The organism is Nitrincola tapanii, assembly GCF_008368715.1.
GTDB lineage: Bacteria > Pseudomonadota > Gammaproteobacteria > Pseudomonadales > Balneatricaceae > Nitrincola > Nitrincola tapanii.
On sequence record NZ_SMRS01000008.1, the window covers coordinates 1 to 192,121 of the forward strand.

Sequence of the window (192,121 nt, forward strand, 5' to 3'; positions counted from 1 at the left end):
TCCGAACTCAGTCGTGAAACGCGTCATCGCCGATGGTAGTGTGGGGTCTCCCCATGTGAGAGTAGGTCATCGCCAGGCACCTAATACGAGAAACCCTCATCACTTCGTGGTGGGGGTTTTTTTATGCCAGTGAATTAGAGTTAAATCAGAGAGCAGTGCTTTTGTGTTTTTTGTTTTCATACTATGATCATTTGTTTAGCTTTTTGAGTACAAGGCGTTTAACCTGTAATTTTTATACCTTCAGGCATTAGCAGGAAAGGAAAGATGTATTCAGAAGAAGATATTAGACGTTTAGCTTGGCAGAGCCGTCGTGGCATGCTGGAGTTAGATGTATTGCTTGGCCCCTTTGTGAATGAGGCTTTTCGGGATCTTGCAATAGAAGACCAAGATCGCTTTGTTAAACTGCTGGATTCTGAGGATCAGGATCTCTTTATGTGGTTTATGCAGCGCTCTGTTCCCGAAGATCCAGATCTACAGCGCATTGTGGAGTTGATTCTTGCTCGGGTTCAACCAGCTTGAAATAAAAGTTCATCCATCGCCGTGGCTGCGCATCTTTTTTGTCGCAGCCCATATTTTGTTTATTCTTTGCTTACATCTTGCCTACTTTCCATTCCTAGCTAACTTGGTACTTTCTCTTGTACTGATTTTGAGCTTGAGTGTCACCTTAAATGACTATGTAAAGATTGCTGAATTTGAACTTTACTGGGACTGTATAGAGCATGATCTTTGGATAAAGCCTGTGCATCAAGATTGGCTAAGAGTGATTAAACTACACAGCTTTACTCTATTACCTTGGCTCATCACCATGCAAGTGTACACAGAAACCGAAGCTCAGAAGCGTTGGCTTATTATTGCTAAAGACAGCGTCAATTCAGATGATTTTAGGCGTTTGACGGTTCGTTTGAACCTGCAGCCGCGCGTAAAGAGTCCGGCCAGGGATAGTTAACTGGCGCTAAAATTGTATCTTGAACTTCTGTACTTGTGCTTGGGAAGTCTTTGGTGAAGTGCAGTCCGCGACTTTCCCGACGTTGCATAGCGCTTAAAATGATTAACTCGGCAACTGTCGCGAGATTACGCAATTCCACTAAATCACGGCTGATTTTATAGTTGGAGTAGTATTCCAAAATCTCTTGTTGGAGCATGTGAATACGATGCTGCGCACGCTGTAGGCGTTTGCTGGTACGAACGATCCCAACATAATCCCACATAAAGCGGCGCATTTCGTCCCAGTTGTGCGAGATAATCACATCTTCATCAGAGTCGGTGACTTGTGATTCATCCCAAGCGGGGATATCAACATCGGTCACGCGATCCACTTTAGGTAATTCTTGTGCAATGATTTGTGCGGCAGAGCGTGCATACACAATACATTCAAGTAACGAGTTAGATGCCAATCTATTGGCGCCATGCAGCCCCGTGAAGGCTGTTTCACCTATTGCAAAGAGTCCTGGAATATCCGTGCGGCCTTGCTGATCTGTCATCACTCCACCACAGGTATAGTGGGCTGCGGGGACAACAGGAATGGGTTCGCGTGTAATATCTATGCCGAAGTTTAAGCATTGCTCATAAATGGTAGGGAAGTGTTCGGTAATAAATTTGGCAGGTTTGTGCGAGATATCTAGATAAACACAATCACAACCTAAGCGTTTCATCTCATGGTCAATCGCACGCGCCACAATGTCACGAGGTGCGAGTTCACCCCGTGCATCAAATTTATGCATAAAAGGGCTGCCATCGGGTAGAAGCAATCTACCGCCTTCACCACGTACAGCTTCTGTAATTAAGAAGGATTTTGCTTTGGGGTGATAAAGGCAAGTGGGATGGAATTGATTAAATTCCATATTGGCAACACGACAACCCGCACGCCATGCCATCGCGATGCCATCACCGGTTGTGCCATCATGGTTGCTGGTATAAAGGTAAGCTTTGGAGGCGCCCCCTGTTGCCAAGATCACAAAACGTGCTTTGAACGCACTGATCTGGCCACTTCGGTGATTTAACACATAAGCACCCACACAACGATTCTGCGCCAGCCCTAATTTTTTGCGGGTAATTAAATCGATGGCAATATGATGCTCAAACACTTCAATGGATGTGCATTGTCGTACGTTATTGATCAGGGTTTCATGTACAGCGCGTCCTGTCGCATCGGAAGCATGGATAATACGTCTTTGCGAATGCCCTCCTTCTTTTGTGAGATGGTAGTCGTTTTCTTCTCGCGTGAAGGGAACTCCTTGGTCTATCAGCCAGTGAATTGCTTCGGGACCGTTCTCAATCGTATGGCGTACCGCAAGCGGTAAGCTTAACTGAGCACCGGCAACCATCGTATCTTGAATATGCTGTTCATAGCTGTCTTTAGGATCTAAGACCGCCGCAATGCCCCCCTGAGCTAACCAAGTTGAACCCGTTTGAATGCTTCCCTTGCTGAGTACTGCGATTTGCCCTCGTTCGGCCAAATGCAAAGCAAGAGTCAGACCGGCAGCTCCACTTCCGATCACCAATACATCAAACTCTTTATTCTGGGTCATTGCGTCTTCTCATCCGACTTTTGTCTGATAGGCTAGAAAGCTATTATGCAATGCTTGAGCCTCTAAGGTTAGCTTTGTGATTAAAAAACTTTTCTTGGAACTTATTTCCAGCAACTTACTCACAGAGATAACTGTGAATTTATAGGTCTGGACTTGCAATGCTGGAGTTGATCACTACATACTGATTTTCCATTTTTCGTATCACAGACTTTCGGTATTGTTAAGGATCTCCTGTGTCAGACGATAACCCGGTAAGTGCAGACCAGCAGTTGGTTGAGCGGGTACAGGCGGGCGATAAAACCGCTTTTGATCTCTTGGTGAGAAAGTATCAGCATAAAATTGTCGGTCTGATCTCCCGCTATATTTACGATCACCATGAAGCGATGGATGTGGCTCAGGAGGCTTTTATTAAAGCTTACCGTGCTTTGCCACGTTTTCGTGGGGACAGTGCCTTTTATACTTGGCTTTATCGAATTGCGATCAACACAGCGAAGAATCATCTGGTAGCGCGAGGTCGACGGCCGCCCGATACTGATGTCGATGTAGGGGACGCGGAGTACTTTGAAGTCGACTCAGATCTGAGAGAGATTGAAAATCCTGAAAACCAACTTTATCGAGATGAGTTGCAAGCCGCGATCAATCGTGTCCTCAACCGGTTACCGGAAGAGTTACGTGTGGCTTTAACGTTGCGTGAATTTGATGGCTTGAGTTATGAAGATATCGCTCAGGTGATGAATTGCCCCGTAGGGACGGTTCGTTCCAGGATATTTCGAGCGCGTGAGGCGATTGACCTCGAAATTGCGCCGATGCTGAAAGATGATTAACCCTATTGACCTAGTGTGTTGCAGAACTAGGGTTTTGAGGTAAGTAAGATGACTACGCAAAATGATGCCTTATCGGCTTTGATGGATGGGGAGCTCAGTGAGCTAGAGCTGCGCCGTTTATTAAAAGCATCAGCGACCGATGCAGAGGTGGCTGCAAAATGGCAACGTTATCACTTGGTCAGAGATGTCATGCACCAGCAAGTACCTTGCAAGAGTATGGATCTTGCACAGCGTGTCTCGGTAGCTTTAGACGATACACCCTCTATTCCCCAAGACCCGGACGAGCCAGACCATTTACGCCTCCCACGCCACGTCAGTTTGGTTTCATCCTTGGCCAGTATGGCTGTTGCGGCATCGGTCACGGCGGTCGTGATTCTCGGTGCAGGTTGGTATCAGCAGGATACGTCTGTGGGTTCTGCCGCTTTGGCTCAAGCACCGGCCAACTTATCTCTACCGAACACTGCGAATTCACGTCATCAATATGCGCAATTGACCAGTTTGGGGCAGTTGCCTTCCGGTTATAGTTCTTTTGCAGCGGACGCAGATGTGATCCGCATGTCGGATGATTTGAGTCATTATATCCAGCAACATCGTCATTTGTTGGCCGAGCAGGCTCAGCCTGGCTGGGAGATCGCTTGGGTCCCGCAGGGTTATGCCAAGGTGCGTCACGACTTCACTCAGGCGGGTGAGGTCGTTGTCTTTTCCAACGGACGCAGTCATTTTTCAGTCAGTGTTGAAGCTCTAGGCCCTAAGCATGCGGCTGAAGGTATCTCGTATCAAGGAGACCTGATTGCCTTGGGACGTGTGCAGGATGAAAGCTTTGTTGCCGTTGTGGGTGAGATGCCTTTGATGGTCGCTGAGCGTATCGCGGCTTCTGTGGTTTCAGTGAGATAAGTCTGTGATCGAAGAGCAGGCTAAGGTGGTCGCCTTAGAGGCAGATAGAATCACTATACGTGCTACACGAATGAGTGCTTGTGGAGTATGCCAGGCTGCTGAGGCTTGTGGTGCTCGTAAGCTGGGGCAACTATTTAAAAGTCCCGATGTGGAGATGTCGATTGCGAACCCTCAGGCTCTGTCAGTCGAAATAGGGCAGCAGGTGTTAGTCGGTTTACATGAACAGGCATTTCTCAGAGCTGCATTGATTCTTTATCTTACCCCTCTAGTCGCTATGCTGTTCAGCGTGTTGTTGATGGCAATGTTCACTTCAATCGAGGGTTGGTTAATTCTGGCCTCGTTGATTGGGTTGGGTCTGGGTTTTGTATTGGGCAGGATCTTTTCGCGTTATTTTTTGTCCGATATGACCTATCAACCCGTTTTACTTAAAGTGCTTTCCTGATTATTTGATCGCTAATAACAAGGTTAAACAAGCATGAAAATCTCGACTTCCTATTCGTGGCGTTCTTTTTGGATTGGTGTCTGGTGCTGCTTGGCTCTTGGCATCTCAACATCTGCCTTCGCGCAGGCTCTTCCTGATTTTAAATCCTTGGTTAAGGAAGCGGCACCTGCGGTGGTGAATATCAGCACCGTTCAGCGTGCGAATACCCAAGAAGCTTTTGATCCGTTCAGTCAGTTTCGTGGCCCGGGGGGTGACGAAATTCCCGAAATTTTCCGGCATTTCTTCCGTGGTTTTCCTGAGCAAGCTCCGCGTCGAGGTGCACCGGCACCGCGTTCTTTAGGCTCGGGTTTTATCATCTCTGAAGATGGTTATCTGCTCACCAACCATCACGTGATTCAAGATGCTGAGAAGGTCATCGTGCGTCTGAGTGATCGACGTGAAATGGAGGCTAAGGTCATAGGTTCGGATGCGCGTTCTGATGTCGCTTTGCTGAAGATTGAAGCGCAAGATCTGCCTTATGTGAAAATAGGTCAATCCCAATCTCTTGAAGTGGGGGAGTGGGTGTTGGCGATAGGCTCACCCTTTGGTTTTGATCATAGTGTGACGGCAGGTATCGTCAGTGCGACAGAGCGTTCTTTGGCAAATGATACTTATGTCCCTTTCATTCAGACCGATGTGGCGATCAATCCAGGTAACTCAGGTGGCCCGTTGTTTAATCTTGCTGGTGAGGTAGTCGGAATCAATTCACAGATCTACACTCGCTCAGGAGGATTTATGGGGTTATCCTTCGCCATTCCCATTGATGTGGCGATGGAAGTGTCGAATCAACTCAAAGGTCAGGGGTATGTAACACGTGGCTGGTTAGGCGTAGTCATACAAGAGGTGAATCGAGATCTGGCTGAGTCTTTTGGGTTGGATAAGCCTATGGGGGCTTTAGTCGTGAAGGTCATGGAGGAGAGTCCCGCTCTGGCGGCGGGCTTGCGTGAGGGGGATGTTATCCTGCGTTTCAATCGCCAAATTATCAATCAATCGTCCGATCTGCCTCATCAAGTTGGGCGCATTAAACCTGGGGAGCGGGTTGCACTTGAGGTGATGCGTGAAGGGCGTCGTCAAACTCTGCGTGTTACGATCGGAACACTGCCGAGTGAAGAAGAGTTAGCTCGCACCTCATCGACGGAACCCGAAATCTCTTCCCAGCCTGCCTTGGGTTTAAGGGTTGAGCCTTTAACATCTGAACAACGTGAGCGCTGGTCAGTGTCGGCTGGTGTTGTCGTAGCACAGGTCGAAGAGGGTGTGGGGGCTGCAGCAGGCCTGATGGTAGGCGATGTGATCACCATGTTGAATGGTCAGCGTGTAGAGACGCCTCAGGACTTTTATGAGATCGCGGCCAACTTGCCAAAAAATCGTGCGGTACCCATGCGTATCGTGCGTCGTGGTAGTCCTCTTTTTATTCCTCTAAGGCCCGCACCATAAGTTCAGGGCTCTGAGTTCTACTTTCTCCACTCTGAAGAGCGGTATCGGTTGGCTCGATATCGCTCTCTGGCCACCGCTCGGATGGCTGAAAGCGCTTGAATACGTTAGACTAGCGCGCTTGCTGCCGGTAGTGTGCCGGCGATCAAACTTCAATTGAGACATGCATCGTGAGTAACCTCGACCATATCCGCAACTTTTCCATTATCGCCCATATCGACCACGGTAAATCGACACTGGCTGATCGGTTTATTCAAATCTGTGGTGGATTGTCTGACCGAGAAATGGCGGAGCAGGTGCTGGATTCGATGGATATCGAACGAGAGCGCGGTATTACGATCAAAGCGCAAAGCGTAACACTCAACTACACCGCTAAGGATGGTCAGACCTATCAATTGAACTTTATCGATACTCCCGGCCATGTTGACTTCTCTTACGAAGTGTCGCGCTCGCTGGCAGCCTGCGAAGGTGCTTTGTTAGTAGTGGATGCGGCTCAGGGCGTTGAGGCTCAGTCGGTTGCGAACTGTTATACCGCGATTGAGCAGGGCCTGGAAGTGGTGCCCGTTCTGAACAAGATGGATCTGCCGCAAGCTGAACCTGAGCGTGTTAAAATTGAAATCGAAGAGGTGATTGGGATCGATGCGACCCATGCGACGCCTTGCTCAGCAAAAAGTGGTATGGGGGTTGAGGAGGTGTTGGAGGAACTGATTCGCTTAGTCCCTCCGCCTGAAGGCGACATCGATGCACCTCTGCAGGCGTTGATTATTGATTCCTGGTTTGATAACTATCTTGGCGTTGTGTCTTTAGTGCGTGTCAAACACGGCTGCCTGCGTAAAAAAGATAAGATTCTGGTGAAGTCAACCGGTCAAACTTACTTGGCTGATGCCGTGGGTGTCTTTACCCCTAAACGTTTGATTACCGGTGAGCTGAAAGCGGGTGAAGTAGGATTTGTTGTCGCCGGTATTAAAGATATTCATGGTGCTCCAGTCGGTGACACTCTGACACTGGCTAAGACACCGGATGTTGAAAGTTTACCGGGTTTCCAAAAGGTTCAGCCGCAGGTTTATGCCGGCCTTTTCCCAACCAGCGCAGATGATTACGAAGACTTCCGTGAGGCGCTGGATAAATTAACCCTGAACGATGCTTCCTTATTCTTCGAGCCAGAAACATCCGATGCCTTAGGCTTTGGTTTCCGCTGTGGATTCTTGGGTATGCTACACATGGAGATCATTCAGGAACGCCTGGAGCGTGAGTATGATCTGGATCTGATTACCACAGCCCCGACTGTTATCTATGAGATTGAACTGAACAACGGTGAGGTAGTGCACATAGATAGCCCCTCAAAATTACCGGATCCTGGCAGTATTCGGGAGATGCGCGAACCGATTGTGGCAGCGAATATTCTGGTACCTCAGGATTATCTCGGACAGGTCATTGGCCTCTGTGTAGATAAACGCGGCGTACAGAAGAATATGCATTTCGTTGGTAAACAAGTGCAGCTCTCATACGAGTTACCTATGGCAGAAGTGGTTTTGGATTTCTTTGATCGTCTGAAGTCTGTAAGTCGCGGTTACGCATCACTTGAATATAATTTTATCCGCTTTGAGCCGGCACGCTTGGTGCGTCTGGACATTCTGATTAATGGTGAACGTGTTGATGCGTTGGCTGTGATTCTACACAAGGACAATGCGCTTTATCGTGGCCGTTTGCTCTGCGAAAAGATGAAAGATCTAATTCCTCGTCAGATGTTTGATGTGGCGATTCAGGCAGCTATTGGCGGTAAAGTCATCGCTCGCACCACCGTGAAGGCGTTGCGTAAAAACGTATTGGCTAAGTGTTATGGCGGTGACGTCAGTCGTAAGAAAAAACTCTTAGCGAAGCAGAAAGAGGGTAAAAAGCGCATGAAGCAGGTGGGCCGTGTCGAAATCCCACAGGATGCTTTCTTGGCCGTATTAAAAGTGGATAGCTGAGGTAAGGATGGACTTTGATTTTTCGCTTATCCTCGTCCTGGCAACGCTGGTGACCGGCGTGCTTTGGGGAGTGGATCATCTGTTCTTTCGCCCAGGGCGGCTTAACAAGCTTGAGCAGGCGCAAGCACAAACGCAAGAACCTTTAACCGAGCCGGTAAAGGAGGCTCTATTGCGCCAACCCGGTTGGGCAGATGTTTCACGTTCCATGTTCCCGGTGCTCGCCGTAGTGTTGGTGCTACGTTCCTTTGTTTTTGAGCCTTTTCAGATCCCTTCAGGCTCCATGTTGCCGACTCTGCAAATTGGCGATTTTATTCTGGTGAATAAGTACCATTATGGACTGCGTTTACCGGTGACCCATACCAAGATCCTCAGCCTGAATGAACCTGAGCGCGGTGAGGTCGCTGTTTTTCGCTATCCACAACAGCCCTCAATCAACTATATTAAACGCGTGATTGGCTTGCCGGGTGATGTCATCAGTTACCACAACAAAACCTTGTTTGTGAACGGTGAGGCTGTACCTGCCGCGCTAATTTCGGGCCTGCCGCCACACAGTCCCGAAGTGCTTTTGCTCAGTGAAACGCTGGGTGAGCATCGCTATCAGGTGTATCAAGACTTAGGGCGACCTGCAATGAGTGCGCAGTGGGTGGTGCCTGAGGGGCATTATTTCTTTGTCGGGGATAACCGCGACAATAGTAATGACAGCCGTTATTGGGGATATGTCTCGGAGCAGTTGTTAGTGGGTAAGGCGGTGGCGGTTTGGATGCATTGGGATAATTTCTTCAGCTTACCGGATTTCAGCATTATCCGTTGGATTAAATAGGACTCAACATGGATAAACAGATGATCTACGCCAGACAAACAGGGGCTTCCTTCTTTGCCACTCTGTTTGTGGTTCTGTCCGTTGGATTTTTTATGACGGTTGCGTTTAAGCTTTTTACCCCCTACTGGGATCATAAAACCATCAGTTCTGTTGTTAAAGCGACCAGTGAAGATCGTGAAGAACTGGCACGTCCGCTTGCTCAGATCCGCACCAATATCAATCGTAAGTTTCAGATCAATCAAGTTGCTTTGCCTGATCGTGATGCGCTGAAAATTACCGACCAAGCCGGTATTCTCACCTTTCATTTACAGTATGAAGTGCGTGTACCGATGTTTTTTAATGTGGATGCGGTCGTGAAGTTTGAAGAAACCTACGAGGGCAGACGCCCTTGATTAAACCAGTTCATGAGTTAGCCCGGCGTTTAGGACATCAGTTCCAGGACGAATCTTTGTTTGAGTTAGCCTTAACTCACCGGAGTTGTGGCAAGCGTAACAACGAGCGCCTAGAGTTTCTGGGCGACTCCATCCTCAATTTTGTGGTCGCGGATGATCTGTTCCAGCGTTTTCCGCAAGCCAAAGAAGGACAGATGAGTCGTCTAAGAGCCCTGATGGTCAAGGGTGAAACCCTGGCAGAAGTAGCGCGTGAGTTGGGTTTGGGCGATTACTTACGCTTAGGGTCTGGGGAATTAAAAAGTGGCGGTTTTCGTCGTGACTCCATCCTCGCCGATGCAGTGGAAGCCATTATCGGTGCGCTGTATTTAGATGCCGGTCTTGAAGTCGCACGCGAATATATTTTGCGCTGGTTTGGACGGCGCTTAAATGAACTCGATCTAGATGGTTCGATTAAAGACTCAAAAACACGGTTACAAGAGTTTCTGCAAGGGCGGCGTTTAGATTTGCCAGAGTATGAGCTGGTGAGTGTTGAGGGTGAGGCCCATGCGCAGATCTTCCATATACGTTGTCACAGTAGCCTGCTTGATGCGCCCTGTGAGGGGGTTGGCAGTAGCCGTCGCCAAGCCGAACAAGAAGCCGCTAAACAAGCGCTTGAGCGCTTGAAACAGGATAAAAAGAATGACTGAAGAATCGACCCGCTGTGGTTTTGTGGCCATTGTTGGGCGTCCGAATGTGGGTAAATCCACCTTAATGAACCACATTCTCGGCCAGAAAATCAGTATCACATCGCGTAAACCGCAAACTACGCGTCATCAGATTCTGGGAATCAAGACCCAAGGTCAGGATCAAATGATCTATGTGGATACACCTGGTTTACACGATGATGCGAGCGGTAAAGCACTGAATCGCTTTATGAACAAGGCCGCTGCAGAAGCTCTGCGCTTTGTCGATCTGATCATTTTTATGGTGGATCGTACGCGCTGGATGCCAGAAGATGAGTTGGTGCTCAATAAACTAATGCATGTTAAGGCACCTGTGGTACTCGTCGTTAACAAAGTGGATCAGCTTAAAGATAAAAGTGAGCTGTTACCGCATATCGATATGATTAAAGCAAAACGCGAGTTTGTCGCGATTTTGCCGCTCTCAGCAAAGCAAGGCCACAATGTTGAGGCGCTCGAAGAACTCGTTCGGCAGTATCTCCCGCAAGGGCCGCACCACTTCCCTGAAGATCAGATTACAGATCGTAGTTCACGTTTTGTCGTGGCTGAGATTGTGCGCGAGAAACTGATGCGTAATCTTGGTGATGAAGTACCTTATGGTGTCACGGTTGAGATCGAAGAGTTTGCACATGACGGGACTCTTTTAACGATCAGCGCTCTGATCTTGGTTGAGCGCGAAGGGCAAAAACGCATTGTGATTGGCGATAAGGGCGCGGTGTTAAAAGCGATTGGTCGTGATGCCCGACTGGATATTGAGCGTATGTTTGAATGCAAAGTCATGCTCAACCTTTGGGTCAAAGTCCGGCGCGGCTGGTCGGATGATGAGCGCGCGTTGCGCAGCCTCGGTTATGGTCAGGAATAATGCCCGCCGCACAGGAGCTCAGTGCGGCTTATGTGCTGCATACTCGAGCCTATCGAGAAACTAGCCTGTTAGTGGATCTTTTTACCTTAGAGCAAGGGCGCGTTTCAGCGGTGGCACGGGGCGCCCGTCGGCGCGGAGCCTCTGGCCGCTACCAACTTCAGGCGTTCCAGCCTATCCAGGCGAGTTGGACTGGGCGTCAAGCCTTAAAACAATTGACCCATGCCGAACCTGCGGGTGTGCAACCACAACTACAAGGGCGCAGTTTGTTATGTGGCTTGTATGCCAACGAATTGTTGCAGCGTTTATTGCCTGAATTTGAATCCTGCCCTCAGCTTTATCTTTATTACACTTATTTGCTCAATGAGTTACATCTGGCCAATGACTTGGAAGGTGCTCTGCGTACTTTTGAACGTAAGCTGCTGGACACCTTGGGTTATGCCTTTCCTTGGCCGCCGTTACAGGATCAGCAGATCCATTACCAATATACGCCCGAGACAGGTTTTACACCCTGTATGGCCTCTCAGTACAGTTATCCCGGCATACACTTACAAGCGATCGCGGAAGATTGTTACGAATTGCCGGAAACGAAACGTCTAGCCAAGCGTTTAATGCGTACGGCATTAGCTGAAGTGTTAGGCCCCAAACCTTTAAAAAGTCGTGAGTTGTTTTTATCCACCAGGAGACTCTAAATGAATCCAGGTCAGCGCTTGTTGTTAGGCGTGAACATAGATCATATTGCCACTTTGCGTCAGGCACGTGGAACGCGTTATCCCGATCCAGTCCATGCCGCTTTGTTGGCAGAGGAAGCCGGTGCAGATGGAATTACTGTGCATTTACGTGAGGATCGCCGCCATATTCAAGAGCGTGATATTCGAATTCTGGCTCAGGTTTTGCAGACACGCATGAACCTGGAGATGGCGCTGACTCAGGAGATGCTTGATTTTGCACGCGAGATTGCCCCCGCACATATTTGCTTAGTTCCGGAAAAGCGCGAAGAGCTAACGACTGAAGGGGGCTTAGACGTTATTCAATATGAAGATTCCGTCAAGCGCTTCTGCCATGAACTGGGCGAGCAGGGAGCAGAGGTCTCTCTGTTTATTGATCCAGATGAGGCTCAGATTGACGCGGCTGTGCGTGTCGGTGCCCCCGCGATCGAACTCCACACGGGGGCGTATGCCGAGGCGTCAGGAAGCGCACAAATGGCTGAACTGGAACGTATTCGTGCGGCGGCAGTCTATGCTCATCAATGTGGTTTGATTGTGAATGCTGGCCATGGTTTGCATTACCACAACACCCAAGAGATCGCACAAATCCTGGAGCTGAATGAGCTGAATATTGGCCATGCTTTGATTGCACACGCGATGTTTGTCGGTTTGAAGGCCGCCGTGGTGGAGATGCAGCATCTGATGCAACACGCACGTAGTCAGGCCTGGCAGTTAGCGCAGTTGTCGGTATGATTGTTGGGGTCGGGGTAGATATGGTGGTAATTGAACGCATGGCGCAAGCTTTGCAGAGAACGCCTCGTATTGCCCGGCGCTTATTAGCCGATGCCGAATGGCTTGAGTTTGAGCAGGTGAAAGATCCGGCACGTTTTTTAGCCAAGCGTTTTGCAGTAAAAGAAGCTGTTCTCAAGGCGCTGGGGACCGGCTTAGCACAAGGGATCTCCTGGCAGGAAATCTGTGTACAAAAAACCGCTGCAGGGCAGCCCTATGTCACTTTACAAGGGCAAGCGGCTCGACAGGCGGAAAGCTTAGGTATACAACACTGGCATGTATCCTACTCAGATGAAAAAGCTCAGGTCGTTGCGCTGGCGATTGCAGAAAAATAATAAGCCTAATCTAGGCGTGTGCAGACAACTTAAAATTAAAGGTCGAGGCTCGGCCTCTCCTATATAAGGTTTTATGGGATGACAACTAGACACTACCCCACCATTGCCGACTGTGTTGGCCAGACTCCCCTAGTACGTTTACAACGTATTTCTGTTCCCAATAACAACCTAGTGTTATGTAAATTAGAGGGCAACAACCCGGCAGGGTCGGTCAAGGACCGGCCGGCACTGAGTATGATCAGCCTGGCCGAGGCGCGTGGCACTATTCGTCCGGGAGATACCTTAATTGAGGCCACTTCGGGCAATACAGGGATTGCTTTAGCCATGGCAGCCGCGATCAAAGGCTATCGTATGAAGTTGATCATGCCCGCGAATATGAGCCAAGAGCGTAAATCGGCGATGAGTGCCTATGGTGCTGAGCTGATTGAGGTGAGTCGTGAAGAAGGGATGGAAGGAGCGCGTGATCTCGCATTGACTCTGCAGGCACAAGGTGAAGGTGTCGTTTTGGATCAGTTCTCCAATCCTGATAATCCAGAAGCGCATTATCGCACCACGGGGCCTGAGCTTTGGCAGCAAACCGGGGGAGAAATCACCCATTTTGTTAGCTCTATGGGGACGACGGGCACCATTATGGGCACCTCACGCTACTTAAAAGAGCAGAATCCAGATATCCAAATTATAGGGTTACAGCCTGCAGATGGTGCCGCGATTCCGGGAATTCGACGTTGGCCCGAAGCCTATCTTCCCAGCATATTTGAGCGCCCACGTGTCGATTGGGTGTTGGATATTCAGCAGCAGGATGCGGAAAACATGATGCGACGTTTAGCGCGGGAAGAGGGCATTTTTGCGGGTGTCTCCTCAGGCGGCTCTGTCGTGGGAGCTTTGCAGGTTGCGGAGCAGACAGAAAACGCGACGATCGTGTGCATCATCTGTGATCGTGGTGATCGTTATTTATCCACAGGTGTATTTGATCCGCGTTAAGGGATTCGGAGCCCGTTCAATGGTTAAAGTACGCGAAGAGCACCCGATACGAGAAGATGGAACTGTAGATATCGATTTATGGTTGCTGAGGTTGCAGCAGCAAATCGATCTCCCGGATCCCCAAGAGCTATGCCGTGCTTGTGAAAAGGTACGAGCTTTACAGGCTGCGGTTGTGCGTGAGGAAGATGATCTTTGGGCGCGTAACAGCAAAGATTGTTTCCGCACCGGATTAGAAATGGTGCAGATTCTGGCTGAGTTGCAGCAGGATCAAGAAACTCTGGTGGCTGCCGTCTTGTATCGTGCGGTGCGCCAACAGCTCTTGCCTTTGGCTGAGGTACGTAAAGAGTTCGGTCAGACAATCGCCCAGTTGATAGAGGGTGTCTTGCAAATGGCGGCGATCGGGAGTCGCAAAAACCCTCGACTCGATGCCAATGTCCTCGGTGATAGTGAAGCCCAGGTGGATAACCTGCGCAAAATGTTAGTGGCGATGATTGACGATGTCCGTGTCGCTTTAATCAAGATTGCCGAACGTACCTGCGCTATTCGTGGTGTGAAAGATGGGACACGTAAAAAGCGCTATTTAGTGGCGCGTGAGGTGTTTGATATCTATGCACCCTTGGCTCATCGTTTAGGCATCGGCCATATTAAATGGGAGCTGGAAGATCTCTCATTTCGTTATCTGAAGCCCAATGATTATAAACATATCGCGCACCTGCTCGATGAGAAACGCTTAGATCGTCAACTCTTCATCAATGAGGTCGTTGAGATGCTGCGCAGCCGTTTAAAAGAGGCGGCGATTGACGGTGAGGTGCAGGGCCGTGCTAAGCACATCTATAGCATTTGGCGCAAAATGCAGCGTAAGAACATTGAGTTTAATCAAGTATATGATGTGCGCGCGGTACGGGTTTTAGTGCCGGAGATTCGAGATTGCTATACCGTTTTAGGCATCGTCCACGGACTTTGGCGCAACATACCGAATGAGTTTGATGATTATATTGCCTCGCCTAAGGCCAATGGTTATCGCTCTTTGCACACCGCTGTGTTTGGTCCGGAAGGGAAGGTTTTAGAGGTACAAATACGTACCTTTGACATGCATGAAGAGGCTGAGTTAGGGGTCTGTGCCCATCACCTCTACAAGGGCACAGACACGCGTGCCCGTAAAGACGGCTATGAAGAGAAGATCTCCTGGTTACGCCAGGTCTTAGAGTGGCATGAAGATCTGGGGGATAGCGAAGGGTTACGCGATATTCTGCGTGGCGATGTGACTCAGGATCGAGTCTATGTTTTTACCCCTGATGGTCATGTCATTGATATGCCATCCGGCTCGACCCCTGTGGATTTCGCCTATCGAGTGCATACGGAAATTGGTCATCGTTGTCGGGGGGCTAAGGTGAATGGCCGTATCGTGCCACTCAACCATATCCTCAAAACCGGTGATCAGGTGGAAATACTCACTGCAGCAGAAGAGCGTCCTCGACGTGATTGGTTGAATGGAAACCTCGGCTTTGTTACGACTTCGCGTGCCCGAGCCAAAGTGGCTCATTGGTTTAAGCTACAAGCAAAAGAGCAAAATGCTGAAGCCGGGCGTGAGATGGTGGAGCGCGAGATGCGTCGTTTGGCGCTCGATATCCACCAGCATGATCTCAAACAAATTGCCTTGGCGGTGAACTTCAAAAATACTGAGGATATGTTTGCGGCCGTAGGTGCGGGTGATCTGCGTCTCTCACAAATTATTCATGAAGCACAAAAAGCGCTGGAACCTGCGCCGAGCCAAGAAGATCTTCTGGAGAAAGTTGTTTCGACGCGAGGCCCACATAGCAGTGATGCGCGTCATCTCGGTGAGGGTGTGCGGATTCAAGGGGTTGGAAATCTCCTGACCGTGATTGCCAGCTGTTGTAAACCCGTGCCCGGTGATCCGATCGTTGGCTTCATTACTCAAGGGCGTGGTGTATCGATTCACCATGAAAACTGCAGTAATTTGCTGACCCTGCGTGAAATGGAACCTCGGCGTATCGTCACAGTGGAGTGGGATGAAGCCGGGGAGTCGACCTATCCGGTGGATATCCGCATCGAAGCCTATGATCGTTCCGGTTTGTTGCGGGATGTGATGATGATTTTGGCCAATGAAAAACTAAACATTTTGGCGGCCAATACGCTCACGGATAAGCACAGTAATATTGCACGCTTGTCGATGACCGTCGAGATTTCGCGCCTGGAAATGTTGGGGCGCTTGATGGATAAACTGAATCAGTTACCCAACGTGATCGATGTCCATCGTGAGCGTGATGGAAAAGTAAGATGAGTTATCAGCTCCAAGATCTGCTTTACTTGATGCAACGTCTGCGCAGTCCGGAAGGGGGCTGTCCTTGGGATCGGGCGCAAAACTTTGCCAGCATCGTACCTCATACACTTGAGGAAGTGTATGAGGTGGTAGATGCGATTGAGCGCGAGGATTGGGGCCATCTCAAGGGTGAGTTGGGTGATCTGTTCTTTCAAGTCATCTTTTATGCGCAATTGGCTCAGGAAGAGGGGCGTTTTGACTTTCACGACATCCTGGATGCCTTAGTGGTCAAATTACTGCGTCGTCATCCGCATGTGTTTCCCAATGCAGAGTTATATCAGTCGCTGGAGGCCGCACCTCCGGTGTCGATGGAGGAGGTGGGTCAGCTTTGGGAAGCGATCAAACATACCGAACGTGCAGAAGAGGCACCACATCAGCCCACACGACACCTTGCTGATATTCCCACCAGTCTGCCGGGTTTAACCCGCGCACGTAAGCTCCAGAAACGCGCCGCCCAAGTGGGTTTTGATTGGCCCGATCCGAGTGGTGTGTTGGATAAAATTGAAGAGGAGATTCAAGAGCTCAGAGCCGCGATTGCCTCGGGTCGGCAGGCTGAGATACAGGATGAAATGGGTGATCTGCTGTTCGCTCAGGTGAATCTCTGTCGTCACCTCAAGGTGGATCCAGAGCAGGCGCTGCGCAGCACTAATCGTAAATTTGAACGACGTTTTGATTTTATTGAGCAACAGGTGCAAAGTGCTGGGGGTGACTGGACACGTTTCAGTCTACAGGCGTTAGATGCCTGGTGGCGAGCGGCAAAAGAGCAGGAGAAAAAACATGAGTGATCTGCATGAAGCCTTGCGTGATGATGTACGTATGCTGGGTGAAAGTTTAGGGAAAACCATTTCGGCTCATCTCGGTGAGCCGTTTCTCGCTAAGGTGGAACAGATACGCCAGTTAGCCAAAGAGGGCCGCAACGCCGATAAGCCGGAGCAGGGTGATTTACTGCAGGCGATAGGTGAACTGGAAAAGGATGAAGTGTTGCCCGTCGCGCGTGCCTTCACTCAATTTCTTAATCTTGCCAATATTGCTGAAGAACATCATCGAGTCAGGCGACGTTTAGATAGCCTGGAAAAAGAGGTTCCCGATGGGATGGGAGTCTTGATTGCAGATTTGCTGGCGCAGGGGATTCAGCCTGAGCAGATCAAGGACACCTTTGGGCAGATGCAGATTGATTTGGTGCTGACGGCGCATCCAACAGAAGTGAACCGTCGCACATTGATTCAAAAGTACGATGGCATTATTGAGTGCCTGCGAGAGTTGGATCGTGAAGAGCCTGCTCAGGGGCGTCTTGAACAACTGATCGCTCAGATCTGGCATACGGATGAAATCCGCAAACAGCGCCCAACCCCTGTGGATGAAGCTAAATGGGGATTTGCCGTGATTGAGAACTCGCTCTGGCAGGCAGTTCCTCATTTCTATCGACAGCTGGATCAGCAACTGCGGGAGCAGCTCAATGAAGGTTTGCCATTGACACTGTCTCCAATACGTTTCTGTTCTTGGATGGGCGGCGATCGTGATGGTAATCCAAATGTCACGGCTAAGGTAACGCATGAAGTTTTAGGATTGGCGCGCTGGATGGCCGCTGATCTGTTTGCCCGAGATGTGGATCTGCTGCGTGCTGAACTCTCCATGTATCAGGCCAGTCCTGAGTTAAAGGCGCGTGTTGGAGAGGTTTCTGAACCCTATCGTGCACTCTTAGGCGAGTTGCGTGCTCAGCTGGTGCAAACACGAGAAGCCTTATCTAAACAGTTAAAAGGTTTGCCGACCGAAGCGCCGAGCTTAATTCAGGATCAAGATCTGCTTGAACCCTTGTTGCTGTGTCATGCTTCCCTGTGTGCTTGCGGTATGGCCAACATTGCTTCAGGTCTACTGGAAGATATCATCCGCCGTGCGGCCTGTTTTGGTTTGTCGTTGGTGAAGTTAGATATCCGTCAGAATGCTGAGCGCCATGCTGCCGTTTTTCAAGAGCTTGTCGAATTTTATCAACTCGGTGATTATCTGAGCTGGCCAGAAACACAGAAACAGCAGTTTCTATTAAGTGAGCTAGAATCACGTCGACCCTTAATTCCACGCGATTGGCATCCCTCCGCAGAAGTACAGGAGGTCTTAGACACTTGTCGAGAGGTCGCCTTAGCCCAACCGGCGTCTCTGGGGTCCTATGTGATCTCTATGGCGAGCTATCCTTCAGATGTGTTGGCGGTGATTCTCTTGTTGCAAGAGCAAGGTATGCACTTCCCGATTCGGGTGGTGCCACTGTTTGAAACTCTGTCGGATCTGGACGGAGCGCCAGAATGTATCGATCAGCTACTTTCTTTGCCTTGGTATCATGCCTATACCCAAGGGCATCAAGAGGTGATGATCGGTTATTCCGATTCTTCAAAAGATGCCGGTCAGCTGGCAGCCGCTTGGGGCCAGTATCGAGCACAGCAAGCGTTGACCCAAGTGTGTCAGGCACATCAAGTGCATCTCACCCTCTTTCATGGTCGCGGGGGAACGGTCGGACGTGGAGGTGGCCCAAGCCATACTGCTATCTTGTCGCAGGCACCAGGTTCGGTCGATGCGACACTGCGGGTGACTGAGCAGGGCGAGATGATTCGTTTTAAGTTCGGTATTCCCGAACTGGCGGTCCGCAATCTGGAGCTTTATGCTGGCGCGGTATTAAAGGCAACCCTGGCACCGGGTAAGCCGGCCCAGGCTCAGTGGTGCCAGTATATGGATCATTTGGCTCAACAGGGGTTGCAAAGTTATCGTGCTGTGGTGCGTGAAGATCCTCAGTTTGTGCCTTATTTCCGCTCCACAACACCAGAGCAAGAACTGGCCAAGTTACCCCTTGGCTCACGCCCAGCGAAGCGCCGTATGGATGGGGGCGTGGAAAGTCTGAGAGCGATCCCTTGGATCTTTGCCTGGACGCAAATTCGTCTACTCTTGCCCGCTTGGTTGGGATCTGATACGGCTTTTGGCCAAGCGATTGCCCAGGGTGAGTTGGATAGGTTACAGGAAATGTATGCCAACTGGCCCTTCTTCCGCTCCAATATTGACATGCTGGAGATGGTTTTAGCGAAGTGTGATACCGGAATTGCGGCCTATTATGAGCGACGTTTAACTTCGGACGAGCTGGGCGTATTAGGTGCCAGTCTTCGCGATCGTCTAGAGCAGATGGTGAAGGCCATTAAAGCGATTAAAGGTTTGTCGGAGGAAGCACCTCTTCTCGCAGGGAACCCAGTCATTCGACAGTCGATTGAGGTCCGTAATCCTTATCTGGATCCTTTGCATGTTTTGCAGGCCGAATTACTCTATCGTGATCGCAATCAGCCTGATCAACGCCTAGAACAAGCGCTGATGGTGACGATGGCGGGGATCTCAGCCGGTATGCGTAATACCGGTTAAAAAGTCCTAGGCCTAATGTCGAATTGTCGAGTGCTCGGGTTAGAGGCTAACCTCGGGCACTATTTTTATAAAAACTCTGCGTGCTTGTAAGTGCAGACACAGATTATCAGAACCACTCAGGAGAGAACCCTCAATGCGTATTATTCTGCTCGGCGCACCTGGCGCAGGTAAAGGTACCCAAGCTCAGTACATCACAGAAAAATTTGGTATTCCTCAGATCTCTACCGGCGACATGTTGCGTGCGGCAGTGAAAGCGGGCACACCTTTGGGTATTCAAGCAAAACAGGTGATGGATGCCGGCGGTTTGGTTTCTGATGAAATCATTATTGGGTTGGTGAAGGAGCGTATTCAGGAAGCAGATTGTGCCAAGGGTTTCCTGTTTGATGGTTTCCCACGCACACTGCCCCAGGCCGATGCGTTAAAAGATGCGGGTGTAAAAATCGATGCTGTGGTTGAGATCGATGTAGATGATGAAGAGATCATCAAGCGTATGAGCGGACGTCGTGTACATCCAGGTTCTGGCCGTACTTACCATGTCGTCTTTAACCCACCTAAGGTGGAAGGCCAGGATGATGTGACCGGTGAAGAGCTAGTACAGCGTGCGGATGACCAAGAAGATACGGTGCGTCAGCGTTTGAATGTCTATCATGATCAGACCAAGCCGCTGATCTCTTACTACCGTGGTTGGGCGGAGCAGGATGCGGAAAACGCACCGACTTATGTTTATGTGCCAGGTGTCGGCAGTGTTGAAGATATTCGTGATAAGGTTTTTGCTGCATTAGAAGGCTAAGCCTTGACGCGGTACCACCTTATACCAGACCCCGGCTTGCCGGGGTTTTGATTTTTAACCTTATTTTAAATTCTAGCTTTCTTAAATTATTGAGAGTGAATCGATGGCAGATGAAACGGGCATGCCTGAACCTCAGCCGCCCAATGACGATGAGTGTTGTGGAGGCGGCGCTTGCTGTCCCTGCGTGTGGGATAGTTATTATGAGCGTCGGCGTATCTGGCTAGCACATCAGGCAGAGCGTAAAAAGCAACAAGCGGCAGATGCCTGTGGTGAGACTGAATCTGATCCGCCTTTTTGCTAAACTGGTGTCTTTACCTTGAAAGAGATCTGCTCGTCATGTCGTCAGAAGTTGTGTTTGGTTTGCATGCGGTACGTACCCTACTTGAGCGTGAACCTGCGCGTATAAAAACCCTATTTGTGTTACAAGGGCGCAGTGATGAGTCGCTGCAGGCGGTCATGGCCTTGGCCAAGGCGCAAGGCATTAGTCTGCAGGCTTGTCAGCGCAAGCGTTTAGATGACATGGCGCAGGGAGTGCATCAAGGTGTTGTGGCGGAGTGTAAGCCCCTGCCGATTAAAGATGAGCGTGATCTAGCGAAGCTGCTCTCCGAATTGCCAGATAATCCGCTCTTCTTAATTTTAGACGGCGTGACGGATCCCCATAATCTAGGCGCTTGCCTGCGTACGGCTGAGGCGGCAGGAGTTGTAGCCGTGATTGCACCGAAAGACCGTTCTGCCCCGCTCAATGCGACGGCCGTTAAGGTGGCTTGCGGGGCGGCTGACTGTGTACCCTATATCCAGGTGACAAACCTAGTGCGCAGCCTGCAGACCTTACAAGAAGCGGGTGTTTGGATCACGGGTACCGCAGGTGAAGCGGAAGCGTCTTTATATCAAGCTCGATTAACTGGGCCGATGGCCTTGGTGATGGGTGCTGAAGGCAAGGGGATGCGGCGTTTGACGCGTGATCATTGTGATCATCTGGTGAAGATTCCCATGGCCGGCCAAATTAGCAGTTTGAATGTTTCGGTGGCCACGGGAGTCTGTTTGTTTGAGATCGTGCGCCAGCGCAGCGCACAACTCTAGACAGTTATTGGTTGCGTCAGTGCATGCTGCAGAGTGTGTTGTGCGATCATCTTCTCTTCATCGGTCGGAATCACTCGCAACTGTAATGCGGATGCCGCAGTGCTGATGAGTGCTTCACCCTGAGCATTGGCCTGGCTATCCAAATCGGCGCCTAACCAGAGGCAGCCTTTGAGGATTCGGGCGCGAACATCGGCATCGTTTTCACCGACACCTCCAGTGAAAACGATCTGCTCCACACCCCCCATGGCGGCGGCCAAACGTCCGGCTTCCTCCACCACACGCAAGCAAAAGAGGTCAATCGCTTCTTCTGCATCAGGATGTTGTGCTTGGTGCAGCTCCAGCATATCTGAGCTGATCCCGCCGGATACCCCTAACCAGCCACTTTGTTTGTACAGCAGAGCTTCTATGGCATCCGCATCCATCTGATACTCACGCATTAAATAGAGTAATACACCTGGATCAAGATTACCGGTACGACTGCCCATAGGTAAGCCTTCAACGGCGGTGAAGCCCATGCTTGAGGCTACAGATTTTTCCTCAGCCAAAGCGCACATACTGGCACCGGCACCGAGATGGCAAACCAGGGTTTTTAGCTGGCTTGTACCCAACTCTTTGAGCTGTTGCAGAATGTATTCGTAAGATAAACCGTGAAAGCCATACTTAATCACACCCGCGTCGCTTAAGTGCTTGGGTAAGGCATACAAACGCTCCAAGCGGCTTTGAGTGGTATGAAACATGGTATCAAAGCAGCCTACCGCCGGTAGATCGGGCTTCAAAGTCTGTATCGCCCGTACCAGCATGAGGTTGTAAGGCTGATGGAGCGGCGCCAGAGGGACAAACGCATCTAAGGCTGCAAGCGTCGCTTCATTTAATAGCACGGGGCCGCTGAAGGTCTGACCACCATGGACGATGCGATGACCGGTGGCGAGAAGCTGAAGATCAGGAAAAGTGGACTGGATCCAGCGCAGAACCTTGTCCAAGGCAGCCTGATGGCGCAACTCCTTCCCTATCGTGGAGAAGTCTAGCGTCTCTTGTTGGCTGTCACCGGCTGTCAGTAGCGCTGAGAAACGAACGGCCTCACCAAGAAGGTTGCCAAATTTCAGCGTGCTGAGTTGTTTGAGATGACCGGCATCGATCTGATACAACCCGCACTTCAAGCTAGAAGAGCCGCCATTAATGGTGAGCAGTGCGTGCATTAGGACACCTCTTCTGGGTGATAAACCATATGTGACGCCAAGGCACAGGATGCCAAACGACTGAGCGTACCATCTGCACGGCTGGTTAAGATGATCGGCACACGTGCACCGACGGCCAGGCCTGCAGATTTAGCGCCCGCTAGATAGATCAACTGTTTTGCGATCATGTTGGCGGATTCTAAATCCGGGGCTAACAAAATATCCGCTTCACCGGAGACGGGAGAGTCAATATGTTTATCGATGGCCGCTTGCAAAGAGATAGCATTGTCAAACGCCAGAGGGCCGTCCAGTATCGCTCCTGTGATTTGACGACGATCTGCCATTTTACACAGGGCGGCGGCATCCAGTGTGCTTTGCATGCCGGGTTTCACTTTTTCCACCGCTGCGAGGATAGCGACTTTGGGCTGAATGATGCCCAGTGAGTGACAAAACTCTATGGCATTCTGCACGATATCACGCTTGGTGCTTAAATCGGGGGCGACGTTGATTGCCGCATCGGTAATGACCAGAGGCTTGTGGTAATTCGGTACATCAAAGACCCAAACATGGCTCAAGCGTCGCTCAGTGCGTATTCCCTTGGTTTTGTGAATGATGGCCGAAAGCAACTCGGAAGTGCCCAGACTGCCTTTCATCAAAGCCATGGCCTCGGTGCAGCGTACCAGTTCACACGCACGCTCAGCGGCTTCATGGCTGTGCTCAGTGCTAACGATCTCGTAAGGAGACAAGTCGATCCCTTCGATTTCAGCGGCGGCACGAATTTTATGCTCAGGCCCGACCAGTAAGGGTTCAATTAAGCCTTGTTCTGCGGCTTCTACTGCGCCTAATAAACTATTGTGATCAACAGGATGAACCACAGCAGTACGAATCGGGGCCGATTTTCGTGCCTGTTCGATAAAGAATTCCAGCTGATCATGGACCGGAGGGCGCTCTTTTTTGAGGCTGGTTAAGCTGTTGCTGTCTGGCATGATAAAACTCCCTGTGATGCGGATCATCTAGCGGATGCAGGTGACTTTATGGTGACTCTATGCAGAGTGTAAGACACTGCGCTGGACAGAATTATGACGCAGCGCAGCAAAAGAGTCGATTACTCCACCGCCACCTTGAGTGTGTCTTGATAGGGTGGCCAACCCAGTGGTTTACCGCCTAAAAGGTGCAGATGGATATGGTAAACCGTCTGACCACCGTGTGGATTACAGTTAAAGACAGTGCGATAACCCTCCTGTGCAAAACCATACTCAGACGCTAGGGTTGCGGCGGTACGTAGCATATGCCCGACCAGCTCGGCATCCTCAGCTTGCACATCATTCAGGGTAGAGATGTGTTTGCGAGGAATGATCAAGGCATGAAAGGGGGCTTGTGGATTGATGTCGCGGAAAGCGATGACACGATCATCTTCGTAAAGGCGTTGCGCTGGAATTTCACCGGCTAGGATTTTACAAAACAGACAATCCATCACAGATCTCCAAATTCACTGAAAGACCTGAGTATAACGAGGGGGTGTTGTCTAGCTCAAGGTTGCTATCCAAAGAGAGAGAGAGAGGAAGGGCGGAATGGGCGCTATTTTACTGCCCACTCCGCTAGAGCAGAGGCTTAAGCTTGTTGCTCACGTGCAATGGCACGATAGCCTATATCACGGCGGCAGAAGGCACCTGACCATTGAATCTGATCCACCAGGTCATAAGCATGTGCTTGTGCGTCACTGACACTGGCACCTAGAGCGGTGACACAGAGTACACGCCCACCTGAAGTCTGTAACTCACCGTCCTGTAAGCGAGTGCCTGCATGGAAGACATAACTGTCCACGGGGAAGCGAGCCGGCAAGGTGATCACATCGCCTTTGGGATAATCGCCAGGGTAACCCGCTGCGGCCATCACGACACCGATCGCACAACGTGGATCCCACTCGGCGGTGACCTCGTTGAGGCGACGGTCCAGAGCCGCTTCACACAGATCGACCAGACTGGTCTGTAAACGCATCATAATCGGCTGGGTTTCTGGATCCCCAAAGCGGCAGTTATACTCGATGACCTTAGGCGCCCCCTCTGCGGAGATCATCAAACCGGCATATAAAAAACCAGTATAAGGATGACCTTCGGCTTTCATGCCACGTACGGTCGGCATGATCACCTCATCCATGACACGTTGATGCACCTCAGGGGTGACCACCGGTGCGGGTGAATAAGCGCCCATACCTCCGGTGTTCGGACCGGTATCAGCATCCCCGACACGTTTATGATCCTGACTGGTAGCCATCGGCAATACATGATCACCATCGACCATCACAATGAAAGAAGCTTCCTCACCTTCCAAAAACTCTTCGATGACGACGCGCGCACCGGCTTCACCAAAGGCATTTCCTGCGAGCATATCGCGCACGGCGGCTTCGGCTTCGGCTTCGGTCATGGCCACGATCACGCCTTTGCCTGCGGCCAGGCCATCCGCTTTGACCACAATCGGAGCGCCCTGCTCACGGATATAGGCCAGCGCCGGTTCGATCTCAGTGAAATTCTGATACGCGGCGGTGGGAATCTGGTGACGCGCTAGGAAGTCTTTGGTGAAGGCTTTAGAGCCCTCAAGTTGAGCTGCTGCGGCACTGGGGCCAAAGATACGCAGGCCGGCGGCCTGAAAACGATCCACGACTCCAGCCACTAAAGGGGCTTCAGGGCCGACTAATGTGAGGTCAATTTTTTCCTGCTGAGCAAAAGTCAGTAAGCCCTCGATATCCAACACATCGATCGCAATATTTTGTACCTTGGTTTCTGTGGCGGTGCCCGCATTGCCCGGTGCAACAAACACCTGGCTGACTTGGCTGTCTTGGGCAATAGACCAAGCCAGGGCATGCTCGCGTCCACCTGAACCGATTACTAAAATTTTCATCTGTTTTCCTCAGGGTTTAGTGGCGGAAGTGGCGCATGCCGGTAAAGACCATTGCCAAACCTTGTTCGTTAGCGGCATCGATCACTTCTTGATCACGCATGGAGCCGCCAGGCTGAATCACGGCGGTGATGCCGGCTGCTGCGGCAGAGTCGATACCATCCCGGAAGGGGAAGAAGGCATCCGAAGCCATAACCGAACCTTTGACTTCCAAACCTTCATCTGCCGCTTTGATACCGGCGATTTTTGCGGAGTAGACGCGGCTCATTTGGCCGGCTCCGATGCCGATAGTCTGGCCATTACGGGCATAAACGATGGCATTGGATTTTACAAACTTGGCCACTTCCCAGCAGAAGAGTAGATCACGAATCTCCTGTTCAGACGGCTTGCGCTCGGTGACGATGCGCAGTTGTGAGGCATCGATCATGCCGAGATCTCTTTCTTGAATCAGCAAGCCACCGTTGACGCGCTTATAGTCCAGAGAGTGGGCGCGTTGTTGTGACCATTGGCCGGCGGCAAGCAGACGGACATTCGGTTTGCGGGCAACAATATCAGAGGCCTCTTGCGTCACGCTGGGAGCAATAATCACTTCGACAAACTGGCGATCCACAATGGCCTGTGCGGTTTTGGCATCCAGTTCACGGTTGAAGGCGATGATGCCACCAAAAGCAGACGTGGGATCGGTTTGGAAGGCGCGGTTATAAGCATCAAGGAGGTCTTGGCCAATCGCAACGCCACAAGGGTTGGCATGCTTGACGATAACACAGGCGGGCTCACGGAAAGGCTTAACACACTCCAGAGCCGCATCGGTATCCGCGACATTGTTATAAGAGAGTGCTTTACCCTGCAGCTGGCGCGCAGTTGAAACGGAAGGCTCACCCGGATTAGCTTCAACGTAAAAAGCGGCTTTCTGATGCGGGTTCTCACCGTAACGCATCTCTTGCGCTTTGATAAATTGGGTGTTGAAAGTACGCGGGAAGTCGGAGGGCAGCTCTTCATCACCTTCCACAATCGCACCTAAGTAGTTAGCGATCATGCCATCATAGGCTGCGGTATGTTCAAAAGCTTTGACGGCCAGATCAAAGCGTGTGGCTTGGCTCAGACCCTGATGGGTGGTTAGCTCTTGCAGCACACCGTCATAGTCACTGGCGTTCACTAGGATTGCTACATCTTTATGATTTTTGGCAGCTGAGCGCACCATGGTCGGGCCACCGATATCGATGTTTTCAATCGCCATCGCCAGGTCACAATCTGGACGCGCAATGGTTTGAGCAAATGGGTAGAGGTTAACGATCACCATATCGATCGCCTCAATTCCATGCGCCTGCATGATTTCATCATCCTGACCACGACGCCCTAAGATACCACCGTGGACTTTGGGGTGCAGGGTTTTGACGCGACCGTCCATCATTTCTGGGAAACCGGTGTAATCTGAAACTTCGGTTGCAGGGATTTGTTGATCACACAGGAGTTTGTAGGTGCCACCTGTAGACAGCAGTTCAACGCCTAAATCGGTCAGGGCGCGGGCAAATTCAATAATTCCAGTTTTATCGGACACGCTGATCAGTGCACGACGAACAGGGGTGTAAGCTTGCTCAGACATAAGGGAGTTCCGGCCAGAAGGTTCAGGTGATTAGAGCAGTCCGTACTGCTTGAGTTTTTTGCGCAGAGTGCCACGGTTGAGACCGAGCAACTCTGATGCTTTGGTTTGGTTGTCTTTGGTATAGGCCATGACGGTTTCAAACAGCGGGGCTTCAATTTCAGCCAGCACCATTTGATACACATCCGTGACCGGTTGGCCATCCAGCTGCTTAAAGTAGCTGGTCATCGAATGATGGACGCTGTCACGAAGAGTCTGTGGCGGCGTAGTGGGCTGTGCGGTGTGGGTGTGCTTCACAAGTTTATTGTCCATGGCGTTCATAGCAAATCCTGGGGTCAGGCAGCTGCGCTCCTTTGTGTGTCAAAGAACACGGTCAGGGCGTCAACCTGCTGTTCGGCTGTCTCTAATTGATGAAAGTGTTGCTTAAAATCCGTGCCCTGTGGAATCTGTTGCAGGTACCAGCCTAGATGTTTGCGTGCAATGCGCACACCTTGATCACCATAAAACTCATGGAGTTCTTGTAGGTGAGCAAAGATGATCTGGCGTTTCTCCCGCAGCGAAGGTGCTGCGAGATGCTTTCCATGTCGGAGAAAATGGTCGATTTCACGGAAAATCCAGGGTCGTCCTTGAGCGCCGCGACCAATCATGACCGCATCGGCACCGGTATGGCGTAAAACCTGCTGGGCTTTCTCGGGGGTATTGATATCACCATTGGCAAACAAAGGAATCTCAATCACCTCACGAATGCGCGCCAGGGTGTCATATTCGGCCTGGCCACGATAAGCATCGGCGCGGGTACGTCCATGTACTGCGAGGGCTTGAATCCCTGCAGCCTGTGCCATGCGTGCGATCTCGATACCATTACGCATGTCCGGAGACCAACCCGTACGCATCTTTAAGGTCACCGGAATATCCACCGCGTTGACCACAGCGTCCAAAATCTGACCGACGAGTGCCGGTTCGCGCATCAAGGCGGAACCTGCTGCGCGGTTGCAGACTTTTTTAGCTGGGCAGCCTATGTTGATATCGATGATTTGTGCGCCGCGCTCAGCATTCATGCGCGCGGCTTCTGCCATCATCAGCGGATCGGAACCGGCAATCTGCACAGAGCGTGGTGAGGTTTCTCCCTGGTGGTCTAAGCGATAAGCCGATTTAGCTGTTTTCCAGAAGCGGGTGTCTGAAATCACCATCTCGGAGACAGCCAAACCTGCGCCCATGCGGCGACAAAGCTGACGAAAAGGTCTGTCAGTGATGCCGGCCATGGGCGCCAGAATCACCTGGCTATCTATGCTGTAGGGTCCGACCCGAAACATGCTGGCACCTTAAAAAGAGTCAAAAACACATCGCCAGAGCCAAGGCTCCGGAACAGGGTAATTCACGGGAGGGGGCTAATGATACCGCTTAAGCTTCAGCCCTCCAAGTCGTATCTGATGATTTTTTAACCGCTGCCTATGAAGTGGGTTTAAAGGGCGGGGAGAAGATCGAGCTGATAACCCAGCTCACCACGGATAGGGCGTGCCAGGTGGAGGGTAATTTCGAGTCGCTGTCCAGTCGGCATACGCAGGGCGTCGAAGTGGCCAGGTGCTAGATAATCAGAGGCTACGCGGTCTTGCACACTGATCCGCCGACCTTGTTGATCGCTGAGGGTGAGGCGAATACGTGGGAAAGGTTGCACAAAAGCGGCCTGGTTTTCGAGGATGACTTGGACACGCAGATGGCGTGCCGAATCGGGATCATCGCTGACCTGAAGGTGGTGCAGTTGTATTTCACGATAAGCCGAACGACTGGGTAGAGCGCAATCAAGATAGCGGCAGAGGTGCGCATAATAAGTACTCAATTGCGGCAGATGTCCCATTTTTTGTCGTTCAAACCAGAGGTATTGGCTTGCCAGTAAGCTCACCGCCAACAAGCTGGCCCCTAGAAACAGGCAGGCGGGTGCCCAGCTTTTTTTCTCTTTTTGAGCGACATAGAGGCGAACAGGTTCTACAGGAAGGTTGAGAAAAGGGACTCGATCATCAGACTCATGGAGCTGTGGAAGTTCTGAGCGGCTTGAGTCCGTTTTTGGGCCTGGGCGCAGAGGAGACTCCATCACCTTCTGGCGCTTTTCACCCGGCAGACTGAGGTGGAGTTCACTGGAAGGATCTTGGGCTGTAGCCTGAAGGGCTTCCAGTGTGGGGTTGTGGGCTCGAGCTTCCGCGGGTTGTGCCTGAAAAACGCTCAAACATTGGCCGCAACGAACTTGACCGTTCGCGATTCGGAGCTGTCCTGGTGTTACACGATAACGTGTTTGGCAGGTTGGGCACTGAACCGTCAGGTTGTCCATGCATTAGCTCCGGCGGCGTCCTGTTAGACGTACCCAGCCCTCTTTTTCAGTGGCGGGTTCCATGTCAAAGGTCTGTGCATAGACCGCACCGATCTCCTCGGCCTGAGTACTCAATAAGCCTGAAAGCAAGATTTTCCCACCTGGACGCACCAACGCATCGAGTGTTGGATAGAGTTGAGCTAAGGGCCCTGCCAGGATGTTTGCCACTAGAACATCAGCCTGAACACTGGGTGTTGCAGGTGGCAGATAGGTGCTCAAACGCTCTTGTGTCAGTTGGTTGCGGGTAAGATTATCCTGAGTTGCAATCAAGGCTTGTGGATCAATATCCACAGCGATCACCTCTTTGGCGCCTAATAACAGAGCCGCGATCCCGAGAATTCCGGAACCACAGCCATAATCCACAACTAAACGATTCTCAAGCTCTTGTGCATCAAGCCACTCTAGACAGAGCGCCGTCGTGGGGTGAGTGCCCGTCCCAAACGCAAGGCCTGGATCCAGCATTAGATTGACCGCCTCAGGATCGGGGACTTCGCGCCAACTTGGGCAGACCCAGAGACGTTGGCCAAATTGCATGGGATGGTAAGTGTCCATCCAGGCTCTTTCCCAATCTTTATCCTCTAGAATTTCGGCATGAAAAGAGGGTAGAGAACTCTGCTCGCCCAGTGCAGTCTGTTGTGCGTCTTGCAGTGCAGCTAAGGTAGCTTGCAGATCATGCTCGGCATCAAATAAACCGGTGATGTGGGTTTGGCTCCAGAGCGGGGTCGTCCCCAGATCTGGTTCAAAGATGGGTTCATCTTGGGCATCTTGATAGGTGACGGCAGCACAACCTGCTTCAAGCAGAAGATCTTCATAAAATTCGGCTTGATCGGGCGCAACAGCAAGGCGGATTTGTAACCAAGGCATGATGAGTCTCGTACTGAAAAATCTGGGTTAAGTATCGCGAAAAAGTGCGGGGGCGTACACCAAGTGCCGAAAAAAAGGCCCGCTAAGCGGGCCTAGAGGCAGATACAGAAGGCTTAAAGCCCAAGTTTCTTTTCCAGATAGTGGATATTGACACCACCGCGCGCAAAGTTAGCATCACGTACGATTTCTTGATGCAAAGGTATGTTGGTGCGAATACCATCAATCATGGTCTCATCCAAAGCATTCTGCATACGCATCAGAGCGGTTGCCCGATCTTCACCATAGGTGATCAATTTGGCAATCAGAGAGTCGTAATGAGGAGGAACGGTATAACCATCATACAGATGTGAGTCGACACGTACCCCATTTCCGCCCGGAGCGTGGAAATGTGTTACCTTGCCTGGACAGGGCAAGAAAGACTTAGGGTCTTCTGCATTCAGGCGGCATTCAAACGCATGACCACGCAGCACTATGTCTTCTTGGGTATAAGACAAGGGTAGGCCGGAAGCGATGCGCAGCTGCTCTTTAACAATATCCACACCGGTGACCATTTCGGTGACAGGATGTTCCACCTGCACACGGGTGTTCATCTCGATAAAATAGAAACGGCCATCTTCGTAAAGAAACTCGAAGGTGCCGGCACCGCGATAACCGATGTGTAGGCAAGCATCTACGCATGATTTTAAAACTTCAGCGCGAGCTTCAGGATCGATCATGGGCGCCGGAGCTTCTTCGACGACCTTTTGGTGGCGGCGCTGCATAGAGCAGTCACGATCATAGAGATGAATGGCGTGGCCCTGACCATCCGCCAGTACCTGTACCTCAACATGGCGTGGGTTTTCGAGGAACTTCTCCATATAGAGCGTATCATCCCCAAAAGCAGCGGCTGCTTCTGAACGCGTGACATGGATGGCGTTCAGCAAATGTGCTTCGGCATGTACAACACGCATGCCACGTCCACCGCCCCCTGCCGCTGCTTTGACGATCACCGGATAGCCGATACGACGTCCAATGGCAAAGAGTTCATCATTGTTGTCTGGCAATGGGCCGTCAGATCCAGGAACGGTTGGAACCCCGGCTTTTTTCATCGCAGCGATGGCTGAAACCTTATCACCCATTAAGCGAATGACATCAGCGGTCGGGCCGATAAAGGTAAAGCCTGAACGTTCAACCTGCTCAGCGAACCCGGCATTTTCTGCAAGGAAACCATAGCCCGGATGAATGCCGACCGAGTCAGTGACTTCGGCCGCACTGATTAAAGCCGGAATGTTCAGGTAACTTTTCGATGAGGGGGCTGGGCCTATGCAGACGGCTTCATCGGCTAGGCGAACGTGCATCAAATCACGATCCGGCTGCGAATGAACGGCGACAGTGCGTATGCCCAGTTCCTTGCAGGCGCGTAAAATACGCAGAGCGATTTCACCGCGGTTGGCAATTAGAACTTTTTCCAGCATCGGTGCAAAATCCTTAGTAGGTTGGCGAGCAATTAGACGATAGTGACCAAAGGCTGGTCGTATTCAACAGGCTGGCCGTCTTCAACCAGAATAGCCTCAATGACACCGGCCTTGTCGGCTTCGATCTGGTTCATCATTTTCATCGCTTCGACGATACAGATAACATCACCTACTTTCACGCTTTTGCCTACAGCAATAAATGGTGCTGAACTGGGTGACGGAGCGCTGTAGAAAGTGCCGACCATGGGTGAGCGTACTTGATGGCCACGCATCACTTCTGCTGGCGCTTCTGTGCTGGTTGCCGCAACGGGAGCTGGAGCGCTAGGCGCCGGTGCACTCATCACGGTGGGCTGAGCATAAACGGGGGCGGCTACACTGGAGCCACGGCTGATGCGAACGGACTCTTCACCTTCTTTAATCTCAATCTCGTTAATGTTGGATTCTTCCAGCAGTTCGATCAGTTTTTTAACTTTACGAATATCCATTCTAGTGTCGTCTCAATTTAAAAATTAACAGGGCTCTAAAGATCAAGCTTGATTGACCAGTTGGCGCGCGGCTGCCTGGAGAGCTAACTCATAACCCTGGGTACCCAGACCGCAAATGACACCGCGCGCAATATCCGACAGATAGGAGTGATGACGGAAAGGCTCGCGAGCATGAACATTAGAGAGATGTATTTCAATAAAGGGGATGGCTACACCTGCCAGAGCATCGCGTAAAGCAACGCTGGTATGGGTGAACGCCGCCGGATTTATGAGAATGAAGGCGGTTTGATCCAAGCGTGCCTGATGAATACGTTCGATTAACAGGTGCTCGGCATTACTTTGCAGACACTCAAGCATGATCCCTAGGGAGGCTGCTTGGGCCGTCAACAGCTGTTCAATGTCCGCCAGGGTCGTGTGGCCATAGATTTCCGGCTCACGTGTTCCCAGTAAGTTAAGATTTGGGCCATTTAGCAGCAGAACTTTTACCATTTTCAGACATATCTTATTGACGATTCCGGATGTGTGAAGTTTGCCTGAAATCCGATCGGGTGTCTATTTGCAGATAAAAATTTTGTCTGTTAGCCGCAATTTTGCCGAAGTTAAGCTCATTTCTTCCAGCTATTTGCCTTAAGTCTAGGGAGCGTTCAGCGGGGTGTGATTGACCCTTATCTGGATTTTCGCCATAGTGCATGCTTTGTCGCGTGCGCGATTTTCAAGCGGTTGGCTGAGGGTAAGGAAATGATTCGAGTGGTGTTTAATCAAAAAGGAGGCGTGGGTAAATCGAGTATCGCTGTGAATCTGGCGGCGCTGAGTGCTCATCGTGGTAGCAAGACCTTGATTATAGATCTCGATCCTCAGTGTAACTCGACCCACTATCTACTTGGGGATGCCGCCAACACCCCGACGACAGATGTGCGTGATTTTTTTGAACAAACCCTGACATTGCAGTTAAAACCGCAACCCCCCACGGTTTTTGTGCATGCAACGCCTTTTGCGGACTTGCATCTTGTGCCTTCTCACCCCGACTTAGGCGATCTGCAGTCGAAGTTAGAAAGTAAGCATAAGATCTATAAGCTGCGTGATGCCTTGCATATCCTACGTGAGGAGTATGATGCGATTTATATCGATACTCCGCCGGCCTACAACTTTTTTACCCTTTCTGCTTTAGTCGCGGCAGAGCGTTGTTTGATTCCGTTTGATTGTGACGATTTTGCGCGCCAGGCCCTGTATAGCTTGTTGAACAACGTACAGGAAGCGCGTGAAGATCATAACCCGCATCTGGAAGTGGAGGGGATTGTGGTGAATCAGTTTCAGCCGCGTGCGTCCTTGCCACAAAAAATGGTTGCTGAATTGGAAGCAGAAGGTTTGCCGGTTTTAGCTTCGCGTATCTCTTCATCGGTCAAAATGAAAGAGTCGCATTCCCTGGCAACCCCACTGATCCATATGGCACCTTCACATAAACTGACACAGGAATTTGTGCAGTTATTTGAAGAGTTGCACCCGGCTTAAACTCTTTAGATAGACTCTAAAAGTGAGTTGCGGCAGACACGCAGCTCACCTGTGTTGCGAGTTACATCCCTTTCACCGCGTAAATGCCAGGAGCATTGCGCCAATAACCTTTGTAATCCATGCCATAGCCAAAGATGTAGCGGTCCTCAATTTCAAGGCCGACAAACTCGGCTTGCAGATCTGGGCGCGCTTTGCGTTCATGCAATTTGTTGATCAGCACGGCGCTATAGACACGACTTGCCCCCTGAGCCCGGCAGAAATCTAGGATTTCAGCTAGGGTGTGCCCCTCATCGAGAATGTCATCGATAATCAGAACGGGACGGCCGGTAAAATCGATCATCGGCGGAACCTTCCATTCCAGTTCATGCCCAGACGTTGTATTACGATAGCGGGTGGCATGTAAATAGCTCACTTGCAGAGGGAAGTTCAGTCGGGTCAGAAGCTGGCCGGTAATGACCAGGCCACCGTTCATCACACAGAAAAGAACAGGGTCTTGTTCGCCTAAGGCTTCAGTAATCTCTGCAGCCATGCGATTGATCGCTTGCTCAACCTCTAGCTGGCTGTATAAAAGATCGGATTCGATATAAACCTGGCGAATCTCTTCCGCCAGTAGGGCATCAGTTTGCATAGTTTGATTCTCTTACAACGGTCACAGCCGAACCTGGCTGCTAAAAGACGCCACCTTACTGAGCTTTAGTGCAGACAGCAAGATTGAAAACTTGACCCTTAGGTAAAATTATTGAAATGCGGATCGCTTTACCTAAAAATGAAAAGCTCTGACTTAATCCATTCCGGCCAAATCGTAAAAAGGGGACCGTATGAGTGTCTATGAGATACGCCATCCGTTAGTGCAACACAAGCTGGGGCTGATGCGCTCCGTGGATAAGAGCACTCGGAGTTTTCGGCAGTTGGCCGCAGAGGTTGGGTGTTTGCTTACCTATGAAGCGACTCAGGATTTTGAATTGGAGCCTTGTGAAATTGAAGGCTGGAATGGTCCGGTGACAGTCGAGCGGATTAAAGGCAAGAAAATAACCGTTGTGCCAATTTTGCGGGCGGGTTTAGGAATGTTGGATGGGGTCTTGGATCTTGTGCCGAGTGCCAAAATTTCGGTAGTGGGCGTGTATCGAGATGAGGAGACTCTGGAGCCGGTGGCTTACTTTGAAAAATTGGCCAGTGATATTGAGGCGCGCATGGCCTTGATTGTAGATCCGATGTTGGCAACCGGAGGATCGATGATAGCGACGATCGATATGCTGAAAAAAGCCGGTTGTAGCAGTATTCGGGCCTTAGTCTTGGTGGCTGCGCCGGAGGGGATTGAGCGTGTGCAAGCTGCGCATCCCGATGTGGATATCTTTACGGCTGCGATCGATTCGCATTTGAATGAGAAAGGCTACATCATTCCTGGCTTAGGGGATGCAGGTGATAAAATTTTTGGCACTAAATGAGGAAATAAAGATGAAATGGATAGCTCCCCTTGAGCAGCCCTGGCACTGGCGAACGGTACTTTCGGGTTCACAAATGTTGTTTGTCGCTTTTGGTGCCTTGGTCTTAATGCCTTTGTTGACCGGCCTTGATCCGAGCGTGGCGTTGTTTACAGCCGGGCTGGGAACCTTGATGTTCCATTTGATTACCGGCGTCAGTGTGCCGATTTTTTTGGCCTCCTCCTTTGTATTCATCGCGCCGATTTTGTTTTCGGTGCAAACCTGGGGTGTGCCTGCCACCATGGGGGCGTTATTTGTCGCCGGTCTGGTGTATATGGGCTTGGCGTTATTGGTGAAGTGGCGGGGTGTGGGATTTTTGCATCGGATTCTACCGCCGGTTGTGACCGGTCCTGTGATTATGGTGATCGGATTAGGCTTGGCCCCAATTGCGGTGAACATGGCAATGGGTAAGGCTGGAGATGGCTCCTTTGAGTTGTTTGCCTATCAGGATGCTTTACTCGTTTCCATGGTGTCTTTGATTACCACCCTGGTTGTGGCGGTTTTTGCGAAAGGTATCTTTCGACTCTTGCCCATCCTTTCGGGAGTGTTGCTGGGTTACTTGGTGGCTTGGTGGATGGGAATGGTGAGCTTTGAGCCAGTTGAGCAAAGCCCTTGGTTAGCGGTTCCTGCGTTTGTGATGCCTGAGTTTCACTGGCAAGCGATTTTATTCATGATCCCTGTCGCCATTGCTCCGGCCATTGAACATGTAGGGGATATGTTGGCGATCAGTAATGTGACGGGTAAGGATTATGTGAAAAAGCCCGGTTTGCACCGTACGCTGTTTGGGGATGGAGTTGCCACTTCTGCGGCGGCGATGTTTGGCGGACCGCCCAATACGACCTATTCTGAAGTTACCGGTGCAGTCATGTTAACACGCTCTTTTAATCCGATGGTGATGATCTGGGCAGCTGTCTTTGCCATTTTACTGGCGTTTATTTCCAAGTTTGGTGTGCTGCTGCAAACCATCCCGACTCCGGTGATGGGAGGGATTTTGATCTTGTTGTTTGGCTCCATTGCGGCGGTGGGGATGAATACGCTGATTAAGGCGCGTGTGGATATGGCGCAGCAGCGTAATCTGGTCATCGTAGCCACAGTGCTGGTTTTTGGGATAGGGGGTATGGCGCTCGGTGATGGTGACTTGAGTCTTCAGGGTGTGAGCCTGTGTGGGGTCGTCGCGATTCTGTTGAACCTGATATTACCTCACGCTGAGCCGGATGCAGAGGATTTGCATATCGAACAAGAAGTGGTTGAGGATCTGATAGAACACGCGCAAAAGTGATGTCACAGTGTATGCAAAGTAAAACGCCCGCGATTGCGGGCGTTTTCATAATCAACAGAGTGTTGATCTAAGGTGTACGCTTACTTGCTTGCGGCTTCGTAAGCAGCAACGCCGTCCATGATGGCTTGGCGAGCGGCGGCAGCATCGGCCCAACCTTCTACCTTAACCCACTTGCCGACTTCCAGCTTTTTGTAGTTCTCGAAGAAGTGTGCGATACGGTCTTTGGTGAGCTGTGGCAGATCATCAATATCGTTGATGTCATTGTAAGCCTGGCTCAGTTTCTGGTGAGGCACGGCAACCAGTTTAGCATCCTGACCTGCTTCGTCTGTCATGTTCAGAACGCCCACTGGACGGCAACGAATCACAGAACCTACGGCAACTGGATAAGGAGTGATGACTAAAACGTCGACCGCATCACCGTCATCAGCAAGGGTATTGTTGATGTAACCGTAGTTGGCAGGATAAAACATAGGCGCTGCCATAAAGCGGTCAACAAACACAGCATCTGAGTCTTTATCGATTTCGTATTTAACCGGCGAGCTTTCAGCCGGGATTTCGATTACGACGTAGATATCATTCGGCAGGTCTTTCCCAGAAGGTACGTTTGCAAAGCTCATGAAGTGAGTTCCTGTATGATGAATAAAAACGGTTGACAATACGCTTTCCGCTTAAAGTATAAAGATTTACCCTAAGCGGGTGTATACGACTAATGATCAGTTCGCGTTTTCTGTACGATGCTTTTGATGATATGCCAATAAAACCTTGACCTCTTCACGAGAGCCTAGGGCAACCGAAACACGTTGATGAATCTGTTCCGGCTGGACTTCCATAATGCGCTCGTAACAGGTAGTTGATAAACCGCCGGCCTGCTCAATCAGCATGCTCATGGGGTTACCCTCATACATCAAACGCAGCTTGCCGGGTTTGTTGGGTTCGCGTGAATCCCATGGGTAGGTAAACAGTCCGCCGCGCGTCAGGATACGATGTACTTCGGCGACCATAGATGCCACCCAGCGCATGTTATAGTTTTTGCTGCGTGGCCCTTCGCTACCGGCGAGCAGATCGCTCACGTAGGTCTGCATGCCAACTTCCCAGAAGCGCTGATTCGACATGTTGATGGCAAATTCACGTGTTTCCGCAGGAACAGTGACATCTTCATGCGTGAGGAGGAAATCACCGGTATGTGCCAGCGTAAACATATTCACGCCATCACCCGTAGTCAGAGCCAAGACGGCCGAAGGGCCATAGAGAACATATCCAGCCGCCAGTTGCTGGGTGCCAGGTTGCAGGAAAAGCTCAACGCTGTCACTTGGCTCGGCACCCGGTGGAACTTCCAGAATGGAGAAGATGGTGCCAACGGAGACATTGATATCAATATTAGAAGAACCATCCAGAGGGTCGTAGGTGACCAAAAAGCGACCTTCGGGATTGCCAAAAACGGGATCATCTTCCTCTTCGGAGGCAACACCGCGCACCAACGGATTGTCTAGTAGGACTTTTTTCATGACCTCATTGGCAATTACATCGAGCTTTTTCTGTGTTTCACCTTGAACATTGGTATTTTCAGTCACACCTAAAACACCCGCCAGTTCACCTTCACGCAACTGCAAGGCGATCTCTTTGCAAGCCAGCATCAGCGTATCGATTAACTCAACCAGCTCGGGATCGGTTTTCTTGTGTTTGAGGAAGTTACTCAGCAGTTGCATTGTTTACCCTTTCTCCTAGTTAGGATGGCTCATTTGGATTGCAGTATTTTACGCCAAACGCGGCGGAAAATCATGGAATTCGAATAGATGAAGCCTTGCGTTTAGGAAACTGGCAGGCGCTTCGAAAGCTGATATGATTTCCAGCCTGATGATTAAGGAATTCAACACGGTGCACATACATATACTCGGAATTTGTGGAACCTTCATGGGCTCGTTAGCGATTTTGGCGCAGGAGGCGGGTTATCGTGTGACGGGCTCAGATCAAAATGTTTATCCCCCCATGAGCACGCAACTGGAAGAGAAGGGTATTGTCTTAACGCAGGGGTATGATCCGGTGCAGTTGCAACCCGCACCGGATCTGGTAGTGATAGGGAATGCGATGTCACGTGGTAACCCCTGTGTTGAGTATGTGCTGGATAAGGGCTTGCCCTATACCTCAGGGCCTGCTTGGTTACATGACTTTATTTTACCCGGACGCTGGGTACTGGCCGTGGCCGGTACGCATGGTAAAACCACCACAACGGCGATCTTGGCCTGGATACTCGAACAGGCCGGTATGTCGCCTGGATTTCTGATCGGAGGTGTGCCGGGTGGCTTTTCCGCTTCGGCACGTTTGGGTGAGACACCTTTTTTTGTGATCGAAGCGGATGAGTACGACACGGCGTTTTTTGATAAGCGCTCAAAATTTGTACATTACGCGCCGCGCACGCTGATTCTGAATAATTTGGAATATGATCATGCGGATATCTTCCCTGACTTGGCGGCGATTCAACGACAATTCCAACATTTATTGCGTTTGGTGCCGAGTTCGGGGCTGGTGATTCGTTCCGCCCAAGACAAGGCTTTGCAAGAGGTGGTGGCAGCAGGTTGTTGGAGTCCGCAAGCTTTATCTGAAGCCGATGACGATTGGCAAACGCAAGCGCTGTGTGCAGATGGAAGCCATTTCCAGGTTTGGCATCAAGGTGTGCTTCAGGGGGAGGTGCGTTGGCATTTGACCGGCCGGCATAATATGCAAAATGCCGTGCATGCGCTGATTGCAGCACGCCATGTCGGAGTCACTCCGGCGATAGCTCTCGATGCTTTGTCTAGCTTTCCGGGGGTGAAGCGTCGTATGGAGTTGCGCGGTGAGGTGGCGGGAGTCAGGGTGTACGATGATTTTGCGCATCATCCTACGGCGATAGCAACTACTCTTGCCGGCGTTCGCGCACGTGTGGGGCAGGGGCGAGTTGTCGCCGTGATTGAGCCACGCTCTAATACCATGCGTATGGGGACACATCAGGCGGCGTTAATGCAATCCGTGGTGGCAGCAGATGAGGTGTTTTGGTATCAACCGGAGGGGATGGGTTGGTCATTGGCGGCCTTGTTGGATCAGAGCCCCGTTCCTGCCCGAGTGCTTGCCGATTTATCTGAGTTGGTGGCAGAGGTGATTGCATCCGCTGAACCCGGTACAGAAATAGTGGTCATGTCTAATGGCAGTTTTGGGGGGATACATGAGCAGCTGCTTAAGGCGTTGAAGGGAGCGGAAAATGTCTGATGTTTTTCAAGGGCGGATTACTCTGGCGATCACGGGCGCATCGGGTGTGCAGTATGCTTTACGCCTTCTGGAATGTTTGGTGCGCGCGGATTATCAGGTGATGTTGATGATTTCGCGAGCGGCTCAGGTGGTGATCGCGACCGAAACAACTCTTTCTTTGCCAGGATCCAGTGAAGCACAGGAGCGCTTCCTGAGCGAAAAATATGCTGCCCGCCTTGGGCAGATACGTGTGTTTGCGCGTGAGCAATGGATGGCTCCTGTGGCCTCAGGCTCAAGCGCCCCTGCGGCGATGGTGGTGTGTCCTTGCAGTACCGGTTGCCTGTCGGCAATTGCCACCGGGGCGAGCAATAATTTGATTGAGCGTGCGGCGGATGTAGCGTTAAAAGAGCGTCGTCAGTTGATTTTAGTGCCTAGGGAGGCGCCCTATTCCGAAATTCATCTGGAGCATATGCTGCGTTTGACGCGTATGGGCGCAGTTATTCTGCCCGCCAGTCCTGGATTTTATCATCAGCCGCAAAGTATCGAGGATATGGTGGATTTTATTGTGGCGCGGTTGTTGAGCCATCTTGGCATAGAGCAAACTCTTCTACCCGCCTGGGGTGAAAAGTTGCTGTGAGCCGTCTGGTTAGGTGCCTGTCGCATCCGGCACCTGCTATCTCTGTGCGTGCCTGCAAGGTAAACTTTGTGTTTTGCCGCCTGTTATAGGATCAGTAGAGTCATTATGAGTCGAATTCTTGCTTTGGATACTTCGACAGATGCATGTTCTGTTGCGCTTTGGTCGCACGGAGAGGTGATCGAAGATTTTCGGATTGAACCGCGTCGTCATACCCATCTTTTATTGCCGATGGTAGAGCAGCTGCTCGCTCAAGCTGGGGTCGCGATGCGTGAGTTGGACGCGATTGCATTTGGTCGTGGTCCTGGCTCTTTTGCAGGGATACGGATCGCGACAGGGGCTGCGCAAGGCCTGGCTTTGGCCCTGGATTGTCCATTGTTACCGGTTTCAACCTTGGAAGCCATGGCGTTAGATGCCGCGCAGCGTTACCCCGATCGGGTCGTGCTCACGGCGTTGGATGCGCGTATGGATGAGGTCTATTGGGCCGCTTATCGTGTGCAGGCGGGTGAAGTTTTGGCCTTGGTACCCGAACGTGTTGCGCATCCAGGAGATGTCTCTCTACCGGAAACTCAGGAAACTTGGCAGGCGGTAGGCAGTGGAGGTGTTTATTTCACGCAACTGCCTGAAACTGTACAGGCGCGTTTAGGTGTATGGGATCAAGGGATCTGGCCGCGTGCCAGCCAGATGTTGCCTTTGGCGTTGCAAGCCTTAGAGCGTGGCCAAGCCATTGCAGCGGATGCGGCACAACCTGTCTATCTTCGTGATGAAGTGGCTTGGAAGAAAAAGGATCAGCAATGAACTTCAGCGAATGGATGCAAACGCTTCTATTGGCTTTAATTCAAGGCTTGTCTGAATTTCTACCCATCTCCAGTTCAGCCCATCTCATCTTACCGGCCCAAATTTTTGCTTGGCCGGATCAAGGCTTGGCTTTTGATGTCGGGGTACACCTGGGTACCTTAGTGGCTGTGTTGATTTACTTTCGGCGTGATCTTGTCAGCATGTTTTATGCCTGGTGGGGCAGCTTAAAAGGGCAGCAAAGTCCGGAGGGCTGGTTGAGTTGGTGTGTGATCCTGGGGACCTTGCCCGCCGTGCTTGCTGGCGCACTTTTTGTCAGTGCGATAGAGCATTGGGGGCGCTCTATTCTGGTGATCGCAGCAACGACCCTATTCTTTGGTGCTCTGATGGGCTGGGCCGATTGGTTTCGTAAAGAGCGGCGCACTTTAGCCCAGATGGGGTTAAAGGAGGCCTTATACATAGGGTTCGCTCAGGCGGTGTCTTTAATCCCGGGCACATCACGCTCCGGTGTGACGATTACGGCGGCATTGATGCTGGGGTTTGACCGCACCTCTGCTGCACGCTTTTCATTTTTGTTATCGATCCCGGTGACCTTGGGTGCCTGTGTGATGATGGCTGGCCGTGTGCAAACGGGCGCACAAGTCTTACCGCTGGAGATGCTGGTGCTGGGTGCCTTGGTCGCAGGTGTCAGTGCTTGGACCTGTATCCATTTATTTTTAAAATGGATTGCACAGATAGGGATGATGCCTTTTGTGATTTATCGTTTGTTGTTGGGCGTGCTTCTGCTCGGACTTTATTTCTTTTTCCCAGGAGTCTCGGCATGAGTAGGCCCTTGGATCTAGTCTGTGCAGCGGCTTCCTCCGAGGAAACTGATCTGGCCAGGGCGGCGGCTGCCGCCCTAGGGCTGCCTTGGGTGGATGAACTTGATCTGAATGATGCCACTCAGTATAGCCACGCTTTACTTTACCGTGATCAAGCCTGGCAGTTACAAGAGCTGGGAAGTAAAACACCTGGCCCGGTTTGGGTCGATTTTGCATCCGGTGCGGTGGCTCATCGTCGACAATTCGGCGGCGGTGTGGGGCAGATGGTCGCGAAAGCCTGCGGTTTACAAAAGGGTAAACGTCCAAGAGTTGCGGATGTGACGGCCGGTTTGGGTCGTGATGCATTTGTGTTGGCGACCCTCGGTTGTCCAGTGCAGATGGTGGAGCGTTCAGCTTTGGTCGCTTGGCTGTTACGCGATGGTTTAGAGCGAGGGCGTGATCTGGAAGACTTGGCACCTATTTTGTCACGTATGGAGTTGCATCAGGCTGAAGGCGTGGAATGGTTGCGTAGACCGGGTTGGACAGAGCCACCTGAGGTTGTATACCTCGATCCGATGTTCCCGCATAGTGACAAATCTGCGCAAGTTAAAAAGGAAATGTTGGCGTTTCGTAGCCTAGTCGGTGCCGATGAGGATGCGGATGCGTTGCTGCAAGCGGCGCTTGAGGTGGCGGTGTATCGTGTGGTGGTGAAGCGCCCGCGTAAAGCACCTGATCTGCAAGGGCCAAAGCCGAGTGTGCGTTTAGAGGGTAAATCCTGTCGTTATGATATCTATGCGCTCAAGCGTATGGATTAATCGGAGTTAATAATGCGGTGGAGGCGGTTCGTCTGCCATGCCATCGCCCTCAGCAAGCGATAAACCTTTGAGCTGTAGCGCAAGATGTTTCACCATACGATTGAGTTTTTCGAGTTCCAGCTCCTGCCGTGCGATGACATCGCTGAGAGTATCTAACGCGGATTCTTGGAAGGCTACACGAGTTTCCAGTTCGGTTAAACGTTCGGACTCAGACATCTAGATCTCCTATTTGATTTGCAGCGGAACTCTATAACGCGTTGAAAAAAATCGCAATCTGATATATACCTGCAAGACTGTCGAGCGGCTAGCAAAGCATCGGTATTCTAGCGAAGCGTATATTTTAGCTGGGCTCGGTATTTATTAGAAAATCCTTGTAGCGTTTTAGCGTAAAAGAGACAAATACAAATGAGCGGTAATCAATTGATAAAAACGATCGTGTTAAGTGCAGTGGTGGCGGTATTGGTCGCGTTTTTGGGTCAGTCGCTGGAAAATCTATGGGCCACGATGGCGGTGAACTTTTTGCTGATTTTGGTCGCAGGCTTTCTCATGCAGATGCAGCCGGCTTCCGCGGCAGCGTCTCGAGCTTCTTCTCAGATGGAAGAGGATGAAGACGATGATTTTGATCCAGCGAATGATGATCGTGAAACCGGTTCGGTCAAGTGGTTCAATGTATCTAAGGGTTTTGGTTTTATCACACGTGAAAACGGTGATGATGTGTTTGTACATTTCCGCAACATTCGCGGGCGTGGCCATCGTTCACTTAATGAAGGCCAGAAAGTGCGTTTTTACGTACGCGAAAGCGATAAAGGCTTGCAAGCAGAAGATGTCTCTATCCTAAGGGTGTGATGCATTGAACTCGACGAAAAACGGGAGCTAAGGCTCCCGTTTTTTGTTGTGTCGATTCCGATGATTCACTTCATCTGGAGGGATCAAGATCCAGGTCGACGGCAGCTTGGCTTACGACCTGCCTGTTGTGCTTGCTCATAGAGGTTGAGGGCGTCTGGCATGGCACGTTGTAAGGTTTGAATACGGGTGTTGTAACCTGGATGTGTGGATAAGAACTCAATATTACCGGAACCTTGGCGGCTCATATTCTGCCAAAGTGTGATGCTTTCGCGGGGATCAAAACCTGCTCTGGCCATGAGCTCTAACCCCATCAAGTCAGCTTCGATTTCATGCTGGCGCGAAAATGGCAGTAAAATACCGACCTGAGCGCCCAGGCCTAAAGCGGCTAAGAGTTGATCATTCGAGCGCTCGCCGCTGGCGAAGACTGCTGTTGCCAGGGCTAAGCCCATTTGCGTGGCATATTGAGTCGAGACACGTTCATTGCCGTGGCGAGCCAGGACATGGCCAATTTCATGCCCCACCACAGCGGCTAGCTGTGCAGGAGTTTGTGCCAAATTTAGCATGCCCTGGTAGAGGCCGATTTTTTTACCCGGCAACGCAAAGGCATTCGGTGTATCGGCAGCAAACACTTCCACCTCCCAGCCATGAGGATCGGGTGAGACGGCCAGGAGTGCATCTGTGACACACTGAGCATAACGCCGCACTTCAGCATTGGTAACGGTTTTCTTTTCTTGGCGCATCTGCTCGAAGTTTGCCGCACCCATCGCATTGATCTGCTGGTCACTGAACATGGTAAATTGGCTGCGTCCGGTGGGTGAGGTCGCACAGGCACTCAGAGTGACTGTGAAGAGGATGAGCAGAAGGAGTTGGCTATAACGAATTCGAACAAATGTCTCGCGTGAGATCATGATGACTAGGTCCTCCAGAAAAGGTGGTGATTAGCTTACGCTAGAAAGCTGAGCCGGAGATGAATGAAATCAAAAGTATCTCAAGACTTGGCACGACTTTTTATCTTGCAGGCTTTACACTAATGGCCGAAAAATTGGGTCTTGATACAGTGCTTTAATGTAGGTGGTGATAACCCTAGCATGGTTTTGGTCATTGATAATTATGACAGTTTTACCTGGAATCTTGTGCACTATCTGCAAATCTTAGGTGCAGAGGTCAAAGTGTACCGTAATGATGCTATCTCCTTAAGTGAGGTAGCGGATCAGGCACCTGAGCATATTTTGATTTCGCCAGGGCCTTGTACGCCCGATGAAGCCGGTATCTCTTTAAGGCTGATTGAGCGTTTTGCAGGCAAGATTCCCATCCTAGGCGTGTGCTTAGGACATCAAGCGATAGGTCAAGCTCTGGGAGCTAGAGTGGTGCGTGCAGAGAAACCGATGCATGGTAAAACCTCTCTGATCTATCATCAAGATCAGGGGGTTTTTGCAGGGTTGCAGCATCCTCTTCAGGTGACGCGTTATCATTCCCTAGTACTGGAACCTGGCAGCCTACCCGCCGGTTTGGAGATCACTGCTTGGACTGGATCGGAATCTCAGTGTGCAGAAGTGATGGGGATTCGGGATGCAGGGACCGGCGTACAAGGGGTGCAATTTCACCCTGAATCGATCTTAAGTGAACAGGGCTTGGAGTTACTGGCAAACTTTTTGGGTGTGCCTTGGACACAAGGCCAAGCAATCCGTCAAGGAGAAGAATAAGATGAATATACAGCAGGCACTGGCGCGCGTAATTGAGCATCTAGACTTATCGCGTACGGAAATGGTCGATGTGATGCGGCAAATCATGACTGGGCAGTGTTCGGAAGCTCAGGTGGCGGGTTTCCTGGTGGCTTTGCGCATGAAAAGTGAGTCGATTGATGAAATCACCGGCGCGGCACAAGTGATGCGTGAGCTGGCCACGCCCGTCAAAATTAAATCGCCCTGCGCCGTGGATATTGTCGGCACCGGTGGTGATGGGGCGAATCTGTTTAATGTGTCCTCCGCATCTGCATTTGTGGCGGCTGCCGCCGGTGTTGCGATTGCCAAACATGGCAATCGTGCGGTGTCATCCAGCAGTGGCAGTGCTGATTTGCTTGAGGCCTCAGGTGTTAATCTTGCTTTAACTGCTGAGCAGGTGGCGCGCTGTATTGATGAGGTTGGGGTAGGGTTTATGTTTGCGCCTTCGCATCATACCGCGATGAAACACGCGATAGGGGCTCGTAAGGCTTTAGGGGTGCGCACGTTATTTAATATTTTAGGCCCTATGACCAATCCAGCGGGGGTCAAGCGTCAGGTGATCGGTGTATTCAGTCAGCAACTGTGTCGTCCAATGGCTGAGGTCATGCAGCAGTTAGGGGCTGAAGAAATCCTAGTGGTTCACGCTGAAGATGGTCTGGATGAAATCAGTTTAGCAACGGCCACGCATGTCGCTCAGTTACAGGATGGCTTTATTCGTGAATATAGCCTAACACCGGAAACACTTGGTATTGAAAGCCAGAGTCTGATCGGCTTAGAAGTAGAGTCTTCCGCGGATTCTTTGCGCTTGATTCAGTTGGCATTCTCGGATAGTCAGGAAAAGCTGGCTGTGAAAGCGCGTCATATGATTGCACTCAATGCCGGCGCGGCAATCTGGCTGGGCGCGGCAGCTGAAAATCATAAAGCGGGGGTCGCCAAGGCGCTGGCTGTCATGCAAGAAGGTCGAGCCGCTGCGAAAATGCAGGAGCTGGCTCAATTTAGTCAAAAGTTTATTCAGGAGTCGGCATGACCGATACACCGACCATTCTTAAACGTATTATTGAACGTAAACATCAAGAAGTGGCCGAGCGTTCCGCTCAAATCTCTTTAGCGCAATTAAAAGAGCGTGTGGCAGAGGCCGACCCTGTGCGCGGTTTTGCGCAGGCGCTTTGGGCTAAAGCTCTAGCTGGAAAGCCGGCGATTATTGCTGAGGCCAAAAAAGCCAGTCCTTCCAAGGGCGTGATCCGTGAGGATTTTGATCCTGCTGCGATTGCACGGAGTTATGAGCAAGCCGGTGCTGCGTGTTTGTCAGTCTTAACCGATGTGGATTTTTTTCAAGGTGCAGACGCCTACCTTCAGCAAGCGCGTGCGGCCTGCGCTTTACCGGTCATTCGCAAAGATTTTATTGTAGATGCCTACCAAATTTACGAAGCGCGTTGTTTGGGAGCGGATGCAATCCTGTTGATCGTTGCAGCCTTGAGTGATGAGCAGTTGAGGGCGTTTACTCAGCTGACGCATGACTTGGGTATGGATGTTTTGATCGAAGTGCATGGTGCCGAAGAGCTGGCGCGAGCCTTGCCGTTGCAAACCCCGCTTCTGGGGATTAACAATCGTGATCTGCATAGTTTTGAGGTCAGTCTCAAGAATACGTTTGATCTGTTGTCGTCTATTCCATCAGAACGTCTGGTGATTACAGAAAGCGGTATTGTAACGCCGGAAGATGTGGTGCAGATGCGTGATGCGGGTGTAAAGGGGTTCTTGGTTGGGGAAGCCTTTATGCGTGCATCGGAACCGGGTGAAAAACTCGTCGAACTTTTTAATCAATTCTGATCTTGAAGAAATTTAGGTGAAGCCGTTATGCAAGCAGAAGTGAAATGGCAAGGTGATGTGCGTTTTCAGGGTCAGACAGGTACGGGTTTTGCTGTCATGATGGATGGTGAGCAGAAAATAGGCGCTCGTCCTATGGAGCTGATTCTGCTCGGTTTAGGTGGCTGTACCAGCTATGACGTGGTGAATATTCTGAAAAAAGCCCGTCAAGAGGTGGTGGATTGTGTGGCTAAAATCGACGCCGAAAGAGCCGAAACGGTTCCTGCCGTCTTTACCAAAATCCATGTGCATTTTGTTGTCAGTGGGCGTGGATTAAAGGAATCACAAGTTAAGCGCGCCGTTCAGCTTTCTGCGGAGCAGTATTGTTCAGCGTCCTTGATGTTGGAACGCGGAGGCGTTGAAATTAGCCACAGTTATGAGATTCAAGAGGTGTCAGAGGCTTGACACGGATAAAAATTCAGTTGTAAACAAATGGAATGGGCCGTAGAATATGGCTCCGTTTTGTATGTTCAACTCCTTGCTTTCGGCCAAATCCCTGGCTCGAAGGCTGCAAAACCGTAAGGAGCAATAATGCGTCACTATGAAATCGTATTTCTGGTTCATCCGAATCAGAGCGAGCAGGTTCCAGCTATGCTGGACCGTTACAAAAACTTGATCGAAGGCGCTGAAGGCACCATCCACCGTCTAGAAGACTGGGGTCGTCGTCAGTTGGCTTACCCGATCAACAATGCTCACAAAGCACACTATGTTCTGATGAACATCGAGTGTAACCAGGAAACTCTGGATGAGCTGGAAAGTCTTTTCCGTTACAACGATGCTGTTCTGCGTAGCATGATCATTCGTTGTAAAGAAGCGATCACTGAAGTTTCTCCGATTAAAGCCGCTGAAGCCCGTGAAGAGCGCAAGCCACGTCGTGAAGACCGTGCTGAGCGCCAGCCGAGAGAGTCTGAAGTAGAAGACTCTGACGCTGACGAGCAAGAATCAGTTGAAGAGTAATTTAAATCTAATCGGAGAGTAAAAATGGCTCGTTTCTTTCGTCGTCGCAAGTTCTGCCGTTTCACAGCAGAAGGTGTTTCTCAGATCGATTACAAAGATCTCGAAACGCTAAAAGCTTATATCACTGAAACCGGCAAGATTGTACCTAGCCGCATCACTGGCACCAAAGCTCGTTACCAGCGTCAGCTGGCTACAGCGATCAAGCGTGCCCGTTACATTGCGTTGCTGCCGTACACTGACGGACACAAGTAAGTTTAGGTAACCGCCATGCGAGCCCTCGCTGATAGCATCATGAAGGGACGCAGTCAGGCGGTCATGATAGTTGTCATTGCAGCTATGTTGCCTCTGTTGTACTGGGTCAGTGCGGCAGGGGTGAGTCTGATTACACTGCGGCGTGGTGTGTCAGATGGCATCAAAATTCTGTTCTGGGCAATGTTGCCCGCCTTGTTGTGGAGCCTATCAGGTGATCCTTCAGCGCTGGCGGTGATTCTGGCAAGTTTTATACTCGCCGTTTTGCTCAGAGAAAGCCGCTCATGGCCAAGAGTTTTGATTGCCCTCGTACCGATCGGTGTACTCATTAGCTATCTGCTAGAGATGCTGCTAGGGACGAGAGTGGACCTTTGGGCAGAAATTGCTCAGCAACTGATGCAACAGCCATCAGCAACGAACTCGCAGGCAATGTTTACGAATATGTCGATGCGTTCAGTTGTGTTGGGCGCGCTGACAGGCTTTCATGCTTTAGCGGTGCTCTTGGTGCTGATGTTAGCGCGCAGTTGGCAAGCGGCTCTGTTTAATCCGGGTGGTTTTCGTGAAGAGTTTCATGAATTACGCCTCCCTGCCTGGTTTGCAATTCTGTTGCTCGCAGGTGTGGTGCTAGGCGGCACGCTGGGATTAGACATGGTGCGCTGGTATGCCCTGTTGCTGATGCCTTTGTTTATCGCAGGGGTGGCTTGGGTTCACTGGCTGGTTGCAAGACGCGGATTTGGAAAAACTTGGCTGATCACTCTTTATGTCATGCTGCTGTTTTTCGGTCCCTATCTAATGACATTGTTGGTATTTCTGGCCTTGATTGATGCGTGCTTTGATCTGCGCAAAGGAATACCCGCTGGGAATTAAGTGACTACATCTTCAGATGTAGAATTAAGAGGTTTACGAGATGGAAGTTATTCTGCTCGAAAATATTGGTAAGCTCGGTAAGCTGGGCGACAAGGTTTCTGTAAAAAGCGGCTTCGGTCGTAACTACCTGGTTCCACAGGGTAAAGCTGTTTCTGCAACGGCTGAAAACCTAGCGCGCTTTGAAGAGCGTCGTGCTGAACTGGAAGCTCAGTCAGCCGCTAAACTGGCTGCTGCGCAGGAGCGTGCTGAGCAGTTGGAAGGTCTTGAGCTGACCATCATCACCAAAGCGGGTGATGAAGGTAAACTCTTTGGTTCTATCGGTACTCGTGACATCGCGGACGCGGTTTCTCAGTCAGGTACTGAAGTTTGCAAGAGCGAAGTGCGTCTGCCTGCAGGCGTAATCCGCCACGTAGGTGAGTTCGAGATCGGCATCCAGCTGCATCCTGAAGTGAGCACCTCTATCACTTTGATCATTGCGGCTGAATAATTCTTTAGCGCTGGTCAAAGACAAAAAAGACACCTCGGCTAAGCCCTGGTGTCTTTTTTTTGCCTGTCACTCTAGAATGGCGAATTTCGGTTAAGCAAGCCAAGAGGAAAGAGTTTGATGGAGTTTGCAGAGCAGCACTCTGACGCCTTTGTGGAGGCCAAGGTCCCTCCCTATTCTCAAGAAGCGGAACAATCCGTTTTGGGTGGCTTGATGCTGGATAACCAGGCATGGGATACCGCATCTGAGATTCTGCTAGACCGACATTTCTACCGCCCAGAACATCGCATGATTTTCCGTACCATGCAAAAGTTGGTCGATGATAGTCGCCCGTTGGATGTGGTGACACTATCTGAAGAACTGGATCGTCAAGGTGATTTAGAACGAGCGGGTGGGCTGGATTATCTAGTTGCTTTGGCCCGAAATACACCCAGTGCCTCCAATATTCGTGCCTATGCAGAAATTGTGCGCGATCGTGCGCTCTTGCGGCAGATGATCAGCGTGGCCAATGAGATAGCGGAAAATGCGTTTCAGCCGCAAGGTCGTGCATCCGATGAGATTCTGAATGAAGCGGAACAGAAAATTTTCCAGATCGCCGAGAATCGCCCTAATCAAGGGGGACCTGAAGCGATCAACCCACTGCTGAAAAAAGCAGTTGAACGTATAGATCACCTGTTTCACAACGCGGATTCGTTAACGGGGGTGACCACGGGTTTTGATGATCTGGATGAGCGCACCGGCGGATTGCAGAAATCGGACTTAATCATTGTCGCGGCGCGTCCCTCTATGGGGAAAACGACCTTTGCGATGAACTTGGTCGAGAATGCCTTGATGGCTACACAACGACCTGTGCTCGTGTTCAGTTTAGAGATGCCTGCTGATCAACTCGTGACACGTATGTTGTCGTCATTAGGACGTATAGACCAAACCCGTGTGCGCAACGGGCAGCTATTGGATGAAGATTGGCCGAAGCTCACGACCGCGGTGAATATGCTCAAAGGTAAGCCTCTGTTCATTGATGATACACCGGGTATCAGTCCGAATGAGATGCGCAGTCGGGCGCGCCGCATCGTACGCGAGCAGGGTGATCTGGCCATGATCATGGTCGACTATTTACAGTTGATGCAGTTGAAAACGGGTAAAAGTGAGGGGCGAACTGCTGAGATTTCAGAGATTTCTCGCTCACTCAAAGCTCTGGCGAAGGAGATGCAGTGCCCTGTAGTAGCGCTGTCTCAGCTCAACCGTAGTTTGGAAAACCGTCCGAACAAGCGTCCGGTGAACTCCGATTTGAGGGAGTCGGGGGCGATTGAGCAGGATGCCGATGTGATCATGTTTATCTACCGTGATGAAGTTTATAACGAAGATAGCCCTGAAAAGGGTGTGGCCGAAATCATCATAGGTAAGCAGCGTAACGGCCCTATCGGTACGTCACGCTTAACCTTTATCGGTAAGTACACACGCTTTGAAAATCTCTCACATGTGCATTATGACTATCTGGATGAGTGATGGCGTAGTGAGAAAGGGTTGTTAAGCCCAATCATGGACGACTTGGCAAATTGTTTGACACAGCTGGCTGAGATCCTCATCGGAGATGATGTAAGGCGGCATCACATAAACCAATTTGCCGAAGGGGCGCACCCAGACACCTGCCTCAACAAACTTAGGCTGCAGTTGGGGTAAATTGACGGCTTGTTTGAGCTCAATCACACCGATCGCCCCTAAGCAGCGAACGTCGGCAACACCGGTATAGGCACGAGCAGGTGCTAAACCCCGTTCTAATCCCTGTTGTAATTGCGCAATTCGTGCTTGCCAGTCGCTCTGCAAAAGCAGGTCCAGGCTGGCACAGGCGACAGCGCAGGCCAGTGGATTACCCATAAAGGTCGGGCCGTGCATAAAGCAACCCGCCTCACCGGATGAGAGCGTCTGGGCGATAGATTGAGTGGTCAGCGTTGCGGCCAGCGTCATGTAGCCACCGGTTAAAGCTTTACCCAGACAGAGAATATCGGGTGTGATATCGGCATGCTCACACGCAAAGAGTTTTCCAGTACGCCCAAAGCCGGTGGCGATCTCATCGGCAATCAGCAAAATATCATATTGGTCACAGAGTTGGCGTGCATAGCCTAGATAACTAGCGCTGTAAAAACGCATGCCTCCAGCACCTTGTACGATGGGTTCAAGAATCAGTGCAGCGGCCTCCTGATGGTGCGCGGCGAGTAGATTCTCCAGTGCCTCACGATCTTCCGGCCAAAGCGCTTCACCAAAGGGGGTTTTTGGCTCGGGTAGGAAGATTTGTGCATGTAAATTGCGTTGAAACAATTGATGCATGCCGGTCACGGGATCACAGACAGACATGGCGGCAAAGGTATCACCGTGATATCCCCGTCTTAAGCTAATCAGACGATGTTTTTCACTTTTCCCGCGAGCATGCCAGTATTGCAAAGCCATCTTGATGGCGACCTCGACACTCACAGAACCGGAGTCAGAAAAAAATACAGTCTGCAAAGCGGTCGGGGTCAGTGCGACCAGCTTTTGTGCCAATGCGATTGCGGGCGGGTGGGTCAGTCCTCCGAACATTACATGCGCCATTTTATCGATTTGCGCTTTGGCGGCTTGATTGAGGACAGGGTGGTTATAACCATGAATAGCAGACCACCAGGATGCCATGCCGTCGATCAACTCGCGACCATCATTTAAGCGTAAGCGCACGCCCTCAGCGGAAACTACAGGAAACACAGGTGAGGGTGCCTGCATAGAAGAGTAGGGGTGCCAGATATGCTCATAGTCAAATTTCAGATCTTCAGGTTGCAAAAAGGTCACAAGAACTCTCCGAATGGGGCAGGGTATACAAGCAAAAAAGCGTCTAAGCGCTTGTTATTCCGATGTCTCAAGCGTCAGGCTTAATAGGGTAATCTGCTCAGCATCAATACGAAAGCGGAGATTTAAATCATACAAGCGTAAGCCATATTCTCGTTGAGTGTCTTGGTGTTGATAAGCAGGGCGCGGATCGCAGCTAAGAATTTCACTGATCTGTTGATGCAGTGGTTGCTGTAAACGCTGACTGTGCTCGGTACAGGCGGCAGCGGCTTGCGCTGAGAAGTAAAGGGGTTTGGATTGCTGCGGTGCGCTCGGAGCGATGGCGGCGAAGGCTTCAGGCAGCGCGTCGGCATAAGGAAGATAGGGCTTAATATCAAGGACTGGAGTTTGGTCAAGGAAATCTGCGCCGGATAGATGTAAAAACGTGCCGGCAGGGCTGGTTTCCACTTCTTCTAAAGTAACAACAGATAAACCGATTGGATTGGGTCGAAAAGTAGAACGTGTCGCAAAGACGCCGAGCTTTTGGTTCCCCCCTAAACGAGGTGGACGCACTAGAGGTTTCCAACCCTGGTGAGCGGTGGCACTAAAGACAAACACTATCCAGAGATGTGAATAGCCTTCTATGCCGCGTAATGTCTCAGGTTGCGCGGCAGGGCCTAGCAATTCCAGGCGCATCTTTAGTGAAGGGGTGAGCCCCGGTTGTCTTGGGATGCCAAACTTTTCTTTGAAAGGGCTATGAATACGCCCAATTGCTTGAAATTCGAAGGTTTGTATCGCAGTAAGATTCACGGATAGGATTCGTCCTTAAGTGGTTAAAACAGGTTCGACCAAGGGCGTGCGTCGCGAAGCTGGAACGCTGTAGCTCCAGTGGCGAGCGCCTTTTTCGATCTGTTCAGCTAAACGCTGAACATGACTCAGCGCATCCAGCAGCGCGACACTTTCTTGGCTGCTCAGGCGTCCGGCGATGCTTTGTTGTAACAGTTGGCTTTTGAGATCTTGATAGGTTTTATCCAGTTCTAAAATCGTTTTATGAGCCTCAATACCTTGAATGTGGCTTTCTTCGCTGAGTTCACAGATGTCGATCAAGGCGATGACCTGGCGCTGATATTGAAACACAGCTTGCCGGATGCCTGTATCTTCGATTTGTTCAAACACTGGGTAATATTCTGGCAGCTTCGCGGCGAGACGTGCCACTTCACTGTAATAACGTGCGACCCGAAGTGAGAGGGGCAACGCTTCACTGATCTCTAAGCTCAGATTCTGGCGACCGAGCTCCTGATTAAAGCTGACGATCTGTCCGATCAATTGATTGACCCCATTTTGTTGCTGTTCCAGTCGTGCCGAGGCATGGCGTTCGGCGCTGATTGATTCACGCGACATGCGGCTACAGAGCTGACTGACGCGGGTTAGCTCACGGCTGATGGCTTCAATAGCCAGGGTGGGTGTTTCCAGAACGGTTTGGTCGATATAACGAGGTCGAGCTTCATCTTCTTCCTGACTGCGAAAGCGTTTGTTCAGGAAACGTTCTAGGTGAGTGGTGAGTGGCCACATCAAGAGCACACCCATCACATTAAACAGCGTATGAAAAAGCGCTAGGAGCATCACCAAGTCTAGAGCGCTCGGGTCCAGTGCATCTAAATAAGTCGCGCTGAACATGAGTAGCAGTAAACCTACTAGGCCCGTTAGGATATTAAATGCGACATGTGCGGCGGCGATACGTTTGGCGTTAGATGTGGCGCCAATTGCGGCCATGAGAGCTGTCGTGGTCGTGCCGAGATTGGCGCCAATAACAACGGCCGCCGCCGCCGACATGGTGATTGAGTTGGTGTAGACCAGTGACAGGGCGATGGCCATGACCGCGGCGGATGCCTGCATTAAAAAAGTCATCACAAAACCTGCCAGGACAAAGAGCGCTAAAGCCCAGATGCCCTGGCCGAGACTGGCAAGCTGAAAGTCATCACTGAAACCTTCAAATCCGGTGCGCATAAAATCCAGGCCAATAAAGAAGATACCAAAACCGATGAGCGCGGTTCCGATATGCCCAAGACGGCGTTTGTTCGCAGTAATCTGCAACACCATCCCCAGGCCAATAATTGGGAGTGCGAAGGCACTGATCTGAATTTTGAAGCCGATCGTGGCCACCAACCAGCCCACCATGGTCGTGCCGATATTGCAGCCATAAATCACGGCAATCGATTGTGCCAGAGTGAGCAAGCCCGCGTTAACAAAGCCTAACGTGGCGACCGTGACAGCGCTAGAGGATTGCACCAGTGCTGTGATCAAGGTGCCTGAAATCAGGCCACGTAAACGAGAGCGGGTGGCAAATTCAAGCGCTTGTTTGAGGGAGCGCCCGGCAGCCAGTTTCATACCTTGAGTCAGAAGTTGCATGCCGAGAAGAAACATGCCGATACCCCCGATCAGCTGTCCAAGCATGGTGAGCGTCATTTCTTATGTATCTCTTTTTTGTTGAATGCACTTGATCATCATAGAAGGAAACCGGCGGGACGCACAGTCTTCTGAGTAGAGGGTGGATGTTTCGGGGCCTTATTCGTCTAAGTGTCTGGGTTGTGGCGTACGTGCCAATACCCAAACTTCCACGACTTCACAGCCGGCCATTTTTAAAGCTTGGGCGATGGCTTCGGCTGTGCTCCCCGTGGTGCAGATATCATCAATCAGCGCAACATGACGCGGCAACTCGCCTTGAGCGTAAAAGGCGTTTAAGAGGTTGCGCTGCCGTGCTTCAGCATCGAGCGTCATTTGGCGAGGTGTGGAGCGTATTTTCTTAAGCGCGCCTTCCAGTACAGGAATGTCCAGCTTTTGGCTTAAAGCCCGACAGAGCAATTCGGATTGATTAAAACCGCGAAGCAAGGCGCGCCAGGGCCGCATCGGCACATAAGCTAAGGCTTGGGGAGGTGTCTCCAGATCGCTGATTAACCAGCGGGCAAAAACTTCACTCAGCCAGCCTAAGGCGACTGGATTCTGGTGATATTTGATCTGGGGTAGGAGGCTATTCATAGGGAATTGGTATTGAAAGGCAGCGCGGATGCGATCATAGGCGCTGTCACCTCGGCGACAGGTCGGGCAAAGTCCTTGGCTGGGGTTGCAGCTGAGATTGAGGGGAAGGGCGCAGTGTTGGCAGGGATTGAGCAGCCAGGGTAGATCGGCGTGGCAGGCTTCACAGAGGCCGCTCGTGTCACAGTGGTGCAGTTGGCATAAAGCACAGTTTTGATTAATAAATGATCTAAGGTTAACTTTATTGAAAAGCATAGGTTGACATCATCCTGCGTCATTTTATCATGCCTGAAATCAGCGGCAGTGCCGCATTCATTCCTTTATAGCTTGGATTTGTCTGTATGAATACTGCGTCCCACCTGCGTCATGATTGGACTGAAGCTGAAGTCCAAGCGCTCTTTGATCTCTCCTTTAATGATCTTTTGTTTCAGGCACAAACCGTGCACCGTCAGCATTTTGATGCTAATGCTGTCCAGGTGAGCACGCTGCTCTCAATCAAAACAGGGGCGTGTCCAGAGGATTGTAAATACTGTCCGCAAAGCGCGCATTACAATACAGAACTGGAAAAGCAGCGCCTGATGCAAGTGCGTGAAGTTTTAGAGCAGGCACAGGCCGCAAAAGAGGCGGGAGCCAGTCGTTTCTGTATGGGCGCGGCTTGGAAGCAGCCGAATGCCCGCGATATGCCTTATATCATTGAAATGATTCGTGGTGTTAAGGCGATGGGGCTAGAAACCTGCATGACTTTGGGCATGCTGGATCAAGAGCAGGCCACAGATCTGGCACAAGCCGGTTTGGATTATTACAACCACAACCTAGATACCTCTCCAGAGTTCTATGGTGAGATTATTACGACGCGAACCTATCAAGATCGCTTAAATACGCTGCAAAATGTACGTCAGGCGGGCATGAAGGTTTGTTGTGGTGGGATTGTGGGGTTGGGTGAGTCACAACGTGATCGTGTGGGGTTGTTGCTCACCTTGGCCAATCTGCCGGAGCATCCGGAATCGGTTCCCGTCAATATGTTGGTGCGCGTAGCGGGTACGCCGCTGGAGGAAGCGGAGGCAGTCGATCCGTTTGACTTTATTCGGACGATCGCGGTTGCGCGTATTTTGATGCCACACTCTCATGTTCGTCTTTCTGCAGGGCGTTCGGCCATGAACGATCAGATGCAGGCGTTATGCTTCCTCGCCGGTGCCAATTCCATTTTCTATGGAGATAAGCTTCTGACCACCGATAACCCTGAAGCGAATGCCGATAAAGCTTTGTTTACACGTTTGGGTATTTACCCTGAGGTGCGTGAAGATGTGTCCGATGAGGCGTATGAACAAGCGATTGAGCAGAGCTTACGTGCTCAGCAAGATGCTGCCTTATTTCAGGATGCTGCGCGCGGATGAGAGCAGGTCAGCGCCTGGATGCCGAGCTGAAGGCGAGTTTAGAGATACGCCAGCGGCAGGGTTTATATCGCCAACGACAGACACTTTATAGCCCACAGCAGCCGCAGGTGCGGCTTTTAGATCAAACCTGTCTGGCGTTCTGCTCCAATGACTATCTTGGTCTGGCGGCCGATCCTCGGGTGGTGTCTGCTCTCAAGGAAGGTGCCGCGCGCTATGGCGTCGGAGGGGGCGCCTCTCATCTGGTCTCTGGGCACAGCTATGCCCATCATGCGCTAGAAGAGGCGTTAGCTGAATTCACTCAACGCCCACGTGCATTGCTTTTTTCTTCCGGTTATATGGCGAATCTCGGCGTGCTAACCGCCTTGTTGTCGGCACAGGATCGGGTCTACCAGGATCGACTCAATCATGCCTCCTTGCTGGATGGTGGGCGCCTCAGCGCTGCGCGCTTTCGTCGTTATCCTCACCAGGATGTACAGCGTCTCGCTCAATGGCTGCAACAAGATGAGACCTCAGGTCGACGTTTAGTCGTCACCGATGGTGTCTTCAGTATGGATGGAGATGTTGCACGACTGGATGACTTGGCCCGGATTTGTCATGCCGAAAATGCCTACTTGATGGTGGATGATGCCCACGGGTTTGGTGTGCTGGGTCAGCAGGGGGGCGGTTGTGCGGAAGCCTTTAATCTCAACGTTGATGAACTACCTATCTTGATTGGCACTCTGGGCAAGGCATTTGGTACGGCGGGTGCTTTTGTAGCGGGTTCGGAAACCTTGATTGAAACACTGATTCAGTTTGCAAGGCCCTACATCTATACCACTAGTTTGCCTCCAGCGGTCGCTCATGCGACCTTGACCAGTTTGCAGTTGCTGCGAGAAGAAGGACACCGACGTGAGCATCTTCGGCAATTGATACAGCAGTTCCGCACAGGCTGCCAAGCCTTAGGTTTGAATTTGATGCCCTCTTCAACGCCGATCCAACCTCTTGTTGTGGGCTCTGCTCAGGCCGCCTTGGCCATGAGTGATGCTTTGCGAGCGCGGGGCATCTGGGTGACGGCGATTCGACCACCGACGGTTCCAGAGGGTACGGCGCGTCTTAGGGTGACTCTGACCGCCTCACATACATCAGAGCAGGTGGACAGACTGTTAAACGCTTTAGCACAAGCCTCTAGAGTCGATAATGATCAAAGTTGATAAGCAGGGCGAGAGTGGTCCTCTGCTGATATTACTTCCAGGTTGGGCAGCTTCAAGTCAGATCTTCTCAAACTTTGAGGTTTGGGCGCAGGCATACAGAATGCGCATCTGGCGTGTCGACTATTCAGCCGCTGAGTTTGATGCTCTCTATCAAAAGCACCCTGTGGCGTTGCAGGCTTGTGTTGAAGCAATCCTTGCAGAAGTGCAGGAGCCTGCGATCTGGGTGGGTTGGTCCTTAGGTGGATTGATCGCCTTGAAGGCGGCCGCCTTGCAGCCGCAACGCACTCAAGCCTTGTTTATGCTGGCGGCGACCCCCCAGTTTGTTGCCGGTGAAGACTGGCCGCATGCCATGTCAGAAGAGATGTTTAATGCGTTTGAGCAAGATCTGATTGCGCAGCCTGCTCAGCTTCTAAAACGTTTTCGACATCTACAAGTGAAAGGCTCGGTGGCGGCACGCACACTGATCCCTCTGCTTGAAGAGAAGGCATCGGACGCAAGTGTCGAGCAATTACAGCAACAGTTGAATTGGTTACGACAGAGCGCATGGGCTGAATGGGAGCGACTGAAGGATCGTGTATTTTTCGTTTTAGGAGGGAAAGACCTCCTAGTGCCGAGTCTGCCTTGGTATGCAGTGATGCGCGAGCATTTCACTCCTTTTGATGCGCAGCTATCTCTGTTTCCTGATGCTGCGCATCTGCCCTTTTTATCCGATGCGGAGGCTTTTTTTACGGATTTAGAAAAGCGCTTGGCGCTTCATGGACTGGAAAAAATCTCAGATTCCGATCCCCAGCAGGAGTTTTGATGCGCTTACCTCACCGCGTGCTATCGAGCCTGGATAAAAAACAGGTCGCTTATTCCTTTAGTCGTGCTGCTCGGGACTATGATCGTGTTGCAGAACTGCAACCGGTTGTGGCCAAGCATCTGCTCAGCAAAATTCAGCTTGGATCTAATGTCGGAGCAGATGATTTCTGCTGTGATCTGGGCGTTGGAACGGGATATGCCATCCCTCAACTGCTGAAACTTTTAGAGCCAGCACAAGTTTTGGCCTTAGATTTAGCCGAGGGCATGTTGCATATTTGTCGTCAGCGCCATGCTGAGCAAGGGGTGCATTTTCTTTGTGCAGATGCCGAAACACTACCCTTGGCCAACTCATCTCAATCCCTAATATTTAGCAGTTTGGCCATACAATGGTGTCCTCATCCTGAGCGCTTATTACAAGAAATTGCACGCGTCCTAAAGCCGGGTGCTTGCGCCTATTTAGCGACCTTGGGTCCGGCCAGTTTGTACGAGTTACGAGATGCCTGGGCTGAACTGGATGATCAACCGCACGTGAATCGATTTTTATCGGCTCAAGACTGGTTGGACTGTTTGCCTGATAGCCTTCGGTCTTGTGAACTGGAGGTGCAAGAGCAGGTGCTCTATTACCCGGATCTACCCGCCTTGATGCGATCTTTAAAAGATTTGGGTGCAAACCCTGTGGCCGGGCGTCAAGCAGCAGGTCTGGGTGGGCGCGCGCGTTTACAAGCCTTGGCGGAGATCTATGAAGGTTATCGTCAAACTCAAGGCTTGCCTTTGACTTATCAGACTTATTACTGGGTATTAAAAAAGAGTGTGAAATGAAAGCAGCTTGGTTTGTATGCGGGACAGATACAGGTGTTGGAAAAACCTTAGTTACAGGGGCTTTGATGCACGCTGCGATCGCACAAGGCTACAGCACAGTCGGATTAAAGCCCTTGGCAGCGGGATGTGAGTTGACGGCAGAGGGTTGGCGTAACGAAGATGCTTTGCATCTTCAAGCCTGTGCGAATGTTGAATTGAGTTACGATCAAATTAATCCTGTTGCGCTGCCCGAAGCGGTGGCACCGCATTTGGCCGCGGGTACACGTATCCTAAGTGCGGAAAGAATAGCGGCTTATTGTCGGGGCACTTTAATGCAACCTGTTGATCAAGTATTTATTGAGGGGGCAGGTGGGTGGCGGGTGCCACTCAATGCTCGAGAAGCTTTCTCTGAAGTGCCGCGCCTTTTAAATCTGCCGATTATTATGGTCGTAGGGATGCGCTTAGGTTGCTTGAATCATGCTTTGCTGACAGCTGAGGCGATTGCACGTGATGGCTTGCGTTTAGCGGGTTGGGTGGCAAATCAACTGGATCCTGAGATGCCAAGATTCGAGGAGAATCTGGAGAGTTTGATTCAGCGTTTGCGTGCCCCGCTGTTAGGCGTGGTGCCTTGGATGTCTGCTGCCGATTCGCAGCACGCAGCGCAACACCTAGATCTCTCTTTATTATTGTCATCCAATGCGCGTTGAGGTTGAACAAAATCTGTACAGTTTTTTGGCCTGTGCTAAACTTGAATCTGAAAGTGCTCTTGAATCCAGAGATATGAGTCCCTTTGTGGAAAATGTCTAAGTAAGGTGTTCAAGGGTCTTTATGTGATTAATGATGAGTATTAATGGGTGAGTTATGAATATTAATGGCGTAGCGGTTCAGACCAGCGGCTTGTTGAATGTGAATCGTGGTCTGGACAACACACAGCGTGTCGCCGGCGATCTTCAGGGCAGTGGCAAGCCAGATACGCCGGAAGTTCAGGCAGGTCAGCCTCTCAGTGCCTCGGTACAAGAAACCGCTGCGGCGCAGCAGGTCGCTGCACCGACCACCCAGGTGGTTAATCAGGCGGATGAAGTAATGGGGTCTCTGATCGATACGCGTGTCTGAAGTATTAGATGCGTTAAAGGAGACGTAAAGCAGAGGGTGATTGTATGCAAGTCAATGGCTTAGCATCTATCAGTTGGGTAGCAGGTGCTCAACAGAAGAGTGCACCTGCTGCTTTGGCCAGCACTTCTGTTAGCTCAACACTGAATAGCTCCCCGATTAATAATCCAGCCGATAGCATCAACTTTGCTTCAGATCTATCTTCTACCTCCCGCGTCAGCTCTACCTCTTCAGCGTCTGATCTTGAGCAGCAAAATCTAGAACAAAGTTTAGTCCAGGCACTCGCGCAGCGTGATCGTGAGGTACGTCAGCATGAGATGGCGCATAAAGTAGTGGGCGGACCTTATACCGGTGCGATTAGTTATACCTATGAGCGCGGCCCTGATGGTCAGCTTTATGCCGTTGGCGGTGAAGTCAGTATTGATACCTCGCCGGTACCGGGCGACCCTGAGGCGAGCTTACAAAAAGCCGAAACGATTGCACGTGCTGCTTTGGCACCGGCTGATCCCTCCCCACAAGATCTTAAAGTAGCCGCGCAAGCACGAAGTATGGCCGCGGAGGCAAGAGCTGAGATTGCGCTGGAAAGGGCTGAAGCGCAGCAAATAGAAGCTGACGAGGCCTTGTTGCAGGAGCCTGCTGAACAGGCCGAGGCACGACCTGAGCTGGGTCTTGTAACGAGCGAAGAGCAGGCGGAATCACGACTGGAAGCGGATAATACGGAAGCTCAAAAAGCAGAAGAGCAAGCTCTTGATGAAAGAGAAGCCGCAGCTGAACGTCGTCGTGAAGTCGCCGATGAAATGCAGGCACAAAGAGAGCGATCTGCACAAAGGTTACGTGAGTTTAATGAGCGCCTCGTTGAAATTCAGCAGGCGCTGCAAGCGTTAAATAGCCGCTTAATTGCCACGGGAGCCCTCCCAGGACCTGCAAATTTAGGCAGTCTATTGGATCGTCAAGCCTGATACGCCTTCAAGAAACGTTCAACCAAGCCTAAAAATACTTGGGGTTTTTCGGCATGTGGCCAGTGTCCGGCTCCCGCAATGACTTTAAAACTGGCGTGGCTAAAACGTCTTAATATCTCAGCTTGATACTCAGGAATCAGGTAATCAGAGCATTCGCCCTTGATGAACAGTGTTGGCTGAGGAAATTCCCAAGGGCCTGCGGGTGCGGCGGCGATCTCTGTATAGTGGTTTTTTAGGGCCTCTAAATTCATGCGCCAGAAGAACTCTTTCCCTTCACGCGCCAGATTTTTAAGAAGAAAAGCACGTACCCCTGCTTCTGGCACAAAGGCCTGTAACTGCAGATCAGCCTCTTGACGGCTCTGCAGCTGGCTTAAGTTTATGGCACTTAATCCGGCAAACACATTTTCATGCTGTGCGGGATAAGCTACCGGTGCAATATCGACGAGAATCAGGCGTTGAATACGCTCGGGTGCTTGATGGGCTAGTTGCATGGCGACCTTGCCTCCCATGGAATGTCCAAGCAGGTGGGCACTGGAAAGTTCGAGGTGATCCATCAATTCCAAAACATCCTCTGCCATAGCTTGATAATTCATTGTAGTGCTGTGGCCGGAGCGGCCGTGATTGCGTAGATCAGCCGTAATGACATCGAATTGGTTGGCTAAAGCGGTACTGATCGCGCCCCAGTTTTCTAAACTGCCGAGTAGTCCATGCAGAATGATCAGACTGGGGGCTTGGACAGAAAGGTCTGGAGACTTGCGTTGAAAATTAAGCAGCATTAACAGGATTCCAAATCAGAGTTGGATGAGGGCGTGTCGAGCGTTAAAACCTGACTGCGCAGAGTGCCGTCGCAGAGTTGGGTATGCAGAATATCGCCCGCAGACACGTTTTTCACAGATGTGATCAGTTCTTGTTGATCGTTACGCAGAATGCTGTAACCCCGCTCTAGAGTGGCCAGGGGGCTTACGGAGTTTAAACGTGCGAGTAATCCTTGAAACCGCAGTTGTCGATGTTTGACATCTTCGTGCATTTTTAAGCGCAATTGATGTTCCAGTTGGTTGAGATGCTGGCGCAGAGACAGCAAAGATTTCTCTGGGGTGGCGCGCTTTAATCTTAGCTCGAGTTGTCTTAATGCTATGCGCTGTTCATCTAGTTGGCTTTGAACGGCACGGCCTAGTCTGAGTTCGAGTTGATCTAAGCGCTGGCTTTGTTCTCTCAGGCGATCTCCAGGATGTCGCAAGCGTTTGCGTAAATGTTGTAGATGCGTACGCTGCTGCAGCAAATGGCGTTGCATCTGTTGTGTTAGGGCTTGCTCTACGCTTCTAAGTTGGCGTTGTAAAACCTGTTGGTCGGGGCTCACTAATTCGGCGGCCGCAGAGGGTGTAGCGGCACGTATATCTGCGACGAGGTCGGCAATCGTGACATCCACTTCATGTCCGACAGCTGAAATGATCGGAATTTTGCAGGCAAAGATGCTCTGGGCAAGGTGTTCGTTATTAAACGCCCAAAGATCCTCAAGTGAGCCGCCCCCTCGACCTAAAATCAAGACATCACATTGCCCATCCGTTTGTGCCTGTTGTAAGGCGCGAATCAATTGAGCCGGCGCTTCACTGCCTTGAACAGCGCTTGGGAAGAGGGTGATGGGGAGGCCAGGATAGCGTCTTTGTAATACTTGTAGGATATCGTGAATGGCTGCCCCGCTGGGGCTGGTGATGATGCCGAGATGATGCGGAAACTTGGGTAGGGGGCGTTTGTGTTGGACATCAAACAGCCCCGCTTGCGCCAGACGTTGACGCAGAGCTTCGAAGGCTTGTTGTAAGTCACCTTGTCCGGCGGGTGCCATCTGCTCACAGATCAATTGAAAATCACCGCGGCCTTCGTACAGGCTGACGCGCGCCGTCACCTGGACGCGATCACCCTCTTTGGGAAGGGTGCGCAAAAATTGTGCGCGGTTGCGGAACATCGCTGCACGAACCTGAGCTTTGGCATCTTTCAGAGTAAAGTACAGATGGCCTGATGAGGGGCGTGCCAGATTGCTGATTTCACCTTCGATTTTAACGAGGTTGAAGTGGCTTTCTAAAAGCGTACGCGCCTGTGCATTTAAGTCACTGACGCTGAGAACGGAAGAAGTTGATAGATTCATGAGGACTATCTTAACAGTAATTTTTTCGGCATGTGAGCTGGCTAAAATGACAAATCTGTACTTATCTAGTGCTGGAGTCTTGCATTTTTTCAGATTGAGAAAAGAGCGTGTTCTGTGTAAAATATTGGGTCTTATTTTTCAAGTTAGACAGGCTGGTTGAGAATGTTGCGAATCGTTGAAGAAGCACTCACCTTTGATGACGTACTGCTGGTTCCGGGGTATTCAGAAGTACTGCCAAAAGACGTTTCCCTGAAAACCCGCCTGACCAAAGGCATTGAACTGAATATCCCTTTAGTTTCAGCGGCGATGGATACCGTCACCGAAGCACGCTTGGCGATCGCGATGGCGCAAGAGGGCGGGATAGGGATTATTCATAAAAATCTGACTCCTGAGCAGCAGGCAGAAGAGGTTCGTAAGGTTAAAAAGTACGAATCGGGTGTCGTCACTGAGCCTGTGACCTGCAGCCCATCGACCACTGTGGGCGAGGTTCTGGAGTTGGCACGCCGTCATGGTTTCTCTGGCTTTCCGGTCATGGAAGGGAATGAGCTGGTGGGTCTGGTCACCAGTCGAGATGTGCGTTTTGAATCCAATATGCAAGCTTCTGTCTCCAGCATCATGACGCCAAAAGAGCGCTTAGTGACTGCGCGTGAAGGGGATGATCCAGAATATATCCGTGATTTATTACGCAAGCATCGTATTGAAAAAATTCTATTGGTGGATGAGCAGTTCCGTTTGACCGGCATGATGACGGTGAAGGATATGAGCAAAGCTCAGGCCTATCCACTTGCCGCAAAAGACGGTAAGGGCCGTTTGATTGTGGGCGCTGCCGTGGGAACCGGTCCTGAAACGCCTGCGCGTGTTGAAGCCTTGGTTCAGGCGGGTGTGGATCTGATCGTCGTAGATACTGCGCATGGTCACTCTAAAGGCGTGATTGACCGTGTTGCTTGGGTTAAACAAACCTTTCCTCAGGTGCAGGTCGTGGGCGGTAACATCGCGACCGCTGAAGCCGCTTTGGCGCTTGCCGCTGCTGGAGCAGATGGTGTCAAGGTGGGTATTGGCCCTGGCTCCATCTGCACGACACGTATTGTTGCGGGCATAGGTGTGCCACAGATTAGTGCGGTGGCGAATGTTGCAACCGCGCTTAAAGATCTGGGTGTGCCGGTGATTGCTGATGGTGGTATTCGTTTCTCGGGCGATATCTCTAAAGCCATTGCTGCCGGTGCAGCCGCTGTGATGGTTGGCTCGATGCTGGCGGGTACGGATGAGGCGCCGGGTGAAGTGGAGTTGTATCAAGGGCGTGCCTTTAAGTCTTACCGTGGTATGGGGTCTTTGGGTGCTATGTCTGGCCTGACGGGTTCCTCTGATCGTTACTTCCAGGACGCTAAGGCCGGTGTTGAAAAGCTGGTGCCCGAAGGGATTGAAGGGCGTGTGCCTTGTAAAGGCCCGATGGCAGGCGTCGTGCATCAGTTGATGGGTGGTCTGCGTGCTTCAATGGGCTATACCGGTTGTGCAACGATCGAAGAGATGCGCACTCTGCCGAAGTTTGTTCGGATCACCAGTGCTGGCATCACCGAAAGCCATGTGCATGATGTATCTATCACGAAGGAAGCACCGAACTACCGTGTTGGGTAAGTCGGATAAAGGTTGAATCGAGTGGGGCTAAAACTGCCCCACTTTTTATTTATGCAATCGATCTGTCATCAATCAGACAGAAGCCAAATATAGACAGAGTGTCTGTTGGAGTTACTGAGCATGAGTCACGATATTCACGCAGAGCGTATCCTGATCCTTGATTTTGGATCTCAATACACCCAGTTGATTGCACGCCGTGTGCGTGAGATAGGGGTTTACAGCGAAATACACCCTTGGGATATGGATGCGCAAGCAATTCGTGATTTTGCTCCCAAGGGCATCATTCTGGCAGGTGGCCCTGAATCGGTGACAGAGCTTGATTCGCCCAGGGCGCCTCAGGAAGTGTTTGAAATGGGAATTCCGCTCTTGGGGATCTGCTATGGCATGCAAACCATGGCAGAACAGCTGGGGGGAGCCGTTGAAAGTTCAGAGAAGCGTGAGTTTGGTTATGCACGCGTGCGCTTGGCAGACAGCCCTAGTCGGTTATTGGAAGGGATTGAAGACCATATTGCCAATAATGGTGCTCTGTCTCTGGATGTGTGGATGAGCCATGGTGATAAGGTCACACGTTTGCCTGAAGGTTTTCATATCATCGCCTCCACAGATTCGGCACCTATCGCCGCGATGTGTGATCCTGCGCGCCAGTTTTATGCGGTGCAATTCCATCCTGAAGTCACTCACACAAAGCAGGGGATGCGTATTCTCGACCGCTTTGTTCACGAAATCAGTGGCACGCAGAGTCTATGGACAGCTCAGAATATCATTGATGATTTGATTGCCAAGGTGCGTCAGCAGGTGGGTAACGGAACCGTACTTTTAGGCCTGTCCGGAGGGGTGGATTCCTCTGTTGTGGCGGCCCTCTTGCATAAAGCGATCGGCGATCAGTTGACCTGCGTCTTTGTCGATAATGGCCTGTTGCGTAAGCATGAAGGTAATCAGGTCATGGAGATGTTTGCCCGTAACATGGGTGTTCGCGTGATTCGTGCGGATGCAGAAGAGCAGTTCCTGTCGCGCTTGGCGGGGGTGTCTGATCCTGAAGCTAAACGTAAGATTATTGGTAATACATTTATTGAGGTCTTTGATACAGAGGCGACAAAACTCAAAGATTGTCGTTTCCTAGCTCAGGGAACGATCTACCCCGATGTGATTGAGTCGGCCGCTTCTAAAACGGGTAAGGCGCATGTGATCAAGTCCCACCATAACGTGGGTGGCTTGCCTGAAGATATGCAGTTTGAGTTGGTTGAGCCTCTGCGTGAGCTGTTCAAAGATGAGGTGCGCAAGATTGGCCTAGAGTTGGGTCTACCCTATGACATGGTTTATCGTCATCCTTTCCCAGGCCCTGGTTTAGGTGTGCGTATTCTTGGAGAGGTGAAAAAAGAGTATGCGGAAATCTTGCGTGAGGCAGATGCCATCTTTATCGAAGAGTTGCACAAAGCGGATTGGTACCACAAAACCAGTCAGGCGTTTGCGGTGTTTTTGCCAGTGAAATCTGTAGGGGTGGTCGGGGATGGTCGCCGTTATGAATATGTCATTGCTTTGCGCGCGGTGGAAACGATTGACTTTATGACAGCACGTTGGGCGCACCTTCCTTATGATTTGCTGGAAACGGTTTCCAGTCGTATCATCAATGAAATCGCTCAGGTTTCACGCGTCACTTATGATGTGTCGAGTAAACCGCCTGCGACAATCGAGTGGGAATAACCTGTCGCTAGATGTTTGAGCTCAATCTCGAAGAAGATCAGCGCTGGATGCGTGAGGCTTTATTGCTGGCGCAGCAGGCCGCGGATCAGGGAGAGGTTCCCGTTGGCGCGGTGGTGGTGTTAAACGGGCAAATCATTGGGCGAGGTTTTAACTCGCCCATCTCTAAGCTTGATCCGAGTGCACATGCTGAGGTGCTCGCTTTGCGTGAAGCCGCCTTGACCTTGGGTAACTATCGTTTGGTTGAGGCGGATCTTTATGTCACTTTAGAGCCTTGTATGATGTGTGCGGGTGCTCTGGTGCATGCGCGCATTCGTCGGGTTATTTATGCCGCCACTGAGCCTAAGTCGGGGGCGCATGTGAGTCAGTTGCCGGCCTTTGATTTACCCCACTTGAATCACCATCCGCAGGTGCGAGCAGGGGTTTTAGCAGAAGAAAGTTCGGCCTTGCTCAGTGCATTTTTTAAGCAAAGGCGTGCGCAAAAACGTGCGGCAAAACAAGCGCAGGCTCCGGAGTAATCTTCAGCACCCAGATGTAGAGGTTTTAGCTTGGGGTGCGGATATTTCCTCTTGAACACTCTCAGGTCAAAGGCTGGGCGCAAAGTTGCGTAGAATGCGTTCACTTTGTTCGCGTAGACTTTCAGGATCGAGTCTCTCAGCAGTTTCACTCTGCTCGCTGAGTAAGCGGCCAAAGCTATGCTGTAACTCCCAGTGCAAAATATCCATATATTTACGAATATTATCAACATAGCGCACCGGCTCATGACCACGAGCATAACCGTGACGAAGCTGAGTGTAATAGCGCTCCTGTGCCAGCAAGGGGAGGTGGCGCCGCACATCCTCCCAGCGATCCGGGTTAAAACCTTTTTGCTGCGTTAAGCGTCTGGCATCCGCCAGATGGCCCAGTCCAACATTATAAGCGGCCAGTGCAAACCAAGTGTGATCAGGCTCTGGAATGCGTTCGGGTATGCGCTCTTTCATATTCGCCAGATATTGTGCGCCGCCGAGAATGCTTTGGATGGGGTCGGTCCGATCCGTCACGCCGACCTCTCTTGCAGCCGGGTGTGTCAGCATCATAATCCCTCTAACCCCCGTGGGTGAAACTGCATCGGCATCCCAAAGTGATTCTTGATAGCCGACTGCCGCCAGAAGTAACCAGTCTAATCCGGTATTCTCAGCCGCTTGTAGGAAATGGGTTTCGAGAGGTAAAAAGCGTTCCTCTAGGTGCGTGCGCAGAGACTGGGTATCGAAAAAGTTGAGTGGATTCTGGCGTGGGCTGAAATGGCGTATTTCTAAATCACGAATCAGGGCTTGTGTCGATTCTAGGTTGAAGAAGTCCTGCAGGGCTTGCATCAGTTCCCTATCTGCATTACCGGGCAGCATCCAGGTGATCGGTTGGGCATCACCGAGAGCAAAGGATTTCTGTAAGCCAGGAAAAAAGGATTTCTGGGTGTCAAAGAAGAAGCTATCCGTCAGCATGAAGTCGAGTGATTGCTCCTGGACAGCGCGCATTAAATCCAGAGTGTCGGCCTCTTCACGGATTTCAAACTGCAACTGCGGATGCTCAAGGTTCAGCTTCTGTAAGAGTTCAGCTTGGCTGGAGTTGGCGAGCACGGCAAGATTTTTTTGATAGAGATCGCTCAGGGTTTTTGGAGCGGGGCGGCCTCTGCGTTCACGGTAGATGACGTTTGAGGTGGTATGCCGATAGATGGGGCCAGGTTTAAAGTTCTTTAAGCGATCGTCTGTCAGTTGTAAATTCGATGCAAGAAGATGAACGCTGCGTTGATTCAGGAAGCTAAATAGTTGATTAAGATTGTTGGCAACCTGGAGTTCAAGTTCAACACCTAAGTAGTCGGCAAAGGCTTGAGCCAGCTCATATTCAAAGCCGGTATCTTCACTGCGATCCTGATAATAGGTCATGGGGCTGTTCAGGGTTCCCACGCGCAGAATGCCTTGTTCGCGAATACTGGTGAGCAGAGAGGTGGAGCTAAGATTGATCCAGGCCAAAGCAAACATCAGCCCCAAGGTGGCCAATAAGAGAAGACTCTCCTTCACAGGTTGTTTGGCATCTAGGCTGAACATGCTTTCTGCTTTTCTGGTATCCAAGGGGCTGAATCGGGTAAACTAGACGTTTATTTTCCCGCTGTTATTTCCTGTTTAGCAGGCACACACAAGAGGCTCGAATTCAACATGCTCGTACTGCGTGGAGCACCGGCTCTGTCGGATTTTCGTCATGATAAGCTGCTATCAACCCTACAATCACAGATCCCTTCTGTGACTGGAGTTTATGCAGAGTACATGCATTTTGCTGATCTTGAATCAGCCTTGACTGACGATCAGCACTCTGTTTTGGAGCGTCTGTTGCGCTACGGTCCAGCGGTACAGGCTGAAGAGCCTGCCGGACAGCTGTTTTTGGTCATCCCGCGCCCGGGTACGATTTCACCTTGGTCAAGCAAGGCCACTGATATCGCACACAACTGTGGTCTGGCATCGATCAAGCGTCTTGAGCGAGGTTTAGCCTACTATATTCGTAGTGAGTCTGCACTGGATTCTCAGGCAATCATACAGATTGCTGCACTCTTACATGATCGTATGGTGCAAAGCGTCATTCATTCGACTGAAGAAGCTTCCAGTTTGTTCCGTGCTGAATTACCACGTGAGCTCGCACGTGTGGAGATCTTAGCTCAGGGGCGTCCAGCACTTGAGCAGGCTAATCGGGAGTTAGGTTTAGCCCTGGCAGAAGATGAGATCGATTATTTGCTGGCTAGCTTTCAAGAGTTAGGCCGCAATCCGACGGATGTTGAGCTGATGATGTTTGCTCAGGCCAACTCAGAGCATTGCCGTCATAAGATCTTTAATGCGAGCTGGGAAATCGATGGTGAGCAGCAGGATCGCTCTCTGTTTGGCATGATCAAAAATACCTATGAGCAGGCGGGTGATAATGTCTTGTCAGCTTATAAAGATAATGCTGCGGTCATTGTGGGGAGTGAAGCGGGTCGCTTCTTCCCAAACCCTGAAACAACTGAGTACGCTTATCATCAAGAACCGATTCATATTTTGATGAAGGTTGAGACGCACAATCATCCTACCGCCATTGCACCGCATCCGGGTGCGGCAACCGGATCAGGCGGTGAGATTCGTGATGAAGGGGCCACGGGGCGTGGTGCTAAACCTAAAGCGGGTCTGACGGGTTTCACCGTTTCCGATCTTAATATTCCGGGTTTTGAGCAGCCTTGGGAATCCGCTTACGGTAAACCGGATCGCATTGTGACCCCTCTGGATATCATGATTGAGGGTCCGATCGGGGGAGCTGCCTTTAACAATGAATTTGGTCGTCCCAATCTCACAGGTTATTTCCGTACCTTCGAGCAGAAGGTTCCAGGTGCTGCGGGCGATGAAGTGCGTGGTTATCATAAACCCATCATGATCGCTGGCGGGATGGGTAATATCCGCGCTGATCATGTTGAAAAAGGTGAGATACGTGTCGGTGCCCAGCTAATTTGCTTAGGGGGGCCGGCCATGTTGATCGGTTTGGGCGGTGGCGCTGCCTCCTCAATGACCTCGGGTAGCTCGGCCGCAGATCTGGATTTTGCGTCAGTACAGCGTGAAAACCCTGAGTTGGAGCGTCGCTGTCAGGAGGTGATCGATCGCTGCTGGCAGTTAGGGGATGCGAATCCGATCGCTTTCATCCACGATGTAGGTGCCGGTGGTCTTTCCAATGCATTCCCAGAGCTGGTAAAAGATGGGGGGCGTGGTGGACGCTTTGAGTTGCGCAATATCAATAATGATGAGCCTGGCCTGTCACCTTTGGAAATCTGGTGTAACGAAGCCCAGGAGCGCTATGTCCTGGCCGTGAATCCAGAAGATATGCCGCGCTTCCAGGCTATTTGTGAGCGTGAGCGCTGCCCTTATGCGGTAGTGGGTGAGGCGACCGAGGCGCATCATTTGATTTTGAATGATCAGCATTTTGATGCCCGTCCAGTGGATTTGCCGATGAGCGTGTTATTTGGTAAGCCGCCCAAAATGCATCGTGAAGTTCAGCGTCAGGCCGTCACTTTGCCCGCATTTGAGGCTCAGAACTTAGAGCTTGAGGAGGCGATAGAGCGCGTTCTGCGCTTGCCTGCCGTGGCATCCAAGTCCTTCTTGATCACTATTGGGGATCGTACTATTACAGGTCTGGTCGCGCGTGATCAGATGGTGGGTCCTTGGCAGGTGCCTGTAGCGGATTGTGCGGTGACCGCGGCATCTTTTGATACCTATGCTGGTGAAGCGATGGCGATGGGTGAGCGCACTCCGTTGGCATTAATCGATGCGCCGGCATCAGGTCGGATGGCTGTGGGCGAGACGCTCACGAATTTGGCGGCTGCAGCCATTACGGATTTACGGGATGTAAAACTTTCAGCGAACTGGATGTCTGCCGCTGGCCATCCGGGTGAGGATGAAAAGCTCTTTGATACCGTTAAGGCCGTAGGTATGGAGCTTTGCCCGGCTTTGGGTATTACGATTCCAGTGGGTAAGGATTCTATGTCCATGCGCACGGTTTGGCAGGATGAGGGCGAGTCTAAAAGTGTGACGGCGCCTATGTCCCTGATCATCTCTGGCTTTGCGCCAGTGAGTGATGTGCGTAAAACCTTAACCCCTGAGCTACAAAGGGATCAGGGTGAAACAGATTTATTGCTGATCGATTTAGGTGCAGGGCAGAATCGTTTAGGTCTGTCAGCTCTGGCCCAGGTCTATAATCAGGTCGGGCAGGCGGTGCCTGATTTAGATGATCCGGAGCTGATGCAGGCATTTTTTGCGGCCATACAAGAATTAAATGCTCAGGGATTGTTGCTGGCGTATCACGATCGATCTGATGGCGGTTTGCTGGCGACCTTGGTGGAAATGGCGTTTGCGGGGCGCTGCGGTTTAGATGTACAGCTCGATATGTTGGCAGCGGATGAAAGTGAAATCTGTGCGGCACTCTTTGCTGAAGAGTTAGGCGCCGTGATTCAAATACGTCGCCAGGATACGGAAAAAGTATTGACGGAGCTGAACGCAGCCGGTTTAGGTGAGTTGGTTTCTGTTCTGGGCAGTTTGAATCAGGATGATCAGATCAATTTCTACTTTGATGAAGAAGAAATTTACAGTGAGAGTCGCGCGCTTCTGCAAGCAATCTGGTCAGAGACTTCCTATCAGATACAATCACTGCGTGATAATCCCGAATGTGCTCAGCAAGAGTTTGAGCGTATTCAGGATCGCCAAGATCCGGGTTTGCATGTCAATCTGACCTATGATCCAAGCGACGATATCGCAGCACCTTATATCTCTAGCGGCGTGCGTCCCAAGGTTGCGATCTTGCGTGAGCAGGGCGTGAATGGTCAGTTAGAGATGGCTGCAGCATTTGATCGTGCAGGATTTTCGGCGCTCGATGTACACATGAGTGATATCTTGTCCGGTCGTGTGGAATTAGATCAATTCCAGTCTTTAGTGGCGTGCGGTGGCTTCTCTTACGGTGACGTTCTGGGAGCTGGAGAGGGTTGGGCAAAATCAGCGTTATTTAATGCTCGTGCGCGTGATCAGTTTGCGGCTTTCTTTGCGCGTCCAGATACCTTAGCTCTCGGAGTGTGTAACGGCTGTCAGATGATGTCTAATATGCATGAGTTGATCCCAGGCTCGGAGCATTGGCCGCGCTTCGTGCGCAATCTGTCTGAGCAGTTTGAAGCACGTGTTGCCATGGTTGAGGTGATGGGCAGTCCTTCTGCTTTCTTGCAGGGGATGGTGGGTTCACGAATGCCAATTGCGATTGCGCATGGTGAAGGACGCACAGAATTCCGTGATGCTGAGCATCTGAATCACCTGCAGCAGTCTGGTAAAGTAGCTCTGCGTTATGTGGATAACTACGGTGCCGTGACCGAAACCTATCCGGCTAATCCTAATGGTTCACCTGCGGGAATCGCTGGGGTCACGACGCCAGATGGACGTGTTACGATCATGATGCCACATCCTGAGCGTATGTTTAGAAGCGTTCAGCATTCATGGCATCCGGCGGATTGGTCGGAAGATGGTAGTTGGATGCGGATGTTCCGTAACGCACGTGCTTGGTTAAAATAAATTCTATGATCTACAAGTGCCTGCCTCTTCTCAAGAGAGGTGGGTGCTGAGTGACTCTTCTGAATCCCGATTGAGTTTTGGTTGTTACCTAAGCCAGTACAAGCATAAAAAAAGCCAGTCTGAGACTGGCTTTTTTGTGAGTGCTGTTTATGAACACTCTTTATTGGCGCTTAGGCGCGTCAGACATTAGTTCTGAACGCGACGAGTACCTTTGATTTCAACGTCTACACGACGGTCTGGACGCAAGCAAGCGATCAGCTCAGCACCACGGCCTGTGCAGTTTGCAACGGGAGAACGGCTACCCATAGAGCTAGTAGTCATCTTGCCAGCGTCAACGCCTGCATTGGCCAGAGCTGCAGCAACGGCGTCAGCACGACGCTGAGACAGGCGATCGTTGTATGCCATGTTACCGATACGGTCAGCATGGCCTGTCAGGTGGATGCTTTCCAGAGTAGCCAGTGAGCCGATGTGGTTAACGATAGTAGAAATATCGCCTACACGGGTGCTGTCAAAATCAAAGTATAAAGCGAATTTACGTTCGATATCAGCGATTTCTGGAGCAGGTGCTGGAGCTGGAGCGGGAGCTGGCTCAGCCTGAGCGACATAGCCTGCACAGCCAGGGATTGCTTTATCCTGTGACCAGAAAGAAGTCTGCCAGCACTCACCGAAACTGGTGCGCCATACAGTGTCACTGGAGTTAGTCAGGTAGCCAGAAGCGCCAGCATGTGCGGCAGATACGCCGAGAGACAGTGCCAGGCCTGCTGCAATAGCAAGTTTCTTCATCATCATTTCCTTGTGCCAGGTTGGATGTTGGTCTTTTAGTTAAGTCTAGTCTATTTAAGCCGAATCTACCTTAACCTTAGATAAACGAGCCACAGCTGCAGCCGTTAGAGCTAAATGGTTAAGTTTTACCCATCAGAGTATAACAGATCTCACCGTTATCAGGGCAATACCTTCTTGTAGGGCTTGACCAAAACATCTTTATAAACTCCAGCGGCTAGGTAGGGATCGGCTTGTGCCCAGGACTCTGCGGCTTGAAGTGATGCAAACTCCGCTACAATCAGGCTGCCGGTGAAGCCTGCAGGGCCTGGATCTTCGCTATCGATGGCAGGATGAGGGCCGGCTATCAGTAAGCGTCCTTCATTTTGCAGCTGTTTCAGGCGTTCAAGATGTTGAGGGCGAGCGGTCATTCGTGCTTCAAGGCTATTGGTCACATCGGTTGCCATGATGGCGTAATACATAAATAAGCTCCTTAATATAGGGTTTGTGCTCTAGAGTCTGGGTGATTTAGCGGCTGAAGTTGAACTAGATTCAGCATTATGGCGGTAACTGCAGTAGAATGAAAAAACATTTAAAGGCTGGGAAAAGTCATGCATTACGATCTACATCTGCATAGCAACGCATCAGATGGTGCTTTAGCGCCAACTGAATTGATCCAGTTATGTGCAAGTGAGTCTATCGAGTACCTAGCCATTACGGATCATGACACCTGTCGAGGTTACGCTGAAGCACAGGCGGCGGCTACACAAGTAGGTATACACCTGTTTGCAGGCATTGAATTTACCTGTCTTTGGAAAGATCGTGTCATTCATGTGCTGGGATTGGGATTGGATTTAACGGTGCCCGCTTTGCAGCAATATATGGATGAGTTGGTTGATCTGCGTATGGAGCGTGCCGAGCGTATTGCAAATAAGCTGATTAAAAAAGGCTTGCCCGCAGATTTGTTAGCGCGAGTCTTAGCAAAAGCAGGTGAGGGACAAGTTGGACGCCCCCACTTTGCATCCGTATTGGTCGAGTTGGGTGTGGTTGATTCTGAACAGGCGGCTTTTGAGAAGTATTTAGGTCAGAGTCGGCCCGGTCATGTGAAGGTTTTATGGCCTGATTTGGCTCGAACGCTGGAGCTTATTCAGCAGTTAAAAGGCTTTTCGATCATTGCCCATCCGACCAAGTATCGATTTACCTTCACTAAACTGCGCGCGTTGGTAGATGACTTTATTCAACTAGGCGGTCAAGGAGTGGAAGTGAGCTATCCCGGGTTGAATCCAGATCAAGGAAAAGAGTTGCAACGTCTTGCCGCACAAAAAAATCTTTTACTCTCCGCCGGTAGTGATTTTCATTCGAAACAATCTGCTTGGTCCTACCCAGGTCGTTTTCCAAGTCTGGAGATGAGTGATCAACATGTGTTAATGCATTTAATCGAGGCGGCAGCCTAAGGGTGGCGCCTCGATCTGGATATTTAAAGAGGATGATATGAGTCAGTTCTTTCAAATTCATGCGGAAAATCCGCAAAAACGCTTGATCGCACAAGCGGTTGAAATTCTAAGGCAGGGTGGGGTTGTGGCCTATCCAACCGACTGTGCTTATGCCTTGGGGTGTTGTCTTGAAGATAAAAAAGCGATGGAACGTATCAAGCAAATTCGTCAGTTAGACGATAAACACAATTTCACGCTGGTCTGTAAGGATCTGTCTGAAATCGCAACCTACGCAAAAGTGGATAATAGTGTGTATCGTTTATTAAAAGCGCATACACCGGGTGCTTATACATTTATCCTGAATGCAACCAGTGAAGTACCCAGACGCTTGTTGCATCCTAAGCGTCGAACGATAGGGATGCGTGTGCCTGATAATCCGATCGTACAAGCATTATTAGACCAGCTTGGCGAACCGATTATGAGTACCTCATTAATTATGCCTGGTGATGAATTGCCTTTAACCGATCCATATGAAATGCGCGATCTATTACAGCATCATGTCGATTTGATCATTGATGGCGGGTTTTGTGGTATGGAAGCGACGACGGTAGTCAATTTAACCGGTGAGGCTCCAGAGATTGTGCGTTTAGGGGCGGGAGATCCCAGCATTTTTTAATAAAATAAAAAATATTGCTCGGCTTAATATTGCATTCGTTGAGTTGTTATTGATAATTGTCCCGAGACTTAATAAAAAAGGAAACCTACCAAAATGTCCGACATTATCAAAATTTTGACACGTAAAAACTCTCTGCGTAAACAATGCCAAGAGCTTTCTGCTCTGGACATCGAAAAAATCATTACCGATTTGCAAGAGATTTTGGTCGAGCGTCAGGAAGATGAGGCGCGTCGTGAAGCTGAAGAGCGTCAGCGCGTAGAAAAAATCGAGAAAATCCGTCTAGCAATGAAAGAAGCGGGTATCGATTTGGCAGATCTGGCCGATTTAGTGGATGCACCTTCACGTAAGGTGGTAAAAGCTAAATATGTGATTACCGATGCGGAAGGCCAGCAGCATGAGTGGTCGGGCCGTGGTCGTACTCCTGTTGTTTTCCAGGAGTATATGTCAGCGCGTGGTATTTCTAAGGATCAATTGCCGACTCTCGATTAAGTGAGTGGCTTGGATTCTGAGTATTTAAGGTAGCGTCAATGAATAGTGAAAAGTTACAAAAAGTATTGGCGCGCTCCGGATTAGGCTCACGTCGTGAGATGGAGCGTTGGATAGAAGAAGGGCGAGTCACGTTAAATGGCGAGCTTGCCCGGTTAGGGGATCGAGTAGGTGAGTCAGATCGTGTAGTCGTCGATGGGCGTCAAATCGATTTGATCTTGGCCGATGCTCAACCTCGGCGCGTACTCATGTACAACAAGCCGTTGGGTGAAGTGTGTACGCGTCATGATCCAGAAGGGCGGCCGACGGTCTTTGCCTCCTTGCCACCCTTGCAAAACGGTCGTTGGATTGTCATCGGGCGTTTGGATATCAACACCACGGGTTTATTGCTGTTCACGACGGATGGTGAGTTGGCAAACCGTTTAATGCACCCCTCTGCGCAGATCGACCGTGAATACGCAGCGCGTGTGCTCGGAGAGGTCTCAGACGAGATGCTGGAGCGACTCAAGCAGGGAGTGTTGCTCGAGGATGGTATGGCGCGCTTTACCGATGTGCGCTTCTTTGATGGTGAAGGTGCGAATAAATGGTTCCATTGCGTACTGATGGAAGGGCGCAATCGTGAGGTTCGTCGTCTCTGGGAGTCCCAGGGTATTCAGGTCAACCGTCTGAAGCGTGTGCGTTTTGGCCCGGTTTTCTTACCTAGTGATGTTAAGGTCGGGACTTGGCGCGAGTTGACGCATAAGGAATGCAATATATTGGCGGCGGAAGTGGACTTGCCGCCGGCACCTTGGTTGGAAACACGTACTCCGCAGCAGCGTTTAGATGCAGAGCGTCGTTTTAAAAAGCAAAAAGTACGTCAGCGTGCGGATGGCCCCACTCCTAATGCTGAAACCAAACCGACTAAGAAGCCAGCGAAAAAAGCGCGTTCAGTTGGCCGTCGCAGCCCGCGTGGACGTGGCTAAACTCCTTCCTATGCTATTGGCATAAGCCAGGGTTCAGGCTTGACCTGAACCCTGTGCATCTAAAGATTGACCTTTAACACCACGACTATCCGGTCCCATTAAATAAAGATAAAGAGGCATAATCTCTTTCGGAGTCGGATTGTTTTCAGGATTTTCTGCAGGATAAGCATACGCACGCATGCGTGTACGCGTTGCTCCTGGGTTGATTGCATTCACGCGAAGTTGAGGGTTATTTTCTATTTCGTCGGCTAAAACCTGCATCATCCCTTCAATTGCAAATTTAGAGACGGCGTACGCCCCCCAGAAGGCTTTGCCCTGACGGCCTACACTGGAGCTGGTAAAGAGAATCGAGGCATCGTCAGAGGCCTGTAGCAGGGGCATGAGAATCTGGGTCAGCATAAAGGGCGCATGCACATTCACCTGCATCACCTGATTCCAGATAACCGGGTCGTAGTTCTCTAAAGGAGTGCGTACGCCCAAGATGCCAGCATTATGCAGGATGCCGTCTAGGCGTCCGAATTCTTGATGAAGTGTGTTGCAGAGTTCGATGTAATCATGTTCAGTCGCAGTTTCTAGGTTCATAGGGACGATGGCCGCCTGTGGATAACCCGCTGCTTCAATTTCATCATAGAGAGATTCTAGAAACTCTAGTGTTTTTCCGAGCAGGATGACAGTCGCGCCGTGCGCAGCATATTGGCGAGCCGCTTCACGTCCAATGCCATCACCTGCGCCAGTCACTAAAATGATACGATCTTTGAGCAAATCCTGCGGTGCTGTGTACTGAAACATAATTTAAGCCTTATGAATGTTCTCGCCAGAAAATGAAAGCCCAATAGAAGTGAGAGAGTCTAGCAGGGGGAGGAGTTGCTGCGAACAGTCTACGGCAAAATCACTACACCAGCTGAGAGGGTCTTCTCCTAGTTCCAGATAACCATAGCCTGCTGCAATTGTGCGCATCCCCGCGGAACGACCTGCCACGATGTCGCGTTCATGATCACCCACATAGAGCGAATGCTCGCAACGACTACGCGTTTGTTGGCAGGCGAGGAATAAGCCCTCGGGATCGGGCTTAGTACGTGAAACATCTTCTGGGCAGATCAGGGTATGGCAGCGCTGTGTCAGCTTGAGTGCTTCTAGGATCGGTTGGCTGTAGCGAGCCGGTTTATTGGTGACGATTCCCCAAGTGATTTCGTGTGCTTCCAGCCAGTTGAGTAGCGCTTGAATGCCAGGAAAAAGCTGACTATCGACCACGGGGTTAGCGGCATATTCATCGAGCATCCAGCTCAAGAGTTGTTCTTGGCGTGAGAGGCTAAGCTCAGGAAAAGCAGAGCGGATCACCGCGGCACCGCCGTGGGAGACCGAGGGGCGCAGAGCCGCGTACGCGATGGGTTGCATGCCTTCCTGCGCGCGTAGTTGGTTCACTAGGCGATGAAAGTCGGGGGCTGAATCAATGAAGGTGCCGTCTAGGTCAAAAAATACCGCATCCAGCTTGCTCACATCTCCTCCGGTTTTTGACAGGCGATCATATAATTAACATCCACATCACGCGGATTGAGGCGGTATTCACGTGTCAGTGGGTTGTATACCAGTCCGGTCATTTCGATGAGGTTTAGGCCGCTGTTGCGCACCCATTCGGCCAGCTCAGCAGGCTTAACAAATTTGCTGAACTCATGCGTGCCTTGTGGTACCAGTTTAAGCAGGCGCTCGGCAGCGAGGATGGCAAAGAGGTAGCTTTTAGGATTGCGATTTAGGGTGGATAAAAAGAGATAACCACCCGGTTTGACCATTTGAGCGCAGGCTTTCACGACCGATGCAGGATCAGGCACATGCTCGATCATCTCCATGCAGGTGACGATATCAAAACTTTCTGGGTGCTCAAGCGCCATCTCTTCGGCAGTAATGCGTTGATAGCGCACTTGAGCTCCGCTTTCTAAACCATGCAGTTTGGCGACCTTGAGAGGGGCTTCACCCATATCAATACCGGTCACCTCGGCGCCTCTCAGAGCCATGGACTCCGATAGGATGCCGCCTCCACAACCTACATCCAGAACACGCTTGCCAGCCAGTTGAGCAATGCGGTCAATGAAACCCACCCGTAGCGGGTTGATGTCATGTAAGGGTTTGAATTCACTATTGCGATCCCACCAACGACTGGCCAGTTCTTCAAACTTGGCAATTTCCGCCGGATCCAGATTTAAGCGATTGGGCTGGCTCATGCTGTCTCTCAATCAGTTCTTTACGAAGTTGGATTCTAGCACCCATAGCAGAGGTGAGTCAGCGTATCTTTATGTTACAATTGCCGGCTAATCCGATGCCGCTTTCTGGGCATCTTATGCATACCGAATCAAGGAACGCCGAGCGAATGGGTGATTTAGCCAAAGAAGTTCTGCCAGTTAATATTGAAGATGAGCTGAAACAGTCCTACCTCGACTATGCCATGAGTGTCATTGTCGGCCGTGCTTTGCCCGATGTCCGTGATGGCCTCAAGCCTGTGCATCGCCGGGTATTGTTTGCCATGCACGAATTGGGTAATGACTGGAACAAAGCTTACAAAAAATCGGCACGTGTGGTCGGGGATGTCATCGGTAAATACCATCCTCATGGCGACAGTGCGGTTTACGATACGATCGTACGTATGGCGCAGGATTTCTCCATGCGCGCCCCGCTGGTGGATGGTCAGGGCAACTTCGGTTCTGTAGACGGTGATAGCGCAGCAGCGATGCGTTATACCGAAATCCGTATGGCTAAGATCGCACATGAACTTCTAGCCGATCTGGATAAAGAAACCGTCGATTTTGTGGATAACTATGACGGTACCGAGCGTATTCCTGCGGTTTTGCCAACCCGAGTGCCCAATCTGCTGGTGAATGGCTCTTCCGGAATTGCGGTCGGCATGGCGACCAACATACCCCCTCATCATTTAGGTGAGGTGGTTCGAGGCTGTTTAGCCTTGATCGAAAACCCTGATCTGACCATTGATGAGTTGATGGAGTTTATTCCGGGTCCCGATTTCCCAACGGGCGGCATCATCAATGGTCGAGCCGGTATTGTGCAGGCGTATCGAACTGGGCGTGGCCGTATTTATGTACGGGCTAAGCATCATGTTGAGGACAATCCGCGTAATGGGCGTCCGATGCTGGTGATCACGGAGATCCCTTATCAGCTGAACAAGGCACGCACGATTGAAAAAATCGCCGAGCTGGTGAAAGAGAAAAAACTGGAAGGGATCAGTGAGCTGCGTGATGAGTCGGATAAGGACGGTATGCGTATCGTCATCGAGTTGCGCCGTGGTGAAGTCCCCGAAGTTATCATTAATAATCTCTTTACCCAAACTCAGCTGCAAAGTGTGTTTGGTATCAATATGGTGGCCTTGGTCGATGGCCAGCCTAAGACGCTTGATCTCAAGTCGATGCTGGAATGTTTTATTGTGCATCGTCGAGAAGTGGTCACACGTCGTACCGTTTATGAACTGCGTAAAGCGCGTGAACGTGCGCATGTTTTGGAAGGTTTGGCGATCGCTTTGGCCAATATCGACCCGGTGATTCAGCTGATTAAAGAATCACCGACACCCGCGGATGCACGTGAGCGTTTGATTGCGACCCCTTGGCTGCCAGGAAATGTTCTGGAGATGCTGGCGCAGGCGGGTGAGGATGCATGCCGTCCTGATGATCTTGAGCCTCAGTTTGGTTTGCGTGAAGGACGCTATTACCTGTCGCCAGCGCAGGCCCAGGCGATTCTGGAGCTGCGTCTGCATCGTTTGACGGGCCTAGAACATGAAAAACTCATTGCTGAATACCGTGCGCTGATCGATAAAATCGCTGAACTCTTGCATATCCTAGGTTCGCGTGAGCGCTTGATGGAAGTGATTCGTGAGGAGCTGGAAGCGATCGTCGCCGAGTACGCCGATACCCGTCGTACGGAAATTATGGCATCACAGCAAGATCTCACCGTTGCTGATTTAATCACCGAAGAAGATATGGTGGTGACGTTTTCGCATGCAGGTTATGCCAAGACCCAACCTCTGACCGATTATCAGGCTCAGCGCCGTGGCGGTAAGGGCAAGTCTGCAACTGCGATGAAAGATGAGGATTTTATTGAGCATCTACTCATTGCGAATACACATGACACGATTCTCTGCTTCACTAGCCGTGGCAAGGTGTACTGGCTCAAAGTGTATGAAATTCCACCGGCTAGCCGTGCGTCGCGTGGGCGGCCTATCGTGAATATCTTGCCTTTAGAGGAAGAGGAGCGGATTACCGCGATTCTGCCGATCAAGGAGTTTGACGCTGATCGTTTTATCTTTATGGCGACGGCGCAAGGTACGGTGAAAAAGACGCCGCTGCAAAGTTTTGCACGTCCACGTAGCAGTGGTCTGATTGCGCTGGATATCCTCGAAGGTGATCGCCTGATAGGGGCTTCCATCACCACTGGCCAAGACGATGTCATGCTGGTGACCCGTTCGGGTAAAGCGATACGCTTCCATGAAGACGATGTGCGTCAGATGGGTCGTACGGCCCGTGGTGTTCGCGGTGTACGTCTGTTGAGCGAAGAGGATCAGGTGATTGCGCTGATCATTCCGCAACCTGAAGGGAAGGTCCTTACAGCCTCAGAAAAGGGCTATGGCAAACAAACCCCAATCACCGAATTTCCGCTGCGTGGACGTGGTGGTCAAGGGGTGATTGCGATGCAGTGCACTGAGCGTAATGGTGCTTTGGCGGGAGCGGTTCAAGTCTTTGATGGCGATGGTGTGATGTTGATCAGTAACCGTGGCACCTTAGTACGTACCCGTGTGGCTGAAATCTCCCAGCTCGGTCGTAACACCCAAGGGGTGATGCTGATTCGTTTGAGCGAGGATGAGCAGTTAGTCGGCTTGGCCCGTATCGAGGAACCGGAAGAGTCGGATGAGGTGGTATTGACAGAAGTTGACGTCACCCCCGCAGCCGATGACTCAGATCTATCTTCAACCGATGTTTGAGCATCGGTCTTTTTTCAGGCAGAAATAAGATGACGCGTAAATACAATTTTAGCGCCGGCCCTGCGGCTTTACCGGATCAAGTGCTTCAACAAGCCCAGGCTGAATTGGCGGATTGGCAGGGTAAAGGCCTGTCGATTATGGAAATGAGTCACCGCAGTGATGAGTTTGTCAGTGTGGCGACAGCTGCTGAGCAAGATCTTCGTGATTTGATGCAGATTCCGGATCATTACAAGGTGCTCTTCCTGCAAGGCGGTGCGACCAGCCAGTTTGGTATGATCCCGATGAATCTCTTGGGTCAGAAAACACAAGCGGATTACATTAATACCGGTATCTGGTCAAAAAAAGCGATTGCGGAAGCTAAGCGTTATGCTCAGGTGAATGTTGTCGCCAGTACCGAAGCGGAAAACTTCACACGTGTGCCGCGAGCAGATGAGCTGAATCTCAGTGCAGAGGCCGCTTATCTTCATTACACCAGTAATGAAACGATCGGTGGCTTAGAGTTCGATTACATTCCAGATGCCGGTCAAACTCCCTTGGTTGTGGATATGTCGTCTGACATTTTGTCCCAGCCGGTAGAGGTGAGTCGTTTTGGTTTGATCTATGCGGGTGCACAGAAAAATATTGGCCCAGCAGGTTTAACGGTTGTCATCGTACGTGAAGACCTCTTAGGTCAGGCACTGCCGACAACCCCGACCATGTATGACTATAAGGTCCATGCCGATGCCGATTCCATGCATAACACACCTCCAACCTTTGCCTGGTATTTGGCAGGGCTGGTGTTTAAATGGCTGAAAGCTCAGGGTGGAGTAGAAGGCATCGCCGAAATCAATTTGCGTAAAGCGCGTAAATTGTATGCAGCGATTGATGCCAGTGATTTTTATGCGAACCCGATTGCCTTGCCAAATCGTTCAATCATGAACGTGCCTTTTACCCTTGCGGATACACAGCTGGAAAGTCGTTTTCTAGTGGAAGCTGAGGCGGCGGGCTTGTTAAACCTGCAGGGACATCGTTCGGTCGGTGGTATGCGGGCGAGTATCTACAACGCCGTCTCTGAAACGGCTGTGGAGGCTTTAATTGAGTTTATGCAGCATTTCGAGAAGACACGAGCTTAAATAGGTAACGCCATGACTGAGCCTACTGCGCCCTTGACCCAAGAAGCGGCCTTAACTGAGCTGCGTAATCAGATCGATGCGTTAGATCTGCAGATTCAACAGTTGATTAATGCTCGGGCACGATGTGCGCAGTCAGTGGCCGAAGTAAAGCAGCGTTTTCAGCCGGATCAGCAGGTCGTGTTCTATCGTCCTGAGCGTGAAGCGCAGGTGCTCAGACGGGTGATGGAGCGCAACGAAGGGCCTTTAGCCGATACGGATATGGCACGGATTTTTCGTGAAATCATGTCCGTCTGTTTGGCCCTGGAGCAGCCCTTACAGGTTGCTTATCCAGGTCCAGAGGGTGGTTTTACTGAGCAGGCGGTACGCAAGCATTTTGGTCACTCGGTTCAAGCACAAGCTTTGGCCGGATTAGAGCCAGTATTTCGTGCTGTGCAAGCAGGTCAGTGTCAGTATGCGGTTGTTCCGATAGAAAGCCCTGAGGCCGGATTGGTGAGTCATAGCCTCGACCTTTTCTGGCGTTTTGATCTGCAGATTTGTGGTGAAGTAGAGCTGCAACTGATGGCCAGTGATGATCGACCGGAAGGTCGTGTACGTTACTTGGTACTGGGGCAGCAAAGCGTAGCACCGAGTGGTCAAGATAAAACATCATTGCTGCTCTGTGCTGCGGATCAACCCGGAACCCTTTATGCGTTACTGGAGCCTTTCCGACAGCGTCAAATTAGCCTGACACGCTTAGAAACACGCACACAAACGCCTGCTCAGCAGACACTCTTCTACATCGACTTTGAAGGGCATGCAGAGGACCCGATGGTTTGTGATGTCTTAGCTGAGTTAAAGGCACATCCTATTCAACTTAAGTGCTTAGGGTCCTATCCGAAAGCCGTTCTTTGATTGCCATTTGCAGGTGATGATCATGGCATGTGATTTTTTAAAGTTGGCGGTTGCGGGTGTGCAGAGCTTACAACCCTATCAGCCCGGTAAACCGATCGAAGAGTTGGAGCGCGAGCTGGGGATCAGCAATAGTATTAAGCTCGCCAGTAATGAAAATCCTCTGGGCCCTTCCCCCAAAGCGCTAGCCGCTATTGAGCAGAGCTTAAAAGAGTTGGCGCGTTATCCAGACAGTAACGGCCATCTGCTGAAACAGGCGCTTTATCAGCGCTTTGCACTTAAGCCGGAGCAGATTACCTTGGGTAACGGCTCCAATGATTTGTTGGAAATGATCGCCCGTTGTTTTTTACAACCCGGCACCGAAGCGGTATTTTCGGAATATAGCTTTATTGTCTACCCCTTAGTGACTCAGGCGTGTGGTGCACAAGGTGTGATCGCACCTGCGCGTGAGTTTGGTCACAATCTACAAGCGATGGCCGAGGCGGTGACTGATAAAACACGTTTAGTGTTTATTGCCAATCCGAATAATCCGACCGGCACTTATGTGTCCAGTCGGGAGTTGTGTGCTTTTCTAGATCATCTGCCTCAACAGGTGTTAGTGGTTCTAGATGAGGCTTATACAGAATATGTCACGCGCGAAGACTTCCCCAATGGTTTGGATCTGTTGGCGCGGTATCCTAATTTGATCGTGACTCGAACCTTCTCTAAGGCCTATGGTTTGGCTGCTTTGCGCGTGGGTTACGCAGTGGCACATCCCGAGATTACAGATCTACTCAACCGTGTGCGCCAGCCCTTTAATGTCAATACACCGGCTTTGGCCGCAGCGGCCGCTATGTTGGAAGATAGCGAGTATTTAGAGAAGAGTTTAGCGCTGAATACACGGGGGTTAGACCAGTTAACACAAGGATTACGTGCTCTCGGCTTGGGATATATTCCTTCCGTGGCCAACTTTATTACCTTGGATTTAGCGCGTAATGCTCTGCCAGTTTATCAAGCCCTGCTGAAAGAGGGGGTCATTGTGCGTCCTCTAGGCGTCTATGCGATGCCGCATCATTTACGCATTAGCGTTGGAACAGATGCTGAAAATACTCGCTTTTTACGGGCGTTGAAAAAGGTATTGGCGTGCTGAAATATAAAATCCAACGGGTTTTAGTGATTGGTTTGGGTCTCATTGGTGGCTCGTTTGCCAAGGCGCTGAAGTCACGACGCTTAGTGGAAGAGGTGTTAGGCTATGACCGAAATCTGGATGACTGCCACCTAGGAGTACGTTTAGGGGTGATTGATCGGGTTGCCGAGGATCTGCCCCTCGCGCTTACCACAGCGGATTTGGTGGTGCTGGCCGTGCCGGTGAAAGTGATGGAGCAGGTCTTGGTTGAAGTGGCACCACATCTGTCTCCCAAAACCTTGCTGACCGATGTTGGCAGTACCAAGTTGAATATTATTCAAGCGGCAGAGCGCGTTTTGGGGCGCTTGCCGTCGACCTTTATACCCGGTCACCCGATAGCAGGGGCTGAAAAAAGTGGTGTCCGTGCCGCCGATGCGGATCTGTTTGAGCGGCATAAAGTCATCTTGACGCCTACCGAAGCTTCGGATTCTGAAGCGACACTGCAAATTGCGCGCCTGTGGCAGGCAGTCGGAGCGGAAGTCTTGCAGATGGACCCCGCGCGTCATGATCAAGTCCTCGCAGCGACCAGTCATTTACCTCACATGCTCGCCTTTTCCTTAGTCGATACCCTGGCGCATGAAGAGGAAAATCGCGATATTTTTCGTTACGCAGCCGGTGGCTTTCGCGACTTTACCCGTATCGCAGCCAGTGACCCGGTGATGTGGCATGACATCTGCCAAGCCAACCGTGATGCGTTACTCAAGCAGATCGATCAATTCAGCGCCGGGCTGGGCAAGTTGCGTCAAGCAATTGCCACGGGCGACAGCCAGTCTTTACTGGGCATTTTTACGCGTGCAAGAGTGGCGCGAGAGCATTTTAGTCGTCTTCTGGCAGGTTCCGCCTATTCGCATTCTAATCAAGCGATTGATCTCAAAATTCTGCCCGGTAGTCAGCTACAGGGTGAACTGCAAGTCCCTGGTGATCGCTCCATATCGCATCGAGCGGTGGTCTTAGCCGCGCTCGCAGAAGGGGTGAGCGATCTGTATGGTTTTCTCGAAGGTGAAGACAGTCTAGCAACCCTGCAAGCACTACGTGATATGGGGGTGGTGATTGAAGGGCCGCATCAAGGGCATGTACGAATTTATGGTGTAGGTTTGCAGGGTTTACAGCCTGCTCCTGGACCTTTGTACTTAGGACATTCTATCGTCAGTATGCGCTTGTTAATGGGAATTTTGGCGGCTCAGCCTTTTGCCAGTGAGCTGTGTGGTGATGAGGCATTGAATCAAGCCTCGATGGAGTCGGTGATGCGTCCATTGCGTGCCATGGGAGCATGGATTGAGAGTGCCGAAAACTTCTGTCCCCCGATTCGAATCACGCCTGTGGCCCAATTGCTCGGTCGGCAACATCGCTTGCCGCAGGCCAGTGCACAGGTCAAATCTGCGCTGCTTTTAGCAGGGCTTTATGCTCAAGGTAGCACCCAAGTTCTGAGTCCGGGGAGCAGTCGAGATCATACCGAGCGCTTGCTCTCAGCGATGGAATATCCTCTGGAACAAAGCATTCATGAAGCGCAGGAGCGGGTGGCACTCTTATCTGAAGGTGCCTTAAAGCCGCTGAATTTGGATATTCCAGGTGATTTTATGGCCGCCTTAGCCTTAGTGGTGGCGGCATTAATCACACCGCAAGCGACGCTGAGATTAAAGAAAATTGGCGTCAATCCAACACGTACCCAGGCTTTCACCCTGCTGCAACGTATGGGCGCTAAGCTGGAGCTCCACGCACTAGAGATGCATTCAGGTGAGCCGGTGGCTGAGGTGCGTGTGAGTTCATCTCTTTTACAAGGGATCTCACTGAGTGCTGAAGAAAGCGCAAGTTTGGGCGACAACCTACTGTTTATCGTGGTGGCAGCGATGCATGCGCAAAGTGCCAGTGAGCTGATATTCGCTAAACCCTTGTCGAGCGCACAAATAGCCGGCCTTGAGCAGTTACAACGCTTAGGGGCGAAGTTGGCTTGGGTGGATGCGAAGCATTTACAGATCACTCCAGCGGCGCTCAAGGGAGGAGAGATTAAAGGTGAATTGGAAGCCAACATTCAGCTTGCCTTGGTGGTGGCGGCTGTGGGCGCTGAGCAAGAAGTGAGATTGCAACAGGCTCAGATCCTTTTGACCGCTTTCCCAGAGTTAATAGAACAGGCACAGAGTGCCGGTCTTCGTATACATAAGGAGTCAGACTGATGTCCAGTCAGTTGAACAGGAAGGTGATTACCGTTGATGGTCCCAGCGGTTCAGGCAAAGGCACCATCTGCCGTTTACTTGCGCAGGAACTCGGCTGGCATCTGCTGGATAGTGGAGCACTCTATCGTCTGACAGCAATGGCTGCTCGGCATCATGGTGTGGCCCTGGACGATGTTGAATCTTTACAGGTGCTGGCCGCGCATTTAGATGTGCAATTTCGAACCGATGGGCAGGACGATCTCAAAGTGATCTTGGAGGGCGAAGAAGTGACGCGCTCCATGCGCACGGAGGAGGTGGGAGCCGATGCGTCTTTAGTTGCAGCCTTGGGGCCTGTGCGGCAGGCCCTGTTACAGCGACAACGTGATTTTGCTCAGGCACCCGGGCTGATTGCAGACGGCCGTGATATGGGAACTGTGGTTTTTCCTGAGGCCTGCTTGAAAATATATCTTGATGCCAGTGCAGAAGAGCGTGCACAACGCCGGTATAACCAGTTGATTAGCAAGGGTCTGAGTGCTAGCCTTGATGATATATTGAGCGACATTCAGGCGCGGGACGATCGTGATATGAATCGGCCTGTTTCCCCGCTCAAGCCAGCGCCGGAAGCGGTGATTCTGGACACCACCCAACTAACCATTGAGGAGGTGTTAGAGGTGGTGCTGGATCAAGCAAAACATAAAGGGCTGCGCTAGGTGGCTAGCAGAGTGAGGATTGACGCTAATGAGTGAAAGTTTTGCCCAACTATTTGAAGAAAGTCTTCAAGAACTGGAGATGGCACCCGGTTCAATTGTAACGGGTACGGTCATTGCTATCGAAAATGACTTTGTCATCGTGAATGCCGGTTTAAAATCCGAAGGTGTCATTCCTCTGGAGCAATTCAAAGATGAAAGTGGCCAATTAACAGTCGCCGTCGGTGATAAAGTTAAAGTCGCTTTAGAGTCTTTAGAAGATGGCTTCGGCTCTACTCAGCTTTCTCGTGAAAAAGCGAAGCGTGCGGAAGCTTGGCAGGTTCTGGAGAAAGCCTTTAACGATCAAGAAACCGTTAAAGGTTATATCTCCGGTCGTGTCCGTGGCGGCTTAACCGTTGATGTAAACGGAATTAGTGCGTTTCTGCCTGGATCCTTAGTGGATGTTCGCCCTCTGCGTGATACCTCACACCTCGAAGGCCAAGAGCTAGAGTTTAAGCTGGTTAAGCTGGATGCGAAAAGTAACAACATCGTGGTTTCACGTCGCGCTGTGTTAGAAGAGGCTTACAGTGAAGAGCGTGAGAAACTCCTAGAAAAAATGGAAGAAGGTCTAGTCGTCAAAGGGGTGGTCAAAAACCTCACCGACTATGGTGCTTTCATTGAGTTGGGAGGCGTGGACGGTCTGTTGCATATCACGGATATGGCGTGGAAGCGTGTTAAGCACCCGAGTGAGCTGCTGAGCATCGGTCAAGAACTGGATGTCAAAGTGCTCAAGTTTGATAAAGAGCGTAACCGTGTCTCTCTCGGCTTGAAACAGTTGCAGGAAGATCCATGGGATCAGTTGATTCGCAATACACAAGTCGGTGACAAGGTGCGTGCACGCGTTACTAACCTCACAGATTACGGCTGCTTTGCGGAAATTGGAGAGGGTGTTGAAGGTTTGGTGCACGTCTCTGAAATGGACTGGACCAACCGAAATATTCATCCATCCAAAGTTGTCCAAGTAGGCGATGAAGTGGACGTGATGATTCTGGATGTAGATCAGCAGCGTCGTCGTATCTCGTTGGGCATGAAGCAATGCACTGAAAACCCATGGAATGCGTTTGCATCACGCTTTAACAAAGGTGATCGTATTGCGGGCCAGATTAAATCGATTACCGACTTTGGGATCTTTATCGGGCTTGAAGGTGGCATCGACGGTTTAGTGCACCTGTCTGATCTGTCTTGGGATTTGCCCGGTGAAGAGGCCGTGAAGCAGTACAGCAAAGGCCAAGAGCTGGAAGCGGTGGTTTTATCTGTGGACTCTGAGCGTGAGCGAATCGCTTTGGGGATCAAGCAGATCAACTCCGATCCTTTTGCTGAGTTCTTGGATGCCCATCCAAAGGGCGCTCAAGTCAAGGGTGAGGTGATATCCGTGGATGATAAACAAGCCATCATCGCTTTGGCTGAAGGGGTTGAGGGTGTGTTGAAGGTGTCTGAAGCCGCGCGTGAGCGTGTAGACAGCCTGTCTGCGCTCTATCCTGTGGGAACTCAGGTTGAGGCGGTCATCGCGAGTGCTGATCGTCGTAACCGTAGCTTGAACCTGTCGGTCAAACAATTAAGCGCACAGGAAGAAAAGCAAGCTATGAAAAACGTACAGGAACAGGCTGTTGCGCCTGAGACCAGTGGCCCGACTACGATTGGTGATCTGATCAAAGCGCAGATGGAAAAAAACAAGTAAGTTTTTTTCTACCGACGGTCTAGATGAGCCTGCTCCAAGCTTTCTGACTTGAGAGCAGGCACTCAGCGGAGGTGTACAGATGACAAAATCAGAACTCATCGAACGTCTGATCGATCAGCATCCTCAGTTGTCAGTAAAGGATGTTGAGCTGGCTGTAAAAACCATGCTTGACCATATGACCGAAGCCTTGGCCTGTGGAGATCGGATTGAGATCCGAGGCTTTGGTAGTTTCTCCCTACATTATCGTGCGCCTCGAATTGGGCGTAATCCTAAAACTGGAGAGTCTGTCTCTCTCGAAGCCAAGTATGTTCCCCATTTCAAGCCAGGCAAAGAGATGCGTGATCAGGTGAACGAGAGTTTAAAAACTCATAACTGACGAAAGGAGCAAACAGTGCGTTTAGTAAAACGACTTATCGTCTTGGCCTTGTCCTTAGTGGTGTTGCTCGCAGGTATTTTGTTTGCGATACACAATACTGCGGCTGTGAGTATTGATTTGATCTTTATCACCCTGCCAGAAGCCAGCTTGTCCATGTGGTTATTAGGTGCGTTTGCATTGGGTGGTTTGTTGGGCGTGGTGTTAAGTTCTGTCATCATTATGACGCTGAAAACCCGCCTCTATTATCTTAAAAAGAAAATGAACGCCGCACGTGAGCAGTTGGACAGCCTGTCCGCGAATCAAGCACGTTTAGATGGGCATTAATTAAGAGTTCTGCATGATCGAAACCAACCGTATTATCGTGGCATTAGATTATCCTGATGCCACCTCCGCTCTTGCTTTGGCGCAACAATTAAATCCACAGGAGTGTCGTGTAAAAGTCGGTAAGGAGCTCTTCACCCGCTCAGGTCCTGGGGTTGTGGAAAAGCTACAAAATCTTGGCTTTGACGTCTTTCTGGATCTGAAATTTCACGACATTCCAAACACGACGGCGATGGCGGTCAGAGCGGCTGCCGAGCTGGGGGTTTGGATGGTGAACGTACATGCTAGTGGTGGCCGTCGTATGATGGAAGTTGCAGCTGAACAGCTGTTAAAAACCGGCAGCTCAACTAAGCTGATTGCGGTAACGGTGCTGACCAGTATGGAGCAAGAAGATCTGGCTGAAATCGGGTTGGATCTGCCGCCTTTGGAGCAGGTTAAGCGATTGGCGCGCTTAACCGCACAATCAGGTTTGCATGGAGTAGTCTGTTCAGCGCAAGAGGCCGCGATGTTGCGTGCTCAAGAGGGTGCGAATTTCTGCTTGGTGACTCCGGGAATTCGTCCAGCCAGTGCCGAACAGGGCGATCAGCGACGGATTATGACACCCGAAGCGGCGGTATCACAGGGTAGTGATTACTTGGTGATTGGCCGTCCTATTACGCAAGCCTCTAATCCTGCTGCAGTGTGTGCGCAAATTCATGCGCAGCTAGTCTCCTTGGCCTGAGGCAAAAAAGTCTCATTTGTTCTGTTTAAAATCTAGACAGTCCTATACTTTCCAGTTAGATTGAAAGCGTCGGTCGGAGTGCTGACGCTTATCTAACATGGAGGTTGATTATGAGCAAACGTCTCTTAACTGCTGCCCTGGTTGCAGCTGTGTCTCTCTTTAGTGCCCTGACTTGGGCTGCTGATCCTGTCAACATCAATACCGCCAGTGCTGAACAGATTGCGATGACGCTCAAGGGTGTTGGGCCTGCAAAAGCTCAGGCGATTGTTGAGTATCGTGAAGAAAAGGGTGAGTTCGTCAGTGTGGATGAGCTGACTCAAGTGCGGGGTATTGGTCCGGCAACTTTGGAACAAAATCGTGCCTTTATCGTAATTGATGATGCCGAGTCGAGTCAGTAATTCTTAAGGTTCACTCAGCCTGGGTGGTGTGGCTTCCTAGGCTGAGATTTCGCTATTTGGCCGTTAAAAGTGATGATTCATAAAATAAAAAAGAGAAGTAATGGAATGATAACAAGGCTGGCGATATTGCCTAGGAGTACGATTGAGGCTACAAGGTGTGGCTGTTGTTGGTAGCGCTCGGCAATCATGTAGTTGAGAACAGCGGGTGGCAGCGCCGCAAAAACCAATAAATAAGCAAATTGCTCAGAATTCAAATCCAGTAATGCGGCCAGCGGGAAGGCGATTAAAAGCCCTGTGAGAGGAGCTAATAGAGCGCCCCAAGCTCCGATTTTCCAGTGCGTAAAGTCTATGCCGGTCATGCGTACACCCAAGGCGAAGAGCATCAATGGAATCGCAACTTGGCCGAGCATATCCATCAGTGTACGCAGTGCTGCGGGCAGCACCCATCCTGAATAACTCCAGAGTAAACCGGCAAGCGTGGCCAGAATAATGGGCATGCGCAGTAAATTGATCAGGCGTGTTTTGGGATCCAGGATGTACATTCCCAGCGTGAAATGCAGCAGATTTTCGACAAGAAATAACACCACGGCGGCGGGCAAAGCCGCTTCACCAAAGGCTAAGACAATTAAAGGAATCCCTAGATTTCCACTATTGGAAAACATCATAGGGGGTAAGAAGGTTTTCGCTTCTACTTTTAAGATTCGACAAGCTGGCCAAAGCACGAGGCCTGAAAGAATGACGATAGCGGCCGCGGCGACGGCGAGGGTGTAATAATTCGGCAGATCAAAAGATTCAGATGACATGACTGAAAAGATGAGTGCCGGAGTAAACACATCAATATTAATCTTATTGGCTGTGCTCATATCGGTTAGGCGACGGCGTGCGTAAAAGAAACCGAGGCTTACGATCGCTATTAACGGAAAAACCGTCAGAAATACACGCTCTAATATGCTGTAGGAAGCCAGTTCCATACGTCCTTCCAAATGACAAAAAGAAACTATATCGCCAGAGCTGAGAAAAGCCAGTGTCCTGTTGTGTCGGGACACCGGCAAGAGTGGGGTGGATTAAAGCGGGTCGGCTTGTTGATCGAGTAGATAAACGATGGATTGGTAAGAAACACCGCTATGTAAGCTTAAACCCATTTCGCAGGTGCGGCTGGTGGATACACCGAGATCACAGGTCTGCACTGCAGAGGCTAGATTCCGCAACGAGGAAGCATTGAGCTCCGGTTGATTAAAACCTTTGTCGCCCGCAAAGCCGCAACAGGTAATCTCTTCGGGAAGCACAATCTGTTTGGCGCAGCGTTGGGCTAATTCAATTAAGTGCTGACCCAAGCCCATGCGTGTTGTGCTACAGGTGACATGCACCGCCAACGTCATCTCGGCCTGACGAATCTGTAGATTGGGCACGACATGTTCAGTTAAGAACTCCAGGCTATCATAGATACGCAGAGACTGTGTGTCTGCGCCGACTGCAGATTTTAATTCTAAGCTACAAGGGCTAGTGTCCGAGTAGATTGGAATACTGCCATTTTGGCTCAGTTGCTTTAGGGTAGAGATCAGCTCATCTTGTTTCACTTGAGCCAGCTCAGGTAGACCTTTTGAACGATAAGGCATGCCGCAACAGAGTTCATTTAGCGTATCTGGCAGCAACACTTCAAAGCCTGCCTTGAGGAGTAAGCGCTCGGTGACTTGGGCTAAAGACTCTTGGAAAGGTGAGTGGGGGTCTGCCCCAAAAGTACGGCTACTGCAACTGGGTAGATAGATCACCTGAGGTTTGCCAGGATTAGGTTTCACCCCCGTTTGAATCTTATCTGCTCCCTTCGGCAGATTAGGTAGCCAAAGTGGTAAGCGATCACCACTGATTTTGCGCGCGCCCTGTGTGACGAGCTGCATACGCGTTTCACCGAGCAGATTGCGTGTCTTGTCACTCAAGGATAAGAGTGTGCGTGCGATTTGTGTGGTTTGAGCAAAATGCTGGGCAGTCCAGTGAGCGATTTTAGGGCTGGAAGCGTGATAGGTTTGGCGCAGGTCGCGCGTTAAATCACCGGTATTAATGCCAACCGGGCAACTTAAGGAACAAAGGCCGCAGGCTGCGCAGGTTTCTTCGCCCTGGTAGGTGTAGTCCTGTTTAAGTTGTTGCAGTCGCTCGGGATGGTCTTGGCTGTTTTCTAGGCGCTGAATTTCACGCCACACCGCAATACGTTGCCGGGGGGTTAGGGTTAAGGCACGTGAAGGGCATTGAGGCTCACAAAAGCCGCACTCAATACAGGTATCGATGCGTTGGCTGGCGGCTGGCATCGGCTTCAGATTGGCTAGGTGCACGCGCTTATCCTCATTGAGAATCACGCCTGGATTTAAAAGATTTTCCGGATCAAACAGTCGCTTGATGGACCACATAAGTTGATAGGCATCTTTGCCCCACTCTAGCTCGACATAGGGTGCCATATTACGCCCAGTTCCATGTTCTGCTTTGAGAGAGCCATCGTATTTATGCACTACCAGCTGTGCGACATCTTCCATCAAACCTTCATAGCGCGACAGGGCTTCCGCTGTATCAAAAGCCTGAGTAAAGACAAAGTGTAGGTTACCCTCTAAAGCATGACCAAAAATCAAAGCTTCAGGATATTGCCAGCGTTGAAAAAGTTGATGAAGATCGGTGACGGCATCGGCTAAGCGCTCGACGGGAAACGCAACGTCTTCGATAATGACCGTGGTGCCTGTCTCACGCACGGCTCCGACTGCCGGAAAGAGTCCTTTACGTATGGCCCAGAGTTGTGCGCAGACTAGCGCATCCTCACTGAACTCAACAGGATAAGCGGTTTCTAAAGGCTGCAGACAGTGGATGATACTTTCGATTTGTTGGTGTAAATCCGAACATTTTTCGGCACGCGTCTCGATCAGCAATGCGGCTGCCGTATCGGGGAGTTGGCGAGCGGTGTCGGGCATGCCAGGTTTGTCTTCTACGGAACGGATGCCGGCACGATCCATTAACTCTACAGCGGCTACGGGCTGAGTTTTTAGCTGCGCAACTGCACGACAGGCCTCACCTACGCTGTTGAAAAACACCAGTGCACTGGCTTTATGAGCATGTTCGACCACGGTGCGGTAAGTGATGTTGGAAATGAAGCCTAGAGTCCCTTCTGAGCCTATCATCAGATGTTGCAAAATATCGATTGGGTCGGCGAAATCGATCAGAGAGTTAAGGGCATAGCCCGTGGTATTTTTCAGTCGATACTTATGTTCGATACGTTGTTTCAGCTCAGAATTGCTCAAGGCCGCTTGGCTGAGTTGGCGAATCCCCTCCAGTAGGTGGGCATGGGTGTTGCGGAAAATGGCGACGCTGGCCGCATCACCTGTGTCAAGCAGCGTACCGTCTGCGAGAATCATGCGCATGGAGACTAGAGTTTGATAGGAGTTCTGAGCGGTTCCGCAGCACATGCCACTGGCATTGTTGGCCGCAATTCCGCCAATCTTTGCGGCATTAATGGAAGCGGGGTCCGGTCCAATTTTACGACCGTGAGGAGCCAGCCAGCGGTTAGCTTGTGCACCGATGACTCCAGGCTGCAAGCTGATCTGCTTGGCATCGGCGCTGATGTGGTGGCCATTCCACCCATCACCCAGTTGTATCAGAATTGAGTCGGTGATGGCTTGTCCTGAAAGACTGGTACCGGCTGCTCGAAAGGTGATGGGCAGGTGCATCCGGGCGGCCAAGCGTATAGTATGTTGTACCTCAGTTTCGGACTCGACTCGTACCACCAGTTGTGGAATCAAGCGGTAAAAGCTCGCATCGGTTCCGTAAGCAAGGGTTCTCAGCGGATCACTGATTAATCTGTCTTCGGGAATATGGCGGCGGAGTTGTTCGTGAAATTCAGCATACTGAGCGTGCATAGTGAAAACCTGTGATTAGGGTTAATTGGTCTTACCAATTTTCCAAAGTATCCGGTCACTCTAAAATCGAGAAAGAATTTTGTCAATCCTGCCTTGTTTTTTCCTAGCTTCTACTTGAAGTATCTGAATAAAAAATATTTTATAATTGGTTTTACCAATTGTGTTTCAGCTTAGTGTAATGGAATTCGTCTATGACCTATCAGCGTGTCAAACAGCCTAAAATCTCTGATGTCATCATGCAGCAAATGGAAGCGATGATCTTAGAGGGTACGCTTAAGCCGGGGCAGCGTCTGCCGCCTGAGCGGGAGTTGGCCACCAGGTTCGCGGTTTCACGTCCCTCTTTACGAGAAGCGGTGCAAAAGCTGGTGGCGAAAGGTTTGCTGGTCAGTCGCCAAGGCGGTGGGACCTATGTCGAAGAAAAGCTGGGGGGGAGTTTGTCGGATCCCTTGCTGGATCTGTTTAAGCATCATCCTGAAGCGCAATATGATCTGCTTGAGTTTCGCCATGCTTTAGAAGGGGTTGCGGCGTATTATGCAGCCCTCAGGAGTACGGCGGCGGATAAGCAGGAGATACGTGCACGTTACGAAGATTTACAGCGTTACCATGAGCAGAAGGCATTTGATAAAGAAGTGGAAGCGGATGTTGAGTTTCATCTTGCGATCGCGGCGTCCACCCACAATATGATTCTGTTGCATATGATGCGCGCGCTCTTCACCTTGCTGAAGCACCATATCGGCGACAACCTGAAAAATATCTATCCCAAGGAAAACTGGCGCAGCAATATTCATGATCAGCATGGGTTGTTGCTGGATGCGATTGAAAAAGGTGAGCCTGAGCGCGCACGTCAGGCGGTACATGACCATCTTGCCTTTGTGGAGGAGGCGCTGTTGGAGCAGGGGCGCGAAAATACACGCTTAGAGCGTTCTTTGCGGCGCTCGCACCTGACTTCGAGCTAGTTTTTGTACTAAAACTACAAAATATCCGTTCATCCTTTCGGTTTATTTAGTGAATTGCGACATCTCTAGACACTTTTACTTCATTTGCGTAGTATTACTACACGAATAAGAAGGGTGCTGTGCAATGCAGCATGGAAAATTACCTGCTGGCGTCTAGGCTTTCCTGAAAGCAGGTCAACAGTGTTTGGAGAGATCAAAGTGCACGAGATGATTGAAGACGTAGATCCGATTGAAACCCAGGAGTGGTTAGACGCACTGGAGTCGGTGGCGAAAAGTGAAGGTGATGAGCGTGCGCGTTATATTTTACGTAAGCTCGGCAACAAGGCTTCTGAGATCGGCTTAGGGGCCGCAGGTGCTCTGACAACACCCTATCGCAATACTATATCTCCGCGTGATGAAGTGCGCATGCCCGGTGATTTGTTTATGGAGCGTCGTATCCGCTCCTTCATTCGCTGGAACGCCATGGCCATGGTGATGCGTGCTAACAGTAACAGCGATGCGCTCGGTGGCCACATCTCGAGCTTCTCCTCTTCCGCAACCCTGTATGATATCGGTTTTAATTATTTCTTCCGTGGCCCTGAAGGCGAGCAGGATGCCGATATGGTGTTCTTCCAGGGACATATTTCCCCCGGTATCTATGCGCGTGCTTACCTAGAAGGCCGTCTAACCGAAGAGCAGTTGGATAACTTCCGCCGCGAAGTGGATGGTAATGGTCTCTCTTCTTACCCGCATCCTTGGTTAATGCCTGATTTCTGGCAGTTCCCGACAGTTTCGATGGGCTTAGGCCCCATTCAGGCAATCTACCAAGCGCATATCATGCGGTACTTGTCAGCACGTAGTTTGATTAACCGTGGTGATCGTAAAGTTTGGGCTTTCCTGGGAGATGGTGAGTGCGATGAGCCTGAATCTCTGGGCGCGATTTCCCTAGCAGGTCGTGAGCACCTGGAAAACCTCGTTTTTGTGGTGAACTGTAACCTGCAGCGTTTGGATGGACCGGTGCGTGGTAACGGTAAGATCGTGCAAGAGCTGGAGGGGATTTTCCGGGGTGCTGGCTGGAACGTCATCAAATGTCTTTGGGGTCGTCATTGGGATCCGTTGTTTGACAAGGATGATAAAGGCCTTTTGCAGAAGCGTATGGATGAGGTCTGTGATGGTGAATTGCAGAACTATAAAGCCAATGGCGGGGCTTACACGCGTGAGCATTTCTTTGGCAAATATCCTGAACTCTTGGAAATGGTTAAGGATATGTCCGATCAGGACATCATGAATCTGAATCGCGGTGGTCACGACCCTTATAAGGTGTATGCGGCTTATCAGGCAGCTATGACGCATAAAGGGCAGCCAACTGTGATTCTGGCGCAGACCGTGAAGGGCTATGGCACGGGCAAATCGGGTGAGGCGAAAAATGATACCCACTCGATGAAAAAGGTTGCACTCGAGGATCTTAAAACCTTCCGTGATCACTTTAATATCCCGCTGACGGATGATCAGTTGGAAACGGTGCCTTATTACCGCCCATCTCCGGATTCGCCTGAGATGAAGTATATGTTTGAACGACGTAAGCAGTTGGGTGGTTTCTATCCTGTACGCCGCACCGAGTTCCAGAAGCTTGAAACACCTGAGCTGGAAGTATTTAGCGCGCAGCTTAAAGGCACTGGGGAGCGTGAAATCTCCACCCAGATGGCGCTGAATCGTGTGATGAGTACTCTGGTTAAGGATAAAAATATCGGTGAGCGTGTAGTGCCGATTGTACCGGATGAGGCGCGTACCTTTGGTATGGAAGGGATGTTCCGCCAACTGGGTATTTATACCTCTCAAGGGCAGCGCTACACGCCGCATGATCGTGATCAGATCATGTTTTACAAAGAGTCCAAGACAGGCCAGATACTGGAAGAAGGAATCAATGAGTCCGGTGCCTTCAGTGCTTGGCTGGCCTGTGCGACCTCTTATAGCAACAATAATTGCCCGGTGATCCCTTTCTATATTTTCTATTCCATGTTTGGTTTCCAGCGTGTGATGGATTTGACCTGGGCAGCAGGGGATTCGCAGGCACGTGGATTCTTGATAGGTGCGACCTCAGGTCGTACGACGCTAAATGGAGAGGGCTTGCAGCATCAGGATGGCCATAGTCACCTGATGGCGCAGATGATCCCGAACTGTGTCAGCTATGATCCGACCTACGGCTATGAATTGACGGTGATTATTCAGGACGGTTTGCGTTGTATGTATCAGGAGCAGGAAAATCGCTTCTATTACATCACAACGCTGAATGAAAACTATCAGCATCCTGATATGCCTGCAGGTGCCGAAGAAGGCATCATCAAAGGTATGTACTTGTTGGATGAAGGTAAGGATGCAGAACTAAAAGTACAGCTTTTGGGTTGTGGTTCGATTCTGCGTGAAGTGCGTGAAGCGGCGCTGATTCTGCGTGATGAGTATGGCATTGAGTCGGATGTCTGGAGTACGACCTCGATCAACGAATTGCGTCGGGATGCCCAGGCTGTCTATCGCTGGAATATGCTGCACCCTGAGGATGAGCCGCGAGCTTCTTACCTAGAAACCTGTCTGCAGGGACATGAAGGTCCAGTCATTGCGTCTACGGATTATATGCGTCTTTATGCGGATCAGTTGCGTGAGTATATCCCGCGTCGCTACAAGGTGCTGGGTACCGATGGATTTGGTCGTTCAGACAGTCGCGCCAAACTGCGTGAATTCTTTGAAGTGAACCGTTATTACGTTGTTCTTGCTGCCCTCAAGGCGCTGCAAGAGGAAGGCAAAATTCAGGCCTCCGTGGTCGCTAAGGCCATGCAGAAATTCAATATCAATCCGGATAAGCCCGCCCCCTGGACGGTGTAATCGGTGAATGTCTGTAGCCAACGCGAGAGGATAAGATTGTGAGCAAACAAACAATAACGATTCCGGATTTGAGTGGTGCATCCGATGTGGATGTGATTGAAGTGCTGGTCAAGGTGGGTGATCGCATCAGTGAAGGCGATAGTTTGATTACCCTAGAAACCGACAAGGCTTCGATGGAAGTGCCTGCTACCACGGGGGGTGTGATCACTGCGATGTATGTTAAAGAGGGTGATCAGGTCAATGAGGGTGATCAGCTTTTAGAGCTGGATGTTGCAGAGGGTGCGGCAGCTGTAGTCGCAGAAGTGTCTGCTGCTGTGCCAGTGAATGCACCTGTGGAAGCGGCATCTGCACCTACAGTGGTCGCATCGCAGCAAGAAAAAGTGTTGATTCCCGATCTGAGCGGTGCCACCGATGTGGATGTCATTGAAGTCTTGGTAAAGGTGGGGGATCAGATTGAGGAAGGCGATAGCCTGATTACGCTGGAAACCGATAAAGCCTCTATGGAAGTGCCCGCGCCGGTTTCTGGAGTGATCACGGCCTTGCATATCAAGGTCGGCGATCAGGTGAATGAAAATGATCTACTGCTTGAGGTGTCGGTAGCCGGTAGCCCGGTTGCGACAACGATGCCAGCGCGTGAGCAGGGGGCGAGTGAATCCGTAGTGGCGCCTGTCGGTGCGGTGCCTGCAGCCTTCGCACCTGCGACACAAGCGGCTCTGGAAAAGGTCCTGATTCCTGACCTGAGTGGTGCATCCGATGTGGATGTCATCGAAGTAATGGTCAAAGTCGGTGACTCCATTCAAGAGGGCGATAGTCTGATCACCTTGGAAACCGATAAGGCCTCCATGGAGGTGCCAGCTCCAGTCTCTGGTGTGATTACCGCTTTGCATATCAAAGTGGGTGATCAGGTCAGTGAAAACGACCTGCTGTTGGAGGTGCAAACGCAGGTGTTGGCCGCGGCTGCGCCGGTAGATGCACCGGTTGTCGCGCCTTCAACGACCCCTGTGGCGGCTGCACCCGCTGCTGTAGCGCAAGTACCTGCCGCCGCGCCTGCGCCGGCTAATCTAGCCTCTTTAGAAAAGAGTAATCGTCAGGTACATGCCGGTCCTGCAGTACGTGCGTTGGCGCGTGAGTTTGGTGTGGATCTAGCGCTGGTTAAGGGCTCAGGACCCAAAAACCGTGTACTGAAAGAAGATGTTCAGCTCTACGTTAAATCGGCTCTGAAACAGTTGGCCGAAACGCCTAAAGCGGCTGTTGCGGTGGGTTCGGGTATTCCGGCTATCCCTGCAGTGGATTTCAGTCAGTTTGGTGAGATTGAAAAGGTCAAACTGAGCAAAATTGATAAGTTAACGCGTGATAATATGGCGCGTTGTTGGCTGAATATTCCACATGTCACACAATTTGATGATGCGGATATTACGGAGCTGGAAGCGTTCCGCAAAGAGGTTAAGGACGAAGCCTTGAAGTCTGGAGTCAAGCTGACGCCTCTGCCTTTCTTAATCAAGGCCGCTGCTTTGGCGTTGACGCGTCACCAGAAGTTTAATGCATCCTTGGATGCCGATGGTGAACATATTGTTTATAAAAAATATGTCAACATCGGTTTGGCTGTGGATACTCCGAATGGATTGATGGTGCCTGTGATCAAAGATGCGGATAAAAAGAGCGTCTATGCACTATCGATTGAAGCGGCTGAGTTGGCGGCTAAGGCGAAGGATCGTAAGCTCAAACCCAACGAAATGCAGGGCGCTTGCTTCACCATCTCCAGCTTAGGTGGAATTGGAGGTAAGGGATTTACACCGATTGTGAATGCTCCTGAGGTGGCGATTCTGGGTGTGTCGAAAGCGGATATTCAGCCACGCTGGAATGGCCAGACATTCGAACCGCGTTTGATGCTGCCTTTGTGCTTGTCTTATGACCATCGTGCGATCAACGGAGGGGATGCCGGACGCTTCCTGACCGAGTTGAACGCACTGTTGAGTGATATACGCCGACTCTTGTTGTAAGGTTGAATCTCTCTTCTTTGTAAAGGCTCCCTTAACACGGAGCCTTTTTGCTTTTAGACCTTTAATACTGTGGTCTGAGCTTTATTGAGAGCAATCAATCGATAGAAAAGGCTCACCTTAGAAAAGCTTTCGGGTAAGATGCACACCGAAGTTGCGCGGTGAAAAGGTCAGACCAAGCGTTTAAATCCTATCTGCTTTGAGTTGAGGTGATCTGTGTTAGTTGGTTTTATCCTGCTGATGTTATGTCAGCTGCTCGGTGAAATACTGGTTGTAGTCAGTGGTTTGCCGGTACCGGGGCCGGTCGCGGGGATGTTGATTCTTTTGATTGGATTGATGATTCACGGTGAGGTGCCGGAAAGTTTACGTCTACCCGCCGAGGGTTTGATTCGTCATCTTTCTTTGTTGTTTATCCCGGCAGGGGTGGGCTTGTTGGTACATCTGGAGCGTTTGGCGCAGGAGTGGTGGATTCTGGCTATATCGCTAGTGGTGAGTACTTTGGTCACTTTGGTGATCACTGCATGGTTGATGCAAAGATTGCAGAAAAAGCAAGATGGAGCTGAGGTGATGCATGGAGATCAATAATTTCTGGGTTTACTTTGCGGCTCGGCCACTTTTTTGGATTCTAGTGACACTCACTGTGTTTCAACTCGCTTTATGGTTGAACAAAAAAGCGCGAGGTCACTCGCTGGCGCATCCGGTCATGATCTCTCTGACCTTGATTATTCTGCTCTTGCTCCTCACCGAGACGGATTATGATACCTATTTCGAAGGGGCGCAGTTCATTCACTTTCTGCTTGGGCCGGCTACCGTGGCACTCGCCATTCCACTTTATGATCACTTTGCGCGTATTCGGCGTATGCTGTTGCCGATTCTGGTCTCCTGCCTGGTGGGTAGTGTGACTGCGGTGATATCGGCGGTGGGGATTGCTTGGTTGTTGGGTAGCTCGACCCCGATGTTATTGTCTTTGGCACCCAAGTCTGTGACCTCGCCGATTGCGATAGGCATCGCTGAGCAAATCGGTGGCTATCCATCCTTGGCGGCGGGTTTGGTGCTGATTACAGGGGTGATTGGCTGTTTGTTGGCGCCAAGTGTTTTTCGGATCCTAAAAATTCAAGATGATAGCGTGAAGGGGTTTGCTTTAGGTTTGGCTGCTCATGGTTTTGGTACGGCTTATGCGTTGCAGATGAGTATGCTGGCGGGCGCATTTGCGGGCCTGGCGATGGGTTTAACTGGTGTGTTTAGCTCTTTCTTGGTGCCTTTGGTCGTGCGCTTGGCGGGATTGGGGTGATGCCACAAATGAATAATTGCAAGCTCAACGGTCACGCAGTAAAGTGCGGCGCTGTATGGCTAGCAGGCAAAAGGTAACAGGATTCTATGACACCCTTAGAGCGTTACAAAAAAGACTTGGAGCGTGAGGACTTCTCCTACGATCCGACACAGGAAATGGCAGTCAAGCATCTGCAGCGTCTTTACGACGAGCTGATTGCAACCGATAACTCGCCTGTCCCGAGTCTGATTCGCCGCTTGACCGGAAAAATCCGCAAAGAAACGCAGGAGCCGTTGCGTGGGTTGTATTTCTGGGGAGGTGTCGGGCGCGGTAAAACCTATCTCATGGATACCTTCTACGATAGCTTGCCTTTTGAACGTAAGATGCGCACGCACTTTCATCGCTTTATGCAGCGTGTTCACGGTGAACTAAAGCAGCTAGAGGGCACCAAAAACCCCCTGGTTGAGATCGGCAAAAAATATGCTCAAGAAGCGCGCATTATCTGTTTTGATGAGTTTTTTGTATCGGATATTACCGATGCCATGATTCTGGGTGGTTTGTTGGAGCAGTTGTTTGCTAATGGGGTCAGCTTGGTGGCGACCTCAAATATAGTGCCGGACGGTTTGTATAAAGACGGCTTGCAGCGTGCGCGTTTTTTACCTGCTATCGCGCTGCTGAACAAATATACCGAAGTCGTTAATGTCGACGGTGGTGTCGACTATCGTCTGCGTGTCTTGGAGCAGGCGGAGCTTTACCATTATCCATTGGATGATCAGGCGGATATCAGTCTGAACAAGAGCTTTGAAAGCTTGGCGCCGGATATTGAAGAAGCACAAGATGACCAACTGGTGGAGGTGAACGGCCGCCATATTCGTGCGCGTCGAGTCTGTGAAGATGTTGTCTGGTTTGATTTTAAGGATCTGTGTGAAGGGCCGCGCTCGCAGAATGATTACATCGAGCTTGCTAAGGTCTATCACGAGGTCTTGCTGAGTAATCTGCCACAGTTAGGGCGTCATAACGATGATGCTGCGCGTCGGTTTATAAATCTGGTGGATGAGTTTTATGACAGCGGTGTGAAGTTGATCATCTCGGCGCAAGTGTCGATCCATGATCTTTATACTGAGGGGCGTTTATCGTTTGAGATAGAGCGTACCAAGAGCCGTTTATTGGAAATGCAGTCACATGAGTACTTGGCGCGCGAGCATCGCGCATAGGGCTTAAATGAGGCATATAGGGTCGTAAAAAAGCGAGTCGAAAGGCTCGTTTTTTTATATAGATACCTCTATAATGCGCGCTCCCATTTTTTGGGGTTGTGAAGGTTGCTCACATTCTGTGAGCCAACGAATAACTATAAGGTAAGTCGGGACCGTTGTTAAAAACGGAAAGAGACTTAACGAGTTAAGGTAATTAAGCAATGAAAACTACTGTTAGCGCTAAGCCAGCCGAAGTTAAACGCGACTGGTACGTTGTGGACGCAGAGGGTAAAACCCTGGGTCGTCTGGCAACTGAAATTGCACGCCGTCTGCGTGGCAAGCATAAGCCTGAATATACTCCTCACGTTGATACGGGCGACTACATTGTTGTCGTTAACGCTGAAAAAGTGAACGTGACGGGTAACAAGCGCAATGACAAGATGTACTACCGTCATTCTGGTTTCCCGGGTGGTCTTAAAGAAGCAAACTTCACTAAGATGATCCAGACTTTCCCTGAGCGCACCATTGAGTTGGCTGTTAAAGGCATGCTGCCAAAAGGCCCATTGGGTCGTTCTATGTACAGCAAGCTGAAAGTGTATGCGGGCAACACACATCCGCACGCAGCTCAGCAACCTAAAGAACTGAATATCTAAGGGGAAGGCGAAGATGTCTACAACTCAGTACTACGGCACTGGCCGTCGCAAAACTTCAACTGCTCGCGTCTTCCTGCGTCCAGGCACTGGTAAAATCACCATCAATCAGCGCACGATGGAAGAGTATTTTGGTCGTGAAACGGCTCGTATGATCGTTATGCAGCCACTGCAGTTGACAGGTAACGTTGAAAAATTCGACGTTTATGTCACTGTTGCAGGTGGTGGTGGTTTCGGTCAGGCGGGTGCGATCCGTCACGGTATCACTCGTGCGCTGATGGAATATGATGAAACTCTGCGCCCAGCACTGCGTGAAGCAGGCTTCGTAACGCGTGACTCGCGTATGGTTGAGCGTAAGAAAGTGGGTCTGCGTAAAGCACGTAAGCGTCCACAGTTCTCCAAGCGTTAATTTTTTCGTCCAGATTATCTGGCGAAATCCAAAAACCCGACTTGCTTTGCAGTCGGGTTTTTGCGTTTAAATGGACTGAATTTAAACGAGAAATCTGTAATGGGATCAGGATCGTAGACTAAAGGCACACAGGAATTCACCTTGTATAAATTGGGTATTTTCTTTAATATTTGCGCCATTTAGAGAATCCTGAATTTGGGTTTTTAATGACTGGCGGCAGGACTTCTGTGCATTAGTGCAGCGGAAATGTCGAATACGTGGAGATGAAGTTGATGAGCAATGACGGCGTGAACAAAGGCCGGCGTCGCCTGCTGATCGGTGCTACATCTGCCCTTGGGGCAGTGGGTGCGGTCGGTGTAGCGGTGCCGTTTGTAGCGTCCTGGCATCCAAGTGCGAAAGCCAGAGCGGCGGGCGCACCTGCGCGGGCAGATATCAGCAAGCTGGAGCCGGGTCAGCAAATGATCGTTGAGTGGCGTGGACGTCCGGTCTGGGTTGTACGTCGTAGCGAAGAAGCCTTGGCTAACCTGGCAAAGCTGAATGATCGTGTGGCGGATCCGGAGTCGCGTCGAGCTGAACAGCCCGACTATATCCCGAATACGCCGGAGCGTGCTTTGCGTCCGGATATCATGGTGATGGTGGGTATCTGTACGCATCTGGGTTGCTCACCAACCTATCGTCCTGATATTGCACCTGCGGACCTGGGCAGCGAGTGGTTAGGTGGCTTCTTCTGCCCTTGCCACGGATCACGTTTCGACTTGTCAGGTCGTGTCTACCGCGCAATGCCGGCACCGACTAACCTGGTGATTCCACCGCATTCCTATCAGGATGAGAACACTCTCGTCATCGGTATAGATCAGGAGGCAGTATAATGGCTGGCCACCGTAATAAAGGTAATCCGGGTCTGATGGGCTGGATTGATGATCGTTTTCCTGCGACCGCGCTTTGGGAAGATCACCTGTCTAAGTACTATGCACCCAAAAACTTTAACTTCTGGTATTTCTTCGGTTCTCTGGCGTTGTTAGTGCTGGTCAATCAGATTATTACCGGTATCTGGCTCACCATGAGCTATAACCCATCCGACGAGGGTGCGTTTGCATCTCTCGAATACATCATGCGTGATGTTGAATATGGTTGGCTGTTACGTTATCTGCACTCTACCGGTGCCTCAGCTTTCTTCGTGGTTGTTTATCTGCATATGTTCCGTGGCATGATGTATGGTTCATACCGTAAGCCGCGTGAGTTGGTGTGGATCTTCGGTATGACAATCTACCTGGTATTGATGGCGGAAGCTTTCATGGGCTACCTGCTGCCATGGGGTCAGATGTCGTATTGGGGTGCTCAGGTAATCGTTTCTCTGTTTGGTGCCATTCCAGTTGTGGGTGCGGATCTGCAGCAGTGGATTCGTGGTGATTACTTGATCTCTGGGATCACGCTGAACCGTTTCTTCGCGTTGCACGTTGTGGCGCTGCCGATCGTCCTGTTGGCGTTGGTCGTACTGCACATCATTGCTCTGCATGAAGTGGGTTCAAACAACCCAGATGGTATCGAAATCCATGATAATCTGGATGAGAATGGTGTACCTAAAGATGGTATTCCTTTCCACCCTTATTACACCGTTAAAGATATTGTGGGTGTGGGTGTCTTCCTGTTTGTCTTCTCAATCGTTGTTTTCTTCTTCCCAGAAGGGGGCGGTTACTTCATTGAGCGTCCAAACTTTGAACCGTCTAACCCGCTGAAAACACCAGACCATATTGCACCGGTTTGGTACTTCACAGCCTTCTATGCGATGCTGCGTGCGGTGACCTTTAACCTCTTCGGTCTGGATGCAAAATTCTGGGGTGTTGTGGTGATGGGTGCTGCGATTGCGATTCTGTTCGTACTGCCTTGGTTGGATCGTAGTCCAGTTAAGTCAATGCGTTACAAGGGTATCATCAGCAAGCTGTTCCTCGCCGTCTTTGCAGTGAGTTTCGTGATCCTGAGTATTTTGGGTGCTTTGCCATCAACGGATGGTCGTACCCTGGTCGCTCAGATCTGTACGGTTCTGTATTTTGCGTTCTTCCTGCTGATGCCGTTCTACACCAGAATGGAAAGCACTAAACCGGTTCCGCAGAGGGTGACAGGCTGATGAAAAAATATTTAATTGCACTCTTATTGGTGCTGATGCCTGCGGTTGTGCAGGCAGCTGCAAGTCCTTATCCGCTGGATAAGATGAAGCCTAATCTGCGTGATCAGGAGTCTCTACAGCGTGGTATGGCGCTGTTCGTGAACCGTTGCATGGGCTGCCACTCTATGGAGTATCAGCGCTTTGCACGTACGGCTGACGATCTCGGCCTGCCGCATGATCTGGTCGAAGACTACCTGATCCTGGGTGAGCATAAGATCAATGATCTGATGACCATTTCTATGGATAAGGGCGATGCCGCAGGTTGGTTTGGTGCTCCGCCACCGGATCTGACGCTGAGCGCACGTTTGCGTGGTACAGACTGGTTATATACCTATCTGCGTAGCTTCTACCGCGATGAGGCGCGTCCTTGGGGTGTGAATAACGCTCTGTTCGCAGACGTGGGTATGCCAAATGTGTTGGAAGATCTTCAAGGTGCTGTGGTGAATAACTGCACCATTGATGAGCTGATGGAACGTGGAAACCGTGGAACTTTAGATCCTCTGACCGGTAATCGTAGTGGTCAGTGTATGACGGTTCAGGCGAACACGGGATCTATGAACTCCGCAGAGTTTGATCGTGCCATTTATGATCTGGTCAACTACATGGCCTACGTGGGTGAACCATCACGCTTGCAGTCTGAGCGTATTGGTACCTTCGTTTTGATCTTCTTGGCGATCTTTACATTTGTTGCTTATCTATTGAAACGTGAATTCTGGCGCGATATTCACTAATCAATTTATTAAGCATCTCTCAAAGCTACGCGACTCTTAAGGGTCGCGTAGATTTTTTGTTTATAGCTCTATACAGAATGAGGTAAACCGATGGGAGTGGTGACAAAGCGTTCCTCCATGACCTTTTTCTCCGATGGCGATGATCATTATAGCCATCGTGTGCGCATCGTTTTGGCTGAGAAGGGTGTGGCGGTCGATATCGTCGATTGTAAAGTTGAGGATATGCCGGAAGACCTGGTGGGGCTGAACCCTTACAACAGCTTACCGACATTGCTGGATCGTGATTTGGTGCTCTATGAGTCGGGTGTCATGATGGAGTATCTGGATGAGCGTTTCCCGCATCCTCCTTTGCTCCCTGTGTATCCTGTTGCACGTGCAGAAAGCCGTCTCTACATCTACCGTATTCAGCGTGATTGGGGTCGTTTAGTGGACACAATTCTGTCTGCTGAAGCCGATCCTGATGAAGTTGAGCGTTGCCGAAAAGAGTTGCGTGATGGGCTGGTCTCGATCGCACCGATTTTTGCAGACAAGCCTTATTTTATGAGTGATGAATTTACGCTGGTAGATTGCTGCTTGGCGCCTGTGTTGTGGCGTTTGCCGGTCATGGGGATTGAGTTGCCTAAGCCTCAGTGTAATCCACTTTATGCGTATATGAAGCGTCTGTTTGAGCGTGAGTCTTTCCAGGCTAGCCTCTCGGATGCCGAGCGTGAAATGCGCGATTGATCGTCTTTAAGTAAGATCTTAATTTAGGTAATTGTTATGACTCCAAGCCGTCCTTATTTGCTGAAAGCGCTGTATGAATGGATTTCAGACAATGAGTGGACGCCCTATATCGCGGTAGATACTCAGGTGCAGGGGGTGATGGTGCCTGAGCAGTTTGTTCAGGACGGCCAAATCGTTCTGAATATCGCGATGTCTGCCGTGCGTGATCTGTTTATGGATCATACCGGGGTGTCATTTAATGCACGCTTTGGCGGAGTGCCGATGAACGTGTTTGTACCGACTGCGGCCGTTTTGGCGATCTATGCGCGTGAAAATGGCCAGGGCATGGGGTTCGGTGTTGAGCCGGGTGTAGAAGCCTTAATGCAGGAAGCAGAAGCGGCTGAAGAGCTGCCCCATTCAAACGATGAGCCTCCTCGCGAGGTTCCCCCTCGTGCTGAAGGCAAGCCCAAATTAACGATCGTGAAAAACTAAAAAAAAGGCTCCTTCGGGAGCCTTTTTTCTAAGTGTTGGAATCTCAGGTTAGATGTACTCAAACACCTTCACAATGCGTTGAATGCCCACAATACCGCGAATTGTGTTCACGGCTTGGTCGGCTTCTTGCGGTGTGACTAGGCCCATCAAGTAAACTACGCCGTTTTCAGTCACAACCTTGATGCGCATGCCTTCTGTATTGCGATCTGCTAACAACTGAGCTTTAACACGACCTGTGATGTAGGTGTCGTTGGCGCGAATCATCATCGAGGTGGGGCCAAGAATCTCTAGCTCGTTATGAATTTTGCGCACTTCACGCAGCTGCTGAACAACCTGAGTCGCCTCATCTTTGATACGCTGGCTGGGGACTTGTCCGGTCAGTAGAACCTGGCCATTATATGCGTTGACGTTAATATTCGAGCTTGAAAGCTCGGCACTGCCTTTATTCAGATTGACCTTGGATTTGAACTCTATCGAATTGTCTTCAACATAGTTTCCTAGGGTACGACGGCCATCATTCTCTTGGATGGGTGTTTCCCGGGCCGAGCTCACAAAGGTTGAGCAGCCGCTGAGGAGGCTTAGGGCAAGTATTAAGCAAGGTAGGCTTTTAGACATAGATCAGGCTCCGAATAGTTGATAGTCGATCAAGTCGCATAGGCAATGCAGTGCCAACAACTGCGCATGGTGTACTAGGGTTTCATCTTCTGATGGAATGCAGATCTCAATTTCATCTGGTCTTAAGAGAGCGGTCATGTTGCCGCCATCTCCTCCTGTTAGAGCAATCACGACCATCTCCCGATCATGTGCGGCCTGAATGGCTTGCACTAAGCTGGCTGAGCGGCCTGTGGCGGAAACCGCGATGAGAATATCCCCGGGCATACCCAGTGCGCGGATCTGTTTGGAATAAATCTCCGCAAAGCCGCTGTCTTCAGCGATCGCGCTCATGCTGGCGCTGTCGGCATTCAGAGCAATGGCAGGTAAGCCTGGGCGTTCATGACGAAAGCGATTCATCAGCAGACTGCTAAAGTGTTGTGCCAGCGCACCTGAGGCGCCATTGCCGACACATAACAACTTATGTTCACTGACCAGACAATGCAGCAGGAGTTCACCGGCAGCCGCCAGCATCGGCGTATACTGCTCAATGGTTTGTGCATTAATTTCCATCGAATGATGAAACTGATGGATGATGCGATCCTGAAGTTCCATGTCTGCTTCCGAATTCTCTACCTAGGGTCTAAAGGCGTCTTTATACCATATTGGGGATGAATTTCCTTCAAAAGCAACCACATCAAAGCGGCAGGGGTAGTCGCTCCAGTGCGGGTGGCGTGCCAGTAAGTAGCGTGCGGTCAGTGCCAGCTTCTGTTGTTTGCGCCAGTTGACGGAAAGTGCTGCACCGCCATAGGCCTGGCTTTGACGCTGCCGCACCTCAATAAACACAAGCGTCGATTGATCTTGCATAATCAAGTCTATCTCGCCAAGGCGGCACTGGGCATTACGTTGGATTAGGCGCAGACCCTGATCTTCGAGCCAGAGCAGGGCGCGGTTTTCGGCATCCGTGCCGTGTTGTTTTCGATCCATGAAAACACTCCTTCTATTGATCTCTTTAAAGCGCTACATCCTTCTAAGGCGCTATGGGTTGTGGAACACCATTACGGAATATAGCCCAGCTGAGGCTGCGCGTAATACGTTTTTGGCTATCAAAGGCTAGACGGCCGGTTTCACCCTCCATGAGTGCACCTTGCCCTGGATTGAGCTGAGAGAGATGGCGTTGTAAATGATAGGCGTCAGCCCCCAGTGCGTAGAATTTGCCCATATCTGTATCCACATCGGTACGGTGTTGGCTCAGGGCTTCACGCGTGCTGGAGTTAGAGGTGATGCGCCAGGGCAGGTCAATAAATTGAATGCCGTCGAGATCGGCATCACGTACGGCGTTGGCTGGGCCTTCGTATACATGCGAGGTTGCCAGTAAAGGAATCCCGCCTGCGTAGTGATAGGCTAGCATGGGGCGGATGAGGCGGGCATCGGTGGCATCTGTAATCATGAAGATGACTTGGCTGTCGTGGCTGACGTTCACCTGTTGCCCACTGCGTGAGCGGCTAGGCATGCTCCGTGCCAGAGCGGGATCTTGTACGAGGAGGCCGCGAATCTGTTCTGAAGCACTGGCCTGAGTATTATAGGTTAGGCTGCCGATAAGCTGGCCACCGCGATTGCTATATTCTTGGCGCAGTGTTTGTGTTAAGCGACTGGCCCAGGGCGCATCACTACTGATGATCAAGGCCGTGCGAAAGCCGGAAGCGATGGCGTAGTCTACAAGGCCACGAATTTCATGTTCACTGGAAAGTTCTAGTTGGAAAGGCGGATTACTGCCGGATTGGCTCTGATTTAAAGCCAGAACCGGAAGGGGGTGCTCTGGACTATTGGCCAGTTGATTGACCAGTTCACGCTCTAGCGGACCCACAATCCAATCGGCGCCCTGTTGTAGGGCTAGCGTGAAGAGTTGGGCCGAGGTTTGGATTTGTGTGGTGTCGAGGGTCACAACTTGAGTAGCAGTTTGTGTATCTGTTTGTAGAGCGGTCATAAACCCATCGCTGAGGTTGGTGGCTACTTGTGCCAGCGGGCCGCTGAAAGGAAGTGCTAAGGCAATACGTTTCGCGCCAGGTAAGCTGTCCAGTGCGCTCCAGCTGCCGATTGCTGGGCTGCTGGTTTCAGGTTGCTGGCTGTAAGCTGCCGGTGGAATCAAAGCGGCTGGATGCTCTTGCCAACGGAAGAGCCACTCATCAGGTAGATCTCCCGCTAGCTGTTGACTGATCTGAGCTTCATGTGCCAGTTCAAACCAACCCTGCTCAAAATAGGTGTTATTGCGGTCTTGGCGTGCGCGTTGTAGATCGCTGGTTTGCATGGCATTTAATTCACGCCAAATACGATCATGCAGAATGCGCTGTTGCTGACGGTCTTCAGTCATCTGGCTGCTGGCAATGAGCTCGCGTGTGGCGGCGAGATAATCTGCTTGCAGTTCAAAGGCATCAGCGCGGAGTTCACTCAGCTGCACCAGTTGCTCACTGTCGAGGTCGCGTGGTAGCTGGGTGTAATCGAGATAGACCAGCGCTTGCTGGCTGTCGCGTTGTTGAAGCGCATTCAGGGCGCGAATCTGAGCAATTTCAAACCCTAAAGAAGGGGGAAGGTTACGCGTGTCTGTTTGCGCCAGGACACGAATCGCCTCTTGTTGCTGATTCAGGCTGAGTAGGCGGCGAGCGGCTTGTACACGGAGTTCGGCAGCGCGAATAGGGCCTGCTTGATCAGCCGCACGCAATAGGCTATCAACGCTATCCGCTGAGGTGAGGCTAGGTGCGCGGGTGCTCGTGGGGCTAGGTGCACAGGCCGAGAGTAGAAGGCTAAGAAGGAGTAAAAGGAAAGACAAGCTCAGCGGCTTCATCTTATACTCTTGTCGAGTCACGCGTTGTGCATTACCGCGAATTGGAATTCTCATGTCTGAACCCGTTTTGTATGTCATAGCCACTCCTATTGGCAACCTGAATGATCTTTCGCCACGCGCAATCAAAGTGCTGGGAAGTGTTGATCTTATCGCAGCAGAAGATACTCGCCACACTGGGCGCTTGCTTGCGCAGTTTAGCATTAAAGCGCCGATGATTTCAGTGCATGAGCACAATGAAACACAGCGCACCGAGTTGATTTTGCATAAGTTGGCGGAGGGCCAAAGTGTGGCACTGGTCTCGGATGCCGGAACACCACTCATCTCGGATCCAGGCTATCCCTTGGTACGTGCTGTACGTGCTGCGGGATTTAAGGTCTCTCCGATTCCAGGTTGTTGTGCCTTTGTGGCGGCGCTGAGTGTTTCGGGTTTGCCATCTGATCGTTTTATGTTTTGTGGTTTTTTGCCGTCTAAGGCCAGTGCGCGTGAGCGAATTTTGCAGGAATGGGTGGGCTTTACGGCCACGTTAATCTTTTATGAGTCCACGCACCGGATATTGGATTCTTTGGCATCGATGTTGAAGGTATTTGGCCCTGAGCGTGAAGCGGTGGTCGCACGAGAATTAACCAAAACCTTTGAAACGATACGAGGTGGCTGTTTACAGGATCTGTTGACTTGGATGCAGGCCGATCCTAATCAGCAGAAGGGCGAATTTGTTGTGCTGATTCAGGGCGCGCCATCCACTGAGGTAGAGCAGCTGGTGGATGAGCATAGCTTAAAAATCCTGCAACGCTTGGCGCAAGAGCTGCCACCGAAGAAAGCCGCCGCCATTACTGCCGAGATCACCGGTGTTAATAAAAAGCTGCTTTACGAATCGCTCCTGCAAAAATAAAGATTGCCTTCAGGGGAGATCCTGTTAAGCTGCGCCCCGGAAGTCTGCCAGGCAGTCGCTGCCCTGTTCGCAGGGTGGAGGAAAGTCCGGGCTCCATAGGGCAAAGTGCCAGATAACGTCTGGGCGGTGTGAGCCGACGGAAAGTGCAACAGAAAGTAAACCGCCTAAGCATCTTCGGATGCCGGTAAGGGTGAAACGGTGCGGTAAGAGCGCACCGCGTGGGTGGCAACATTCCACGGCGATGGTAAACCCCACTCGGAGCAAGACCAAATAGGGATCCATATAGGTGTGGCCCACACCGGATCCGGGTAGGTCGCTAGAGGCGCATGGTGACATGCGTCCCAGATGAATGACTGTCCTCGACAGAACCCGGCTTATCGGCAGACTTCCCCTTTCTTATCCCGCTTTTTAGTGAATGGCTCACTTCTTTATTTTGTGCCGTTTCACCTTCATTCCCTCTGTTTTTGTCAGTTCAAGCTTGAACTCTAAGTGGTCTATTTTTCCTAACTCCCTGTTTATCCGATAAATCTATTGGCTCCTGACTTTTTAGGCCGGCTTTTTGCTGAAAATTCTTTCGGTTATGGCCGGTCATGCCCTGGAAAAGAGTGCTTTTGAGCGCCCTTGCATTGCCTAGGGTTACTATCTATAGTGTGCAATTGTGGGTAAAAGTGGTTCAAAGTGGGGATTTTGGGAGGTTTGGTGGGGGCGATGTTCCGCGGTGTCAGCCCGATCAATCTGGATGCCAAGGGACGTATGGCGGTTCCCGCTCGCTATCGAGATCTGATCGAACAGCTCTGTGCGAATCAGCTGGTGGCGACCATTGATACCGAAGCACGTTGTTTACTCCTTTATCCCTTACCTGAGTGGGAACTGATTCAAGCCAAAATTGAGGCTTTGCCCAGCTATAACCCTGCGGCTCGGCGTATTCAGCGTCTATTGATTGGCCATGCGACTGATCTTGAGCTGGATGCCAGTGGTCGACTTCTGTTACCGACCATGCTGCGTGAATACGCGCAATTGGATAAGAAGCTTGTTCTGGTTGGGCAGGGAAAAAAGTTTGAGATCTGGGATGAGACGCTCTGGAATCAAACACGTGAAGAGTATTTGCAGGCTGTTTCTGATGCGGTATTGCCGGAAGAGATGCAGCTTTTATCCTTGTAATTCAATCTATACGGAAAGTTTATGAGTCAGGCGTTCAGCCACATTACAGTGCTGTTGGAAGAAGCGGTGGATGCGTTAGTGACCGATCCCGCTGGCTGTTATGTGGATGGTACGTTTGGGCGGGGCGGCCATTCCCGTCGTGTGCTTGAGCGCCTTGCAGAAACGGGCCAACTCATCGCTTTTGATAAAGACCCACAAGCGATTGAGCATGCCCAGCGTTTGGCGGCGGAAGATTCGCGTTTTCAGATTATGCATGCGTCTTTTAGTGAGCTTGAGCAGGCCATGAAAACACGTGGCCTCAGCGGTAAGGTTCAGGGTGTGCTTTTAGATTTGGGGGTCAGTTCGCCACAGCTGGATGATCCTCAACGCGGTTTCAGTTTCCAGCAGGATGGTCCTCTGGACATGCGCATGAATACTCAAGCCGGTGAAAGTGCCGCAGAGTGGATCGCGCGTGCCAGTGAAAGCGAAATAGCGGATGTTATGTTCCAGTATGGCGAAGAGCGCTTCTCCAGACGCATGGCAAAAGCAATTGTGAATGCCAGGCAGCAAACCCCGATCACGACCACGGCTCAGCTTGCGGCAATCGTCTCGGCTGCGAATCCGCGCTGGGAGAAAGGTAAGCATCCTGCCACACGTGCCTTTCAAGGAATTCGTATCCATATCAACCGAGAGCTGGAAGAGATTGAGCAGTGTTTAGACCAAGCGCTGGAGATCCTAGCGCCCGGTGGACATCTAGTCGTCATCAGTTTTCATTCCTTGGAAGATCGTTTGGTGAAGCGTTTTATTCGTCGTCATGTTAAAGGCGATGAGCATCTGCCCGTCGATATGCCGGTCACACAGGCGATGTTACGTCAGCGATTAAAAAGTTTAGGTAAGGCGATACGAGCCAGTGAGGCTGAAGTGGCAGCTAATCCGCGTTCGCGCAGTGCTGTGATGCGTGTGGCCGAGAAATGCGCTTAAAAGATCTTCAGCAAAAGTGGTTAGGTTGGACGCACGCACGAGCAGAGGGAGAAGAGGTTCCGCAACCTCTGATCAGTAATGCTGAGCTGTTTCGTCCCACCCTTTTGGTCTTGAGTTTGATTCTGGCCATAGTCGTGACGGCGTTGATGGTGATTCAGGCCGCCTACGACTATCGGCGCTTGTTTAATGATCACCAGATTTTGGTGCATCAGTGGGATGAGTTGCAGGTGGAATGGGGGCAATTGCTCTTAGAACAAAGTACCTGGGGTGGCCACAGCCGTATAGAGAGTGAAGCGGAGTCGCGCTTACAGATGCGTGCTCCTGAGTCCAAAGAGATCGAGATCATTCGACATGAGCAGCCAAAATGACACACTAAACACCCAAGCCGCACGCAGTTGGCGTCTGTGGCTGGTTTTTGCCATTTTGGGCGCCGTGGTGCTGGCGATCACCGCAAAACTGATGTCCTTATATATGGTGGATCAGGAGTTTCTGCAAAACCAAGGGGATGCGCGCACCATTCGTACAATGGAAATTCCGGCGCATCGTGGTTTGATCACTGATCGCAATGGTGAACCTTTGGCGGTGAGTGCGCCAGTGGCTAGTATCTGGGTGGATCCAAAGTTCTTTGATCGTCAACATCCGCAAATTCGTTCTCTCAGCCATCTTCTTGAGATCCCGCGCGATGAACTCTTAGGCCGCATCAATGCCAATCCCGAGCGGCGTTTTATGTATCTGCGCCGACAAGTAACGCCTGAGTTTGCGGAAACCGTACAGTCACTTGGTATACCTGGCGTCAACATTGATCGTGAGTACCGCCGTTTTTATCCGGCAGGGGAAGTGACGGCGCATATCGTTGGCTTCACTAATGTTGATGGTGCGGGGCAGGAAGGGATTGAGCTGGCCTATGAGCAGGCGTTGCAGGGTGAGCAAGGGCGTAAATTGGTGATGCGCGATCGTGTGGGTCGTACGATTCGTCATATTCAATCGTTACAAGATGCGCGCCCTGGTCAGGATGTGCAGTTAAGTATCGATCTGCGCGTGCAGTATATGGCTTATCGAGAATTAAAAGCGGTGGTTGAAGCCCATCAGGCAGATTCCGGTTCGGTCGTGATTCTGGATGTGCAAACGGGTGAAGTCTTGGCGATGGTGAATCAGCCCTCTTATAACCCGAACGACCGTTCACGCTTGCAAAGTGCGGCGATGCGTAACCGGGCCGTCACAGATCTGTTTGAGCCAGGTTCAACCGTGAAACCCATGACCATTGCAGCAGCTTTAATGACCGGTCGTTATCGCCCGGATACGGTGGTCAAAACTTCGCCTGGGACGATGCGTGTCCGTAATGCCACAGTGAAAGATTTTCGTAATTATGGGGATTTAGATCTTACGGGCATTATCACTAAATCCAGTAACGTGGGCCCCGTGCGTTTGGCCTTGGATATGGAGCACGATCGCTTGCCGAAGCTGATGCAAAGCGCGGGCTTAGGGCAGGTGAGTGCGATTAATTTCCCTGGTGAGCGCAGCGGTCAACTACCTTTTGTAGCGGAGCGTCAGGTGGTTGAGCGTGCAACCATGGCCTATGGCTATGGTTTATCCGTGACTCCCTTACAGTTGGCTCAGGCCTATATTCCCTTTGCCACCGACGGGCTCTTCCGTCCTGTCTCTTTGATCAAGGATCAAGCGCAGCCTGCCCAGCGCATCATGCCCGTGGGTACTGGGGATCAGGTATTAAAAATGATGGAGACGGTGATTGGGCCTGAAGGCACCGCGCGACGTGCAGCCGTGCCGGGTTATCGAGTCGCTGGCAAAACCGGTACGGTGCATCGTGTCGGCGCCGGGGGCTACAACCGCAATGAATATATTGCGGTTTTTGCCGGTGTCGCGCCTGTTTCCGATCCACGCTTGGCGATCGTAGTGATGGTGGATAATCCAAAAGGCCGTGAATACTACGGGGGTGAAGTCGCCGCTCCAGTGTTTGCACGGGTTGCGGGGGGAGCGATGCGCTTGTTAAACATCGATCCGGATAAGCTCCCGGAAGTCAGAACGCAGGTGGCGAATCGATGAGTTTGTGTATGCCCTTGGGCGCTCTCTTGCCCGAACTGCCTGAACCCTTAAGTCAGCGTGAGATTTGTGGGATCTCTCTAGACGCACGGCATCTGCGCCCGGGCGAATTATTTATTGCCCGCGCAGGGGTGAAACATCATGCTACCGATTTTTTAGGTCAAGCGGCGCAAGCGGGTGCTGTGGCGGCGCTGATTGATGCCCAATACCTAGCTGAGCCTTTACTGGATACGGCTATGCCGGTTTGGCCTCTGGAGGATTTTGAAGCGCGTTTGGGGTGGCTGGTCAGTGCTTTTTATGGTCATCCCTCAAACAAGTTAAAAGTAATAGGGATTACTGGAACCAACGGTAAAACCTCAACGACCCACTTTTTAGCCCAAGCCTTAAATGCTTTACACAAGCCTTGTGCTTTAATGGGTACGATCGGTAATGGTTTTCTCGATCAACTTCAAGCCTCGACGCATACCACCCCGGATCTGGTGCGTGTGCATGCCTTACTCGCACAATATCAAGCTCAAGGCGCGCAGTATGTGGCAATGGAAGTATCGAGTCATGCCTTGGATCAGGGACGGGTTGCCGGCGTCCATTTTCAAGCGGCAGGCTTTACCAATCTCACCCGCGATCACCTTGATTACCATCCTGATATGACGCATTACGCGGCATCTAAGGCGAAACTGTTCCAGCAGCCACTCGATTATGCCTTTTTGAATCTAGATGACGCCTGTGCGCAGGAGTGGATGCGGACTTTGCCCCAATCCTTTTTAACCTACTCCCTAGACAAGCCTGAAGCTGATATCTACCTCGCTGATGTGCAGCTTCAGCCGCAAGGGATGAGCGCTCGATTAGTGACGCCCTGGGGAGAAGCCGCACTTGAGACACCTCTTTTGGGACATTTTAATCTCAGCAACCTGTTACTGACCGCGGGTTTGTTGGGTGTCCAGGGATTTACGCTTACAGAGGTGGTGAGTGCCTTGGCTCAGGTGCAGCCGGTTCAAGGGCGCTTGCAAGTGGTTTCGCGAGAAGATGAGCCCCTGGTATTAGTGGATTACGCCCATACACCGGACGCACTGGAAAAGGTATTGGTGGCGCTCAAGGCGCATCGGCGTGCTGAAGGAAAGTTGATTCTGGTCTTCGGTTGCGGCGGGGATCGAGATAAGGGCAAACGACCGTTAATGGCCGCAGTTGCTGAAGCTTGGGCGGATGAGCTGGTGATTACCAGTGATAACCCACGTTATGAAGCACCTGAGCAGATTATCGAAGAGGTTTGTGCTGGCTTGCATGGGCGCTTGCAACCTCAGATTGAAGTGGATCGAGCGCAGGCCATTACTTACGCGCTGGATCAGGCAGAGGTTAAGGATATAGTGCTTATCGCCGGTAAAGGCCATGAAACCTACCAAGAGGTGGGCGCTCAGCGTTTCCCTTTTTCTGACCAAGAGATCGCACAGCAGGTGCTAGCGCTGAGGAGACAACAAGCATGATCGGGCACTGGACCTTGGCCACTCTCGCACAAGCGTTAAGACTTGAGCCATCACATCTGGATCAGGATCTGCCGATTACCGGTATCAGTACGGATACCCGCAAGGTGGCTGCCGGAAATGTATTTGTGTGTCTGCGTGGCGAACGTTTTGATGCTCATACATTTGTCGATCAGGCGCAAGCCCAAGGGGCTATTGCGCTGGTGGTCGATCATCCTGTGGCTTCTGATCTGCCGCAGTTTTGTGTGCCGGATACACTGCGTGCACTGGGCGAGATTGCGGCCTTTAATCGGCAGCGCTTTCATGGTCCTTTGGTGGCCGTCACTGGGAGTAGTGGTAAAACAACAGTTAAAGAGATGCTGGCGCGTTTGTTTAGTTTGCGTGGTCAAACCTTGGCGACTCAAGGCAATTTAAACAATGCGATCGGTGCACCACTGACCCTTTTGCGACTAAGCGATGAAGATACTCATGCGGTCATCGAATTGGGAGCCAGTGCGCGTGGTGAAATCGCTTATACCACGGCCTTTACGCAACCTGATGTTGCGATTTTGAATAATGCTTATGCGGCGCATCTCGAAGGTTTTGGCAGTTTAGACGGTGTAGCCCAAGCGAAATCAGAAATCTATTCCACCCTCTCACCTGAAGGCTGGGGTCTAGTCAATCTGGATGATCCCTATGCCCCCTTTTGGATGGAGGTTGTGCGACAGCAGGGTGCCAAGCTCTTCACCTTCGCTGTGCAGGCACCCGCTGCGGATCTGCGCGTGGAATTCTTGGATGAGGATGCTGAGGGTCGTCTTCTCTGTGCGCTGCACTATCACGGCCAGAGAGTGGAAAGCTGTTTACCATTGCTCGGGCGTCATAATCTGAGTAATCTTGCCGCCGCTGCCGCGGCCTGGGTGGCGACAGGCTACCCATTACAGGATTTAGAGGAAGGTATTCGTGCGTGTCAGCCGGTAAAAGGCCGCATGTTTCCTCTACGTACACCTCAACAGACACGGCTCATTGATGATTCTTACAATGCCAATCCAGAAGCGATGAAGGCGGCAATGGATTATCTTGCGGCCTGCTCTGGGCGGCGCATTCTGGTCTTGGGTGATATGGCTGAGTTAGGTGAAGGCGTGGAGGCGCACCACCGTGCGATGGGTGTTTATGCCGCAGAAAAGTCAATTGATCTGTTGATGACAACAGGGCGGTGGATGCAGGTTGCTAGTGAAGCCGCACAAGCTTTGGGAATGCGAGCCGAGCATTACCCAGACATATTAGATTTGATTCAAGCTTTGAAGCCCCTGGCCAAGGCTGAGGTGACCTGTTTAGTCAAGGGTTCCCGCAGTGCTGGGATGGAGCGGGTGGTGGATGCATTAATGAAAGAGGAAGCGCCCGCATGCTCTTGCTACTGAGTGAATTTTTAGCACAGTACTACACAGGTTTTACGGTATTCCGATACATCACCCTGCGCGGTATTCTCGGGGTCTTGACGGCACTGATGTTGTCGTTGGTCTTTGGTCCTTATTTGATCCGTCAGCTGAAGCTTAAACAGATCGGCCAGGCGGTGCGCAACGATGGCCCCCAATCTCATCTCAGTAAATCAGGCACACCGACCATGGGTGGGGGGTTGATCCTCTTATCCATTGCCGTGGCGACGCTTCTTTGGGCCGATCTCAGCAATCGTTATATCTGGATTACCCTCTTTGTCTTAGTCGTTTTTGGTGCCGTGGGTTGGGTAGACGATTGGCGCAAAGTGGTGGAAAAAAATCCACGTGGTTTGCCGGCACGCTGGAAGTATTTCTGGCAATCGATCGGGGGTCTCGGAGCCGCCGTCTTGTTGTTTATGACCGCACAAAGCCCAGTCGAAACACAGCTTATAGTGCCCTTCTTTAAGGGTGTGGTGTTGGAAATGGGGATCTTTTTTATTGTCTTTACCTATTTTGTCATCGTTGGCAGCTCAAACGCTGTGAATTTGACGGACGGCTTAGACGGTTTGGCAATTATGCCAACGGTGTTGGTAGCCGGTGCCTTAGCGGTGTTTGCGTATTTGAGTGGGCATGTACAGTTCGCTAACTACTTACATATCCCCTATGTGGCGGGTTCAGGTGAGTTGATCATTATTTGTGGTGCGATCGTGGGGGCGGGCTTGGGCTTCCTCTGGTTTAACACCTATCCCGCACAGGTGTTTATGGGGGATGTGGGCGCTCTCTCTTTGGGTGCCGTGTTAGGCGTGATGGCGGTTATTGTGCGTCAGGAGTTGGTCCTCGTGATCATGGGCGGGATTTTTGTATTAGAAACCGTTTCTGTCATTTTACAGGTGGCGTCTTACAAGCTGACAGGGCGTCGTATTTTCCGTATGGCTCCGATCCATCACCACTTTGAATTAAAAGGCTGGCCCGAACCACGTGTAATTGTGCGCTTTTGGATTATTAGTGTGGTGTTGGTTTTGATTGGTTTGGCTAGTTTGAAGATACGTTAAGGGAGCAAAAAGTTGGCACTGATTGCGACAGACTCACAACGCATTATCATCGGTCTTGGGCAGACTGGGTTGTCCTGTGCGCGTTTTCTGGCGGCTAAGGGTTGGCCTTTTGCAGTGGTGGATACGCGTGCCGAACCTCCTTTAGCGGATCTTTTTCGTCGCGAATTTCCAGAAGTTGAATTACGTTGTGGTCCTCTGCAAGCGGATTTCCTCAGTCGTGCGCGCAGCTTAATACTCAGTCCGGGTGTAGCGCGTGCCGAACCGGCCATTCAAGCGGCTGAGTCCGCCGGTGCTCAAGTACTGGGAGATATTGATCTTTTCTGTGCAGAAGTGACCGCCCCGATTGTGGCGATCACGGGATCGAATGCCAAAAGCACGGTTACCACGCTAGTGGGAGAGATGGCTAAGGCGGCCGGTATTCGTGTTGGGGTGGGGGGGAATATAGGGGTACCGGTCTTGGATCTCTTGCAAACCGGCCCAGCGGATCTGTATGTGCTGGAATTGTCGAGTTTCCAGCTGGAAACTACTCATCTGTTACGCGCTAAAGCGGCAACGGTCTTAAACATTAGCCCGGATCATCTGGATCGTTACGACTCTATTCAGGCCTATTACTTAGCCAAACACCGAATTTATCGTGGCTGTGAACAGGCAATTTTTAACCGTGATGATGCCCTGACCCAGCCACTTATTGCTGTGGGTATGCGCGCCCAGTCCTTTGGCTTACAGACACCCGATCTCGGGCAGTGGGGGGTGCGTGAAGAAGCCGGTGTGTTGTATTTGGCGAAAGGTTTAGAAACCCTGATGCCTGCCACGGAATTGCGTATTCAAGGTCAGCATAACCTCGCCAATGCACTCGCCGCTCTGGCGCTGGGTGAGGCAGTGAAGTTGCCACGTCAAGCAATGCTGGAGGCTCTGCGGCAGTTTTCAGGCTTACCTCATCGTTGCCAGTGGGTAGCTGCAGCAGAGGGGGTCACCTGGATCAATGATTCTAAAGGCACCAATGTCGGAGCCACTCTAGCCGCGATTCAAGGTTTAGGGTCGGAACTGACAGAACAAGGACGTTTGCTTGTCATACTCGGCGGTGTTGCCAAAGATCAACGCTTTGTTGAGTTACGCACGCCGCTACAGACCTTTGCCCGTGCCGTGATTCTCTTGGGACAAGATGCACCCATCATTGCCGAAGATCTGGCCGGCTTGCCCTTATATTTTGTGGATTCAATGCAAGCTGCCGTCGCACAAGCGCACGCCTTAGCCCAAGCTGGAGACGTTGTGTTGCTGTCACCGGCCTGTGCCAGCTTTGATATGTTCAGTGGTTATGCACAGCGTGGTGAGGTGTTTGCCGCCTGTGTGGAAGCCTGTTTGAAGGAGGCCGCATGCTCTCAAAACTGAGTTTGCAAGGTGTTTGGCCTTCTGCATTAGATTTGCCGCAAGGACGTATGCCCTTTGATGGTTATTTGGCACTGAGTGCCTTGTCGTTAATGCTGATCGGTTTTGTCATGATTTCCTCCGCCTCCATGGATGTGGCAGCGCGTGATTTTGGCTCACCTTTTTATTTCATGATCCGCCACGGGATTTTTGTCGGTTTAGCCATGGCGGCCGTGGTTTTTATGTCGCGCATTCCAACGCACTTATTGGAACGTTACAGCGCTTATCTCTTACTGATCGGACTCTTCCTGCTGCTCTTAGTGTATGTGCCGGGCATTGGTCGTGAGGTGAATGGTAGTCGGCGCTGGATTAACGCCGGGATCTTTAATTTACAAACCTCAGAGCTGGCCAAAATCTGTTTAGTGCTCTTTATGAGCGGATATCTGGTGCGCCGCTTGTCGGAAGTTCGCAGTGGTTGGGTTGGAATCTTGAAGCCGGCCTTACCCTTAGCACTCTATGTCGGTCTGCTGATTATCCAGCCTGACTTTGGTGCCACAGTGGTTCTGATGGGAACTGTGATGGGGATGATCTTCCTCGGTGGTATGCGTATCTTTCAGTTTGTGACGGTGATCTCCGTGGCCGGAGTTCTGGCCTATTTTATGGCGATTTTCCAGCCTTACCGTATGCAGCGTTTGCGCTCCTTCCAAGATCCTTGGGCCGATCCTTTTGGTGCCGGCTATCAGTTGTCGCAAGCACAGATCGCTTTTGGACGCGGGGAGTGGTTTGGCACAGGCTTGGGCAACAGTATTCAAAAGCTTTTTTATCTACCGGAAGCGCACACCGACTTTATCTATTCCATCTTGTCGGAAGAGTTAGGTCTGATCGGTGCTGTGCTGATTATTGCGGTGTATATACTGCTGGTCAGTCGCATTTTCCTCATCGGGCGTGGAGCTGAGAAGTTGAATCACTTCTTCAAAGCCTATGTCTGTTATGGCTTTGGTTTTATCTTCGCAGGACAAGCGCTGATCAACATAGGTGTGAACGTTGGGGCGCTGCCCACCAAAGGCTTGACCCTACCTCTATTAAGTTATGGCGGCAGTAGTTTGTTGGCCTCTGCGATGATGATCGGCATTATTTTGCGCATCGATTTTGAAGTGAAGCGTGCACAGCTAGAGGCCTTGTCGTCTTCGCAAAGGAGAGTGCGATGAGCGCGACATCAGGCAAAACCTTATTGATCATGGCCGGTGGAACCGGGGGGCATGTTTATCCCGCTTTGGCGACGGCCGATCTATTGCGTGCGCAGGGCGTGCGCATCGAATGGCTCGGCACTGAGCGAGGGATCGAAGCACGTGTGGTGCCGGCGGCCAAGATCCCACTGCATTGTATTCAAGTGCAGGGCCTTAGAGGCAAGGGCGTGTTGCGCTTACTCACGGCACCTTTGAATTTACTACGAGCGACCTGGCAGGCACGTAAGATTTTAAAACAGGTACAACCTCAGGCTGTGCTGGGTATGGGCGGCTTTGCGTCCGGTCCAGGGGGCTTGGCGGCTTGGTCTCTAGGTATTCCGGTGCTTATTCATGAGCAGAATGCCTATCCAGGCATGACGAATAAAACACTGGCACGTTTTGCACAGCGCGTCTATCAGGCGTTTCCCAGTGCTTTTGCCGAGCTGCCGTTGGCGCAAACGATTGGTAACCCTGTGCGTGGTCCTATCTTAGAGTTGCCCGCTCCTGAACAGCGTTTTGCTGAGCGCAGTGGGCCTTTGCGTGTTTTGGTGGTGGGAGGCAGTTTAGGGGCACAGGCGATCAATCAATGCGTGCCTCAGGCGTTAGCCTTATTACCCGAAGCAACGCGACCACAGGTGTGGCATCAGACGGGGATTGCGCATCATGCGCCCACAGAGCAGCGCTATGCCGAGTTAAACCTGACTGCGCGTGTTGTGCCTTTTATCGAAGAGATGGATCAAGCCCTAGCCTGGGCGGATTTGGTGGTGTGTCGATCCGGTGCTCTGACCGTCAGCGAACTGGCGATTGCGGGGGTGGCGTCTATCTTAGTGCCTTTCCCACATGCCGTAGACGATCATCAAACGGCCAATGCCCGTTTTCTGCAGCAGGCGGGAGCGGCTGAGCTGGTGCCACAAAGCGATTTAAATGCCGAATCTTTGGCGGCATTGTTCACAAAATTTAATGACCGTGCATTGTTGCTGGATATGGCACAAAAAGCACGCAGTCAAGGTCAGCCGCAGGCCAGTCAAGCCCTCGCGGATGCCTGCATCGAGGTAATGCAATGAGCCAGTTGCTTGAACAAACAGGCCGTCCAAGCCGATCCACCCAAGTGTATGAAGTGCCAGAGATGCGCCGTATTCGTGCCATACACTTCATCGGTATTGGTGGCGTGGGTATGTGTGGTATCGCCGAAGTCTTGTTGAATCAAGGGTATAGTATCAGCGGTTCGGATATGAAAGCGTCAGTGGTGACCGATCGTCTGCAACAGCTGGGCGCGCAAGTGTCCATCGGTCATGCTGCAGAGCATGTCAGTCGTGCCGATGTGGTGGTGATTTCGACAGCGGTGACCGCCAACAATCCGGAGTTGCTGGCCGCACGTGAGCGGCGTATTCCCATTGTCCGCCGTGCTGAGATGTTGGCCGAACTGATGCGTTATCGTCACGGGATTGCGGTGGCCGGGACACATGGTAAAACCACCACCACCAGCTTATTAGCGTCGATGCTAGCGGAAGCCGATCTCGATCCGACGTTTGTGATCGGGGGGCGTCTGAATAGTGCCGGGACTAATGCCCAGTTGGGCGGCAGTCGTTATCTGGTGGCAGAAGCTGACGAATCAGATGCTTCCTTTTTGCATTTACAACCTATGGTCGCCATCGTCACCAATATCGATGCTGACCATATGGACACCTATGAAGGTGACTTTAACAAGCTCAAGCAGACCTTCATTAATTTCCTCCATAACCTGCCTTTTTACGGTCTGGCGGTGGTGTGCACGGATGATCCGGTGGTGGCTGAGATTTTGCCAGAGATCAGCCGTCCGGTGCTGACCTATGGTTTCCATGAAGGTGCAGACTATCGTGCTGTGGAGATACGTCAAGAGGGGATGCAAAGCCATTTTAAAGTTTTGCGTCCCGGTGATGCTCCGGCACTGGAGGTGACCCTCAATATGCCGGGCCGTCATAACGTGTTGAACGCCCTGGCGTGCATCGCGGTGGCAACCGATGAGGGGGTCGCGGATGCCGCCATCTGCCGTGCATTACAGCGTTTCCAGGGTGTGGGTCGTCGCTTTCAGGTGTTAGGTGAAGTGGCGGTGGCTGAGGGTGCGGTCACGCTTGTGGATGACTATGGCCACCACCCGCGTGAGGTGAAAGCCGTGATTCAAGCCGTGCGTGATGGTTGGCCAGGACGGCGTTTAGTGATGATTTATCAACCGCATCGTTATACGCGTACGCGTGATCTCTATGACGACTTTGTCCAGGTCTTGGCGGAGGTGGATCTCCTGATCATGATGGAGGTTTATGCGGCCGGTGAAGCACCAATTCCAGGGGCCGATACGCGCAGTCTGTGTCGTAGTATTCGTCAGCGTGGCGTGGAGCCGGTTTTTGCTGAGAAGAGTGATGCCATTCCTGAATTACTGAAAACATTATTGCGTCCAGGTGATCTGCTGTTGACTCAAGGAGCAGGTGATATCACGGCTTTGGCTCATCAACTCCGTGGCCTAAACCTGACGCGTGAAGGAGAAGTTGAATGATCTCTATCCCCATCTCTCAACAGGAAGCGGCTGAATTAGGGCGTGTTGCCGTGTTAATGGGAGGGCGTTCTGCCGAACGCGCCATCTCATTGCGCAGTGGTCAAGAGGTCTTGAAAGGATTACTCGCTGCGGGCGTTGATGCGTTTGCGATTGATCTCTGTGCGGAGGGTGCAGACCCCGTCGCGCAGTTGTTGGCAGCCGAGTTTGATCGTGCTTTTTTAGTCACGCACGGTCGTGGCGGTGAGGATGGCACGCTCCAAGGCTTGTTGGAAATGATGCAAAAGCCCTACACGGGCAGTGGTGTTGCGGCGTCCGCGCTGGGTATGGATAAGTTGCGCTGCAAACAGTTGTGGATGGGTGCTGGTTTCCCTACTCCCGCATTTGAAGTCTTGACTGAGACAACGGATCTGGATGCTGTGGCCGCCCGCTTGGGCTTCCCGATGATGGTCAAACCTGTGCATGAAGGCTCCAGTATTGGTATGAGCCGTGTGCGCAACACAGAAGAGTTGCGTGCCGCCTATGCACAAGCGGTTGAGTACGATCATTTGGTCATCGCAGAGGCCTGGATCTCCGGGGCGGAATTTACCGTGGCTATTTTGAATGGTGCAGCACTACCGGTGATTCGCTTGGAAACTAGCCATGATTTTTATGACTTTAATGCGAAATACGAAGCAGCTGATACACGTTACCTGTTTGAAGATGGACTCAGCTCAGCACAGCGTGAAGCCTTAAAGCGTTTGTGTGAAGGTGCTTTTGCCGCAGTAGGTTGCCGTGGTTGGGGACGTGTAGATGTGATGATGGATCAGCAGGGTCATTTTTACCTACTGGAAGTGAATACTCTGCCCGGTATGACCGACCACAGCCTGGTGCCTATGGCGGCCAGACAGGCTGGCATGGGTTTTGAGCAGTTAGTGGTGACCTTGATTCGCACCTCTTTGATGGATTCGGAGTCTTAAAATGAACCTGTCGCTGCCTTGGTTAAAAGCACCTGAACCCCCTGTTGCAGCGCCTGCACGCGGGGCTTCACGTCCACAGATTGCGGCTGAACCCTTTGCGGCTGAATCTGATGCCCTGTGGCGACCGGTGATTTGGTTAACGCTTCTGGCAATTTTTGTTGGCTTGTTTAGCTCGGCAGCCAGCGCTCTGGTGGATTGGCTAGATCAGCCAGTGCATGAAGTGCGCATCCAAGGGCAAACCCGACACCTCGATAGTCAGGAGTTAGCGCAGCAGTTAGCCGGTTTAGTGGTGAGTCCTATTCTCTCGCTGAACATAGATCCACTGCATGAACAGGCACTGTCCAATCCTTGGGTGCACTCGGCCAGTGTGCAACGGCGCTGGCCGGCGGCGATTGAGGTGATGGTGACCGAAGAGGTGCCCGTTGCCCGTTGGGGAGATGTTGGACTTTTAAATCATCAGGGAGATATCTTTTGGCCCGAACTCAAGCCAGAATATAGCGATTTGCCGCGCTTGAATGGACCGGCACATGAAACGCGTGCCGTCATGCAGCAATACCATGATTTAAGTCGACTTTTATCTCCAGCAGGATTGCGTTTGCAAGGCTTATCTCTGGAGGGCCGTGGTGCCTGGACGCTGGAGTTGGAAAATGGCATTCAAGTCGTCGTCGGGCGTGAGCAGATCATGCCGCGATTGCGTCGTTTTGTGCGTTTATATCAAGCTGAGTTAAGTCAGCATGCAGACAAAATTGAACAGATAGATATTCGATATACCAACGGTGCTGCCGTGCGCTGGCGGGCCGAAGAGAGGCAGGATAATGCAGGTTAAACAAGGAACCCACGACAGCAGCATGATTGTTGCGCTGGATATTGGCACCTCAAAAGTGGTGTGTCTGGTGGGCGAGATCAACGCCGACGGCAGTATTGAAATAGTGGGCGTCGGCTCACAACCGGCAAGCGGTATGAAGCGTGGCGTGGTGGTCAACATTGAATCCACCGTCAACGCTATTCAGCGTGCGGTAGAAGAAGCCGAATTGATGGCGGGTTGTAAAATCCACTCGGTCACCGTGGGGATTGCCGGTAGTCATATCAGCAGTTTGAATTCTCACGGGATTGTCGCCGTGCGGGATCGTGAAGTGTCGGATTATGATCTTGAGCGTGTCATTGATGCAGCTCGCGCTGTCGCGATTCCTGCCGATCAGCGCATCCTGCATATCTTGCCGCAGGAGTATCTGATCGACAATCAAGAGGGAATTAAAGAGCCGCTCGGGATGTCCGGCGTGCGCCTCGAAGCCAAAGTCCATTTAGTCACGGGCGCGAGTAATGCCATCCAGAACATCGACAAATGTATTCGTCGTTGCGGTCTAGATGTGGATGCCATCGTTTTGGAACAGCTGGCCTCCAGTTATGCCGTACTGACTGAAGATGAGAAGGCATTGGGCGTATGTATCGTGGATATAGGTGGCGGCACCACGGATATTGCGGTCTTTACAGAGGGTTCCATTCGCCATACAGCGGTGATCCCAATTGCCGGTGATCAGGTGACCAATGATATTGCCATGGCCCTGCGTACGCCTTCACAGCATGCGGAAAAGATCAAAATCAAATATGCCTGTGCCTTAGCTCAGCTGGCGCGTCCAGATGAAACCATTAAGGTGCCAAGTGTAGGGGATCGTCCTGCACGCGATTTATCGCGTCAATCCCTGGCTGAAGTGGTCGAGCCACGTTATGAAGAGCTGTTTACTCTGGTTCAGGCCGAATTACGCCGCTCCGGATATGAAGATTTGGTCGCCGCGGGCATTGTCCTGACCGGGGGGACCTCAAAAATGGAAGGTGCTGTTGAACTGGCAGAGGAAATTTTTCATATGCCTGTGCGTTTGGCGGTGCCTCAAGGTGTGCGTGGTATGGAGTCGTTACTTCAGAATCCGATTTACGCCACCGGAATAGGATTGTTGCATTATGCAAAAGCGGAGCAGAAACCCACGGCGAAAGACGTAGTGCCTGAGATGCGTGAAAAAAGACTTGAACAGCAGCCGCCTAAGCTTCCCAGTCTTCTGGGGCGTGTGAAAGCCTGGCTGAAAGGTAATTTTTAATTTTAAAACAGAGTTCCATTCGTGCCGGAAGGTAAGTAGAGGCCGATGGAAAGGGGGAGAGTAGCATGTTTGAATTGATAGATAGTCTGCCACAAGAAGCCGTGATCAAAGTGATTGGTGTCGGTGGCGGCGGTGGCAACGCGGTCCAGCATATGGTGGATTATGACCTCAGCGGTGTCGAGTTCATCTGTGCCAATACCGATGCTCAGGCTCTCGATCGTATGGCCGCGCGTACGGCTTTGCATATCGGTGGTGGCATGACCAAGGGTTTAGGTGCCGGTGCGAATCCTGAAATCGGTCGTCAGGCTGCCTTAGAAGACCGTGAGCGTATCGCAGAATCTCTGCGCGGTGCGGATATGGTTTTTATTACAGCCGGTATGGGGGGTGGTACGGGTACGGGTGCGGCACCGATTGTGGCTGAGATTGCTAAAGAGATGGGGATTTTGACGGTGGCAGTGGTCACACGTCCTTTCCGTTTTGAAGGCCGTAAGCGGATGACGGTCGCGGATCAGGGAATTCGTGAACTGCGTGATTCCGTGGATTCCTTGATCATCATCCCGAACGAAAAACTGATGCAGGTTTTGGGTAAAAATTGCAGCCTGATCAATGCATTTAATGCTGCAAACGATGTTCTGAAAGGCGCTGTGCAGGGTATTGCCGATCTGATTACGCGCCCCGGCATGATCAACGTTGACTTTGCCGACGTGAAAACAGTGATGTCTGAAATGGGCATGGCCATGATGGGGACAGGTATCGCTCGCGGGGATAACCGTGCCCAGGAAGCTGCGGAAGCCGCTATTTCCAGTCCTCTGCTCGAAGATATCGATCTGAAGGGTGCACGCGGCATCCTGGTGAATATTGCTGCCGGTGAAGATCTCAGTCTGGGTGAGTTCAATGAAGTGGGCCTGATTGTTGAAGAGTGCGCGGCTGAAGATGCCACGATTGTGGTCGGCACGGTGATCGATCCACAGTTGGGAGATGAGCTGAAAGTCACTGTGGTGGCAACAGGCTTAGATCGAGTGAAAGAGCCTGAAGTCCGTGTCGTGGCCTCGAATCCGAAAGCGCGTCCTGCCGAAACAGAAGTCGCACTTGAGCAGATCGAACTACCGAATATTCTACGTCGTCAGAAACAGGAAGCCTTGGTCGATAAGCCCGAAGTGCGTGAGCGCGAGACGAGTCTGCGTAAGAGTGACCGCGACTACGGTGATTTAGATATTCCGACCTTCTTACGTCGCCAAGCCGACTAAGGTCATAGACTTGCCTGAAACAGGGTTGATTGCTTGAAAGTAGTCAACTCTGTTATCATTCTCATTTAATTTTTGCAAGCGATAGCGGCAGGACTGGATGATCAGGCAACGTACTCTCAAGAACAGTATCAAAGCAACCGGCATCGGCTTGCACTCTGGTAAAAAAGTCTTTCTAACCCTTCTGCCTGCTCCCGCCAACACAGGAATTGTCTTTCGTCGTACGGATCTAGAGCCTGCGGTGGATATTCCGGCTTGGGCGACCCATGTCACCGACACTATGCTGTCTACGAACTTAACCGTCAGTGGTGCACGTGTTGGCACCGTTGAGCATTTGATGTCCGCTTTAGCGGGTCTTGGCATCGATAATGCGATCATTGAGTTAAATGCGGAAGAAGTACCGATTATGGACGGCAGTGCCGCGCCCTTTGTCTTCTTGATTCAGTCTGCAGGCATTGAAGAGCAGGACGCAGCGAAAGAGTTTGTACGCATCAAAAAAGAAATTCGAGTTGAAGTTGGTGATAAGTTTGCCAGCTTCCGACCTTACGAAGGCTTCAAAGTGGGCTTTCGTATCGAGTTTGACCATCCGGCTTTCTCTGATCGCCATCTTGAGGCGGCCTTGGACTTCTCTTCTACTTCGTTTGTAAAAGAGGTGAGTCGAGCACGTACCTTCGGTTTTATGCGGGATATTGAGTTTCTGCGCTCACAAAATTTGGCGCTGGGCGGGAATTTTGAAAATGCGATCGTGGTGGATGACTCGAAAATTCTGAACGAAGATGGATTGCGTTATGAGAATGAGTTTGTCAAACACAAGATTCTGGATGCGGTAGGTGATCTTTACCTGATGGGTAAAGGGATTATCGGTGAGTACTATGGCTACAAATCCGGTCATCAGCTGAACAACATGTTGTTACGTCAGTTATTAAGCACTGAAGATGCTTATGAAATCGTCACGTTTGATGATGCAGCCGAAGCTGATCTGCCGGTGGCCTATCAAATGGCCTTGGCTGTTTAAGCCTAGTCTAGGCTGTAGACAGATGCTTAAGTGTTAAAAACCGGGACTGCCCGGTTTTTTTATGTCTGGGGTACAAGTTAGGCTTTAAAATTCGGCAGTCGCCCCAAACTAAGGTAGAATTCCGCTCTAAAAAGCGCGCTGCGCAGAGCGCCTCATTTATATACAGGGTTAATGTTGAACTATGCTCACATCACTGTTGAAAAAGGTTTTTGGAAGTAAAAACGAGCGTGTACTCAAACGTATGCGCCGTTTGGTTCGAGATATCAATGCACTGGAAGCGGGCTTGGAAGGCCTAAGTGATGAGGCCTTAAAAGCGCTGACTGAGCGTTATCGTGAGCGTGTCCAAGGCGGAGAGAGCCTGGATAAGTTGTTGCCCGAAGCCTTTGCGACGGTGCGTGAAGCATCACGCCGCGTGATGGGTATGCGTCATTTTGATGTGCAGATGATCGGTGGTATGACCCTGCATGAAGGCAAGGTCGCTGAGATGAAAACCGGGGAAGGTAAAACCCTGGTGGCAACCCTACCCGCCTACCTGAATGCTTTAACCGGAAAAGGGGTGCATGTTGTCACCGTCAACGATTATCTTGCCAGTCGTGATGCTGAGTGGATGCGTCCCTTGTATGAGGCGCTTGGCTTGAGTGTGGGCGTCATTTTGTCCGGCCAAGATCCATTCACTAAGCGTGATGCTTATGCCTGTGATATCACCTACGGTACCAATAACGAATTTGGTTTTGATTACCTGCGCGACAATATGGCCTTCAGCTTAGATGAAAAGGTGCAGCGCGGTTTTAACTACGCAATCGTGGATGAGGTGGACTCTATTCTCATCGATGAGGCGCGGACACCTTTGATCATCTCTGGGCCAGCGGAAGACAGCTCGCAGATGTATGCCAGAATCAACACCCTGATCCCGGCGCTGAAACAGTTCTTTGGTGAGATCGATGTGAAAGACGATACTCAAATCATCGAAGAACATTTTGTGGTGGATGAAAAGAACCGCACCGTTGAGCTGACCGAAGCCGGACATCAGCTGATTGAAGAAAAGCTGATGGAAGAGGGGTTGCTTGGAGAAGGTGAGAGCCTCTATGCGCCGAATAATCTCACACTCCTGCACCATGTCCTGGCGGCATTGCGTGCCCATTATCTATTCCAGCGTGATAAGGACTATATCGTTCAGAACGGTCAGGTGGTGATTGTAGATGAACATACCGGACGTATTATGCCAGGCCGCCGTTGGTCTGAAGGTCTGCATCAAGCGGTAGAAGCGAAAGAAGGGGTGAAAATTCAGCTAGAGAGCCAGACTTTGGCCTCAACCACCTTCCAGAATTACTTCCGTTTGTATAACAAACTCTCCGGTATGACCGGAACCGCCGATACAGAAGCCTTTGAGTTACGTCAGATCTATGGCCTGGATGTGGTGGTGATTCCGACTAACCGTCCGGTTCAGCGTATCGATTATAACGATCTGGTGTACCTGACCATTCCAGAAAAATATCAAGCGATCGTCAAAGAGATTCGCCATTGTCAGGAGCAGAAGCGCCCCGTGTTGGTGGGAACCGCTTCTGTTGAGTCTTCAGAGCTGCTGTCGAAAATGTTGATGAAGGAAAAAATTCCTCACAATGTACTCAACGCAAAAAATCATGGACGTGAAGCGGCGATCATTGCCGATGCAGGGCGTCCTGGTGCCATTACCATTGCGACGAATATGGCCGGTCGTGGGACCGATATTATGCTTGGCGGCAAGCTAGAAGCAGAGTTGGCGGCACTGGAGAATCCTACACCTGAACAGATCGAAGCCGTGAAAGCGGATTGGCAAGCGCGTCATGATGCCGTGCTGGCAGCCGGTGGTTTGCATATTATTGGCACTGAACGTCATGAGTCGCGTCGTATCGACAATCAGCTGCGTGGTCGTGCGGGTCGTCAAGGCGATGCCGGTTCTTCGCGCTTCTTCCTGTCGATGGAAGATGATTTAATGCGCATCTTTGCGTCCGACCGCGTGCGTCAATTTATGCAAGCACTGGGTATGGAGCAGGGTGAGGCGATTGAGCATAAGATGGTGAGTAACGCCATTGAAAAAGCTCAGCGTAAGGTGGAAGGCCGCAACTTTGATATCCGTAAAAACCTTTTGGAGTACGATGATGTTGCGAACGATCAGCGTAGTGTGATCTATGATCAACGCAATGAGCTGATGGCGACTGAGGATATCTCGGAAACCATCAATGCCGTGCGTGATGAAGTGATTGAAGATACGCTCAACGACTTTATTCCACCTCAATCCTTATCTGAAACTTGGGATATTCCGGGTTTGGAGCAAGCGTTGCAGGCCGAATTCGCGATCGAGCTGCCGATCCAGCAATGGTTAGATGAAGATAAACATCTACACGAAGAGCCGCTGCGTCAGCGTATTCGTGATGCCATCGTGGAACAATATGCGGAAAAAGAACGCCTAGTTGGCGCTCCGACCATCCGCATCTTTGAAAAGCAGGTGATGTTGCAGGTGCTCGACAACCTTTGGAAAGAACATTTGCAAACGATGGATCTGCTGCGACAGGGCATTCATCTACGCGGTTATGCCCAGAAAAACCCGAAACAAGAATACAAGCGTGAAGCCTTTGCACTCTTCCAGAATCTACTGGCAAACATCAAAAAAGATGTGGTGAAAATTCTTTGCCACGTCAAGGTGCGTCAGCCTGAAGAAGTGGAAGCGATGGAGCAGCAACGTCGTGAAGCCGCGGAACGTCAGCAGATGAATTTTGAGCACTCACAGAGCAGTGCGCTGCAGGATGAAATCGCTGAGCAAGGTGAAATGACTGAAGAGAACAAGAGCGAGCCTTTTGTTCGAGATCTGCCTAAAGTGGGTCGCAATGAGCCCTGCCCCTGTGGTTCGGGTAAAAAATACAAACAATGTCACGGTAAAATCTGAGGACTCATCATGGCGGTTGGCGCAAATACTCCGTTGAACTTGCATCCAGTTCGTGGTTTTCGTTTAGGGATTGGCAGTGCCGGCATCAAAAAGCCAGGTCGCAAAGATTTGGTGATTATGGAAGTGCCGGTGGGAGCAACCCTAGCGGGTGTGTTTACTCGCAATCAGTTTTGCGCCGCACCAGTTGTTCTGGCGCGCCGCCATCTGGAAACCGGTGCCTTGCCGCGTTATCTGCTGGTGAATACGGGGAATGCCAATGCTGGAACTGGCGAGCAGGGTTTGGCGGATGCCTTGCGCTGCTGCCAGGGCTTGGCAGAAAAGATGCGTGTGGATGCGGAGTCCATTATTCCTTTTTCGACCGGTGTGATCGGTGAGCCTCTGCCTGTGGATAAAATTCTGGCGGGTTTAGATTCGGCCATCGCGGATCTGGATGAGAACCACTGGGCGCAAGCGGCTGAAGGGATTATGACCACCGATACCCGCCCCAAGGGTTGCAGTGTTCAGTTTGAGTATCAAGGCCAGACCCTGACTTTGACGGGCATCTCCAAAGGGGCCGGTATGATCATGCCGAACATGGCAACCATGTTGGGTTATGTCGCGACCGATGCTCAGGTGGACGCACTGTTATTGCAGCGTTTGCTCAGTGAAGCGACGGAGCGTTCTTTTAATCGTATTACGGTCGATGGTGATACCTCAACCAATGATGCCTGTGTCCTGGTTGCAACCGGTGCCAGTGGCGTTGAAGTGTCAGATCTGGATCCGATTCTCATGGAACGCTTTGTTGCGGCTCTGGATGAGGTGATGTTGGGTTTGGCGCATGCAATCGTTAAGGATGGTGAAGGCGCGACCAAGTTTGTTGAAGTGCGTGTCGAGGCCGCTGCCAATGTTGAAGAAGCATTGAAGGTGGCCTATACCATCGCACACTCTCCTTTGGTGAAGACCGCGCTCTTTGCTTGTGATCCCAATTGGGGCCGAATTCTCGCCTGTGTCGGCCGTGCCGGCGTTGAAAATTTAGATGTGAGTGACGTGCAGATCTGGTTGGATGATGTGCGTATCGTGACCGATGGCGCACGCTCAGCAGATTATCGTGAAGAGCTGGGTCAGGCCGTCATGGATCGTGAATCTCTGATGATTCGTGTGCATCTGAATCGTGGCCAAGTGGTCGAGCGTGTTTGGACCACGGATCTTTCTCACGACTATGTCACCATAAATGCGGAATACCGCTCCTAAGCGCCTGAGCACTTTGGCATGAAACTTCTGCATGTCGCCGTTGCGGTGATCCGTGATGCGCAAGGACGTATCCTGATCGCCCAGCGCGCTCAACATCAACACCAGGGCGGTCTTTGGGAGTTCCCCGGCGGCAAGGTGGAAGCGGGTGAAACGCTGGAGCAGGCGCTGGGGCGTGAGCTGGAAGAGGAACTTGGGATTCAGGTCAAAGCGGCGCAGCCACTGATACAAGTTCCCTTTCACTATCCTGATCGTCATGTCTTGCTGGATGTTTGGCAGGTGCTTAGCTTTAGCGGCTCGGCTCAAGGGCGAGAAGGGCAGCCGATTCGTTGGGTCAGTCCAGACCAGCTCAATACCTATGCTTTTCCCGCAGCTAACCGTCCCATCGTGACGGCCGTTCAGCTGCCACAACGTCTACTGATTACGCCTTCCAATGTAGAGACAGTGCCTGAACAGGTGCAGAAAGCCTTGCAACAGGGTGTACGTTGGGTGATTTTGCGGGGTCATCAGCTTAGTGATGCTGAATATCGAGACTTGTATCAGGTTTTATTGCCGAGTTGTCAGGCGGCGGGGGCCTGTTTAGCGGTGAATCACTCTTTGCAAATGGCAGAGTCTTTGTGTGCTGAAGCCTGGCATCTAACGTCTTGGCGTTTAGCCGAGCTCACCCAATCCGCCCAGTTTAGTGGGCGTTGGATCAGCGCGTCTTGCCATTCCCCTGAGGAGTTGCAGTTAGCTCAAGCGCGTGGGTGTCATTTTGCCCTACTATCCCCTGTGGCAGCGACAGCCAGCCATCCTGATACCTCTCCACTGGGCTGGCCAACTTTTCAACGTTGGGTGGCTGAAGCTCAGTTACCTGTGTATGCCTTAGGCGGGATGCGCTTGCAGGATTGCGAGCAAGCACAGCTTGCCGGTGCGCAGGGCATAGCGGCGATTTCTGCCTGGCGTTAAACGCATCTCTTCAGGCATCCGTAGATGCCATTGCGTGCAGAGCTTATTTATCCGCTTCGAGATGAGCTGCTTGCTGTTTGCGTGCGCGCGCAGCTAGTGCTTGGCCTTCCGTACGTTCAATCATCTTCATTTTCTGATGCAAGGCGGTTTTGGCCATCATGTGAGCACTGACCGGTGCTGTAATGAACAGGAAAAGCGTGATGAGCAACTCATGGACGCTGATACCAGGCTCGCGAACGCTGAACAGCAGCATGGAAGCAATCAACAGCCCTCCCATACCTAGAGTGGTGGCTTTAGTCGGAGCATGTAAGCGCATAAAAAAATCGGGTAGGCGCATCAAACCGATCGAGCCGACCAGAATAAAAACACCGCCGATCAATAGAAAGATGGAAACAATCAGTTCCAGTAAAAAAGACATACTTGATCCTTATGGCTTATTCAATAATGTCGCCGCGCAACAGGTACTTACACAGTGCAGCGGTACTGACAAATCCGAGCATGGCAATTAGCAAAGCAGCTTCAAAATAGAGCGTTGAGCTGAGCCAGAGTCCGAGCAGGATGATCAGAGCAATACTGTTGATATACATGGTATCCAGCGCCAGGATGCGATCCGGTAGATCCGGCCCTGCAAATAAACGCCAGAGATTCAGAATTAGCGCGATGGTTACCATGATGCTGACTAAAATAACGGTCCAGGCTAGCATGAAAAAATCTCCATCAGGGGGGCTTCGTAGCGCTCTTTGATTTTGCGGATGATCTCATCTTCTGAGGTATGGGTCAGGGCATGAACATACAGCACCTTATGACAAGCTGAGACCTCAGCGGAAACCGTGCCGGGTGTTAAAGATACGGTGCTGGCCAGAAGTGTAATCGGCAGTTCCCCCTCAATATCCAAGGGCACCGCGACAAATGCGGGGTTAAGATTTTTTAACGGTCCTACAACCTGAATCGCCACTTCAATATTAGCCGTGACAATATCCCCTAACACCATCATCGCATAACGCATGGTCTTAAAGGGCTTGTGTAAGGCCGGTTGTGGTTTGCTGAGTCCTGAGGTGAGCAGTGGAATACCCAACGCCAGAAAAGCCCCCAGCACTAAGTGTCCAGGAGCTAGCGTGTTGTTTAACAGTAGCCAAGTCACAAACAGCAGAATGCTGTGATAAGGCATCGGCAAGAAACGAAAGCGCGGTTTCGCCAGCATCTTATTCAGCTCCTAAAGACAAAGAAGGTAAAAGGGCATCAACAGACAAGGCCGGATCGTGTAGGACATCGGCTGCTTGGCGGGCATAGTCCGTGATGGGACCGGCAAATAGCGTCAGCAGAGGGGAGCAGGCCAGCAGCAGCACGATTGCCAAAATCTGAATGGAAGCGGCTTTATCCCCTTCACCGTTACACTGGCCGCTGACGCGCCAAAACAGTGTTGTACCGGCACGTGAGAGGGCAATAATTCCAAACAAGCTGGCGATCAGTAGCACCGGCCAGATCCACACCATCTCTGCGAAAGTCTGCGCCGCTTGCAGCAATAGCGCTTTGCCAATAAATCCTGAGAGTGGCGGCATGCCGACCATAGCAATAGCGGCGATAAAGTAAAGACCGCCCAATAGATCGCGCTGGCGCATACAGCGTGCCGCGACAAATCGATCGCCGGCTTTACCGCGTTGGCGTGCGACCAGGTCAGCAATCAGGAACATGGCTGCGGACACCAGGGTGGTATGCAGGAGATAATAAAAAGCCGCAGCACTGGCATCGGCACGGCCTAAGGCTGCTCCGATCAAAAGGGTGCCGACGGAAACGATCACCATATTAGCGGTGAGTAATCTCAAGTTCGCACTGGCGAGCGCGCCGATAGAGCCGAGCGCAAGTGTTAACAAGGCAATCGGCCAGAGCCAACTCTGTGCCATGTTGGCTAGCTCGCCGGCATGTTCTCCAAAAATCACCGTGTGCACACGGAAAATACTGTAGATCCCGACCTTGGTCATGATGGCGAACATGGCCGCCACTGGAGCGCTTGCAGAAGAGTAGGTGCGTGCTAACCAGAAGTGGAGGGGCAGCATCGCGGATTTCAGACCAAAAACGATCAACAGCATCATGCCGGCAGCCTGCACCAGGATAAGATCATCACTTGGCAACTGATGTAGGCGTCGCGCCATATCGGCAATGTTGAGGGTGCCGAGCGTAGCGTAGAGCATACCCAAAGCAAACAGGAAGATGCTGGAGCCGACCAGGTTTAAAATCACATAATGCAAACTCGCCTGGGTTTTCTGTTTGCCACCGCCATGAATCAGCAGCGCATAAGAGGCGATGAGCAAGATCTCAAAGCAGACAAAGAGGTTAAACAGATCTCCAGTCATAAAGGCGCCGTTCACACCCGCCACCAGTAGCAGAATCAGGGTGTGATAATACATGCCGGTTTGGTCTTCCCCAGCGCAGGCATACATCAGAACCGCCAAGCACAGAATCGAGGTCAGCAGTAAGAGTAAACTGGCCAGAGGATCTACGACTAAGACGATGCCATAAGGTGCCTGCCAGTTCCCCAGCGCGTAGAGTTGTGTGCCCTGTTCGGCGGTGACGGCCAGTAGCCAAGCACTGGCGATCACCAGGACGACGCCTGAAGCAACAGAGAAAATACGTTGCCGCTGAATGCTGTTCTGTAAAGGAGGCAGCATTAATAGCAAACCGGAAATAATCGGTAGCAGAAAAGGCAGTATTGCCAGATGTGACATTACGGCTTCTCCTTGTCACTGAGAGAGGAGTATTCAGGAATACGGCCATCCACATGATCGTTACCCAGGTCGCCACGGCCACGCATGGCCAGAATGACAACAAACGCGGTCATGGCAAAACCGATCACGATGGCGGTGAGTACCAGTGCTTGTGGCAGCGGATCACTGTAAGTCGGATTGGCGCCGATCACGGCAGCAGAGTTGATCGCCAAACGTCCTGAGGAAAAGAGGAAAAGGTTGACCGCATAGCTGAGGAGCGTGAGTCCAACCACCACAGGAAAGGTACGGCTGCGCAGTACTAAAAACACCCCGCAGGTGGTCAAGATGCCGACACAAAAAGCATAGAGCGCTTCCATCAGTCATTCTCCTTCATGGTAGGTCTGTGAGTGGTCGTGAGTTTGCCCAGGTTCGCTAAGATCAAGAGTGTTGCGGCCACCACGGTGATATACACACCCAGATCAAAGGCCAGGGCGCTTGCCAGTTCAAACTCACCGACGAGAGGCAGAGTGAAATAATCAAACCAACTGGTTAAGAAAGGACGGTTAAACAGCCAGCTGCCCATACCTGTGAGCGCCGCAATCAACACCCCGGTGGCGATAGCCCACTGATAATGGATGCGCAAACGCGGTTTAATCCAATCCACCCCATGCGCAATGTACTGCAGGATAATCGCCACGGCCGTAATCAAACCGGCAATAAAACCACCGCCGGGCATATTGTGGCCACGCAGGAAGATATAAGCCGATACCAGAAGTGCCAGAGGCAGCAAACTTTGCGAGACAGTTCGCAAAATCATCGGGTGGCTGTCTTGTGTCCAGTTAATTCCATTACTGTCGCCAGAAGGCATAAACACCTTCATGCGGTTGATCAGTTTAAAGATCCCCAGTGCCGCAATCCCCAGAACTAGAATCTCTCCAAAGGTATCAAAACCACGGAAGTCGACGAGGATAACGTTGACCACGTTTGTGCCGCCACCGCCGGGCTTACTGTTTTCCAAGAAAAACTCAGCAATGCTGCTGTGCGGACGCGTGATCATGGCGTAGTTAATCGTGCCAATGATGCCGCCGATAATCGCCGCCACGCCTAAATCACGTGCTACACGGGTAGGGCTGGATTCTTTTGGCGTGGATTGTGGCAAAAAGAAGAGTGCTAGCATCAACAGGATGACAGTGACCACCTCAACGGAGAGCTGAGTCAGTGCTAAGTCCGGTGCCGAGAAGTAAGCAAACGCCACTGAGACGATCAAGCCAACAACCGAGAGTGTCAGCAATGAAATAAAGCGTTTACGATGCCAGATCACCGTGGCGATGGCGGACAGCACCAACAGGGCTGCCATAATGAGCGTCAAACTATCGATCGGCAGTTGTGGGCGTTGACCGGCAGTATTCAACAGATCCAGCAGAGGCACACCGGCAAAGATCAACAACAGCATCAAGAGCGAGAACATATAACGCTGTAAAGAGTGGTTTTCAAAGAAACCATGCACCCGCTGACTGATTTTGACCAGTGCTTGCATCAAGCCTTCAAAGACCAGTTTGGCATCGGTTTCTGGGAATTGGCTCTGAAATTTAAATAGTTTGCGACGGTTGTGATAAATCACCACACCAAACACTATCGCCACAACACTCATGATCAGTGGCAGATTAATTCCATGCCAAATCGACAGGGAATACTCCGGCACTTGTCCGGGAAGGACGGCCATCACCGCCGCATTCAAAAGTCCGCCGACAATAAAGCCCGGGAAAATACCGACCAGGAGGCAAAGTCCGACCAGAATTTCGATCGGTACTTTCATGTAACGTGGTGGCTCATGCGGGGTTTTCGGCAGATCGATCGGTTGTCCATTAAAGAACACATCGTGGATAAAACGCAGAGAATAGGCCACTGAGAAAATCGCGGCGAGGGTCGCCAGAACCGGAATCATCCAAGAAAGAGAGCCGAGTGTGTGCTGATGCAGGGTTTCAGCGAAGAACATCTCTTTCGACAGAAAACCATTGAGCAAAGGGACACCGGCCATAGACGCAGCGGCGACCATCGCCAGAGTCGCGGTATGTGGCATAAAGTGCCAGAGACCGTTGAGTCGGCGCATATCACGGGTGCCGGATTCATGATCAATAATCCCGGCAGCCATGAATAAAGAGGCTTTAAAGGTTGCATGGTTGATGATGTGGAAAATAGCCGCCACGGCCGCCAGCTGCGTATCCATACCCAGCAACAGAGTGATTAAGCCCAGATGGCTGACGGTTGAGTAGGCCAGCAAACCTTTTAAGTCATGTTTAAACAGCGCGGTATAAGCGCCGATCAAGAGTGTGGCAAGCCCCGCCATACTGACAATGATAAACCACAGCTCGGTGCCGGAAAGGGCCGGATAAAAACGCGCGAGCAGAAAGATCCCCGCTTTGACCATGGTGGCAGAGTGCAGATAAGCCGAAACGGGAGTGGGCGCCGCCATGGCGTGCGGCAGCCAGAAGTGGAAAGGGAACTGTGCCGATTTGGTAAAAGCACCCAGCAGTACAAGCGTTAAGGCAATAGGATAAGCCGCATGCTCACGGATCAGATCACCGTTTTGCAGCACCACCTCCAGATCATAACTGCCGACCATCTTGCCGATCAGAATCAGGCCTGCAAGTAGGGCGAGACCGCCCGCGCCGGTGACGGTAAGTGCCATACGTGCACCCTTGCGACCTTCGGTTTTACCGTGCCAGAAACTGATCAAGAGGAAAGAGCTGATGCTGGTGAGTTCCCAGAACATCCACAACTGAATCAAATTGTTGGATAAGACGATCCCCAGCATCGCCGTCATAAATAGAATCAAGTAAGCATAAAAAGTGCTCATTGAATCCTTAGACGAGAGGTAATAGCGGGCATAGAGGATAATCAGCAGGCCAATGCCCAGAATCAGCAAGGCGAAGAGAAATGCCAAGCCGTCTAGGCGGAAAGAGAGATCCAGCCCGAGTTGTGGAATCCAACTGAGTGAGCTGAACAGGGTTTCTCCCCGAAACACAGCGGGCGCATTCAGAAGTAAGAGTAAAAGCGCGAGGGCAGGTGCTGCGGCCGTTGCCCAAGCACAGGCTGTGCGTCCAAAACGCTCAGCAATCAAGGGTGCGAATACGCCAAGCGCAGGCAAGAGAGGAATCCACAAAAGACTCATGATGACGGCTTGCTCCAGAAGGGTAAACGTGTGAATAATGCAGCGGCATTCAGGGTAAACCTCGTTTAAGCGCGTTGCTTAAGGCGGGGATTTACATGAAGCCTAAACCTAAAGTCGTTCGACAAAAGTTGATCTTTAGCCGGAACTTTATACACGTTCAGTTCAGCCTCGTCCAGAATTATAGGTTTTGTTATATCTATAGTTAATTTTAATCTATTGGTGTCAGGCCAGGCTTGGCATGGGTTTGGCTAGTGTCTTAATCAGATGAATGGAATTTTCTTTGCAATCGTACTGATCGCCTTTTTGGTCGCGGCTTGGCGTGAGTTGAACTATGAGGCGGGTTCGGATCTCCCCAGTCCGATGGAGGCGCTGTCTTCCGGCATGATCTCTTCGGCATCCGGTGCGGTCGAGTTGGCTCTGGGGTTGGTCGGCGTGATGACGCTCTTTCTGGGTCTGATGAAAGTGGCGGAAGCCGGAGGTTTGCTGAATATTATCGCGCGTTTGATTCGCCCGCTGATGGTGCGCCTTTTCCCAGAAGTCCCCCCTAATCATCCGGCGATGGGGGCCATGATTCTAAATATGTCGGCTAACGCTCTGGGTTTGGGGAATGCGGCAACCCCTTTTGGTATCCGTGCTATGCAGGAGCTGGATAAGCTCAATCCGCAACCGGGGACAGCCACCAACTCGATGGCTCTTTTTCTGGCGATTAACACCTCCGGTATTACTTTGCTGCCTACAGGGGTCATCGCTTTGCGTGCTGCCGCAGGTTCGGGTGATCCAGCAGCGATTTTGCCGACTACGCTCTTTGCCACCGCCTGTGCCACTGCGGCGGCCATCTCCGCGGCTTTATTGCTGCGCCGTTTTTTTCCGGTCCACCCAGATCCCCAAGCGCTCACCCTACAACGGCCTTGGGTGGAAGTGTCTACTGAAGACAAAACAGTACAGGCGATGGCGGATTTACCCCCTTATCCGGCTTGGGTAGGCATTTTGGTGCTGCTGGCTTTTATGTCGATTATTCCCTTGATGATTCTTTATGGGCAGTCGATTTCACCCTGGATTATGCCGGGTTTGATGTTGGGATTTTTGCTGTTTGGTTGGTTGCGCGGTGTCGCGATCTACGAGGTGTTTGTGGAGGGGGCTAAGGATGGTTTCCAGGTTGCCTTAAGGATCATTCCTTATCTGGTGGCGATTTTGGTGGCCGTGGGGATGTTCCGAGCCAGTGGGGCGTTGGACATTATGGTGGCGTTACTTGGGCGCTGGACTGAACCTCTAGGTTTGCCTGCGGAAGCTTTGCCCATGGCGCTGTTAAGGCCTTTGTCGGGCTCGGGCGCGTACGGTGTGATGGCCTCCATTATCCAAGATCCCGCCAGTGGGCCGGATACCTATATAGGTTATCTGGTCACGACCTTGCAGGGTTCAACGGAAACCACTTTTTATGTGTTGGCGGTCTATTTCGGTGCCGTACAGATTAAACGTCTGCGCCATACCCTAGCGGCGGCACTAACGGCTGACGTGGTAGCGGTGATCGCCGCAGTAGCCATCTGTTCCTATTTATTTTTGTGATGAGCGCGCTCTTCTAACTCGGGCATGAATTCTGCAGGGCAGAAGGCGGTGAAACGAAATGAATAGAGTAAAGAATGAGGATTTCAGTAAGGGAAATAAAAATTGGAAATTTAACTAGCAGGTATGCTGGATAAAGTTTAAAGCGGAATTTTTTAGAAGTGGTCGGAGTGGAGGGATTCGAACCCCCGACCCTCTGGTCCCAAACCAGATGCGCTACCAAACTGCGCTACACTCCGAACATATTGTATGACTTTCGTCACTTTGAGTTGGCTCCCCGAGCAGGACTCGAACCTGCGACCAATAGATTAACAGTCTACTGCTCTACCGACTGAGCTATCAGGGAACTGCTCAACTCAGGCCGCGTATATTAATGAGCCGCTGGAAGCTCGTCAACACTCTTGCAGAAATAAATTTAAATTTTCCTGTCTTTTGCGACTAGAGTATAATCTTTGACCAATCAATAAGATGCAGCGGCTCCGAGAGTAGAAAAAACGCTTTCAGAGGGCGGCGAGAGTGGGCGAGGTGAAAAGAGATGACACAGTTGCTAGGTAAGGATGCACCCCTCGAAGAGTCTCTGGTGCGGATGAATCAAAGCTTAAAAGCCTTGGGGTTTGATCTGGAAGAGGTGAGTTGCCTAAACCCCGTGCCGCATGTCTGGTCTGTGCATCTCCAGGATCGAAATTGTTCGCTGCTTTTTTCTCATGGCAAGGGAAGCAGTCGTGATGCGGCGCTTGCCAGTGCGCTGGGTGAGTTTATTGAACGTCTGGCAACAAACTACTTCTTCTCTGATTATTTTCTCGGCACTAAGATCGCGCAAAGTGAGTTTGTGCACTATCCGCAAGAGCGCTGGTTTCCTCTGACCGCCAATCATTGGCCGGAAGGCTTGCTCGATGAAGCAACGCGTAATCATTATGACCTGCACAATGAGATGACACTGGATCAACTGGTGGATCTGAACTCAGGTTATGCCGAGCGCGGTATCTGTGCCCTACCTTTTGTGCAGCAACGCAGCGGTGCAACGGTTTGGTTTCCCGTAAATATCCTCGGTAACCTCTATGTCAGTAATGGCATGGCCTCGGGCAATAGTCTTTGGGAAGCGCGGGTTCAGGCGCTGTCGGAAATCTTTGAACGCCACATCAAGAATACGATTCTTTCATCGGGCATTAGTCTGCCACTGATTCCAGAATCGGAAATTGCCAAGCATCCGCGTGTCAAAGCCGCTTTGCGAGCACTGCGTGCCAAGGGGTTTGTCCTAGAGGTGCGGGATGCTTCCCTAGGCGGGAAGTTTCCACTGGTGAATGTGATCTTGTTTAACCCTGAAGACGGGGGGTGTTATGCGGCTTTTGGTGCACACCCCAAGTTTGCCGTAGCCTTGGAGCGTGCTTTAACGGAACTGCTGCAGGGGCGCGAGCTGGATCAGTTGCATCATTTTCCTATGCCGACCTTGGATATTGAAGAGGTGGCCGATCCGCACAATCTGGAAACCCATTTTATCGACTCCAGCGGCCTCGTGGCCTGGGATCTGATGTCCTCAAAAACCGACTATCCCTTCACGCGCTGGAATATCGAGGGCGACACCCAGGCTGAGTTTTCTGAGCTTTGTCACCGTATTCATCGTGTGGATATGGATATCTACATTGCCGATTACGAGCATCTGGGGATCTACACCTGTCGGATTGTGGTGCCTGGGATGTCTGAGATCTATCCAGTCGATGAGTTGATCTGGCGTAACAATAATGCTGCAGCCACCTTGCGCCCCGCAATTCTGGCGCTGCCGGATCTGGAAACGGATGCACTGGCCGATCTTCTTGAAGCCCTGGATGAAGGCAGTTTTGATGAGCAGCAGCGAGTGGTTGAATTGTTGGGCTTGGTGCCCAACCCTGAATCGGTTTGGGCCAGTTTGCGGGTGGGGGAGTTAAAGCTACGTTTGGCCCTGGCCTTAAATGATCTGGAGCTGGCGTTGGAGCTCAGTGATTGGGTCTTGGGTTTTGCCCAACTTCCGCAGGATTTGGCGGCCCAATACCGTTGTTTGCATCAGCTCTTGTCTATCCAGCTGGATGGCAGCCGTGATCTCGAAGATTTTCTGCCGGTTTTTACACGCATTTATGGCGAGGCGCGTATTCAGCGGGTGCGGGGCTGGATTGCCGGTGTCGCGTTGTTTGATGATTTAGGCAGTCACGATGAATCTCTAGCGACCTTTAACCGTCATCAACAATTGCTGAAAGTCTATGAGCGACTGCAGCAGGTGAAGTCGAGTCATTTTCAACGCCCATAGCCGCTGGGGAAATAGGTTAGGCAGGCTGTTCGATTTCGGCTAGAATCTCCCGATTGTTTTTCTTAACCGATCCTGCAGGATGGTTTGAACTCAGGGACACCCATGCTTTTCAATAAGTTACCGGATGATATTTTTCTGCCCTTATCCGGGCAGAATCGCCAGGTGTATCAGGCGGTTTTGCTTGAGCTGGCCGATCTGTATTTCGATGAAGATCTGATCGATCCCTTTATTGCCAAGGATCTGGTGCGCTCCACCATCGAGCATGCGGTTGTGCGTTTAGGGATTCGCCGCTGGGAAAGTGAAGCGGATGAAGAAGTCGAACCGCCGCGCTCCAGTGCCGATTACACCAATCGTATTTACCGGCGTTTAGTGCAATGCGGGTGGTTGGAAGAAGAGCAGCGTATTTATCGTACCTATGTATTACTGGCGCCTGCGGTGAGCCATCTTTTACGCTCCCTGGTCGCGATTGCGCGTTTGGAAAAACGCAGTTATGGCGGCGCGGTGCTCAACGTCCTCAGCTCTTTGGAAGCCGCGATTCACGATCCAGTGGGTCGTGGTATCACCCTTTCGGAAGCGGCCACCACGGCGGCTGAGTTTAGTGCACATCTAACTGACATGCTGTTAGGTCTGCGTGAGATGAAAATGAGCCTGACGGCGAGTCAAAATCCGCAGGAGATCGTGCGGGGTTTCTTTGATCGTTTTGTAGAGCAGATTCTGGTCTCAGACTATAAAACGCTGAAAACACGCAACAACCCCTTCCGTTATCGTCGTCAAATCCTGTCGATGCTGCGCGACTTGCAGTTTGATCTGCTCAAGCTAGAACAGCTGGCCCAGCATTATCAAGTGCAGTATGAGCTGGACTATGATTCGGCCGAAGCACGGGTGCATCAGCATATCCAGCGAATTATTCGGATTTTTGAATCGGTTGATCAGCGCTTAGCCGCCATTGATGATTTCCGTTATCAGCTGGAAAAACGGGTCGCCGATACCGTGCGTTATATGGATAAAACCACGCCTGGGATGGCGGCGCGTTTGTCCCGCCTGATCAGTGAACTGGCCAAACAGCCCGAAACCCAGATTCCCGTGTTAAACACCCTGGAAACGGTCGGTTTCATTTCCCCAGCCAGTGTGCGTTCACCGATTCGTCGTCGGGTTGAAGCAACCCCCAGGGTGATTACCCAATCTCAGATCGATCCGCGTGTGCTGGAGTTGCGTCAGCTGTTTAAGGAGTATAAAGAGCGGCGTGAAGTCAAAATTGACCGTATCGAAGCCTACCTGGCACAGCACTTTGTGCAGCAGACGCAATTGCATGCCACCGATTTCACCATTCGCAGCGTCGAAGATTACATCTGTTTTAGTTACATCCGCCATTTGCAGTCTTTAGGAAAAAAGGCGCGCAAAACTCTTGAAAAATATCGTCTCGAATTTGACGGCAGCTACGTCTGTGTTGATCAGGTGGTTGAGTGTCGAGGCTTTGTGATCCACAGGAAGACATCATGTTAGGTGATTTGCAAAAACTACTTTCCCGCACCGAACAGCACCAAGAAGATGATTTTGTGCGTGCGGCCAATCTTTTGCTGGTCAGCCAGTTTCTCTATGCGGATCGTCCTTTGCATCGGGACAGTTACTTCTTAATTGCCAGTCATTTGAAGTACTTTCAGGATCTGTTTGCGGCCATTGGTTGGCATCTGGTGTATCAACCGGATGAGGCGTATCTCGGTGTGATTCCTCAGGGAGAGGAGCGAGTCCTGCGCCTTAAGCTGGATGAGTCTTTATTCCTACTCTGTTTGCGCCAGATTTATGAGCAAAAACTGGAAACCTTCGAATTAGAGGAAGGCAAAGCCTTTACTCAGACCGATGCGCTCTTGCGTTTGTACAATAATCTGACCGGTAAAGAGATCCCGAATGAGACACGCTTAAAGGAGATTTTGGGTTTGTTCAGCCGTCATGGAGTGATTGAACGGGGCAAAGCGGAGGAAACCGATCCGAAGAACCTGCCTATTCGCATCAACCCGACCATACGCCAGGTCGTGGTAGAGGATTACATCGGACAACTTGAAGCCCTGTGCGATCTCGATACAGCGGAGGTCAATGATGAAACAGCTTAATCGTATCGTTCTGGTCAACTGGTATGTACTGGGTGCCATTGAAATCCCGATTAAAGGCAATGTGGCCATCGTCGGGCCGAACGGTTCTGGTAAGTCCTCTTTGCTGGATGCCATTCAGACCATTCTCATGGGTGGGCATAAACGTCATTTGAGCTTTAACGCCTCGGCAGGTGAAAAATCTGAGCGCTCGTTGCGTACCTATTGCTTGGGTTTTCTGGATGATCAAGGCAAAAAAGCCAATGCGCGTGAAGATTCGCTGACTTACATGGCCTTAAGCTTCTTTGATACGGAAACCGCCAAAGAGAGTTGTGTTGGTATTGCCATCAGTGCTTCTACCGCGAATGCCGATGAAGATGTGCTTGGGCGTTTTATCCTGCCAGATTTTTCCGTCACCCTGGATGACTTTTCGGTGAAACAGGGGGCTGGGCGTTTACCCAAACCCTGGAATGAAGTGCGCGATCACCTATTAAAACAGTGTCCGGAGATGATTCTGGAGAAGCGCGCGGCGCGTTTTATTAAAGAGATGGTGACGCATCTGAGTCATGATCCGCAGATGCCGAATGATGATGAGAAATTCATCAAAAACTTCAAAAATGCCATCAAGTTTGTCCCGATCGACAGCCCAACGCGCTTTATCCGTGAATTTGTACTGGATGAAAATATCGTCCATGTTGGGGCCTTTCGTAAGTCGCTGGATGAGTATCGGGCGATGGAGCAAAAAACCCGTGAGGTGGCCAATCGTATCGCCGAGCTGGAGAAGATCCAGGAGATGTGTCAGGGCATCTCGCGCAATGTCAAAAATGCGATTGAATATGAGTGGGTGGTGCATGAATCGCGCTTTGAGCAGGCCGATCTGAAAAAAGAGGAAGCTGCCGAACGCTTGGAAACCTACAGTGAGCAGGAAGAGACGCTGCAGCGGAATCTCGCGCAGAAAAGCGAAGAGTTAAACCAGGCCATGCAGGCGCTGGCCAATGCGCGTGCGGAACTGAATAACAGCGATTCAGCACATAAGATCAATGCCTTGGAATCGCGCATCAGTGCACGCCAGCATGAGCAAGCGGTGGTACGTGACAAGATTCAGCAGGCCTATGGTCTATTGCGTAGCAGTGTCGGATTTGCAGAACAGTCCGCACTCTTGCCGGAAAACTTCCGCCCCTTGGTTGAGCAAGCTGTCAGCCTCTGGCGCTCGGGTGAAAGTACGCTCGCCGATCTTTGGCCGGAAAATCCAGTCGAGGTCGATGCCGTACTGACTCAGTTACGAGATCAGGTGGACCCCGTACGCAAGAGTGTAGCGCGTAAATATGAAGAGTCGGTCATTCGTTTGAATGATCTGCGCAGCCAGATTCAGAGCCAAAAAAGCGCGGTGGAGCAGTTGCAGCAGGGGCGTGCACCGGTGCGTCATGCTACGCGTGAGTTGATCGAGCTGCTGGCGGAATATGGCATAGAGTCCACACCGATCTGTGAGTTGGTCGATATCACCGAGGATAAGTGGCGTATTGCCATTGAGTCTTTCCTCGGCGCACGGCGTGAAGCTTTGGTGGTGGCACCGGATCGAGTGAAAGAAGCCATTACACTCTATCGTCGCAAAGGCCGTCATCTAAAAGGTTGCCGTATTATCAACACCACCAAAAGTGGGGAATGGCTGCATCGTACTAAGCCGGGTTCTTTGGCGCTGTTTATCGATTCTCAAGATGAACATGCGCGCGCCTATATGAACCGTGCCTTGGGCGCTGTGATGGCAGTTGAAACCGAATCCGAGCTGCTGCGTCATGAGCGTGCATTAACCTATGATTGCATGTTGCAGAGTGAAGGTTCGACCACCTCGATCAATGAACTGAGCCCGATTATGGGCGTGCGCCGCCGTGGTGATCAATTGGCGCAGCAGGGCAAGCAGGTGGATCAGTTGATTGCGGAATTTACCCAGTTGGGTAAACAGCATGAACAGCTGGAAAAACTGCGTGATGCACTGATACGTTTATCCTCCGGTTTAAGTCAGATCAATGAGCGAGTGTTTGATCTGGTAACGTCGCGTGAGCAGCTGAGTGTTGAGATCCAGGGTTATCAGCAAGCGATTACCGATCTGCGTAATCATGATGACTCCGGGGCGCAACAGCGCTTAGCGGATCTGGCAGAGGCTCAGAAACAGGTTGAAGCTCAGCAAAAATCCTTGATGGATAAGTTGCAAAAAGTGCGTACCGGTATGATCAAGGATACCGCCTCCTTAGAGACACTTGAGCGTGAATTAAGTGAACACGCACGGGCGCGTAGCCAGTGTCAGGAGCATCCGCAATTTGATGCCCAGTCCGCACAGGAAAAGCGTGATTACCTCGATGAAGGGTGTGGCGCTGAACTTGAGCGTGTCATTTTTGAAGCAGCCAAAAAAGCGCAAAGTGAATTGCAGCTGCATGAGAAAAAGAAAAACGCAGTGCGTGATGCCGTGGCGCAATACAAGGCACGTTATCATGCCGGTGGCTTGAGTCATCAGGGCTTGGATAATATCAGTGCCGACTCCACCCACGAAGATCTGGAAAAATATGTGAATGAGACGGTGACGGTTCTACAGGAGTCGGAACTGGCGCTCTACACTCAGAAGGCAGAGCGTGCACGTCTGGAGGCCGAAACGGCCTTCCGCTCAGATTTTGTCGCGCATCTGAATGATCAGATCAATAAGATTAAAGACTTGATTCGTGAGCTCAACAGCCATCTGAAAAACCGACCTTTCCACAAAGAGATGTATAGCTTTGAGATGATGCCCAACCCCGAACTCAAAGATATTCTTGAGTTGGTGGAAGCTTACACGCGAATGGATCAGGCCAATGTGGGTTCACTTTTCGACATCCATCATGAAACCGATACCGGACACCGTGATGCGTTGGCAAAGATCCATGAAGTGCTGAAAAGTGAAGGTGATAGCAACCTGCTGCAGGATTACCGCAACTTCTATAACTTTGAGTTGGTGGTGAAGGATCTGGAAGGGAATCGTAAAACCACCCTGACTCAGCGTATCAAGACCGGTTCCGGGGGAGAGCATCAGGTGCCGTTTTATGTTGCGATGGCCGCCGCTTTAGGGGCGACCTATCGTTTGAAAGAAAGCAGTGATGGTCAGCCGGTCGGCGGCTTCAGTCTGTCGGTATTTGATGAGGCCTTTAATAAACTGGATTCGGAAAATACCGTGACTTCGCTGGGCTTTATGTCAGATCTGGGTCTGCAAACCATCATTGCGGCACCGGATGAAAAATACTCACTGCTCAGTTCCTGCATGGATACGATCATCAACGTTTGCCGTGATGGGCGTATCGTGGATCTGGATGTGGAGTTTCCGACGGAAAAAGGTAAGGCGCTCTTGGCCTCGGATCACCCTTACAAACTCATGTCCGCCGCAGACGTTGAGGCGGCGGAGTCAGCCGGGGTGTAAGTTGCACCTGGGGGCGCTGCAGACGTGAGAGCCGCAGTCCCTCCAGTTCAGTGCTGATGTGCCAGTGCTCTGGCTCTTCAATCAGACTGACCAGCAGCCCTAGGGGGGTGTAGCGGCCCTCTAAAGCCTGCCACTGCGAAAATTGTTGATTCGCCAGCAGACGTCGGACACTGTCCAGATCCCAAATCTCGGGCAGCTTTTCTAAGGCGCTGAGCAGTTGGCTGGCCGCCGGTTCTGGCAGGTTGCGCTCACGAGCAAACGAGCGGCGCAGGCTCAGATCAGAGCTGAAACCGGGTAAGGCGTTGTCACGGACATTGCTGTCAAATGCCAGCTCGGATAAACCACGCAGTAAAAAACTTAAGCTCCATTGGCAGCCACGAATCAAATCCCAAGCCGGCTCCAGGCTAGTTTTAGAGCCCAGAGTGTAACGGATCGGATCGGAACTGCCGGATGGGAAATGAGTCAATTGCAGGAAGGTACCCTGAAAGTCGACCAAAACGGGCGGCGTATCGATTAAACAGTAAGGCGTTTCACGGCGCATAAAGGCTAACCATTCCTCACGTGTTTCTAAACCAGGCAGTACCCGAATCATCATGGTCTTGATAAGCTACTCGAATCAATTTTAAGGGTGTTCATTCTATGCTAGCACGACTCACACCACTAGTTTTGAGTGGCGCGCTGATCCTGCCCGTCCACGCCGAAGGGGTGTTTACTCAAGGGGATGCGCTACTGTTACAGACCTCTCTCTGGACGGTGCACTATAGTCCCGAGCCTGAACATAACAACCATCAAAAGCTGCTCAACGTCGAATGGTTGGCACCGAAAACGGATCTGACCGAGTTGCAGCGTCCAGGGGGGTTGGATTGGCGTGATGAAGTGCGTTGGTTGGCGGGTGTGGCCAGCTTCGATAACTCTTTTAGCCAGCGCAGCACTTATGTCTATGGGGGTGGGCGTTATGACTTCCCACTGCAGCCGCAAACCCAAGCGTATGTCAAAGTTACCGCCGGTTTATTGCACGGCTATAAAGACGAGTATCGAGACAAGATTCCGTTTAACCGTTTTGAAATTGCGCCAGCGATCTTACCGGCGGTAGGCTTGGAATATCATCGTTTGAATCTTGAACTCATCCCCTTTGGCACCGCTGGGGCGATGGTGAATCTGGGTTTTTATCTGCGTTAAGCGTCAGACAATGCGAGTGCTGTGTGCGCTGTTAAGGATCTTTTTATGTTTTTGCCGGAATTTGGATTAAATCAACATCCGCAGCGTGATGCCCTCTATGCTGAGCTGCACTCACGCCCATTTCAGGTGATCCCTTGCCCGGCGCGGATTACACATATCGCGCTGTTGAGTTCACGCGAGGAGCGGCAGGCACAGTTTCAGCATCTGCAAAACCTGCATCAACGCTATGGCGTCGAGCCCCCGCAGGAAGAGGTGAGCTGTTACGAAAAGACTTTTGGCGCTTTGCGGGTGCGACGTGAAACGCATATGGAGTTCACCACCTATACCTTTATCAATTTGCAAGCCTGCGAAGAGGTCTGTCCCTTTGATTATACCGGGATCAGCCCTTTGCCTGAGGGTTGGTTAGCGGCCTTACCGGGACAGGTGGTGGCGGCCTTTCATATTGCCTTGGAAGCGGCACGCACAAGTGTTGAAGAGGATTTGCAGCTCGTACGCCCCTATTTTGAAGGAAAGCGCTTGGTCGGAAGCAGCCCACAGCAAGGCAGTGCCCGTGTTTGGGGTAGCTTTCAGCTGCATCGTGATGGTTTTGGGCGTTTTATGGTGCTCAATCACAGCATGTCGGATAGCCAGTTAGGCCGTTTAACTCAGCGCTTGATGGAGATCGAAACCTACCGCCTTATGTCACAGCTTTCGTTGCAGTTAGCGCGTGAAATTTCACCGCAGCTGTTTGATATGGATCAGCAGCTGGCCGTCATCACCCAAGCTCTGACCGAAAATCAGGGGGTGGATGAGCGTGCGATTCTGGCGGATTTAACCGATATGGCGGCACGTATAGAAGCCTTCCGTGCCCGGTCTACGTTTCGTTTTTCCGCTACCTCAGCCTACCATCAGCTGGTGCTCACACGTTTAGAAGAGTTGCGTGAGGATGAGTTATCCGGCCATCTGACGATTAAAGAGTTTATGACACGACGTTTAACACCGGCCGTGCAGACCTGCCGTTCCGTGGGCGAGCGTCTAGAGGATCTGTCACGGCGTATCGATCGAGCTTCCGATATGATGCGGACCCGGGTGGAGTTGTCGATTCAGCATCAAAATCAAACACTGTTAAGTTCGATGGATAAACGCTCCCAGGTACAGCTGATGATGCAGCATACGGTCGAAGGTCTGTCTGTGGTGGCGATTAGTTATTATCTGGTTGGACTTTTGAAGTATCTGATTGATGCGCTCTATGATTCAGGTGTGGCTTTTAACAAGTCGCTCGTCATCGGTGCCATGATTCCGCTGGTCTTGGTGGCGGTCTGGTTAAGTGTGCGCCGTATTCACCATCACTTTATGGCCCTGGCAGACAAACAGCAGGCGGGGCCGAAACAGGACTAAATCATGAATGTTGCTGAACGTTTAGAAACCTTGATTCGAGCAGAACTGGCCGTGGATGCGCTGGCACTGGAAAATGAAAGCCATATGCATGCTGGGCCTGCGAGTGAGAGCCACTTTAAGCTGGCGCTGGTGAGTCCTGAGTTTGTTGGGATGAGCAAAGTGAAGCGTCATCAGCGCGTCTATGGCATTGTTGCCGAGCTGATGCAAAATCCAATTCATGCTCTGGCTTTGCATCTCTATAGCCCAGAAGAGTGGGCCAGCCTGTCAGGGGAGGTGCCTCTGTCGCCGAATTGTATGGGTGGCTCGAAGAAGTAAAGTCGACTTCAGCCACCCGCTTGGCCGCCTAGGCGCTAGCGCTCGCAGGTGATGGAGCGGAAGAGGCTGAAGTACTCGGGGAAGGTTTTGCGTGTACAGCCTGGATCTTCGATGGTGATGGGCACATCACCAAACGCGGCCAGAGAGAAACACATCGCCATACGATGATCATCGTAGGTATGGATGGAGGCACTTTTCAGCTGTGCCGGCGGTGTGATTTCGATAAAGTCCTCACCCTCAACCACTTCAGCACCGACTTTGCGCAGTTCGGTGGCCATCGCGCTTAAGCGATCTGTTTCCTTGACGCGCCAGTTATAGATGTTGCGGATCGCGGTTTTGCCTTGAGCAAAGAGCGCCGTGGTGGCAATCGTCATGGCGGCATCAGGAATAGCATTCAGATCCTGATCCACGCCTTTTAATTCAGCGCCACGTTTCACCTGAATCCAGGTTGGGCCATATTCCACTTCGGCGCCCATATCCGCTAGAACCTGCGCAAAGGCTTTGTCTCCCTGCACACTGTCTGCACCCACACCGTACACCCGCACCGTCCCCCCGGCAATCGCGGCGGCGGCCAAGAAGTAGGAGGCAGAAGAGGCGTCCCCTTCGACCATGATCTCACCAGGTGAGCGGTATTGCTGTCCGGCGCGTACAACAAAACGCTGGTACTGATGATTTTCTACCTGCACACCAAACAGCTGCATCGTGTGCAGGGTGATGTCGATGTAAGGCTTGGACACAAGTTCGCCTTCGACTTCTATGATTAGGTCAGAGGTTGCCAAGGGGGCGGCCATGAGTAATGCCGTCAGGAATTGGCTGGAGATGTTGCCGCGAATGCTGACATGCCCACCCTGCAGACCCTGGGCTTGAATGCGCAGAGGCGGGTAGCCTTCATTTTCCAGATAATCAATCTGCGCACCCAATGTGCGCAGCGCATCGACGAGATCACGAATGGGGCGTTCATACATGCGTGGCTCGCCGGTCAGGGTGTATTCACCCTGGCCCAAGCATAAAGCCGCACAGAGTGGACGCATTGCCGTGCCGGCATTGCCAAGAAATAGCTGCAAGGCTTCGGGATTACGGAAAGCCTGGCCCAGACCTTGGAGGTCGCAACTGCGTTTGTCTTCCGCTAAGGTATAGTCCACCCCGAGTTGGTGCAAAGCCGTTAGCATGTGGCGCACATCATCGCTATCCAGCAGGTTGGTAATGCGAGTTCGTCCTTCAGCCAGGGCCGCTAAAAGAAGAATACGGTTGGAAAGGCTTTTTGAGCCGGGAATTTGCACGCTGCCATCAGCACGCGCAAGAGGGTTCAGAGTCAGGCTATCCATCTGAGGTGGTCCATCTGTTAGGCCATATCGGATTACGGAAAAAAGTGCGCATAAACTAACATTAATTGCTTGTGGGAGCGAGTCGGCCGTGAAATCAGCGACCCTACCTGAAGAAACCTATCATTGGCGTTATATCCTCAAGATCGCTCTTGAGCACCGGCGTGAATTGATTCGTGCCAATCTGATCGCAATTATCGCCGCGATCGCCTCGGTACCTGTGCCTCTGTTGATGCCGCTCTTGGTCGATGAAGTGTTACTCGACCAACCCGGCTTTATTGTGGCTCAGGTCAATCGTTGGTTTCCTGAGGGTTGGCAGGGGCCTGTTTTATATATCTTTGCGGTCTTTTTTCTCACCATCCTGCTGCGCTTGATCGCGCTGGTGTTAAACGTTTGGCAGGCACGGCAGTTCACGATCATCTCCAAGGATCTGATTTTTCGTATTCGTAGTGCCTTGCTGGAGCGGCTGCAGCGGATCTCAATGGCGGAGTACGAAACTCTAGGCAGTGGGCGGGTGGCCTCACACTTTGTCACGGATCTGGATACGCTGGATCGTTTTGTGGGCAGTTCCGTCAGTCGGTTATTGGTCGCCACCCTCTCAATTCTGGGTACTGCGATCATTTTATTGATCATGCATTGGCAACTGGCACTGTTTATTCTGTTTTTAAATCCCTTGGTGATTTGGCTGACTATGGCCATAGGCAAGCGTATCAAGGATCTGAAAAAACAAGAAAACCAAGCCTATGAAGTGTTTCAGGGCGCCTTGACGGAAACGCTGGATGCGATTCAGCAGATCCGTGCCTACAATCGTGAGCGTCACTATCTGCAGCGCTTAGTGGATAAAGCGCGCGGTGTGCGTGATCACTCTTGCCGCTTTGAGTGGCAATCGGATGCAGCCAACCGTTTGAGTTTTTTGGTCTTCCTCATAGGTTTTGATCTGTTTCGTTCGGTGTCGATGCTGATGGTCGTGTTTTCAGATTTGAGTGTTGGGCAGATGATGGCGGTGTTTGGTTATCTCTGGTTCATGATGGGGCCGGTGCAGGAAGTGTTAGGCATTCAGTATGCCTGGTATGGCGCTAAGGCGGCCTTAGCACGGGTCAATCGGCTGACCCATCTGAACCTGGAACCGGCGTATCCAGCCCATCAAGATCCTTTTGCGGGTAAACGTAGCGTTGGGTTGAAATTAGAACAGGTAAGATTTAGTTACCGTCCCGGTCAAGAGGTGTTAAAAGGCATTAGTCTGAGTATTGCACCGGGTGAGAAGGTCGCCTTGGTGGGCGCCAGTGGTGGGGGTAAATCAACGCTGGTGCAGGTGCTCTTGGGACTCTATCCAGCGCAATCCGGTCAGGTGTGCTTTGATGGCGTGCCCGTCACCGAAATAGGGCTGCATCAGGTGCGTGAACATGTCGCGACCGTCTTGCAGCAACCGGCACTCTTTGATGGCAGTATTCGCGAAAACTTGTGTATGGGGCGTGATTTTGCCGACGTTGAACTCTGGCAGGCCTTAGAGGTGGCTCAGCTCAAAAGCTTTGTCGAACAGGAGTTGAGTGCCGGGCTGGAAACGCGTGTCGGGCGGCAGGGAGTGCGTTTGTCGGGTGGGCAGCGTCAGCGCCTGGCCATTGCACGTATGGTTTTGGCCGATCCCCAGGTGGTGATTTTGGATGAAGCCACCTCCGCGCTGGATACAGAAACGGAAGCGGCTTTGCATCAGGCGTTAAATACCTTCTTGCAGGGGCGCACCACACTCATCGTCGCACATCGACTGAGTGCCGTGAAACAGGCGGATCGTGTGCTCGTTTTTGAAGATGGACAGGTGGCAGAAGAGGGCAGTCATCAGGAATTACTGGAACAAAATGGCCTCTATGCACGTCTCTATGGTCAGAAGCAAAATGTGTAACCGGGGGGTGTATTTCGGTTAAAGAAATGGTGTCTAGTCATCGTCTGTTCAGTTTCAATCGGTAGACTGTGCGGTTAAACGCTTATTTGAATTCCTGGCACAGCCAGGCTCGTGAAGGAGAGAGAAAATGAAGAAGTCAGTCGTACTGGTCTCGTTGGTGCTGAGTGGTGCCCTGCTGGCAGGTTGTGCCCAGTCCACCTTGACGGGAACCAGTTATAGCCGGGGTGAAGCGCGAAGTGCGCAAAGTGTGCAGTACGGGCGTGTTGAGTCGGTGGTGCCTGTGGTGATTGAAGGTCGTACTGATGGCATCGTTGGTGCCGGTACCGGTGCAGTGATCGGCGGCGTGGCCGGTAGTAATATCGGTGGCGGCAGTGGCCAGACCTTGGCAACGGTGCTGGGTGCTGTGGCCGGTGGGATTGCAGGGCAGCGTGCAGAAGAGATGATCAGCCGCCGTCAGGGTCTGGAGATCACGGTGCGTTTGGATAATGGCAACGTGGTGTCTGTTGTTCAGGAAGTGGATAACAACCAGAGCTTTGGTGTGGGCCAGCGTGTGCGGGTGTTGGGTCAGGGTTCCACCATGCGTGTCACCTACTGATTTGATCCTAGATCGCAGGCTCGTGACAGACAAAAAAACCGGCCGCTTGAAGTTTTTCAAGGGCCGGTTTTTTTATGTCAAATCTGTTACTTGTCGGGCGCGTGGAAATAGAGATACAGATCCACCAGGAGTTCTGGAATCTGTTCGGCCATCTCTTCGCTTAGCGCACGATCCTGGCGTATTTCAAGGATTTCGGTATCTTCAAAGAGTTCCGATGCCACCATGATCGGCAGCAGCATACCGGCGACGGTTTCTTCATCCCGGCCAAACCACTCCTCTTCACGCAGAAACACGCCTTCCATGAAAGACTGAGCCCAGATCGTGAGTTCCGGCAGATCTTCATCTTCGTCGGTATCCAGCGTCAGCTCACAGGGCAGTAGCGTTTCCTGATCATTGTAAAGATCGCTGGCCAGCGTCTTGTGCAGTTTGCGCAGCAGGGTCTGGTAATGGTTTTTTTCCTCTTCCGAGGCCCACTCGGGTTCTGAATCAAACAGCAGCGCCATCCATTCGGCTTCTGGAATCTCGACGGGGCTGATATTCACCGCACAGAGCAAACCATGAGCACCGATCAGATCCAGCGCATCTTCCGAGACGGAATCGGAAAACAAAAAGGCTTCCAGATCATCCAATTCCGCTTCAGTAATTAAACCTTGTGCGTTTGTATTCATACGCTTTCCCCGTAAATCCGTGACTAAGACGCGGCCATTCTAACCTGTAACCGAAAGAGGAGATATGACTCTTTTGTGTCGATTGCAAGAATTCTCTGAAGGATGACTTTAACCCAGGCTTGCCGGATAATGCTGGCCCATGAAGTCTACACCCTCCTTACCTGATCACGCGCTTGAGCAGGCACGCCATTTACTGGCCGATGTGTTCGGTTTCAGCCAGTTTCGTCCTCCTCAAGAAGCCGTGGTGTCCAGCCTGCTATGCGGTCGTGATGCGCTGGTGGTGATGCCGACCGGAGGCGGCAAGTCGCTTTGTTATCAACTGCCCTCCTTGGTGCGCCCGGGTACGGGAGTGGTGGTATCGCCTTTGATCGCGTTAATGCAGGATCAAGTCAGTGCGCTGTCACAACTCGGCATTCGTGCGGGCTGTCTAAATTCCGCCTTGGATCTGTCTCAGCTGCAAGCCACCGAGCAGGCTTTGCTAAAAGGCGAGTTGGATCTGCTCTATGTCGCACCGGAGCGTCTCTTGCAGCCGCGCACCCTGGCGGTGTTGCAACGCTGCTCCATCGCACTCTTTGCCATCGATGAAGCGCACTGTGTCTCGCAGTGGGGGCATGATTTTCGTCCTGAATATCTACAGTTAGATCGTTTAAGCGCTCTGTTTCCTGAGGTGCCGCGCATCGCGCTGACCGCCACAGCGGATGAGCGGACACGGCGTGAGATCCTGCATCGACTGGCCCTGCGTGAAGCCGATGAATATGTGCAGGGATTTGATCGTCCGAATATTCGTTATCGCATCGGCCAGAAGGAGCGCGCCCGCGAGCAGTTACTCAAGTTTATTCGCGACGAACACGAACAGGATGCGGGCGTAGTGTACTGCCTATCACGCAAGCGGGTTGAAGAAACCGCAGCCTTCCTCTGTGATCGCGGCCTCAACGCTTTGCCCTATCATGCCGGCTTAAGCGCCGAGTTACGCCAACACCATCAACACCGTTTTCTGACTGAAGAGTCGATCATCATGGTCGCCACCATCGCATTTGGCATGGGGATCGACAAACCCAATGTGCGGTTTGTTGCGCATCTGGATCTACCGCGTTCGGTAGAGGCCTATTATCAGGAAACCGGTCGTGCTGGGCGTGATGGATTACCGGCCGATGCCTGGATGGTGTATGGCTTACAGGATGTACTCTTTTTACGCCAAATGCTGGAAAGCTCGAATGCGCAGGATCAAATTAAACAGATCGAGCGCCAAAAGTTGGAAGCCATGTTGGGCTTGTGTGAGATCACCACCTGTCGTCGTCAGGCGCTGCTCAGCTATTTTGGAGAAACCGAGCATCCGCCCTGCGGCAACTGTGATACCTGTTTAGAGCCGGTACCGGTTTGGGATGCAACCGAGGCGGTCCGTAAAGCACTTTCAGCGGTGTATCGCAGCGGTCAGCGTTTTGGTGTGAACCATGTGATCGATATTTTGCTGGCGCAAGACAGTGACAAGGTTCGCCAGTACGGGCATCAAAAACTCAGCACCTGGGGCATAGGTCGGGATTTGGATCGTAATCAATGGCGCTCTGTATTTCGCCAATTGGTTGCGCGTGGATTGGTGCGTGTTGATGCCGAGGGGCGTGGTGTTCTGTTGTTGAATGAAACCTGTCGTCCACTCTTAAAAGGGGAGGCGCAGATTGAGCTGCGCCAAGATCCGCGTGGCCCAACCAGTCGCAAGGATTTTCGCAGTGCGGCTCGGCGCGAGCGCAGCAATCCTGCATTGCGGCGTTTGGATCCAGCAGAAGAACAACTCTGGGAAGCCTTACGCGCCTTGCGCAAAGAGTTAGCCCAAGAGCAAGATGTGCCGCCTTATGTCATTTTCCACGATGCCACCCTGATGGAAATGGTGCTCTATCGCCCCCAAACTGAGCAGCAGATGCGCAGCCTGAGTGGTGTTGGCGAGCGTAAGTTTGCGCTCTATGGAGAAGCCTTCCTGCGCATCATTGATGAACATCGTGGCCAAACTACCTGGGTGGCACCTTAAGGCATGGATAGCGCGCTGCTTTCGCTGTTTATCAGCGCCCTCATCTCCGCCACGCTGCTGCCCGGTGGTTCGGAAGCGCTGCTTGTCTACTGGCTGATGCAAGAGAGTCATGCTCCCTACCTACTGGTCTTCAGCGCCACACTGGGCAATGTGTTGGGCAGCCTGATCACTTACGCTATGGGTTTGTTACTTAATCATTATTACCCACTCAAGCTTTTGCAGGGCAAGTCGCATCAACGCGCACGCGACTGGATCGAGCGCTATGGTGCCTGGGCTCTACTTCTCGCCTGGTTGCCGATTGTCGGTGATCCTTTGTGCTTTGTGGCCGGCTGGTTGCGCGTATCCCCCGTCTGGAGCTTTTTAGCCATTAGCCTTGGAAAGACACTGCGCTACAGCTTGATCGCGTTTTGGTGGCTGTGATCTTGGTGTATACTTCGCAGCCAGTCCACTGACCCGATTTTCTGGAAGTTGCATGAACAGCGCCGTCGAAACTGAAGATAAAAAGCTCAAAACTCGTTTGAATAAATTACAAAAGCGTCTGCGCCGTGAAGTGGGTCAAGCCATTGAAACCTTCAACATGATTGAAGACGGCGACAAGGTGATGGTGTGTCTATCGGGTGGCAAGGATTCCTACGCCATGCTCGACATCCTGATGAACCTGCAGAAGAGTGCCCCGATCCAGTTTGAACTGGTGGCGGTGAATCTTGATCAGAAGCAACCGGGTTTCCCTGAACATATCCTGCCTGACTATCTGCAAAGCCTCGGCGTGCCTTTCCATATTGTCGAGCGCGATACCTATTCCGTCGTTAAGGCGCTGGTGCCTGAAGGGAAAACCACCTGCGGCCTCTGTTCGCGTTTGCGTCGAGGAACGCTCTATGGATTTGCAGAAGAGATCGGTGCCAATAAAATCGCGCTGGGCCATCACCGGGATGACATTTTAGAAACCTTTTTCCTCAACATGTTCTACGGCGGCAAACTCAAGGCCATGCCACCGAAGCTGGTGTCGGATGATGGCAAAAACATGGTCATTCGCCCTCTGGCTTATGCGCGTGAAAAGGATATCAGTGCCTACGCCGAGCTCAGGGGTTTTCCGATCATCCCGTGTAATCTCTGTGGCTCACAGGAAAATCTGCAGCGCCAAGTGATTAAAGAGATGCTGCAGGCTTGGGATAAAACCCACCCAGGACGCATTGAAACCATGTTCCGTTCCCTCTGCAACGTGGTGCCTTCCCATCTTGCCGATGCCGAGCTGTTTGATTTTAAAGGCCTGCAATTGGGTTATGCGCATGGCATTCATCCCGGGATGCAAGGTTTTGAGAAAAACGGAATGAATCCGATTAGTATTACGCAACCTGCTGAAAGAATTGATATTTTGGCGCTTTGATTCAAATTAATCATTTCGGTATAAGATTCGCCGATCAGTTTTAAAGTTGTAAACATAGGATTTCGGTGTGGCTGAGGGTGAGCTTGAAGTACAGCAACGCGCATGGTTTCTGGTGCAGTGTAAAGCCGGAGAAACCGAACGTGCCTTCGAGAACCTCGCGCGCCAAAACTATGAATGTTTTATGCCACAAATCGAGCAGGAAAAAATCCGCAAAGGTAAGCGTGTGCGCCTGCTTGAACCTCTCTTCCCCGGTTATCTGTTTATCCACCTCGATCAACTCGCGGATAACTGGCGTCCCATTCGTTCAACACGTGGAGTCTCGCGTTTAGTGTCCTTTGGTGGTCTGCCTTTGGCGGTTTCCAACGATTTGATCGCTGATTTACAAAAGCGCTGTCAAAATGTGGTGATTGAGCTGGGCTTTAATGCGGGAGATAGGGTGCGTGTGACCGATGGAGCATTTTCGGAGCTGGAAGCTGTATTTGAAAGTTATGATGGCCAGGAGCGTGTGATTATTCTTCTCGATTTTTTGCAGCGCCAACAGAGAGTGACGATCCCTATATCAGGCTTAAAGAAGCTCGATTGAATGCATGTGTTGTTATCAATTTTATATACCAAAGTCGCTATTCAAAGATTTGTAAAACGTTTAAGGTAAAGCATCTATTTTTAGTTTAAACCCAATGATTCTATAGGAATCTCAACCAAGGAAAGGACTCAAGATGAAAAACATCTTCTTCTTCGATGCAATGCTCACCCCTAAAATCATTACCTTCGTTTATTGGCTGCTGCTGGTAGGCGTGGTGCTAACGGGTTTGGGAATGATTATTGGCAGTTTTAATGCCTATTATGGCGGTGGCATGATGTTTCTCGGCGGTTTGGCGACCATTGTGTTTGGGGCAGTGGGCGTGCGTATTTGGTGTGAGTTGCTGATTGTGCTGTTTAAGATCAACGACAATATCCGCCGTCTGGCTGACAAGTAAACTTCATCCTTCGGGATTAGTTGCTCAGTCTAATGAAAAAAACCGCTGTTCAGCATTTGAAGCAGCGGTTTTTTATTGTCCAGAATTTGTGTGGCAGCGTTTATTTGTTCAAAACGCGCAGCATCCAGGCAGTCTTTTCATGCACACGCATACGATCTGAAACCAGTGCGGTGGTGGATTCATCGTCCGCACCTTGGGCGATTTTCATCACATCACGGCAGGTTTTCACTACGGTTTCATGGCCGTGGGTGAGGAGATCGACCATCTCTTTTGCGCTGGGCACACCTTCCACTTCTTCGATTTTGCTTAAACGCGCAAACTCTTTATAAGTGCCGGGTGCGGCAACGTCGAGGGTGCGGATGCGTTCTGCAATATCATCCACCGCCAGTGCCAGTTCGTTGTAGTGCTCTTCAAACATCAGATGCAGTTCACGAAACTGTGGGCCGGTGACGTTCCAATGAAAGTTGTGGGTTTGTAGATACAGTGTGTAGGTATCGGCCAGCAGGTGCTTAAGACCTTCAGCGATTTTTTCGCGGTCGGATTTGCTGATGCCTATGTCCATTTTGCTCATCTTTAGCTCCTCATTACGAGCAGAGTTTCACCCTGGGGTTGATCTGTTTAGTTAAGCGGTGGCGTAGATCGGCTGAGACTGAGTGTTGCGCGGGTCAGGACGGCTAGGCAGTGCTGACCTTTTCTTCGGCGGGAGCGGGATGCTCAGTCTCAACCTTTATAGATTCATTTTAGATGCTTTCGCCTTAACCGGCGACGCTGCCTGCTTCTTTCTCTTCTTCTGTGGCGGCACGCACTTCCATCACTTCGACATCAAATGTCAGCGTCTGGCCTGCCAGTGGGTGGTTGCCATCCAGCGTCACGCTATCGCCTGCAACGGCAATTACCGTCACCGGCTGTTGGCCCCAGGGGGTCTGCGCCATAAACTGCATGCCGACTTCAATTTCATCCACGCCTTCAAAGTTGGCGCGATCCACATCCTGAATCATCTCTTCACGCACTTCGCCGTAACCCTGTTCAGGCTCAACGGTGACTTTCAGGGTGTCGCCCACTTGTTTGCCAAGCAGTGCATTTTCTAAACCAGGGATGATGTTGTGTGCACCATGCAGATAGGCCAAAGGATCACTCCCCACGGAGCTGTCCATTACGTTGCCTTCGTCGTTGGTGAGTGTGTAATGGATGGACACAACGGTTTGCGGTGCGATCTGCATGAGCTTCTCCTAATTATGTGAGCCGTCATGCTAACCAATCCCGTTAGGGGAGTGCAACTTTGCCTTTTGATCCTTATGCTTCATAGAGTCGTAACACTTAGCTGGCTGTAATAGCGCTTTTATCTGCCTGTAAGACGATACAGGTTTTGGAGTGGATGTGATGACGATTATAAATAAAGAGCTGCCAGTGGCGGTGATCGGTGCCGGGATTGCGGGGTTACGTTGTGCACTGGGGTTACGTGAGGCGGGATTTGCGGTTGAGGTATTTGATAAAAGCCGTGGTACGGGGGGGCGTTTAGCTTCAACACGGGTAGGGGCGTTGAGTGCGGATCTGGGCGCACCTTGGATTATGACGGAGGATGCGGAGTGGCGCGATTGGTTAAACCGGCATCCTCATGCGGCCGTGCCTTGGACACCCTGGCGGAGTGATTTTAGTTTATTCAACCCGGCTCAGACCCTGTCGGGTTGGGTGGGGGTGCCACGTTCCAGTGCCATCACCCGTGCGCTGGCGCAGGGCGTGACCCTGACGCCTGAGCGCCGAATCAGTGTGGTTTGGCCGGAGCGTGAAGGGGTGTTGTTGCGTGATGAGCAGGGCGAGCCGCTGGGACATTATGCGGCCGCGATGGTGGCGACACCGGCCCCGCAGGCTGCGCCTTTATTGGATGCGGTACAGCGTTTTCGCCAGCGTGCGGAATCGGTGTTGATGCAGCCCAGCTGGGTTTTGGTATTGAGCCTGACTCGCACACCGACCGCCTTACAGGGGATTGATTGGGTAGAGGGTGAACACCCGGTGTTTCGCCGTTGGGTGCGCGACAGTTCTAAACCTGGACGTCAGGGCGAGGTTTGGGTGCTTGAAGCGAGCGATGCCTGGAGTCAGGACTATGTCAATCTGAATGCGGATAGCGTCGCGCAGGAGCTGATGGCGGAGTTTGAAGCTCTGGTCGCGGAGCCGCTTTCGGTCGAAGCCTTTAAGGTGCATCGTTGGCTCTATTCAGCCCCTCAAAAAGCCTTGGAAGCCGGGGCGCTTTGGGATGCGGATGCGCGTATCGGTGCCTGTGGTGATTGGCTGGGTGGGTCGAGCTCTCTATCAAGCCATGCTGCGTCTTATCTAGAAAGTGCTTGGTGTAGTGGCCGTGCTTTGGCGGAACAGGTGATGACTCGCCAGGCGTTAAAGCGCGAATCAGTGGCTTGATCTGCACGAAAACGCTAGGCTGAAGCTCTATTCTTGATTGACCACAGGATACCCGACATGGAAGAGGATGTTTTTACGCCCGCACAACTGCATGGCGCGGTGCGCCAAGCGCTTGAGGTGTTAAACCAGGTTTTGCTGGGGAAAGCCGAGCAGGTGGAGTTGGCCGTCACCTGTTTGTTATCTCGTGGGCATCTGCTGATTGAGGATCTACCGGGGATGGGCAAAACCACGCTGGCGCATGCTTTGGCGCAGGTGTTTGGTTTGCAGCCAACACGTATTCAGTTCACCAGTGATCTGTTGCCCGCCGATATTCTTGGGGTATCGGTTTTTGAGCCGGGGCAGGGGACATTTCGTTTTCATCCTGGCCCGATTTTTACCCAACTCCTCTTGGCCGATGAGATCAACCGCACCACGCCGAAAACGCAGAGCGCTTTATTGGAGGCGATGGAGGAGGGGCAGGTGAGTTTGGATGGAGTCAGTCGGCCTTTGCCTGAACCCTTCTTTGTGATCGCCACACAAAACCCGACCCACCAGTTGGGTACCTTCCCCCTACCTGAATCTCAGTTAGATCGTTTTTTAATGCGGATTACCTTGGGCTACCCGGCCGCTGCGGCGGAACGTGAGATGCTAATGCGCGGAGGAACACGCCAGGAGACGGCGAATCTCCCCGTGTGTTTGAGCGCTCGGGCTCTGCAGCAGGTGCAAAAAGAGGTGGAGCAGGTGCATGCTTCGGCCAGCCTAGTAGATTATGTGCAGCGCTTGGCGCAGTTCACCCGTGATCATGCCAGTTTTAGTTATGGCCTCTCACCGCGTGGCGCTCTGGCACTTCTGCGTGCAGCGCGCAGCCATGCCTGGTTGCAAGGTCGTAAACATCTCCTGCCCGAAGATGTGCAGCAGATCATGACGGCGGTGATCGGCCATCGTGTTCGCGCCAGTGAAGAGGCGTCTGGATTGGGATCTGCGACAGGTTCGAGCTTAAGTGTGGCGCGCTTAATGGCCCAGATGAAGGCGCAAGTGGATGTGCTCGGCTAAGTCCTCTCGCCCCTTATCGGCTCAGCTGCCCGAATCGGAGGGGTGGATGAGCGGGTCGGCTTGGCAGATGCGTTGGCGGCGCTGGTCACGCCAGCCGGATAAGGTCTATATCCTGCCGACCCGCCCCGGCTGGGGATTTATGCTGCTGCTCTGTTTATTGCTGCTGTTGGCGATTAATTTTGAGAACAATCTGGCGTATGCCCTGACTTTTCTGCTGACTGGGGTGATGTTAGTGGCCATGTTACACACCTGGGCCAATCTGAATTATCTGCGTGTGAGGCCGGAGGGGGCACAACACTGTTTTGCCGGTGAGGCGGCGGTGTTAAGGATTCGGGTGGAGATGCCTGGGCGTCAGGCGGCGGAGCAGTTGGAATGGTGGGTGCAGGACACTTCACCCTGGATCTGTGATATCCCGGCTGGGAGCCTGCGCCCTGTGGATCTGAGCCTGCCTACGCAGGCCCGAGGCTGGTGTTGGCCGCCGGCAATTAAACTGCAAAGCCGCTGGCCTTTGGGGTTATTTCGTGCCTGGCGCTGGTTGCCGCCGATTGCGCCCTTTTTGGTCTATCCAAAACCTTTGAAACCACGCTTTCTGCCGGCACAAGCACTCACCGATGGCCAGGGGCCGCCTTTGGCGGTGGTTCAGGGCAGTGATGATTTTGATGGGCTACGCCCTTTTCAGCCGGGCATGTCCCCACAACATATTGCTTGGAAAGCCTATGCACGCGGCCAGGGGTTACACGCGCGGCGCTACAGTGCGCAAGAAGATGAGCAACACTGGCTAGATTGGTCCACCTGGCCTTCTGCCGGTGTTGAGCAGCGCTTATCGGAAATGTGTTATCAAGCCTTGCGCTGGCAAGCACAGCAGGAGCCTTTTGGTTTGCGTTTCCCCGATCAGGAGATCTCTCCGGCCTTGGGCGAGGCGCATCTGCAGCGCGTCTTGCTTGCCTTGGCGCTCTTTGGTCAAGAGGCTTCTGTGCCGCCCTCGGGAGGCCCGCATGTTTAAGATCTCCTTAACCGGCTCTAAATCTCAGCCTAAATCAGCACCGGTGCAGATCCTCGAGCCGCTGACACCTACAGCGGTGATTTGGCAATTACTGGCTTTTTCGCTGGTGGTTTTACCCTTGCTTTGGCATCTGCCCAACTGGATCAGTGTGGTGGCGGCTTTGGCTTGGTTTTGGCGCTGGGGGATCAGCCAGGGGCGGATCGGACGTCCACATTGGAGTCTGCGTTTGCTGTTGCTGGTTGGCATAGGCCTGGGTGTGTTGCTGAGCTTTTCGCGCAGCACCAGCTTGGATGCGTTTGCGGCCCTCTTGGTTTTATCTTTGTCTTTGAAGCTGCTGGAGATACAGCAGCGCCGTGATGCTTTGGTGTTGCTCTATGTCGCCAGCTTTACCCTGGCCACAGCGTTTTTATTTGAGCAGAGCCTGGTGATGGGGCTGTATAGTCTGGCGGTGATCTGGGTGTGGATCACGGCGCTGGTCAGTTGCTGGCAATCAGAGCGCCCGAGCCATTGGACACGGCCCATGCGCCAGGGCTGGCGCTTGTTCTGGCCCGCTTTGCCGCTCATGCTGTTGCTCTTTTTGCTTTTTCCGCGCATCGGGCCACTTTGGTCGGTCACCCTGAATACAGAGCGCGCGCAAACAGGCTTATCCGATCAAATGTCTCCCGGTGAGGTCAGCCAGCTGACACGCTCGGCCGAATTGGCCTTTCGTGCCGTGTTTGCTGAAGATCAAGTCCTGCCAACCCCTTCTCAGCGTTACTGGCGTGCGCTGGTGTATTCTGAATTTGATGGCCGCAGTTGGACGCTCGGTACCCCCCCTGCAGGGCTGCGGACTGAGTGGAATGCTTTGGAAGAGATGGAAGCCCTCTCGGCTCCTATTGACTATGAGATCATGCAGGAGCGAAGTGGCCGTTTGTGGATGTTTGCCTTAGATCTGCCGCAGCAGGCAACCTCGGAAAGCCGTTGGTTACCGGGTCGACGCTTGGAGGCTTTAGCGCCCATCGATCAGCGCCGTCAGTACCGCTTAAGTTCGGTCCTGGAGTATCGTCTGGCGCCACAATTGAGTGAGGCGTTGCGCGAGTATTATCTGCGCTTACCGCCTGCGGCCAATCCGCGTAGTCGCGCCTTGGCGCAAGGCTGGTGGCAAGCAGCTGAGCAAGATCCGCAGCGTTTTATCCAGACGCTGCTCGATTATTTTAATCAAAGCTTTATTTACACCCTGGAACCCCCAAGGTTGCCGCTGAATCATGCCGTGGATGCGTTTTTGTTGGAGACGCAGCGCGGCTTTTGTGAGCACTATGCGGGAGCCAGTGCCTGGATGCTGCGCAGTGTCGGGATTCCGGCACGTGTGGTGGCGGGGTATCAAGGCGGTGAGTGGAATGAGGCCGGACGTTATTTTACCCTGCGCCAATACGATGCCCATGCTTGGGTGGAGGTCTGGTTAGAGGGTGAAGGCTGGCGGCGTCTTGATCCTACGGCGGCGGTGGCACCTGAGCGCATCGAGCAAACGGCGGATCTTTTCTTTGCGGATGAGCCGAGCTTTATGGCGGATGCCCCCCTAGCCGGTTTAGGACGTGGCGCTTCACGTTGGATGTTTGCCCTGCAGCGCCGTTATGATGCCGTGAACTTTCAGTGGCATCGTTGGGTGTTGAATTATCATGAGCAGCAGGCAGATTTTTTGCGTGATCTGCTCGGCGGCGTGACACCCTGGCGCATGATCCTGGCGTTGTTGATACCGGCGGCTGTACTCTTGTTTGCCGTTTGGCTGGGGTTGTATCAGATGCGTCGTGCCCCACGTGGAGACGCTCTTGAACGTGCGCAGAAGCGCCTCTTCGCCAAGTTGGCACGCCAGGGGCAGCGGCGCGAGGCGCATGAATCCTTAGCAGAGTTTGCGCGGCGGATGGCTCAGGTTTTCCCTGAACAGGCGCCGATGTGGCAGAGTTTGGCAACCGCCGATGAGCGTTGGCGTTACGCCCCTGATGCCAATAGGCTAGACTATAAAGCCTGTTTAACCGCCTTGAAGCAGTGTATTCGCCGTGTTTGATGATCTTCCTTACCCTTGCCGTCACCAGCCCAGTCCTCGCCGCCGCACTCTGGCGGTTGAAGTGCGTGATGCGGAGGTGGTGGTGCGCTCCCCCCTGCGCTATCCCCCTCAGCGTTTAAAAGCCTGGTTAAAAGATCGTGAAGATTGGATTTTGCATCATCTTCAGGCGCAGCAAGCACGTTTAGAGGCGCATCAGATTCGTTTTCAATCGGGGTCAGCCTTTCCCTTCATGGGCCAGGAGCTGACGCTGTTTTGGCAGCTGGCGGAGAAAACCTCGGTGCAGTGGCAAGCGCAAGCCTTGCAACTCTCGTTATCGCGTCGCTCCAAACGTGATCCTTTGGAGCGGGTACCGGAAGCCTTAAAAACCTGGATGCAAGCGCAAGCGGAGCAATCTCTTTTACCGCGAGTGGCGCAACTTGCGCAGCAGATGCGTATGCATCCAAGACAGGTGTTGATTAAGGGGTTTCGTCGGCGTTGGGGGCAGTGCTCTTCACAGGGCGTGATCACGCTGAATTGGCGTTTAATGCATGCCTCACCGGCATTACAGGATTACGTTATCATTCATGAGTTGTGTCATTTACGCGAAATGAACCACAGTTCGGCCTTCTGGGCATTGGTTGCTCAGCATTGTCCGGATTATCGGAATTTACGTCAGGCGCTGCGCAGTCGCGGAGCTTGGTTGGATTGGTGAGAGGGATGCTATGCAAAAGGTGCTGAGGATGAAGAGGGTGATGGTCGCGCTGGTGTGTTTTGCTCTGATCGGCTGTCAGGCCGACTCTGCCGAGACGGTGGCCAGCCCTAAGCCTGTACGCTTGTTTGAGGTGCAAGAACAAGAGCCGCTGCAGACGCGTCAGTTTGTCGGACGTGTCAATGCTTTAACCACGGTAGACCTGGCCTTCCAGGTGGGCGGTGAACTGGTGGAGTTGCCGATTCAACAGGGCAGTGTCGTGCCGGCCGGTGAGTTGATCGCGGCACTCGATCCGACGGATTATCAGCGCCAGTTGGAGCAAGCGAAGGTGCAATATGATCAGGCGCGCCGTGAGTTAGAAAGAGGCCGCCCGCTGCGTGAAAAGGGTTTTTTAACCCCTTCGGCTCTGGACACTCTGGAGTCCAACTTTGAGTTGGCTCGAGTGGCGCGCGATCGAGCACAACGTAATCTGGACTACACCCGTTTACATGCCCCTTTTGATGCCTTGATCAGTCGCCGTTTAATCGAGCGTTTTAGCAGTGTGCAAGCCGGAATGTCGCTGGTGCGTGTTCAGGATGTCACCGAGCTGCGCGTGCAGATCAATGTGCCCGAGCAGTTGATGATGCAAGCTCAGCGTGGTCAGGGGCATGAGATTTACGCCAGTTTTTCACAACTCCCCGATCTGCGTTTGCCTTTGACCTATCGAGAACATGCCACTGAAGCCGATCCGGTGACGCAGACCTATGCCGTCACCTTTGCGCTGCCGCGCCCAGAAGAGGCGAGTATTCTGCCGGGTATGACTTTAACCGTGACGGTGTTGCCGGATCTGCCTGTGCAAACACAAACGACCTGGTGGATTCCTTTCTCAGCACTGGATACGCGCCAGGCCGATGCGTTTCAGGTTTGGATCTATGATGCGGCCAGTGCACAGGTGATGCCGCGTCAGGTGGAAGTCGGGCGCTTGTTAGCCGATCAGGTGGAGATTCTGCAGGGCTTGAGTCTGGGTGAGCAGATCGTCTCCAGCGGCATCAGTCATTTACATCCGGGCCAACCGGTACGTCCTTTCAGCGGTTTTTGAGGATTCCCTATGCGTATCGCCGGCTATGCGATTTCTCGCCCGCTCAACACTTGGCTGTTTATCCTGCTGTGTTTTTTGGGTGGGCTCTGGGCGCTGTTTAACATCGGACGTTTGGAAGATCCGGCTTTCTCGGTGAAAAATGCGGTGATCAGTACGTCTTACCCAGGTGCAACAGCGGCTGAGGTGGAGAAAGAGGTGACCGAGGTGTTGGAGTCGGCGATTCAGCAGTTGGCTCAGTTGAAGCGCGTGACCTCCAAATCCAAGCCTGGGGTGTCGGAGATCACGGTCGAGATCCAGGATAAGTACAAGGGAGATCAGATCGCTCAAGTCTGGGATGAGTTGCGCCGTAAAGTCAGTGATGCGCAACGGCGTTTGCCTCAGGGCGCGGGTGTTCCGCTGGTGAATGATGATTTTGGTGATGTGTTTGGGATTTTTTATGCGGTGACGGCAGAAGGCTTTAGTGATCGAGAGATTCGTGATCTTGCCCGTTTTCTGCGGCGTGAACTGCTCACGGTGCCCGGAGTGGCAAAGGTACAAACTGCAGGTGAACCCGAAGAGCGCATCTATGTTGAGATTTCGAATGAGCGCTTAAGCAGCTTAGGTTTGCCGGTCAATCTGATCCTCAATACGCTCCAGTCCGAAAATGAAGTGACCGGCAGCGGTGAAATACGCCTGGCTGACCAACGCGTACGCATTTTGAGTCCGCAGGGCTTTGATAGTGTGCGTGATATTGAGCAATTGCGTATCGGCCGTCCCGGCCATGCTGAGCAGTTATTTTTGAGTGATGTCGCGCAGGTGACTCGAGCGCCGGTTGAGGTGCCTTCCCACTTGATTCGCTTCAATGGCACGCCGGCGTTTTCTTTGGCGGTTTCCGGGCTCAGTGATGCCAATATTGTTGAAGTGGGCCGCGCCGTGGATGCCCATTTGGCACTCTTGGCGGATCGCATTCCTTTGGGTGTTGAGCTGCATCCCATCTATGAACAGCATCAGGTGGTCGATGAAGCGATCAATAGCTTTATCCTCAGTCTCTTGCTTTCGGTGGTGATTGTGGTGGGGGTTTTGTGCCTGACCATGGGTTGGCGCCCAGGTTTGGTGGTGGGGCTGACGCTCTTTTTGACGGTATTAGGCACCCTCTTTTTTATGGCGATTTTCAGCATCGAGATGGAGCGAATTTCACTCGGGGCATTGATTATTGCGATGGGGATGCTGGTGGATAATGCCATCGTGGTGGCGGAAGGCATGCTGATGAATATGCAGCGTGGCCAGCGTTCGCAACAGGCTGCGGAAGAAGCGGCTGCCCGCACCCAGATCCCCTTACTCGGTGCAACAGTGATCGGCATTATGGCTTTTGCCGGCATAGGTTTGTCACCCGATACCACGGGTGAGTTTCTCTTTTCTCTGTTTGCCGTCATCTCCATCTCTTTGATGTTGAGCTGGGTGTTGGCGATCACCGTGACACCTCTGTTAGGGCATTATCTGTTTAAGCGCGGCTCGACCCCGACTGAGGAAGCGGATCTCTATGCCGGAGCCGGTTACCGATTCTATCGTGGATTATTACTGACCTGTTTGCAGCGGCGTCGTGTCACGCTGTTGCTGCTTTTAGGTTTGACCCTAGCGAGTCTGGTTGGCTTTGGTCAGGTCAAGCAGTCCTTCTTCCCGCCTTCGAACACACCGATTTTCTTTGTTAATTATTTCCTGCCTCAGGGCAGTGATCTGCGTGCGACCAGCCGTGATTTGGCCGAGATTGAAGCCTGGCTTTTAGACTTGCCCGAAGTCGAGTCGGTTGCGGCTTTTGTCGGTCGCGGTGCCAGCCGTTTTATGTTGACCTATTCCCCCGAGCAACCGAATCCAGCCTTAGGGCATCTGATCGTACGGACTCAGAGTCGTGAGCAGATTCCGCCCTTAATGGCGCGTTTGGCGCAGGTGATGCCGGAGCGTTTTCCCGCGGCGGATATCTTCACTGAACAATTGATGTTTGGCCCGGGCGGTGGTGCCAAGTTGGAAGCACGTTTTCTCGGCAGTGATGAAGTTGTGCTCAGGGCTTTAGCGGAAGAAGCGATGCAGATCTTTCGCTCGACACCTGGCGTCATGGATGTGCGCCATAATTGGCGTGAGCGGGTTCCGGTTCTGTTGCCAGAGCTGAATGAGCAGCGTGCACGTTTGGCGGGCATTAACCGTGAAGATGTGGCGATGGCTCTGCAGTTTGCCACCACGGGAATGGTAACGGGCTATTATCGAGAAGGTGAGGAGCGCATACCGATTCAATTACGTCCACCCGAAGCGGAGCGTTTGGCGGTTGAGCGCTTACAGGATCGCTTAATCTGGAGCCCTTCCGATGGGGCTTATGTACCGATGACGCAGGTGGTGGATCCGTTTCGTTTAAGTCATGAAGAGGCGCTGATTCATCGCCGTGATCGCCTGCGCAGTCTTGCCGTGCAAGCCAATCCGCAGTTAGGCCTGGGTGCGCCAGAAGTGCATGCACGGCTCAGGGCTCAGGTTGAGGCCATCCCCCTGCCTGCCGGTTATCGTTTGGAGTGGGGCGGTGAGTATGAAAGCTCGCGTAATGCCCAAGCCGGTTTAGCGGCTCAGTTACCCTTGAGCTTCTTGGTGATGCTGGTCATCAGTATTTTGCTGTTTGGACGCTTGCGACAGCCGTTAATCATCTGGTTGATTGTGCCCATGTCGATTTGTGGGGTGACCGCCTCCTTATTGCTGACCGGTATGCCTTTCAGCTTTACCGCTTTGTTGGGTTTCCTGAGTTTGTCGGGCATGTTGATGAAGAACGCGATTGTTCTGGTGGATGAGATTGATGAGCGGCTCAGGGAGCAGGCCTTGGGGTGGCAGAGTATCGCGGATGCTTGCGTCAGCCGTATGCGGCCCGTGATCTTGGCGGCGCTCACCACGATTCTGGGTATGCTGCCGCTGTTATGGGATGCATTCTTTGCCAGTATGGCGGTGACGATTATGGGAGGCTTGGCTTTTGCAACGGTATTGACTCTGGTTGCGGTGCCTGTGCTCTATGCGGTGGTGTTAAAGGTGAAAAGATAAATTTTCGTTCTAAGGTCTTACCCTTAGGGCTGGTTGTCTGCCTAAGGCTCATCTATAGTATGGGCTTATAATAAGTATACTTATAAGAGATCGCAGATGAGCCTGTATAAAACAATCGAAAAAAATCTCTTCAATACGCTCACCAAAAAAATCATTGGTAACGTGTTGTTTCTCTTACTTCCGCATGTTTTTCTTATCTTTGTCGGCGCCTATTATTCGGATCATGTCAAACAGCTGATCCGTGCTTTGGCGCTGAGTCCCGAGCAACAGGGGCAGCTTGAGAGTGCTTTCTCTCAACTTTTGTTGATCGGTGGTCTGACGGTGACTTTTGCCTTGTTAGCAGGCTTGTTCACCATCTTCTTTATGCGCCATCTCTTCTTAAAGCCGATTCGTGAAATCACTCAGGTTTTACGCGCGATCAAAGAGAAGGATGGTGATATTTCCGCTACGCTGCCGGCCTATACCTACGATGAAATCTCCGATATGGCCGCAGGCTACAATGATTTCACGGATCGTTTGCGCCAGATGATCGCGGAGACACGCCGTCATTCCGTGAGTGTGGCTTTGAGTTCGACCAAGCTGCAAAAAGTGGTGACGGAAGCGCATGAGTCGGCCTTGAAACAGGAAGGTCAGGCGCAGCAGGTGTTCCTATCCAGCAGCCAGGCTTCGCAAGCGATTGATGAGATTGCGGGCAACACTTTACGCATTAGTGAGCAAACCAGTGGCAATATGCGTGAAATTCGTACTTCCAGTGATGAGTTGCGTAAGGTATTGGAGCAGATCAAGTCGATCCGTGAACTGGCCACCAGCTTCCAGACCACCGTGCAGAAGCTCAGCGAAAACTCGGGCAACATCACCCACATTCTTTCGATGGTGAAAGATTTCTCCGATCAAACCAATCTGTTGGCGTTGAATGCTTCGATTGAAGCGGCACGTGCCGGAGAAGCCGGGCGGGGATTTGCTGTAGTCGCGGATGAGGTGCGTAATCTATCCCATAAGGTGGGCGTGGCAACGGGTGAAATTGACGACAACATCGGTGAGATGAGTGCGCTTGTGGAAAGCACTTATAACAGCGCGGTTAATATTCTTGAGTATGTTGAGAATACCGAAAGCTTTATTGATGGCACCAGTGTGCAGTTCGGTAAGCTGGTGGCGGATTTTGATGAGATCAACAGCCAATTGACCGGTATATCCGCTGCGATTGATGAGCTGTCTTACACCAACAAAGAATCCCATAACCATGTCCAGCAGATCACTGAATTGTCCTTGGGCATGAAAGAGGATATGGAGCGCTCGAAGGCCTTCTCCGGTGAGTTGGAGCAGGCCACAGAGAAAACACAGGAACTCCTGTCACACTTCTCGATCGGTTATGGTGCCTTTGAGAATATTATTCATACCGGAATGGATTGGGCGAAACAGGTCACTCAGACACTGGAGCAGTTGTCTTCTCAAGGGATCAACTTGATGGATCACAACTACCAGCGTATGAACCCAGGCCAACAGCCCGAGAAGTTCCTGACACGTTACACCGAAGCCTATGAGCGGGTGATGCAGCCTTTGTTTGATGAGTTTATTCGTCAGCGTCCTGAGTTTATTTATGCGATCTGTGTGGATAAAAATGGCTATGCGGCGGCGCATCATGCCAAGGTGAGTAAGCCCATGACTGGGGACTTGCAAACAGATCTGCTGAACAGTCGTAACCGGCGTATTCTGTTTGGCAGCCGCACGGAAAAACGTCGTGCCAGCCATCAGACACCTTTCCTTCTTCAGACGATTATTCGTGATACCGGTGAGATCTTAAATGATCTGTCGATTCCGGTTTATATTAATGGTCAGCATTGGGGTGCGTTAATTATGGGCTTTGATCCTAAACATTTGCTGGCGGATTAAAACACATCTGTGTGGACAGAACCCCGGGAAGACCGGGGTTTTTCTTGTGTGTTATCCTGATTTTTTCCACCTGAAGCGGCTCAATATTTGGAATAGGGCAAAAGCAAATGGCGTTAGCCGGTAAAGAGATACATCGTAGTTATGATGAGTTTGGGGTGATTCGTGTTTTGGATGATGGCCACAAGCGCTTTTTGTCCTTTGGTTTGGAAGATGAGCAAAGCTGTATTCTGAAGAGTGATCCCGGCCTGACACAGTTGGATTATGTGCGCGCGATGTTGCTGGTGCTGGTTTTCACTGAACCTCGGCGCGTGCTGTCTTTAGGTTTGGGGGCGGGTAGTTTGTGCCATGCCTTGCATCAGGCCTTACCGGAGCTGAAGCAGCAGGTGGTGGAGTTGCGTCGTGGGGTCGTGGAGGTGGCTTATCGTTACTTCCAGTTTCCGCGCAGTAAGCGCATTGAAGTGTTTGAGATGGATGCGCATGCTTTTCTGCTGACGGAAGAAACCCCTCCTTTGGATGTCATTTTTAGTGATCTTTATGATGAAGGCGGCATAGCTTCACAACAGATGTCACCGGATTTCCTGTTTGAATGTTCCGAGCGTTTAAAATCAGGAGGTTGGCTGGTATTAAATTGTTGGAAGGATCATCGCAGTGAGCGTGTGTTGCCGGAGCTGAAGCGTTACTTTGCCGAGGTATCGAGTTGTACCACGCAGGATGGCAACTGGATACTGCTGGCTTCTAAACAGCCGGTTGAGATGAGTGTGAATCAACGTAAGCAGCGCATTCGTGATCTTCTGCCACAGCTGAGGTTTTCCTTGCAACCCTATATGAATCGTTTATGTGAGAAGATTTAACGGAAGATTACGGAAATCTAAGCATGACTTGCTTAGATTTGCAGGGAAGACCGCCGTCTAGAAACGGTTGAGCGAAGAGCTAAAGCTCTTTCTACTAGGATCAACCTAGCTCAGCGCTTTGGATGGAGCGCTGAGCCAGGTCGTTTGCATCACTTGATAGGGCAGTCGACGTTGATTTCCAACACTGAAATGTCCTGACCTTCATTACGCACTTCAATATTCAGTGCACTGCTATCAATTTCAACGTACTTCTTGATCACTTCCAGAATCTCCTGCTGCAGTTTGGGCATCCATTCCGGCTGGGAGGCTGCAGAGCGTTCGTGGGCGACGATGACTTGTAGACGTTCTTTGGCGATCGAGGCTGAGGTTTTTTTGTTTGAGCGCCAAAAGCTAAAAATTCCAGACATGGTTAGCGTGCTCCAAACAATCGACCGAAGAAGCCTTTCTTCTCCGCTTCAATAAAACGCAGGGGGATCTCTTCACCCAGCAGGCGTTTGATAACATCCTGATACGCCTTACCGGCCACATCATCCTGATTTGTGATCACCGGTTTGCCCTGGTTGGAAGAGTCCAGCACGATGCGTGATTCAGGGATGACGCCAATCAGTGGGATGCCGAGAATGTCGTCAATATCCTGCAGGCTGAGCATATCTCCGTTCTCAACGCGTTCCGGGACATACCGTGTGATCAGCAGGTGCTGTGGAATGCGTTTGCCTTCGACTTCGGCAAGGCGTGTGGAGCTGTCGAGGAAACCGAGCATACGATCTGAGTCACGCACGGATGAAATTTCGGGGTTGGTGACGACCACGGCTTCATCGGCAAAATACATCGCCATTTTGGCACCCTTTTCGATCCCGGCGGGTGAATCGCAGACGATATAGTCAAACTCTTGAACCAACTGCTCCATGATTTCCTGCACACCTTCCAGAGAGAGGTGGTCTTTATCACGTGTTTGAGAGGCAGGGATCATGTAGAGATTTTCGCTGATCTGTTTGACGTGAATAATCGCCTGGTTCAGCTTGCACTCTTTTTTGATGGCTTGAATAAAGTCGAAGACCACTTTGCGCTCACAGCCCATGATCAGATCCAGGTTGCGCAAGCCCACATCAAAATCGATCACGACGGTTTTTTTACCGGCCAGAGCCAAACCCGCACCGAGTGATGCGCTGCTGGTGGTTTTACCCACGCCTCCTTTGCCTGATGTGACAACAATAATTTTGCCCTTATTGTCCATTCGTGTCTCCATGCCCGTCTTGGGTTCTGAATTGAAGAATTAAAATACTAAAATTTGAATTGTCTGATCATCTTTCACTACCTGACAGGGCTTATGCAGCACCGCCTCCGAGACCGAGTCCTGGGTCAGATAGTCACCATTAATCAGCAGCAGCTCGGCATCCATTGTGGTACAAAAGATGCGGGCTTGATCATTGCCTTTTAAACCGGCCATCGCACGCCCGCGTAACGCGCCATACACATGAATATTGCCGTCGGCCAGAATTTCAGCCCCACGGCTCACGTTTCCGATCACGATCAGATCCCGATCGCGTGCATAAACCTGCTGGCCGGAACGAATCGGCGTGGTGATGATCAAGGCATCTTTGAATTCGCTCTCAGCACTTTGTTCGGAGCGGGTCGCTTCAGAGGTGGTGGCCGGGCTTTGGCGGCGCAGGTGTTCGCGTGAAAGTTCACCCAGATAGCTGATGCCCAGAGGTTGTGCTAAGGCCGCTTGGCTTTCGGGCGCGCGCAGGGCAAAGGGGTTGGCTCCGGCTTGGCGCAGGCGGTTGACCACGTCCTGCAAACCGGCTGGGCTTAAATCGCTTTGTTCAAGTTCGATCACCACCGGCATGCCTTGGATCAAAGCCTGAGCGTGCTGGGCCAGCTCTTCCAAAGCGGCGTCCAGATGCGCCATATCCTCATCACTCAGGCGTTGCAAGCGCAGGTAAGCGGCTGAGGTCATGCCGCCTTTGATCTTCACTTTGGGCGGTGCTGTGCTGACATTGACGGCATGCAGTGACACCGTCGGTTCCTGAGAAGTTTGCGCTTTTTTTGCTGTTTTTCCCGAAAAAAACATCTGATTGTCGCCCTGTGCATTCAATCCGTAACAGCGACTGATTGTACTTGAAGGGCCCGAACTTGGCTATGTGGACACCCATTGCGTGAGCGTTCATTTGCTTATCTCTTAACCTGCAAAGTTCGAACTAGTCTTTTCTGACGAGCTGTTATACATCATGGGCTGAGTTAGACTTTTGCTCGGTGAGCGTTATCGCTGCTTTAAAGTTTGAGAAAAATGCTAGGGAGAAAAGGATTGTGAAGAGTTCGATGCGTTGGAAGTCTTGGGTGCTGGTTTGTCTAGTTTCGGTTTGGGTTGGTGGGGTGCAAGCGAATAGTATCAAAACAACTCAATATGAGGATTGGGCCAGTGTTTGTGACACGAGTATAAGACCTGAGCGTTGTGAGATTCGCCAGGTGCTGCGTGAAAACGCGCAGACCGGTGGTGCTCAGCTGTTGAAAGCGAGCCTTAGTAAAGTGGACGATCAGTTTTTGTTACAACTTCTTTTTCCCATGGGGATTGATTTGCGTCCAGGCATTGCGCTGCAGATAGATCAGCAACAAGAGCAACGCTTTCAATTCCTGACCTGTACCCAAGCGGGTTGCTTGGTGGCGATTCCTGTGGATCAGGCCATGATGATCAACCTGCGTGCAGGTCAAGTCGTAAAACTCGGTCTTAAGCCATTAAATGCTCAGCGTCCAGTGGTGATGCAAATGTCATTGCGTGGTTTTAACAACGCCAGTCAGCAGGTCAAATGATTGGCTTGAAACACCCATCAAGTCGATGGGTGTTTCAACTCCTCCCAAACATGAGCCAATTGATTTAATGCCTGTTGTTTTTCGCTAGGGTCCATCCAGCTGGCGATCAAGCTGTTACGACAGAGTTGATAGATATGATGCGGCAAAACCGGCAGGTGGTTCACCAGAGCCTGAAAGTTGTCATTGATATAGCCGCCAAAATAGGCCGGATCATCCGAGTTGACGGTGACGCACAAGCCTTTCTCTAAGAGCTGCAAAATCGGATGTTGATCTAACTCAGGTACTACACAGAGCTTCTGGTTGGAGAGAGGACACATCGTTAATGGGATGCCCTGTTGCGCCAGGTAGATCAGCAATTCAGCATCCTCTAAAGCACGGTTGCCATGATCAATACGCTCTGCGTTCAGGAGCTTCAAAGCCTGCCACACATATTCCGCCGGTCCTTCCTCGCCAGCATGGATGGTGACTTTGAGCCCCAACGCATGGCAACGTGCAAACAGACGCGTGAATTTTTCTGGGGGCTGGCCTCTTTCTGATGAATCCAGACCGACCCCGGCAATTTGATCTAGGTAGGGCAGTGCCTGTTCTAGAGTATTGAGTGCTTCTTCTTCAGACAGATGGCGCAGAAAGGAAAGAATCAAACGATAGCTGATGTTGAATTGATGACGGGCTTCAGCCAAAGCATGCGTAATGCCGCGTAATTGGGTTTCCAGGCTCACACCACGTGCTAAGTGGGCTTGGGGGTCAAAAAAAACTTCAGTGTGAATGACCTGGTCGGCATGAATACGCTTCATGTAAGCAAAGGTAAGGTCATAAAAATCCTCTTCCGTATTCAGGACGGAAGTGCCTTGGTAATACAGATCTAAGAACTCCTGGAGATTATTAAATTGATAGGCTTGATGCAGGGCGGCTTCATCGGCATAGGGCAATTGGATCTGATTGCGTCGAGCCAGTTTGAACATGAGTTCAGGTTCAAGGCTACCTTCCAGGTGCAGATGCAGTTCCGCTTTCGGGAGTTGTTGGATGAGGTGAGTAAGTGATTGACTCATGAGCCATCCTCCTGGCAGAGCTAAATAAGGGATATTCAACCTATAGCACAGGAGGCGTGGCTTTGCTTAAGACTTGGCGTCATCAATCGCTTAGAAATGCGCTCAGATACTGCCAACTGCGTGCTTCGGAGCGCGCATCATAGGCGACCCCGAGTGCGGGATTGTGGCTGCCGGGAATGGCAAAAGAGTGCAGGGCGTGGCCAAGATCCACCAGTGTCCAGTCGAGGGTGGATTGATTCAGATACTGCCGTGTGGCCAGTAGATCGCTATCTGGCACCATCGGGTCGGCTGCTCCGTTTAGGATGAGTAAGGCTTTATTCGCGGCTTGAGGTTGGAGGTCTTTGGGGAAACTCAGTAAGCCGTGCAGACTGACTCCACGGCTGATCTCTGGTACATACAGAGTGCTCTGAATCGCACAAAGCCCACCTAAGCAATACCCCATCACTGCCAGCTCTTCACAGGATTCAGGAGTTTCTGTTTTGACAAACTCCACAAATGCCTGCAAGCGTTGGCGCAATGCTGTGAAATCCTGCAAGAGAAGGGACATGGCCTCAGCGCGTTGTTCAATACCGGAAAGATCCGTGTCCTGGCCGTAGAGGTCGATCAACCAGACATTCCAACCCAGCGCTTGCAATTTGCGCGCGATCCCTTGTTCAAACTCACTAATCCCAGCCCAGGTGGAATAGACCAGCAATGAGCGTCTGGTGGGAGTGGCAAAGAGCTGATGTTGATGACGACGACCTTCAAGAGTCTGTGGCTGAATCTGAGGCATGCTGGCTCCTTATAAAGATACATAAGTGTATTATGTAAGATCTATTGAATTGGATCACATCAAATTGATTTTATGATTTTAGACTAAAGTATACATGTTTTTATCTGGGGTAGGTTACTCATTCTGAACCTATTTTCATGGTCTTTTTTCTTTACTATCTTGTTGTATTTATTTAGAAATAATATCGTCTCTCTCTGGATGAGAGCTTCTATCATTTAACCCCTCGAAAAACTTGCGGTCTTTTTACTTGACAGCTTTGACACCAGCCTCCTAACATAAAGATACACCACTGTATGTTGAGGATGGGTAGATGCAAGAAACAGATCGTAAGTTTGTGCAGGCCGCAGGCCACAACACAGCCTATTTTGAAACCGGCACTGGCCCGGTATTACTTCTTCTTCATGGCTCTGGCCCCGGCGTTTCCGGATGGACAAACTGGGGCGGCGTCATGGATGCGCTGGCCGATAAATTCCGCGTTGTTGTGCCGGACATCGCCGGTTTTGGTTTTACCGAATTCAAAGAAGACACTCAGTACGACATCAAATTCTGGGTCAATCATCTGGTTGAGTTTATGGATGCGTTGGGCATCGAGAAGGCCTCTTTGGTGGGCAACTCTTTCGGTGGCGCCATGGGTATCGGCTTGGCTCTGTTTAATCCTGAGCGTCTGGATAAGCTGGTTCTGCTCGGAACACCTGCAGGTACCTTCAAGCAGACTAAGGGCTTGGCCGGAGCTTGGCTGTATGAACCTTCGGTCGATAACATGCGTGCGCTGATGGAGCTCTTCCCTTACAACAAATCCCTGATTACCGATGAACTGGTGCGTTCGCGTTATGAGGCGAGTGCGCGTCCAGGTGCTCAGGATGCGCTGCGTAAGCTTCTGCCTAAGCCGAATGAGGATGGTGATACGCCCGTTAAAGGTTTCCCTGAAAAGGCGTTGAAAAACATTCAGGCACCGACTTTGATTTTGCACGGTCGCGAAGATGGCGTGGTGCCTATGGAGTGTGGCCTGACGCTGTCTGCGAATATTCCCAACAGTGATCTGTTTGTCTTTGGTCAGTGTGGTCACTGGGTACAAACCGAGCAGCGCGCCAAGTTCCTTAAGTTGATCTTCAATTTTATCGGCGAGTAATCCTATGAAACGTGATGTGTTGGAACGCATTTTGTGGAATCTCTCCGTGGACCGTTTTTCCAAGTCCAAATTCAAAGAAGATCCGCAAAAATTCCTCAGTCGTTTTCCATTGGAGGCTGAAGATATCGACATGATTCTCAGCTTTGATGTGAAAAAGATGCAAGAGATGGGCGTGAACCCCATGTTGACTATGGGTTACTGGATCGAAATGTCACCAGATCGACGCATGTCCTCTTATAACCAGAAACTGGGCTCTGAGGCTCAGTATTCCGCTTCAATTAAAGGGTAAGCAGATGGCTGAAATCGTAGGCGGCTTCTTAGTACCGCATGACCCCGTAATGTTTGTGGCACCGGATGCTCCGCCTGCGGAGCAGGCGCAGGCCGTTTGGCAGGCCTATGAAACCTGCGCGCAGCGTTTGGTCGAGATGGATGCCAGTACGGTCATCATCATCGGTAATGACCATTACATGTTATTTGGCACCACCTGTTTGCCGCAGTACTGCATCGCAACCGGCCACACCGAGGGTCCGCTGGATCAGTTGCCGGGTTTGAAGAAGCAGGAGATCCCGAACAACGAAGACTTAGCGCGCTTTATCTCAGCCCAGGGCAAAACCTGTGGTTTTGACTGGAGCGAAGCACGTTCTTTTACCACGGATCATGCTTTTTCGATCCCTTACCAGCTGATTGTTAAACGCGCTTCTGAGATCAAGGGCGAAACCATCCAGGCGATTCCTATCTATATCGCCAGTGCAGTGGATCCTTTTATCAGCAAAGAGCGCTGCATTGAGTTGGGTCGTCATCTGCATGAAGCGATTCAGGCTTATCCCGGTGCGGAGAAGGTCGCCTTGATCGGCAGTGGTGGTATCAGCCATTGGGTCGGCACTAAAGAATCCGGGCGTGTGAACTCTGAGTTTGATCGTCAGATTATTGATTATTGCTGTGCGATGAATGTTGCGGATCTGGCGCAATTGAGTGACGAGTACGTGCTCGAGAATGGCGGCAACGGCGCTATGGAAATTCGTAATTTTATTTGCGCGATGCAAGCGGTGAATGGCAGCAAAGGTCATCTCATCGAGTATCAGCCTGTGCCTCAGTGGGTGACGGGTTTGGGCTTTATCGAACTGAGCGTTCAGTGAGTGAGAAAGATGGAAAAAGTGTATCTCTGTAAAACCTCTGAGCTGGCGGATAACCAGGTCAAGAAGATCGATAACGCCACCTATGGTGATATCGCCGTCTATAACCTCGGTGGTCAGTATTATGCCACGGCAGATCTCTGTACTCATGCCACAGCGTCTTTGGCAGAAGGGGATATCGAAGACGACATGATCGTCTGCCCAGTACATTGGGGCCAGTTTCATATCCCAACCGGAAAAGCCCAGGGCTTTCCGTGTGAGATCGATCTGCGCACCTATCCGGTAGAGGTCGTGAATGACGAAATTTACGCCCTTGTGGACAGCAACCTGATTGCTAAAGGCTGAGGAGTTCAAGCGATGAGCAATATTATTAAAACGCTAGATGTCACCGATGCGCTGCCTAATTTAAAAAAGGTGTGCAATCTGGATGAAGGCCGTATCTCAGGCGAGATTTTTTACAGCCAAGAGATCTATGAGCAGGAACTGGAGAAGGTGTTTGCCCGCTGCTGGCTGTTTGTTGCACATGAATCCCAGTTGGTGAAAACCGGTGATTACATCACCACCACAATGGGTGAAGATGAAGTCATCGTGGTGCGTCAGAAGAATGGTTCGATCAAGGTTTTCCTGAATGCCTGTCCACACCGTGGCAACAAAGTCTGCTTCTCAGAGTCCGGCTCAACGCGTGGTTTTATCTGTAACTACCACGGCTGGTCGTTTGATACGGCGGGTAATCTGGTGGGTCAGCATGAATCCGGTATTTATGAAGCCAGCGAGTTTGATAAGTCGAAATGGGGTCTAAAAGAAGTAGCTCAAGTTGACAGCTACAAAGGCCTGGTGTTTGCGACCTTTGATCCAGAAGCGCCGAGTTTAAAAGAATATCTCGGTCCTATGACCTGGTATCTGGATGCGCTCTTTGATAACCAGGAAGGCGGCACGGAATTTGTTGGAGGCTGCATTCGCTCGACGTATGAGTGTAACTGGAAGATCGCGGCTGAGAATTTTGTCGGTGATATTCTGCATGCCGGTTGGACACACGACTCTGCAGCACGTGCGATGCTGGGTGGAGCGGTGGCTAAGGTCAGCGACTTCCCAGAATCCTATTCTGTGAACTGGAATGGTCACGGTTATGAGTTCGCTTTAGACACAGTCGGTAACGTTGCGGTGTTGGGTGAAAGCAAACTCAACCGTTACGTGCACACTATCAAGCCTTCGGTGGCTGAGCGTTTGGGTGAGTTCCGTTCCAATATGATCGCGTCTGTCTCCTCTGCGACCATCTTCCCGAACTTCTCTTTCTTGCCGGGCCAGAACACCGTGCGTGTTTGGCAGCCGCGTGGACCGAACAAAATTGAACTCTTCACCTGGGTTGTCGTGAATAAGTCGGCGCCTGAGGAGATCAAAGAGATGTGGCGCAAGGGCGCGATGATGACCTTCTCACCCACCGGCGTGTTTGAAATGGACGACGGTGAGAACTGGGAATACTGCACTAAAACCGCGAAAGGCAAGGTGACGGCTAAGCAGGATCTGTTTGTCGGTTTGGGTATGGATACGCTGCTGGAAGAGACACCCTTACCGGGCAATGTCTACGAAGGTCAGCTGAACGAAGCCAACTCACGTGCTTTTTATCAGTATTGGTTTGATCTTTTGAATGCGAAATCCTGGACAGAAGTGCCGAATCGCAACAAAGGTAAGGCGGAGGCTGAATAATGTTTACGAAAACTCCTGATCTGCCCATCGCTTCCATGGAAGAGCTGTTTGAACTGAGCGCTTTTCTGCACAAAGAAGCGCGTCTCTTAGATGAAGAGCGCTTCGAAGAGTGGCTGGAAATGTTACATGAAGAAATTCACTACTGGATGCCGGGTATTGAAAACCGTCGTCGTGAAAATCCGCTGAAAGAGGGTTTTTACGATAAGGATCATATGGCCTATTTTGATGACCGTATGCGTGATCTGCAGCGTCGTGTGGCGCGTTTCCGTCAGCCTTCTGCTTGGGCGGAAAATCCAGCGACACGTAACGTGCATATCATCAGTAATGTAGAAGCCTTTATCGCCCCTGAAGCCGATACCTATATGGTGTGCTCGACCTTCACCAGTATCCGTAGCCGCGGCCTGGATGAGGAATATGTGATTTACGGTCGCCGTTATGATCGCATTCAGCGCACAGAAGGTGGCTTGAAGCTGCTGAAGCGTTTGATTCTGATTCCGAATGCAACGCTGAGTTGCAAAAACATCAACACCTTCCTGTGAGTCAATTATGAAGACACTCGAAAACAAAGTCGTCTTCATCTCGGGTGGCGCGGATGGTATAGGCCGCGCCGTCGTCGAGCGCTTTCTTGCGGAAGGGGCTTGTGTCACCGTTTTGGATCTCAATCAGGAAAAGCTGGAAGCCTTGCAGGCGCAGTATCCTGAAACGGTGCGGACTCTGTGTGGAGATGTCACCTCCTATGCCGATAATGCACAGGCGGTGGCCCTGACGCTGGACGCCTTCGGGCGTCTGGACTCTTTCGTCGGGAACGCGGCCGTGTTTGATTATTTTGCGCCCCTGAGTCGCTTAAAGCCGGAAAATCTGGCGGAGAGCTTTGATAAGCTTTTTCATGTCAATGTATTGGGTTATCTAAATGGAGTGAAAGCTTCTTTAGAAGCGCTCAAGGCCAGTCAGGGTAATATCATTCTGACCGTCTCCAACTCGGGTTTTTATCCCGGTGGAGGCGGGGTGCTCTATGTCACCTCCAAGCATGCGGTGGTCGGTCTGATTAAACAGTTGGCTTATGAGCTAGCACCTGAGATCCGTGTCAATGGCGTCTCCCCAGGCGCGACGGATACCGAGATGAAATCGGTGGAAGGGGTGTCGAGTAAGGCTCAGCCTCTGAATCATATTCAGGGCTTTCATGAAAAAGCCGCCGATGCGGTGCCGCTAAAACGTATTGCCAAAGCCTCAGATCATGCTGCGCTTTATGTGCTGCTGGCATCTAATGAGCAGTCTCCGATGACGACAGGATGTGTCATTCATAGTGATGGCGGCTGGGTCGCTCGCTAACAGGAATTAATGAATGAACATGATTAAAACAACAAAGTTGCCGCTGATCGTTGCACCGATGTTTCTGGTGTCCTCACCTGAGTTGGTGATTGCCAGTTCTGAACAGGGTGTGATCGGGAGTTTACCTGCCCCGAATGCTCGCACACCGGAAATTCTCGATCAATGGTTAGCCCAGATCAGTGAACGCTTGAATCCACGCCAGTTGCCTTGGTTATTGAACATGATTGTTCATTCCACCTACGACCGTTTTGCCGCTGAGATTGAGTTGGTGCGTAAGTATCAACCCTCAGTCGTATCCACGGCCTTGGGTTCACCCACGCGGGTGATGGAGGTGGTGAAAGGCTACGGCGGGGAGGTGATTGCGGACGTGATCACGCCAGCCATGGCGAAAAAAGCGGTGGCTGCCGGTGTGGATGGGCTGATTCTGGTCGTGCATGGCGCCGGTGGCCATACAGGTTTGTATAACCCCTTGGCTTTTATTCAAGAAGTGCGTGAGTTCTGGGAAGGGCCTTTAGGCGTGGCCGGTTGTGTCTCTCATGGGCGCGATATTCTGGCCATGCAGGTGGCGGGTGCGGACTTTGTTGTTTCAGGTACACGTTTTATCGCCGCCTCAGAAAGCTTTGCCAGTGCGGACTACAAACAGATGCTGGTCGACTCGCATATTGAAGATATTGTGGAGTCAAAAGCGGTGAGTGGGGTCGCAGCGAACTGGATGCGTGCCAGTTTGGAGCGCGCACAGATCGATCCAAAGGCGGAATCTAAAGCTCAGATCGACTTCTCTGGCAACATCTCCAGTGCCAACAAGGCCTGGAAGGATGTCTGGTCAGCAGGTCAGGGGGCCGGCAGTATTCATCAGGTGCAGTCTGCCGCGGAAATTCTGGCTGGAATGCAGCGTGAATATCGTCATGCCCTGGCGCAGTTCAATCAATTTTCAACCGAGTATTTGAAACATGACGGATAGTCTTTACCGCCAGTTGGCGGATGAAATTCTGCAGGCACGCGCTCAGGTGCGTGCGGTTGAGCCTTTTTCGACACGTTATCCGCAGCTCAATATGGCCGATGCTTATGCCATTCAGTCGCGTGTGAATCAACAACGTTTTGCTCAAGGGCAGCGTTTGGTCGGTTATAAAATTGGTTTGACTTCAGAAGCTGTCCAGCAGCAGCTAGGTGTCAATGAGCCTGATTTTGGTGTGCTCTTTGCGGGTATGGAGCTGCGCAGCTCGCAGTCTGTCCCGACAGCCGATCTGATTGCACCGAAAGCGGAAGGTGAAATTGCTTTTGTATTCAAAAAAGATCTGACCCAGGCCGATCTGACCTTTAGTGAGTTGCTGTCTGCGATCGATTATTTCCAGCCGGTGATAGAGATCGTGGATTCAGTGGTGCGCGATTGGAAAATCACCATTGTCGACACAGTGGCGGATAACGCGTCCTCAGCACTCTATATGCTGGGCGAAAAGTTCTTTGATCCTCGTGGTGTCGATTTTGCCGATTTAGCACTGACGATTCGTGGGCCGGCCGGAGAGGTGAGTGGTCGCGGTGCGGCCTGTTTGGGCAATCCGTTGAATGCGACCTGGTGGCTGGCGCGCAAAATGGCGGAACTGGGTACCCCTATCCAGGCCGGTCAGCTGGTGCTTTCCGGTGCGATGGCGCCGATGGTCAATATCACAGCCGGTGCTGAGATAGAGTTTGATTTCGCCGGTCTAGATCGTCTGAAGTTGATCGCGGATTAAATTATAAGAAAACGATAATAAAGGTTTATTTATGGGTGCTCACATCTACGCTCAAATGCCTACCCCCTCAGCGCTCAAGCGTGATCTGGGGGAGGGTTCGTTTATTCTTGAATCCGGTAATGAACTCAAGCCTTATGACCGCTGTGTAGGGGATTGGCTGGAAAAATGGGCAGCTGAACGCCCAGATCAGCTCTACATTGCTGAACGCAATGGTGAAGCTTGGCGCTCACTGACCTACAAGGCCTTCCGTGATGAAGTTCGCGCTATTGCTCAGGGGTTGATCGACTTAAAGCTACCGGAAGGCCAACCCTTGATGATCATCTCGGGTAACTCGATTGATCATGCCTTGATGAAAATGGCTGCGATGCATATCGGTATCCCGGTGACGTCGGTTTCAGTGGCCTACTCACTTCTGTCTAAATCCCATGATCGTCTTTTGGGGATTGTTAAGCGCTTACGTCCTGCTGTGGTGTTTGCTGAGGATGCCAAGCAGTTCAAGGGGGCATTAGAAGCCTGTGCGGCCGTGCCGGTACATATCGTCTCACGCGAGCAGGACCAGTTCCCCGCCGCTTTAAGTTTGCGTCAGTTGTCGCAAACCCAGCCTAGTGCTGAAGTGGACAAGCGTTTCGCACAGATCACGCCGGATACGCATGCTAAATATATGCTGACTTCGGGTTCTACTGGCCACCCCAAGGTGGTTGTGAATACTCAGCGTATGATGTGCTCCAACCAGCAGATGATTGCTCAGTGCTACACCTTTGTCGAAACGGAACCTGTGCGTGTGCTGGATTGGTTGCCTTGGAGCCATACGTTTGGTACCAACCACAACTTCAATCTGGTACTGCGTAACGGCGGCTCTTTTTACATCGACAATGGCAAGCCGGTGCCCAGCTTAATTGAAGCGACGGTGCGTAATTTGCGCGAAGTGCGCCCCAATCTCTATTTCAACGTGCCTAAGGGCTATGAGGCTCTGTTGGAATATCTGCGCCAGGATCCACAGTTGTGCGATGAGTTTTTCTCTAGCCTGACGCTGCTCTTTTACGCCGGTGCGTCTTTATCTCAGCCAGTTTGGGATGAGTTGCGTAGTCTCTGTGCTCAAGGTGGTCATGATGTGTTCTTTACCACGGAGTGGGGGGCGACAGAAACAGCTCCCGCCATCACCAACGTGCATTGGCATTTAGATAAGCCTGGCAATATCGGGATTCCCATGCCGGGGGTGTCGATGCGTTTTGTGCCGAATGGATCCAAGCTTGAACTGCGCATCAAAGGCCCGAATGTCTTTACCGAATATCTGGATGATCCAGAGATCACCGCACAAGCTTTTGATGATATGGGCTTCTACTGTATTGGCGATGCCGGACGTTTGAGTGATCCAAATAATCCTTCTGCGGGCATTATTTTTGATGGCCGTGTCTCTGAGGATTTCAAACTTAGTACAGGAACCTGGGTGTGTGTGGCCTCTGTCCGTGCAGCGGTACATAAACATTTTGGTCCACTTCTGGCCGATGTGGTCGTCACCGGCCATGACCAAGACTATATCGGACTTTTAGGCTTCCCGGGCGAAGGTTTAAGAGCGCTCGCGGGTGATACGCGTGGCGGTTTTAGCGGCACAGAGCTGCTGGCGCAAACGGCTGTACGTGATGCGTTGTTGCAGGCTTTGCAAGCGATGGCGAAAGAGGCTAAAGGCTCCTCGCAGCGCGCGTGTGTGCTGACTCTGCTGGATGCACCGGCCTCTTTAGATCTGGGTGAAGTGACGGATAAGGGCAACCTGAATCAGCGCAAACTGCTGGAAACACGCAAAACATATGTAGAACGTCTTTATGCTGAGCAGGGTGATGACACCGTGATCAGCCTTTTGTCAAAAAATGGGTGAGTCATGAGTAAAAAATTAAAAGCGGTGATTATCGGTCCGGGCAATATCGGCACCGATCTGCTGATGAAGATGCAGCGCTCCGAATGGGTGGAGCCGGTGTGGATGGTGGGGATCGACCCGGAATCCGAAGGCCTGAA

General features: G+C 51.4%; 185 protein-coding genes, 2 tRNA genes, 1 rRNA gene and 1 other RNA gene. 135 read left to right on the top strand and 54 right to left on the bottom strand.

The features are described from left to right. The 3 genes from rrf to E1H14_RS10690 all read left to right on the top strand — a co-directional run. A 5S ribosomal RNA gene (gene rrf / locus E1H14_RS13455) occupies nt 1-78 on the top strand; the annotation flags it as partial. A gap of 186 nt (nt 79-264) precedes the next feature. Beyond that, nucleotides 265-519: an FAD assembly factor SdhE gene (locus E1H14_RS10685; protein ID WP_149391470.1), complete on the top strand. Its 255-nt coding sequence runs from the start codon at nt 265-267 to the stop codon at nt 517-519. Next, entirely contained in the window at nt 497-946 is a 450-nt protein-coding gene (locus E1H14_RS10690; protein WP_149391471.1) for a protein YgfX, read from the top strand. The genes E1H14_RS10685 and E1H14_RS10690 overlap by 23 nt, the downstream gene beginning before the upstream one ends. On the opposite strand, the gene nadB is transcribed toward E1H14_RS10690, so the two are convergent. After that, entirely contained in the window at nt 882-2,528 is a 1,647-nt protein-coding gene (nadB, locus tag E1H14_RS10695) for an L-aspartate oxidase (protein WP_149391472.1), read from the bottom strand. The two genes, E1H14_RS10690 and nadB, sit on opposite strands and share 65 nt — an antisense overlap. A 233-nt stretch (nt 2,529-2,761) precedes the next feature. Here nadB and rpoE point away from each other — a divergent pair, with 233 nt between their 5' ends. From rpoE to rlmB, 19 genes are all read left to right on the top strand, one after another. Beyond that, nucleotides 2,762-3,352, top strand: a complete 591-nt coding sequence (gene rpoE, locus E1H14_RS10700; RefSeq protein WP_149391473.1) for an RNA polymerase sigma factor RpoE — start codon at nt 2,762-2,764, stop codon at nt 3,350-3,352. Nucleotides 3,353-3,400: 48 nt separating this feature from the next. Next, a complete protein-coding gene (locus tag E1H14_RS10705) occupies nt 3,401-4,246 on the top strand; it encodes a MucB/RseB C-terminal domain-containing protein (protein WP_149391474.1) in 846 nt (281 codons plus the stop codon). Between the two features lie 4 nt (nt 4,247-4,250). Continuing rightward, entirely contained in the window at nt 4,251-4,688 is a 438-nt protein-coding gene (locus E1H14_RS10710) for a SoxR reducing system RseC family protein (RefSeq protein WP_149391475.1), read from the top strand. A 33-nt stretch (nt 4,689-4,721) separates the two neighbouring features. After that, complete coding sequence (locus E1H14_RS10715) at nt 4,722-6,161, top strand: DegQ family serine endoprotease (protein ID WP_149391476.1); 1,440 nt, start codon at nt 4,722-4,724, stop codon at nt 6,159-6,161. Nucleotides 6,162-6,328: 167 nt separating this feature from the next. Then, nucleotides 6,329-8,128: a translation elongation factor 4 gene (gene lepA / locus E1H14_RS10720; RefSeq protein WP_149391477.1), complete on the top strand. Its 1,800-nt coding sequence runs from the start codon at nt 6,329-6,331 to the stop codon at nt 8,126-8,128. Nucleotides 8,129-8,135: 7 nt separating this feature from the next. Next, on the top strand, nt 8,136-8,948 hold the full coding sequence (lepB, locus tag E1H14_RS10725) for a signal peptidase I (RefSeq protein ID WP_149391478.1): 813 nt from the start codon (nt 8,136-8,138) through the stop codon (nt 8,946-8,948). An 8-nt stretch (nt 8,949-8,956) separates the two neighbouring features. Further along, entirely contained in the window at nt 8,957-9,340 is a 384-nt protein-coding gene (locus E1H14_RS10730) for a DUF4845 domain-containing protein (RefSeq protein ID WP_235017444.1), read from the top strand. Further along, on the top strand, nt 9,337-10,026 hold the full coding sequence (gene rnc / locus E1H14_RS10735; RefSeq protein WP_149391479.1) for a ribonuclease III: 690 nt from the start codon (nt 9,337-9,339) through the stop codon (nt 10,024-10,026). Before E1H14_RS10730 ends, rnc begins: the two co-directional genes overlap by 4 nt. After that, on the top strand, nt 10,019-10,921 hold the full coding sequence (gene era / locus E1H14_RS10740) for a GTPase Era (protein ID WP_149391480.1): 903 nt from the start codon (nt 10,019-10,021) through the stop codon (nt 10,919-10,921). Before rnc ends, era begins: the two co-directional genes overlap by 8 nt. Next, nucleotides 10,921-11,610: a DNA repair protein RecO gene (gene recO / locus E1H14_RS10745; protein WP_149391481.1), complete on the top strand. Its 690-nt coding sequence runs from the start codon at nt 10,921-10,923 to the stop codon at nt 11,608-11,610. Before era ends, recO begins: the two co-directional genes overlap by 1 nt. Next, on the top strand, nt 11,611-12,378 hold the full coding sequence (gene pdxJ / locus E1H14_RS10750) for a pyridoxine 5'-phosphate synthase (protein ID WP_149391482.1): 768 nt from the start codon (nt 11,611-11,613) through the stop codon (nt 12,376-12,378). Next, on the top strand, nt 12,375-12,749 hold the full coding sequence (locus tag E1H14_RS10755) for a holo-ACP synthase (protein ID WP_149391483.1): 375 nt from the start codon (nt 12,375-12,377) through the stop codon (nt 12,747-12,749). The genes pdxJ and E1H14_RS10755 overlap by 4 nt, the downstream gene beginning before the upstream one ends. Before the next feature lie 78 nt (nt 12,750-12,827). After that, on the top strand, nt 12,828-13,730 hold the full coding sequence (gene cysM / locus E1H14_RS10760; protein WP_149391484.1) for a cysteine synthase CysM: 903 nt from the start codon (nt 12,828-12,830) through the stop codon (nt 13,728-13,730). A gap of 19 nt (nt 13,731-13,749) precedes the next feature. Beyond that, entirely contained in the window at nt 13,750-16,032 is a 2,283-nt protein-coding gene (relA, locus tag E1H14_RS10765) for a GTP diphosphokinase (protein ID WP_149391485.1), read from the top strand. Beyond that, nucleotides 16,029-16,856, top strand: coding sequence for a nucleoside triphosphate pyrophosphohydrolase (gene mazG / locus E1H14_RS10770; RefSeq protein ID WP_149391486.1), 828 nt, complete (start codon nt 16,029-16,031; stop codon nt 16,854-16,856). The genes relA and mazG overlap by 4 nt, the downstream gene beginning before the upstream one ends. Further along, nucleotides 16,849-19,461, top strand: a complete 2,613-nt coding sequence (ppc, locus tag E1H14_RS10775; protein ID WP_149391487.1) for a phosphoenolpyruvate carboxylase — start codon at nt 16,849-16,851, stop codon at nt 19,459-19,461. Before mazG ends, ppc begins: the two co-directional genes overlap by 8 nt. A gap of 133 nt (nt 19,462-19,594) precedes the next feature. After that, nucleotides 19,595-20,251, top strand: a complete 657-nt coding sequence (gene adk / locus E1H14_RS10780; protein ID WP_149391488.1) for an adenylate kinase — start codon at nt 19,595-19,597, stop codon at nt 20,249-20,251. Between the two features lie 103 nt (nt 20,252-20,354). Beyond that, nucleotides 20,355-20,552 (top strand): oxidoreductase-like domain-containing protein, encoded by a 198-nt coding sequence (locus E1H14_RS10785; RefSeq protein ID WP_149391489.1) that lies wholly within the window; start codon nt 20,355-20,357, stop codon nt 20,550-20,552. Nucleotides 20,553-20,587: 35 nt separating this feature from the next. Beyond that, a complete protein-coding gene (gene rlmB, locus E1H14_RS10790) occupies nt 20,588-21,331 on the top strand; it encodes a 23S rRNA (guanosine(2251)-2'-O)-methyltransferase RlmB (protein WP_149391490.1) in 744 nt (247 codons plus the stop codon). On the opposite strand, the gene E1H14_RS10795 is transcribed toward rlmB, so the two are convergent. From E1H14_RS10795 to aroQ, 12 genes are all read right to left on the bottom strand, one after another. Then, nucleotides 21,328-22,527, bottom strand: a complete 1,200-nt coding sequence (locus tag E1H14_RS10795; RefSeq protein ID WP_149391491.1) for an acetate/propionate family kinase — start codon at nt 22,525-22,527, stop codon at nt 21,328-21,330. The genes rlmB and E1H14_RS10795 overlap by 4 nt on opposite strands. Then, nucleotides 22,527-23,492 (bottom strand): bifunctional enoyl-CoA hydratase/phosphate acetyltransferase, encoded by a 966-nt coding sequence (locus tag E1H14_RS10800; RefSeq protein WP_149391492.1) that lies wholly within the window; start codon nt 23,490-23,492, stop codon nt 22,527-22,529. Before E1H14_RS10800 ends, E1H14_RS10795 begins: the two co-directional genes overlap by 1 nt. A 119-nt stretch (nt 23,493-23,611) precedes the next feature. Beyond that, on the bottom strand, nt 23,612-23,980 hold the full coding sequence (locus E1H14_RS10805; RefSeq protein ID WP_200834093.1) for a histidine triad nucleotide-binding protein: 369 nt from the start codon (nt 23,978-23,980) through the stop codon (nt 23,612-23,614). Between the two features lie 137 nt (nt 23,981-24,117). Continuing rightward, complete coding sequence (gene purD, locus E1H14_RS10810) at nt 24,118-25,404, bottom strand: phosphoribosylamine--glycine ligase (protein ID WP_149391494.1); 1,287 nt, start codon at nt 25,402-25,404, stop codon at nt 24,118-24,120. 16 nt (nt 25,405-25,420) lie between these two features. Then, complete coding sequence (purH, locus tag E1H14_RS10815) at nt 25,421-27,004, bottom strand: bifunctional phosphoribosylaminoimidazolecarboxamide formyltransferase/IMP cyclohydrolase (RefSeq protein ID WP_149391495.1); 1,584 nt, start codon at nt 27,002-27,004, stop codon at nt 25,421-25,423. Nucleotides 27,005-27,034: 30 nt separating this feature from the next. Next, nucleotides 27,035-27,313: a DNA-binding transcriptional regulator Fis gene (gene fis, locus E1H14_RS10820; RefSeq protein ID WP_149391496.1), complete on the bottom strand. Its 279-nt coding sequence runs from the start codon at nt 27,311-27,313 to the stop codon at nt 27,035-27,037. A gap of 23 nt (nt 27,314-27,336) precedes the next feature. Further along, the gene (gene dusB / locus E1H14_RS10825) at nt 27,337-28,314 is read right to left on the bottom strand and encodes a tRNA dihydrouridine synthase DusB (RefSeq protein ID WP_149391497.1); all 978 of its coding nucleotides are present in this window, start codon (nt 28,312-28,314) and stop codon (nt 27,337-27,339) included. A 149-nt stretch (nt 28,315-28,463) separates the two neighbouring features. Then, entirely contained in the window at nt 28,464-29,324 is an 861-nt protein-coding gene (locus E1H14_RS10830; RefSeq protein WP_149391498.1) for a DUF3426 domain-containing protein, read from the bottom strand. A 3-nt stretch (nt 29,325-29,327) separates the two neighbouring features. After that, complete coding sequence (gene prmA / locus E1H14_RS10835; protein WP_149391499.1) at nt 29,328-30,227, bottom strand: 50S ribosomal protein L11 methyltransferase; 900 nt, start codon at nt 30,225-30,227, stop codon at nt 29,328-29,330. 113 nt (nt 30,228-30,340) lie between these two features. Next, nucleotides 30,341-31,681 carry an acetyl-CoA carboxylase biotin carboxylase subunit gene (gene accC / locus E1H14_RS10840; RefSeq protein ID WP_149391500.1) on the bottom strand — a complete coding sequence of 447 codons (1,341 nt, stop codon included), beginning with the start codon at nt 31,679-31,681 and terminating at the stop codon, nt 30,341-30,343. Between the two features lie 32 nt (nt 31,682-31,713). After that, a complete protein-coding gene (gene accB, locus E1H14_RS10845; protein ID WP_149391501.1) occupies nt 31,714-32,166 on the bottom strand; it encodes an acetyl-CoA carboxylase biotin carboxyl carrier protein in 453 nt (150 codons plus the stop codon). Between the two features lie 42 nt (nt 32,167-32,208). Next, nucleotides 32,209-32,655: a type II 3-dehydroquinate dehydratase gene (gene aroQ / locus E1H14_RS10850; RefSeq protein WP_149391502.1), complete on the bottom strand. Its 447-nt coding sequence runs from the start codon at nt 32,653-32,655 to the stop codon at nt 32,209-32,211. A 249-nt stretch (nt 32,656-32,904) separates the two neighbouring features. Here aroQ and E1H14_RS10855 point away from each other — a divergent pair, with 249 nt between their 5' ends. Then, complete coding sequence (locus tag E1H14_RS10855) at nt 32,905-33,675, top strand: ParA family protein (protein ID WP_149391645.1); 771 nt, start codon at nt 32,905-32,907, stop codon at nt 33,673-33,675. A gap of 61 nt (nt 33,676-33,736) precedes the next feature. Here E1H14_RS10855 and E1H14_RS10860 read toward each other — a convergent pair whose 3' ends face one another. Next, complete coding sequence (locus E1H14_RS10860) at nt 33,737-34,303, bottom strand: hypoxanthine-guanine phosphoribosyltransferase (RefSeq protein ID WP_149391503.1); 567 nt, start codon at nt 34,301-34,303, stop codon at nt 33,737-33,739. A gap of 190 nt (nt 34,304-34,493) precedes the next feature. Between E1H14_RS10860 and upp the strand changes: the two genes are divergently transcribed. Together upp and E1H14_RS10870 are read left to right on the top strand one after the other, a co-directional pair. Then, the gene (gene upp, locus E1H14_RS10865; RefSeq protein ID WP_149391504.1) at nt 34,494-35,120 is read left to right on the top strand and encodes a uracil phosphoribosyltransferase; all 627 of its coding nucleotides are present in this window, start codon (nt 34,494-34,496) and stop codon (nt 35,118-35,120) included. A gap of 10 nt (nt 35,121-35,130) precedes the next feature. Next, complete coding sequence (locus E1H14_RS10870; protein ID WP_149391505.1) at nt 35,131-36,435, top strand: uracil-xanthine permease family protein; 1,305 nt, start codon at nt 35,131-35,133, stop codon at nt 36,433-36,435. An 80-nt stretch (nt 36,436-36,515) separates the two neighbouring features. On the opposite strand, the gene ppa is transcribed toward E1H14_RS10870, so the two are convergent. Together ppa and E1H14_RS10880 are read right to left on the bottom strand one after the other, a co-directional pair. Further along, nucleotides 36,516-37,052, bottom strand: coding sequence for an inorganic diphosphatase (ppa, locus tag E1H14_RS10875; RefSeq protein ID WP_149391506.1), 537 nt, complete (start codon nt 37,050-37,052; stop codon nt 36,516-36,518). Between the two features lie 96 nt (nt 37,053-37,148). Next, the gene (locus E1H14_RS10880; protein ID WP_149391507.1) at nt 37,149-38,141 is read right to left on the bottom strand and encodes a class 1 fructose-bisphosphatase; all 993 of its coding nucleotides are present in this window, start codon (nt 38,139-38,141) and stop codon (nt 37,149-37,151) included. A gap of 169 nt (nt 38,142-38,310) precedes the next feature. Between E1H14_RS10880 and mpl the strand changes: the two genes are divergently transcribed. The 5 genes from mpl (at nt 38,311) to E1H14_RS10905 (ending at nt 42,698) form a co-directional block, all read left to right on the top strand. After that, complete coding sequence (mpl, locus tag E1H14_RS10885; RefSeq protein WP_149391508.1) at nt 38,311-39,675, top strand: UDP-N-acetylmuramate:L-alanyl-gamma-D-glutamyl-meso-diaminopimelate ligase; 1,365 nt, start codon at nt 38,311-38,313, stop codon at nt 39,673-39,675. Continuing rightward, a complete protein-coding gene (locus E1H14_RS10890) occupies nt 39,668-40,291 on the top strand; it encodes a flavin prenyltransferase UbiX (RefSeq protein ID WP_149391509.1) in 624 nt (207 codons plus the stop codon). Before mpl ends, E1H14_RS10890 begins: the two co-directional genes overlap by 8 nt. 105 nt (nt 40,292-40,396) lie before the next feature. Beyond that, nucleotides 40,397-41,086: a tRNA (adenosine(37)-N6)-threonylcarbamoyltransferase complex dimerization subunit type 1 TsaB gene (tsaB, locus tag E1H14_RS10895; protein WP_149391510.1), complete on the top strand. Its 690-nt coding sequence runs from the start codon at nt 40,397-40,399 to the stop codon at nt 41,084-41,086. Then, a complete protein-coding gene (locus tag E1H14_RS10900; protein ID WP_149391511.1) occupies nt 41,083-41,907 on the top strand; it encodes an undecaprenyl-diphosphate phosphatase in 825 nt (274 codons plus the stop codon). Before tsaB ends, E1H14_RS10900 begins: the two co-directional genes overlap by 4 nt. Then, nucleotides 41,904-42,698, top strand: a complete 795-nt coding sequence (locus tag E1H14_RS10905; RefSeq protein WP_149391512.1) for a class I SAM-dependent methyltransferase — start codon at nt 41,904-41,906, stop codon at nt 42,696-42,698. The genes E1H14_RS10900 and E1H14_RS10905 overlap by 4 nt, the downstream gene beginning before the upstream one ends. A 6-nt stretch (nt 42,699-42,704) precedes the next feature. Here E1H14_RS10905 and E1H14_RS10910 read toward each other — a convergent pair whose 3' ends face one another. Then, nucleotides 42,705-42,914, bottom strand: a complete 210-nt coding sequence (locus E1H14_RS10910) for a SlyX family protein (RefSeq protein ID WP_149391513.1) — start codon at nt 42,912-42,914, stop codon at nt 42,705-42,707. A gap of 189 nt (nt 42,915-43,103) precedes the next feature. Between E1H14_RS10910 and E1H14_RS13425 the strand changes: the two genes are divergently transcribed. Further along, a complete protein-coding gene (locus E1H14_RS13425; RefSeq protein WP_149391514.1) occupies nt 43,104-43,544 on the top strand; it encodes a cold-shock protein in 441 nt (146 codons plus the stop codon). Nucleotides 43,545-43,627: 83 nt separating this feature from the next. Here the strand turns inward: E1H14_RS13425 and E1H14_RS10920 are convergent, their stop codons facing one another. Next, nucleotides 43,628-44,452: a M48 family metallopeptidase gene (locus tag E1H14_RS10920; RefSeq protein WP_149391515.1), complete on the bottom strand. Its 825-nt coding sequence runs from the start codon at nt 44,450-44,452 to the stop codon at nt 43,628-43,630. Nucleotides 44,453-44,632: 180 nt separating this feature from the next. Here E1H14_RS10920 and E1H14_RS10925 point away from each other — a divergent pair, with 180 nt between their 5' ends. From E1H14_RS10925 to dnaB, 9 genes are all read left to right on the top strand, one after another. Next, nucleotides 44,633-45,247, top strand: coding sequence for an anthranilate synthase component II (locus E1H14_RS10925; protein WP_149391516.1), 615 nt, complete (start codon nt 44,633-44,635; stop codon nt 45,245-45,247). A gap of 1 nt (nt 45,248) precedes the next feature. Beyond that, entirely contained in the window at nt 45,249-46,292 is a 1,044-nt protein-coding gene (gene trpD / locus E1H14_RS10930; protein WP_149391517.1) for an anthranilate phosphoribosyltransferase, read from the top strand. Further along, nucleotides 46,289-47,092 carry an indole-3-glycerol phosphate synthase TrpC gene (trpC, locus tag E1H14_RS10935; protein WP_149391518.1) on the top strand — a complete coding sequence of 268 codons (804 nt, stop codon included), beginning with the start codon at nt 46,289-46,291 and terminating at the stop codon, nt 47,090-47,092. The genes trpD and trpC overlap by 4 nt, the downstream gene beginning before the upstream one ends. Nucleotides 47,093-47,119: 27 nt before the next feature. Beyond that, nucleotides 47,120-47,533, top strand: a complete 414-nt coding sequence (locus E1H14_RS10940) for an OsmC family protein (RefSeq protein WP_149391519.1) — start codon at nt 47,120-47,122, stop codon at nt 47,531-47,533. Nucleotides 47,534-47,659: 126 nt separating this feature from the next. Beyond that, entirely contained in the window at nt 47,660-48,085 is a 426-nt protein-coding gene (gene rpsF, locus E1H14_RS10945; RefSeq protein ID WP_149391520.1) for a 30S ribosomal protein S6, read from the top strand. Between the two features lie 24 nt (nt 48,086-48,109). Continuing rightward, nucleotides 48,110-48,337 carry a 30S ribosomal protein S18 gene (gene rpsR, locus E1H14_RS10950; protein WP_149391521.1) on the top strand — a complete coding sequence of 76 codons (228 nt, stop codon included), beginning with the start codon at nt 48,110-48,112 and terminating at the stop codon, nt 48,335-48,337. A 15-nt stretch (nt 48,338-48,352) separates the two neighbouring features. After that, nucleotides 48,353-49,201, top strand: a complete 849-nt coding sequence (locus E1H14_RS10955) for a YybS family protein (RefSeq protein ID WP_149391522.1) — start codon at nt 48,353-48,355, stop codon at nt 49,199-49,201. A gap of 40 nt (nt 49,202-49,241) precedes the next feature. Continuing rightward, nucleotides 49,242-49,688 carry a 50S ribosomal protein L9 gene (gene rplI / locus E1H14_RS10960; protein WP_149391523.1) on the top strand — a complete coding sequence of 149 codons (447 nt, stop codon included), beginning with the start codon at nt 49,242-49,244 and terminating at the stop codon, nt 49,686-49,688. A 117-nt stretch (nt 49,689-49,805) separates the two neighbouring features. After that, a complete protein-coding gene (dnaB, locus tag E1H14_RS10965) occupies nt 49,806-51,191 on the top strand; it encodes a replicative DNA helicase (protein ID WP_149391524.1) in 1,386 nt (461 codons plus the stop codon). A 21-nt stretch (nt 51,192-51,212) separates the two neighbouring features. Here dnaB and bioA read toward each other — a convergent pair whose 3' ends face one another. From bioA to E1H14_RS10985, 4 genes are all read right to left on the bottom strand, one after another. Then, on the bottom strand, nt 51,213-52,493 hold the full coding sequence (bioA, locus tag E1H14_RS10970) for an adenosylmethionine--8-amino-7-oxononanoate transaminase (RefSeq protein WP_149391646.1): 1,281 nt from the start codon (nt 52,491-52,493) through the stop codon (nt 51,213-51,215). A gap of 63 nt (nt 52,494-52,556) precedes the next feature. After that, entirely contained in the window at nt 52,557-53,288 is a 732-nt protein-coding gene (gene tsaA / locus E1H14_RS10975) for a tRNA (N6-threonylcarbamoyladenosine(37)-N6)-methyltransferase TrmO (RefSeq protein WP_235017446.1), read from the bottom strand. 15 nt (nt 53,289-53,303) lie between these two features. Continuing rightward, complete coding sequence (locus E1H14_RS10980; RefSeq protein WP_149391525.1) at nt 53,304-54,944, bottom strand: Na/Pi cotransporter family protein; 1,641 nt, start codon at nt 54,942-54,944, stop codon at nt 53,304-53,306. A gap of 99 nt (nt 54,945-55,043) precedes the next feature. After that, nucleotides 55,044-55,766, bottom strand: coding sequence for a ComF family protein (locus E1H14_RS10985; RefSeq protein WP_149391526.1), 723 nt, complete (start codon nt 55,764-55,766; stop codon nt 55,044-55,046). An 86-nt stretch (nt 55,767-55,852) separates the two neighbouring features. Here E1H14_RS10985 and bioB point away from each other — a divergent pair, with 86 nt between their 5' ends. The 7 genes from bioB (at nt 55,853) to E1H14_RS11020 (ending at nt 61,763) form a co-directional block, all read left to right on the top strand. Beyond that, nucleotides 55,853-56,905 carry a biotin synthase BioB gene (gene bioB, locus E1H14_RS10990; RefSeq protein ID WP_149391527.1) on the top strand — a complete coding sequence of 351 codons (1,053 nt, stop codon included), beginning with the start codon at nt 55,853-55,855 and terminating at the stop codon, nt 56,903-56,905. Continuing rightward, nucleotides 56,902-58,095 carry an 8-amino-7-oxononanoate synthase gene (gene bioF / locus E1H14_RS10995; protein WP_149391528.1) on the top strand — a complete coding sequence of 398 codons (1,194 nt, stop codon included), beginning with the start codon at nt 56,902-56,904 and terminating at the stop codon, nt 58,093-58,095. Before bioB ends, bioF begins: the two co-directional genes overlap by 4 nt. Then, a complete protein-coding gene (locus tag E1H14_RS11000; protein WP_149391529.1) occupies nt 58,082-58,897 on the top strand; it encodes an alpha/beta fold hydrolase in 816 nt (271 codons plus the stop codon). The genes bioF and E1H14_RS11000 overlap by 14 nt, the downstream gene beginning before the upstream one ends. Next, the gene (bioC, locus tag E1H14_RS11005; protein WP_149391530.1) at nt 58,897-59,715 is read left to right on the top strand and encodes a malonyl-ACP O-methyltransferase BioC; all 819 of its coding nucleotides are present in this window, start codon (nt 58,897-58,899) and stop codon (nt 59,713-59,715) included. The genes E1H14_RS11000 and bioC overlap by 1 nt, the downstream gene beginning before the upstream one ends. Continuing rightward, the gene (gene bioD / locus E1H14_RS11010) at nt 59,712-60,401 is read left to right on the top strand and encodes a dethiobiotin synthase (protein ID WP_149391531.1); all 690 of its coding nucleotides are present in this window, start codon (nt 59,712-59,714) and stop codon (nt 60,399-60,401) included. The genes bioC and bioD overlap by 4 nt, the downstream gene beginning before the upstream one ends. 154 nt (nt 60,402-60,555) lie before the next feature. Beyond that, a complete protein-coding gene (locus E1H14_RS11015; protein WP_149391532.1) occupies nt 60,556-60,807 on the top strand; it encodes a hypothetical protein in 252 nt (83 codons plus the stop codon). A 44-nt stretch (nt 60,808-60,851) separates the two neighbouring features. Beyond that, nucleotides 60,852-61,763, top strand: a complete 912-nt coding sequence (locus E1H14_RS11020) for a putative metalloprotease CJM1_0395 family protein (RefSeq protein WP_149391533.1) — start codon at nt 60,852-60,854, stop codon at nt 61,761-61,763. On the opposite strand, the gene E1H14_RS11025 is transcribed toward E1H14_RS11020, so the two are convergent. Both E1H14_RS11025 and xseA read right to left on the bottom strand, forming a co-directional pair. Beyond that, nucleotides 61,754-62,539 carry an alpha/beta fold hydrolase gene (locus E1H14_RS11025; protein WP_149391534.1) on the bottom strand — a complete coding sequence of 262 codons (786 nt, stop codon included), beginning with the start codon at nt 62,537-62,539 and terminating at the stop codon, nt 61,754-61,756. The genes E1H14_RS11020 and E1H14_RS11025 overlap by 10 nt on opposite strands. Then, complete coding sequence (xseA, locus tag E1H14_RS11030) at nt 62,539-63,903, bottom strand: exodeoxyribonuclease VII large subunit (protein WP_149391535.1); 1,365 nt, start codon at nt 63,901-63,903, stop codon at nt 62,539-62,541. The genes E1H14_RS11025 and xseA overlap by 1 nt, the downstream gene beginning before the upstream one ends. A gap of 162 nt (nt 63,904-64,065) precedes the next feature. On the opposite strand from xseA, the gene guaB reads away from it, so the two are divergent. The 3 genes from guaB to tadA all read left to right on the top strand — a co-directional run bounded on the left by guaB (nt 64,066) and on the right by tadA (nt 67,751). Next, complete coding sequence (gene guaB, locus E1H14_RS11035) at nt 64,066-65,535, top strand: IMP dehydrogenase (protein ID WP_149391536.1); 1,470 nt, start codon at nt 64,066-64,068, stop codon at nt 65,533-65,535. A gap of 120 nt (nt 65,536-65,655) precedes the next feature. Next, nucleotides 65,656-67,236, top strand: a complete 1,581-nt coding sequence (guaA, locus tag E1H14_RS11040) for a glutamine-hydrolyzing GMP synthase (RefSeq protein ID WP_149391537.1) — start codon at nt 65,656-65,658, stop codon at nt 67,234-67,236. A gap of 11 nt (nt 67,237-67,247) precedes the next feature. Continuing rightward, complete coding sequence (tadA, locus tag E1H14_RS11045) at nt 67,248-67,751, top strand: tRNA adenosine(34) deaminase TadA (RefSeq protein WP_149391538.1); 504 nt, start codon at nt 67,248-67,250, stop codon at nt 67,749-67,751. 66 nt (nt 67,752-67,817) lie between these two features. On the opposite strand, the gene mltF is transcribed toward tadA, so the two are convergent. Further along, the gene (mltF, locus tag E1H14_RS11050; protein ID WP_149391539.1) at nt 67,818-69,314 is read right to left on the bottom strand and encodes a membrane-bound lytic murein transglycosylase MltF; all 1,497 of its coding nucleotides are present in this window, start codon (nt 69,312-69,314) and stop codon (nt 67,818-67,820) included. 108 nt (nt 69,315-69,422) lie between these two features. On the opposite strand from mltF, the gene purL reads away from it, so the two are divergent. Next, entirely contained in the window at nt 69,423-73,325 is a 3,903-nt protein-coding gene (gene purL / locus E1H14_RS11055; RefSeq protein ID WP_149391540.1) for a phosphoribosylformylglycinamidine synthase, read from the top strand. A gap of 186 nt (nt 73,326-73,511) precedes the next feature. Here the strand turns inward: purL and E1H14_RS11060 are convergent, their stop codons facing one another. Further along, nucleotides 73,512-74,108 (bottom strand): OmpA family protein, encoded by a 597-nt coding sequence (locus tag E1H14_RS11060; protein ID WP_149391541.1) that lies wholly within the window; start codon nt 74,106-74,108, stop codon nt 73,512-73,514. A gap of 158 nt (nt 74,109-74,266) precedes the next feature. Then, nucleotides 74,267-74,566 (bottom strand): YciI family protein, encoded by a 300-nt coding sequence (locus E1H14_RS11065; RefSeq protein WP_149391542.1) that lies wholly within the window; start codon nt 74,564-74,566, stop codon nt 74,267-74,269. 129 nt (nt 74,567-74,695) lie between these two features. Here E1H14_RS11065 and E1H14_RS11070 point away from each other — a divergent pair, with 129 nt between their 5' ends. The 4 genes from E1H14_RS11070 (at nt 74,696) to rluB (ending at nt 77,641) form a co-directional block, all read left to right on the top strand. Beyond that, nucleotides 74,696-75,538 carry a PHP domain-containing protein gene (locus E1H14_RS11070; protein ID WP_149391543.1) on the top strand — a complete coding sequence of 281 codons (843 nt, stop codon included), beginning with the start codon at nt 74,696-74,698 and terminating at the stop codon, nt 75,536-75,538. A gap of 37 nt (nt 75,539-75,575) precedes the next feature. Continuing rightward, nucleotides 75,576-76,193: an L-threonylcarbamoyladenylate synthase gene (locus E1H14_RS11075; protein ID WP_149391544.1), complete on the top strand. Its 618-nt coding sequence runs from the start codon at nt 75,576-75,578 to the stop codon at nt 76,191-76,193. Between the two features lie 93 nt (nt 76,194-76,286). Next, entirely contained in the window at nt 76,287-76,682 is a 396-nt protein-coding gene (locus E1H14_RS11080) for an H-NS histone family protein (protein WP_149391545.1), read from the top strand. Nucleotides 76,683-76,720: 38 nt separating this feature from the next. Beyond that, nucleotides 76,721-77,641, top strand: a complete 921-nt coding sequence (gene rluB / locus E1H14_RS11085) for a 23S rRNA pseudouridine(2605) synthase RluB (RefSeq protein ID WP_149391546.1) — start codon at nt 76,721-76,723, stop codon at nt 77,639-77,641. A 33-nt stretch (nt 77,642-77,674) separates the two neighbouring features. Here rluB and E1H14_RS11090 read toward each other — a convergent pair whose 3' ends face one another. Genes E1H14_RS11090 through ubiG form a run of 3 tightly spaced genes read right to left on the bottom strand, consistent with a single transcriptional unit; the run spans nt 77,675 to nt 79,857 of the window. Further along, on the bottom strand, nt 77,675-78,430 hold the full coding sequence (locus E1H14_RS11090; protein WP_149391547.1) for a YciK family oxidoreductase: 756 nt from the start codon (nt 78,428-78,430) through the stop codon (nt 77,675-77,677). A gap of 3 nt (nt 78,431-78,433) precedes the next feature. After that, complete coding sequence (locus E1H14_RS11095) at nt 78,434-79,138, bottom strand: HAD family hydrolase (RefSeq protein ID WP_149391548.1); 705 nt, start codon at nt 79,136-79,138, stop codon at nt 78,434-78,436. After that, nucleotides 79,135-79,857, bottom strand: coding sequence for a bifunctional 2-polyprenyl-6-hydroxyphenol methylase/3-demethylubiquinol 3-O-methyltransferase UbiG (gene ubiG / locus E1H14_RS11100; protein WP_149391549.1), 723 nt, complete (start codon nt 79,855-79,857; stop codon nt 79,135-79,137). The genes E1H14_RS11095 and ubiG overlap by 4 nt, the downstream gene beginning before the upstream one ends. A gap of 146 nt (nt 79,858-80,003) precedes the next feature. Here ubiG and gyrA point away from each other — a divergent pair, with 146 nt between their 5' ends. The 11 genes from gyrA to E1H14_RS11155 all read left to right on the top strand — a co-directional run bounded on the left by gyrA (nt 80,004) and on the right by E1H14_RS11155 (nt 92,171). Next, a complete protein-coding gene (gene gyrA, locus E1H14_RS11105) occupies nt 80,004-82,616 on the top strand; it encodes a DNA gyrase subunit A (RefSeq protein ID WP_149391648.1) in 2,613 nt (870 codons plus the stop codon). 29 nt (nt 82,617-82,645) lie between these two features. Then, nucleotides 82,646-83,728, top strand: a complete 1,083-nt coding sequence (gene serC, locus E1H14_RS11110; protein WP_149391550.1) for a 3-phosphoserine/phosphohydroxythreonine transaminase — start codon at nt 82,646-82,648, stop codon at nt 83,726-83,728. Between the two features lie 12 nt (nt 83,729-83,740). After that, on the top strand, nt 83,741-84,619 hold the full coding sequence (gene pheA / locus E1H14_RS11115) for a chorismate mutase (protein WP_149391551.1): 879 nt from the start codon (nt 83,741-83,743) through the stop codon (nt 84,617-84,619). A 22-nt stretch (nt 84,620-84,641) separates the two neighbouring features. After that, complete coding sequence (gene hisC, locus E1H14_RS11120; RefSeq protein ID WP_149391552.1) at nt 84,642-85,745, top strand: histidinol-phosphate transaminase; 1,104 nt, start codon at nt 84,642-84,644, stop codon at nt 85,743-85,745. Continuing rightward, on the top strand, nt 85,739-87,952 hold the full coding sequence (locus tag E1H14_RS11125) for a prephenate dehydrogenase/arogenate dehydrogenase family protein (RefSeq protein ID WP_235017447.1): 2,214 nt from the start codon (nt 85,739-85,741) through the stop codon (nt 87,950-87,952). The genes hisC and E1H14_RS11125 overlap by 7 nt, the downstream gene beginning before the upstream one ends. Next, on the top strand, nt 87,952-88,641 hold the full coding sequence (gene cmk / locus E1H14_RS11130; protein ID WP_149391553.1) for a (d)CMP kinase: 690 nt from the start codon (nt 87,952-87,954) through the stop codon (nt 88,639-88,641). The genes E1H14_RS11125 and cmk overlap by 1 nt, the downstream gene beginning before the upstream one ends. Nucleotides 88,642-88,669: 28 nt before the next feature. After that, nucleotides 88,670-90,355 (top strand): 30S ribosomal protein S1, encoded by a 1,686-nt coding sequence (rpsA, locus tag E1H14_RS11135; protein WP_149391554.1) that lies wholly within the window; start codon nt 88,670-88,672, stop codon nt 90,353-90,355. Between the two features lie 79 nt (nt 90,356-90,434). After that, complete coding sequence (gene ihfB / locus E1H14_RS11140) at nt 90,435-90,731, top strand: integration host factor subunit beta (protein ID WP_149391555.1); 297 nt, start codon at nt 90,435-90,437, stop codon at nt 90,729-90,731. A gap of 15 nt (nt 90,732-90,746) precedes the next feature. Then, nucleotides 90,747-91,055, top strand: coding sequence for a lipopolysaccharide assembly protein LapA domain-containing protein (locus tag E1H14_RS11145; RefSeq protein ID WP_200834094.1), 309 nt, complete (start codon nt 90,747-90,749; stop codon nt 91,053-91,055). 13 nt (nt 91,056-91,068) lie between these two features. Further along, nucleotides 91,069-91,773, top strand: a complete 705-nt coding sequence (gene pyrF, locus E1H14_RS11150; RefSeq protein WP_149391556.1) for an orotidine-5'-phosphate decarboxylase — start codon at nt 91,069-91,071, stop codon at nt 91,771-91,773. Between the two features lie 110 nt (nt 91,774-91,883). After that, entirely contained in the window at nt 91,884-92,171 is a 288-nt protein-coding gene (locus E1H14_RS11155) for a ComEA family DNA-binding protein (RefSeq protein ID WP_149391557.1), read from the top strand. Nucleotides 92,172-92,248: 77 nt separating this feature from the next. Here the strand turns inward: E1H14_RS11155 and E1H14_RS11160 are convergent, their stop codons facing one another. Both E1H14_RS11160 and E1H14_RS11165 read right to left on the bottom strand, forming a co-directional pair. Continuing rightward, a complete protein-coding gene (locus E1H14_RS11160) occupies nt 92,249-93,142 on the bottom strand; it encodes an AEC family transporter (protein WP_149391558.1) in 894 nt (297 codons plus the stop codon). A 93-nt stretch (nt 93,143-93,235) separates the two neighbouring features. Further along, nucleotides 93,236-96,061, bottom strand: coding sequence for an FAD-binding and (Fe-S)-binding domain-containing protein (locus tag E1H14_RS11165; protein WP_149391559.1), 2,826 nt, complete (start codon nt 96,059-96,061; stop codon nt 93,236-93,238). Between the two features lie 191 nt (nt 96,062-96,252). Between E1H14_RS11165 and pdhR the strand changes: the two genes are divergently transcribed. The 13 genes from pdhR to E1H14_RS11230 all read left to right on the top strand — a co-directional run bounded on the left by pdhR (nt 96,253) and on the right by E1H14_RS11230 (nt 109,481). Further along, complete coding sequence (gene pdhR / locus E1H14_RS11170) at nt 96,253-97,017, top strand: pyruvate dehydrogenase complex transcriptional repressor PdhR (RefSeq protein WP_149391560.1); 765 nt, start codon at nt 96,253-96,255, stop codon at nt 97,015-97,017. Between the two features lie 207 nt (nt 97,018-97,224). Beyond that, a complete protein-coding gene (aceE, locus tag E1H14_RS11175) occupies nt 97,225-99,873 on the top strand; it encodes a pyruvate dehydrogenase (acetyl-transferring), homodimeric type (RefSeq protein ID WP_149391651.1) in 2,649 nt (882 codons plus the stop codon). Nucleotides 99,874-99,911: 38 nt separating this feature from the next. After that, on the top strand, nt 99,912-101,873 hold the full coding sequence (gene aceF, locus E1H14_RS11180; RefSeq protein WP_149391561.1) for a dihydrolipoyllysine-residue acetyltransferase: 1,962 nt from the start codon (nt 99,912-99,914) through the stop codon (nt 101,871-101,873). Nucleotides 101,874-102,086: 213 nt separating this feature from the next. Beyond that, nucleotides 102,087-102,455 carry a CidA/LrgA family protein gene (locus tag E1H14_RS11185; RefSeq protein WP_149391562.1) on the top strand — a complete coding sequence of 123 codons (369 nt, stop codon included), beginning with the start codon at nt 102,087-102,089 and terminating at the stop codon, nt 102,453-102,455. Continuing rightward, entirely contained in the window at nt 102,442-103,161 is a 720-nt protein-coding gene (locus tag E1H14_RS11190; protein WP_149391563.1) for an LrgB family protein, read from the top strand. The genes E1H14_RS11185 and E1H14_RS11190 overlap by 14 nt, the downstream gene beginning before the upstream one ends. An 86-nt stretch (nt 103,162-103,247) precedes the next feature. After that, nucleotides 103,248-104,354, top strand: coding sequence for a cell division protein ZapE (zapE, locus tag E1H14_RS11195; RefSeq protein ID WP_149391564.1), 1,107 nt, complete (start codon nt 103,248-103,250; stop codon nt 104,352-104,354). Nucleotides 104,355-104,554: 200 nt separating this feature from the next. Continuing rightward, nucleotides 104,555-104,986, top strand: coding sequence for a 50S ribosomal protein L13 (gene rplM, locus E1H14_RS11200; RefSeq protein WP_149391565.1), 432 nt, complete (start codon nt 104,555-104,557; stop codon nt 104,984-104,986). Nucleotides 104,987-104,999: 13 nt separating this feature from the next. Continuing rightward, nucleotides 105,000-105,392 carry a 30S ribosomal protein S9 gene (gene rpsI, locus E1H14_RS11205; RefSeq protein ID WP_149391566.1) on the top strand — a complete coding sequence of 131 codons (393 nt, stop codon included), beginning with the start codon at nt 105,000-105,002 and terminating at the stop codon, nt 105,390-105,392. A gap of 272 nt (nt 105,393-105,664) precedes the next feature. Beyond that, the gene (petA, locus tag E1H14_RS11210) at nt 105,665-106,261 is read left to right on the top strand and encodes a ubiquinol-cytochrome c reductase iron-sulfur subunit (RefSeq protein WP_149391567.1); all 597 of its coding nucleotides are present in this window, start codon (nt 105,665-105,667) and stop codon (nt 106,259-106,261) included. Further along, nucleotides 106,261-107,517 (top strand): cytochrome b, encoded by a 1,257-nt coding sequence (locus tag E1H14_RS11215; protein WP_149391568.1) that lies wholly within the window; start codon nt 106,261-106,263, stop codon nt 107,515-107,517. Before petA ends, E1H14_RS11215 begins: the two co-directional genes overlap by 1 nt. Then, nucleotides 107,517-108,287 carry a cytochrome c1 gene (locus E1H14_RS11220; protein ID WP_149391569.1) on the top strand — a complete coding sequence of 257 codons (771 nt, stop codon included), beginning with the start codon at nt 107,517-107,519 and terminating at the stop codon, nt 108,285-108,287. The genes E1H14_RS11215 and E1H14_RS11220 overlap by 1 nt, the downstream gene beginning before the upstream one ends. Nucleotides 108,288-108,377: 90 nt before the next feature. Then, a complete protein-coding gene (locus E1H14_RS11225) occupies nt 108,378-109,010 on the top strand; it encodes a glutathione S-transferase N-terminal domain-containing protein (RefSeq protein ID WP_149391570.1) in 633 nt (210 codons plus the stop codon). A 36-nt stretch (nt 109,011-109,046) separates the two neighbouring features. After that, complete coding sequence (locus E1H14_RS11230) at nt 109,047-109,481, top strand: ClpXP protease specificity-enhancing factor (RefSeq protein WP_149391571.1); 435 nt, start codon at nt 109,047-109,049, stop codon at nt 109,479-109,481. 48 nt (nt 109,482-109,529) lie between these two features. On the opposite strand, the gene E1H14_RS11235 is transcribed toward E1H14_RS11230, so the two are convergent. From E1H14_RS11235 to E1H14_RS11250, 4 genes are read right to left on the bottom strand one after another with little or no spacing between them, the layout of a single operon-like run. Then, a complete protein-coding gene (locus E1H14_RS11235) occupies nt 109,530-110,096 on the bottom strand; it encodes a BON domain-containing protein (RefSeq protein WP_149391572.1) in 567 nt (188 codons plus the stop codon). Between the two features lie 3 nt (nt 110,097-110,099). Continuing rightward, entirely contained in the window at nt 110,100-110,687 is a 588-nt protein-coding gene (locus E1H14_RS11240) for an SIS domain-containing protein (RefSeq protein WP_149391573.1), read from the bottom strand. A 21-nt stretch (nt 110,688-110,708) separates the two neighbouring features. After that, nucleotides 110,709-111,059, bottom strand: coding sequence for a YraN family protein (locus E1H14_RS11245; protein ID WP_149391574.1), 351 nt, complete (start codon nt 111,057-111,059; stop codon nt 110,709-110,711). 43 nt (nt 111,060-111,102) lie between these two features. Continuing rightward, on the bottom strand, nt 111,103-112,992 hold the full coding sequence (locus tag E1H14_RS11250) for a penicillin-binding protein activator (RefSeq protein WP_149391575.1): 1,890 nt from the start codon (nt 112,990-112,992) through the stop codon (nt 111,103-111,105). Between E1H14_RS11250 and rsmI the strand changes: the two genes are divergently transcribed. The 21 genes from rsmI to E1H14_RS11355 all read left to right on the top strand — a co-directional run bounded on the left by rsmI (nt 112,967) and on the right by E1H14_RS11355 (nt 137,445). Next, nucleotides 112,967-113,803 (top strand): 16S rRNA (cytidine(1402)-2'-O)-methyltransferase, encoded by an 837-nt coding sequence (gene rsmI / locus E1H14_RS11255; RefSeq protein WP_149391576.1) that lies wholly within the window; start codon nt 112,967-112,969, stop codon nt 113,801-113,803. The two genes, E1H14_RS11250 and rsmI, sit on opposite strands and share 26 nt — an antisense overlap. Nucleotides 113,804-113,842: 39 nt before the next feature. Beyond that, nucleotides 113,843-114,196, top strand: an RNA gene (gene rnpB, locus E1H14_RS11260) — RNase P RNA component class A. A 315-nt stretch (nt 114,197-114,511) separates the two neighbouring features. Further along, nucleotides 114,512-114,964 (top strand): division/cell wall cluster transcriptional repressor MraZ, encoded by a 453-nt coding sequence (gene mraZ, locus E1H14_RS11265; RefSeq protein ID WP_149391652.1) that lies wholly within the window; start codon nt 114,512-114,514, stop codon nt 114,962-114,964. A 21-nt stretch (nt 114,965-114,985) separates the two neighbouring features. After that, nucleotides 114,986-115,924 carry a 16S rRNA (cytosine(1402)-N(4))-methyltransferase RsmH gene (gene rsmH / locus E1H14_RS11270; protein WP_149391577.1) on the top strand — a complete coding sequence of 313 codons (939 nt, stop codon included), beginning with the start codon at nt 114,986-114,988 and terminating at the stop codon, nt 115,922-115,924. Beyond that, a complete protein-coding gene (ftsL, locus tag E1H14_RS11275) occupies nt 115,915-116,292 on the top strand; it encodes a cell division protein FtsL (protein WP_200834095.1) in 378 nt (125 codons plus the stop codon). The genes rsmH and ftsL overlap by 10 nt, the downstream gene beginning before the upstream one ends. After that, nucleotides 116,276-117,985, top strand: a complete 1,710-nt coding sequence (locus E1H14_RS11280; protein WP_149391578.1) for a peptidoglycan D,D-transpeptidase FtsI family protein — start codon at nt 116,276-116,278, stop codon at nt 117,983-117,985. The genes ftsL and E1H14_RS11280 overlap by 17 nt, the downstream gene beginning before the upstream one ends. Next, nucleotides 117,982-119,460 (top strand): UDP-N-acetylmuramoyl-L-alanyl-D-glutamate--2,6-diaminopimelate ligase, encoded by a 1,479-nt coding sequence (locus E1H14_RS11285; protein ID WP_149391579.1) that lies wholly within the window; start codon nt 117,982-117,984, stop codon nt 119,458-119,460. Before E1H14_RS11280 ends, E1H14_RS11285 begins: the two co-directional genes overlap by 4 nt. After that, nucleotides 119,457-120,854, top strand: a complete 1,398-nt coding sequence (locus tag E1H14_RS11290) for a UDP-N-acetylmuramoyl-tripeptide--D-alanyl-D-alanine ligase (protein WP_149391580.1) — start codon at nt 119,457-119,459, stop codon at nt 120,852-120,854. Before E1H14_RS11285 ends, E1H14_RS11290 begins: the two co-directional genes overlap by 4 nt. Next, on the top strand, nt 120,839-121,921 hold the full coding sequence (gene mraY / locus E1H14_RS11295; RefSeq protein WP_149391581.1) for a phospho-N-acetylmuramoyl-pentapeptide-transferase: 1,083 nt from the start codon (nt 120,839-120,841) through the stop codon (nt 121,919-121,921). Before E1H14_RS11290 ends, mraY begins: the two co-directional genes overlap by 16 nt. Before the next feature lie 12 nt (nt 121,922-121,933). Further along, nucleotides 121,934-123,310 (top strand): UDP-N-acetylmuramoyl-L-alanine--D-glutamate ligase, encoded by a 1,377-nt coding sequence (murD, locus tag E1H14_RS11300; protein WP_149391582.1) that lies wholly within the window; start codon nt 121,934-121,936, stop codon nt 123,308-123,310. Continuing rightward, nucleotides 123,295-124,494: a putative lipid II flippase FtsW gene (gene ftsW / locus E1H14_RS11305; RefSeq protein WP_149391583.1), complete on the top strand. Its 1,200-nt coding sequence runs from the start codon at nt 123,295-123,297 to the stop codon at nt 124,492-124,494. The genes murD and ftsW overlap by 16 nt, the downstream gene beginning before the upstream one ends. Next, entirely contained in the window at nt 124,491-125,576 is a 1,086-nt protein-coding gene (gene murG, locus E1H14_RS11310) for an undecaprenyldiphospho-muramoylpentapeptide beta-N-acetylglucosaminyltransferase (RefSeq protein WP_149391584.1), read from the top strand. Before ftsW ends, murG begins: the two co-directional genes overlap by 4 nt. Beyond that, nucleotides 125,573-127,042, top strand: a complete 1,470-nt coding sequence (gene murC / locus E1H14_RS11315; protein WP_149391585.1) for a UDP-N-acetylmuramate--L-alanine ligase — start codon at nt 125,573-125,575, stop codon at nt 127,040-127,042. Before murG ends, murC begins: the two co-directional genes overlap by 4 nt. After that, nucleotides 127,039-127,998, top strand: coding sequence for a D-alanine--D-alanine ligase (locus tag E1H14_RS11320; RefSeq protein ID WP_149391586.1), 960 nt, complete (start codon nt 127,039-127,041; stop codon nt 127,996-127,998). The genes murC and E1H14_RS11320 overlap by 4 nt, the downstream gene beginning before the upstream one ends. 1 nt (nt 127,999) lies before the next feature. After that, nucleotides 128,000-128,824 carry a cell division protein FtsQ/DivIB gene (locus tag E1H14_RS11325; protein ID WP_149391587.1) on the top strand — a complete coding sequence of 275 codons (825 nt, stop codon included), beginning with the start codon at nt 128,000-128,002 and terminating at the stop codon, nt 128,822-128,824. Continuing rightward, nucleotides 128,814-130,088 (top strand): cell division protein FtsA, encoded by a 1,275-nt coding sequence (ftsA, locus tag E1H14_RS11330; RefSeq protein ID WP_149391588.1) that lies wholly within the window; start codon nt 128,814-128,816, stop codon nt 130,086-130,088. The genes E1H14_RS11325 and ftsA overlap by 11 nt, the downstream gene beginning before the upstream one ends. A 65-nt stretch (nt 130,089-130,153) precedes the next feature. Then, nucleotides 130,154-131,335: a cell division protein FtsZ gene (ftsZ, locus tag E1H14_RS11335; RefSeq protein ID WP_149391589.1), complete on the top strand. Its 1,182-nt coding sequence runs from the start codon at nt 130,154-130,156 to the stop codon at nt 131,333-131,335. 97 nt (nt 131,336-131,432) lie between these two features. Beyond that, nucleotides 131,433-132,347, top strand: a complete 915-nt coding sequence (gene lpxC, locus E1H14_RS11340) for a UDP-3-O-acyl-N-acetylglucosamine deacetylase (RefSeq protein WP_149391590.1) — start codon at nt 131,433-131,435, stop codon at nt 132,345-132,347. Nucleotides 132,348-132,528: 181 nt separating this feature from the next. Beyond that, nucleotides 132,529-135,270, top strand: a complete 2,742-nt coding sequence (secA, locus tag E1H14_RS11345) for a preprotein translocase subunit SecA (protein ID WP_149391591.1) — start codon at nt 132,529-132,531, stop codon at nt 135,268-135,270. Nucleotides 135,271-135,279: 9 nt separating this feature from the next. Next, the gene (gene argJ / locus E1H14_RS11350) at nt 135,280-136,500 is read left to right on the top strand and encodes a bifunctional glutamate N-acetyltransferase/amino-acid acetyltransferase ArgJ (RefSeq protein WP_149391592.1); all 1,221 of its coding nucleotides are present in this window, start codon (nt 135,280-135,282) and stop codon (nt 136,498-136,500) included. Nucleotides 136,501-136,518: 18 nt separating this feature from the next. Continuing rightward, nucleotides 136,519-137,445, top strand: coding sequence for a Nudix family hydrolase (locus tag E1H14_RS11355; protein ID WP_149391593.1), 927 nt, complete (start codon nt 136,519-136,521; stop codon nt 137,443-137,445). 43 nt (nt 137,446-137,488) lie between these two features. On the opposite strand, the gene E1H14_RS11360 is transcribed toward E1H14_RS11355, so the two are convergent. From E1H14_RS11360 to E1H14_RS11385, 6 genes are read right to left on the bottom strand one after another with little or no spacing between them, the layout of a single operon-like run. After that, the gene (locus tag E1H14_RS11360; protein ID WP_149391594.1) at nt 137,489-137,863 is read right to left on the bottom strand and encodes a Na+/H+ antiporter subunit G; all 375 of its coding nucleotides are present in this window, start codon (nt 137,861-137,863) and stop codon (nt 137,489-137,491) included. 16 nt (nt 137,864-137,879) lie between these two features. Further along, nucleotides 137,880-138,149, bottom strand: coding sequence for a K+/H+ antiporter subunit F (locus E1H14_RS11365; protein WP_149391595.1), 270 nt, complete (start codon nt 138,147-138,149; stop codon nt 137,880-137,882). Beyond that, nucleotides 138,143-138,646: a Na+/H+ antiporter subunit E gene (locus E1H14_RS11370; RefSeq protein ID WP_149391596.1), complete on the bottom strand. Its 504-nt coding sequence runs from the start codon at nt 138,644-138,646 to the stop codon at nt 138,143-138,145. Before E1H14_RS11370 ends, E1H14_RS11365 begins: the two co-directional genes overlap by 7 nt. 1 nt (nt 138,647) lies before the next feature. Beyond that, a complete protein-coding gene (locus E1H14_RS11375) occupies nt 138,648-140,168 on the bottom strand; it encodes a monovalent cation/H+ antiporter subunit D (protein WP_149391597.1) in 1,521 nt (506 codons plus the stop codon). After that, a complete protein-coding gene (locus E1H14_RS11380) occupies nt 140,168-140,524 on the bottom strand; it encodes a Na+/H+ antiporter subunit C (RefSeq protein WP_149391598.1) in 357 nt (118 codons plus the stop codon). The genes E1H14_RS11375 and E1H14_RS11380 overlap by 1 nt, the downstream gene beginning before the upstream one ends. Beyond that, a complete protein-coding gene (locus tag E1H14_RS11385; protein WP_200834096.1) occupies nt 140,524-143,319 on the bottom strand; it encodes a monovalent cation/H+ antiporter subunit A in 2,796 nt (931 codons plus the stop codon). The genes E1H14_RS11380 and E1H14_RS11385 overlap by 1 nt, the downstream gene beginning before the upstream one ends. Before the next feature lie 264 nt (nt 143,320-143,583). Here E1H14_RS11385 and E1H14_RS11390 point away from each other — a divergent pair, with 264 nt between their 5' ends. Beyond that, nucleotides 143,584-144,882 carry a nucleoside recognition domain-containing protein gene (locus E1H14_RS11390; RefSeq protein ID WP_149391600.1) on the top strand — a complete coding sequence of 433 codons (1,299 nt, stop codon included), beginning with the start codon at nt 143,584-143,586 and terminating at the stop codon, nt 144,880-144,882. Between the two features lie 159 nt (nt 144,883-145,041). Here E1H14_RS11390 and E1H14_RS11395 read toward each other — a convergent pair. Both E1H14_RS11395 and E1H14_RS11400 read right to left on the bottom strand, forming a co-directional pair. Beyond that, nucleotides 145,042-145,118: transfer RNA gene (locus E1H14_RS11395), tRNA-Pro, on the bottom strand. Between the two features lie 31 nt (nt 145,119-145,149). Beyond that, nucleotides 145,150-145,225 (bottom strand) — tRNA-Asn (locus tag E1H14_RS11400). Between the two features lie 189 nt (nt 145,226-145,414). Between E1H14_RS11400 and ycaO the strand changes: the two genes are divergently transcribed. The 4 genes from ycaO to E1H14_RS11420 all read left to right on the top strand — a co-directional run bounded on the left by ycaO (nt 145,415) and on the right by E1H14_RS11420 (nt 152,680). Next, nucleotides 145,415-147,157, top strand: coding sequence for a 30S ribosomal protein S12 methylthiotransferase accessory factor YcaO (gene ycaO, locus E1H14_RS11405; RefSeq protein ID WP_149391601.1), 1,743 nt, complete (start codon nt 145,415-145,417; stop codon nt 147,155-147,157). A gap of 102 nt (nt 147,158-147,259) precedes the next feature. Beyond that, complete coding sequence (locus E1H14_RS11410; RefSeq protein WP_149391602.1) at nt 147,260-148,660, top strand: Wadjet anti-phage system protein JetA family protein; 1,401 nt, start codon at nt 147,260-147,262, stop codon at nt 148,658-148,660. Beyond that, nucleotides 148,654-149,265 carry a DUF4194 domain-containing protein gene (locus E1H14_RS11415; protein ID WP_149391603.1) on the top strand — a complete coding sequence of 204 codons (612 nt, stop codon included), beginning with the start codon at nt 148,654-148,656 and terminating at the stop codon, nt 149,263-149,265. Before E1H14_RS11410 ends, E1H14_RS11415 begins: the two co-directional genes overlap by 7 nt. Continuing rightward, the gene (locus E1H14_RS11420; protein WP_149391604.1) at nt 149,252-152,680 is read left to right on the top strand and encodes an SbcC/MukB-like Walker B domain-containing protein; all 3,429 of its coding nucleotides are present in this window, start codon (nt 149,252-149,254) and stop codon (nt 152,678-152,680) included. The genes E1H14_RS11415 and E1H14_RS11420 overlap by 14 nt, the downstream gene beginning before the upstream one ends. Here E1H14_RS11420 and E1H14_RS11425 read toward each other — a convergent pair. After that, on the bottom strand, nt 152,634-153,272 hold the full coding sequence (locus tag E1H14_RS11425; protein ID WP_235017448.1) for a hypothetical protein: 639 nt from the start codon (nt 153,270-153,272) through the stop codon (nt 152,634-152,636). The two genes, E1H14_RS11420 and E1H14_RS11425, sit on opposite strands and share 47 nt — an antisense overlap. A gap of 47 nt (nt 153,273-153,319) precedes the next feature. Between E1H14_RS11425 and E1H14_RS11430 the strand changes: the two genes are divergently transcribed. From E1H14_RS11430 to E1H14_RS11440, 3 genes are read left to right on the top strand one after another with little or no spacing between them, the layout of a single operon-like run. Next, complete coding sequence (locus E1H14_RS11430; RefSeq protein WP_149391606.1) at nt 153,320-153,859, top strand: hypothetical protein; 540 nt, start codon at nt 153,320-153,322, stop codon at nt 153,857-153,859. A gap of 45 nt (nt 153,860-153,904) precedes the next feature. Next, the gene (locus tag E1H14_RS11435) at nt 153,905-155,236 is read left to right on the top strand and encodes a DUF3422 family protein (RefSeq protein ID WP_149391607.1); all 1,332 of its coding nucleotides are present in this window, start codon (nt 153,905-153,907) and stop codon (nt 155,234-155,236) included. Between the two features lie 3 nt (nt 155,237-155,239). Continuing rightward, nucleotides 155,240-155,551, top strand: coding sequence for a BolA family protein (locus tag E1H14_RS11440; protein ID WP_149391608.1), 312 nt, complete (start codon nt 155,240-155,242; stop codon nt 155,549-155,551). Nucleotides 155,552-155,586: 35 nt separating this feature from the next. Here E1H14_RS11440 and aroA read toward each other — a convergent pair whose 3' ends face one another. Then, nucleotides 155,587-156,876: a 3-phosphoshikimate 1-carboxyvinyltransferase gene (gene aroA / locus E1H14_RS11445; protein ID WP_149391609.1), complete on the bottom strand. Its 1,290-nt coding sequence runs from the start codon at nt 156,874-156,876 to the stop codon at nt 155,587-155,589. Between the two features lie 88 nt (nt 156,877-156,964). Between aroA and E1H14_RS11450 the strand changes: the two genes are divergently transcribed. Then, nucleotides 156,965-158,770, top strand: a complete 1,806-nt coding sequence (locus E1H14_RS11450; RefSeq protein ID WP_235017449.1) for an ABC transporter ATP-binding protein — start codon at nt 156,965-156,967, stop codon at nt 158,768-158,770. A 127-nt stretch (nt 158,771-158,897) separates the two neighbouring features. After that, entirely contained in the window at nt 158,898-159,365 is a 468-nt protein-coding gene (locus E1H14_RS11455; protein WP_149391610.1) for an outer membrane lipoprotein, read from the top strand. An 86-nt stretch (nt 159,366-159,451) separates the two neighbouring features. Here E1H14_RS11455 and E1H14_RS11460 read toward each other — a convergent pair whose 3' ends face one another. After that, complete coding sequence (locus tag E1H14_RS11460; protein WP_149391611.1) at nt 159,452-160,033, bottom strand: YecA/YgfB family protein; 582 nt, start codon at nt 160,031-160,033, stop codon at nt 159,452-159,454. 139 nt (nt 160,034-160,172) lie between these two features. Between E1H14_RS11460 and recQ the strand changes: the two genes are divergently transcribed. From recQ to E1H14_RS11485, 5 genes are all read left to right on the top strand, one after another. Then, entirely contained in the window at nt 160,173-162,053 is a 1,881-nt protein-coding gene (gene recQ / locus E1H14_RS11465) for a DNA helicase RecQ (RefSeq protein WP_149391612.1), read from the top strand. A 3-nt stretch (nt 162,054-162,056) separates the two neighbouring features. After that, nucleotides 162,057-162,473, top strand: coding sequence for a YqaA family protein (locus E1H14_RS11470; protein WP_149391613.1), 417 nt, complete (start codon nt 162,057-162,059; stop codon nt 162,471-162,473). A 52-nt stretch (nt 162,474-162,525) separates the two neighbouring features. Continuing rightward, a complete protein-coding gene (gene ttcA / locus E1H14_RS11475) occupies nt 162,526-163,437 on the top strand; it encodes a tRNA 2-thiocytidine(32) synthetase TtcA (protein WP_149391614.1) in 912 nt (303 codons plus the stop codon). Nucleotides 163,438-163,504: 67 nt separating this feature from the next. Then, entirely contained in the window at nt 163,505-164,020 is a 516-nt protein-coding gene (gene rfaH, locus E1H14_RS11480) for a transcription/translation regulatory transformer protein RfaH (RefSeq protein ID WP_149391615.1), read from the top strand. Nucleotides 164,021-164,153: 133 nt separating this feature from the next. Then, the gene (locus E1H14_RS11485) at nt 164,154-164,414 is read left to right on the top strand and encodes a DUF4282 domain-containing protein (RefSeq protein WP_149391616.1); all 261 of its coding nucleotides are present in this window, start codon (nt 164,154-164,156) and stop codon (nt 164,412-164,414) included. Nucleotides 164,415-164,514: 100 nt separating this feature from the next. On the opposite strand, the gene E1H14_RS11490 is transcribed toward E1H14_RS11485, so the two are convergent. Further along, nucleotides 164,515-164,985 (bottom strand): Dps family protein, encoded by a 471-nt coding sequence (locus E1H14_RS11490; RefSeq protein ID WP_149391617.1) that lies wholly within the window; start codon nt 164,983-164,985, stop codon nt 164,515-164,517. A 184-nt stretch (nt 164,986-165,169) separates the two neighbouring features. After that, a complete protein-coding gene (locus E1H14_RS11495) occupies nt 165,170-165,634 on the bottom strand; it encodes an FKBP-type peptidyl-prolyl cis-trans isomerase (RefSeq protein WP_149391618.1) in 465 nt (154 codons plus the stop codon). A 160-nt stretch (nt 165,635-165,794) separates the two neighbouring features. On the opposite strand from E1H14_RS11495, the gene E1H14_RS11500 reads away from it, so the two are divergent. The 9 genes from E1H14_RS11500 to E1H14_RS11540 all read left to right on the top strand — a co-directional run bounded on the left by E1H14_RS11500 (nt 165,795) and on the right by E1H14_RS11540 (nt 178,457). Beyond that, nucleotides 165,795-166,826 carry an NAD(P)/FAD-dependent oxidoreductase gene (locus E1H14_RS11500; RefSeq protein ID WP_149391619.1) on the top strand — a complete coding sequence of 344 codons (1,032 nt, stop codon included), beginning with the start codon at nt 165,795-165,797 and terminating at the stop codon, nt 166,824-166,826. Between the two features lie 57 nt (nt 166,827-166,883). After that, the gene (locus tag E1H14_RS11505) at nt 166,884-167,858 is read left to right on the top strand and encodes an AAA family ATPase (RefSeq protein ID WP_149391620.1); all 975 of its coding nucleotides are present in this window, start codon (nt 166,884-166,886) and stop codon (nt 167,856-167,858) included. A gap of 46 nt (nt 167,859-167,904) precedes the next feature. Further along, a complete protein-coding gene (locus E1H14_RS11510) occupies nt 167,905-168,861 on the top strand; it encodes a DUF58 domain-containing protein (protein WP_160142059.1) in 957 nt (318 codons plus the stop codon). Beyond that, entirely contained in the window at nt 168,854-170,902 is a 2,049-nt protein-coding gene (locus tag E1H14_RS11515; protein ID WP_149391622.1) for a transglutaminase TgpA family protein, read from the top strand. The genes E1H14_RS11510 and E1H14_RS11515 overlap by 8 nt, the downstream gene beginning before the upstream one ends. Next, a complete protein-coding gene (locus E1H14_RS11520) occupies nt 170,895-171,593 on the top strand; it encodes a M48 family metallopeptidase (protein WP_149391623.1) in 699 nt (232 codons plus the stop codon). The genes E1H14_RS11515 and E1H14_RS11520 overlap by 8 nt, the downstream gene beginning before the upstream one ends. Nucleotides 171,594-171,621: 28 nt before the next feature. Then, the gene (locus E1H14_RS11525) at nt 171,622-172,668 is read left to right on the top strand and encodes an efflux RND transporter periplasmic adaptor subunit (protein ID WP_160142060.1); all 1,047 of its coding nucleotides are present in this window, start codon (nt 171,622-171,624) and stop codon (nt 172,666-172,668) included. Between the two features lie 9 nt (nt 172,669-172,677). Beyond that, on the top strand, nt 172,678-175,716 hold the full coding sequence (locus E1H14_RS11530; RefSeq protein ID WP_149391625.1) for an efflux RND transporter permease subunit: 3,039 nt from the start codon (nt 172,678-172,680) through the stop codon (nt 175,714-175,716). A 96-nt stretch (nt 175,717-175,812) separates the two neighbouring features. Continuing rightward, nucleotides 175,813-177,606: a methyl-accepting chemotaxis protein gene (locus E1H14_RS11535; RefSeq protein ID WP_149391626.1), complete on the top strand. Its 1,794-nt coding sequence runs from the start codon at nt 175,813-175,815 to the stop codon at nt 177,604-177,606. A 107-nt stretch (nt 177,607-177,713) separates the two neighbouring features. After that, a complete protein-coding gene (locus E1H14_RS11540; protein ID WP_149391627.1) occupies nt 177,714-178,457 on the top strand; it encodes a spermidine synthase in 744 nt (247 codons plus the stop codon). A gap of 149 nt (nt 178,458-178,606) precedes the next feature. On the opposite strand, the gene minE is transcribed toward E1H14_RS11540, so the two are convergent. Genes minE through minC form a run of 3 tightly spaced genes read right to left on the bottom strand, consistent with a single transcriptional unit; the run spans nt 178,607 to nt 180,474 of the window. Next, nucleotides 178,607-178,864, bottom strand: a complete 258-nt coding sequence (minE, locus tag E1H14_RS11545; RefSeq protein ID WP_149391628.1) for a cell division topological specificity factor MinE — start codon at nt 178,862-178,864, stop codon at nt 178,607-178,609. Between the two features lie 2 nt (nt 178,865-178,866). Continuing rightward, the gene (minD, locus tag E1H14_RS11550; RefSeq protein WP_149391629.1) at nt 178,867-179,691 is read right to left on the bottom strand and encodes a septum site-determining protein MinD; all 825 of its coding nucleotides are present in this window, start codon (nt 179,689-179,691) and stop codon (nt 178,867-178,869) included. 39 nt (nt 179,692-179,730) lie between these two features. Then, a complete protein-coding gene (gene minC / locus E1H14_RS11555) occupies nt 179,731-180,474 on the bottom strand; it encodes a septum site-determining protein MinC (protein ID WP_160142061.1) in 744 nt (247 codons plus the stop codon). A gap of 290 nt (nt 180,475-180,764) precedes the next feature. On the opposite strand from minC, the gene E1H14_RS11560 reads away from it, so the two are divergent. After that, nucleotides 180,765-181,265, top strand: coding sequence for an invasion associated locus B family protein (locus tag E1H14_RS11560; protein ID WP_149391631.1), 501 nt, complete (start codon nt 180,765-180,767; stop codon nt 181,263-181,265). 17 nt (nt 181,266-181,282) lie between these two features. On the opposite strand, the gene E1H14_RS11565 is transcribed toward E1H14_RS11560, so the two are convergent. Both E1H14_RS11565 and E1H14_RS11570 read right to left on the bottom strand, forming a co-directional pair. Then, on the bottom strand, nt 181,283-182,314 hold the full coding sequence (locus E1H14_RS11565; protein WP_149391632.1) for an adenosine deaminase: 1,032 nt from the start codon (nt 182,312-182,314) through the stop codon (nt 181,283-181,285). A gap of 82 nt (nt 182,315-182,396) precedes the next feature. Then, nucleotides 182,397-183,086, bottom strand: coding sequence for a dienelactone hydrolase family protein (locus E1H14_RS11570; protein ID WP_149391633.1), 690 nt, complete (start codon nt 183,084-183,086; stop codon nt 182,397-182,399). Nucleotides 183,087-183,396: 310 nt separating this feature from the next. Between E1H14_RS11570 and E1H14_RS11575 the strand changes: the two genes are divergently transcribed. Genes E1H14_RS11575 through E1H14_RS11620 form a run of 10 tightly spaced genes read left to right on the top strand, consistent with a single transcriptional unit; the run spans nt 183,397 to nt 191,984 of the window. After that, nucleotides 183,397-184,215: an alpha/beta fold hydrolase gene (locus tag E1H14_RS11575; protein ID WP_149391634.1), complete on the top strand. Its 819-nt coding sequence runs from the start codon at nt 183,397-183,399 to the stop codon at nt 184,213-184,215. Nucleotides 184,216-184,219: 4 nt separating this feature from the next. Continuing rightward, complete coding sequence (locus tag E1H14_RS11580) at nt 184,220-184,504, top strand: extradiol ring-cleavage dioxygenase (protein WP_149391635.1); 285 nt, start codon at nt 184,220-184,222, stop codon at nt 184,502-184,504. 4 nt (nt 184,505-184,508) lie between these two features. Then, nucleotides 184,509-185,351 carry a DODA-type extradiol aromatic ring-opening family dioxygenase gene (locus E1H14_RS11585; RefSeq protein WP_149391636.1) on the top strand — a complete coding sequence of 281 codons (843 nt, stop codon included), beginning with the start codon at nt 184,509-184,511 and terminating at the stop codon, nt 185,349-185,351. Between the two features lie 9 nt (nt 185,352-185,360). After that, nucleotides 185,361-185,693 (top strand): non-heme iron oxygenase ferredoxin subunit, encoded by a 333-nt coding sequence (locus tag E1H14_RS11590; RefSeq protein ID WP_149391637.1) that lies wholly within the window; start codon nt 185,361-185,363, stop codon nt 185,691-185,693. 12 nt (nt 185,694-185,705) lie between these two features. Continuing rightward, entirely contained in the window at nt 185,706-187,052 is a 1,347-nt protein-coding gene (locus E1H14_RS11595) for an aromatic ring-hydroxylating oxygenase subunit alpha (protein WP_149391638.1), read from the top strand. Next, on the top strand, nt 187,052-187,591 hold the full coding sequence (locus E1H14_RS11600) for a 3-phenylpropionate/cinnamic acid dioxygenase subunit beta (RefSeq protein ID WP_149391639.1): 540 nt from the start codon (nt 187,052-187,054) through the stop codon (nt 187,589-187,591). The genes E1H14_RS11595 and E1H14_RS11600 overlap by 1 nt, the downstream gene beginning before the upstream one ends. A gap of 7 nt (nt 187,592-187,598) precedes the next feature. Further along, on the top strand, nt 187,599-188,381 hold the full coding sequence (gene hcaB, locus E1H14_RS11605; protein WP_149391640.1) for a 3-(cis-5,6-dihydroxycyclohexa-1,3-dien-1-yl)propanoate dehydrogenase: 783 nt from the start codon (nt 187,599-187,601) through the stop codon (nt 188,379-188,381). Between the two features lie 13 nt (nt 188,382-188,394). Beyond that, nucleotides 188,395-189,342: an NAD(P)H-dependent flavin oxidoreductase gene (locus E1H14_RS11610; RefSeq protein WP_149391641.1), complete on the top strand. Its 948-nt coding sequence runs from the start codon at nt 188,395-188,397 to the stop codon at nt 189,340-189,342. Further along, on the top strand, nt 189,332-190,111 hold the full coding sequence (locus tag E1H14_RS11615; RefSeq protein ID WP_149391642.1) for a 2-keto-4-pentenoate hydratase: 780 nt from the start codon (nt 189,332-189,334) through the stop codon (nt 190,109-190,111). The genes E1H14_RS11610 and E1H14_RS11615 overlap by 11 nt, the downstream gene beginning before the upstream one ends. A 31-nt stretch (nt 190,112-190,142) precedes the next feature. Beyond that, entirely contained in the window at nt 190,143-191,984 is a 1,842-nt protein-coding gene (locus E1H14_RS11620; protein WP_149391643.1) for a feruloyl-CoA synthase, read from the top strand. Nucleotides 191,985-192,121: the final 137 nt, after the last annotated feature.

Excerpts from the sequence above, each read along its gene's own strand:
- E1H14_RS10685 (WP_149391470.1), top strand. The coding sequence starts at position 265 with ATGTATTCAGAAGAAGATATTAGACGTTTAGCTTGGCAGAGCCGTCGT.
- nadB (WP_149391472.1), bottom strand. The coding sequence starts at position 2,528 with ATGACCCAGAATAAAGAGTTTGATGTATTGGTGATCGGAAGTGGAGCT.
- E1H14_RS10705 (WP_149391474.1), top strand. The coding sequence starts at position 3,401 with ATGACTACGCAAAATGATGCCTTATCGGCTTTGATGGATGGGGAGCTC.
- E1H14_RS10715 (WP_149391476.1), top strand. The coding sequence starts at position 4,722 with ATGAAAATCTCGACTTCCTATTCGTGGCGTTCTTTTTGGATTGGTGTC.
- lepB (WP_149391478.1), top strand. The coding sequence starts at position 8,136 with ATGGACTTTGATTTTTCGCTTATCCTCGTCCTGGCAACGCTGGTGACC.
- E1H14_RS10730 (WP_235017444.1), top strand. The coding sequence starts at position 8,957 with ATGGATAAACAGATGATCTACGCCAGACAAACAGGGGCTTCCTTCTTT.
- era (WP_149391480.1), top strand. The coding sequence starts at position 10,019 with ATGACTGAAGAATCGACCCGCTGTGGTTTTGTGGCCATTGTTGGGCGT.
- recO (WP_149391481.1), top strand. The coding sequence starts at position 10,921 with ATGCCCGCCGCACAGGAGCTCAGTGCGGCTTATGTGCTGCATACTCGA.
- pdxJ (WP_149391482.1), top strand. The coding sequence starts at position 11,611 with ATGAATCCAGGTCAGCGCTTGTTGTTAGGCGTGAACATAGATCATATT.
- E1H14_RS10755 (WP_149391483.1), top strand. The coding sequence starts at position 12,375 with ATGATTGTTGGGGTCGGGGTAGATATGGTGGTAATTGAACGCATGGCG.
- cysM (WP_149391484.1), top strand. The coding sequence starts at position 12,828 with ATGACAACTAGACACTACCCCACCATTGCCGACTGTGTTGGCCAGACT.
- relA (WP_149391485.1), top strand. The coding sequence starts at position 13,750 with ATGGTTAAAGTACGCGAAGAGCACCCGATACGAGAAGATGGAACTGTA.
- mazG (WP_149391486.1), top strand. The coding sequence starts at position 16,029 with ATGAGTTATCAGCTCCAAGATCTGCTTTACTTGATGCAACGTCTGCGC.
- ppc (WP_149391487.1), top strand. The coding sequence starts at position 16,849 with ATGAGTGATCTGCATGAAGCCTTGCGTGATGATGTACGTATGCTGGGT.
- adk (WP_149391488.1), top strand. The coding sequence starts at position 19,595 with ATGCGTATTATTCTGCTCGGCGCACCTGGCGCAGGTAAAGGTACCCAA.
- E1H14_RS10785 (WP_149391489.1), top strand. The coding sequence starts at position 20,355 with ATGGCAGATGAAACGGGCATGCCTGAACCTCAGCCGCCCAATGACGAT.
- rlmB (WP_149391490.1), top strand. The coding sequence starts at position 20,588 with ATGTCGTCAGAAGTTGTGTTTGGTTTGCATGCGGTACGTACCCTACTT.
- E1H14_RS10795 (WP_149391491.1), bottom strand. The coding sequence starts at position 22,527 with ATGCACGCACTGCTCACCATTAATGGCGGCTCTTCTAGCTTGAAGTGC.
- E1H14_RS10800 (WP_149391492.1), bottom strand. The coding sequence starts at position 23,492 with ATGCCAGACAGCAACAGCTTAACCAGCCTCAAAAAAGAGCGCCCTCCG.
- E1H14_RS10805 (WP_200834093.1), bottom strand. The coding sequence starts at position 23,980 with ATGGATTGTCTGTTTTGTAAAATCCTAGCCGGTGAAATTCCAGCGCAA.
- purD (WP_149391494.1), bottom strand. The coding sequence starts at position 25,404 with ATGAAAATTTTAGTAATCGGTTCAGGTGGACGCGAGCATGCCCTGGCT.
- purH (WP_149391495.1), bottom strand. The coding sequence starts at position 27,004 with ATGTCTGAGCAAGCTTACACCCCTGTTCGTCGTGCACTGATCAGCGTG.
- fis (WP_149391496.1), bottom strand. The coding sequence starts at position 27,313 with ATGGACAATAAACTTGTGAAGCACACCCACACCGCACAGCCCACTACG.
- dusB (WP_149391497.1), bottom strand. The coding sequence starts at position 28,314 with ATGTTTCGGGTCGGACCCTACAGCATAGATAGCCAGGTGATTCTGGCG.
- E1H14_RS10830 (WP_149391498.1), bottom strand. The coding sequence starts at position 29,324 with ATGGACAACCTGACGGTTCAGTGCCCAACCTGCCAAACACGTTATCGT.
- prmA (WP_149391499.1), bottom strand. The coding sequence starts at position 30,227 with ATGCCTTGGTTACAAATCCGCCTTGCTGTTGCGCCCGATCAAGCCGAA.
- accC (WP_149391500.1), bottom strand. The coding sequence starts at position 31,681 with ATGCTGGAAAAAGTTCTAATTGCCAACCGCGGTGAAATCGCTCTGCGT.
- accB (WP_149391501.1), bottom strand. The coding sequence starts at position 32,166 with ATGGATATTCGTAAAGTTAAAAAACTGATCGAACTGCTGGAAGAATCC.
- aroQ (WP_149391502.1), bottom strand. The coding sequence starts at position 32,655 with ATGGTAAAAGTTCTGCTGCTAAATGGCCCAAATCTTAACTTACTGGGA.
- E1H14_RS10855 (WP_149391645.1), top strand. The coding sequence starts at position 32,905 with ATGATTCGAGTGGTGTTTAATCAAAAAGGAGGCGTGGGTAAATCGAGT.
- E1H14_RS10860 (WP_149391503.1), bottom strand. The coding sequence starts at position 34,303 with ATGCAAACTGATGCCCTACTGGCGGAAGAGATTCGCCAGGTTTATATC.
- upp (WP_149391504.1), top strand. The coding sequence starts at position 34,494 with ATGAGTGTCTATGAGATACGCCATCCGTTAGTGCAACACAAGCTGGGG.
- E1H14_RS10870 (WP_149391505.1), top strand. The coding sequence starts at position 35,131 with ATGAAATGGATAGCTCCCCTTGAGCAGCCCTGGCACTGGCGAACGGTA.
- ppa (WP_149391506.1), bottom strand. The coding sequence starts at position 37,052 with ATGAGCTTTGCAAACGTACCTTCTGGGAAAGACCTGCCGAATGATATC.
- E1H14_RS10880 (WP_149391507.1), bottom strand. The coding sequence starts at position 38,141 with ATGCAACTGCTGAGTAACTTCCTCAAACACAAGAAAACCGATCCCGAG.
- E1H14_RS10890 (WP_149391509.1), top strand. The coding sequence starts at position 39,668 with ATGTCTGATGTTTTTCAAGGGCGGATTACTCTGGCGATCACGGGCGCA.
- tsaB (WP_149391510.1), top strand. The coding sequence starts at position 40,397 with ATGAGTCGAATTCTTGCTTTGGATACTTCGACAGATGCATGTTCTGTT.
- E1H14_RS10900 (WP_149391511.1), top strand. The coding sequence starts at position 41,083 with ATGAACTTCAGCGAATGGATGCAAACGCTTCTATTGGCTTTAATTCAA.
- E1H14_RS10905 (WP_149391512.1), top strand. The coding sequence starts at position 41,904 with ATGAGTAGGCCCTTGGATCTAGTCTGTGCAGCGGCTTCCTCCGAGGAA.
- E1H14_RS10910 (WP_149391513.1), bottom strand. The coding sequence starts at position 42,914 with ATGTCTGAGTCCGAACGTTTAACCGAACTGGAAACTCGTGTAGCCTTC.
- E1H14_RS13425 (WP_149391514.1), top strand. The coding sequence starts at position 43,104 with ATGAGCGGTAATCAATTGATAAAAACGATCGTGTTAAGTGCAGTGGTG.
- E1H14_RS10920 (WP_149391515.1), bottom strand. The coding sequence starts at position 44,452 with ATGATCTCACGCGAGACATTTGTTCGAATTCGTTATAGCCAACTCCTT.
- E1H14_RS10925 (WP_149391516.1), top strand. The coding sequence starts at position 44,633 with ATGGTTTTGGTCATTGATAATTATGACAGTTTTACCTGGAATCTTGTG.
- trpD (WP_149391517.1), top strand. The coding sequence starts at position 45,249 with ATGAATATACAGCAGGCACTGGCGCGCGTAATTGAGCATCTAGACTTA.
- trpC (WP_149391518.1), top strand. The coding sequence starts at position 46,289 with ATGACCGATACACCGACCATTCTTAAACGTATTATTGAACGTAAACAT.
- E1H14_RS10940 (WP_149391519.1), top strand. The coding sequence starts at position 47,120 with ATGCAAGCAGAAGTGAAATGGCAAGGTGATGTGCGTTTTCAGGGTCAG.
- rpsF (WP_149391520.1), top strand. The coding sequence starts at position 47,660 with ATGCGTCACTATGAAATCGTATTTCTGGTTCATCCGAATCAGAGCGAG.
- rpsR (WP_149391521.1), top strand. The coding sequence starts at position 48,110 with ATGGCTCGTTTCTTTCGTCGTCGCAAGTTCTGCCGTTTCACAGCAGAA.
- E1H14_RS10955 (WP_149391522.1), top strand. The coding sequence starts at position 48,353 with ATGCGAGCCCTCGCTGATAGCATCATGAAGGGACGCAGTCAGGCGGTC.
- rplI (WP_149391523.1), top strand. The coding sequence starts at position 49,242 with ATGGAAGTTATTCTGCTCGAAAATATTGGTAAGCTCGGTAAGCTGGGC.
- dnaB (WP_149391524.1), top strand. The coding sequence starts at position 49,806 with ATGGAGTTTGCAGAGCAGCACTCTGACGCCTTTGTGGAGGCCAAGGTC.
- E1H14_RS10980 (WP_149391525.1), bottom strand. The coding sequence starts at position 54,944 with ATGACGCTCACCATGCTTGGACAGCTGATCGGGGGTATCGGCATGTTT.
- E1H14_RS10985 (WP_149391526.1), bottom strand. The coding sequence starts at position 55,766 with ATGCTTTTCAATAAAGTTAACCTTAGATCATTTATTAATCAAAACTGT.
- bioB (WP_149391527.1), top strand. The coding sequence starts at position 55,853 with ATGAATACTGCGTCCCACCTGCGTCATGATTGGACTGAAGCTGAAGTC.
- bioF (WP_149391528.1), top strand. The coding sequence starts at position 56,902 with ATGAGAGCAGGTCAGCGCCTGGATGCCGAGCTGAAGGCGAGTTTAGAG.
- E1H14_RS11000 (WP_149391529.1), top strand. The coding sequence starts at position 58,082 with ATGATCAAAGTTGATAAGCAGGGCGAGAGTGGTCCTCTGCTGATATTA.
- bioC (WP_149391530.1), top strand. The coding sequence starts at position 58,897 with ATGCGCTTACCTCACCGCGTGCTATCGAGCCTGGATAAAAAACAGGTC.
- bioD (WP_149391531.1), top strand. The coding sequence starts at position 59,712 with ATGAAAGCAGCTTGGTTTGTATGCGGGACAGATACAGGTGTTGGAAAA.
- E1H14_RS11015 (WP_149391532.1), top strand. The coding sequence starts at position 60,556 with ATGAATATTAATGGCGTAGCGGTTCAGACCAGCGGCTTGTTGAATGTG.
- E1H14_RS11020 (WP_149391533.1), top strand. The coding sequence starts at position 60,852 with ATGCAAGTCAATGGCTTAGCATCTATCAGTTGGGTAGCAGGTGCTCAA.
- E1H14_RS11025 (WP_149391534.1), bottom strand. The coding sequence starts at position 62,539 with ATGCTGCTTAATTTTCAACGCAAGTCTCCAGACCTTTCTGTCCAAGCC.
- xseA (WP_149391535.1), bottom strand. The coding sequence starts at position 63,903 with ATGAATCTATCAACTTCTTCCGTTCTCAGCGTCAGTGACTTAAATGCA.
- guaB (WP_149391536.1), top strand. The coding sequence starts at position 64,066 with ATGTTGCGAATCGTTGAAGAAGCACTCACCTTTGATGACGTACTGCTG.
- guaA (WP_149391537.1), top strand. The coding sequence starts at position 65,656 with ATGAGTCACGATATTCACGCAGAGCGTATCCTGATCCTTGATTTTGGA.
- tadA (WP_149391538.1), top strand. The coding sequence starts at position 67,248 with ATGTTTGAGCTCAATCTCGAAGAAGATCAGCGCTGGATGCGTGAGGCT.
- mltF (WP_149391539.1), bottom strand. The coding sequence starts at position 69,314 with ATGTTCAGCCTAGATGCCAAACAACCTGTGAAGGAGAGTCTTCTCTTA.
- purL (WP_149391540.1), top strand. The coding sequence starts at position 69,423 with ATGCTCGTACTGCGTGGAGCACCGGCTCTGTCGGATTTTCGTCATGAT.
- E1H14_RS11060 (WP_149391541.1), bottom strand. The coding sequence starts at position 74,108 with ATGAAGAAACTTGCTATTGCAGCAGGCCTGGCACTGTCTCTCGGCGTA.
- E1H14_RS11065 (WP_149391542.1), bottom strand. The coding sequence starts at position 74,566 with ATGTATTACGCCATCATGGCAACCGATGTGACCAATAGCCTTGAAGCA.
- E1H14_RS11070 (WP_149391543.1), top strand. The coding sequence starts at position 74,696 with ATGCATTACGATCTACATCTGCATAGCAACGCATCAGATGGTGCTTTA.
- E1H14_RS11075 (WP_149391544.1), top strand. The coding sequence starts at position 75,576 with ATGAGTCAGTTCTTTCAAATTCATGCGGAAAATCCGCAAAAACGCTTG.
- E1H14_RS11080 (WP_149391545.1), top strand. The coding sequence starts at position 76,287 with ATGTCCGACATTATCAAAATTTTGACACGTAAAAACTCTCTGCGTAAA.
- rluB (WP_149391546.1), top strand. The coding sequence starts at position 76,721 with ATGAATAGTGAAAAGTTACAAAAAGTATTGGCGCGCTCCGGATTAGGC.
- E1H14_RS11090 (WP_149391547.1), bottom strand. The coding sequence starts at position 78,430 with ATGTTTCAGTACACAGCACCGCAGGATTTGCTCAAAGATCGTATCATT.
- ubiG (WP_149391549.1), bottom strand. The coding sequence starts at position 79,857 with ATGAGCCAGCCCAATCGCTTAAATCTGGATCCGGCGGAAATTGCCAAG.
- gyrA (WP_149391648.1), top strand. The coding sequence starts at position 80,004 with ATGGGTGATTTAGCCAAAGAAGTTCTGCCAGTTAATATTGAAGATGAG.
- serC (WP_149391550.1), top strand. The coding sequence starts at position 82,646 with ATGACGCGTAAATACAATTTTAGCGCCGGCCCTGCGGCTTTACCGGAT.
- pheA (WP_149391551.1), top strand. The coding sequence starts at position 83,741 with ATGACTGAGCCTACTGCGCCCTTGACCCAAGAAGCGGCCTTAACTGAG.
- hisC (WP_149391552.1), top strand. The coding sequence starts at position 84,642 with ATGGCATGTGATTTTTTAAAGTTGGCGGTTGCGGGTGTGCAGAGCTTA.
- cmk (WP_149391553.1), top strand. The coding sequence starts at position 87,952 with ATGTCCAGTCAGTTGAACAGGAAGGTGATTACCGTTGATGGTCCCAGC.
- rpsA (WP_149391554.1), top strand. The coding sequence starts at position 88,670 with ATGAGTGAAAGTTTTGCCCAACTATTTGAAGAAAGTCTTCAAGAACTG.
- ihfB (WP_149391555.1), top strand. The coding sequence starts at position 90,435 with ATGACAAAATCAGAACTCATCGAACGTCTGATCGATCAGCATCCTCAG.
- pyrF (WP_149391556.1), top strand. The coding sequence starts at position 91,069 with ATGATCGAAACCAACCGTATTATCGTGGCATTAGATTATCCTGATGCC.
- E1H14_RS11155 (WP_149391557.1), top strand. The coding sequence starts at position 91,884 with ATGAGCAAACGTCTCTTAACTGCTGCCCTGGTTGCAGCTGTGTCTCTC.
- E1H14_RS11160 (WP_149391558.1), bottom strand. The coding sequence starts at position 93,142 with ATGGAACTGGCTTCCTACAGCATATTAGAGCGTGTATTTCTGACGGTT.
- E1H14_RS11165 (WP_149391559.1), bottom strand. The coding sequence starts at position 96,061 with ATGCACGCTCAGTATGCTGAATTTCACGAACAACTCCGCCGCCATATT.
- pdhR (WP_149391560.1), top strand. The coding sequence starts at position 96,253 with ATGACCTATCAGCGTGTCAAACAGCCTAAAATCTCTGATGTCATCATG.
- aceE (WP_149391651.1), top strand. The coding sequence starts at position 97,225 with ATGATTGAAGACGTAGATCCGATTGAAACCCAGGAGTGGTTAGACGCA.
- E1H14_RS11190 (WP_149391563.1), top strand. The coding sequence starts at position 102,442 with ATGGAGATCAATAATTTCTGGGTTTACTTTGCGGCTCGGCCACTTTTT.
- zapE (WP_149391564.1), top strand. The coding sequence starts at position 103,248 with ATGACACCCTTAGAGCGTTACAAAAAAGACTTGGAGCGTGAGGACTTC.
- rplM (WP_149391565.1), top strand. The coding sequence starts at position 104,555 with ATGAAAACTACTGTTAGCGCTAAGCCAGCCGAAGTTAAACGCGACTGG.
- rpsI (WP_149391566.1), top strand. The coding sequence starts at position 105,000 with ATGTCTACAACTCAGTACTACGGCACTGGCCGTCGCAAAACTTCAACT.
- petA (WP_149391567.1), top strand. The coding sequence starts at position 105,665 with ATGAGCAATGACGGCGTGAACAAAGGCCGGCGTCGCCTGCTGATCGGT.
- E1H14_RS11215 (WP_149391568.1), top strand. The coding sequence starts at position 106,261 with ATGGCTGGCCACCGTAATAAAGGTAATCCGGGTCTGATGGGCTGGATT.
- E1H14_RS11220 (WP_149391569.1), top strand. The coding sequence starts at position 107,517 with ATGAAAAAATATTTAATTGCACTCTTATTGGTGCTGATGCCTGCGGTT.
- E1H14_RS11225 (WP_149391570.1), top strand. The coding sequence starts at position 108,378 with ATGGGAGTGGTGACAAAGCGTTCCTCCATGACCTTTTTCTCCGATGGC.
- E1H14_RS11230 (WP_149391571.1), top strand. The coding sequence starts at position 109,047 with ATGACTCCAAGCCGTCCTTATTTGCTGAAAGCGCTGTATGAATGGATT.
- E1H14_RS11235 (WP_149391572.1), bottom strand. The coding sequence starts at position 110,096 with ATGTCTAAAAGCCTACCTTGCTTAATACTTGCCCTAAGCCTCCTCAGC.
- E1H14_RS11240 (WP_149391573.1), bottom strand. The coding sequence starts at position 110,687 with ATGGAACTTCAGGATCGCATCATCCATCAGTTTCATCATTCGATGGAA.
- E1H14_RS11245 (WP_149391574.1), bottom strand. The coding sequence starts at position 111,059 with ATGGATCGAAAACAACACGGCACGGATGCCGAAAACCGCGCCCTGCTC.
- rsmI (WP_149391576.1), top strand. The coding sequence starts at position 112,967 with ATGTCTGAACCCGTTTTGTATGTCATAGCCACTCCTATTGGCAACCTG.
- E1H14_RS11250 (WP_149391575.1), bottom strand. The coding sequence starts at position 112,992 with ATGACATACAAAACGGGTTCAGACATGAGAATTCCAATTCGCGGTAAT.
- mraZ (WP_149391652.1), top strand. The coding sequence starts at position 114,512 with ATGTTCCGCGGTGTCAGCCCGATCAATCTGGATGCCAAGGGACGTATG.
- rsmH (WP_149391577.1), top strand. The coding sequence starts at position 114,986 with ATGAGTCAGGCGTTCAGCCACATTACAGTGCTGTTGGAAGAAGCGGTG.
- ftsL (WP_200834095.1), top strand. The coding sequence starts at position 115,915 with ATGCGCTTAAAAGATCTTCAGCAAAAGTGGTTAGGTTGGACGCACGCA.
- E1H14_RS11280 (WP_149391578.1), top strand. The coding sequence starts at position 116,276 with ATGAGCAGCCAAAATGACACACTAAACACCCAAGCCGCACGCAGTTGG.
- E1H14_RS11285 (WP_149391579.1), top strand. The coding sequence starts at position 117,982 with ATGAGTTTGTGTATGCCCTTGGGCGCTCTCTTGCCCGAACTGCCTGAA.
- E1H14_RS11290 (WP_149391580.1), top strand. The coding sequence starts at position 119,457 with ATGATCGGGCACTGGACCTTGGCCACTCTCGCACAAGCGTTAAGACTT.
- mraY (WP_149391581.1), top strand. The coding sequence starts at position 120,839 with ATGCTCTTGCTACTGAGTGAATTTTTAGCACAGTACTACACAGGTTTT.
- ftsW (WP_149391583.1), top strand. The coding sequence starts at position 123,295 with ATGCTCTCAAAACTGAGTTTGCAAGGTGTTTGGCCTTCTGCATTAGAT.
- murG (WP_149391584.1), top strand. The coding sequence starts at position 124,491 with ATGAGCGCGACATCAGGCAAAACCTTATTGATCATGGCCGGTGGAACC.
- murC (WP_149391585.1), top strand. The coding sequence starts at position 125,573 with ATGAGCCAGTTGCTTGAACAAACAGGCCGTCCAAGCCGATCCACCCAA.
- E1H14_RS11320 (WP_149391586.1), top strand. The coding sequence starts at position 127,039 with ATGATCTCTATCCCCATCTCTCAACAGGAAGCGGCTGAATTAGGGCGT.
- E1H14_RS11325 (WP_149391587.1), top strand. The coding sequence starts at position 128,000 with ATGAACCTGTCGCTGCCTTGGTTAAAAGCACCTGAACCCCCTGTTGCA.
- ftsA (WP_149391588.1), top strand. The coding sequence starts at position 128,814 with ATGCAGGTTAAACAAGGAACCCACGACAGCAGCATGATTGTTGCGCTG.
- ftsZ (WP_149391589.1), top strand. The coding sequence starts at position 130,154 with ATGTTTGAATTGATAGATAGTCTGCCACAAGAAGCCGTGATCAAAGTG.
- lpxC (WP_149391590.1), top strand. The coding sequence starts at position 131,433 with ATGATCAGGCAACGTACTCTCAAGAACAGTATCAAAGCAACCGGCATC.
- secA (WP_149391591.1), top strand. The coding sequence starts at position 132,529 with ATGCTCACATCACTGTTGAAAAAGGTTTTTGGAAGTAAAAACGAGCGT.
- argJ (WP_149391592.1), top strand. The coding sequence starts at position 135,280 with ATGGCGGTTGGCGCAAATACTCCGTTGAACTTGCATCCAGTTCGTGGT.
- E1H14_RS11355 (WP_149391593.1), top strand. The coding sequence starts at position 136,519 with ATGAAACTTCTGCATGTCGCCGTTGCGGTGATCCGTGATGCGCAAGGA.
- E1H14_RS11360 (WP_149391594.1), bottom strand. The coding sequence starts at position 137,863 with ATGTCTTTTTTACTGGAACTGATTGTTTCCATCTTTCTATTGATCGGC.
- E1H14_RS11365 (WP_149391595.1), bottom strand. The coding sequence starts at position 138,149 with ATGCTAGCCTGGACCGTTATTTTAGTCAGCATCATGGTAACCATCGCG.
- E1H14_RS11370 (WP_149391596.1), bottom strand. The coding sequence starts at position 138,646 with ATGCTGGCGAAACCGCGCTTTCGTTTCTTGCCGATGCCTTATCACAGC.
- E1H14_RS11375 (WP_149391597.1), bottom strand. The coding sequence starts at position 140,168 with ATGTCACATCTGGCAATACTGCCTTTTCTGCTACCGATTATTTCCGGT.
- E1H14_RS11380 (WP_149391598.1), bottom strand. The coding sequence starts at position 140,524 with ATGGAAGCGCTCTATGCTTTTTGTGTCGGCATCTTGACCACCTGCGGG.
- E1H14_RS11385 (WP_200834096.1), bottom strand. The coding sequence starts at position 143,319 with ATGAGTCTTTTGTGGATTCCTCTCTTGCCTGCGCTTGGCGTATTCGCA.
- E1H14_RS11390 (WP_149391600.1), top strand. The coding sequence starts at position 143,584 with ATGAATGGAATTTTCTTTGCAATCGTACTGATCGCCTTTTTGGTCGCG.
- ycaO (WP_149391601.1), top strand. The coding sequence starts at position 145,415 with ATGACACAGTTGCTAGGTAAGGATGCACCCCTCGAAGAGTCTCTGGTG.
- E1H14_RS11410 (WP_149391602.1), top strand. The coding sequence starts at position 147,260 with ATGCTTTTCAATAAGTTACCGGATGATATTTTTCTGCCCTTATCCGGG.
- E1H14_RS11415 (WP_149391603.1), top strand. The coding sequence starts at position 148,654 with ATGTTAGGTGATTTGCAAAAACTACTTTCCCGCACCGAACAGCACCAA.
- E1H14_RS11420 (WP_149391604.1), top strand. The coding sequence starts at position 149,252 with ATGAAACAGCTTAATCGTATCGTTCTGGTCAACTGGTATGTACTGGGT.
- E1H14_RS11425 (WP_235017448.1), bottom strand. The coding sequence starts at position 153,272 with ATGATTCGGGTACTGCCTGGTTTAGAAACACGTGAGGAATGGTTAGCC.
- E1H14_RS11430 (WP_149391606.1), top strand. The coding sequence starts at position 153,320 with ATGCTAGCACGACTCACACCACTAGTTTTGAGTGGCGCGCTGATCCTG.
- E1H14_RS11435 (WP_149391607.1), top strand. The coding sequence starts at position 153,905 with ATGTTTTTGCCGGAATTTGGATTAAATCAACATCCGCAGCGTGATGCC.
- E1H14_RS11440 (WP_149391608.1), top strand. The coding sequence starts at position 155,240 with ATGAATGTTGCTGAACGTTTAGAAACCTTGATTCGAGCAGAACTGGCC.
- aroA (WP_149391609.1), bottom strand. The coding sequence starts at position 156,876 with ATGGATAGCCTGACTCTGAACCCTCTTGCGCGTGCTGATGGCAGCGTG.
- E1H14_RS11455 (WP_149391610.1), top strand. The coding sequence starts at position 158,898 with ATGAAGAAGTCAGTCGTACTGGTCTCGTTGGTGCTGAGTGGTGCCCTG.
- E1H14_RS11460 (WP_149391611.1), bottom strand. The coding sequence starts at position 160,033 with ATGAATACAAACGCACAAGGTTTAATTACTGAAGCGGAATTGGATGAT.
- recQ (WP_149391612.1), top strand. The coding sequence starts at position 160,173 with ATGAAGTCTACACCCTCCTTACCTGATCACGCGCTTGAGCAGGCACGC.
- E1H14_RS11470 (WP_149391613.1), top strand. The coding sequence starts at position 162,057 with ATGGATAGCGCGCTGCTTTCGCTGTTTATCAGCGCCCTCATCTCCGCC.
- ttcA (WP_149391614.1), top strand. The coding sequence starts at position 162,526 with ATGAACAGCGCCGTCGAAACTGAAGATAAAAAGCTCAAAACTCGTTTG.
- E1H14_RS11485 (WP_149391616.1), top strand. The coding sequence starts at position 164,154 with ATGAAAAACATCTTCTTCTTCGATGCAATGCTCACCCCTAAAATCATT.
- E1H14_RS11490 (WP_149391617.1), bottom strand. The coding sequence starts at position 164,985 with ATGAGCAAAATGGACATAGGCATCAGCAAATCCGACCGCGAAAAAATC.
- E1H14_RS11495 (WP_149391618.1), bottom strand. The coding sequence starts at position 165,634 with ATGCAGATCGCACCGCAAACCGTTGTGTCCATCCATTACACACTCACC.
- E1H14_RS11500 (WP_149391619.1), top strand. The coding sequence starts at position 165,795 with ATGACGATTATAAATAAAGAGCTGCCAGTGGCGGTGATCGGTGCCGGG.
- E1H14_RS11505 (WP_149391620.1), top strand. The coding sequence starts at position 166,884 with ATGGAAGAGGATGTTTTTACGCCCGCACAACTGCATGGCGCGGTGCGC.
- E1H14_RS11510 (WP_160142059.1), top strand. The coding sequence starts at position 167,905 with ATGAGCGGGTCGGCTTGGCAGATGCGTTGGCGGCGCTGGTCACGCCAG.
- E1H14_RS11515 (WP_149391622.1), top strand. The coding sequence starts at position 168,854 with ATGTTTAAGATCTCCTTAACCGGCTCTAAATCTCAGCCTAAATCAGCA.
- E1H14_RS11525 (WP_160142060.1), top strand. The coding sequence starts at position 171,622 with ATGAAGAGGGTGATGGTCGCGCTGGTGTGTTTTGCTCTGATCGGCTGT.
- E1H14_RS11530 (WP_149391625.1), top strand. The coding sequence starts at position 172,678 with ATGCGTATCGCCGGCTATGCGATTTCTCGCCCGCTCAACACTTGGCTG.
- E1H14_RS11535 (WP_149391626.1), top strand. The coding sequence starts at position 175,813 with ATGAGCCTGTATAAAACAATCGAAAAAAATCTCTTCAATACGCTCACC.
- E1H14_RS11540 (WP_149391627.1), top strand. The coding sequence starts at position 177,714 with ATGGCGTTAGCCGGTAAAGAGATACATCGTAGTTATGATGAGTTTGGG.
- minE (WP_149391628.1), bottom strand. The coding sequence starts at position 178,864 with ATGTCTGGAATTTTTAGCTTTTGGCGCTCAAACAAAAAAACCTCAGCC.
- minD (WP_149391629.1), bottom strand. The coding sequence starts at position 179,691 with ATGGACAATAAGGGCAAAATTATTGTTGTCACATCAGGCAAAGGAGGC.
- E1H14_RS11565 (WP_149391632.1), bottom strand. The coding sequence starts at position 182,314 with ATGAGTCAATCACTTACTCACCTCATCCAACAACTCCCGAAAGCGGAA.
- E1H14_RS11570 (WP_149391633.1), bottom strand. The coding sequence starts at position 183,086 with ATGCCTCAGATTCAGCCACAGACTCTTGAAGGTCGTCGTCATCAACAT.
- E1H14_RS11575 (WP_149391634.1), top strand. The coding sequence starts at position 183,397 with ATGCAAGAAACAGATCGTAAGTTTGTGCAGGCCGCAGGCCACAACACA.
- E1H14_RS11580 (WP_149391635.1), top strand. The coding sequence starts at position 184,220 with ATGAAACGTGATGTGTTGGAACGCATTTTGTGGAATCTCTCCGTGGAC.
- E1H14_RS11585 (WP_149391636.1), top strand. The coding sequence starts at position 184,509 with ATGGCTGAAATCGTAGGCGGCTTCTTAGTACCGCATGACCCCGTAATG.
- E1H14_RS11590 (WP_149391637.1), top strand. The coding sequence starts at position 185,361 with ATGGAAAAAGTGTATCTCTGTAAAACCTCTGAGCTGGCGGATAACCAG.
- E1H14_RS11595 (WP_149391638.1), top strand. The coding sequence starts at position 185,706 with ATGAGCAATATTATTAAAACGCTAGATGTCACCGATGCGCTGCCTAAT.
- E1H14_RS11600 (WP_149391639.1), top strand. The coding sequence starts at position 187,052 with ATGTTTACGAAAACTCCTGATCTGCCCATCGCTTCCATGGAAGAGCTG.
- hcaB (WP_149391640.1), top strand. The coding sequence starts at position 187,599 with ATGAAGACACTCGAAAACAAAGTCGTCTTCATCTCGGGTGGCGCGGAT.
- E1H14_RS11610 (WP_149391641.1), top strand. The coding sequence starts at position 188,395 with ATGAACATGATTAAAACAACAAAGTTGCCGCTGATCGTTGCACCGATG.
- E1H14_RS11615 (WP_149391642.1), top strand. The coding sequence starts at position 189,332 with ATGACGGATAGTCTTTACCGCCAGTTGGCGGATGAAATTCTGCAGGCA.
- E1H14_RS11620 (WP_149391643.1), top strand. The coding sequence starts at position 190,143 with ATGGGTGCTCACATCTACGCTCAAATGCCTACCCCCTCAGCGCTCAAG.